Annotated in this window: 199 protein-coding genes, 2 pseudogenes, 2 riboswitches and 1 other annotated feature (1 of these 204 only partly in view); of the genes and pseudogenes, 170 read left to right on the top strand and 31 right to left on the bottom strand. The window is 43.9% G+C overall.

Features of this window, described 5'->3' with window-relative positions:
* Positions 1-160 precede the first annotated feature (160 nt).
* From ACZ449_RS18825 to ACZ449_RS18795, 7 genes are all read left to right on the top strand, one after another.
* Complete coding sequence (locus tag ACZ449_RS18825; RefSeq protein ID WP_464257596.1) at positions 161-484, top strand: MoaD/ThiS family protein; 324 nt, start codon at positions 161-163, stop codon at positions 482-484.
* 31 nt (positions 485-515) lie between these two features.
* Entirely contained in the window at positions 516-719 is a 204-nt protein-coding gene (locus ACZ449_RS18820) for a hypothetical protein (protein ID WP_464261904.1), read from the top strand.
* 2 nt (positions 720-721) lie between these two features.
* Complete coding sequence (locus ACZ449_RS18815) at positions 722-1960, top strand: molybdopterin molybdotransferase MoeA (protein ID WP_464257595.1); 1239 nt, start codon at positions 722-724, stop codon at positions 1958-1960.
* A gap of 15 nt (positions 1961-1975) precedes the next feature.
* Positions 1976-3916, top strand: coding sequence for a molybdopterin biosynthesis protein (locus tag ACZ449_RS18810; protein WP_464257594.1), 1941 nt, complete (start codon positions 1976-1978; stop codon positions 3914-3916).
* Positions 3917-3977: 61 nt separating this feature from the next.
* Positions 3978-4862, top strand: a complete 885-nt coding sequence (locus ACZ449_RS18805; protein ID WP_464257593.1) for an ABC transporter substrate-binding protein — start codon at positions 3978-3980, stop codon at positions 4860-4862.
* A 12-nt stretch (positions 4863-4874) separates the two neighbouring features.
* The gene (locus ACZ449_RS18800; protein WP_464257592.1) at positions 4875-5579 is read left to right on the top strand and encodes an ABC transporter permease; all 705 of its coding nucleotides are present in this window, start codon (positions 4875-4877) and stop codon (positions 5577-5579) included.
* Positions 5576-6649, top strand: coding sequence for an ABC transporter ATP-binding protein (locus ACZ449_RS18795; protein ID WP_464257591.1), 1074 nt, complete (start codon positions 5576-5578; stop codon positions 6647-6649). The genes ACZ449_RS18800 and ACZ449_RS18795 overlap by 4 nt, the downstream gene beginning before the upstream one ends.
* A gap of 78 nt (positions 6650-6727) precedes the next feature.
* On the opposite strand, the gene ACZ449_RS18790 is transcribed toward ACZ449_RS18795, so the two are convergent.
* Positions 6728-7609: a LysR family transcriptional regulator gene (locus ACZ449_RS18790; protein ID WP_464257590.1), complete on the bottom strand. Its 882-nt coding sequence runs from the start codon at positions 7607-7609 to the stop codon at positions 6728-6730.
* Positions 7610-7779: 170 nt separating this feature from the next.
* Here ACZ449_RS18790 and ACZ449_RS18785 point away from each other — a divergent pair, with 170 nt between their 5' ends.
* The 19 genes from ACZ449_RS18785 (at position 7780) to ACZ449_RS18695 (ending at position 29168) form a co-directional block, all read left to right on the top strand.
* Positions 7780-8733 (top strand): DMT family transporter, encoded by a 954-nt coding sequence (locus ACZ449_RS18785; RefSeq protein ID WP_464257589.1) that lies wholly within the window; start codon positions 7780-7782, stop codon positions 8731-8733.
* A 169-nt stretch (positions 8734-8902) separates the two neighbouring features.
* Positions 8903-9916 (top strand): ABC transporter substrate-binding protein, encoded by a 1014-nt coding sequence (locus ACZ449_RS18780; RefSeq protein ID WP_464257588.1) that lies wholly within the window; start codon positions 8903-8905, stop codon positions 9914-9916.
* Positions 9917-9996: 80 nt separating this feature from the next.
* Positions 9997-10797 (top strand): ABC transporter permease, encoded by an 801-nt coding sequence (locus tag ACZ449_RS18775; protein ID WP_464257587.1) that lies wholly within the window; start codon positions 9997-9999, stop codon positions 10795-10797.
* A 1-nt stretch (position 10798) separates the two neighbouring features.
* Positions 10799-11596: an ABC transporter ATP-binding protein gene (locus ACZ449_RS18770; RefSeq protein WP_464257586.1), complete on the top strand. Its 798-nt coding sequence runs from the start codon at positions 10799-10801 to the stop codon at positions 11594-11596.
* 21 nt (positions 11597-11617) lie between these two features.
* Complete coding sequence (locus ACZ449_RS18765; RefSeq protein ID WP_464257585.1) at positions 11618-12787, top strand: pyridoxal phosphate-dependent aminotransferase; 1170 nt, start codon at positions 11618-11620, stop codon at positions 12785-12787.
* A gap of 84 nt (positions 12788-12871) precedes the next feature.
* Positions 12872-13987, top strand: a complete 1116-nt coding sequence (locus ACZ449_RS18760; protein ID WP_464257584.1) for a glycosyl hydrolase family 18 protein — start codon at positions 12872-12874, stop codon at positions 13985-13987.
* 292 nt (positions 13988-14279) lie between these two features.
* On the top strand, positions 14280-15299 hold the full coding sequence (locus ACZ449_RS18755; protein WP_464257583.1) for a methionine ABC transporter ATP-binding protein: 1020 nt from the start codon (positions 14280-14282) through the stop codon (positions 15297-15299).
* A complete protein-coding gene (locus ACZ449_RS18750) occupies positions 15275-15949 on the top strand; it encodes a methionine ABC transporter permease (RefSeq protein ID WP_464257582.1) in 675 nt (224 codons plus the stop codon). The genes ACZ449_RS18755 and ACZ449_RS18750 overlap by 25 nt, the downstream gene beginning before the upstream one ends.
* 14 nt (positions 15950-15963) lie before the next feature.
* On the top strand, positions 15964-16800 hold the full coding sequence (locus tag ACZ449_RS18745; protein WP_464257581.1) for a MetQ/NlpA family ABC transporter substrate-binding protein: 837 nt from the start codon (positions 15964-15966) through the stop codon (positions 16798-16800).
* 19 nt (positions 16801-16819) lie between these two features.
* Entirely contained in the window at positions 16820-17614 is a 795-nt protein-coding gene (locus ACZ449_RS18740; protein ID WP_464257580.1) for a DUF169 domain-containing protein, read from the top strand.
* Between the two features lie 169 nt (positions 17615-17783).
* A complete protein-coding gene (locus ACZ449_RS18735) occupies positions 17784-19169 on the top strand; it encodes an LCP family protein (protein ID WP_464257579.1) in 1386 nt (461 codons plus the stop codon).
* Between the two features lie 146 nt (positions 19170-19315).
* Positions 19316-21130, top strand: coding sequence for a penicillin-binding protein 2 (gene mrdA / locus ACZ449_RS18730; RefSeq protein WP_464257578.1), 1815 nt, complete (start codon positions 19316-19318; stop codon positions 21128-21130).
* A gap of 80 nt (positions 21131-21210) precedes the next feature.
* Positions 21211-21855: a precorrin-2 dehydrogenase/sirohydrochlorin ferrochelatase family protein gene (locus ACZ449_RS18725; protein ID WP_464257577.1), complete on the top strand. Its 645-nt coding sequence runs from the start codon at positions 21211-21213 to the stop codon at positions 21853-21855.
* The gene (gene hemA, locus ACZ449_RS18720; protein ID WP_464257576.1) at positions 21824-23173 is read left to right on the top strand and encodes a glutamyl-tRNA reductase; all 1350 of its coding nucleotides are present in this window, start codon (positions 21824-21826) and stop codon (positions 23171-23173) included. Before ACZ449_RS18725 ends, hemA begins: the two co-directional genes overlap by 32 nt.
* On the top strand, positions 23136-24068 hold the full coding sequence (gene hemC / locus ACZ449_RS18715; protein ID WP_464257575.1) for a hydroxymethylbilane synthase: 933 nt from the start codon (positions 23136-23138) through the stop codon (positions 24066-24068). The genes hemA and hemC overlap by 38 nt, the downstream gene beginning before the upstream one ends.
* 49 nt (positions 24069-24117) lie before the next feature.
* Positions 24118-25635, top strand: a complete 1518-nt coding sequence (gene cobA / locus ACZ449_RS18710; RefSeq protein ID WP_464257574.1) for a uroporphyrinogen-III C-methyltransferase — start codon at positions 24118-24120, stop codon at positions 25633-25635.
* A gap of 2 nt (positions 25636-25637) precedes the next feature.
* Entirely contained in the window at positions 25638-26603 is a 966-nt protein-coding gene (gene hemB / locus ACZ449_RS18705) for a porphobilinogen synthase (RefSeq protein ID WP_464257573.1), read from the top strand.
* Positions 26604-26639: 36 nt separating this feature from the next.
* Entirely contained in the window at positions 26640-27953 is a 1314-nt protein-coding gene (gene hemL, locus ACZ449_RS18700; protein ID WP_464257572.1) for a glutamate-1-semialdehyde 2,1-aminomutase, read from the top strand.
* Between the two features lie 189 nt (positions 27954-28142).
* Complete coding sequence (locus ACZ449_RS18695; protein WP_464257571.1) at positions 28143-29168, top strand: GGDEF domain-containing protein; 1026 nt, start codon at positions 28143-28145, stop codon at positions 29166-29168.
* An 80-nt stretch (positions 29169-29248) separates the two neighbouring features.
* On the opposite strand, the gene hcp is transcribed toward ACZ449_RS18695, so the two are convergent.
* Both hcp and ACZ449_RS18685 read right to left on the bottom strand, forming a co-directional pair.
* Positions 29249-30547: a hydroxylamine reductase gene (gene hcp, locus ACZ449_RS18690; protein WP_464257570.1), complete on the bottom strand. Its 1299-nt coding sequence runs from the start codon at positions 30545-30547 to the stop codon at positions 29249-29251.
* A 91-nt stretch (positions 30548-30638) separates the two neighbouring features.
* Positions 30639-32777: a cell division protein FtsA gene (locus ACZ449_RS18685; RefSeq protein ID WP_464257569.1), complete on the bottom strand. Its 2139-nt coding sequence runs from the start codon at positions 32775-32777 to the stop codon at positions 30639-30641.
* Positions 32778-32969: 192 nt separating this feature from the next.
* Between ACZ449_RS18685 and ACZ449_RS18680 the strand changes: the two genes are divergently transcribed.
* The 3 genes from ACZ449_RS18680 (at position 32970) to ACZ449_RS18670 (ending at position 36199) form a co-directional block, all read left to right on the top strand.
* Positions 32970-33803, top strand: a complete 834-nt coding sequence (locus ACZ449_RS18680; RefSeq protein ID WP_464257568.1) for a DegV family protein — start codon at positions 32970-32972, stop codon at positions 33801-33803.
* A gap of 22 nt (positions 33804-33825) precedes the next feature.
* A complete protein-coding gene (locus ACZ449_RS18675; RefSeq protein WP_464257567.1) occupies positions 33826-35460 on the top strand; it encodes a DAK2 domain-containing protein in 1635 nt (544 codons plus the stop codon).
* Positions 35461-35554: 94 nt separating this feature from the next.
* Positions 35555-36199, top strand: a complete 645-nt coding sequence (locus ACZ449_RS18670; protein ID WP_464257566.1) for a cyclodeaminase/cyclohydrolase family protein — start codon at positions 35555-35557, stop codon at positions 36197-36199.
* A gap of 54 nt (positions 36200-36253) precedes the next feature.
* Here ACZ449_RS18670 and ACZ449_RS18665 read toward each other — a convergent pair whose 3' ends face one another.
* Complete coding sequence (locus ACZ449_RS18665) at positions 36254-38428, bottom strand: Tex family protein (protein ID WP_464257565.1); 2175 nt, start codon at positions 38426-38428, stop codon at positions 36254-36256.
* Positions 38429-38598: 170 nt separating this feature from the next.
* Here ACZ449_RS18665 and ACZ449_RS18660 point away from each other — a divergent pair, with 170 nt between their 5' ends.
* Complete coding sequence (locus tag ACZ449_RS18660) at positions 38599-39924, top strand: MATE family efflux transporter (protein WP_464257564.1); 1326 nt, start codon at positions 38599-38601, stop codon at positions 39922-39924.
* Positions 39925-39960: 36 nt separating this feature from the next.
* Here the strand turns inward: ACZ449_RS18660 and ACZ449_RS18655 are convergent, their stop codons facing one another.
* On the bottom strand, positions 39961-41001 hold the full coding sequence (locus ACZ449_RS18655) for an HD-GYP domain-containing protein (protein WP_464257563.1): 1041 nt from the start codon (positions 40999-41001) through the stop codon (positions 39961-39963).
* A 188-nt stretch (positions 41002-41189) separates the two neighbouring features.
* Here ACZ449_RS18655 and ACZ449_RS18650 point away from each other — a divergent pair, with 188 nt between their 5' ends.
* The 16 genes from ACZ449_RS18650 to ACZ449_RS18575 all read left to right on the top strand — a co-directional run bounded on the left by ACZ449_RS18650 (position 41190) and on the right by ACZ449_RS18575 (position 57463).
* Positions 41190-43589 carry an MASE3 domain-containing protein gene (locus ACZ449_RS18650; RefSeq protein WP_464257562.1) on the top strand — a complete coding sequence of 800 codons (2400 nt, stop codon included), beginning with the start codon at positions 41190-41192 and terminating at the stop codon, positions 43587-43589.
* Positions 43590-43666: 77 nt separating this feature from the next.
* A complete protein-coding gene (locus ACZ449_RS18645) occupies positions 43667-43864 on the top strand; it encodes a ferritin-like domain-containing protein (RefSeq protein ID WP_464257561.1) in 198 nt (65 codons plus the stop codon).
* Between the two features lie 13 nt (positions 43865-43877).
* Positions 43878-44186, top strand: coding sequence for a spore coat protein (locus tag ACZ449_RS18640; protein WP_464257560.1), 309 nt, complete (start codon positions 43878-43880; stop codon positions 44184-44186).
* 197 nt (positions 44187-44383) lie between these two features.
* Positions 44384-44815 (top strand): transcriptional regulator PerR, encoded by a 432-nt coding sequence (gene perR, locus ACZ449_RS18635; RefSeq protein WP_464257559.1) that lies wholly within the window; start codon positions 44384-44386, stop codon positions 44813-44815.
* A 175-nt stretch (positions 44816-44990) separates the two neighbouring features.
* Positions 44991-45659, top strand: coding sequence for a deoxyribose-phosphate aldolase (gene deoC, locus ACZ449_RS18630; protein ID WP_464257558.1), 669 nt, complete (start codon positions 44991-44993; stop codon positions 45657-45659).
* Between the two features lie 80 nt (positions 45660-45739).
* On the top strand, positions 45740-46621 hold the full coding sequence (locus tag ACZ449_RS18625) for a peptidase MA family metallohydrolase (RefSeq protein WP_464257557.1): 882 nt from the start codon (positions 45740-45742) through the stop codon (positions 46619-46621).
* A 159-nt stretch (positions 46622-46780) separates the two neighbouring features.
* Entirely contained in the window at positions 46781-48016 is a 1236-nt protein-coding gene (locus tag ACZ449_RS18620; RefSeq protein WP_464257556.1) for a hydrogenase small subunit, read from the top strand.
* Between the two features lie 6 nt (positions 48017-48022).
* A complete protein-coding gene (locus tag ACZ449_RS18615) occupies positions 48023-49414 on the top strand; it encodes a nickel-dependent hydrogenase large subunit (RefSeq protein WP_464257555.1) in 1392 nt (463 codons plus the stop codon).
* A 95-nt stretch (positions 49415-49509) separates the two neighbouring features.
* Positions 49510-50859 (top strand): phosphomannomutase/phosphoglucomutase, encoded by a 1350-nt coding sequence (locus ACZ449_RS18610; protein ID WP_464257554.1) that lies wholly within the window; start codon positions 49510-49512, stop codon positions 50857-50859.
* A 95-nt stretch (positions 50860-50954) separates the two neighbouring features.
* Positions 50955-51737, top strand: a complete 783-nt coding sequence (locus ACZ449_RS18605; protein ID WP_464257553.1) for an MBL fold metallo-hydrolase — start codon at positions 50955-50957, stop codon at positions 51735-51737.
* A gap of 11 nt (positions 51738-51748) precedes the next feature.
* Positions 51749-52867 (top strand): S1C family serine protease, encoded by a 1119-nt coding sequence (locus ACZ449_RS18600; protein WP_464257552.1) that lies wholly within the window; start codon positions 51749-51751, stop codon positions 52865-52867.
* Positions 52868-52871: 4 nt separating this feature from the next.
* Positions 52872-53351, top strand: a complete 480-nt coding sequence (gene rlmH, locus ACZ449_RS18595; protein WP_464257551.1) for a 23S rRNA (pseudouridine(1915)-N(3))-methyltransferase RlmH — start codon at positions 52872-52874, stop codon at positions 53349-53351.
* Between the two features lie 150 nt (positions 53352-53501).
* Positions 53502-54410, top strand: coding sequence for a hypothetical protein (locus tag ACZ449_RS18590; protein WP_464257550.1), 909 nt, complete (start codon positions 53502-53504; stop codon positions 54408-54410).
* 155 nt (positions 54411-54565) lie between these two features.
* Positions 54566-55327: a hypothetical protein gene (locus ACZ449_RS18585; protein WP_464257549.1), complete on the top strand. Its 762-nt coding sequence runs from the start codon at positions 54566-54568 to the stop codon at positions 55325-55327.
* 220 nt (positions 55328-55547) lie between these two features.
* Entirely contained in the window at positions 55548-56774 is a 1227-nt protein-coding gene (locus tag ACZ449_RS18580; RefSeq protein WP_464257548.1) for a helix-hairpin-helix domain-containing protein, read from the top strand.
* Between the two features lie 368 nt (positions 56775-57142).
* Positions 57143-57463, top strand: a complete 321-nt coding sequence (locus ACZ449_RS18575; RefSeq protein ID WP_464257547.1) for a phage integrase N-terminal SAM-like domain-containing protein — start codon at positions 57143-57145, stop codon at positions 57461-57463.
* 260 nt (positions 57464-57723) lie between these two features.
* On the opposite strand, the pseudogene ACZ449_RS18570 reads toward ACZ449_RS18575, so the two are convergent.
* A pseudogene (locus tag ACZ449_RS18570) lies at positions 57724-58030 on the bottom strand (transposase); the annotation flags it as partial.
* Positions 58031-58706: 676 nt separating this feature from the next.
* Between ACZ449_RS18570 and ACZ449_RS18565 the strand changes: the two are divergent.
* The 10 genes from ACZ449_RS18565 (at position 58707) to ACZ449_RS18520 (ending at position 74079) form a co-directional block, all read left to right on the top strand.
* Positions 58707-59318, top strand: a complete 612-nt coding sequence (locus ACZ449_RS18565) for a lactate utilization protein (protein WP_464257546.1) — start codon at positions 58707-58709, stop codon at positions 59316-59318.
* Between the two features lie 824 nt (positions 59319-60142).
* Complete coding sequence (locus tag ACZ449_RS18560) at positions 60143-60892, top strand: Fic family protein (RefSeq protein WP_464257545.1); 750 nt, start codon at positions 60143-60145, stop codon at positions 60890-60892.
* A 316-nt stretch (positions 60893-61208) separates the two neighbouring features.
* On the top strand, positions 61209-63062 hold the full coding sequence (locus ACZ449_RS18555) for an amidohydrolase (RefSeq protein WP_464257544.1): 1854 nt from the start codon (positions 61209-61211) through the stop codon (positions 63060-63062).
* A gap of 1 nt (position 63063) precedes the next feature.
* On the top strand, positions 63064-64449 hold the full coding sequence (locus ACZ449_RS18550; RefSeq protein ID WP_464257543.1) for an APC family permease: 1386 nt from the start codon (positions 63064-63066) through the stop codon (positions 64447-64449).
* Positions 64450-64479: 30 nt separating this feature from the next.
* Positions 64480-65661, top strand: coding sequence for an AraC family transcriptional regulator (locus tag ACZ449_RS18545; RefSeq protein ID WP_464257542.1), 1182 nt, complete (start codon positions 64480-64482; stop codon positions 65659-65661).
* 491 nt (positions 65662-66152) lie between these two features.
* The gene (locus ACZ449_RS18540) at positions 66153-68063 is read left to right on the top strand and encodes a YadA family autotransporter adhesin (RefSeq protein WP_464257541.1); all 1911 of its coding nucleotides are present in this window, start codon (positions 66153-66155) and stop codon (positions 68061-68063) included.
* Between the two features lie 24 nt (positions 68064-68087).
* Positions 68088-68552 (top strand): hypothetical protein, encoded by a 465-nt coding sequence (locus tag ACZ449_RS18535; RefSeq protein ID WP_464257540.1) that lies wholly within the window; start codon positions 68088-68090, stop codon positions 68550-68552.
* Positions 68553-69036: 484 nt separating this feature from the next.
* On the top strand, positions 69037-69852 hold the full coding sequence (locus ACZ449_RS18530) for an arylamine N-acetyltransferase family protein (RefSeq protein ID WP_464257539.1): 816 nt from the start codon (positions 69037-69039) through the stop codon (positions 69850-69852).
* A 391-nt stretch (positions 69853-70243) separates the two neighbouring features.
* Positions 70244-70963, top strand: coding sequence for an ankyrin repeat domain-containing protein (locus ACZ449_RS18525; RefSeq protein ID WP_464257538.1), 720 nt, complete (start codon positions 70244-70246; stop codon positions 70961-70963).
* Positions 70964-71445: 482 nt separating this feature from the next.
* Positions 71446-74079, top strand: coding sequence for a bifunctional diguanylate cyclase/phosphodiesterase (locus ACZ449_RS18520; protein ID WP_464257537.1), 2634 nt, complete (start codon positions 71446-71448; stop codon positions 74077-74079).
* Between the two features lie 69 nt (positions 74080-74148).
* Here the strand turns inward: ACZ449_RS18520 and ACZ449_RS18515 are convergent, their stop codons facing one another.
* On the bottom strand, positions 74149-75165 hold the full coding sequence (locus ACZ449_RS18515) for an alpha-hydroxy-acid oxidizing protein (protein ID WP_464257536.1): 1017 nt from the start codon (positions 75163-75165) through the stop codon (positions 74149-74151).
* Between the two features lie 266 nt (positions 75166-75431).
* Positions 75432-75860, bottom strand: a complete 429-nt coding sequence (locus tag ACZ449_RS18510) for a hypothetical protein (RefSeq protein ID WP_464257535.1) — start codon at positions 75858-75860, stop codon at positions 75432-75434.
* A gap of 332 nt (positions 75861-76192) precedes the next feature.
* Between ACZ449_RS18510 and ACZ449_RS18505 the strand changes: the two genes are divergently transcribed.
* The 4 genes from ACZ449_RS18505 (at position 76193) to ACZ449_RS18490 (ending at position 81049) form a co-directional block, all read left to right on the top strand.
* Positions 76193-76705 carry a M23 family metallopeptidase gene (locus ACZ449_RS18505; protein ID WP_464257534.1) on the top strand — a complete coding sequence of 171 codons (513 nt, stop codon included), beginning with the start codon at positions 76193-76195 and terminating at the stop codon, positions 76703-76705.
* A 289-nt stretch (positions 76706-76994) separates the two neighbouring features.
* Positions 76995-77540: a gamma-glutamylcyclotransferase gene (locus ACZ449_RS18500; protein WP_464257533.1), complete on the top strand. Its 546-nt coding sequence runs from the start codon at positions 76995-76997 to the stop codon at positions 77538-77540.
* A 252-nt stretch (positions 77541-77792) separates the two neighbouring features.
* Positions 77793-79508, top strand: a complete 1716-nt coding sequence (locus ACZ449_RS18495; RefSeq protein ID WP_464257532.1) for a WG repeat-containing protein — start codon at positions 77793-77795, stop codon at positions 79506-79508.
* A gap of 113 nt (positions 79509-79621) precedes the next feature.
* The gene (locus ACZ449_RS18490; protein WP_464257531.1) at positions 79622-81049 is read left to right on the top strand and encodes a DUF1254 domain-containing protein; all 1428 of its coding nucleotides are present in this window, start codon (positions 79622-79624) and stop codon (positions 81047-81049) included.
* A gap of 360 nt (positions 81050-81409) precedes the next feature.
* On the opposite strand, the gene ACZ449_RS18485 is transcribed toward ACZ449_RS18490, so the two are convergent.
* A complete protein-coding gene (locus ACZ449_RS18485; protein ID WP_464257530.1) occupies positions 81410-81973 on the bottom strand; it encodes a helix-turn-helix domain-containing protein in 564 nt (187 codons plus the stop codon).
* Between the two features lie 276 nt (positions 81974-82249).
* Here ACZ449_RS18485 and ACZ449_RS18480 point away from each other — a divergent pair, with 276 nt between their 5' ends.
* The 3 genes from ACZ449_RS18480 to ACZ449_RS18470 are packed head-to-tail and all read left to right on the top strand — an operon-like array spanning position 82250 to position 86561.
* A complete protein-coding gene (locus ACZ449_RS18480; RefSeq protein ID WP_464257529.1) occupies positions 82250-83635 on the top strand; it encodes a D-serine ammonia-lyase in 1386 nt (461 codons plus the stop codon).
* A 54-nt stretch (positions 83636-83689) separates the two neighbouring features.
* Positions 83690-85279, top strand: coding sequence for an N-acyl-D-amino-acid deacylase family protein (locus ACZ449_RS18475; protein ID WP_464257528.1), 1590 nt, complete (start codon positions 83690-83692; stop codon positions 85277-85279).
* Positions 85280-85304: 25 nt separating this feature from the next.
* A complete protein-coding gene (locus tag ACZ449_RS18470; RefSeq protein ID WP_464257527.1) occupies positions 85305-86561 on the top strand; it encodes an MFS transporter in 1257 nt (418 codons plus the stop codon).
* A 318-nt stretch (positions 86562-86879) separates the two neighbouring features.
* Here the strand turns inward: ACZ449_RS18470 and ACZ449_RS18465 are convergent, their stop codons facing one another.
* On the bottom strand, positions 86880-88343 hold the full coding sequence (locus ACZ449_RS18465) for an IS1182 family transposase (protein ID WP_464257526.1): 1464 nt from the start codon (positions 88341-88343) through the stop codon (positions 86880-86882).
* Between the two features lie 380 nt (positions 88344-88723).
* On the opposite strand from ACZ449_RS18465, the gene ACZ449_RS18460 reads away from it, so the two are divergent.
* The 8 genes from ACZ449_RS18460 to ACZ449_RS18425 all read left to right on the top strand — a co-directional run bounded on the left by ACZ449_RS18460 (position 88724) and on the right by ACZ449_RS18425 (position 96416).
* On the top strand, positions 88724-88924 hold the full coding sequence (locus ACZ449_RS18460) for a hypothetical protein (protein ID WP_464257525.1): 201 nt from the start codon (positions 88724-88726) through the stop codon (positions 88922-88924).
* A 206-nt stretch (positions 88925-89130) separates the two neighbouring features.
* Positions 89131-91470, top strand: coding sequence for a DMSO/selenate family reductase complex A subunit (locus tag ACZ449_RS18455; RefSeq protein WP_464257524.1), 2340 nt, complete (start codon positions 89131-89133; stop codon positions 91468-91470).
* An 18-nt stretch (positions 91471-91488) separates the two neighbouring features.
* A complete protein-coding gene (locus tag ACZ449_RS18450) occupies positions 91489-92058 on the top strand; it encodes a 4Fe-4S dicluster domain-containing protein (protein WP_464257523.1) in 570 nt (189 codons plus the stop codon).
* On the top strand, positions 92059-92907 hold the full coding sequence (locus ACZ449_RS18445; RefSeq protein WP_464257522.1) for a dimethyl sulfoxide reductase anchor subunit family protein: 849 nt from the start codon (positions 92059-92061) through the stop codon (positions 92905-92907).
* A 423-nt stretch (positions 92908-93330) separates the two neighbouring features.
* Positions 93331-94344, top strand: coding sequence for an Acg family FMN-binding oxidoreductase (locus tag ACZ449_RS18440; RefSeq protein WP_464257521.1), 1014 nt, complete (start codon positions 93331-93333; stop codon positions 94342-94344).
* Between the two features lie 22 nt (positions 94345-94366).
* Positions 94367-94807: a MarR family winged helix-turn-helix transcriptional regulator gene (locus ACZ449_RS18435; protein ID WP_464257520.1), complete on the top strand. Its 441-nt coding sequence runs from the start codon at positions 94367-94369 to the stop codon at positions 94805-94807.
* A 62-nt stretch (positions 94808-94869) separates the two neighbouring features.
* The gene (locus ACZ449_RS18430) at positions 94870-95403 is read left to right on the top strand and encodes a hypothetical protein (protein WP_464257519.1); all 534 of its coding nucleotides are present in this window, start codon (positions 94870-94872) and stop codon (positions 95401-95403) included.
* Between the two features lie 98 nt (positions 95404-95501).
* Positions 95502-96416, top strand: a complete 915-nt coding sequence (locus tag ACZ449_RS18425) for a GGDEF domain-containing protein (RefSeq protein ID WP_464257518.1) — start codon at positions 95502-95504, stop codon at positions 96414-96416.
* A gap of 232 nt (positions 96417-96648) precedes the next feature.
* Here the strand turns inward: ACZ449_RS18425 and ACZ449_RS18420 are convergent, their stop codons facing one another.
* The gene (locus ACZ449_RS18420) at positions 96649-97503 is read right to left on the bottom strand and encodes a MurR/RpiR family transcriptional regulator (RefSeq protein ID WP_464257517.1); all 855 of its coding nucleotides are present in this window, start codon (positions 97501-97503) and stop codon (positions 96649-96651) included.
* Between the two features lie 177 nt (positions 97504-97680).
* On the opposite strand from ACZ449_RS18420, the gene ACZ449_RS18415 reads away from it, so the two are divergent.
* The 4 genes from ACZ449_RS18415 (at position 97681) to ACZ449_RS18400 (ending at position 101851) form a co-directional block, all read left to right on the top strand.
* The gene (locus tag ACZ449_RS18415) at positions 97681-99009 is read left to right on the top strand and encodes an MATE family efflux transporter (RefSeq protein ID WP_464257516.1); all 1329 of its coding nucleotides are present in this window, start codon (positions 97681-97683) and stop codon (positions 99007-99009) included.
* 4 nt (positions 99010-99013) lie between these two features.
* A complete protein-coding gene (locus ACZ449_RS18410; RefSeq protein WP_464257515.1) occupies positions 99014-100120 on the top strand; it encodes a Coenzyme F420 hydrogenase/dehydrogenase, beta subunit C-terminal domain in 1107 nt (368 codons plus the stop codon).
* A gap of 145 nt (positions 100121-100265) precedes the next feature.
* The gene (locus ACZ449_RS18405) at positions 100266-100985 is read left to right on the top strand and encodes a transposase (protein WP_464257514.1); all 720 of its coding nucleotides are present in this window, start codon (positions 100266-100268) and stop codon (positions 100983-100985) included.
* On the top strand, positions 100982-101851 hold the full coding sequence (locus ACZ449_RS18400; RefSeq protein ID WP_464257513.1) for an IS3 family transposase: 870 nt from the start codon (positions 100982-100984) through the stop codon (positions 101849-101851). The genes ACZ449_RS18405 and ACZ449_RS18400 overlap by 4 nt, the downstream gene beginning before the upstream one ends.
* Before the next feature lie 124 nt (positions 101852-101975).
* On the opposite strand, the gene ACZ449_RS18395 is transcribed toward ACZ449_RS18400, so the two are convergent.
* On the bottom strand, positions 101976-102623 hold the full coding sequence (locus ACZ449_RS18395; RefSeq protein WP_464257512.1) for a GntR family transcriptional regulator: 648 nt from the start codon (positions 102621-102623) through the stop codon (positions 101976-101978).
* A gap of 352 nt (positions 102624-102975) precedes the next feature.
* Between ACZ449_RS18395 and ACZ449_RS18390 the strand changes: the two genes are divergently transcribed.
* From ACZ449_RS18390 to ACZ449_RS18380, 3 genes are all read left to right on the top strand, one after another.
* Positions 102976-103482, top strand: a complete 507-nt coding sequence (locus ACZ449_RS18390) for an L-2-amino-thiazoline-4-carboxylic acid hydrolase (protein WP_464257511.1) — start codon at positions 102976-102978, stop codon at positions 103480-103482.
* A gap of 28 nt (positions 103483-103510) precedes the next feature.
* The gene (locus ACZ449_RS18385; RefSeq protein ID WP_464257510.1) at positions 103511-104776 is read left to right on the top strand and encodes an L-cysteine desulfidase family protein; all 1266 of its coding nucleotides are present in this window, start codon (positions 103511-103513) and stop codon (positions 104774-104776) included.
* A 78-nt stretch (positions 104777-104854) separates the two neighbouring features.
* The gene (locus ACZ449_RS18380; protein WP_464257509.1) at positions 104855-106114 is read left to right on the top strand and encodes an MFS transporter; all 1260 of its coding nucleotides are present in this window, start codon (positions 104855-104857) and stop codon (positions 106112-106114) included.
* Between the two features lie 80 nt (positions 106115-106194).
* Here ACZ449_RS18380 and ACZ449_RS18375 read toward each other — a convergent pair whose 3' ends face one another.
* Complete coding sequence (locus ACZ449_RS18375) at positions 106195-107511, bottom strand: amino acid permease (protein ID WP_464261903.1); 1317 nt, start codon at positions 107509-107511, stop codon at positions 106195-106197.
* 332 nt (positions 107512-107843) lie between these two features.
* On the opposite strand from ACZ449_RS18375, the gene ACZ449_RS18370 reads away from it, so the two are divergent.
* Both ACZ449_RS18370 and ACZ449_RS18365 read left to right on the top strand, forming a co-directional pair.
* Positions 107844-108422 carry a lipid-binding SYLF domain-containing protein gene (locus ACZ449_RS18370; protein WP_464257508.1) on the top strand — a complete coding sequence of 193 codons (579 nt, stop codon included), beginning with the start codon at positions 107844-107846 and terminating at the stop codon, positions 108420-108422.
* Positions 108423-108541: 119 nt separating this feature from the next.
* On the top strand, positions 108542-109423 hold the full coding sequence (locus ACZ449_RS18365; protein ID WP_464257507.1) for a DMT family transporter: 882 nt from the start codon (positions 108542-108544) through the stop codon (positions 109421-109423).
* Between the two features lie 109 nt (positions 109424-109532).
* On the opposite strand, the gene purB is transcribed toward ACZ449_RS18365, so the two are convergent.
* Both purB and ACZ449_RS18355 read right to left on the bottom strand, forming a co-directional pair.
* The gene (purB, locus tag ACZ449_RS18360) at positions 109533-110891 is read right to left on the bottom strand and encodes an adenylosuccinate lyase (protein ID WP_464257506.1); all 1359 of its coding nucleotides are present in this window, start codon (positions 110889-110891) and stop codon (positions 109533-109535) included.
* A 100-nt stretch (positions 110892-110991) separates the two neighbouring features.
* Complete coding sequence (locus ACZ449_RS18355; RefSeq protein ID WP_464257505.1) at positions 110992-113388, bottom strand: EAL domain-containing protein; 2397 nt, start codon at positions 113386-113388, stop codon at positions 110992-110994.
* Between the two features lie 217 nt (positions 113389-113605).
* On the opposite strand from ACZ449_RS18355, the gene ACZ449_RS18350 reads away from it, so the two are divergent.
* The gene (locus ACZ449_RS18350; RefSeq protein WP_464257504.1) at positions 113606-116722 is read left to right on the top strand and encodes a bifunctional diguanylate cyclase/phosphodiesterase; all 3117 of its coding nucleotides are present in this window, start codon (positions 113606-113608) and stop codon (positions 116720-116722) included.
* 17 nt (positions 116723-116739) lie between these two features.
* Here the strand turns inward: ACZ449_RS18350 and ACZ449_RS18345 are convergent, their stop codons facing one another.
* Together ACZ449_RS18345 and ACZ449_RS18340 are read right to left on the bottom strand one after the other, a co-directional pair.
* Positions 116740-117945, bottom strand: a complete 1206-nt coding sequence (locus ACZ449_RS18345; protein ID WP_464257503.1) for an MFS transporter — start codon at positions 117943-117945, stop codon at positions 116740-116742.
* 33 nt (positions 117946-117978) lie between these two features.
* The gene (locus ACZ449_RS18340) at positions 117979-118404 is read right to left on the bottom strand and encodes a MarR family winged helix-turn-helix transcriptional regulator (protein WP_464257502.1); all 426 of its coding nucleotides are present in this window, start codon (positions 118402-118404) and stop codon (positions 117979-117981) included.
* A 235-nt stretch (positions 118405-118639) separates the two neighbouring features.
* On the opposite strand from ACZ449_RS18340, the gene ACZ449_RS18335 reads away from it, so the two are divergent.
* From ACZ449_RS18335 to ACZ449_RS18195, 29 genes are all read left to right on the top strand, one after another.
* Positions 118640-118855, top strand: coding sequence for a hypothetical protein (locus ACZ449_RS18335; protein ID WP_464261963.1), 216 nt, complete (start codon positions 118640-118642; stop codon positions 118853-118855).
* Complete coding sequence (locus ACZ449_RS18330) at positions 118776-119624, top strand: diguanylate cyclase domain-containing protein (RefSeq protein ID WP_464257501.1); 849 nt, start codon at positions 118776-118778, stop codon at positions 119622-119624. The genes ACZ449_RS18335 and ACZ449_RS18330 overlap by 80 nt, the downstream gene beginning before the upstream one ends.
* Positions 119625-119832: 208 nt before the next feature.
* Entirely contained in the window at positions 119833-120753 is a 921-nt protein-coding gene (locus tag ACZ449_RS18325) for an N-acetylglucosamine kinase (protein ID WP_464257500.1), read from the top strand.
* 21 nt (positions 120754-120774) lie between these two features.
* Positions 120775-121695, top strand: coding sequence for an N-acetylmuramic acid 6-phosphate etherase (gene murQ / locus ACZ449_RS18320; RefSeq protein ID WP_464257499.1), 921 nt, complete (start codon positions 120775-120777; stop codon positions 121693-121695).
* Entirely contained in the window at positions 121692-121997 is a 306-nt protein-coding gene (locus ACZ449_RS18315) for a hypothetical protein (protein ID WP_464257498.1), read from the top strand. The genes murQ and ACZ449_RS18315 overlap by 4 nt, the downstream gene beginning before the upstream one ends.
* Positions 121998-122010: 13 nt before the next feature.
* Entirely contained in the window at positions 122011-123279 is a 1269-nt protein-coding gene (locus tag ACZ449_RS18310) for a PTS sugar transporter subunit IIC (protein ID WP_464257497.1), read from the top strand.
* Positions 123276-123617 carry a PTS lactose/cellobiose transporter subunit IIA gene (locus ACZ449_RS18305; protein WP_464257496.1) on the top strand — a complete coding sequence of 114 codons (342 nt, stop codon included), beginning with the start codon at positions 123276-123278 and terminating at the stop codon, positions 123615-123617. The genes ACZ449_RS18310 and ACZ449_RS18305 overlap by 4 nt, the downstream gene beginning before the upstream one ends.
* The gene (locus ACZ449_RS18300; RefSeq protein WP_464257495.1) at positions 123605-124918 is read left to right on the top strand and encodes a 6-phospho-beta-glucosidase; all 1314 of its coding nucleotides are present in this window, start codon (positions 123605-123607) and stop codon (positions 124916-124918) included. The genes ACZ449_RS18305 and ACZ449_RS18300 overlap by 13 nt, the downstream gene beginning before the upstream one ends.
* Positions 124919-124936: 18 nt before the next feature.
* Entirely contained in the window at positions 124937-125692 is a 756-nt protein-coding gene (locus tag ACZ449_RS18295) for a carbohydrate deacetylase (protein WP_464257494.1), read from the top strand.
* Positions 125693-125732: 40 nt separating this feature from the next.
* Entirely contained in the window at positions 125733-125999 is a 267-nt protein-coding gene (locus tag ACZ449_RS18290) for an HPr family phosphocarrier protein (RefSeq protein WP_464257493.1), read from the top strand.
* A 32-nt stretch (positions 126000-126031) separates the two neighbouring features.
* Entirely contained in the window at positions 126032-127294 is a 1263-nt protein-coding gene (locus tag ACZ449_RS18285; RefSeq protein ID WP_464257492.1) for an exo-beta-N-acetylmuramidase NamZ family protein, read from the top strand.
* An 88-nt stretch (positions 127295-127382) separates the two neighbouring features.
* A complete protein-coding gene (locus ACZ449_RS18280; RefSeq protein WP_464257491.1) occupies positions 127383-128096 on the top strand; it encodes a hypothetical protein in 714 nt (237 codons plus the stop codon).
* An 86-nt stretch (positions 128097-128182) separates the two neighbouring features.
* A complete protein-coding gene (locus ACZ449_RS18275) occupies positions 128183-128815 on the top strand; it encodes a TVP38/TMEM64 family protein (RefSeq protein ID WP_464257490.1) in 633 nt (210 codons plus the stop codon).
* 289 nt (positions 128816-129104) lie between these two features.
* A complete protein-coding gene (locus ACZ449_RS18270) occupies positions 129105-129893 on the top strand; it encodes a basic amino acid ABC transporter substrate-binding protein (RefSeq protein WP_464257489.1) in 789 nt (262 codons plus the stop codon).
* A 135-nt stretch (positions 129894-130028) separates the two neighbouring features.
* A complete protein-coding gene (locus tag ACZ449_RS18265) occupies positions 130029-131369 on the top strand; it encodes an MATE family efflux transporter (RefSeq protein ID WP_464257488.1) in 1341 nt (446 codons plus the stop codon).
* Between the two features lie 26 nt (positions 131370-131395).
* Positions 131396-132421 carry a hypothetical protein gene (locus tag ACZ449_RS18260; RefSeq protein WP_464257487.1) on the top strand — a complete coding sequence of 342 codons (1026 nt, stop codon included), beginning with the start codon at positions 131396-131398 and terminating at the stop codon, positions 132419-132421.
* 29 nt (positions 132422-132450) lie between these two features.
* Entirely contained in the window at positions 132451-134121 is a 1671-nt protein-coding gene (locus ACZ449_RS18255; RefSeq protein ID WP_464257486.1) for an AMP-binding protein, read from the top strand.
* A 19-nt stretch (positions 134122-134140) separates the two neighbouring features.
* Positions 134141-134386 carry an acyl carrier protein gene (locus ACZ449_RS18250; RefSeq protein WP_464257485.1) on the top strand — a complete coding sequence of 82 codons (246 nt, stop codon included), beginning with the start codon at positions 134141-134143 and terminating at the stop codon, positions 134384-134386.
* Positions 134361-136718 carry a xanthine dehydrogenase family protein molybdopterin-binding subunit gene (locus ACZ449_RS18245; protein WP_464257484.1) on the top strand — a complete coding sequence of 786 codons (2358 nt, stop codon included), beginning with the start codon at positions 134361-134363 and terminating at the stop codon, positions 136716-136718. Before ACZ449_RS18250 ends, ACZ449_RS18245 begins: the two co-directional genes overlap by 26 nt.
* Positions 136715-137188, top strand: a complete 474-nt coding sequence (locus ACZ449_RS18240) for a (2Fe-2S)-binding protein (RefSeq protein ID WP_464257483.1) — start codon at positions 136715-136717, stop codon at positions 137186-137188. Before ACZ449_RS18245 ends, ACZ449_RS18240 begins: the two co-directional genes overlap by 4 nt.
* The gene (locus tag ACZ449_RS18235) at positions 137188-138021 is read left to right on the top strand and encodes an FAD binding domain-containing protein (RefSeq protein WP_464257482.1); all 834 of its coding nucleotides are present in this window, start codon (positions 137188-137190) and stop codon (positions 138019-138021) included. The genes ACZ449_RS18240 and ACZ449_RS18235 overlap by 1 nt, the downstream gene beginning before the upstream one ends.
* 37 nt (positions 138022-138058) lie before the next feature.
* Entirely contained in the window at positions 138059-139702 is a 1644-nt protein-coding gene (locus ACZ449_RS18230; protein WP_464257481.1) for an autotransporter outer membrane beta-barrel domain-containing protein, read from the top strand.
* A gap of 108 nt (positions 139703-139810) precedes the next feature.
* Positions 139811-139918, top strand: a riboswitch (TPP riboswitch).
* A 63-nt stretch (positions 139919-139981) separates the two neighbouring features.
* The gene (cytX, locus tag ACZ449_RS18225; protein ID WP_464257480.1) at positions 139982-141211 is read left to right on the top strand and encodes a putative hydroxymethylpyrimidine transporter CytX; all 1230 of its coding nucleotides are present in this window, start codon (positions 139982-139984) and stop codon (positions 141209-141211) included.
* On the top strand, positions 141175-141987 hold the full coding sequence (gene thiM / locus ACZ449_RS18220) for a hydroxyethylthiazole kinase (RefSeq protein WP_464257479.1): 813 nt from the start codon (positions 141175-141177) through the stop codon (positions 141985-141987). Before cytX ends, thiM begins: the two co-directional genes overlap by 37 nt.
* On the top strand, positions 141980-142618 hold the full coding sequence (thiE, locus tag ACZ449_RS18215) for a thiamine phosphate synthase (protein WP_464257478.1): 639 nt from the start codon (positions 141980-141982) through the stop codon (positions 142616-142618). Before thiM ends, thiE begins: the two co-directional genes overlap by 8 nt.
* 116 nt (positions 142619-142734) lie before the next feature.
* The gene (locus ACZ449_RS18210) at positions 142735-143889 is read left to right on the top strand and encodes a tRNA nucleotidyltransferase/poly(A) polymerase family protein (RefSeq protein ID WP_464261902.1); all 1155 of its coding nucleotides are present in this window, start codon (positions 142735-142737) and stop codon (positions 143887-143889) included.
* Complete coding sequence (locus tag ACZ449_RS18205; protein WP_464257477.1) at positions 143882-145333, top strand: DEAD/DEAH box helicase; 1452 nt, start codon at positions 143882-143884, stop codon at positions 145331-145333. The genes ACZ449_RS18210 and ACZ449_RS18205 overlap by 8 nt, the downstream gene beginning before the upstream one ends.
* Positions 145334-145388: 55 nt before the next feature.
* Positions 145389-147170, top strand: a complete 1782-nt coding sequence (locus tag ACZ449_RS18200) for an ABC transporter ATP-binding protein (RefSeq protein WP_464257476.1) — start codon at positions 145389-145391, stop codon at positions 147168-147170.
* 28 nt (positions 147171-147198) lie between these two features.
* Complete coding sequence (locus tag ACZ449_RS18195; protein ID WP_464257475.1) at positions 147199-147900, top strand: N-formylglutamate amidohydrolase; 702 nt, start codon at positions 147199-147201, stop codon at positions 147898-147900.
* 295 nt (positions 147901-148195) lie between these two features.
* Here ACZ449_RS18195 and ACZ449_RS18190 read toward each other — a convergent pair whose 3' ends face one another.
* Positions 148196-150172 carry a methyl-accepting chemotaxis protein gene (locus ACZ449_RS18190; protein WP_464257474.1) on the bottom strand — a complete coding sequence of 659 codons (1977 nt, stop codon included), beginning with the start codon at positions 150170-150172 and terminating at the stop codon, positions 148196-148198.
* A 253-nt stretch (positions 150173-150425) separates the two neighbouring features.
* On the opposite strand from ACZ449_RS18190, the gene ACZ449_RS18185 reads away from it, so the two are divergent.
* The 7 genes from ACZ449_RS18185 (at position 150426) to ACZ449_RS18155 (ending at position 159963) form a co-directional block, all read left to right on the top strand.
* Positions 150426-150869: a MarR family winged helix-turn-helix transcriptional regulator gene (locus ACZ449_RS18185; RefSeq protein ID WP_464257473.1), complete on the top strand. Its 444-nt coding sequence runs from the start codon at positions 150426-150428 to the stop codon at positions 150867-150869.
* Positions 150870-150920: 51 nt separating this feature from the next.
* Positions 150921-151682, top strand: coding sequence for a 4Fe-4S binding protein (locus tag ACZ449_RS18180; RefSeq protein ID WP_464257472.1), 762 nt, complete (start codon positions 150921-150923; stop codon positions 151680-151682).
* A 231-nt stretch (positions 151683-151913) separates the two neighbouring features.
* Positions 151914-153230: a hypothetical protein gene (locus tag ACZ449_RS18175; protein WP_464257471.1), complete on the top strand. Its 1317-nt coding sequence runs from the start codon at positions 151914-151916 to the stop codon at positions 153228-153230.
* Entirely contained in the window at positions 153212-154330 is a 1119-nt protein-coding gene (gene hisC / locus ACZ449_RS18170; protein WP_464257470.1) for a histidinol-phosphate transaminase, read from the top strand. The genes ACZ449_RS18175 and hisC overlap by 19 nt, the downstream gene beginning before the upstream one ends.
* A gap of 190 nt (positions 154331-154520) precedes the next feature.
* Entirely contained in the window at positions 154521-155999 is a 1479-nt protein-coding gene (locus ACZ449_RS18165; protein ID WP_464257469.1) for a methyl-accepting chemotaxis protein, read from the top strand.
* Positions 156000-156138: 139 nt separating this feature from the next.
* The gene (locus ACZ449_RS18160; protein WP_464257468.1) at positions 156139-156315 is read left to right on the top strand and encodes a hypothetical protein; all 177 of its coding nucleotides are present in this window, start codon (positions 156139-156141) and stop codon (positions 156313-156315) included.
* A 165-nt stretch (positions 156316-156480) separates the two neighbouring features.
* A complete protein-coding gene (locus ACZ449_RS18155; RefSeq protein WP_464257467.1) occupies positions 156481-159963 on the top strand; it encodes a hypothetical protein in 3483 nt (1160 codons plus the stop codon).
* Positions 159964-160065: 102 nt separating this feature from the next.
* Here ACZ449_RS18155 and ACZ449_RS18150 read toward each other — a convergent pair whose 3' ends face one another.
* On the bottom strand, positions 160066-161313 hold the full coding sequence (locus ACZ449_RS18150; protein WP_464257466.1) for an Nramp family divalent metal transporter: 1248 nt from the start codon (positions 161311-161313) through the stop codon (positions 160066-160068).
* A gap of 200 nt (positions 161314-161513) precedes the next feature.
* Between ACZ449_RS18150 and dapA (ACZ449_RS18145) the strand changes: the two genes are divergently transcribed.
* Positions 161514-162395, top strand: a complete 882-nt coding sequence (gene dapA / locus ACZ449_RS18145; protein WP_464257465.1) for a 4-hydroxy-tetrahydrodipicolinate synthase — start codon at positions 161514-161516, stop codon at positions 162393-162395.
* Between the two features lie 173 nt (positions 162396-162568).
* On the opposite strand, the gene ACZ449_RS18140 is transcribed toward dapA (ACZ449_RS18145), so the two are convergent.
* On the bottom strand, positions 162569-163015 hold the full coding sequence (locus ACZ449_RS18140; RefSeq protein ID WP_464257464.1) for a hypothetical protein: 447 nt from the start codon (positions 163013-163015) through the stop codon (positions 162569-162571).
* Entirely contained in the window at positions 163015-163824 is an 810-nt protein-coding gene (locus tag ACZ449_RS18135; RefSeq protein WP_464257463.1) for a DUF3100 domain-containing protein, read from the bottom strand. The genes ACZ449_RS18140 and ACZ449_RS18135 overlap by 1 nt, the downstream gene beginning before the upstream one ends.
* Before the next feature lie 128 nt (positions 163825-163952).
* Between ACZ449_RS18135 and ACZ449_RS18130 the strand changes: the two genes are divergently transcribed.
* A complete protein-coding gene (locus tag ACZ449_RS18130; protein WP_464257462.1) occupies positions 163953-165266 on the top strand; it encodes an amidohydrolase in 1314 nt (437 codons plus the stop codon).
* 110 nt (positions 165267-165376) lie between these two features.
* Here ACZ449_RS18130 and ACZ449_RS18125 read toward each other — a convergent pair whose 3' ends face one another.
* A complete protein-coding gene (locus ACZ449_RS18125; protein WP_464257461.1) occupies positions 165377-165925 on the bottom strand; it encodes an NADH peroxidase in 549 nt (182 codons plus the stop codon).
* A gap of 225 nt (positions 165926-166150) precedes the next feature.
* Between ACZ449_RS18125 and ACZ449_RS18120 the strand changes: the two genes are divergently transcribed.
* From ACZ449_RS18120 to accC, 13 genes are all read left to right on the top strand, one after another.
* A complete protein-coding gene (locus tag ACZ449_RS18120) occupies positions 166151-166591 on the top strand; it encodes a hypothetical protein (RefSeq protein ID WP_464257460.1) in 441 nt (146 codons plus the stop codon).
* Positions 166592-166650: 59 nt separating this feature from the next.
* Positions 166651-167118, top strand: a complete 468-nt coding sequence (locus ACZ449_RS18115) for a protease inhibitor I42 family protein (protein ID WP_464257459.1) — start codon at positions 166651-166653, stop codon at positions 167116-167118.
* Between the two features lie 187 nt (positions 167119-167305).
* Positions 167306-167722 carry a C-GCAxxG-C-C family protein gene (locus ACZ449_RS18110; protein WP_464257458.1) on the top strand — a complete coding sequence of 139 codons (417 nt, stop codon included), beginning with the start codon at positions 167306-167308 and terminating at the stop codon, positions 167720-167722.
* Between the two features lie 82 nt (positions 167723-167804).
* Positions 167805-168701, top strand: a complete 897-nt coding sequence (locus ACZ449_RS18105; RefSeq protein ID WP_464257457.1) for a LysR family transcriptional regulator — start codon at positions 167805-167807, stop codon at positions 168699-168701.
* A gap of 45 nt (positions 168702-168746) precedes the next feature.
* Positions 168747-169502: a 5-oxoprolinase subunit PxpB gene (pxpB, locus tag ACZ449_RS18100; RefSeq protein WP_464257456.1), complete on the top strand. Its 756-nt coding sequence runs from the start codon at positions 168747-168749 to the stop codon at positions 169500-169502.
* A complete protein-coding gene (locus ACZ449_RS18095) occupies positions 169502-170443 on the top strand; it encodes a 5-oxoprolinase subunit C family protein (protein WP_464257455.1) in 942 nt (313 codons plus the stop codon). Before pxpB (ACZ449_RS18100) ends, ACZ449_RS18095 begins: the two co-directional genes overlap by 1 nt.
* A gap of 186 nt (positions 170444-170629) precedes the next feature.
* Entirely contained in the window at positions 170630-171856 is a 1227-nt protein-coding gene (locus ACZ449_RS18090; protein WP_464257454.1) for an NRAMP family divalent metal transporter, read from the top strand.
* Between the two features lie 92 nt (positions 171857-171948).
* Complete coding sequence (gene pxpA, locus ACZ449_RS18085; RefSeq protein ID WP_464257453.1) at positions 171949-172713, top strand: 5-oxoprolinase subunit PxpA; 765 nt, start codon at positions 171949-171951, stop codon at positions 172711-172713.
* Between the two features lie 28 nt (positions 172714-172741).
* Positions 172742-173533: a putative hydro-lyase gene (locus tag ACZ449_RS18080; RefSeq protein WP_464257452.1), complete on the top strand. Its 792-nt coding sequence runs from the start codon at positions 172742-172744 to the stop codon at positions 173531-173533.
* 46 nt (positions 173534-173579) lie between these two features.
* A complete protein-coding gene (pxpB, locus tag ACZ449_RS18075) occupies positions 173580-174338 on the top strand; it encodes a 5-oxoprolinase subunit PxpB (protein ID WP_464257451.1) in 759 nt (252 codons plus the stop codon).
* Positions 174335-175342: a 5-oxoprolinase subunit C family protein gene (locus tag ACZ449_RS18070; protein WP_464257450.1), complete on the top strand. Its 1008-nt coding sequence runs from the start codon at positions 174335-174337 to the stop codon at positions 175340-175342. Before pxpB (ACZ449_RS18075) ends, ACZ449_RS18070 begins: the two co-directional genes overlap by 4 nt.
* Before the next feature lie 99 nt (positions 175343-175441).
* Positions 175442-175891: an acetyl-CoA carboxylase biotin carboxyl carrier protein gene (accB, locus tag ACZ449_RS18065; RefSeq protein ID WP_464257449.1), complete on the top strand. Its 450-nt coding sequence runs from the start codon at positions 175442-175444 to the stop codon at positions 175889-175891.
* 51 nt (positions 175892-175942) lie between these two features.
* Positions 175943-177295, top strand: coding sequence for an acetyl-CoA carboxylase biotin carboxylase subunit (gene accC / locus ACZ449_RS18060; RefSeq protein ID WP_464257448.1), 1353 nt, complete (start codon positions 175943-175945; stop codon positions 177293-177295).
* 130 nt (positions 177296-177425) lie between these two features.
* On the opposite strand, the gene ACZ449_RS18055 is transcribed toward accC, so the two are convergent.
* Positions 177426-178061 carry a LysE family translocator gene (locus ACZ449_RS18055; protein ID WP_464257447.1) on the bottom strand — a complete coding sequence of 212 codons (636 nt, stop codon included), beginning with the start codon at positions 178059-178061 and terminating at the stop codon, positions 177426-177428.
* 242 nt (positions 178062-178303) lie between these two features.
* Positions 178304-179062, bottom strand: coding sequence for a carboxylesterase family protein (locus ACZ449_RS18050; RefSeq protein ID WP_464257446.1), 759 nt, complete (start codon positions 179060-179062; stop codon positions 178304-178306).
* Positions 179063-179533: 471 nt separating this feature from the next.
* Here ACZ449_RS18050 and ACZ449_RS18045 point away from each other — a divergent pair, with 471 nt between their 5' ends.
* The 11 genes from ACZ449_RS18045 to ACZ449_RS17995 all read left to right on the top strand — a co-directional run bounded on the left by ACZ449_RS18045 (position 179534) and on the right by ACZ449_RS17995 (position 190895).
* Positions 179534-180952: an amino acid permease gene (locus tag ACZ449_RS18045; protein WP_464261901.1), complete on the top strand. Its 1419-nt coding sequence runs from the start codon at positions 179534-179536 to the stop codon at positions 180950-180952.
* A 150-nt stretch (positions 180953-181102) separates the two neighbouring features.
* Entirely contained in the window at positions 181103-181537 is a 435-nt protein-coding gene (locus ACZ449_RS18040) for a HutP family protein (protein ID WP_464257445.1), read from the top strand.
* Between the two features lie 182 nt (positions 181538-181719).
* Positions 181720-183249, top strand: coding sequence for a histidine ammonia-lyase (gene hutH, locus ACZ449_RS18035; protein ID WP_464257444.1), 1530 nt, complete (start codon positions 181720-181722; stop codon positions 183247-183249).
* A 142-nt stretch (positions 183250-183391) separates the two neighbouring features.
* Positions 183392-183604: a hypothetical protein gene (locus ACZ449_RS18030; RefSeq protein ID WP_464257443.1), complete on the top strand. Its 213-nt coding sequence runs from the start codon at positions 183392-183394 to the stop codon at positions 183602-183604.
* Between the two features lie 757 nt (positions 183605-184361).
* Positions 184362-184640, top strand: a complete 279-nt coding sequence (locus ACZ449_RS18025; protein ID WP_464257442.1) for a PadR family transcriptional regulator — start codon at positions 184362-184364, stop codon at positions 184638-184640.
* Between the two features lie 4 nt (positions 184641-184644).
* A complete protein-coding gene (locus ACZ449_RS18020) occupies positions 184645-185196 on the top strand; it encodes an HAAS signaling domain-containing protein (protein WP_464257441.1) in 552 nt (183 codons plus the stop codon).
* Positions 185197-185199: 3 nt separating this feature from the next.
* A complete protein-coding gene (locus ACZ449_RS18015) occupies positions 185200-186129 on the top strand; it encodes a DUF4097 family beta strand repeat-containing protein (RefSeq protein ID WP_464257440.1) in 930 nt (309 codons plus the stop codon).
* 257 nt (positions 186130-186386) lie between these two features.
* Positions 186387-187844: a nitrilase-related carbon-nitrogen hydrolase gene (locus ACZ449_RS18010; protein ID WP_464257439.1), complete on the top strand. Its 1458-nt coding sequence runs from the start codon at positions 186387-186389 to the stop codon at positions 187842-187844.
* A 97-nt stretch (positions 187845-187941) separates the two neighbouring features.
* Entirely contained in the window at positions 187942-188736 is a 795-nt protein-coding gene (locus ACZ449_RS18005) for an REP-associated tyrosine transposase (protein ID WP_464257438.1), read from the top strand.
* Positions 188733-189323, top strand: coding sequence for an aromatic amino acid lyase (locus ACZ449_RS18000; protein WP_464261900.1), 591 nt, complete (start codon positions 188733-188735; stop codon positions 189321-189323). Before ACZ449_RS18005 ends, ACZ449_RS18000 begins: the two co-directional genes overlap by 4 nt.
* A 345-nt stretch (positions 189324-189668) precedes the next feature.
* Positions 189669-190895: a response regulator gene (locus tag ACZ449_RS17995; RefSeq protein WP_464257437.1), complete on the top strand. Its 1227-nt coding sequence runs from the start codon at positions 189669-189671 to the stop codon at positions 190893-190895.
* 9 nt (positions 190896-190904) lie between these two features.
* Here ACZ449_RS17995 and thiT read toward each other — a convergent pair whose 3' ends face one another.
* Together thiT and ACZ449_RS17985 are read right to left on the bottom strand one after the other, a co-directional pair.
* On the bottom strand, positions 190905-191567 hold the full coding sequence (thiT, locus tag ACZ449_RS17990; RefSeq protein ID WP_464257436.1) for an energy-coupled thiamine transporter ThiT: 663 nt from the start codon (positions 191565-191567) through the stop codon (positions 190905-190907).
* A gap of 65 nt (positions 191568-191632) precedes the next feature.
* Positions 191633-191737, bottom strand: a riboswitch (TPP riboswitch).
* A 70-nt stretch (positions 191738-191807) separates the two neighbouring features.
* The gene (locus tag ACZ449_RS17985) at positions 191808-192527 is read right to left on the bottom strand and encodes a thiamine diphosphokinase (RefSeq protein WP_464257435.1); all 720 of its coding nucleotides are present in this window, start codon (positions 192525-192527) and stop codon (positions 191808-191810) included.
* Between the two features lie 457 nt (positions 192528-192984).
* On the opposite strand from ACZ449_RS17985, the gene ACZ449_RS17980 reads away from it, so the two are divergent.
* From ACZ449_RS17980 to ACZ449_RS17920, 13 genes and pseudogenes are all read left to right on the top strand, one after another.
* The gene (locus ACZ449_RS17980; protein ID WP_464257434.1) at positions 192985-194631 is read left to right on the top strand and encodes a sigma-54 interaction domain-containing protein; all 1647 of its coding nucleotides are present in this window, start codon (positions 192985-192987) and stop codon (positions 194629-194631) included.
* A gap of 430 nt (positions 194632-195061) precedes the next feature.
* On the top strand, positions 195062-196603 hold the full coding sequence (locus tag ACZ449_RS17975; protein ID WP_464257433.1) for a BCCT family transporter: 1542 nt from the start codon (positions 195062-195064) through the stop codon (positions 196601-196603).
* Positions 196604-196662: 59 nt separating this feature from the next.
* Positions 196663-198213, top strand: a complete 1551-nt coding sequence (locus ACZ449_RS17970) for an HAL/PAL/TAL family ammonia-lyase (RefSeq protein WP_464257432.1) — start codon at positions 196663-196665, stop codon at positions 198211-198213.
* A 126-nt stretch (positions 198214-198339) separates the two neighbouring features.
* Positions 198340-201429, top strand: coding sequence for an AAA family ATPase (locus tag ACZ449_RS17965; RefSeq protein ID WP_464257431.1), 3090 nt, complete (start codon positions 198340-198342; stop codon positions 201427-201429).
* A gap of 160 nt (positions 201430-201589) precedes the next feature.
* Positions 201590-203623, top strand: a complete 2034-nt coding sequence (locus ACZ449_RS17960; protein ID WP_464257430.1) for a urocanate hydratase — start codon at positions 201590-201592, stop codon at positions 203621-203623.
* Positions 203624-203651: 28 nt separating this feature from the next.
* Complete coding sequence (gene hutI, locus ACZ449_RS17955; protein ID WP_464257429.1) at positions 203652-204914, top strand: imidazolonepropionase; 1263 nt, start codon at positions 203652-203654, stop codon at positions 204912-204914.
* A gap of 22 nt (positions 204915-204936) precedes the next feature.
* Complete coding sequence (gene ftcD / locus ACZ449_RS17950) at positions 204937-205827, top strand: glutamate formimidoyltransferase (RefSeq protein WP_464257428.1); 891 nt, start codon at positions 204937-204939, stop codon at positions 205825-205827.
* 13 nt (positions 205828-205840) lie between these two features.
* Entirely contained in the window at positions 205841-206467 is a 627-nt protein-coding gene (locus ACZ449_RS17945) for a cyclodeaminase/cyclohydrolase family protein (protein WP_464257427.1), read from the top strand.
* Between the two features lie 622 nt (positions 206468-207089).
* Positions 207090-207395 (top strand): annotated as a pseudogene (locus tag ACZ449_RS17940) (methyl-accepting chemotaxis protein); the annotation flags it as partial.
* 313 nt (positions 207396-207708) lie between these two features.
* Positions 207709-209574 (top strand): sigma 54-interacting transcriptional regulator, encoded by a 1866-nt coding sequence (locus tag ACZ449_RS17935; RefSeq protein WP_464257426.1) that lies wholly within the window; start codon positions 207709-207711, stop codon positions 209572-209574.
* Positions 209575-209806: 232 nt separating this feature from the next.
* Entirely contained in the window at positions 209807-210106 is a 300-nt protein-coding gene (locus tag ACZ449_RS17930) for a UxaA family hydrolase (RefSeq protein WP_464257425.1), read from the top strand.
* 28 nt (positions 210107-210134) lie between these two features.
* The gene (locus ACZ449_RS17925; protein WP_464257424.1) at positions 210135-211298 is read left to right on the top strand and encodes a UxaA family hydrolase; all 1164 of its coding nucleotides are present in this window, start codon (positions 210135-210137) and stop codon (positions 211296-211298) included.
* A 70-nt stretch (positions 211299-211368) separates the two neighbouring features.
* Complete coding sequence (locus tag ACZ449_RS17920; RefSeq protein ID WP_464257423.1) at positions 211369-212643, top strand: nickel pincer cofactor-dependent isomerase, group 22; 1275 nt, start codon at positions 211369-211371, stop codon at positions 212641-212643.
* Between the two features lie 120 nt (positions 212644-212763).
* Here the strand turns inward: ACZ449_RS17920 and murI are convergent, their stop codons facing one another.
* From murI to ACZ449_RS17900, 4 genes are all read right to left on the bottom strand, one after another.
* Positions 212764-213537: a glutamate racemase gene (gene murI / locus ACZ449_RS17915; RefSeq protein ID WP_464257422.1), complete on the bottom strand. Its 774-nt coding sequence runs from the start codon at positions 213535-213537 to the stop codon at positions 212764-212766.
* A 472-nt stretch (positions 213538-214009) separates the two neighbouring features.
* Positions 214010-215764 (bottom strand): arsenical pump-driving ATPase, encoded by a 1755-nt coding sequence (arsA, locus tag ACZ449_RS17910; RefSeq protein WP_464257421.1) that lies wholly within the window; start codon positions 215762-215764, stop codon positions 214010-214012.
* A 4-nt stretch (positions 215765-215768) separates the two neighbouring features.
* Entirely contained in the window at positions 215769-216125 is a 357-nt protein-coding gene (gene arsD, locus ACZ449_RS17905) for an arsenite efflux transporter metallochaperone ArsD (RefSeq protein ID WP_464257420.1), read from the bottom strand.
* A 26-nt stretch (positions 216126-216151) separates the two neighbouring features.
* Positions 216152-216490, bottom strand: coding sequence for an ArsR/SmtB family transcription factor (locus ACZ449_RS17900; protein ID WP_464257419.1), 339 nt, complete (start codon positions 216488-216490; stop codon positions 216152-216154).
* Between the two features lie 430 nt (positions 216491-216920).
* Between ACZ449_RS17900 and garD the strand changes: the two genes are divergently transcribed.
* From garD to garR, 5 genes are all read left to right on the top strand, one after another.
* A complete protein-coding gene (gene garD / locus ACZ449_RS17895) occupies positions 216921-218447 on the top strand; it encodes a galactarate dehydratase (protein ID WP_464257418.1) in 1527 nt (508 codons plus the stop codon).
* A gap of 43 nt (positions 218448-218490) precedes the next feature.
* Complete coding sequence (gene dapA, locus ACZ449_RS17890; RefSeq protein WP_464257417.1) at positions 218491-219378, top strand: 4-hydroxy-tetrahydrodipicolinate synthase; 888 nt, start codon at positions 218491-218493, stop codon at positions 219376-219378.
* A gap of 62 nt (positions 219379-219440) precedes the next feature.
* The gene (locus ACZ449_RS17885) at positions 219441-220709 is read left to right on the top strand and encodes an MFS transporter (protein WP_464257416.1); all 1269 of its coding nucleotides are present in this window, start codon (positions 219441-219443) and stop codon (positions 220707-220709) included.
* Positions 220710-220755: 46 nt separating this feature from the next.
* The gene (locus ACZ449_RS17880) at positions 220756-221904 is read left to right on the top strand and encodes a metallo-dependent hydrolase (protein WP_464257415.1); all 1149 of its coding nucleotides are present in this window, start codon (positions 220756-220758) and stop codon (positions 221902-221904) included.
* 41 nt (positions 221905-221945) lie between these two features.
* The gene (garR, locus tag ACZ449_RS17875) at positions 221946-222830 is read left to right on the top strand and encodes a 2-hydroxy-3-oxopropionate reductase (protein WP_464257414.1); all 885 of its coding nucleotides are present in this window, start codon (positions 221946-221948) and stop codon (positions 222828-222830) included.
* A gap of 81 nt (positions 222831-222911) precedes the next feature.
* On the opposite strand, the gene ACZ449_RS17870 is transcribed toward garR, so the two are convergent.
* Positions 222912-224312, bottom strand: coding sequence for a sodium:solute symporter family protein (locus ACZ449_RS17870; protein ID WP_464257413.1), 1401 nt, complete (start codon positions 224310-224312; stop codon positions 222912-222914).
* Between the two features lie 144 nt (positions 224313-224456).
* Positions 224457-224662 (bottom strand) — a binding site (T-box leader).
* Positions 224663-224817: 155 nt separating this feature from the next.
* Here ACZ449_RS17870 and ACZ449_RS17865 point away from each other — a divergent pair.
* The 9 genes from ACZ449_RS17865 to atpD all read left to right on the top strand — a co-directional run.
* A complete protein-coding gene (locus ACZ449_RS17865) occupies positions 224818-225003 on the top strand; it encodes a hypothetical protein (RefSeq protein WP_464257412.1) in 186 nt (61 codons plus the stop codon).
* 330 nt (positions 225004-225333) lie between these two features.
* On the top strand, positions 225334-225723 hold the full coding sequence (locus ACZ449_RS17860) for an ATP synthase subunit I (RefSeq protein ID WP_464257411.1): 390 nt from the start codon (positions 225334-225336) through the stop codon (positions 225721-225723).
* A 21-nt stretch (positions 225724-225744) separates the two neighbouring features.
* Positions 225745-226437, top strand: a complete 693-nt coding sequence (atpB, locus tag ACZ449_RS17855) for a F0F1 ATP synthase subunit A (protein WP_464257410.1) — start codon at positions 225745-225747, stop codon at positions 226435-226437.
* 2 nt (positions 226438-226439) lie between these two features.
* Entirely contained in the window at positions 226440-226691 is a 252-nt protein-coding gene (gene atpE, locus ACZ449_RS17850) for a F0F1 ATP synthase subunit C (protein ID WP_084577854.1), read from the top strand.
* 77 nt (positions 226692-226768) lie between these two features.
* Complete coding sequence (gene atpF / locus ACZ449_RS17845; RefSeq protein ID WP_464261899.1) at positions 226769-227260, top strand: F0F1 ATP synthase subunit B; 492 nt, start codon at positions 226769-226771, stop codon at positions 227258-227260.
* Entirely contained in the window at positions 227257-227796 is a 540-nt protein-coding gene (atpH, locus tag ACZ449_RS17840) for an ATP synthase F1 subunit delta (RefSeq protein ID WP_464257409.1), read from the top strand. Before atpF ends, atpH begins: the two co-directional genes overlap by 4 nt.
* Positions 227797-227816: 20 nt before the next feature.
* Complete coding sequence (atpA, locus tag ACZ449_RS17835; protein WP_464257408.1) at positions 227817-229325, top strand: F0F1 ATP synthase subunit alpha; 1509 nt, start codon at positions 227817-227819, stop codon at positions 229323-229325.
* Between the two features lie 4 nt (positions 229326-229329).
* Positions 229330-230178 carry an ATP synthase F1 subunit gamma gene (atpG, locus tag ACZ449_RS17830; protein ID WP_464257407.1) on the top strand — a complete coding sequence of 283 codons (849 nt, stop codon included), beginning with the start codon at positions 229330-229332 and terminating at the stop codon, positions 230176-230178.
* Between the two features lie 13 nt (positions 230179-230191).
* Positions 230192-230686 carry the 5' portion of a F0F1 ATP synthase subunit beta gene (atpD, locus tag ACZ449_RS17825; RefSeq protein WP_464257406.1) on the top strand. 921 nt of this gene lie beyond the right edge of the window, so the window shows 495 of its 1416 coding nt (coding positions 1-495); it begins with the start codon at positions 230192-230194; its stop codon lies beyond the right edge, outside the window.

Genomic DNA, 230686 nt, shown 5'->3' with positions numbered 1-230686 from the left:
CAACCTGATTTATATTTTCACTGATTGGAAGGAATAGTTTGTGAGTTAACGGAAACATAGAGTAAATGCGCAATGCATAAGCTATAAAGAACTAACTATACCTATTTATTATGTAGTAAAATGGAGAATATAAAAAAGACTCTCAAAAGGAGGAATATAAATGTCAGAACAAGCTGGGAAAACCATTGAGATACGGGGGTTTCTTCATTTGTATAAGTTTTTTAAGGAGAAAAGCTGGCCCACCCCGTTAGTCATTGATCTTGAGGAGCCTACTACAGGCACTAAACTGGCTGAGCGACTTGAGATTCCCCTGGACGAAATTGAAATAGTTTTTGTAAATGGTTTTGCGCAGTCTTTAGATTTTCCCATTCAGCCAGGCGACCGGATAGCGTTCGTACCCCCAGGCTGTCCCGGTCCATACCGAATGGCTTTAGGTTTTTATTCAAAAAACCAAGGAAATAAATTTAATTTTGTTCGGAAATAAACAATAAGTCATTGAGGAGGATTTCACTTTGATGAAATCAATGGAAATACGTCAAGATATTAAAAATAAACTTGTTGAGTTAGCGAAAGAAGGAAAGCTAACTTGTGTTGAGGCTCATCAGTTAGCTGAGTCAACAGGTGTATCACTGGTAATAATTGGAGAGGTAGCTAAAGAAACCGGAGTAAAAATTTCTGATTGCCAGTTAGGCTGTTTTGGTAAGTATAAGGAGCGTTAAATATGGAATATTTTAATTGCATATCACTAAATGACGCAGAACAATTGATATTGAATGAGTTAGCTGGGCTGATAGTGGGCAGCGAACAAGTCGCTTTGGTTCAAGCACTAGGCCGCATTATGGCCGAGGATGTTGTTAGTAAAGAGGATTTGCCGCCTTTTAGCCGATCGACTGTTGATGGTTTTGCAGTACGTGGCATGGATACGTTTGGGGCCAGCGAAGGTGTGCCTGCATTATTTGATATTGTGGGTGAAGTGGCGATGGGGCAAGAGACCCTTATTCAGTTAAAACCTGGACAGGCTGTGACGATACCAACTGGTGGTATGTTGCCGCTTGGGGCAAATGCTGTTGTTATGATGGAACATACAGAACGACCTGATAATAGCAGTTTACTAGTTTTAAAGGCAGTTGCGCCTGGGGAAAATGTAGTTGTTAAAGGGGAAGATATTAGTAAAGGACGCCTCATATTGAGTCAGGGACGCAAAATTTTGCCGCAGGACATTGGGGCCTTGGCTGCTTGCGGGTATGTAACAGTGCCTGTACGCCAGAAACCTGAGGTCGTAATTATTTCTACCGGCGATGAGGTGGTCGATGTAGCGTGCACTCCGGTAGGCGGTCAAATTCGTGATATTAATTCGTATGCATTGGCGGCCATGATCGAGGATGCCGGGTGTATAGTTAGGCGTCATGGGATAGTAAAAGATCAATATGAGGAATTATTAGCAGCAGTATCGCAGGCAGTGCGGGATTGCAATATGGTAGTTGTATCAGGCGGTAGTTCAGTCGGGGTTCGGGATCATACTGTTAGAGTCCTTACCGAGTTGGGAAAAACTGATGTATTATTTCACGGAGTAGCAGTAAAACCTGGTAAACCCACTATTTTTGGCATGGTTGGAAAAGTACCGGTGTTTGGCTTGCCAGGACATCCTGTAGCAGCAATGACTGTTTGCGCTCAAATAGTAAAACCCGCAATACAAAAGCTCCTTGGTCAGGTTATTAGTGCTAGTTATACTATACCAGCACGGCTGTCGCGCAGTATGGCTTCCGTACCGGGCAGAGATGATTTTATTAGAGTGCAGTTAATTAAGAAGGCGGGTAAATATTGGGCTGAACCGGTTTTAGGGAAATCAGGTTTAATTAGTACTATGTCAACGGCTGATGGCATTGTGCATATTCCAGCAGACAAAGGCGGCTTATATAGCGAGGAAATGGTACAAGTGGAGCTTATTACAAAACAGTAAAGAGGAGGTGGTATTTTGTATAAAGTTAAAGCGTATTTAGACTCCCTGCCGCGGAAGCAGGCTGAGAAGCTATGGTGGGAAAAACTTAGTAATGTGGAGTATTTCACTAGCTTTCCGGTGCAAGAAGTTAGTATCAGTGAGGCGTTAGGGCGAGTAACTGCTCAGTGTGTGTATGCTAGGCAGTCAGTGCCACATTATAATGGTGCGGCAATGGACGGAATTGCGGTAAGGGCGCAGGATACCTTTGGCGCAGGCGAAACTACCCCAAAAGAACTGCGGGTGCTGAAGGCGGGCGAGCCGTTTGTAGATGCCAGTTGCTATATTATAGATACTGGTGATTTAATGCCTTCCGGTACAAATGCGGTCATAATGGTCGAGGATGTACATATGTCAGATGGCTGTGCTGAGATTATTGCAGCTGCTGCGCCATGGCAGCATGTCCGTGTTATTGGTGAAGATATTGTGGCCAATGAAATGGTACTGCCAGAACACCATGTTATTACTCCTTCAGATATTGCGGCTTTGCTGGCCGCAGGACTGGATAGTGTGGAAGTTGTCGCTAAACCTAAAGTAACAGTTATTCCTACTGGCAGTGAATTAGTGGCGACTCATCAGGAACTTACGCCAGGGGCTATTTTAGATGGCAATTCTCATATGTTGTGCGCGGCTGTAACCAATTGGGGGGGCGAGCCGACACGCCACGAGATTGTGTATGATGATTATCAAAAGATTAAAAAAGCGATTGTTGATAGCTTGAAAGTCAGTGATATGGTCATTACTAATGCGGGAACTTCAGCTGGTACAGAAGACTTTACTGCCGATATACTCTCAGAGCTCGGCGAAGTGTTGGTACACGGTGTAGCAATTAAACCAGGTAAACCGGTAGTACTAGCCATCTGCCAGGGAAAACCGGTTATCGGGCTTCCGGGATATCCGGTTTCAGCGATGTTGACAGCAGAGCTATTTGCTCGTAATGTGCTCTATGCTAGACAGAAACTGCCGCAGCCAGAGGTTGAAACAGTGGCGGCTACTATGTCCAGACAAGTTTACTCACATATTGGTGTAGAAGAATATGTTAGGGTGTCGTTAGGCGAAGTGCAGGGCAAAATTGTTGCTGTCCCGTTAGGACGCGGAGCTGGTTTAATAAGCTCCTTAACCAAGGCACAGGGGATGCTGGTCATTAATGAGACTAAAGATGGTTTGGCAGCAGGAACTGTTACCGAAGTTAAACTATTTGGCAGACAACAGGCCAGTAAAAATATTTTATCGGTAGGCAGTCATGACTTGGCACTCGAAATTTTGGGCGTATTTTTAAGGCGGCAGGCAAACCTGGCGTTGTCGTGTGCTAATGTTGGCAGTATGGGGGGGATTATGGCAATACGTAATAATGAGGCGCATATTGCGGGGATACATTTGCTTGATGAAACGACTGGCGAATTTAATGTACCCTATGTAAATCGCTATTTGAAAAATAATGAATCTTGGCGGTTGGTGCATTTAGCCATGCGGGATCAAGGGTTAATGGTTCTGCCGGGTAATCCCAAAGGTATTCAGGGACTGTGTGATTTAGTACGTTCAGATATTGAATACGTCAATCGCCAGCGGGGCGCTGGCACGCGCATGTTGCTGGATTACCAGCTGCAAAAAATCGGTATCGAGTCTAGTAAAATCGCTGGCTATGATAAGGAGGTAGGCACGCATATGGCAGTAGCGGCTACCATTGCCGGCGGTGCTGCTGATACTGGTATGGGTATCCGTGCTGCAGCTAAAGCGCTAGGGCTGGATTTTATTCCGGTAGCGCAGGAGCGGTATGATCTTATTTTGAACTTTTCGCCTGAAGATGAAAGACCGGCATTAATTATCAAGATCTTACAGTCGCCAGAGTTTCAGCAGCAAGTGGAAGCGCTTGGTGGGTATGATTTGAAAGATGCTGGGAAATTGATGGCACTGAGTTGATAATGGGGAAGTATATAGATGTATGAAAAATATAAAATAAGGAATGGGAGCGATAACAAAGATGAATAAAAAGAACAGTAGAAATTTGCTGGCAGTACTACTTATTGGCTTAATGATAGTAGGTTTAGTTGGCTGTGGGGCAAAGCAAGATAAGGCTCCGCAAGAATCAGCAAAACCGGTAGTTCAGGATTTAATACTTGCGACTACTACAAGTACACAAGATAGTGGTTTATTGGATGTGCTTATTCCTGCTTTTGAAAAAAAGACAGGCTATAAAGTAAAAACGATTGCAGTTGGTACTGGTCAAGCTTTAGCTATGGGGGAAAAGGGCGAGGCAGATGTACTTTTGGTGCATGCACCAGATGCTGAGAAAAAAGTGGTTGCCAGTGGTGCGGCTATTAATCGTCTTATGGTTATGCATAATGATTTCATTATCGTTGGAGCTGTTGATGATGTGGCCAAGACTAAAGGCCAGACGGTTACTGCAGCGATGGAAGCTATCGCTAAAGCGCAGGCACCATTTCTTTCGCGTGGCGATAAGTCAGGCACCCATCAGATGGAACAAAAGCTATGGAAACAGGCTGGGGTAGTACCATCAGGGAGCTGGTACCAAGAAGTTGGCGCAGGTATGGGGCAGACGTTAAACATTGCTAATGAGAAAAAGGGCTATACCTTGACAGATCGAGCTACTTTTTTAGCACAAAAGAAAAATTTAGCGTTAGAGATACTGGTAGAAGGCGATGCGAAATTGTTGAATATTTATCATGTAATGGAAGTGAACCCTGAAAAATTTGCTAAAGTTAATAATGCCGGTGCGAAAGCTTTTAGTGCATTTCTCGTATCAAGTGAAGGGCAAGCTTTGATTAGTACTTTTGGCAAAGATAAGTATGGTCAAGCGTTATTTTTCGCAGATGCTGGAAAAACGGAAAAAGATTTTGGATTATAAGAGGCTCTAAGTATGGATAGTATTTTTTCAGGGCTGCTGCAAGCGCTATATCTGCTGGTAAATGGTGATGCTGAGGTTTATGAGGTTGCCATTTTGACCATCAAAGTCTCTGGTTTTGCAACGTTACTTAGTGTGTCGATTGGCATCCCGGTAGGTTTATGGCTGGCTTTGAAAGAATTCCCGGGTAAACAGTTTTTCCTCAGTCTAATTAACTTTGGGATGGGGTTACCGCCAGTGGTCGTAGGCTTATTTGTCAGCTTGTTTTTATGGAGATATGGTCCGCTGGGGATGTTGGGCATAATGTATACGGTCTGGGCGATGATTATCGCTCAGGCCGTTATTGCCAGTCCTATTGTGGCTGGCTTAAGTTTTGCGGCGCTTAGTGGGCTCAACCCTAAATTGCGCCTGCAGTTACTGTCGCTTGGAGCTACCGAGTGGCAGGCTAATTGGCTGTTAATTAAAGAGGCCAAATTAGGCTTATTAGCGGCGGTTATGGCCGGTTTCGGCGGTGTAGTTTCAGAGGTTGGGGCATCGATGATGGTAGGCGGTAATATAAAAGGTCAGACTCGAGTGCTTACGACTGCGACGGTTATGGAAGTAGGCAAAGGCAATTACGATATTGCATTGGCTCTTAGTTTTGTCTTGTTGATTGTCGTATATGGGATAGTAGCGTTGTTAACCTATATGCAAAATAGTGGAAAGCGGGACAGCGTATGAGGCAAGTAATGCTGGAGATAGCTGATATTAAAGTTTTTCGTAATAAGCGGCAGACGTTAACGATTGAGACATTATCGATAACTGCAGGTGAGATTGTTGCCATTGTTGGGCCTAACGGTGCCGGGAAAAGCACACTTTTACAGCTAATTAATATGCATTTATCATATAAAACCGGAAAAATGGTGTTATTTGGAGAAGATGTCGTCGGAGCCGATAAGCATAGTTTGCGCCTAAGGTCTTCGATGGTATTTCAAGAGACGATGCTGTTAGACGATACAGTTTTTGATAATGTCGCATTAGCGTTGCGGTTTCGCGGTATGGCTGAGCGGGAGATACAAGCTAAAGTGAATAAGGCACTAGAGGATTTTCATTGTGCTCATTTGGCGACCAGGATGGCACGTAAATTATCTGGAGGCGAGGCGCAGCGGGTTTGTCTGGCACGTGCACTGGTATATGAACCTGAACTTTTATTATTGGATGAGCCGTTTGCAGCGCTTGATTCGCCGACTCGCAATACCTTGCTGGCGGAATTAAGGCAGGTAGCTATTGCGCGGGGCACTACGGTCATATTAGTCAGTCATAGTTTTAATGATGTTTTGTACTTTGCAGAGAGAGCTGTGGTTTTGCAGGATGGCTGTATTGTGCAAGACGATACGCCAGAAGTAATCTTACGGCGCCCAGTAAATGCGATAATCGCTAGTTTAATCGAGATGGACAATATTTTACCCTGCCAAGTAAAGCAGCAGGGTGATGATATTTTTGTAGAACTGGTTAATGGTGTGCGTTTTGCCTGGAAGGGAAAAACTATGCCAGTGGCGACAGTCTGCTGCCTTCCAGGAGATGCTTTTTATATAGTTGATGAACAGTTGGCCTATCAGCATAATCCGTTGATAGTTATGGAAGGTAATGTTTCACAGATAGTGCCAGGGCTTGGGATGTATCGCATTATGGTAGAGTCGCAAGGCTTGTCATTGACAGTGCGTGTTCCACGGGAGCGAGCTGCCAGCAGAGTAGCAATCGGGATGCAGCTCAAGATAGCATTTAATCCCAGCGAAGCGCAACTTGTTTAACATAGGTATTATTTATCATAATGAATTAAAGCCGTAAGCCATTCAAAAGATGGCTTACGGCTTTTGAAATTATGAGATCTAAAGCTCAGTGTGAGCTTCTTTGAACATTTCAAGGAAATGGGATGCCGCTGTAGATAGAGTGTGCTTTTTTAGCCAGATGATGGCAGCCGTTGTTATGAGTGCGGGACTGGTTATTTTTTGTATCAGCAGCGGCGAGTCTTGGAGAAGATTGATAGTTGTTTCAGGCACAATAGCAATACCCAGTCCCAGCTTAGCCCAAATGAGTAAGGACGTATTGTCATCACTGGTGCAAAGAACATTTGGTTCAAAACCAGCCTGCCGGCAATAATTGATTATTATGGTTTCATAGCGCCGGTGAATTAATAAAGGCTTGTTTTTGATTTTATCAAAAGATAAAGTCTCTTTATCTCCAATGGTAATGGCATTAGGCAGGGCAACCATTACCATAGTTTCCTTTGGTAAGGTTATATAATTATACAGGGAAGTGTTAATGGGAAGACGTACTAACCCAATTTCGATAATGCCGGCATTCAGTAATTCTAATATGCGCCGGGAATCTCCCAGACGTAAGTCAAAAGAAATTTTAGGATAGGTCTGATGAAACTTTTGAACCAATTCGGGTATTAGTGTTCTGCCGGAGGATGTGATTGTACCGATTGTCAGCTTGCCGCTTAGGCCATTGGCCGCTTCCTGTATCTCATCAATGGTGGTGTTAATTAGTTCGATAATTTGTTCGGCTCTATTCTGTAATATACGCCCTGATTCTGTTAAATTAATATGTTTTTTTGTTCTTTCAATGAGTTGTACGCCCAATTCTTTTTCCAGCAAGATAATTTGCTGGCTTAAGGGTGGTTGGGTAATATGCAGTCGGGTGGCCGCTTTGGTAATCTGTCCGGCTTCGGCAATCGCAAGAAAGTATTTTAGTTGGCGAATATCCATGTTGACGACTCCTTCGATCTTACAAGTATTCGATTATCGAATGCAAAATAGTCTTAACAGATATTTTAACTATGTTTCGTATTTTGTTATAATCATACTTGACATAGGGTATGGTGTCAAAGTTGTTTAGTAAACTAATAGTGGCAATCACTAAAAAAGGAATGATAACTGTGAAAAAAGCTTACCTATATATTATACTAGCGGCTGTTATTTTCAGCACCATGGAGATAGCCAGTAAAACTGTGGCAGCTGATATTAATCCCTTTCAACTGAATTTTATCAGGTTCTTGATCGGGGGGGTAATATTACTGCCGGCCTCAATTCAAGCGATAAAAAGAAAAAACAGTAAGTTAAATAGAAATGATTGCTTATATTTTATCTTAACTGGTTTTTTGGGTATCGTCATCAGCATGTCGTTTTTTCAATTTGCTATCCTTTATACGATGGCGTCGACAGTGGCTATTATATTTAGTGCCAATCCTACATTTACAACCCCGATTGCATATTTTTTATTAAATGAAAAGATCAATAAAAAGGTAATGCTATCCCTGACAGTTAGCTTGCTGGGTGTGCTGTTTATTTTAAATCCCTTGGGGATGCATACTGATATGACAGGCATCATTTTAGCCATATTATCGGCAATAACCTTTGCGCTCTATAGTGTTGTTTGTAAAAAGAGAGTAGCAAGGTATGGCAGTGTTGTGATCAATTGTTTTTCTTTTCTGGCAGGTGATATAATTTTATTAGCCTTGATGCTGATTTCACATTTTCCTTTGTTTGATACCTATCAAACAGGAAATATTAACCCGCTTTTAGTCGATATTCCGATAATTTCCGGAATTAATTATAGCAATATTGCCGTTCTTATTTATCTTGGCGTTGTTGTAAGTGGCTTGGGTTTTCTGTTTTACTTCATGGCTATGGAGAAAAGTTCTGCGTCTGTCGCGTCTATCGTATTCTTTATAAAGCCAGCCCTTGCGCCGCTATTTTGTCTCCTTATTTTACAGGAAACTCTTACTACGTACACAATTATAGGAATCATACTAATTTTGGCAGGTGCCTATATTATGATGTTGGGCAATAACGATCATAAACAAGTCGAGGACAGTGGCGTTTATTCTTAAGCAACTATGAATAGTAAACCCCCTCGCCTTGTCTTCCATTGACTCAACGTAAGACAAAGGGCCACGTTAACAGTTTTTCTTATTTTATCTTTAATGAGGAAAAGGATAAAAGCAATTTTGCTCGAATAAATACAGCATAAGAGTTAGTTAATGTTTGGAGGGATTTTTCGTGAAAAAGAAACTGGTATCCATGCTGCTGCTCGCAGCTATGCTAGCAATGGTTGTTGCTGGCTGTGGCGGTAATAAACCCGCAGAAAAAACATCCCAGGGAGGAGAGAAAAAGCCGATTGTTATTGCTTATACTCCCTGGACTGGTTACGGTGCTCTGTTCGTAGCTAAAGAAAAGGGCATGTTTAAAAACAGGGGCATTGAAGTAGAGTTACAATCCATTGAAGGTGTTGGTGACCGGAAACAGGCACTGGTAGCTGGTAAAATCCAGGCTATGGCAGCATCACTTGACGTATCGGTCTCGGCGGCTGGTGAGGGTGTGCCTATGAAATTTGTCTGGGCCTTTGATTCTTCTAATGGTGCCGACGGTCTGATTGTGAGAAAAAGCAAAGGCATTGAAAAAATTGCCGACCTAAAAGGGAAAGAAATTGCTTTCCATCGTGGTTCGGCTTCTCACTTCCTGCTGTCTACCCTGCTAGAGAAAAATGGCTTAACCGATAGTGATGTTAAAGCGGTAGATATGAAAGCCAGCGAGGCGGCTTCAGCCTTTATGGCTGGCAAAGTGGATGCTGCCATTACCTGGGAGCCGCATTTGGGTAAAGCAAAAGCCGCCGGTGAAACCGTGTTGGCGACAACGAAAGATACACCTGGTCTGATTGCTGACATTTTGGCCGTCCGTGAGGATCTGGCGAAAAACAATCCGGAAACAGTACAAGCTATTGTAGCTGCGCTGGCAGAAGCCACCGATTACATGAATAAAAATCCGGAAGAGACCAACAAAATTTTGGCAGACGCTTTCAAGATGAAACCAGAAGAGGTAGCTGCTGATATTCAAACCGTTAAGTTTTATGATTTGAAAGATAACCTTGAGTTTTATGGCACCAAAGAAAAACCAGGGGCTATCTATGAAGTGGGTAAACGGGCCGGTGAATTCTATGTAAAACTGAAGCTGTTATCACAAGCACCTGATTTGAGCAAATATATTGACAATACCTTTATTACCAAAGTTAAGTAGGATCCTAGCGAAGGTCATAAGGCCGCGCTAGAGGCGTTAGCGCTTCTACGCGGCCTTTACAAATTAAGGGAGGATGTATTATGGTCAAATGCAAACTTTTAACACCCAAAGCAGATATTCCTGCGTCCGTATATGTTGCCTTAAGCGCATTGACCTTTGCGCTGTTTGCTGCCATATGGTCGGCGCTTACGTATAGCGATTTGATTCCCCCCATGTTTTTACCGCCGCCAGACAAGGTAGTCAAAGATGGGGCTCTATTATTTTCTGAATTCGATTTAATGAGTGATATCTGGGCCAGTGTGTTCAGAGTGACTGTTGGCTTTTTACTGGCTGCCGTGATTGCTGTACCCCTGGGAATTATGATGGGCAGTCTCAAGGTTTGTGAGGCGCTGGCTGAACCAATGCTTAGTTTTATCCGCTATATGCCGGCCTCGGCTTTTATCCCATTGTTTATTCTGTGGCTGGGTATTGGCGAGAGTGAAAAAATTGCTGTCATATTTTTTGGTACCTTCTTTCCACTGGCACTCATGATAATGGACGTGACTAAGAATGTAGCTCATGATTTGATTGATACGGCCTACACCTTGGGTGTTTCCCGCTGGGGTGTTTTTCGCCGGATTATTCTGCCTGCAAGTATGCCAGGTATTGTGGATACGCTACGGATTGCTTTTGGCTGGGCGTGGACCTACTTGGTTGTAGCGGAGATTGTGGCTGCTGGCTCTGGTCTGGGATTTATGATTATGCAGGCCCAGCGGTTTTTGAAAACAGGCAATATTATTGTCGGGATTATCATAATTGGTGTTATTGGCATTATGATTGATATTGTATTCAAATGGTTATATGCCAGGATGTTCCCCTGGATGGGCAAAGGAGGACGGTAGCATGACAGAAATGACGCAAGCAAAAGTAATCATTGATGGCGTAAGTAAAATATTTACCGGTAAGGAACGTCAGGTTACTGCCTTGGCAGAGGCCAGCTTTACTGTTGCGCCCAGTGAGTTTGTTACCATTCTTGGCCCCTCAGGCTGCGGTAAATCAACCATTTTAAAAATCCTGGCTGGTCTGGAAGAGCCGACCTCAGGCCGGGTACTTCTTGACGGGCGGGAAATAACCGGGCCAGGGAGTGATCGGGGCATGGTGTTCCAGACCTACACCCTGTTTCCCTGGTTGTCTGTGCGGGAAAACATTGAATTTGGCCTGGATGTCGCCGGCAAAAGTAAACAGGAGCGCAAAGACGTTTCTGACCATTATATTGAAAAAATTGGTCTTAAAGGCTTTGAAACCTTTTTCCCCCGTGACTTGTCAGGCGGTATGAAGCAACGGGTGGCCATTGCCCGTGCCTTGGCCAATGATCCTGAAGTGCTGTTAATGGATGAGCCCTTCGGGGCTCTTGATGCCCAGACACGGACGGTTATGCAGGAACTACTTTTAACTGTATGGGATGAGTCCCACAAAACTATTCTTTTCGTTACTCATGATGTTGACGAGGCCGTCTTTCTTGGCGATACCATCTATGTAATGACGGCCCGGCCGGGGCGGATTAAGGCAAAGATTGCTGTGGATTTGCCTAATCAACGGACCTTTGATCTAAAACTTACTGACAACTTTATGTGCATAAAAAAAGAAGTTATGGGGCTTATTCGGGAAGAAGCATGGAAAGCCGCTAATACTAATACGTAAATCACGGAGGGATGGGCAACAATGAAAAATTTATCTAAGATTACCGAAACTTTTTCCGAATCAGTCATCCGGGAAATGACCCGCATCTGTGATGAAGCAGGCGGCTACAACTTGTCCCAGGGGTTTCCGGATTTTGAAAGTCCTAAAGCTATTCAGGAAGCGGCCATTCGCGCGATCCAGGAGGGGTATAACCAGTACCCGGTAACCTTCGGTGAACCTGAACTCAGAGAGGCTATCAGCCGGAGGGTTCGTGAGTATAATCACATAGAGTGCGACCCTAAGACTGATATTACCGTCACTTGTGGTGGCACAGAGGCTATGATTGCCACACTGAAGGCAATCATTAATCCTGGTGATGAGATCATTATCTTTGAGCCATTTTACGAAAATTACGGCCCGGATTCCATTTTGTCAGGAGCTACACCGCGCTATGTAACATTATATGGTCCTGATTGGCACTATTCAGCAGAAGAGCTGGCAGCTGCCTTCAATGAAAAGACCAAGGCCATCATTATTAATACGCCTAATAATCCAACAGGCAAAGTATTTACCAGGGATGAGCTTGCGGAAATTGCAACCTTATGTATCAAGTGGGATACTTATGCTGTAGCTGATGAAATCTATGAACATATTCTCTACGACGGGGCCGAGCATGTATCAATTGCGTCTCTGCCAGGTATGGCTGAGCGTACAATCACCATTAACTCCATCTCCAAGACCTATTCAGTCACTGGGTGGCGGGTAGGCTGGGCCATTGCTGCGCCGGATATTACCAAACGCATTCGTAAGGTTCATGACTTTTTTACTGTTGGAGCACCTACGCCTTTTCAGCATGCTGCTGCCGAGGGCATGACCTTTGGCCCGGAATACTATGAGGGGTTGAAAAAGCATTATGGCGAAGCCCGTGACTTTGTTCTGGGCGCATTGCGCCAAGCTGGTTTCAAATGCGAACTGCCCAAAGGAGCTTATTATGTTCTTGCAGATGCCAGTGAGATTATGGCGCGTTTAGGAATAACCGATGATACTGCCTTTAGCCGCAAACTGATTGAATTGACAGGTGTGGCGACTGTGCCAGGCTCCTCGTTTTATGCTGACAAAGCCAAAGGCAGTCGTCAAGTCCGGTTCTGTTTCTGTAAAAAATGGGAAACACTAGAGCATGTTGCACAAGTGTTGACCAAGCTGCCTAAGTAATTATATTTTTATATACGATGCACATAAGAACTGTCACCCAGTCAATACTAGAGTTGATGCAAATTAACAATAGTAACAGAAAGGGTGACAGTTTTGCGCGTTAATACATACTACAAGGGTATCGCATGTGTTCTCCTCACGCTATTTGTCATTGCTGCTGTTGTTGTCGGCGGCTGCGGCACGGCTAACAAACCGGCTCCCAAGCTACTGCCTGATGATCAGGCTAAACAAACCAGTCCTGGTGCACCAGGCAATGTTGCTATGCCACCACGAATGGTAATTGGTTATTATGAGAATCCCTGGCCGGGAACACCAGACCAGACAGGCTCTTTTCCCAGTATGAAAGCCCATGCCAAGAGCATGTCGGCAGTCGGTCCCTTCTGGTATCGAGCTACCGCTGATGGCACACTGGAAGCCAAGGACAGTCAGCTGGTCTTTGACACGGCCCGTCAGCTTGGCCTTGCCATGTACCCGCTGGTAACAAATAAAACAGGGGCTACTGATGCTGTCCTGGGAGATCCGGCCATCCGCACTAAGGTAACAGACAGTATCGTTAAGATGGTTAAGGAAAAAGGCTATGATGGTATTAATATCGACTTTGAGTTGTTGCCGCCTAAGCACAAAGATAACTTGACAGCCTTCATGGCCGAATTATATCCTAAGATGAAGGCTATCAATAAATTGGTTATTATCTCGGTATTTCCCCGGGTGGATGTGGCAGAAGACGTGTCTGGTGCCTATGATTATCCGCAGCTAGCCCCCAATACCGATTTCCTGCAAATCATGACTTATGACAACCACTGGGCCACCTCAGAGCCTGGTGCTATTGCACCAGTCGACTGGTATGAGAAAAATATCAAGTACGCGATTGAACAATGTGGCGGACCACATAAGGTTATTATTGGAGTCAGTGCCTATGGTTATGATTGGGTAGGGAAAAAGGGCGAAACTATAAAATATGTTGACGCTATTGTATTAGCAGAAAAAAATGGTGCAAAAATTAACTTTGATGACAAAGCTAAGGCCCCGTGGTTTAAATACAAGGATCACGAAGTCTGGTTTGAAAATGATAAAAGTACGGCTGCTAAACTAGACATTGTGGCCAAATATAATCCGGCGGGCATTGCTATTTGGCGTTTAGGTCAAGAGCAACCGGAAATATGGGGTACTATCGATAAAAAGTTTCCCAAAGGACAGTGAGTGCAAAGACCCTGCCATGAATATGGCAGGGTCTTTGTGTAGCAATGTACTGGCTTGCAGGCAGACTTTTTTGGCCTTTTACACTTCTTCCTAATATGTTGTATATAGATAATATATTTAATATAAATTGACTTTTTCCATACATAACTGTAAAATGTACTACATAATAAGGGATTATTGGATATAGTACTAGGGCGATACCTAAAGGTAGATACTGTTGTGGCAGCTAACGTTGTTTGATGATTTTTGGCGTAGTGGCCATATTTTTTTTGTGATGCAGGGGGGCTAACAATTGATTAGAATAAAGGGACTTACTAAATCGTTTGGTGATTCACAGATTCTTAAGGGTGTTGATATTAACATTCCCCCAGGAATGATTTACGGATTAGTGGGGCGCAGTGGCGCCGGAAAATCTACCTTGCTTAGATGCATTAACGGCTTAGAAACTTATGAGCAAGGAAGCTTACTTGTCGAGGGGGTAGATGTAAAATCTCTTTCAGGAAAAGCGGCGAGGGAGTTTCGTAAGGAAATCGGCATGATTTTCCAGCAGTTTTCGTTGCTTACCAGGCTTTCGGTTTATGAAAATATTGCGCTTCCGCTAAAGTGTTGGAAATACAGTAATTCTTACATAGATAACAAGGTAAAAGAACTATTGGAGATAATTGGATTGCCTGACAAAATTCATGCTAAACCAAAAGAGCTTTCCGGGGGACAAAAACAAAGGGTCGCAATTGCCAGGGCCTTGGCTATGAGTCCGAAGATATTGCTTTGTGATGAGGCTACATCAGCCTTAGATCCGAAAACCGCAAAATCAATTACGTCCCTTTTGAACCAAATTAATCAGGATTTGGGGATTACTATTGTTGTTGTTACTCATCAGATGACGGTATTGCGAAGTGTATGTGAAGAAATTGCGATTTTGGAAAACGGGAAATTGGAAGTAAGCGGTCCTGTAGAAGAAATGTTTTTAAAGCAGCCGCAGGCACTTAAAAATTTGATTGGCCAAAAAGACATGGTATTGTTGCAAGAGGGAATAAATATTAAGATACTTCTTTCTCATGAGATTTCTTGTCAACCGGTGATTACAAAGATGGCGCGGGAACTTTCTATTGATTTTATGATTTTAGGCGGAGAAATGGAAAGTTTTAAAAATAGTACATTGGGATCAATAATTATCAATGTACCGAGTCAACATCTTAAGGCAGTAAAGGAGTACTTTTCCGACAATAATGTTATGTGGGAAATTGTGGAACGAAATGAACAGTCTTCAGCGGAGGAGGATGATCAATGTTTGGCAATGAATTTTGGGTAGAATTACTAAAATATTTTGATAAGATTATTGCTCCTGCTATTTTTTCCACAATACGGATGGTTACCGCCACAATGATTATTGCATCTATTCTTGGATTTGGACTTGCGGTATTGCTCACATTGTATGGGCCGCAAGGGTTGCGTCCTAGAAAAAATATATATAAGGTACTTGATTTTATTGTAAATTCAATTAGATCGTTTCCGGCGTTGATTCTTATCGTAGCGATATCGCCGATAACCAGGATGGCGGTGGGAACAACGATCGGGGAAAAGGCAGCTATTTTACCGCTAACCTTGGCGGCAACGCCGTTTATTGCACGATTGATTGAAGACAGCTTTAAAGAAGTGGACAAGCAGCTTATTGAGGCAGCCAGATCCTTCGGTGCTTCTGACATGCAGATCATATTTAGGGTTATGGTAAAAGAATCTATTCCATCACTAATTTCTATTGCCACATTGACTGCAATCACCTATCTTGCGGCAACCACTATGGCTGGAGCTGTTGGGGCTGGTGGTTTAGGAGCAGTCGCCTTAAATTACGGGTATCAAAGTTTTAATAACACGATTCTTTATACTTCAGTATTTATATTATTTGTAATGGTCCAAATTATTCAAGGTGTTGGGACTTGGTTATACAAAAAAATATTATAAGTTGGGGGAAAATTATGAAAAAAATAATGGGAAGATTGGTTTGTATTTTTACGGCAATCATTGTAGTGATGTCCTTGTTTGGTTGTTCAAGCAATGCGCCCGAGCAGGCAAATAAAGCAGCTCAACCAGGCAAAAAAGTAATTCAAATAGCCTGCGTTTCAACCATTGACCCAATTGTTGGCTGGCTGCAAGAAGGAATGGCACCATTGGGATACGAGGTAAAGACAGTAATGTTTGATGCAAATCAGTTGCCTGCGACGGCTCTCAGAGATGGGAATGTGGATGGACTGATTACTAACCATTTGCCTTGGATACAGACCTTTAATAAAGAGAACAACTGTGATCTTCAAATGCCTAAGCCGTACACTTATTATTCACGTACAGCAGTCTATTCTGTCAAACATAAAACAATTGATGCAATTCCACAAAATGCGCAGATTGCTGTTCCGGGCGATCCATCCAATATGGATAGAAGCCTGCTAACATTAAGAGACATGGGGCTTCTTACTTTGGGAGAAAAAAAGGGAAACTTCTACACCATTCTTGATATTAAGGATAATCCAAAAAATATAAAAATTATTGAAACTGATATTACCCAAACGATCAGAAGTATCAATGATGTTGACGCAGTGATTACGGGAGCCAATAGAGTAAAGTTGGCTGGTTTTGACCACAATAGTTTTCTTTATGATGACCCAACTAATAAAAACTATCCAATCGGCCTTGTCGTGAATGCAAAGGATATGGATGCTCAATGGGTAAAGGATGCTATGAAGGTTACCCAATCTGATGAATTTAGAAATAAATTCAATAAACATTTTAATGGGACATATGTTCTCTATAATAACTAAGAAGTGAGGGATCTATGTTATGGATAGGGAGAAAATAAATCAGGCGGTAATTAAAGCCAATTGTGCGCTTGAATTGGAACGCACAATTGTAGGAATGAAATTTCTATTTAATGAAGAAGAGTTTCAGCAAGCAACTGCCAAACCAATCGAAGCTCCCATGCATTACTGTGCCATGGTTAAAGCGGCTACGGCAGGAAATGGCGTAAAAGCTGCTGCTAAAAATTTCGGTTGTCAGGGAGCAGCAAGAGCGCTTGGTATGATAGAACCAGAAGAAGCATTTATTTCCGGCAAGCATTACCTCAAACTAGGGCTCTATCAGGATTTAATTACTGCTAAAAATGCCCGTAATAGCATGACTTTGTGTCAGCATAAGGCGTATGGAGTAATGGTAAAGCCGTTGGAAGACTTTGACGAGGAACCGGATATTGTTCTTATTATTACAAATCCTTATATTGCTATGAGGATTGTGCAGGGGTATACCTATAAATATGGGATGCATACAGCCTTTAAGCTGTCAGGTAATCAGGCATTATGCTCTGAATGCACGGCATATCCCTTTGAAAGTAATAATATCAATATTTCTATGCTATGTGGCGGTACAAGGAATAAAGCCGGTTGGGGCGAGAATGAAATTGGCATTGGTATGCCCTTTAACAGATTTAGTGCGGTGATTGACGGCGTGTACAAAACGGTAAATGCCATGGAACCAAATCGTAATAAAGTTAAGATTGAAAAAAAACTTAAACAAAACGAGCTAAATGATCTTACAATAGAGTATAACAAAAACTATTTTACACGATCACTCCAGAAATAGTTGTTAGGCATTTAGTTAAATAGTTACGGCAGGGGAATTTTAAAAAAATTCTTGACCTAAAACTACATCATTTGCTATACTTCAAGATAAGCCCCCGGTGCTAGGGGGCTTATCTTGTTGTGTAATTAAATTAAATGTTGCAAAAAGATGACGAAAGGGTGATTGTGTCATGGCATCACGCCTCGAAAAACGGATTACGGATCAGCGCAAAACCCGGCGCAACCGGGTTTTGCTTATATTAACCTGTTTTCTTTTATTTATTAGCGTAGCTGGTGCTACCTATTATTGGGCAACTGGTGGCACATTTGAGAAGGCCCGGCGGGTTGGTGCCGATGTTGTCGGGTTGCCGCATAAGGTTAATATTTTGGTAATGGGCGTTGATGAACGCAGTGACGATGTGGGGCGTTCAGATACGATGATGGTTGTTACGGTGGATACTTCGACAAAGCAAGTATCGATATTGTCAGTACCGCGCGATACCAGAGTTAAGATTCCCGGCTATGGCTGGGACAAAATTAACCATGCTTATGCCTATGGCGGACATAAAGTTTCGCAGAAGGCTGTCGAGGATTTACTGGGTATTCCGATGGATTATTATGTTCTAATTAACTTTGCCGCCTTCAATAAAATTGTTGATGCCGTTGGCGGTGTGACGATTGATGTTGAAAAACGGATGTATTATGAAGATCCTTATGATAATCTAGTGATTGATCTGCAGCCTGGCGAGCAAAAACTGGATGGGCGCACAGCTATTAAATACGTGCGTTACCGGGATGAAGAAGGCGATATTGGTCGGATTGCCCGTCAACAAAAATTCCTCAAAGCTATGCTTGACGAAGTGGCCAGTCCGTTTATTCTGCCGCGGGTACCAAGCATCATCAGGGAGGTAAATGCTGCTGTTACGACCGATATGACAACATCTGATATGCTCAAGCTGGCGAAACTGTTAAACGATGCCAGTAAGGCCGGCTTGAAGGCGGCCATGGTGCCAGGAAAACCGGCATATATTGACGATATTAGCTATTGGTTGCCTGACATAACCGAATTGCGAGCCTACGTGGCCGCATCGCAAGGCATGACAGCCGACGACAAGTATTTTGCTGAAGTGCGTACTACAGCTACGCAATATGAGCGTTCCATTCCAAAAGAAATGAAAATTGTCGAGTTGCCCAAGAAAGCAGATGAAACCAAGGATCCCAAAAAACCTGCTGTAACTGATCCTAAGGTCCCCAATAAACCAACGACCACTGATAAGCCGAAAGTTCCTGAACCCAAGGCTGCTGCTAGTGGTAAGTTGCAGTTTGAGGTAGTAAATGCCAGCGGTATTTCGGGTGCTGGAGAAAAAATGGCAGCAACCCTCCGCGGTCAGGGCTATAATGTTATCAGTGTGTCAGGGTCTGATTCGGGCAATAAGAATACCCTGGTTGTTGCTAATAGCAGTGAAGCCAGTGGCAGGTTGACAGGCTTGCCTTTCAATTATGCGCTGCAGATTAACAATGATAGCAGCAGGGCGAATGTAGTGAAAGTAATAATTGGCAAAGATTACTCGAATTAATAGAAAAGCGAGCGTTGTTACGACAACGCAATAGTTAGCCTGCCTTCTGCAATTGTAGAAGGCAGGCTATTTCTTTGTCATTAATGGGATACTATATAGGCTACATTCAGGAACATACGTAATTTGTTGGGAAAAGGTGACAACATATGTGGGACGAAAGAAGCCGCCGCATTGGGATATTAGCCATAATTGTCATTGGTATAATCAGTGTACTTGTTTTTAGACTGGTATGGTTGCAACTGTTTCAGGGTAGTCAATATAAGAAAATAGCGGAACAGAACCGTACCAGGCAGATTGCCGCAGTGGCACCGCGCGGTACTATGTATGACAGAAATGGTGCCGTCATTGTGACTAATAGACCGAGTTTTGCTATATCCATTATTCCTAATGAATATGACAATTCAGAAGAAACTACCTTGTTATTAGCCGCTATTGCCGGAGTAGCTGCCGATGAGATTCGGCAATTGTTGCAGGCTAGTGCGGATTTTCCCTATACGCCGATACAAATTAAGCGGGATGTTGATACGGCCACTATTGCCAAAATCGAGGAGCGTCAGTATTATCTGCCAGGCGTAGTCATTGAGGCTATTCCTGCCAGGCACTATGTGTATAATGAGCTGGCAGCCCATGTGTTGGGCTTTATTGGTTATATTAATCAGGAAGAATATGCAGCGCGTAAATTAGAAGGATATCGTCCGAATGCTCTAATTGGTAAGGACGGCTTGGAAGGGGAGTGGGAAAGTCTGCTGCGGGGTAAAGACGGTGCACGGCAGATTGAAGTCAATGCAGTAGGGAAAGACATACAACCATTGGATGATCGCCCGGCAAAGCCGGGACAGGGTCTGGTGCTAACTCTAGACGCCAACTTACAGCAAGCTGCCGAAGCGGCATTGGCGGCGCAAGTGATAGAAAGCCGAAAACTAGGTGCGCCAGCAAAGGGCGGCGCTGTTGTTGTGATTGATGTCAAAACAGGCGGCCTATTAGTTATGGCTAGCAACCCAGCCTTTGATCCCAATCGGTTTGCCGGCGGCATTAGCAATAAGGACTGGAACCAGCTTATCAATAATCCCAATAATCCGCTCACTAACCGGGCCATCCAAAATTCCTATCCACCTGCCTCGGTGTTTAAACTTATCACAGCCTCGGCTGCGCTAGCGATGCAGGTAACGACAACACAGGAAATATTTGATGACAAAGGGGTCTATGTCCTAAACGGCTGGAGTTTTTATGGTTGGGATACCAAGGGGCTTGGAAAATTGAATATTGCCGATGCGTTGGCGTGGTCAAGTGACCCTGTATTTTATGAATTAGGCAACCGCATAGGGGCGGATAATTTAGCCTCCTATGCATTGACCTTTGGCTATGGACAAGCAACTGGCATTAAGCTGGCAGGTGAGACCAAGGGGCTTGTTCCGACTACTGCGTGGAAGCAGGAAAATTACGGCGAAGCCTGGTATCCAGGCGAAACCTTGATTGCTGCTATCGGTCAAGGCTATTATCTGGCAACCCCCTTACAGCAAGCTATGCTTGCCATGACGATTGCCACCGGCGGTATTGTTTACAAGCCGAGACTTGTAGATAAAGTGCTGACAATAGAAGGAACTATTGGTCAACAGTTTGAGCCTGAGGTTATAAGGACGGTGTACCTCAGACCTGAAGTGTGGGAGGTTATCCGCCAGGGAATGCTGGCGGTTACGACTCGAGGGACAGGGGCTGCGACATTCCAGGGATTTTCCAAAAAAGTGGCAGGTAAATCCGGTTCAGCCGAAACCGGGCGTGGGACTACACATTCCTGGTTTGTCTGTTATGCGCCGGCAGAAAATCCGGAGATTGCCATGGCGGTCTTTGTGGAAGACGGCGGCGAGGGTTCGCTGGCAGCGGCGCCTGTCACTCGCCGCGTGTTGGAGGCTTACTTTGGACTGCCTGGCAGACCGCTGCCGCCTGCTGCTAAAACCGATTAAAATATAAAGAAAAATTACCTTTTGACAGCGAAGTGTGGTAAAATATTTGTAATTACTAGCTTGTCTGGGACGTGAAATAAATGGAGTTATACCCTATTAATCTCAAGTTGACCGGACGGCGGTGCGCTGTTATTGGCGGCGGTGCGGTTGCTGAGCGCAAGGTACGGACGTTGTTGACATCTGGTGCTGCGGTAACTGTATTTAGCCCGGCGCTGACCTCAGGGCTTAGCGGTTTGCAGGAAACTGGCCGCTTGGACTGGGTGTCTCGGGCCTATCAGTCCGGCGATTTATATAATTTTTTTTTGGTGTTCTGCGCTACGAATGAGCCCGAAATAAACCGGCAGGCAGCGGCAGATGCCCAGGCAGCAGGAGCTTTGGTCAATATTGCGGATGATCCTGATTTATCTGATTTTTATGTACCAGCCCATATTTCGCATGGTGACTTATTGCTTACGATCTCAACCGGCGGTGGTAGTCCAGCTCTCTCTAGGCGGCTGCGCGAAGAACTTGCCGCCAGGTATGGCCCTGAATACGGCCACTATCTGGAACTTCTTACCAAGCTTAGGCTAGAGCTGAAAGAACGCTTGGCGACAGCCAAAGAACGGGAAAAATTTTGGCGTGAAACCCTTGACCAGGAGACGCTTGATTTGCTTAAACAAGGCAAGTTCAGCGAAGCAGAGGAGAGAATACGAAATGCAGCTTGTTGTACTGGGCCTGAATCATAGAACGGCCCCGGTGGAAGTCCGGGAGTGCTTCTCTTTTTCAGAAGAACAAATCAAAGCAGCTTATAGGCGCATTTATGAATATGATGAGATTCGGGAATGCGTTATTTTGTCTACCTGCAACCGGACCGAAATGTATGCTGTTGTGGAAGATGCCGATGATGCGCTGACGGTTATGCAGGACTTTCTTGACTATATGGCACCCAACGTATTGGCAGAGACAAACTATGATTATCTGTTTTATTTTCAGCAAGAGGAATGTATTCGCCATTTATTTAGGGTAAGTGCCAGCCTTGATTCACTGGTGCTGGGTGAAGGTCAGATTCTTAGTCAAGTAAAATCAGCCTACTCCATTGCCCGTCTTGCGGGAACCACCAGCACTGTCCTAAATACACTGTTTAACCGGGCAATTGCTGTTGGGAAAAGGGTGCGAACCACCACGCGGATTGCCTATAATGCAGTATCTGTCAGTTATGCGGCGGTAGAGCTTGCCAAGAAGGTACTGGGCGATTTATCCACTTCCAATGTATTAGTGCTGGGTGCTGGCGAGATGAGCGAGCTGACAGCACGCCATTTGGTATCTAACGGCGTTAAGACGGTATTTGTATCTAATCGTAACTTTGACCGGGCAGAGGCGTTGGCTGACAAGTTCCGGGGTGTTGCTGTGCCTTTTGAGGATTTTCTAAAATGTGCAGTTGATGCAGATATTGTGATTACCTCCACAGGCGCGCCTCACTATATTATTCAAACCTGGGACGTGGCGCACCTTATGCCTAAACGGCAGGGGCGGCCGATTTTTTTCATTGATATTGCTGTACCGCGGGATATTGAGCCTGAGGTAGGAGCTATTGCTGGTGTAACCCTTTATAATATTGATGATTTAGAGGCTGTGGTTGAATCCAATATGCGCGAACGGGAACAGGAAGCCGCTGAAGCTGAAAAATTGATTAATGAGGAAATGGCCGGGATTATTGACCGGTTTCGCTATCTGTCGTATCAGCCAATGCTGGCCCAGCTAACAGACAAGGCTGAACGCATTCGTCAGCGCGAGATAAAGCGGGCTTTGGCCAAACTGCCAGAGGTTACGCCGGAAGAACGGCGGATATTTGAGAATATGTCGAAGATGATTGTAAGAAAACTGCTTCGTGACCCCATTGTCCGGCTGAATGAAGCAGCAGGCACGGACAAGGAATATTATTATCAGGATGCGCTGCGTAAGATGTTTAAGCTTGATATTGCATTAGAAATAAATCGGGAAGAGCAGCTGGGAGAGGAACGAGACAGTGAAACAAAAACTGGTCATCGGTACGCGCGGCAGTAAGCTGGCTTTGTGGCAGGCTAATCATGTGGCTGCCTGCTTACGGGAGCGCTACCCTAATGTTGTAATAGAATTAAAAAATATGGTAACAACAGGTGATAAAATCCTGGATGTACCATTAGCTAAAATTGGCGGCAAGGGTCTATTTACGAAAGAACTAGAAGTCGCGATGATAAGTGGAGAAATTGATCTGGCTGTACACAGCCTTAAAGATATGCCTACTGAATTGCCAGTGGGTCTGCTACTGGCTGCGGTAACTGAACGGGTTGATCCGGGGGATGCCTTAATCAGTCCGGAATATAAAACACTTGATAACCTGCCTGTCAATGCCAAGGTAGGTACTTCCAGTCTTCGGCGCAAGGCTCAATTATTAAATGCCCGTCCTGATCTTACTATTGTCGATCTGCGTGGCAACTTGGATACCAGGCTGAAAAAGCTGACAACGGAAAAATTGGATGCCATCTTACTGGCAGTTGCTGGCCTGCGGCGCTTGGGCTGGGATGAACATATTACTCAGGTATTACCGCAGAATATTTGTTTGCCGGCTGTCGGCCAGGGGGCTTTAGCTATTGAAGCAAGGGAAGCGGATGCTGAGACACTGGCGATGCTGGCATTTTTAAACCACGAGCCAACCCGCCAGGCTACCTTGGCCGAGCGTACCTTCTTGGCTAAGGCGGAGGGCGGCTGTCAAATACCTATTGGTGTGTATGGCCAGTTTGACCAAGGCGGCCAGCTTAGCCTTACTGCTGTTATTATGTCGCCTGACGGCAAAGAGGCTATTCGCGATGCTATTGCGGGCAGCCCAGCAGAAGCTGCTAGGCTGGGATATACGCTGGCTACGCGTATGCTGGACAATGGCGGGCGTGAGATATTGGCGAAGTTAGTTGAGAACCAGTAATAGATTGGTTCTCATACTTATAAGTACTGTTAGTTAGGGGGAGGATGCTATGAAGCGGGGAATTGTCTACTTAGTTGGCGCCGGTCCTGGCGATTACGGGTTGATTAGTTTAAAAGCAATAGAGTGTATTAAACAGGCAGACACTATTGTGTATGATCGACTGGCTGATGATCGGCTGCTGGATCATGCCCGGCCCAATGTTGAACTTATTTATGTAGGAAAAGCCTCCAGTGATCATACCATGCGCCAGGGGGATATTAACCAGCTGCTGGTAGATAAGGCATTAGAGAATAAGGTGGTTGTCCGGCTCAAGGGCGGTGATCCGTTTGTCTTCGGTCGTGGGGGAGAAGAAGCACTAAAACTGTTAGAGCATGCCGTCCCATTTGAGATTGTTCCGGGGATTACTTCAGCGATTTCTGTACCGGCCTATGCCGGTATTCCTGTAACCCATCGGGGAATTGCTACTTCTTTTGCTGTTATTACCGGACATGAGGACCCGACTAAAGTGGAATCCACGATGAAATGGGACAAACTGGCTACTGCGGTGGATACGCTGGTATTTCTCATGGGAGTGGAGAATTTGCCATATATCACGAGTAAATTAATCGAACATGGTCGTCCGGCTGATACGCCGGCTGCTGTCATTCGCTGGGGTACCAAGCCGGAACAGGAGGTGCTGGTGACAACAGTCGGTCAGGCAGCGCAGGAGGTTGCTGCCAAGAATTTAAAGCCGCCAGCTATTTTTATTGTCGGCCATGTTGTGTCTTTGCGCGAGAAGCTGGCGTGGTTTGATAATAAGCTGTTGTTTGGAAAAAAGATACTGGTTACGCGGGCTCGCGAACAGGCCAGTGTTTTGACAGATGGCCTGGCGAAACTGGGTGCTGATTGCATTGAGGCTCCAGCTATCAAGATTGTGCCGCCTGAAAGCTACGGAGAGCTGGATGATGCCATTGCTCACCTTAAGGAATACCACTGGCTGATTTTTACCAGTGCTAACGGCGTAGAATATTTCTTTGAGCGTATGGCTGTTGCCGGGCTTGATACCAGAGCTATTGCTGCTAAGGTGGCTGCGATTGGCTCACAAACGGCTGGCAAGTTAAAAAGCTATGGCATTACGGCCGATAGTATTCCTGCTGAGTTCAGAGCTGAGGGTATTGTTGAAGCCTTAGCTGATTATATAAAACCTGGCATGAAAATACTGATTCCCCGTGCGTTGGTAGCACGAGACCTTCTACCGAAAAAACTGACAGAATTAGGGGCTAATGTGAAGGTTGCACCTGCTTACCGTACAGTTGCCGGTGATACCAACGGACAGGAGTTAGCCGCTAAACTGGAGCAAGGTGCCATTGAACTGGTCACCTTTACAAGTTCGTCAACTGTGACTAATCTGTTAGAGTTGTTAGGGAAAAATGGGGCACAACTTGTTGCCAAAGCCAAGGTAGCCTGCATTGGTCCCATTACCGCAGAGACCTGTTTGGCTCATGACATTAAGCCTGATGTCATTGCCGAAGAATATACCATTAAGGGTTTAATCGAAGCTATTATAGCGTTGTACGAGGGGGAATAACCATGTCGATGATTTATCGCCCCCGGCGGCTGAGAGCTACCGGCGGCATTCGCAATATGGTACGTGAGACAGTGCTAACGCCTGCCAACCTGGTCTATCCTTTGTTTGTTGTGCCTGGTACTAATGTTAAAAAAGAAATTTCTTCCCTGCCAGGCAATTTCCATTTGTCGCCTGATAAGGCCGTCGAGCTGGCGCGAGAAACCTATGCTTTAGGCATCCCGGCGGTGCTGGTGTTTGGTTTGCCTGAGTACAAGGATGAGCGCGGCAGCAGTGCCTGGGATATGAGCAGCCCAGTGCAGCAGGCCATCACTGCCATTAAGCAGGCAGTGCCTGAACTGGTTGTTATCAGTGATGTCTGTTTATGTGAATACACTAGCCATGGACATTGTGGTCTTATAAATGGCCAGAAGGTGGATAATGATACAACCTTGCCATTGCTCGCCCAAGTGGCACTTAGCCATGCTAAAGCCGGAGCAGATATGGTGGCTCCCTCTGATATGATGGATGGCAGGGTAGCGGCTATCCGGGCAGTGCTGGATAAATCTAACTACAGCGATATCAGTATTATGTCCTATGCGGCCAAGTATGCTTCGGCCTATTATGGGCCTTTCCGCGAGGCGGCTGATTCGACACCGCAGTTTGGGGATCGCCTGGCTTATCAAATGGACCCGGCTAATTCCCGGGAAGCGCTTAAAGAAGTAGCGCTTGATATTGAAGAAGGTGCGGATATTGTGATGGTTAAGCCGGCCTTGGCGTATCTGGATATTGTTCGCCAGATTAAGGATGAATTTATGCTGCCGGTAGCTACATACAATGTCAGCGGTGAGTATGCTATGGTTAAGTCGGCTGCTGCTCAAGGACTGATTGACGAGCCACGGATGGTTATTGAAACACTGACAAGTATGAAACGCGCTGGAGCTGATATCATTATTACCTATCATGCGCTTGACGCAGTAAAATGGCTATGAGGTTTATGAACAGTTGAACCGAAAGGGGATTTTCACATGACATTTAAATTAGATAAAGCAGCAACTGCTTTTGCAGAAGCTAAACGATATATTCCTGGCGGTGTTAACAGCCCGGTCCGTTCTTTCCGGGGGGTCGGTGGTACGCCGCCCTTTATTACCAGGGCAACCGGCAGTCATATTTTTGATATTGATGGTAATGAGTATATTGATTATGTAGGTTCCTGGGGTCCCATGATCTTGGGACATGCTCATCCGGAGGTGACTGCTGAGCTACGCAATGCCTTGGAACGCGGCACAAGCTATGGCGCTCCTACACTGCTGGAGACCGAACTTGCCAGGTTGATTACGGAAGCCATTCCTTCCATGGATCTTGTCCGGTTTGTCAATTCAGGTACAGAGGCCACAATGAGTGTCCTGAGAGTGGCTAGGGCTTACACCAAACGAAATAAGATTGTCAAATTCGCCGGTTGCTATCATGGCCATCATGACAGTCTGCTGGTTAAGGCTGGTTCAGGGGCAACTACCTTAGGTGTGCCTGATAGCCCTGGTGTACCAGAAAGCATTACCAGCAATACGATAACAGTTGAGTACAATGATGCCGATGGATTAAGCAAGCTATTTGAACAACAGGGGAAAGAAATTGCTGCAGTTATTATCGAACCTGTACCTGGTAATATGGGTCTGGTATTGCCGCTGCCGGAGTATCTGGACAAGGTACGCGCCATTACTGAACAGTATGGTGCACTGTTGATTTTTGATGAGGTTATGTCTGGTTTCCGGGTAGCATATGGTGGGGCGCAGGAAGCCTATAATATTACGCCTGATCTGACCTGTTTGGGGAAAGTTATTGGTGGCGGTCTGCCGGTGGGTGCTTATGGTGGACGCCGGGATATCATGGAGCTAGTTGCACCAGCTGGGCCGGTATATCAAGCAGGTACACTGAGCGGTAATCCTCTGGCTATGACGGCCGGACTTGTTACCTTGCAGTTAATAACAAATGAAGCTGAATTCTACGAAAAAATTACGGCCAAAACAGCGGCACTGTGTGCTGGTATCCAGGCAAAGGCAAAGGAGTTTGGCTTTGATTACCAATTTCACCAAGCCGGCTCGATGTTTGGGTTGTTCTTTAATGAGCAGGCTGTTTACGACTACGATAGTGCCAAACGTTCGGATACAGGTGCTTTCAATATTTACTTTCATGCTATGCTGGAGCAAGGAATTTATTTGGCTCCATCGCAGTTCGAAGCGTCTTTTATGTCTGCTGCTCATACCCAAGAGGATATCAATGCGACAATTTATGCTAGTGGTAATGCTTTTAAGAAAGTCGCTGAATACCTCCGGAAAAAGTAAAATTAAAACAAAACACTTCCTGCGTACAAATGTACAAGGGAAGTGTTTTGTTTTGTAAAACTATAGTACATTTTGTTGAAATTTTTTACTAATCAATATCAGATAAACCTTACTATTTATTCTGAAAATATGATACTATAGTACCATACGAGTACATTTCCTCCTAGTGTTTAAAGGAGTTTGAGTAACATGAGTGTAAGTAAGGGTAGGAATATGATGAAAGTGTGGGGTGATCCGGTCTCACAGCTACAACTGATTATCAGGCGAATGAGTGCGATTGCGGTATTGTTTTCCCTGATAGCAGCCATACTTAATCAAGGGCCGCACCGGTTGGTAATTATCGGTTTGGCCATTCTATACACTCTTTATAATATGTTCTTATGTGTACGTCAGGCTAAGCCCAACCTTCGTGAGCTTATTGTCAATTTAGCGCTGTGTGCCGGACTTACTATAGCCGGAGCGGTATACAGTAATGTCTTATATCATTTGCTGTTAATGCGGATGGTGCTCAAGGTGGGACGCGACCGGGCTATGCGTCTGACAATGGTTATTGCTGTTGTTTATGTGGCTTCCCAGGTTGTGGCAGCATCTGTTATGGCAGTAGATTTTTGGCTTGAAATAGCATTTAATGTTTTTAGTTTTGCGGTGATGTCTTTTACCGCTGTTTATATGCGTAATGTGGTAGAAGCACAATTTGAAAACCAAGAACAGATTGCAGAGCTCATGCGGGAAAATGCTCACCACTATAAGTTGGCGCATACTGATCAGCTGACAGGCTTGTTAAACCATCGGGCGTATTTGGAAAAGACAGCTGAGATTTCACAGTATGTCTTATTGATGGTGGATATTGACCATTTTAAGCAATTAAATGATAGTTGTGGTCACTTGTTTGGTGATCAAGTCTTGGAAATGGTCGGCAGAATGATAAAAATGAGTATTCGAAGCAAGGATGTGGCTTTTCGCTATGGTGGCGAGGAGTTTGCGCTGGTACTTCCCGGGACTTCACTTGATTTGGGTTTAAAGATTGCCGAAAGACTGCGCTTTCAAGTGGCCAATTGCGATTTTATTCATAAAGGGGAACGTTTGAAAATTACCATTAGTATTGGGGTATCGCTTAAGAATCCGAATATAGCCTGTGAGGATGCATTCAGTGAAGCCGACAGCGCTTTGTATCGTGCCAAAAGCCAGGGACGCAACCAGTGTGCGGTGTTTTAAGGGAAGGGAACAGAATGTAAAAAGAGACTGCTTGCCGCTAGTGTTGCGGACAAGCAGTCTCTTTTCGGGTAATCACATTTTTAGCCTAACATAGCTTTTAAGTCTTCATCAGGTGTGGTGATCGGCTGGAGACCGAAGTTGTCACTCAGTACCTTAAATACTCCTGGTGATACAAAGGCCGGAGCTGTTGGGCCAAGGCGAATGTTTTTGACGCCAAGGTGCAGCAGCGTGAGCAGGATGGCAACTGCTTTTTGCTCAAACCAGGATAATACAAAGGAGAGTGGCAGGTCGTTTACGCCGCAGTTGAATACCTGGGCGAGGGCAATAGCCACTTGGATACCAGAGTAAGCATTGTTGCATTGACCAAGGTCGATAAGACGGGGAATACCATCAATGGTGCCAAAGTCAAGATGGTTGAAGCGGTATTTACCGCAGGCTACGGTGAGAATTATGCAATCTTGAGGTACTTTTTCGGCCAGTTCGGTGTAGTAGTTGCGGCCAGGTTTGGCACCGTCGCAGCCGCCGATCAGGAAGAAGCGTTTGATTTTTCCGGCTTTAACGGCTTCGACGATTTTATCAGCAAGGCCAAGAATGGCATTGTGGTGGAACCCGGTGGTAAGTGTATAGGCACCCGCCTTATCAGGTAGTTGTGGCAAGGCTTGGGCTTTGGCAATGACGGCGGAGAAATCGCGGTCAACAATATGGTTACCGCCTTGAAGGCCAGTTACACTGCGGGTGAAGATCCGATCGCCGTAGGTTTGGTTGGCTGTCAGCGGCATAACACAGTTGGTAGTTACCAAAATTGCGCCAGGGAAGGCTTCAAATTCTGGGCGTTGGTTCTGCCAGGCAGTACCGTAATTGCCGACAAGATGCTTGTACTTTTTGAGCTCAGGATAGGCATGGCCTGGCAACATTTCGCCATGGGTATAGATGTTGATGCCAGTACCGTCCGTTTGCTTTAAAAGTTCCTCTAAATCTAACAGGTCATGGCCGGTAACCAGGATGCCGTGGCCTGCTTTAAAGCCGGTAAATACTTCGGTAGGTACAGGTGAGCCGAAATGATCAACATGGGCTTTATCTAACATCTCCATAACCTTAAGGTTAATCTCACCACATTTAAGTACCATTTCGATGTGTTTTTCCAGGCTGAAGTTTACGTTAGTCAGTGTGAAAAAGAGGGCGTCATGTGCGAAGGCATCTACTTCCTCGTTACGAGCACCCAATTCACGTGCATGGTGCGCATAGGCGGCAATGCCTTTAAGACCGAATAGTAGGGTGTCCTGTAAGCTGGCGATATCTTCATTTTTACCACAGACACCAACCTTGGTGCAACCGGCACCGCCTGCAGTTTGTTCACATTGATGGCAAAACATACTCATGTTGTTATCCCCCTTGTTATTTAACTTATGTTTTTATTATAGGGGATGAAGCAGTGTAGGACTGTGATATGTATCACAGTCCTACGTAATTTTATTTTTCAATTATTTGAATAGACACACTATCGCCGTTTTTGACGATGGCGGTATATTCTGTAGGCGAGCCATTCAAAAGCACGTTTACTCTGGCCGTAACTGGCAGGCTAAGCGGATCAAAATCGGCAGCTAGGAGTACATCGCTAATCAGTGGTTGGAGGGCTGTGGTGGTAGTGAAATCAATAGCGCTGCCGGAAGGAGCAGGCAGGCTGATATCCGCATGATGTCCATCTACCAGCACAGTATGACGGTAAATAGGGATTGAGCAAGGCGTACCATTAAATAAAACCGTAAGAGAACTGTCACTGCCCTGGGTATTAATTCCCAGCACTTCTGCCAGAGTCGGCGGTGGCAGTTTGAGTATTTCAATGATATTGCCAGAAGTTAAGAGTGTATCAGGTGCTGACAGGACGCTATTTATAGAGTATTTGGGCCAAATTGTATATGTGCGTTCAGCACCGTTAATCTGGTAGACATACTCGGTAGGGTCAGGCTCAAGATTTAGTTGGGTTAGTGCCTGACGGAGTGTGAGCTTGGGATTAGCACAAATTTGATCACGGTCACATAGCACCGTGTTTGGGGCGGCGGGGGTTCCGTTTACGGTTATTGGCTGCTCTAGCAGGTACTTTTTGCCGTCAATGGTAACTGGCAGCGGCTTCATCACTGGTATTGTATCTTTCAAAAGCGGCGCTGGCGCTGTTCCGTCTGTACCAAGGCTTACCACAATAGTATCCTGGTCTTGGAGCGCATCATTTAATTTGGCAGGCTGGTTGTTTTTTAGAATTTCACCAGGAGTGCCATGACTGCCGGCAATAAACCGGGTTTCACCGTTGACAGATATGGTCAATCCCATGCCAGGGCGGCCACGCAGCGTCCGGATATCAATGCCGGCAGCGAGCAAAGCATCAGCTACGGTTAACCGACTTAAATTAAATAAGCGGATTGTCCGTTCATTTAGCGTAATATTGATAAAGTTGAGTGTGCGTCCACCAGCTAGCTTTAAAATTCCCAGCGGTGTTACTGAATCTGGGGTGCAAAGTGACGCAGGTATACCGGTAATGCCCTCAATTGAATCAGGACGGCGAATGGCTACTCTGGAAGCTGGCATAGCAAGTGCTTTGGCCAAGGCTTCCGGTAATAGTGGTGTTAGCGCCCCACCGCCAACCAATAATACTGCTTGCGGACATTCGGTATTGAGCGCGAGTATTTCGGTGGCAAGGGCTTGGGCGAGCTCTCCTACTTTGGAGGTCATGGCTTCAACAACGGCTTTAACGGAAACTTTTTGGGACATACCTAACACATCGGTGAAGGAAATTTTTTTATGGTTACCACCCACTTGGCGTTTGACGGTTTCCGCAACATTAAAATCAAGCAAAAACTGTTGGGAGATGGCTTCGGTGATTTCATCACCAGCAAACGGCACCATACCATAGGCAATGACTGAACCGTCACGGGTAATGGCTATATCAGACGTACCGGCACCGACATCAATAAGCACCAGATTAAGATGGCGCATAGTAGAAGGAATAAGCACATTAATCGCGGCAATAGGCTCTAAGGTAAGGGTGGCCATTTCTAGTCCCACTCTTTGAATAGCTGACTGCAAAGAGTCAATAACCTGCCGTGGTAAAAAGGTAGCAATAACTTCAATGGCAGAATGCTTACCGCGCTGGCCTACCAGACTTTTTATGTGGGTACCATCTAAGCTGAAGCTAATGACACTGTAGCCGACACAGTAATAATCAGACGGCTCTGGTACCGTGCCTGAAGTAGCTAGCTCAGCTTGCGCTGTCTGGATGGCAGCTAACTCAAGAGATCGCTCATCTTCAGCAGTAAGAGCGCCATGGGAGGCGGTGTCAAGGGTTGCAGAGATTCTGAGTGTGCATAAAGCTCGCCCAGCAGCAGCGACAGCTACTTTGGTTAGCTTGCCAGTAGTGGCTTCCAGTCGTGTTTTGACAGAGGCTAGTACTTCGGCTACCTCCTGAACATCATGTATTTGACCGTCAAGCATAGCACGGGTATGATGTTCTTCCCGGTCTGAGGCCACTAATTTGATTATGCCATTTTCTAGTTCGCCGACAAGGCCGACAACGCTGCGGGTTCCGATATCTAAAGCAAAGAGGAGTTGGTTATTCATAGCTACTCCTTAATAAATAGTATAATTATAACTAGTTTCGCCGTATAATATCCTACTTCCTGTCAGTAAAACTAAGATTTTAGAATTTGCTGTAATTTTTGTCAAGAAAGTATAATGATTTTTTTGTGTATTTGCGCCAGATTATTTGGTAAGATATAGGTTAAGGGAGTAGGAGAGGAGTTGCGTACGTTTTTGAATATACAGATAGTGATTGACAGTACGGCCAATGTTCCGGAAGAAATGCTAGCAGCTCATGCCAATCTCCAGGTTGTACCGCTGAAAATTATTTTTGGTGTGGACGAGTGGAACGAACCGGAGTTAACTACTGCAGAATTGTTCCGGCTTACTCGGGAAAAGGGGGTATATCCCCAGACTTCACAACCAGCGCCTGGTGACTTTGTCCAGGCTTTTGCGCCGGCAGCAACAGGACAGCCGGTTATTGTGATTTGTCTTGCGGGTGGATTAAGTGGCACCGTTAATGGGGCTAAAGCAGTAGCGAAGGACTTTGCAGGTCAGGAAATCTATGTTGTTGACTCTTGTACGAGTGCGATTGGTATGATAAAAATGGCAGAGGCGGCGTTAGCTATGGCAGCTGCCGGTGAGCCGGCAAGGGTAATCGCCGAACAGTTAGAGCGCATGGCAGCTGCTACTCGCACGTTATTTATTGTTGACTCATTGGAATATCTGCGTAAGGGTGGGCGCATTGGCGGGGCAGCAGCTTTGTTGGGCTCTATTTTGCAAGTTAAGCCAATTCTTACATTACGGGAGGGAAAGGTGCAGGTGCTTGATAAGGTTCGCATCAAAACACGCGCTATAGCCCGAATGCTGGAGGAACTTTCTCGGGAAGATAGTCTGGAGTATATTGGCGTAGTATATGATGGTGAGCCGACTGTGGTCGAAGAAATGATGACAACCATTCGCCAGCGTTATCCTGCTATCCCTGTATCTCGGGCTGCGCTTGGGTCAGTATTGGGTGCTCACTTGGGTCCTGGGGTTATTGGATTGATTTTTCAATCCAAGGTATAAGGGCGCGGAAGGGGATAATACTATGCAGCCAAGTGTTGAAGTAATTGACGGTAAAGATTTTCGCCGGATGATTGCCGGGTCTTATAGTGCATTTATGCGTGAACACGAATATATAAATAGTCTGAATGTCTTTCCGGTCCCTGATGGCGATACTGGAACTAATATGCTGCTAACGCTGGGATCGGTAACTAAAGCTGTGACAGAAGCGCCTGATGAAGGGATCGGGTCTTTGGCTCGTAGGGGGGCTGACAGCGCTATCATGGGGGCCAGAGGTAATTCTGGGGTTATTTTATCACAGCTTCTGCGTGGTATTGCCAGAGGATTGTCAGGCAAAGATACTGCCACGTCTACGGAAGTTGGTAAAGCCTTTCAGTATGGCGTGCTATATGCCTATCGGGCTGTTGCGAGACCGGTAGAAGGAACTATCTTAACGGTTGCCAAGGGAATTGCCAAAGGGACCTACCGGGCGGTGCGGGATAATGCGACTTTTGCGGATATCCTGAAAGCGGCTATAAACGCTGGGAAGGAAGAGCTGATAAGGACGCCGGAACTATTGCCAGCGCTAAAGGCGGCTGGTGTAGTAGATGCCGGTGGCCAGGGATTAATTGTCTTCTTGGGTGGCTGCCTAGAGGGGCTGGAAGGAAGATTTACCGGGCCGGAGGCTGATTTTGGGCGTATGTTGACTGTGCCAGGCATCACTGCTGACATTACCATTGCTCACCCTTATTGTACTGAGTTTATCGTTAAACGGTTTGCGGCCAGCTTAGTGGAAGTAAAACGCCAGTTAGAGCAAATGGGCGAATCGCTAGTGCTTGCACCAGGTGAAGATATCCTTAAGGTACATATTCACACTGCACAGCCGGGAGCAGTGTTAGAATCAGCTATTGCCTGGGGGACACTCCATGATATTAAAATTGATAATATGGCTGATCAACATCGACAAACTATTGAGTTGGGCGAGAACAAGTCAGCTGTGCTGGCAGCCCTGGCCAAGGATCGGGCCAAACTAGCAGTAATCAGCGTGGCTGCAGGCGAAGGATTGATTGCTATCATGCGGCAGCTTGGAGCCAATAGTATTATCTCAGGCGGCCAGACCTTGAATCCACCTGTTGAAGAATTTATAACAGCTGTGCACAATGGAGCGGCTGAACAATACATCATTTTGCCAAATAATAAAAACATTGTTTTGGCAGCAGCGCAGGCCAAGAAGTTATTGGGTGATCAGGTGGCTATTGTGCCAACAATCAATATTCCGCAAGGGCTAGCGGCCATTCTTGCCTTTGACCCTGACAGCCAGCTTGAGGTTAACCTAAGCCGAATGAATGAGGCCCAGGCGGCTGTCAGGTCCGGGAGTCTGACCATGGCTGTTCGCGACTCCACAGTGGCCGGTCAGATTGTGCCGGAAGGCTCCTATATTGGGGTAATTGATGGCAGTGTGGTGGTGTGGGCTGATTCTATGGCTAGTGCCTTAAAGAAACTTGTAGTACATTTGGTGGGAGCCGATACTAGTATGGTTAGTTTGTATTACGGGGCTGAACTTGCCGAGACAGACGCGAATAGCTTGGCTGAAGTGCTTGGTAAAGAGTTAAATGGTATCGAAGTCCAAATTTATTTTGGTGGGCAGCCACATTATCAGTTTATTGTTAGCGCTGAGTGATGTTCTGCATAAAAGAAGTTCGCAGGCGCAGTTGGATGATGTGTTGACATATAGAGATGATGAATAGGCTGAAAAAGAGGGGAAGAAGATAGATATGTTAAGTTCATTAAGTATCAATGACTTTGCCACTAAATTGGCTTCTGATGAAGTTCCACCAGGCGGGGGGAGTGCGGCGGCCAGCTATGGGCTTATGGCGGCAGCATTATTAGAAATGGCAGTAACCTATTCCTTGAAAAGTCCCGAGCATATGGAACACAACGAGGTTTTAATTGCTAAACAAGCCGATCTGAGCAGACTGCATATTGAACTGACAATATTAATTGACCGTGATGCGTTAGCTCTGACGGGATTACTAGCTACAGCCGGGTTAGCAGCAACAACTACTGAAGAACAAAAGGTGCGGAATCTGGCCTTGCAAAAAGCGCTTAAGCAGGCAGCTGAAGTACCAATTGAAACAGCTAGAGCCTGTCTTGAGGTCATGGAAATTGGCAAATCTATTATTGGTATAGTGGATAAAATGGTAGTAAGCGATTTAATGGCTGGTGTGGTTGCCGCTCACGCTGGTATTACTGCCAGTTTGCTAAGTACAGCCATAAATTTGAGTGAAATTCAAGACGAAACGTTGGTGAGTGGACTTACTGGCCAGATTTATCTGCTAAGAACAACCGGTGATGAGCTTAAGGCAGCTATTGAAGAAAAGGTATATAGTAATCCGCCATTTACTGTGTTACGGGGGTAATTAACCTCCAAAATAGAAGCCCTGTATCTTTTTAACAGATACAGGGCTTCTTGCTTATTCTTTAGGAACTTGTTTAAGACTAAGGCCAATGCGCTTACGTTCTTCGTCCACACTAATAACCACTACGTCGATAATATCGCCAACGGCGACTACCTCGGTGGGATGGCGGAAAAACTTATGGCTTAGCTCTGAACGATGGATTAGACCATTGATTTTGATGCCGATATCAACAAATACGCCAAAATCGGTCACATTGTGGACAGTACCTTTGACCAGAGTACCAGGAGTAATATCAGAGAGTTTGACAATATTTTTACGGGTTTGGGGTGGTGGTACATCTTCACGTGGATCACGTCCTGGTTTTGCTAAGGCGGCTAGGATGTCCCGGACTGTCGGTTCACCAGCATTGAGTTCGGCTGCCAGACAGGCAGCATCAGCGGTCGGTGCTGCTTGCTGCAGGGCGGCCAATCTATTTTTGTCTGATAAATCTTTTAACGTGAAGCCTAATTTTTCTAAGATGGCTGCTGCCAGTTCATAGGATTCTGGGTGAACCGGAGTGTTATCCAGGGGGTTACCAGCCTGGGCAATACGTAAAAAACCAGCGCACTGGGTAAAAGCGGCTTTACCTAACCTGGCGACCTTTAGGAGTTCTTTACGGCTTTTGAATTGGCCGTTCTCGGTGCGGTAGGCTACAATGTTTTTAGCGACGCTGGCATTGATTCCAGCGACATAGGTAAGGAGTGCTGGGGAAGCAGTATTAAGTTCAACACCAACATGGTTAACGCAGGATTCGACGACATTTGTTAAAGTGCCGCCAAGTTCTTTCTGGTTTACATCATGTTGATATTGGCCAACTCCAATGGATTTTGGATCGATTTTTACCAGTTCGGCCAGTGGATCTTGGATTCGACGGGCGATGGAGACCGCCCCGCGGATAGTCACATCTAGGTCAGGCAGCTCTTCTTTGGCCAGTTTGGAGGCTGAGTATACTGACGCCCCGGCTTCATTAGCAATAATGTAGTGGACGTTCAGATTGTGGGTGCTAATCAAGTTGGCAGCAAATTCCTCAGTTTCATAGGAAGCTGTGCCATTGCCAATGGAAATCAGAGTAACGCTATGGGTGCGGATTAGCTCTAGTGCTTTGGCTTCAGCTTCCTGACGCTGGCGTTCGCTCATGGTGAGGTAGAGCGTGTTGGTTGCTAGCACAGCACCAGTCGGGCCGACTACTGCCAGTTTGCAGCCAGTACGGTAACCAGGGTCAAGACCCATGACTGTATGTCCTGCTAGTGGCGCTTGTAGTAATAAGGGACGCAGATTGAGACCAAATACGCGGATGGCCTGTTTTTCAGCGTTTTCGGTTAAGAGGGCGCGGATCTCTCGCTCTAGTGCCGGAAATAATAGGCGTTTGTAGCCATCAGTAATGGCATCGGTAATAATCTGGCTAAAAATGGAGTTGCCGCTATGTATTTTATTAGCAATCAGCCGGATGTTAGCTTCCTGATCAATGACGAGGGTCACCTTGAGTGTGCCTTTAGTTTCGCCGCGATTGACCGCCAAAATCCGGTGGGACGGCATGCGATTAACTGGTTCGCGGTAGTCTTTGTAGGTTAGAAATTCCTTGGCTTCTGTTTCAGCTACACCAAGCTGGGTAGCGATTTCCGCCTTTTGCCACAACTCTTTACGGAGCAGAGCGCGGACATCGGCCTGCTCACTGACTGTTTCGGCAATGATATCCTGGGCACCGCTTAATGCCAGTTCGGCAGTAGTAATTTCATGTTCTTCATTGATGTACTCAGCCGCTAAGTCTAGGACATTGCCGGTCGTTTGTTGTTGAGCCAGGATTATTGTTGCTAATGGTTCTAGGCCCTTTTCACGAGCGATTTGCGCCCGTGTCCGTTTTTTTGGTCGGTAGGGCAGATACAGGTCTTCCAGTTCTTGCAGTTTAGTGGCTGAATGAATGGCTTGGGTTAGTTCAGGAGTTAATTTGTCCTGAGATTCAATGCTGACGAGAATTTCCTCTTGGCGCTTGATAAGATTTCGTAGGTATTGAGTACGTTCCTCAATGGTACGGATATGTTCCTCGTTTAGCTCACCGGTAGCTTCTTTGCGGTAACGGGAAATAAAGGGGACGGTATTCCCATCATCTAATAGGTTCATGGTAGCTGTTACCTGATGAGGCTTAACAGTCAGCTCACGCGCAATAATCGCGGGGATATCGGTAATTAGCATATGTTCACCAGCTTTGTTTAGTGTATTCTCGCTTTATTATAATCAGTTTTACCTGTTAGTACAATATAGTGATGGTAGCTCTTGCTGAAAAAGGACTATTTTTTTACGATGCAGAAATTATAAATAAACTGGTCTAACATTCATCAAGGGAATTAAGGGGACGAGATATAGTGATTGTTTCTATTGCAGACTATATGCGGCGACAAATTATAAAATTGGCCTGGCCCGTGATTTTAGAAGGTATTGGGATCATGGCTGTTGGTGTGTTGCTTACAGCCATGGTAGGCCAGCTTGGTGCGGTACCGCTGGCTGCGGTTGGTTTGGCAACAATGCTGCAATTTTCCACAGCAATGGTGTTTGCTGCCGCAGGCACTGGTGCTGCCGCGATTGTGGCCAGGGAAACCGGAGCAGGTAACTGGCTGGAAGTCAGGACTATTATTGGTCAGGCCATTATGCTGGGGGCGTTTTTGGGGACAGGATTAGCTGTTATCGGCTGGTTCACAGCCGAATTTGTACTAAGCTTGACGGCGGCTGAACCGGACGTGGCTGGGCTGGCTGCTGGACTGGTTAAAATTACGTTTATGTTTACGCCTTTGTTCTTAATTATGTCGATTGCGAATGCCGCCTTGCGGGGTATGGGGAAAACACAGACCGCTTTTTATATTACGCTGTTTAGCAATATCTCAGCAATTTTTATTGCTTATGTACTTGTTTTTGGACACGGTTTACCGGCCATGGGACCTTATGGTGCCGCCTGGGGAATGGGAGTATCGCAGCTAGTAGGTGCAGTAGCTGCCTTGATTGCTCTTAATCGCACACAAAAGGTTCAGCTATCCTGGCGACATGTGTTAGTAATTCGCAGCAAGGTAATTGCCCGCATTGTGGACATTAGTGTACCAGCAGCCTTAGAGCAACTGGCAATGCAGAGTGGGCGTATAGTATTTACATTCATGCTGGCCGGCGTGGGTTCGCAGCAATTTGCCGCTCACCAAATCGCTCTTCAAGTTGAATCTATATCCTTTTTGCCAGGGTTCGGCTTCTCCGTGGCGTCTATGACTCTGGTCGGTCAGTATTTAGGTAAAGGCATGCCCCACCGTGCCATACAGTTTGCATGGCTAACCAATAAAATCGCATGGTTAAGCATGACAGCTGCTGGGGTAGTTATTTTTATCTTTGCTAAGCAATTGACTATGCTGTTTATTGATGATCCACAGGTCATCCATTGGGGCACATTGTGTGTGATGATTGCTGTACTGGAGCAACCGACCCTTGCCATTTGTTTTGTATTAGGGGGAGCTCTCCGTGGGGCAGGGGATACACGGTGGCCCATGTATATTACGACAATGGGGGTATGGCTGATACGTCTGCCGTTAGTGTATTTGTTTATTAGCGTTTGGGGTTATGACATTACGGCTGCCTGGTATATTACTGCTGGTGATTTTGTGATTCGAAGTGCTATTTTGTGGTGGCGGTTTGAATCAAAAAAATGGGGATAAATAAAACGTCGCGCGATTTTTGCGTGACGTTTTTATTTAGTCTGCAATTACATCAACAATAGCAAGTTGGGGCTTCATGGCTAAATCGATAATTTGACCATGACTATTTGCACGGGTGTTTTGCTGGGCAAGCTGTACTGTGGGGGTAGATGCAAAGCGTACTTTGTTTTTTATGACATAAGCTTTTTGATTGTTGTTTAATCTAACCAGACAGCCGACTGAATAGAGGGGCGTGGTGTGGAAAAAAGCCCGTAATAGATACATGTCAAAAAAGGTATTGCCATTTGCCAGCATATTTTCCACAATAGTGCTACGTGATTCGCCGGTTTTCGCGGCAGCATCTATCATATTATCAAAGTAATTGGCAATGGCAACTAATCGTGACAGTGGATGAATTTCTTTGCCTGCCAACCCGGAAGGATAACCTTGTCCATCATAGCGCTCATGATGTTCAGCCGCAATACGGGATATGATGGCTCCGGCCTTGTTTTTGAGGAGAAGTTGTTGACCATAAATAGGGTGCAAGCGCCCAGGGTCGACTGTCAGACCGTCATTAACAGGCATAACCATCTTGCCCAGATCATGAAACAATGCTCCCAATGCTAAATCCATAAGGACTGGGCGTGGCAGTTTAATATATAGACCTGTGGCTACTACCAGAAGACAGACATTGATGGCATGGTCGATTTCATCTTCATTAGGCTGACGCACTTGTACATTAATAATCTGTCCCAGATTTTTTTCAGTTTCGTCAATAATCTGTCCAACAGTTTGCCGGATTTGTTTGAAGTAGATGGTTCGTAGGTCAGAATCAAGCATATATTGGCTTTTTTTATGAAAAAGCGAACGGAAGCACCGGATAAGCTCTGCTCGGATTTCAGGAGCAATTACTGTGTGCTTTTTTAGTTCAGCCGCAAAGGGATCATAAATAGAAATATTGGTTACGCCCCGCTGTTTAAGCCGGGAAATATAGTCTTCTGTAAGGGCAATGCCTTGTTCGAGAAGCAAAGTACCGTTATCATCATCAAACATATCGCGTGCCAGTACCATACCGGCTTTTATCTCACTGATAAGCATACGGCGATCCTCCTTAGTGTGCCTACCATTATTATACATAAATAAAAGTAGAAAAGGAATATGTATTGGTCTTAGTTATTTAGGACTTTAGTCTGATATTGACATAAGTAACACTGTTCTTTGTTGTGGCATATTATGTTAGTAACACGATTAGTAATAGTTACCTGAGTGGGAGGGGCTGGATAAAGGTGTCATTGTTAATTAATACCATTAAAGCTAATAAAGCTAATGTGCAACTCGTAGCCCTTGCGGCAGTATTATTTGGTATCTTGGGAGTATTCTCCTGGTTGCCCAAGGTTTTTTATATTGTTTATACTAATCAACTCTATCTTATCATGCATTCAGTTAGTGAAATAATTTGTTTAGCAATCGGAATAAGTATATTTGTCGTAGTGTGGTATGGCTGGCCACAAACAAAAAACAGCCGTGATCTGGTGATTGCCATGGTTTTCTTGGCCGTGGGTTTGTTGGATATTGCTCATCTGCTGTCCTATAAAGGAATGCCTGATTTTATCACCCTAAATAGTGAAAATAAAGCAGCGATATTTTGGATTATCAGTCGGGTGTTGGTTAGTGCTGGACTGCTGGCTGCCGTCTATATTCCGCGCCGCAGTAAAAATCCTGCCTTTCACCGCTTGTATCTTCTGACAGTGACAATTACCATGACTACGGCCTGTGTAGCTTTGGTAGTACTCTTTGAGCATTCCCTGATTCCCATGTTTATACCAGAGCAGGGGCAAACCTGGGAGAAGGTTGCTCTCGAATATACGACCATGTTGCTTACGGTATTGGCTATTTATATGTATGGTCACCGCAACCCGTCACAGCAAGCAGTGTTTTTGCTGCGGGTTAGTCTGGTATTTAGCCTGGCTGCTAGTCTGGCGTTTACCTTGTATGCTAATGTTTATGATAATTTCAACTTGCTTGGACATGGGTACAAAATCATATCCTACTATTATGTATTACGATCTTTGCTACAAACCTCTGTTGTGCGACCATATATGCATATTTCGCGCCTGAATCGTGCACTCCAGGCGATGGTCGCCAAGAATATGACCTTGTATAAAGAAACTAAAGACAATGAACACATCCTGCAGCAAGCCTTCATTCAGCTAGGCGCTACACTGGCCAGCAAGCATGACCTGGAGGCGATGCTGCAGCAGGTTGTATCTGCTACCGGAACGGTATTTCAGTGTGATCATGTTTATTTGGCGCTGGCCGAAAATAAAACACTAAAAATAGTAGCTTATATTAGCAGTTTTAAACCACCAGATAAAATCAATCCGGAAAAAAGCTTTATGGGCAAAGTATTTACCGAGAAAAAACCGCTTGTTGTTGATTATATCAGTCATTATCCGGAATGGATTATTGAGGCTGTCAGTCAGGCTGGGCTAAAGTCGATGGTTGGTGCACCAATTAGGCACAATGGCGATGTTATTGGTGTACTAGAGATTTTTTCCCGCAAAGAGAAAGATTTTACCCAGCATGATGCCCAATTTTTGAGCGTTTTTTCTCATCATGCCGGTGAAGCCATTAAGAATGCCAGGGTGTATGCAACCACGGTGGAGAGTTTTGCCGAACTCAGCCTGCTTTATGATATTGTTAAAGAGTTAGCGGTTCAGAAATCGCCTGCCGCGATACTGACCAGAGTAACCGACAAACTCTATAATTTGTTTGCCGCCAATGGGGCCGTGGCGTTCATCATGCACTATCGGGATGATGGTATTCATACTGAGCCGGTGTTTGATACTGGTTTTGAACAACGAGAAATTGATCATTTACAGCATGTATTTTCTGACGGGAAAATGACCTGGCCTTGGAGTGGACTTAGTAGTATGGATGACGGTACTGCCTATGAGGAGACTCAGCGGGGACTTATTACTATGTCAGTACTCTTGTCGCGGCGCCTTAATATCCTGCCGCTCCTAGCTAGTGGTAAGCTACAGGGATTGATCGTGCTTGGGTGGAATGATCCTATGCAGGAAATTCCGCCAAGTAAAGAGCTTGTGCTCAGCACCATCGCTAGTCAGACGGCGATCGGGCTTGAACGGGCCTATCTATATGACCATTTCCAAGCGATGGCTCTGACAGACCCCTTGACCAGGCTGGCCAATCGCCGCCAGTTTGAAGTGGTGTTAGAACGTGAGATTAGCCGTACCCTAAATTATCACCGGCCGTTGAGTTTGATTATGCTGGATATCGACTTTTTCAAGAAAGTGAATGACACATGGGGACATTTGGCCGGTGACGTCATCTTGCAGAAAATGGGAATTGCAATTAAAGAAGGCTTTCGCCCAACTGATATGATTGCCCGGTATGGCGGCGAGGAATTTGCGGTGGTACTGCCGGAAACTTGTCTGGAGGAAGCCATACAATTGGCTGAGAACTTCCGGAATTCTATTAAAGAGGCTAGCTTTGACGTTGATGCTGCAAGCATTAAAATTACCATTAGTTTGGGGGTTGCCACCTTTGAAAGCTCCTGCAAGTGGGTTCAGCCGAAAGTCGAGCTTATTAACGCTGCCGATCAGGCGCTTTATTGTGCAAAACAGCAAGGTCGTAATTGCGTAAAGTGTCACAAGAAAATTTAGTAAAATATCCAGAGTGGGAATAGCAGCTTTACTTTGTGCAAATGCTATGGGTGATGAATCGCAAAGGAGGGATATGTGTGCTATCATCCAAAGAGCTAATGCATCTCGAAGACTTTTTGAGTATGGAACAAAATTGTACTAAGACAATGGGCTATTTTGCCAGCAGCGTACAAGATGCTCAGTCTAAGCAGCTTTTTCAACAACTTTCCCAAAAGAGCCAGCAGCATTTGCAAACCATGAGTAAACATTTAAACGCAGGCCAAAATTTACAATAATTGAGGTGATATTATGGCACAAATGGGTCAACAACAAACCACGCAAAGCGGTATGAGCGGTCAAGGGGTTAGTCTTTCTGAACGTGAGCTGTTGCAGATTGCTCTTAATGAAACCAAACTTACAGCAGCTGCAGTGAATACATTTGCTCTAGAGTCCACTAGTGATACTCTTCGCCGTGACTATTTGACCATTCTTGGGGATGTCCATAATGAGGAAAAGCAACTTTTTGACTTAATGCAGCAAAAAGGCTATTACAATGTTAAAAATGCCAATCCACAGGATATTGCCCAAGTTCAATCTAAGTTTAGTCAAGGGCAGTAGCTTTACAAAATCCAGAGTGAAAACCGGGAAAAGGGTAGATTTTTGTATTTTTATGCAGAAATCTACCCTTTTTATTGCATGAAAAATCTTTACATAGAAATTCCTTGACAGCTATTCTTATTAAGAGGTAAAATAAAGAAAGAATTATGCAATAACTATTTTCCGGAGGCAATTTGTAGTAAGGGTAGGGGAATTTCGTGGATATTTGTGTTACATCATTGTTACGGGATAAGGGGTTCAAAGTTACGCCCCAGCGCTTGGCGATTTATAGTGCTTTAGTTGCGACCAAAGCTCATCCCAGTGCAGAAATGATCTATAACGAGCTTCAGCCAGTTTATCCGACAATGAGTTTGGCAACCGTGTATAAAACGATTGAGATTTTAAAAACCTTAGAACTGGTACAGGTACTTAATGTTGGTGAAGATAGTTTTCGCTATGATGCCAATACCACCAATCACCCACATGTCCGTTGCATGAGTTGCGGGCGGGTGGATGACCTATTTGGAGTAGATTCTTCGGAATTTATTGACCAAGTTTCAGCTACGACTAATTATACTATTCAGGGACAACAGTTTTATTTTTATGGTGTATGCCCCAAGTGTCAGGAGACAGCTTCGGCAGTAAGTTAGCCGTCCAACATGAACAGAGTTACGAAAAGATTGCCAGTTTTAGGCAGTCTTTTCGCTATTTCACTTTCCAGATGGAAAGTGTAACTTTCCCTGGATTGAACGACTAAGGCTTCTGTCGGCGTCCTAAAGGACTTGACACAAGCCAAGTCTAATCTTATAAAGGTAGGTTGCGAATATGAATTTGGCAAGCTATATTGAGCATACTTTACTAAAACCGGAAGCTACGATTGAAGACATTATCAAATTATGTGAGGAAGCCGAGCAGTATAAGTTTGCGGCTGTGTGCGTAAACCCCATTTATGTTGATTTGGCGGCTCATCGTCTGTCTGGTACTGGTGTGAAAACAGCTACTGTTATTGGATTCCCGCTGGGAGCTACCTTTACCGCTAGTAAGGTAGCCGAAGCTAAAGAGGCAGTACTGCGCAAGGCTAATGAATTGGATATGGTCATAAATATAGGTGCAGCTAAAGCTGGGTTATGGGAAGCGGTAACTGATGACATTAAGCAGGTGGTCGAAGTTGCTGATGGTGCTGCAGTTAAGGTTATTATTGAGACCGGTTTGTTAACTGATGACGAGAAACGCCGCGCTTGTCAGGCAGTGATGGAAGCAGGTGCCCAGTTTGTTAAAACCTCAACAGGCTTTACGCCGGGCGGTGCCACAGTAGAAGATATTCGCCTGCTCAAACAGGTTGCTGGTGATAAGATTGGGATTAAGGCCTCAGGTGGTATTCGTACCCTAGAACAGGCCAAGGAACTTATCGCTGCCGGGGCCACGCGCCTCGGAACGAGTGCAGGCATAGTCATTGCGGGTAGTGTTCTACCTAGTAGCAAGCAGGGAGTTTAATTTACATAAAAAACCTATAGAAGTAAACTTGAACGCATGATATAATGTCCTTTACTTACTTGAAAGGAGGGCAGCAAATCATGCGTACTTTTATGCAAATGATTCCTGGCGGCGTACCAGCAGTAGTTGGCCTGGTTTTGGCCGGTTTGTTTGTCAGTTTGGTGCCGATTCGTCCGCAACTGTGGCTGTACCCTCTGGTACGGCAGACCGTTGCTCTAAAAATTGATTATCAGACCAAAGACATGCTGACCAAGGAAACGCCGCATTTTGTTATTCGATATAGGGAAAGTGATGCTGACATGGTAGACATGGTAGCAGCGGCGGCGGAAGCGGCTTATGAGCCGGTGACGGTAACGCTTACGTATGCTCCTAAAGGGAAAGCGCTTATTTTGATTTATCCTGACCGTAAGGCAATGAAAGCAGCTTATGGCTGGGCCGGAGATTCAAACGCCATGGGCTTTTATTGGGGCGGGGTTATCCAAATTTTGTCCCCGAAAGCGTGGATGAAGAATAGCCAGTCGGTCGAAGAGTTCATTACTACCGGGCCGCTGGCGCATGAATATACCCACCTGGTTCTAGACCATTTGGCTAGAGGCAACTATTCTCGCTGGTTTACTGAAGGGTTGGCCCAATATGTTGAATATAAGGCCAACGGCTATGAATGGGTAACTGCAGAGAATCGTTTAACAGGAAAGCTATATTCGATGGATGAACTTGATGGTGATTTCGACGGGTTATCCAACCAGGCGCTTGCCTATCGCCAATCGCTGGCAGCAGTTCGTTATATTGCCGAGGTTCATGGTGAGGCTAAACTCAGTCAAGTGTTGGTCTATCTTAAAGCTGGTGAAAAAATCAATAAAGCCATTGAAAAATCGCTTAGCATGGATTATGCTACCTATGAAATTATGCTCAATCTATGGGCCAGCGACAATATGAAGCAATATAGTAAAATCGCCAATTAAGAGATATGCCTCACACGCATATCTCTTTTGATTGCATGCCAGGTGGTGTGTTAGTGCGTTATTTAGATGTACAGCAAAGTTGAACCGCTTTTCTACATAGATAAACCAAAATTGGGAAAATTAACAGTACTATTTATTGCCTGCAAAGGGGGGGATTCAATGCTTACCAGGCGAGAATTTCTCAAACTATGTACTGCTACCGTGTTGAGTGTTAGTTTAACTGATCAGGTAATACCCATTATGCGCCAGGCATTTGCTGAAGGTAAGCTAACCAAGCCGCCTGTAATTTGGCTGGAACTCGGATCTTGCACTGGCAATTCTATTTCCCTGGATAATGCGGTTAACCCAACTTTCCACCAAGTGCTTACTGATATGGTGGATATGCGTTATAGCTGGTTACATAATGTGGAACAGGGACAAGCCGTGGTACAAACATTGCTGGATACGGTGGAAAAAGAAGCAGGTAAGTTCTGGTTGATAATCGAAGGCTCGGTTATGACAGGCGATAACGGCCGATATAATCATGTTTTTATGCGTGATAATCAGATGGTGACAGGCATGGCAGCTTTGCAGGAAATAGCGCCTAAGGCTAAGCATATAATTGCTGTCGGAACCTGTGCCTGTTTTGGCGGGCCCGCGGCGGCTTATCCTAATCCGGGAGGGGCTAAAGGAGTGTGGGAAGTAATAAAGCAGCCGGTTATCAATATTCCGGGTTGTCCTGCCAACCCAGACTGGATGACCGGAACCTTCAGTCATCTTATAATGTACGGTTTGCCTGAACTGGACAGCTACAATCGACCCAAACTGTTCTTTGGGCAGACTATCCACGACTTGTGCCAGCGACGCCAGCAGTTTGAAGATGGGATTTTTGCTTCTTTCCCTGGCGAAAGCGGGTGTTTGTACAGAGTGGGCTGCAAAGGGCCGATTACCCATGCAGACTGTCCGAAACGGCAATGGAATCACTATGTCAATTGGCCAGTTAGAGCGGGAGCACCCTGTATAGGTTGTGTCAATCCAGGCTTTCCTGATAGCTCCATGCCTTTTTATAATCATCTACCTAGTGTGCAAACACCCTTGGGAGCGCTTAATGTCAAGAAATTTGGCGCGGTAGCAGCTGGTCTGGGAGTAGCTGCTGTCGGTGCCCACCTTATTACCGGTGTTGTCGCCAAACGAGTGGGTAAACACTGGCTTGACGGCACCAAACCCCATGAACCTGATCCGCCGGAAAATATAGAGCAGCTTAAACAAGAGCTTGATGATCTAATCCGCCAACAAAACGCGCTTATTAGTGAAAGCAAAAGCCTGGAACGAAGCCAGGTTAAACGCAAGCTTCCCCGAACACTCAGGCAGAAAGTGGTTGACTTCTTTCGTCCAGGGCAAAAACACAGGAGGTAATCCGCCATGGCTGTGCAGACAATTTTCCCAGTAACACGTGTTCATGAGCCGCTACGGGTTGATGTTGAGGTAAAAGATGGCAAAATCGTGGATGCTTGGCTGGGGGCGCACTTATTCCGGGGGCTTGAAACTATGCTGACAGGCCGTGACCCACGGGATGCAGCGCTATTTACCCAACGTATTTGTGGAATTTGCTCAAGTGCTCACGCGGTTGTCGCCAGCATGGCGCAGCAGCAAGCCTTTGGCGTTATTCCCACGCCTACTGGTCAGCAGTTAATCAATCTTATATTTGCGGCCGACATTATCCAGAATCATTTGCGTCATTTTTATGTTTTGGTGTTATATGATTATGTAAAAGGCCCTGATATGTCGCCATATATACCTAGACCGCAAGCCGACTTCCGTCTGCCGTCGAAGGTAAATGATGAAATTTTGCAACATGCCAAAGAAGCAGCATTACAGGCTTTGCGTGCCCATGAAGCCATGGCTGTATTTGGTGCTAAGGCACCGATGCAGCAAACCATTATGCCCACCGGGGTTACCGAGCAGGCCTCGGTAGAACGGTTAATGGCCTACAGCAGCATATTGCAGGAACTAACAGAATGGGTAGAGACTATTTTTATAAATGATGTTATGGTTATTGCCGACTATTATAAAGATTACTATAGCATTGGCGCAGGTTATGGTAGTTTTATGTCCTACGGTATGTTCCCTGCGCCGGTAACTGGTGAGCGAGCGTTAAAGCCTGGATTAATAGTAAATCAGGGGCAGGTCGAGCCGCTTGATGTCAGTCATATTGCTGAGGAAATCCGCTATAGCTGGTATAAAGACGAACAAGAGCGTCGGGTCTTGCCAGATGGTCGCACCATCCCAAATCGCGACAAGTCTGACGCGTATTCCTGGATAAAGGCACCGCGTTATCAAGCGTTGCCGGTTGAGGGCGGGCCGCTAGCCAGAGGTTTTATAAATGGTGATTACCTGCGGGGCGTATCGGTTATGGATCGTTTAGTAGCTAGAGCTAAGGAGACACTCAAAATATGCCGTCTTGCCCAAGGCTGGCTTAATGAGATTGTTCCCAATACGCCCAGTTGTCAGCAGTTTACGCCACCTGACACTGGAACAGGCATTGGCTTGACTGATGCTATGCGGGGCGCATTGGGGCACTGGATGGAATACCGTCATAATAAAGTGACTCATTACCAGATTGTAACGCCGACCACCTGGAACTTTTCACCCCGCGACAATCAGGGTATTCGTGGCCCGGTTGAACAGGCGCTTATCGGCACGCCGGTGGCAGATGTCACCAACCTTATTGAAGCTGGGCGAGTGATTCGGTCATTTGACCCGTGCTTTACCTGCGCCGTACATATGCTGGAGATGGGAAATGTGCACGGTTGAAGTGCAAGTATTGTCGTGATACAATAGTGAATAACAACAAAAAAACTTGGCCTTATGCCAAGTTTTTTAACTATACCCAGTTAAGGGGGACAAGTATGAGCATATTTAAAGCGTGTGATATCCGTGGCGTGGCGGGCAAGGACTTGACTGACGGTATGGCTAGGCGGATTGCGTTAGCTGTGGGTGTTACGCTTGCCGGACAAAAAGTGGTGGTGGGCGGCGATGTTCGCTTATCTACGCCGATGTTGCAAAAAATTATGATAGATGGTTTGGCAGAGTCTGGTTGTCAGGTGGTTGATATCGGCACTGTGGCAACTCCGGTATTTTACTATGCACTACAAACCACTGGGGCTAGTAGCGGTGTCATGGTAACGGCTTCGCATAATCCAGCCCAATATAATGGTTTTAAATTAGTGCTTGGCCCTAAGCCGGTCAGCGAAGAAGAGATAGCTGATATTGGCCGGTTGGTGGAAATAAACGCTCAGACACATGGCGACGGCGGAGTAATGCGGCTCCCTGTAATCGAGAAATACCTAGAATATACGGCCAGCAAAGCCCGGGTTGGCAAATTGAAGGTGGTTATTGATGCTGGTAATGGCGCAACAGCTACCATTGCGCCTAAGCTGTTTCGCAGGCTGGGATATGAGGTAGTTGAGCTCAATTGTATACCAGACGGGCGGTTTCCGCACCGCCCCCCCAACCCGGCGCTGCCGGAGAATCTGGCAGCACTTGGTGAAGCGGTGCGCCTGCATGGAGCGGCGGTAGGGATAGGGTTTGATGGGGATGGCGATAGAGTGGGAGTTGTTGATGAAAATGGCCGCCCACTTGATAATGATGATATTATGGTGCTAATCGCCAGGCAATATCTTGCAAGTGAACCAGGTGCTATTATCTATGACGCCAAGTGTTCCATGGTTGTGCCGGAAGAGGTCACCAAGGCGGGCGGACGGCCCATCATGGCCCGTGCCGGACACACCTTTAGTAAGACTGCTTTTATCCAGGAACAGGCCCTATTTGCCGGCGAAATTAGCGGACACTTCTTTTTTCGCGAGCTGGGGTATGATGATGGTATGTTTTCCGGACTTAAAATATGTGAATTGGTGGCCGAACATGGCAGCCTAGCTGCGCAAGTAGACGCTATCCCTAACTACCTGCTCACGACAGATATCCGGGTTACCTATCTGGGGGCTGACAAGGATGTGGTGCTGGATCAGATTGCCAGCAGACTTACTGCTTATACACCTAACCGGATTGATGGTGTGCGCATAGAGTTTGCCGATGGCTGGGGCATGATTCGCGCTTCGGTGACAGAACCCTTGTTTACTTTGCGGTTTGAGGCCAAAACAACCAAGCGGCTAAAAGAAATCACGGCAATTCTGCTGATGGCTCTGCCTGTTGAACTCCGGGAAGCGGTTATCGCTAAATTGCCGCCTGAATGCCTATAACTTAATTCTAAAAGTACTTGCTGAAAAAGGAGTTTCTGCCTGTTAAGTCGAATATATTGCTAGTTTTACTAAGGATATAGGTAAAAGAGGTAATTATGCAAATTCATGTTTTAGCCAGCGGCAGCAGCGGTAATGCTACCTTTATTGAAATGGAAAACACCAAAATATTAGTGGATGCTGGTATCAGTACTCGCCGCATCAAACAGTCACTTGATAAACTTGGAACCAAAATTGAAGAACTTGACGGCGTGCTCATCACCCACGAACATCGCGATCATGTCAATGGGTTGGCGACAATGCTTAAAAAATATCATCTACCGGCCTATGCCCGACCTGATACCTGGCAGTCTATGTATTGCCGGGAGGTACTGCCTGATGATTGCTGCCGGGATCTTTCGGATAGTTTGGATATTGGCAAAATAAAAATCGAACCCTTTGCCATCTCTCATGATGCAGCCGATCCTGTCGGATTTCGTCTGCAGGCTGGCAGCACTAAAGTCGGTATTGCTACCGACCTTGGGTTTGTTACACCTACAGTCAAAGAAGCGTTGGCTTTGTCGGATGTATTAGTTTTAGAGGCAAATCATGATGTCGATATGCTACAAAGCGGCAGTTACCCCTGGCATCTGAAAAAACGGATTATGAGCAACCGCGGCCATTTGGCGAATACCGATGCTGGTTGGACACTGGCACGGCTTAACCGCAAAGACCATACTCATGTTTTTTTGGCGCATCTCAGTCGGGAAAATAATCGTCCTGAACTGGCAGAAGAAACTGTAGCGGATATTTTGACCCAAGAGGGCTGCAAAATGAACCAAGATATTACATTGCAACTTACCTATCCTGAACAAATATCAGGAATTCGTGAACACCAATAGGAGGCGATAACATGAAATGGTTCAAAAAATTGACTCCCTATATTGCAGTATCGTTAATTAGTATGATTATTGGCGCTGTTCTGGTAGTTGGCTGCGCAGGCAATGTTGCCGATAAAGCCAAGAAACCGAACCCGGACTCGTCCTTTAAAGCGCTGCAACCGCCTACGGCTCAGGCACAGATATCAGAATCACGCAATACGCCTATTGTCCGGGCAGCGCAAGCAGTTGGTCCGGCTGTTGTCGGCATTACCAGCAAAGGGCTTGCCCGCGACTTTTTTAGCAACCGCAAAGTATTAGTGGAACAGGGAACAGGCTCAGGCGTTATCTTTGATGCCCAGGGCTATATAGCTACAAACTACCATGTAGTACAAAATGCTCAGGAAATATCAGTGTCGTTGGCTGATGGCCGTACCTTGGATGGTAAGGTTATCGGTGTTGATCAAGCCACTGATTTGGCTGTTGTTAAAGTGGAGGCTCAGGATCTGCCAGTAGCCATGCTGGGCGATTCGGATGCCCTTATGGTAGGAGAACCAGCTATTGCTATCGGCAATCCACTCGGCCTTGAATTCAAAGGCAGCGTAACCGCTGGTGTAATCAGCGCACTCAACCGTTCACTTGATATCGGCGAGCGCCGCTTCAAACTCATCCAAACCGATGCTGCCATTAACCCTGGTAACTCAGGGGGAGCCCTCGTCAATGCGGATGGGGTAGTCATTGGCATCAACAGTGCCAAAATTGCCCTTTCTGGCGTGGAAGGCATTGGTTTCGCCATCCCGATCAACAGTGCTCGCCCCATTTTGCAATCACTAATTGACAAAGGCCGAGTAGTCAGAGCCTATCTGGGGGTAGGAGCGTTAGATCAGGCTTCTGCCGCTAAATATGGTTATGAGCTTAAACTGGACAAGGGCGTATATGTTGCCAAAGCATCTCAAGCAGGTCCAGCCTATCGAGCCGGCATCCGTGAAGGCGATGTCATTCTCAAAGTTGCTGGTGCCGAAACCAACAGTGTCGCTGAGCTCAGAGCCGTGCTAGACAGTCAACAGGTAGGCAGCAAGGTGGAAGTAGTCATACGAAGAAATAACGAGAACCAAACCATCAGTGTCCTCCTCGAAGAAATGCCGGAACAATAATGCTATGAAGATAACCATTGCTGCCATTGGCAAAATCAAAGAAAAATATCTAACTGCTGGTATCCAGGAATTCTTGAAGCGGCTTCCACCCTACTGCAAACTAGATATCAACGAGCTTGCCGAAGAACGGATGCCGGATAATTCCTCACCAGCTGAAAAAACACAAGCGCTCACCCGTGAAGGTGAGCGCCTTTTAAAAGCTGTTCGTCCAGGAAGTTACCTAATTGTACTAGATGTGGCCGGACAACCTATGTCCTCAGAACAATTGGCAGCCAAATTCGACAGTTTGGCCCTAAGCGGGCAAAGTGATATTACTTTTGTCATCGGCGGAGCCTTTGGGTTGTCATCTGAGGTCGTAGCGGCAGCCAAGGAAAGATTATCATTTTCGAAGATGACATTTACCCATCAGATGATACGGCTGCTCCTGGTGGAACAGGTGTATCGGGCGTTTAAAATTAGTAGAGGGGAACCGTATCATTGGTAATGGCGAAAAACGCAGAAATCCTGTAAATTTTTGTTAATTTGGCAGGGTTTCTGCGTTTTTTAGGGAATTTCTCAATTGTAAATAGTACGGTAGGACTGAATCGCCGGAACTGTCCCCGAGAGTCTGAATAAAGAAAAGTATGGTGTTTATATGAGTAATTTAGAAGAAGCTTATAGTTTGGAATATAATGATGTTATTGATGCAGAAAAGGCATATGAATTATTTTGGGAAGAAATTATTAGTGATAAGAGAGCTTTTCAATGCATAGATCCTGATTGTGATGCCCAAATAACTTGTGTAAATATTGATAAAGTGAGAGCTGATATGAAAGTCAGACCTCACTTTAAATGCTTTGGCGTTCACAGTAAAGATTGTGGGGTTATAAAAGAATTTAGCGAAAAAAAAGAGGCCCGTGGAAAAAAAGAAAATAAGACATATATAAAATATATTGATGATAAAATTGATATATTCTCTTCTAGTAGGCCTAAAAGAGATGGAATAATAGTAAATACAAAAAACCATATCAATAAACTTAATCCAAAGGAAGAAAAAGCGAGAATAAAGAATGAATATAAAGATAATGGCCGTAGAAATGTAACATATTATTCGATTAAACCTTTGATATCTAAATTTGAAAAATATTCTTCAGAAAATACTTTATATGGACATTTTATTAATATAAAAGGCTTTAATATCAGTTATGAAAAGATGTTTATAAATATTAAAGATAAAGATATTGCAACTGTTGAAGAATATTCTAGAGTGTATTATGGAATTGGAAACATATATGTACCGAAAAAAAATAATGATGATTTTATAATTTTTTTTGAAAATAGCTTTAGTAAGGAAAAAATAAAAACTGCTATTTATATAAGCAGTAAAATAATAGATGAACATTATCGAAAGGATAAATGGAGGAAAGAATTAAAGAAATTAGTTGAGATTAAGGATAAAAAAATTATGTTTTTTATAAATGGCAAACCCGAAAAAAAAGAAAAAATGATATATCTTTCTATATCAAGTATGGACTTTTTTGATTATAGGATTATAAATGATTAAATCCAATGAGCTATGGAACACGAGATGAACAGTGGTCGCTGGTGGGGCAGACTGCGGTAGTGCGTTATTAACTCAATAACGTGGCCTGAATAATTGTTTTTTCAATAGGAAGGCAAGGGTATTATTACAGATTGAAAGAAGAGGTGAACTGAATTTTGCAAAGGTTTAAATTTAGCACAAAGGATGATTTTGTTATATATCTTTGGTATCTCTTAAGGTCAGCGTATAGTCAAATCGATCGCCACAACGTTTATTTAAAGCAACTAAATAATATAATTCTAGAAAAGGAGTTGAATATTCCTGGAAGTAAGGTTACTGCTGCAGTATACGGTGAGCACAGAGATAAGCTTGAGCATATAAGTAACTTTCTTAGTAATTTAATGGGAGACCATGCAGATAAAGCCGCTTCGTATAAAAAGTTTCGATGCGAAGCTGAAAAAAAGAACGCTGAGTTAGGTCTTGGACTGTTGCCTTTAGATGTTGAAATAAGTAAAATGCTAAATAATATGAACATAAATCGAAACTGGGCATTACATATACCTGAATCTTTAATAACTGCTGAACGTGAAATAAGAGAACAAATACTAAAAAAGGGAGAGGTGGTAATGGTCTTTAACCCAGTTGAAGTCGGCTATCATCATTATTGCGATGGTAAACTAGTGATTTCGCTTCGCGATGAAAATATAATTGCTCGAAAATATTTCATAACCATCTTTAGGCAGATGAAAAAGGACTATTCTGCACTAATTGGAGACAACGTTGAAATGAAATGGAAAGAACGTAATATTAGAACAGACGATGACTTGCTACCTGTGGAAATATCTGCGCAGGTTCAATATAAAATCTATAGTGGGATAGATAGTGAAAAAATAGATGATATAAGGAATCGAATTATAGAAACTAACTTAGGGGAGTAGGAGAGTCCGGGGGGCGCTAGGGCAATGTCATCAGGCGATACAAGTGAATGCTTCTTAACCTTGACGGTCATATTTCTCATATTGCTTCTCCCTGGGGGTAGTGTTGTCAGGGGGACGGGGATATCGACAACTAGCTGTCAATAACCACATCCGCCTGACATCCGAGGATTCGTGCACATGAAACCAATATTAATAAAGTATTAGTTGAGGAGTGAGGGATTTGTCGAAGGTAACCCAAGAAGCGATGCTAATTTTAAAAGAAGCTATCCAGGAATTAGAGGCTCCCAAAGGAAGTGTTTTGTCGGGCGTTCAAAAGTTATCTCGAGCGGCAAAAATTCTTGGAAATGATAAAATCGATATTTGGTGTAAAATTCAACTAGGGGATACCAAGTATACATATCCTCTGCAAAAATTTCTCAATGCACTCGTAGCACAAACCGAAAAAAAGACAAAGACTACAGATAAAGAAGTAAACGATACACTTGAAGAATTAAAAAAAATATCGCTTTCGAAAGAGCATTATTCAACAGAGGAGTTAAATATAAAATTATCAAAACATGGCGGTGGATATGTAAATATAGGTTTTGTAGAAGCAACATATACCGACCTAATCAGAAAGAAGTCTGGCAATGATGGTACCTATTATCTAAATAGCCTAATTAACCATCTGAATTATGTTAGAAAGGTTGCTCATAGTAAAGCGACCAGCTTGTATAATAGTATAGCTTTTTCTGATGTACCGCAGACTGGTTTTGATATATTGAAACATGCAATAGAAGATAAGTTGCTTGATCTTAATCCGGAACTTGCAGAAAAACTGATGATCGCGTTTAAATCGGTATCGACTAATAATCCAGAAGAATGGTCTCAAGCATTGAGTACATGCCGGAGGTTTTTAGAAGGAATAGCTGATCAGCTTTACCCAGCAAGAGATGAGACGTTTAAAGGGCGTTCGGTCAATCAGCAAAACTACATAAATAGAATTTGGGCTTTTATGGATCAGGCTATTGAAAGCGAGACAAATAAAGATGCTGCTAAAGCCCATGTCGATTATATCGGAAGCTATTTGCAACGTCTTTATAAACTTAGCAATAAGGGTGTTCATACAGAGTTAAAAAAAATTGAGGCAGTAAAGACGGTTTTTCATACATATCTGCTTGTAGCCGATCTTCTTGATTATTTAAACGCTAAGCCTAATATGCCAAAAGGAAAACCGAATGTTCATAAGTTAAGTTTGGACGAGATACAGTGTCTGTTAAATGTAAGTAAAACCATTGCTAAGGAAATAATTAAGCTTAGAGTTGAGAAAGGGAAATTAGAGGTAAACGACCTGAAGAGTATCAACGGTGTTGGAGAGAAAACAGTAGCTAAGGCTAAAGATTTGCTATCTTTTGAAGCAGAAGAAACAGTGGGGACGGTTCCGGTGCTTCTAATGAAGGAAGAATGAAAATTCGCCGTTTGACCTGATACGGAGAACCGTATCATTGGTAACGGCGGAAAATGATTGTTATGGAAGATAAATATAGAATAGTGTATGGAAATGAATAAAGGATACAAAAGAAGAACGAAATCGCTTACGCGATGGCCTTGGTAGTCATCCATAATAAAAAAATCATAAAAAAAGTGAAAAGTACGCCCTTTTATGGTATTGTTTAATCGCCAAACCAAACAAACCAGAAAGGAAAGCGTACTTTTCACTTTATGATTATACCATGTCCTAAGATTGAAATACATACGTTTTTTAACACAGCAAGAGCCCCTCCTGATGCCATAATTGGCTTCATAAAACCCAAAAAATCAGGAGGTAGTATGTCTATGCAACAATATAAACAGGAGATTGAACTATACTTTGAACTTAAAGGGACTCCGGAGTCTTCGCGGGAATCCTATTTGCGAAGAATCTTTGCATTCGTCAATTACATGCAAAATCAGCATAAATGCATGGAAGACATTACAGATAGCGATATCCAACAATATATCCTCTATCTAAAAAAAGAAAAGGGTCTGTCAGCGGGAACCATTAATTGTTATATTTCCGCTGTCAAATTCTTTCATACCTGTATCAGAAGGAAACACAGGGACGGTTCGTTAAGGGTTCAATCGGAAGTTTTGCGCGCAAAAAGGCTCACCTATTAGCAGAAGGTTGCAAGGTGAGCCACAAAACTATCTACGCGCAAAATTTTTGATTGCCCAGGAAGAAGGAAATCGCGGTTGTTCGGCTATGGATTTTCAATCGAGGAGAGTTCCTTTTTTTTACTCTTTTTTAAGATAATTTTGGTATAAGGTCCAGTATTTTTTTGCTTTTTTACTGTATAATTGCAGAGTTCATTCCAGATAGATATACTTTCCCCCTCCCCACAAACTGGGTATTGAAGGAATATGCGATTTTATTAACATTATGGGGAGGAACCCTGAAAGAACGAATAAACTGCCGTTAGCTTTCCTTTACCGCACACAGGACATAGGGTTACATCTTTGCCAATAAGAACCAAGAGAATTTCTGGTGTAGTCAGACCTTCAAATTTTTGCTTGGCATGCTGGGCTGCCGGTTAATTTTCGGCTGAGTTCTAGTTTCGCCTGTTTGATGCGATTAGCCAACAAGCCATAATGTCTGATTTTGACAAAACCTTTTGGTAGCACATGCATGGAAAAGCGCCGAATAAACTCAATGCCGGTTAATGTTACTTTTTTTGTCCGGTTATTAAGAAACAGCGGGGACGGTTCCGGCGCTTCTAGTGAAGGAAGAATGAAATTCGCCGTTTGACCTGATACGGAGAACCGTATCATTGGTAACGGCGGAAAATGATTGTTATGGAAGATAAATATAGAATAGTGTATGAAAATGAATAAAGGATACAAAAGAACCGTCACCTTGTATCCTTCTTGGATGTACAGAAAGGATACAAGGTGACGGTTCGCTTTGTTTCCTTAGAAGGAGCGCCGAGGCGCAAAGCTTTATCGCTGAAAGTGGCTTGTCTTTTTGTTTTCAAAGAAGCGTGGGGACGCTCATTTTGCTTCTCTTAAATGATTAACCAACGAAGTCCGAGAGTCAGGTTTTACTTGTTTAATTGTATTTTCGTCGTTAGGTATGATACGGTGAACCGTATCATTGGTAAAGGCGATTTTGGCTTCAATCTTTGTAGAGGCAGGGCGAAAAAAGAACTCAACCCTACTAATCAGGGGTGAGTTCTTTTTACAACCATTTGCAAAATTAAAAGGCGACAGAACTCCCATCTGTCTTTTGATTTAGCAGTAAGTTTTGCGGCGAGAAAAGACTGGCATTACTATTATTTAAAATCAATGCTGTCATTTGAATAAACAATCGTGGGTAGAATAAAGATAGTGTTTTGTGATATTCAAAAATAATGGGAGGTTAGTTATGGATCAACTAATTGAAAAACTCCGATCCAATAATATTCAGAGTTATGTTACGAATAATCGCGAGGAAGCTCAACGCATAGCATTGGAATTAATACCTCAAGGAGCATTAATTGCCATGGGGAATTCGCTTACTCTCAGAGAGGTAGGAATATTTGAAGTTATTGCAAAGGGCAATTATAACTTTATTAACCAATTTGAAACGGGGATTTCTGCCAGTGAAAACCTTAAACGGAGGAAAGCAGGTTTGATGGCAGATGTTTACGTTACTAGTACCAATGCAATAACATATGAAGGTGAACTAGTAAACATTGATGGTAAAGGAAATCGTGTAGCGGCTATGATGTTTGGGCCAGATAAGGTTATAGTCATAGTTGGAGAAAACAAAATTGTAAAGGATCGGGAAGAAGCGTGGACGCGCCTTAAAGAAAAAACGGCCCCCGAGTTAGCCAAAAAACTTGGACGAGCTACGCCGTGCGCTACAACTGGCAAATGCTCAAACTGTTCCTCGCCAGATCGCATATGCCGCTTCTATACTATTATAGGTGGTCAAATGCCAGGTGACAAAGACAGGATTCATGTTATCCTAGTAAGAGAACATCTGGGGATTTAAATATATTGATTTGATAAATGTTACGTTGATATTGGAAAAGTGATGAGGATTTGTAATGAAAAAACTGCTCTTTACTTCTAGGTTTAGACCTATAATTGAGATAATAGAGCAATTATGATATATTGAAATTAAAAGATATGGCTATGGCATGCTATGGCGTGGTGAAGGAGAAAAATGGGAAAGATCATAAAATGTACAAGTTGTGGAAAAGTATTTGATGCAGAGCAAACGGTATTGAAACCAATAGGCGACGGTGGATATGTAGAATGTTGTCCTAAATGTGGCAGTACTAGTGGTTATTCTATGGATGATTATTCTTTTAATGAAGAGGAATCAAGGCGTTGGCTCTTTTGATTTTCGAGAGGTGAAGGGCGGGAATTTGATATATCGCAAACGTGTAGGGTGTCATAAAAAGAATAATGAGGACAGGGGGGACAGGCACCGTGTCCCGGTGTATTAGGATTTGTCTCAACACAAAGCGGGAGAATTGATAGTGAAACGATTTCTTAAAAAAAAGTGGGACGACGTACCTTTCCCCCTGTCCTTTCCTTAGAGTAGAGTGAGTCAAGAATACAGTGGGACGGTTATAAGAGAAGTTACGTGAAAATAAGATGGTGCAACTAATACCAGCAAATACACCAGATAGTGATTACGTGTAAAGTAAAGGCAGCTCATGACCCATAACGGTCGATGGGCTGTCATCCTGTATCTAGTGTAAAACGAGCCAGTTTATGGTAAAATATGAGTAATGTTTAATTGAGGAATCGGCATCTGATCAGAATATAAGTATCTGGATAGATTTTGAAATAAAGAATGGCTTGGAGGTGATTCTACTGGATTATCATGCAATACTGAAACAAATAGACGACAAAAAGGCTTTACTGGACAGTAAACGGCCATTTCCACGCCATACGCTGGAAAGTCTGAGAGAAAAGCTGCTAGTAGAATGGACATATCATTCAAATGCTATTGAAGGTAATACCCTTACTTTGTCTGAAACTAAAGTAGTTTTAGAAGGAATCACCATTGGCGGGAAAACCCTGCGCGAGCACCTTGAAGTAATTAATCATAGAGAAGCAATAGGTTACATAGAAGAAGTCATACAAAAACAAGAACTTTTGTCCGAATGGCAGATAAAAAATATTCATTCCATTGTCTTAAAGGGAATATTGCCTGAAAGTGCAGGAGTTTACCGTCGGGAAAATGTTTTCATCAGCGGTGCGGAGCATATACCGCCTGACTTTGTGCAAGTTCCTGCTCAAATGGTTGAATTGCTGGAATGGTATATGAGAGAAGCACAGGCTTTACATGCTGTTGAAAGAGCGGCGATTCTGCATAGCTGGTTTGTTAAAATACATCCTTTTGTAGATGGTAATGGACGTACGGCAAGATTGCTATTGAACTTCGAATTGATGAAAAACGGCTATGTACCGATAGTTATTAAAAAAGAGCAACGGGTAGAGTATTATGATTCCCTGGATTTTTCACATGTAAATGGGAATTATAGTGCCTTTATTCAGTTGGTAGCTTGCGTTTTGGAGGATACCCTTAATTTTTATATTAGATATGTTTGATGATATAATTTAAGTTGTCTGAAATATTGGATATCTTTTATGCTAAGACTTAAGAGGTATTCGTAGAAAATCTTGAAGTTTTGCTGGAATTTTACATGATTTTGGCAGGATTTCGAGATTTTTTTGTAAATAGAGTTATAAGTAACTTTTGTTTTCTACTTTAAACAAATTTTAAAAGTACCTGAATCGGTGGCGCAAGAATTCTTGGAGGTTTTTTAAATGCAAAAGTTGCGTTATAATGAATGCTATATAAAAACAGACGGTTGGCTGCGTACGGCAGCGGTTGGCGAAAAATAATGTAGAATGGGGGGAGACTGTGGCAGTTGCGGCCAGGTTGTTTAAGAACGGCTGTGTTTATACAGTTGACTCCAGGCAGACAGTGGCGGAAGCTGTCGCTGTCTGCAAGAACGGGAATATAATTTTCGTCGGTGACAATGCGGCAGCCGAAGCGTTTTGCACAGCAGACACTGTGGTGACCGATTTAGCGGGAAGGCTTGTCTTGCCGGGATTTTCCGACAATCATACCCACGCCGGCGAATCGGCGGCAAAGTTCACCGGCATCTACTTAGGCGATGTAAAGACGGTGCCGGAATACCTGGAAATCATCCGGGCGTTTGCCACAGACAAGGCCAATGCCAAAGCGACATACGTGACCGGAAGCAATTGGGAACAGGCGGTCTTCCAAGAATACAACCTCAATACCTATGGTATTTCACCGGACAGCTATCTTGGTCCGAGCAGATTCCTCCTGGATGAGGCATTGCGAGGAACATTTCTGGAAAACGTGCCGGTTAAGTTATATTCTAATGATCTTCACTGTGCCTGGTATAACAGTGTTGCCATCAAGCTTGCCCAAGGGAAGGGCTTCGATATTGACGGCGGTATAACCGGGAACGAGGGTAGTGACATCATTACCAGGATTCCCGGGGATTTTAACGGAGAGTATCACGGTGTAGATTTTTCCAGGTACCGCGGACAGCCCTGGGGTGTGTTCAGGGAAGCGGCCATCTGCCGCTATATGGACGGATATATGCCACCAGTGTCTGCCGAGACGAAAAGTCGGCAGACAGAAGTAGGGGGGCGGGCCCTCATTAGGGAGATGAACTCCTACGGAGTGACACTGCTGCAGGATATACTGATTACTCCGTTTAAACAGAATGCGCATGTCGGCTATGTATACGAGGCACTGAAAACGGGCCGAGAACAAATGCTGTGGAGAGTTGCCTTGTTCGGCGATGTGAATGATCCCGACAGGACGATTCGTGAATTTCGCGAAGTACAGCGAATATATTCGGGAGTGGAAGAATTTGAGTTTTTTTCCGTCAAAATATTTGCCGACGCCATCCAAAAAGGCATGTATGTAATGGAACCCTACGCCGATGAACCTGACGATCCGGCAAATATCGGCTGCTTGTACAACAACGTTTCCCAGGAAAAACTCAAACAATTTATCGGGGCGATGCATCGTGAGAACATACCTATACATATTCATGCCATGGGGGACAGGGCTGTTAAAGAATGCCTTGACGGGCTGGAAGAAGCCTGGGAAAAATACGGCGAGAAAGATCTCAAACATACTATAACCCATCTTCTGCTGGCCTGTCCTGAAGATATCAGACGTATGGCACGACTGAAAGTTGTTGCTTCGATCAATTCTTATTGGCATTATAAAGAGCCCTTCTATTATGAAGAAATTTTCGAACCTGTCCTTGGCTCAAAACGGGCTGAAACCAGTTTCCCGGCTAACAGTTTTTTTGCGGAAGGCGTCGTGGCTTCTATGGCCACCGACGGAATAATCAGCGAGAAACCTGTTCCGCTGTGGGGGATCGAGATTGCCGTTACCCGAAATGCTCCTGGAGCAACAGACAGCAAAAGGCTGCACAACCCAGCTGAGCGAATTTCACGCCACCAGGCGATAGAAATGTGTACTATCAACGGTGCGAAGGCACTTGGGCTTGATGAGGTCACCGGGTCTCTGGAGGTTGGGAAACGGGCTGATATGGTGATTTTGGACAAAAACATTTTGACCATTGCAGCGAATGAGATTCACTCTGTAGAGATTCTTGAAACCATCAGCAAGGGGAAAACCCTGTATATCTCCCCAAACTGGCAGGCAGAAATAGCAGCAATAGGCAATGACCATTTTTTGAATTTGAACGGAGGTTTGTGAGATGGACTTGCCTGACAAAGTTACGGAAAGCACACTAAATGCCCTAGGATATGAACAATCGCTTAAAAGAGTTCTCAACGTGCGACACCTTATTTGGTTTGGTCTCTCTTATCTGGCTCCCATTGGCGTTTTTACTCAGTTTGGTATTATGACTGGCATGACCCATGGCATGACGACCTTGTCGTATATTGTAGCCACCGTGGTAATCTTGTTTACCGCCTTCAGCTACGCCAATCTGGTATCGGTTTTTCCGGTTGCCGGTTCTGCCTATACCTACGTGCAGCGCTCCGTCAACCCCCATGTCGGTTTTATCACCGGCTGGGTTATGCTGCTGGATTATCTCCTGCTGCCAATGATCTGCATCCTACTTCTAGGGCTGTTCATGAACCAATATTGTCCTGTTGTGCCGGCATGGGCTTGGATACTTATCAGCGTGGCTGTCGTCGGCTTGATCAATATCCTGGGTATTGAACCGTCGGTTATGGTCAATACCTGGACGGTCATTCTCCAGGCCGGCTTCTCCTTATTGTTCCTGTTCGTAGTGGCCAGGCTCATCTTAGAAGGCGGCGGGGCAGGAACCTTCTTTTCCTGGGAAGCGGTTTACAACGCGCCGGAATTTCACATGGACGCATTTCTCATGTCAGTGGGAATCCTGACTATCGCTTTTCTTGGATTTGATGCAGTGACCACGCTGGCAGAAGAAACTATTCAGCCGGAAAAGAACGTGGGCCGCGCATTACTGCTTGTGGCGCTGCTCGCCGGAGGATTTTTCATCCTGGAATCGTATTTTTGTCAAATCGCCTGGCCCTCAGGCTGGCAGGAGATTGTCGATCCCAACACTGGCTTTTTGGAAGTATCGCTGAAGCTCCAGGCTGATTACATGCAGTCACTGTATTTTTGGATCAGCAACCTGGCCAGCCTGACTTGCGCGATATCGGCGCAGGCCGCAGTAGCGCGAATTCTTTTCGGTATGGGGCGGGACGGAGTCCTGCCGAAAAAGTGTTTCGCCTATGTTCATCCCCGGTTTAAAACGCCGATCTATGCCATTTTGCTCGTATCTGCCATATCGCTGACAGCCATCGCTTTTATCGACAGCCTTGTAGGCGCAGTGTCGCTCATCAGTTTCGGTGCCTTGTTCGGCTTTGCCATGGTTAATATCGCTGTAATTTTTCACTTCTATCTGCGAGGGAAAAGGCGTTCCCCCAGCGATACCATCCAATACCTGATTTTCCCACTTATTGGTGCCGCCCTTTGTCTGTACTTTCTTTTTAATCTGGCACCTCAGACGAAAATGCTGGGCTTCACTTGGCTTGGGTTAGGGGTTATTTACACAGCGTTTACCACCAATTTTTTCAGAAAACTGCCGCCTGACCTTACATTAGAATAATTCAACATCAGACTAATTGCGAGGTATAAGATGTATACGGAAAACATTCCTTTTGACGACAAATCACCGGTAATCATGAATGTCTATAACATCGACGAATATACCCTACACTGCCATGAGGACGCGATTGAGATCATCTTTGTCCTCAAAGGCGAGGTGAAGGTTAAGGTAAGTTTTGAATACTTTACGCTAAGCGAAGGCGATTACGTGGTCGTCAACAGGGAAGACTCGCACAAAATATGGCGGCACGACGAAGCAGACAATATGGTCGCGATCTTTCACATCGACCTCAAACAGTACCAGGCAAACTTTCCCCACATTTATTATGTGCTTTTTGCCTGTGAGTCTTTTGATCTGGCGAAATATAAAGGCCAGAGTTATCAGTTGCGCCAGATGCTGCTTAGCCTGATGGGCAGCCTGCTACGAAGAGAGGATAATGTTGGCGAGACGACAGAGAACATCACGGACAGACTGATGCATGTATTGGTCAAAGATTATTCCCTGGAGCGGTATTACAACCGCCACAAGGATATCAGTTCCGACAAGCTTGAGACATATTATATGATCATTCAATATATCTATGAAAAATACCATAATAAAACCCTCCTGCAGGACATCTCCTCCAAGGAGTTCTATTCCAAGTCCTACATCTCCCATCTGTTTAAGGAGGTAGGTGCCGCTAGTTTTCATGATATTCTGGGGTATATCCGGGTGTATAAGGCGGAGCGTCGGCTGCTGGAGACAGATGACCACCTCACAACGATTTCCGGGCAGTGCGGCTTCTCCGACATAAAGTATTTCAACCGGACTTTCCAAAAATGGTTTCTGATGAAGCCGTCCGATTATCGCAAAATCTATCGGCAGCAAATTGGTAAGGATAGCAAGATCACAAAAGTGGCTGACGGTAAAGTCCAGGAAAGAATCGAGCACTTTAAAAATCTGGCGGAACAACATACCGAGTATAAAGTGAGCATGACCCCGATTACGCTGAAAAATATTGGGTCTCAAGCTGATCTCTTAAGCTACCTGGAGCAGGACGAGGGATTGGCTCAAACGGGAGGAGACAGCCAGGGGCGAACTGGAAATACATATGCCATCATCCGAATCGGTGATAACGGCAACTCGGAGCACAATCGGCAACTGCTTGAAAAACTTCTTCACGAATTCCAGGATAAGGTAGAAGGTGACAGCGAATGTTGGTTTATCAAGTAAAAGTCAAAGGCTTCTAGTACGACAACCATAAAAGCACTGCAGAAGAAAGAGGATATAATCGCTACACTGAGTAGTTATTATATCCTTTTTTTTGCTTGTAATGCTAGGACATAGCAAAAGATCAACATGGACAATAAGCCGGTTTACCAGAATATAATAAGCCACGTTGCCAAGACGGCAGCGGGGCGTTGGTAATTTGAAGCTTATGTCCGTAAAAGCAATAAGAAAGCAGGATTGTCCTATTATTACAGCGCGATTGTCATATAACAATAAACATATATAGCTTATATTTATACTAAGGAGAAGTTTTTATCTGCCTATGCCAATCCAGACAAGACAAATCACCTTCGGCACATGCGGAATTGTCTAAAGCAATAGGATGACCATAACCCCAAACACCGGCATAATATAATGATGCTTTCTATTGCGCTGGCGTAATGCTGATTAAGTTGCAAGATACTATAAAAATTATATAAAAGGGTGATCAATACGTGAGTAAGGGTGTCTATAAAAAAATAGTTGTTATGATTCTAGTCCTATTGATGATACTGTCTACTAGTGCAATCGTTACTGCTAACACTGTTTATGGCACTGGTGCTAAAACTGATGACAGTGGTAGCGCGGCTTATGGCGAGTACTCCGAAGCTACCGGCTTTAATAGCACGGCTGTTGGTTTCGTGGCTAAGGCTACCGGCTTTATGAGCACGGCCATTGGTCAAGGTGCTGGGGCTAGCAGCGATTATAGCACGGCTGTTGGTCAGGGGGCTTATGCTGCAGCCAGGGGGAGCACAGCGCTTGGTGATGATGCTAATGCTAACGGCGAGTGCAGCATAGCGCTTGGTTTCGGGGCTCAGGCTACTGGCGGCTATAGCGTGGCCCTTGGTACAAGTGCTAAGGCTATCGGCAGTGATAGCGTGGCGCTTGGTGAAGCGGCTAATGCTACCGGCTCTAATAGCATGGCACTTGGAGTCCGGTCTGAGGCTGCCAACAATAGCACGGCCCTTGGTTACCAGGCTAAGGCTACTTATGATAATAGTGTTGCAATAGGAGCGGGATCTGTTACCAGTGCAGCCAATACATTTTCAGTCGGATCAGCAAGTTCTACACGGAGAATTGTCAATGTAGCTGCTGGTATCAATGCTACTGACGCTGTCAATAAGGGGCAGATGGATAGCGCTATAAGCACTGCTATCGCTAGTATACCTGCCGGAGCTACCGGACCAGCAGGCCCTACTGGAGCCACGGGAGCTACCGGACCAGCAGGCCCTACTGGAGCCACGGGAGCTACCGGACCAGCAGGCCCTACTGGAGCTACGGGAGCTACCGGACCAGCAGGCCCTACTGGAGCCACGGGGGCTACCGGACCAGCAGGCCCTACTGGCGCCACGGGAGCTACTGGACCAGCAGGCCCTACTGGAGCTAGTGGAGTTAACCTGGCTGGAACTGGAGTGAATAGCATCGCCATTGGAACTGATAGTGTGGCGTCAGGAGACAGCTCCGTCGCGGTGGGGTATGGCGCTCAGGCAATCAAAGATGGCGCTGTTGCCCTAGGTACAGGAGCTTCTTCCAGCGGAACGAATGCGATTGCTATCGGTAATGGAGCTTCGGCAACAGGCTCATTAGCCGTAGGAGCGGCGGCTAAAGCCGGCGGTGGTGGTGCTGCCTTTGGCGATAACGCTGTCGCTACCTATAATAGCGGCATTATTGGCGTCTACACCGGCGGTGCAGCTTTTGGTAACGGCGCCCAAGCCGACACCATCAATAACGGGACGGCCCTGGGTACCAATACCCGGGTTATGGCCAATAATAGTGTCGCCTTAGGCGCTGGCTCGGTTGCGGACCGTGTCAACACCGTCTCTGTAGGAACGGCCGGAAATGAGCGGCAGATCACCAATCTAGCCGCCGGTACGAATGCGACCGATGCCGTAAATGTACAGCAGTTAAACGCTGCTATTGCAGGTCTTAATAGTGGAAACCTTGATGAAATAAACTCCCGCGTCGACAACCTCGATACACGGGTCAGCCAGGTAGGGGCCATGGCGGCGGCATTAAGTGGATTAAATCCTCTGCCCTATGATCCCGAAGCCCCAGCCCAAATTCTTCTTGGCTTAGGCAGCTACAGTGGCAAGCAGGCACTAGCTGTAGGGTATAACTACTACATGAATGATTCTGTGCTCATTAGCATGGGTCTATCCTTTAGCGGCGATGAAAAGATGGGCCGCATCGGCGCAACCTGGAAACTGGGTAAGGCTGTAACCAAAGGCACTTCCAACGCTGCTAACGTGAATTTGGAAACAAAGGTTCAGCAGCAACAAAAGGATATTCAACAATTGCAGGATCAAATCAACCAATTGAAGCAACTCATAGAGAATAATCACCGGCATAGCACCAGCAGCGAGTAAAATATTCGCAGAAAGGTAGATATTATGAGAAAAATACTAGTCGTTTTCATTGTTCTAATTTTTTTTGCTCCGGCTGTTTGTTGGGCAGAAAATGAGTCTACAGTCGGAGTCATTAATCATGTGATGGCGACAAATATCGAATACCACCAGGGCCAAGGCTATGTTATAGCTGGACCGACCAATATCAAATTTGACAATCCTGCAGGAGTAGCTTCCGCCATCTCAAAATTTGCGACTCTTGACCAACTTATTTTTATGAGTGGAACTTACAAAGTTGATCTAAGTATAATTGACGATGCCAGCGGAGTAACGATTGCGACAGCAAAGTATGATAATGTCCTCATACAAAACAATAACTCAATTAAAAGTTTTGTGACCAATTGGAGTTTGGCGTTTAAAGCTGGACTTTATACCTATCAATTGATTGTCAATGATACGGTGATGGCCTCTTTCAAAATAGTGGTTGAAAGCTCTTACTTGAATAAGTAACAACACCTTGGAGAAATATTTCTTTCGTAGTTAATAGAGTGTTTTCTCAGAACACATATGGATATGAATTTTTGCCGATAATGATGAACGGAGAACCGTATCACTGGTATGGCGGAAAATAGGTTCGCAATGAACTCTAAAAAATTCAATATGAAATGATAGTTATTAATCCTGCCAATTTATATAAGTTTGCAGGATTTTGTATTTTTATGATAAATAAGTATGATATATGGAAATAAGTTAGGTGAAGCGCGCCAGAAATCATATTGGTGTGATGGATAAAGCGGAGGATACAAACGAACCGTTCTTTTGTATCTGCAATTCCCAGGAACGTTTGCTAGACAGTAAATGTCCGCAAAGGATATTAAAAGTGCAGGTGCACGTTTGGTTGTTTTTCGTACGCACGGCTGCATTTCGAATAATTACAAATAATAGTAACATTGGCGATAGTTGTATATTTATCCGATTAGTGGGGGAGAAATGGATGTCTATTATATTAACAGCGAAGCAGATTGATGAGTATTTAATACGGATTGGATATAGGGACGAGATATCTAATAATCTTAAGACCCTTCGTACACTTCATACATGCCACACGATGCACGTTCCGTTTGAGAATTTAGACGTTATTTTAGGCAGGCCAATATCCTTGAAGATTGAAGATATTCATAGGAAAATTGTGACTGACAGTAGAGGTGGATATTGTTTTGAACTTAATGCTTTATTTGGTAGTCTGTTAACTGGTTTAGGTTTTAAAGTCTGTAATTATATGGGGAGGGTATATCAGGATACTAATTTTGGAGGAAGATTGCATCACAATATGCTAGTATGGGCTGAAGGTAAACAATGGGTTGTAGACGTTGGTTTTGGCGGAAATGGTTTAATAGAGCCGCTTTTATTTGAAAAGAATCATAAAAAATCGCAATTCGCTGATTTGTTTAGGCTTATATCTGAGGATGATCGGTTTTATATTTTACAGCATTGGCATCTTGATACTTGGCACAATATTTATGGTTTTTCGCTTGAACCTTCTACCCAACAAGATTACTTTGTTGGTAGTTATTATTGCTCGACTTGTCCTAGTTCAGCATTTACTAAGAAACTTATAATAACTAAGCCGACGCCAACGGGTAGAGTCTCGTTAGTTAACAATCAATTTTCTATAAGGAAGAATAGCAAGACTACATTACAAAAAAATATTGTCAGTACCGAGGAATTTAGAAAAGTATTGGCAGAATACTTTGGTATTGCTACTGAGCGAATTGAATTATTAGGAGAAAATTGGTTTTTAAAAAAATAAATATTAGATAGGCTACTAGTTCAAAGAGTCGGTTAGATAATTTAGTTATCCTAACCGACTCTTTTTGTGTATTTGGAACTTATAGAAGCTTTTTACACATCTAATACTAATTTCATTTTTGCAGCAATATCCGTTTTTGATTGTGCAAAAAATGTTTAGAACGGGCGGAATTTCGCGTGGAGTGGTAGCAAAAAGTTGACAAAATAGGAACATCCCCTATTGTCTCAGTATCACCGCCTCTGGTCTCGTCTTGCTGACTGAAAACTCTCGGCCAAAACATGAACCTAAGTATATACTTTCGGATAGTATCGCCAAGGATTATTATGTGTTACCATTTTTGATGTGAAGCAATAAAACCTATTTAATAAATAAAAGATGGAGAGTGGAAAGTATGAGAATAAGAATTTTGATGGTGGGAGTACTTGTGGTGGCATTATTGCTTTCTGGGTGTGCAAGAAGCCCAGAGGATGCCAAGAAGGATTTATCCGATAAAAAAAATCAATATAATGAACAAAGCTTTGTAAAAGCAGTAGAGGACCAAAATATGGATATTGTTGAGCTGTTTATCGAGGCAGGAATGAGTCCGAATGTTACGACTGTCAATGGGAGTCCGGTGGTAACCGCAGCTGCAAGCGGCAATCTAGAAATAGTTAAATTTTTGGTTGAAAAAGGGGCTGATATAAATAGTAAGAGCAAGGGTAAGGGGGACTTGACACCACTGTTTGCTGCGATTCTCGGGAACGGGAAAGAAAAAGAAAAGCAGGATACGATTAAGTTTTTGCTGGATAAAGGTGCGGATGTGAATGCGCGTTTTATTTCAAAAGACTTTGAAGCAACACCGCTGATGATGGCGGCGGCGCAAAAGGATACTGAGATTGTCCGATTGATATTGGCAAAAAAACCAGATATCCATGCGGTAGACGCTAGTACGGGAATTACTGCTTTAATGATGGCGGTGCTCAACAATAATGTTGAAAACGCAAAAGAACTTTTGTCACAGGGGGCGGATGTCAATAAAAAAGCGAAAAATAATGCTACAGCCCTTTCTCTTGCTAAACAAGAAAATAATAAGGAAATGATTAGTGTCCTAACTAATGCGGGAGCAAAGTAATTTTTGGTTTTGGGTTGTTTCCAACATGGGAAACTTTGTATCACTTTTGTCTAATAGCTCCTGTTAGAAAGCGAATCAGGATAACCATTCCTGAGATTCTATAGGAGGAAATGCACAAAGATGTTGTTACAAGTAATAAGAAAATTTAAAAAGAAGCAAAGGGACGCTCGTTTCACTTCCTGAAAGAGTGACACCAAGGGACGTTTCCGTTTTGGCACTAAATGGTCCTGAGGTAAAATATGCCAGAAAAGGAAAGTCCCTTTGTGTCTTCCGACATTCCCCGTAATACTCCTAACAGCGAAAAATTTTGTTATTATATGTAAAAATATAGCAGGATATATCATTATAGGTAGAGAAAATAGCCATAACTTACTGAAAAGGAAGTTATGGCTATTTTTACATAAGGGCTATTATGAATAATGAACAATAATTCATATGATATCGTCTCATTAATATAGTACGGATAGTAGAGGAGGCGGAATATGAAGTCACGAACTTTGCAGCGGCAATTTCAATTTTGGACAGTTATTCTTATAGTCATTCCCAGTGTGATGATTATGGCGATTTATACACTCGGACAGATAGAAATCGCTAGGGGAAAAAACCTTGAATTAATGAATCATACAGTAGCATTTCAAAAAAGACTTATTGATCTTTGGCAAGGGGAACGGGCTGCAACCGTTCGTGAAATTAGCCAAGAACCGGCTTTCCGAAGTCTAGATTCGGTGAATATGAATAGCGTTCTCCAGCGAAAGCAGTGGGTCGATCAAAACTTTGATTCGCTGTCTTTTAGCAATAAAGACGGTATCTTTATTGCTTCTACCTTGAGCGGCGGCATCCGTTTTCCTTCAGCGGTAGGTCGGCCGTACTTTTTGGCAGCACAAGACGGAAAAGACTACATTTCTGATGTTGTGATTGGGCGCAACAGCGGACAGCCAATCATCAATTTTTCATCGCCGGTTTACGATAATGAAGGGAACTTCCAGGGACTTATTCTTGGGTCAGTGAAAACAACTACTTTGGAGAATCTGACTCATGAGCAAATGGTTGGACAAACTGGCGAGATTTTACTTGTTAACCATGAAGGTACAATGATCACAGAACCGCAGCATGTTAATGAGTTAATTGCGAAAGGTCTTGTTGAGGGCAGCGCACGGATGCATTTTAAAATAACCAGCGACGCATTTCGTAATATCCAGCTGGGGCAATCAGGAACGGCGTCTTGGGTTGACTATCGGGGCAACAAGGTGCTGGGGGCTTACATTAATGTTCCTGAAAGAGGCTGGACGCTGATTGGCAAGATTAACGAAGAAGAAGTTCTCGCGCCAATATATAAGCATCTGTTGCTCATGGCAGGCGTGACAGGTTGTTTGGTACTACTGATTCTACCGCTGGCTGCAGTGCAGACTAGTCGAATAAAGCAGCCGATTAATTGGCTGGTCAAACAAGCTCGCCTTGTAGCGGTTGAAGAATACGCCATGGTTGGGAAAGACCGTCTTTCGGCAAAGATACCTTACGAGCTTACTATGTTATGCGATACATTTGTGAAGATGAGTGACTCTATGGCAAATACTATTCAGTTACTTAAGGAAAACGAAGCTGCGCTTGCAGACAAAGTGGCTGAAATACAGGAAATGAATGCTGCATTGGAAGAGGAAGTGCAGGAACGGGAGGCAGCCCAGAGCGCATTGGGTAACTTAAATGCCGAATTGGAAAACATAGTACAGCAACGCACACGGGAACTACAGGAAATGAATGCCGCACTGGAAGAGGAGATTTCGGAACGCCAGGCGGCACAAGTGGAATTAAGCCAGAAGAACGCAGCTATTCGCAAGCTGGCTTATACTGATTTGCTCACTGGGTTGCCAAATCGCGCCAATCTGAATGAACGGCTTTTTATGGAAATGGAAAAAGTTAAGCAAAGTGGTGCGGCAGGAGCCGTGGTCTTTATTGATCTGGATGACCTGAAAATGGTTAATGACGCCTTCGGACACAGTTATGGTGATGCGCTCATTAAAATTGCTGGCAAACGTTTGTCTGAATTGGCCGGAGAGCAAGCTTTTACCGCGCGTATCGGTGGGGATGAGTTTATGGTGATATTCCCAGATGTTAACAGGGAATTTATTTCCGGGTTTGCAGATCAGATAATCCGTGAATTCAATCGTGATTTTGAGGTGTTGGATACTCGCTTTCGTGTATCCACTAGTGCTGGTATTGCTATATACCCTGATGATGGAGACACGGCAGAGGAACTTTTCAAAAATGCCGACAATGCAATGTATGCAGCGAAAAAGGCTGGTAAAAACTGTTGGCGTTTTTATCGTGTTGCTATGCAGTCTGATGCCTATGAGAAGGTGCTGCTTGTTAATCAATTGCGATATGCTGTTGAGCGCGGCGAGCTATCACTACATTACCAGCCTCAGGTGAGTGCAAGTGACAGGTCGGTGTTGAGCTTCGAAGCGCTATTGCGATGGAATAATCCAGAGGTTGGTTCAATTTCGCCGACACGTTTTATTCCGTTAGCAGAACAAAGCGGTTTAATACAGGACATTGGAAACTGGGCGCTGCAAGAAGCGTGTATGTTTGTCCGACGGTTAACCGATAACGGTTGGTCGAGTATCCAGATAGCCGTCAATGTATCGCCGCATCAGTTATGTTCCCACGGTATTGCTGACAAGGTTAAACAAGCGATTGCAAAAACGGGAATTGAGCCGTGGCAACTGGAATTAGAAATCACGGAAAATACTTTGATTGCATCTCTAGAAGAAAGTACGCACCAATTGGAAGAACTGTGCGCCATGGGAGTCAGTCTGGCACTCGATGATTTTGGCACCGGCTATTCTTCTCTGACGTATCTTCAATCATTGCCGGTAAAGACTTTAAAAATTGATAAAACATTTATTGATAAACTTTTACTAAATGAGGACCAGAAAACTATTGTTAAAACAATTATAGATTTGGCGCATAACATGAATTTGAGCGTAGTCGCCGAAGGCGTAGAAACAGAAAGCCAGTGTGATTATTTGGTTAATTTTGATTGTGACCGTCTGCAAGGCTATCTTTTTGGCCGGCCAATGCCGGAGGAGGAAGTGATACGCTTTTTGACCTCAACATGATTGATAAAGTTCTTTGGGGAAACAATAGGGACATTCCTTTTCTTTACAAAGGAATGTCCCATGTTCATTTTATTTACGTACCATATCTTTTGTAATTTCACTCAGCCTAAAGGCACCGCACATAGTCATCGTATCTTTTAATTCTTCGGCCAATTTTTCAATATAAACCTTAACACCTTCTTTTTCACCGCCAAAGACAGCGGTTACAAACGGGCGACAGATTATAACACCATCTGCCCCAAGTGCTAGGGCTTTAAAAATACCTGCACCGGAACGGATACCTCCGTCCACTAGAATCTTCATCTCGCTTCCGACAGCGTCTGCAATTTCTGGAAGGACTTCCGCAGTTGACGGACACTGATCCAGTACCCTGCCACCATGATTAGAGACAACAATTGCTTTTGCCCCTGCTTCTTTTGCCTTTAAAGCGGCTTTTATGTTCATAATCCCTTTTACAATAAAGGGTATACCTGCAATTTCAGAAATGCGGCGAAGCTCATCGATTGATTTTCCGCCAGCCGGAGGTGTCATGTTTTTTAAGAAAGGCAATCCGGCTGCATCGATATCCATGGCAACAGCAAAAGCCCCTGACTTATGCACAAGATCCATTTTCGCTTTGATTGTGTCAATATTCCATGGTTTAATTGTAGGAATACCACGACCATTCACCTTAGCTATTGCCGTTGTTGCACTCTCCATGACTTTTGGATTTGTACCATCACCGGTAAACGCAGCTATTCCATTTTCCATGCAGGACGAAACCAGAATATCATTATAAGCCATATCGTCAAATTTTTCACTGTAGTGCATATTTACTGCACCAACAGGTCCGGCAAAGAATGGATACTTAAATGTCTTATCAAATAATTCCAGTGTTGTATCTACCGGTCTATTCTCACATAATGTATCCATATTAACCCGAATTTCCTGCCATTTCTGATAGTTGCGGATGGCTGTGTCGCCAACGCCTTTTGCCCCCGGTCCGGGAATGCTGTTTTTACATGCCATGCCATTGCAGACAGTGCAGGCCTTACAGTGACTCCCCATACAGGTGCGTGCATTTTCCAATAATTCTTGGTAGTTCATAATATTCTCTCCCTTTCCCGGTTTCATAGGATATTCCCATGGCATTCTTCTTCTATGATTTTCAATATTGTTATATGAAATCCTTCTTTGCAATTATTATGTCCAGTTTCGCTATTTATGCCACAATGAAAAAAGTTTACACGGAAAAAAACGATTTTTGTCAGGTTCGAATTTGGGGCCCTGCTATTCTACTATTGTTCTACGAATTAGGACAAGATATAGGTAACGGTGGATCTGTCTTGTCCAAAGACGAATCCACCGTTGTCTTATTGTTGTACAAGTCCTATGTTTAATGGCCGGATGGTATCTACTCCGATTGTATAAATGAGAGTCTGCCCGTTATTCGTTATTTTTTCTATATTTTGATAAACAGAGGTCCCAGGCCCGGCTAAAAAAGGAATTTTGATTTGGTAATCTGTTCCTTCTGAACCGGTGTAGGTAAAGGTCAGTTCATTTTGCCCGGTGGTAAGTGTCTTGAATACTTGCGGTAGCCCTTTATCCAGTAATACTATGCCGATACCGCTAATTGATGCTTTATTACCATTGGGAAACGCAACTTTGCTATTCCAAAAATCAGAGTCGATAGTGACTTTTACGGTTAGCGTTTTATCAGCTGCATAAGCATTTGGTGTGTATATCGCTAATACAAGCAACATGAATCCAGCTAATACAAGTGCCATTGTAATTTTTCTCATTCTACATACCTACCTTTGCTAATTTTTTATTATTTGTTATTTTCCGCATCATATACACGGTCTCCTGCCTAGCAGACCTCTACTTTTTTATATAAGTTCGCAGGATTTTGTATTGGCTATTTTACATAATGGCGAAAACACCTTAAGCAAACAAATGCTTCATGGAGAATGAATTAGATAGCAAATTTGTCGCCAGATAATATGCCCAGGGAGTAATCGCTTAAATTCACCTTTAAAAAATGGAGTAAGAGTAGTATGATGGATATGCCTATATTTTACCGTTAGTTTTGAGGGACTAATAAAAAATATAATTATCAAGGGAGAGAATCCAATTGAAAAAACGATTTGTTCTATGTCTATTGCTGATTTTCTGTTTAGCAATTCCAGTTTGTAGTGCGAATACTAGCTGGAAAGTTCTCCAGCCGTTTGGCTGGAATACAGACCCTGACGGACTTGCATGGTTTAATAATGGAATTAATTTAATTATGCCTATTGGCACTCCTATTTCCGCACCACTACCGGGAACCGTTATCGCCATGGAAACTGATCCGGACGGTTATGGATACTATATTGTGCTAGATCATGGCGACGGTAAACAGACAATCTATGGTCACATTTTGCAAAGTAGCTTTAGCCTCCACAAGCTTGGAGACGCATTTAATAAAGGAGATACGATTGCGTTTTCTGGAAACGAAGGGAATTCAAGCACGCCACACTTACATGTAGGTTATTCTGAAACCAATGACCCATATAAGAGCGGTTGTATTGATCCTATGCCGCTGTTGCTTGGTGCTGGCTGGGATATACAGAACGAAAAAGAAAAAACGGCAGCTCCTTCAAACTAAAAAATAACGCAAACCTAGGGATAGCTACGTTTTCATCATTTTATTAGTCCTGGTTCTAACTTACACCCTGTATGATAAAAATAGGCCCATAGAGGAGTGTCCTGCATTCTGTGGGAAAACTATAGAAACACGGTAGAAAGTGTGTTATACTGCAACTATCTATCATCTATATGATCATATTATTTCTAAAATCCGATAAACCACATGGCAATGACGCCATAACCTATGTTTCAAGGTTATGGCGTCTTTCTGTTTGCAAAAAACAGATAAGTATAAGGGAGGCAGTATTATGTTAGAAACTAGCCAAATTCGTCTTTATTTTGCGTATGGGGTTAATCTTAATCTGCAAAAAGTAAGCCAAATGCTTACAAAACCTCGTGTTACCGGCATTGCTCGCTTATCAAATCATAAAATCGGTTTTTACGGTCATTCGGTAATTTGGGATGGAGCCGTAGAAACGGTTGTTCCGGATAACCAATCAGAGGTCTGGGGAATCTTATATCAGTTGGAAGCTTATGAATGGGAGCAATTAGATAACTTAAAAGATGTTCGGTTAGATGGTACAGGGGAATATTTCCATTATCCTGTAGAAGTATTCGATGAGCAAAATATGCTTAGAGAAGCAAGTTTGTATAAAAAAGCGCAATTAAGAGAGCCCAAGCAGCCTAGCACTGAATACTTAGACATCATTATTCAAGGTGCAAAAGAACAGGGGTTACCTGAAAGTTATATTGCAACTCTACAAGATGTTGCTTCAAAACCTGCTTCCTATTCTGTGCCGCGTCAACTGAAGCAGGATAGGAAGCCTTCCAGCGGATGTGATGGGTGCTCATGAGTTAATTACGGGACAATGGGGACAGGATCGTTGGTAATATAACCATCGTAGTTAGTCACATAATAGAAGGATATAGATGTAATCCGCCGCTTTCTAATAATAGAATAGTGGCGGATTTTCTCAGTTATGATGTTTAAGATAGGTAAGGATATGGTAGTAGTTTGCCAATAATATGGAATTTAGAGGGAAAATAGGTAAACATGTGGAAATATATAGCGCGTAAGAGATGTAATATGTGGGAGTGGGTTTCAAATGAAATTTCAATTTTTGGTCAAGTTGATATCTGCAGTAGGCGTAATGGCAGTGGTATTTCTCTCAGGAACACCACAACAAGCAGCTGTTGTTTTGGCTGCGACGTCAGAAAGTGCTGGAGTTGATCAAATCATTAGCCAGCCGGCAACGAAACAGACGACGGGAGCGGAAGCGGTAAAAGTAGCTGACATTGTTTTGGCGGGAGTAAAATTAAATGGAAAATGGGGGTTTATTAATCCTCAAGGGGAATTTGTCATTCCTGCGGAATGCAAAGAAATCAGAGCATTCCAGGAAGGTCTTATTGCGGTAAAAAAAGATTCCGGCTGGGGTTTTTATAACAAAAATGGTCAGCTGGTGATTCCGGCGGAGTTTGCCGAAGTTGACAATGTTACTGGCGGATTTGTTAAGGTTAAACGAAACGGGAAGTGGGGATATTACGATGTTCGAGGAAAAGTTGTCGTTCCGCTGAATTTTGACGAAGTAAGGGGACTAGGGGAGAATTTAGTTCCGGTCAAGAGCGGGGCAAAATGGGGTTATTACCGAGCCGGTGAACAGCTGGTGATTCCGGTACAGTACAAGGACGCAGGTTTGTTTTCCGAAGGACTGGCGCCGGTAAAAAATGAAGGAAAATGGGGTTATATTAATACAACTGGCAAAGTAAGTATACCTTTTCAATTTGAAGAGGCCTACAGTTTCAGTGAAGGCCTGGCAACTGTGAAGGTAAAAGGTAAGTATGGATTTATCGATCGCAATGGGGTTTTGGTCATCAAAGAAGGCTTTGCGAGTGTGGGCAGTGAAGGTTTCCACGAGGGAATTGCAGCAGTTAAAACTGATAAAAAATGGGGCTATGTTGACAGTAAGGGAAAAGTGATAGCTAAGGGCTATGATCAGGTATTTCCTTTTAAGAACGGCCTGGCAGAAGTTAGAACCATAAAAACCTCTGTTTCCCTTTTTAATGCGGTGCTTTTCGCTGCAGTAGGATCTTCGACTGGGTACTGGGAATTTAATAGCAATGATATTTTGCCGGAAAATACCAAGCGGGGATATATTGATCAGACCGGAAAAGAAGTTATACCGACCAAGTATGATTTTGCCAATGTATTTCATGAAGGACTTGCTACGGTTATGGTGCATGATAAATGGGGAGTGGTAGATAAGACAGGGGCTTTTGTTGTGCCGGATCAATATGACAAAATATCCTCTTATCGCAATGGTTTGGCCCAAGTGGAGAAAGAGGAAAAATGGGGTTTTATCGATAAAACAGGCAAGTTTTTGACGCCGCTGAAATTTGAAGAGGTATCTGCCTTTGGCGATGGCCTGGCGGCAGTTAAAATGTATGGCAAATGGGGATTTATTGATACTGATGGAAAAATGTCAATCCGATTACGCTTTGATGAAATCGGGTTTCCTTCTGCCGATCCATCTTTTTTGGAAGAAAAACTGGGGTTCTTTTGCGGTTATGCAAAAGTAAGAATTAATGACAAATGGGGGCTTATTGATACAACCGGAAAGTTGGTTGTGCCAGCGGAGTTTGACAGTTCTTCAGATCTTATGGGAGGATCCTTTGGGCTGCTAGGCGTGAAGAAAAAAGGGAAATGGGGCTATATGGATGCAAGTGGGAAAATGGTTATTGCTCCGCAATTCAGTGAAATCGGGATTTTTTGGGATCAAGAGTTGTTAGACAGAGAGAAGAGTTACTACCTGCGCTCCTACTAGTTTAGGGTATTGATTTCCAGGTGATTTAACCAAGTAAACAGCGAGCGTCGGGCGTAACAAAGGGGTGCTAATCGAGTAGGAATATCCTGAAAACGCAGGAAGGAGAAACTAACATGAAGATAATAAGGGCTCTAAAAACAATCCTGGCGGTTTTTGTGATAGGGGTAATCGTTAGCCTGTCTTCTACGGTACAGGCCGCGCCAGACATTACGCCAGAGGAAGCACGCCTGATCGCCAAAGAAGCGTATATTTACGGATTTCCTTTGGTAGACAGTTATCGTATCATGAACAAAACTATTGCTGACCGTGTTGCTCCTGAGGCGAAGGGGACCTTTAATACTCTTGTGAATTTTGATCATGTGTTTACGCCAAAAGACAAGACGGTTCAAACACCAAATTCTGACACGCCATACTCTTTTCTTTGCATGGATCTCCGAACCGAACCCATCGTTCTTACAGTGCCGCAAATTAAGAAGGGCCGATATTTTTCGGTTCAATTGATTGACGCATATACTTTTAATTTTGACTACATTGGTAGCCGTACTACTGGCAATGATGGAGGCAGTTACCTCGTTGTTGGGCCAAAGTGGCAAGGAAAAGTTCCCAAAGGAATCAAGAAAGTGTTTCGAGCGGAGACGGAGCTGGTCATAGCGTTTTACCGGACGCAATTGTTCAATCCAGGCGATCTTGAAAATGTCCGAAAGATTCAAGCAGCCTATCGGGTGCAACCCCTGTCTTCTTTTCTTGGCCAACCTGCTCCGAAAGCCGCTCCACAACTGGAACTAGTTGCTTCCTTGACACCGGAAGAGGAAAGGACGTCGTTGGATTTTTTCAATGTACTGAACTTTGTTCTTCGCTTCTGTCCGACGCATCCGTCGGAGCGCGAGCTGATGGAACGCTTTTCTAGAATCGGCGTAGGAGTTGGCTGTGGCTTTGAACCTGATGCATTATCGCCAGAGATGAAGAAAGCCATCCAAGATGGCATGGCGGATGCAGTCTCAGAATTAACTCTTTTTATAAAAGAACAATTGGCGACAGGCAAGCTGAAAAGTGGCGATCTATTTGGTACCAGAGAATACATGAAAAATAACTATCTGTATCGTTGTGCGGGCGCTATGACTGGTATTTACGGCAACTCGAGCCAGGAAGCAATGTATCCAGTTTATCGCAAGGATTCCGACGGGCAGCCTTTTGACGGTGCGAAGAATGCATATGTTATGCGGATTCCGCCCGGCCAATTGCCACCGGTCAATGCGTTTTGGTCATTGACGATGTATGAATTGCCGTCAAGTTTGCTTTCGGCCAATTCGCTGCAGCGTTATCTGATCAATTCCCCGCTGCTGCCGTTCTTGCAACGTGATGCTGATGGCGGAATAACTCTTTACATTCAACATGAGTCTCCCGGTGTCGATAAGGAAACAAACTGGCTTCCTGCTCCGAACGGACCCTTCTGGTGTGCGATGCGCCTTTACTGGCCCAAAGACGAGACATTGAACGGCTTGTGGACACCGCCTGTAATTAAGAAGGCGTATACTGGATAAATTCGGAGGTGCGAACAGTATTAGCATATAATCCAATCGGTCAATGAAGACTCTTCGGCTTTTTAGCAGGAGAGTCTTTTATTTTTAAGGACGGAAAATAAAAAAATGCAATGTTAGTTTAGCAGATAAAGGAGTGTACAATGGTGCTAAGCTAAGTCTTTTTCCAGAAATGGCTTTTTTCATCCATTTTAATGGAGGGTAAAGACTATCACTGTAAGTGGTTCCAGTGATAATACATTTGCCAGTCTTGATTATAAGCGAAACAAAAAACGAAACGAATATCCCCAGTAGCGGGGTATTCGCTTACGCAAAAAGGCACAGACACCAAATTAATGGTGCTGTGCTTTTATTACTAAATTGCTAAAAAGTTGGCGGAGTTACGGCAAAAATTACGGTGGCATCAGAGTCACTAAGATTTTCCCATTTATGATGTAACCCTGCAGGTATTTTTACACTATCTCCTTTTTCAAGGATATTGTTACTATCATTCATATAAAGAGTAACGCTCCCGGAAAGTACATAGGCAACCTCTTCGCCTGTATGGGAAAGGGGGTGCTGAGAAGACTGCGAGTGCGGAGGGAGCTTCATTAGAACCATTTCTATTTCTCCGCTAAGATCTGGTGAGAGTAGTATATATTCCCAGTTATTATGAGGAAATATAATTTTTTTACGATTGTTGGCGCGAGTAATCAAGTTATTAACGTTAACTGTTTCCGTAAAAAGGCTAAAAATTGGTATATTTAAAGCAACTGCAATCATACGAAGAGTATTTAGGGAAGGATTGGCAAGACCGCGTTCAATTTGACTTAATAATGATGATGTTACATTAATTTTTTCAGCTAACTGGCGAATATTGAGGCTTTTATTAATTCTTGCATTGGCAATTTTTTTTCCAAGTTCGAGACTAAAATCGGTATTATCCATTGTGTTCTCCTAATACAGTAATGAGTATCTGTTACAAATTATCTTATCAGAACTTACGCTGTTGCACAACTCTTGCGTAGTCTGTGTTATACTGGGAATCTTAAAAAAATCTTAAAAAGGTAAAAAAGGATTGTAAATTAACCAGAGTATGGTATAATGAAATTAATTAAATACAATTTAACTAATTGAAATCAAATTTAACAAAGGGGTTAAGTATTGATATACTTCCTTATGTTTTGGTTTCAATTTTTTTATTTTCTGCTTGGAGGAAACTGGATGAAACTTACTGCTAAGGGAATAGAACTGGATGAATGGAAAAGAAAATACCCATTAATTGAAGATCTTGTGGCAACTAAAGAGGTATTTTGGACAAACCCGCTTTATGGAAATCAAGATGGGAAAACGCTTAAATCGGTAAGTCGGGCAGATATTGACGATGCTGAGGCCAGGCTTGACAGGTTTGCACCGCTTATCAAAAAGCTATTTCCTGAAACCGAAAAAGCCAATGGGATTATTGAATCCCCGCTTGAGGTTATTAACAACATGCAGCAGACCTTAAACGACGTATGCGGGATTCAGATTCCTGGGGTTCTATATGCAAAGTATGACAGCCATCTCCCAATTTCTGGTTCCATTAAAGCGCGGGGAGGCGTCTATGAAGTGCTGTATGTTGCTGAAACTCTTGCTATTAAGCACTCGCGGCTTTCACGGACAGACAACTATGCAGTGCTGGCAAGTGAAGAATTTCGGAAACTGTTTGGCCGATATTCTATTGTTGTGGGCTCTACGGGAAATCTTGGTCTTAGCATCGGAATTATGGGGGCAGCTTTAGGATTTCGGGTGGTTGTACATATGTCGGCAGATGCTAAACAGTGGAAAAAGGACATGCTGAGAAGCAAAGGAGTTATAGTGATTGAGCATGCTGCCGATTACTCATTGGCAGTTGAAATGGGACGCAAAGAAGCCGAACAAGATGCCGCAAGTTATTTTATTGATGATGAGAATTCGCGTCATCTTTTATTGGGGTATGCTGTAGCCGCTAAGAGACTTAAGCATCAATTGCAAAATCTAAGTATTGTTGTCGACCAAGATCATCCCCTGTTTGTATACTTGCCATGCGGCGTAGGGGGAGGACCCGGCGGTGTTACTTTTGGCCTTAAGTCGATATACGGAGAGCATGTCCATTGCTTTTTTGCCGAACCAACGCACTCGCCAGCGATGCTGCTGGGATTAATGACAGGGCTGCATGAAAAAATATCTGCTCAGGATTTTGGTATTGACAACAAAACTGCTGCCGATGGGCTTGCTGTGGGCAGGCCATCTGGATTTGTTGGAAAAACACTTGAGCGGGATATTGCCGGCGTGTTTACTGTACAAGATGAGCTGCTTTATTTGTTGCTGAAATTGCTGGTTGACTCAGAAAATAGGTTGTTGGAGCCATCTGCATTGGCGGGATTCGCCGGTCCGATACAGCTGCTTACAAGTAAAGCGGGGCGAAGTTTTCTTCAGGATCGAAATCTCGCGGATAAAATGCAGAATGCAATGCACATTATTTGGGCAACAGGGGGGAACATGGTTCCCAAATCGGCGATGGATGAGTTCTACCATCAGGGCGTGCAGGCAGAAAAAAATGCTTTGATGAAAGGGAGGCGTTGGATCTGACAAAATAGCAGAGGATAGCACAGGCACTATAATGGGAAGGGGAGAATCGAAAAAATGTTTGATATTTTAATTAAGCAAGTCAAAGTTGTTGATGGCACAGGAAATCCCTGGTATCAAGCCGATGTAGGTGTAAAGGATGGCAAAATAACCAGTATTGGTAAAGTTTTAGGCGAAGCAAATATCCTGATTGATGGTAAAGGACTTTGCCTAGCACCAGGCTTTATCGATCCCCATGCACATGATGAAGGTTGTATTTTTTCGGAAGAAGCAATATTTAATAAACTGTCTCAAGGGGTTACTACCGATATGTCAGGTAACTGCGGGCTTAGTTTAGCTCCAGTTTCAGACAGGTATTGGAGTGATAACCGCAAAGTTCATACATTGCTTTCTCCGCCCGACTTTATGCAGGAATTTACATCATTTGACCGGTTTCTAGGAAAAATTGCCGAGCGAAGATTGGGAATCAATGTAGGATTTCTAGTCGGTCATGGGGCGCTGAGGATAGCCGTGATGGGCCTTGATAATCGCCCCGCAACAGACTCGGAATTAGAAATGATGAAGGGCTATTTGCGTGAGGCATTAGACAGCGGTGCAGCGGGAATGTCAATCGGCATGCTGTATCCACCTGGAAGTATAGCAAGTAAAGAAGAACTTGTCGAGCTCTGTAAAGTACTTAAAGAGAAAGATAAAATCTTTACCATTCATATCAGGGATGAAGCTGACAATGTAATTGAATCTGTTGAGGAAGCAATCGAAATTGGCCGATTGTCAGGCGCTGCAGTCAACATATCGCATCACAAGGCTATTGGAAAAAATAACTGGGGAAAGATAAAAACAACATTAAGGATGATTGAAGAGGCAAATCAGAGTGGAGTTGAAGTTGGCTTTGATCAATATCCCTATACTGCTAATTGTACCTACTTGAATACAATATTGCCGCCAAGCTATCTTGTAGGAGCCCAATCCGAACGGCTTGTTCTAAACTTAAAGGACGCCAAGTTTCGTGAAAAGGCTAAGGCTGACATACTTTGCGGTAAGGAAACATGGGACAACTACGCAGTAAATGTAGGGTTTGACAGAATGTTAATTATTAAAGCTGACGCCACCCCAAAAATAGTTGGAAAAACTGTCGTAGAATACGCCCACTTAATTGGAAAAGACCCGTTTGATACAGCTTTTGACGTGCTTGCTGAAAATGACTTGGATGTTCTTGGAATATACTTTAGCATGTCTGATGATGATGTGGAAGAAGTTATGAAAAATTATTATGGAATGGTCGGAACAGACGGTATTTATACTAGTCATAATCAGCGGACGCATCCTCGCATAAAAGGGTCATTTCCACGCGTGTTAGGAAGGTATGTCAGGGAAAAAAAGGTGCTGAGACTAGAAGATGCTATAAGAAAAATGACGTCTTTACCGGCGCAAAGGATGCGGCTGAAGAAGAAGGGGCTTATTAAAGAAGGTCTTGACGCGGATTTGGTTGTTTTTGATCCTGAAACAATTTGTGATACGGCCGATTATATCGAGAATAACTATGGTGAAAACCAAGGTATTCATTATGTTATTGTTAACGGCAAGGTTGCCTTGCAAAATAACGAGTATACGGGGGCTGCTTCAGGCAGAGTTATTCGTATTAAATAAATATTACCAAAGGACGTGATAAGATATGGAATTTAAATGGAAGCATCGTTATACAGTATTAATGATTATGTTTGCAACCTATTTACTTTGTTATATGGACAGAATGGTCATGGCATCTGCTATTCCCTTTATAGCAGACGAGTTTGGCTTATCGCCCCTGGAAATGGGCGGGGTTATGAGTGCTTTCTTTTTTAGCTATGCAATATTGCAGATTCCAGGAGGAGTGCTTGCCGATAAATTTGGTTCGCGTCCTGTGCTGACTTTTGGAATTGCGTGGTGGTCTATTTTTACAGCGGTAACAGGATGGGCTAGTTCGCTCAGTTCTATGATTGCTATCCGTGTAATATTTGGTATTGGCGAAGGCATATTTCCGCCTGCGGCATTTAAGACTATCGCTTCGTGGTTTCCTAAGAAGGAAGTGGGCCGGGCCAATGGATTTATGCTTACCACCAACTCCCTTGGACCAGCATTAGCGCCGCTTTTTGTGTCGGCGTTAGTGGTTGCATGGGGCTGGCGTTCGGTTTTTTTTAGCCTTTTTATCCCGGGAATTATTATTGCAGCATTGGTATGGGTTTACGTAAAAAGTTCTCCATCTGAAAGCAAATATATGTCTCAAAATGAATTGGCAGAATATCAGGAGGACACGGCAGAAGATATTGTAGCAGCTAAAAAACTCGGCTTGTCCGAATTGGTAAAGATGCCTCTGGTATGGTGGTGCTTCCTAACGCTGTTTTTTTACAATATCGCTTTTGGGGGCATTGCAAGCTGGCTGCCTACCTATTTGCTTAAATCCAGGGGATTCGGAATCACCCAAATGGGTATAGGGGCATCACTGCCTTTCTTTATGGGAACTATCGGGTATTACATTAGCGGTCATTTGTCTGATAAATATTTTAAGAACAGCCGCCAGATACCTGTAATTATCGGTGCTGTGATTGGAGCGGTATTTACTTGTCTTACTGTTTTAGCCCCATCAGGCGTTATGGCTGTGGTCTTCCAGATGATTGGCTTTTTCTTTATAACCATTGGCAGCGGGGCTATATTTACACTGCCGGTAGCTGCATTGCCAAGTGCGGTGGTTGGTTCAGCGATGGGAGTAGTGAATACAGCCGGTCAAATAGCTGGTTTTTTGTCACCTTTAATAGTAGGCTATATGCTGACCGTGACGAATAATAATTTTCACATTGTGTTTTATTTTTTTGTAGTATGTCTGCTCATTTCCGCAGTTTTTGCACAGCGAATTAAACAAAAAAAGGTTACCCCACAGGAAGTAAGCGCTTGATAAAGGTAGTGTAATATCTAGTGTTACTTACGACAAAATACGATCAGTCTATTCATCAAATTTTCCGGAATTAAGATGTTTGAGCTGGAAACCATTGTTAAAGTTGAACTGAACCCTGAAAACGGACAATGACAAATACCCCCATTTGTAGAAAATGTAACTACGAATGGGGGTATTACTGTAAAAGGGAGCAAAGAAACGGCAGACCGTGTGAAAACGCCCTTAATATTTCACTGTAAAAATGATTTTTTACTAGACAAAAATTCTGCACCGTCACTAACTGATACTGGAATATAAAAAAATGAGAATCAGCCTTGTTTATCCCAGGGCTAGTTCTCGTTTTTCCCGCAGTCTTTTTAAAATTTCTTTCGGTCCTAATAGATTTATGGCTCGCCTAAAGTTATAGGCCAAAAAGGACAAAGCAATCTCCCCGCTGACCGACAGCTTTCGCTTGGTCAGAAAGTAGTACGCTCCCCATCCTCGTTTTATTGTGCCAAAGACGTGCTCTATAATCATTTGCCTAAGCTGATATTTTTCCTTGTTAATTTCAGTCTGCAGATCGATAGTATCTAAAAAATCCTGATCGACATGACGGCAGATACTACGTCCTTTTTGGCTCTTAGTGCAACGCTCTTTATATTGGCAGGAACTACAGGCATCATAATTTCTATACTCGTATCCATAAATCCCTCTAGCTTTGCTACTTCGGTTCTTAGCGAAATATAGCTCTTTGCTTGCTGGGCATATGTATACTTTCTTTTCGGAATCATAGCGAAATCTATCAGTATAAAAGTCTCTATCTCCAGTTCCATTTGAATAGACTTGCTTGGTTACATAGGGCGTGATATGTTTTGCTACACATTTTTTCAGATCTTCTGCTTTATAATAGCCCTTATCGGCTAGAACTTCTAGGGTCTTAGCTCCAAATACGGTTTTGGCGCGAAGCGCCATGTTGTCCAATTCACCAAGATCGTTTGGATTAGTAGTTACTTTAAAATCAGCAATCAACTTATTCTTAGCATCTACCGTCGTTTGTATATTATAGCTTACATCCACGTTGTTATTGTTATTGCACATCAATCTGGCATCAGGATCGTTAGTGGAGATTTCGTTGTCCCCTGTTTTATGTAGTTGTTCTTGGTAGTGCTCATATTTTTGCTTACGATTACGGAGTTCTTGTATTCGCTTTTGGACTTCCTCGGTACTAAGTTTTCTATCAGCGGCTTCGGCTTGATCGCCAGCTTCTAGATCCTTAAGATATGTATCGATTTTTTCGTCGATATATTGGATGTGTCGCTCTAGTTTTTTTGCGCTATAATTATTTCGCTTGCTATTGCAGGCACGAATCTTTGTACCGTCTATGGCTACCATTTCCTTGCCGAACAAATCCCATTCATCGCACAGACGGACAAATTGCCTAAATACAGCCTTTAGTGCTTTTTTATTATCTCTACGGAAATCAGCAATTGTTTTAAAATCAGGTTTAAGTTTTTTTAAAAGCCAAATTACTTCTATATTGCGGCGCGCCTCGTGTTCAAGTCTACGGGACGAGCGGATTCGATTAAGATATCCATACAGATAAAGTTTAAGCAGATCTTTGGGGTTATAGGGTGGACGTCCATTGTTCGAGCAGACTGCTTTCTGAAATTTTAGCTCCTTCATATCTAACTGTTCAACATATTCATCGATGATACGAACAGGATTCTCTTCATGAATGTACTCGTCGAAGCTTTCAGGAAACAGATAGGTTTGATTCCGTTCTTCACCCTTTATATAGCCCATACATCCACCTTCTTGCACTTTATTCTATATCTATATTTTATCATATTTGGTCATTTATGTAATCAATAATATCTACTTTTCACACAGTCTGACGGTTCGAAACCACTGAAAAATGCTCTCTTTTACGCAGAAATCCTAGCCCGACGCAGATCCGTTTGGGGCGAAAAGAATGTAAGAAAGTTCTTAGGGCAAATGAAAAGTTGATTCCTGTTTGTTTGGAATAAATTGGGAAAAATACTTGATTCCCCAACAATTTTATAGTATAATATAAAATTGTGGTCTAAAAAGGGAAGCAAGTTATACCAAAAAAGGGAGCATGAGGAAAATGATTTCCAAAAATATCTGAGCAGATTAAAAAAATAGCTGACTCTATAAATAACATGGCAACTGACAGCCGAACCATGCTGACAGCTATTCAACAAATAGATAAAATAAGCAAAGATAATGCGGCAGAGACACAATCAGTTTCGGCTGCTATTGAGGAACAGTCGGCTTCGATGCAGGAAATTGCTTCTTCCAGTCAAAACTTAGCTGTGTTGGCAAGTGACTTACGGTCAGCGGCTGAAAAATTTAAGTTTTAACATTGCAGAAAAACACGGGAAAATTGCGCGCTCTGTTCCGTGTTTTTTATGTGCAGGCATAAAAAAGAACTCCTATCAAATTTCTTGCAAATTTGGCAGGAGTTTGTGTTTTTAAAAATTGGTATACAAATTTTACCAAAGATAGACAAGGATATCTTGTAGCAAAGCCTTATTATCTAATTTAGCATTTTTTGGAGGTTTAAACGATGTACAAAATGAGCAGAAGAAATTTTTTAAAGCTATCAGGCATAGTAGCCAGTGCTACGCTTATAGGACCAATAGGGTACTTTTCCCTTAAGTCAACGGTTTTGGCTCAGGCGGACGATGAGACCCGTATTGTGCCAGTTGTTTGCAATCACAACTGCGGCGGTCGCTGTCAACTGAAAGCTTGTGTACGAAACGGAAAAATCATAAGGCTCATTACAGATGATTCACCAGATATGGAAAATATGCCGCAGCTGCGGGCCTGCCTTAGAGGGCGATCTACTGCCAATCGGCTGTACCATCCTGATCGGCTCAAATACCCGATGAAACGTGTGGGTAAGCGAGGAGAAGGTAAGTTTCAGCGTATTTCCTGGGATGAGGCCACCAGCCTTATAGCGCAAAATCTTAAAGATGTACTTGACAAGTATGGCAACCATGCCGTGTATATCCAATATGGTACTGGTGACCGGGGTGCTGTATCCGGTCGGTTTAGTGCGTTCCGGTTGATGAATTTGTTGGGAGGCTATTTGAGTTATTATAATAGCTACAGTTCTGCCTGTGCTAACTATGCTGCTCCCTATATATTGGGCAGTCAGCTTGATAACAATGGTTATGATACCTTAGTACATTCCAAGTTGATTATATTAAACGGTTTTAATCCGGCTGAGACTATCTTTGAAACCAATTCCAACTATTGGCTGGCCAAAGCCAAAACAGCCGGCGCAAAAATCATTGTCATTGATCCCCGCTATTCGGAGACAGCTGCTACTTTTGCCGATCAATGGATTGCTATAAAGCCAACCACTGACACAGCTCTTTTTGTGGCTATGGCCTATGTCATCATTCAGGAGAACCTTCAAGATCAAGCTTTCCTGGATAAGTATTGCCTGGGTTTTGATGAAGCCCATATGCCGGAAGGGGTTCCAGCCGGTAATTCTTTTAAAAGCTATGTTTTAGGTGAAGGGGATGGACAGCCCAAAACTCCTGAATGGGCCGAAACAATTACCGGCATTGATGCTCAAACCATTCGCCAACTAGCTATTGATTATGCCACAGCCAAGCCTGCCCAATTGATGCAGGGGCTTGGGCCACAGCGTCATGCTCAGGGCGAGTTATCGGTACGGATGGGCGCGGTTTTGGGAGCCATCACCGGCAATATCGGGAAACTGGGTGGCGGTAGCGGTGCGAGTGAGGGAGGCAGAAAGAACAATTTAAAAATAAAAACTACCTTACCTGTCGGCACAAACGCTGTCAAAACATCTATTCCGGTGTTCTTGTGGACTGATGCTATTGTACGGGGCACGGAAATGACGGCGGCCGATGGGGTAAAAAATGGCCCCCTCAAAAGCAATATCAAATTTATCTGGAATATGGCCAGCAATACTTTGATAAACCAGCATTCAGATATTAATAAAACAAAAAAGATCTTACAGGATGAGAATTTGGTGCAGTTTATTGTGGCTTCTGACCATTTTATAACCCCCAGCCTCAAATTTGCTGATGTTATTTTGCCTTCTGATCACGCCTTTGAACGGGAGGATCTTGGCTATCCATGGTCTGGTGATCGGTATGTACTTCTGGGGAGTAAAGCTGTAGATGCACCAGGCGAGTGCAAGCGTGATTATTGGTGGATTAGCCAGGTTGCTGAAAAGTTAGGTGTGGGAGATCGCTTTACTGAAGGTAAAAGCGACGTAGATTGGCTAAAAACCATTGTGGCTGATGCCCAGAAGAACGAGCCGGGTTTTCCAGCCTGGGAAGAGTTGAAGCAGGCTGGTTGTTTTAAAAAAGAAGCTAACCTTCATGTAGCCTACACTAAGGAGATCAGTGATCTGGGAGGATACCCCTTTAAAACCCCATCAGGGAGAATTGAGATTTTTTCAAAAAGCCTGTTCGCTATGAACCATCCGGAAATTCCTGGTGTGCCTAAATATATTGCTGCCTGGGAGGGGCCGTCAGATCCGCTGATAGAAAAATATCCGCTGCAGTGTATCGGTCCCCATATAAAACGGCGGACTCACTCTATCTTTGACGAAACACCGTGGCTGGAAGAAGCTGAAGGGCAGACTATGTGGATGCATCCCGATGATGCCGCTGTTCGGGGCATCAGTGATGGAACCAAGGCTAAGGTTTATAATGACCGCGGTGCCCTCGTTATTCCTGTTCGACTTACGCAACGTATTCGCCCTGGGGTTGTTGCTATTCCGCAAGGTGCTTGGTATACACCGAATACAGAAGGCGTTTGTCAGCGCGGCTGCATCAACATTCTGACTAGCCAGCGGCCTACTCCGTTAGCCCATGGCAATGCCCAGCATACTATATTGGTTCAAGTAGCCAAGCAATAAGGAAAAGGAGATTTTGCAATGAATAGTAATCAACTAGCTTTTTACGTCGATACCACTAAATGCATTAATTGTAGAACCTGTGAAATCGCCTGCAAGGATATTAACCAAGCAGATCCCGGTCAAAGGTTAAGAAAAGTCCGTACCGTCGAAGGCGGCGAGTTTCCCAACGTTTATGTATATAATGTTTCTATGTCCTGCAATCATTGTGAAGACCCGGCCTGCGCCAAGGTTTGTCCGGCCAAGGCTTATACGAAAAGAGTGGAAGACGGTCTTGTAGTTCATGATCCAGAGCGTTGCATCGGCTGTAAATATTGTACTTGGGCGTGCCCTTATGGCGCGCCGCAGTTTAGTGCCGCTAGCGGCAAGGTAAAAAAATGTAATATGTGCCTGGAAAACATAAAAGACGGTGAGCAACCTGCCTGCGTGTCAGCTTGTCCTATGCGGGCTATCGAAGTCGGTAAACTTTCTGAGTTTGCCAATCGTCCTGGCGCCACTATTTCCATTCGCCATATTCCTTCACCTGAGACTACCAATCCATCTTCTCGTTTTAAGGTAAAACCGGAAGCCATAAAAGGAGGGAATGCATAAATGGAATGGTCATTAATTATATTTACCACTATGTTGCAGCTAGCCTGCGGCTTAAGTCTGGCTACACTTAGGCTGCAGCGTAACACAGCTTACAACCCCCAAGTTAGAATCGCCGCTATGGCAATTTTTCCGATAGTAGCCTGCGGCATGCTAATAGCTATGTTTCACTTAGGCAAACCGACTAATGGTGCATATGCCCTGACGAATATTGCTACGTCCTGGCTGAGCCGGGAAAATCTCCTCAGTGGGGCCTTTGCTGGTGCTGCCTGTTTATATAGCTTTACCTGGTGGAAACACAAGGAGAGTTATCGCACTGCATTGGGTATTATCACTAGTTTGCTTGGTCTCTGTGCTGTCACGGCCAGTGCTATGGTATATCTGATTCCAGTACAAATAGTATGGAATTCCGGCTGGGTGCCGCTGTCCTTTTTTGCCACCACATTATTGTTTAGTTCTTTTACGGTATTTTTCCTTAACTCCTCAACTGATAACCGGCCTGTGATCAAGAGTTCGCTGCTAATTATGGGAATATGCGGGTTTGCTTTGCTCATTTCCGTATTGTGGATGCTTTCAATGCTAGGCCAGGATACCGGAGATCAATATCTAGCAGCCAAGCTTCAGGCTGTTTTTAAAGCAATAGTCAGCGAATATTTGCCATGGCTTTTGGTCTATGTACTTTTTGCTTGTGTGTTACCTATCGGACTGGCATTTACATACTGGTCAGATGGCAAAGCAGCTACTGTCAATTCTCGAGTTTGCCTTCTCAGCTTTATTTTTATATTGGTTGGTTCCATTGTCGGGCGATCGCTATTGTATGTCGTGGGGCCAGGTAGTTTTTCTCCTTTTTAATCTAGAAGAATTGAGGAAACAAAACGAAATCCATCGACTTCCATTTTTATCGGAAGCGGTGGATTTTATTAATACCAGTAAAAATCCTTACTGGACATCGGATTTTGGCCGGTAACAAGGTTGTCGTCTATGACAACATGCTCGGTAAAACTAGCCCCCGCCTGGTGGTTGGCCCCCTGTTCTGCAAGACGGCTTTCTAGCATGTCAAAAGCCATATAATTATTTACAAAAAGGTCCAAGTGTGTTTTAATATAGTTAGTTAGTGCTAACTAATAAAGCGATTAGCGAGGGGAGAGTTATTTTCTGGACAGGAGGGAATTTATAAAGTACTGTTGGGCCGGGGGAATTGCACTGGGGGCTGGCTCAATTTTTTACACATGGCTGAAGATGGAAGATGAAGGTACATTGAGAAAAGGTTATACTTTGCAATATGTACAGGGTTTAAGTGAAGAGGAAATTGAACTATTATATTTGGCATCTCTTGCTCCTAGTGGTCACAATACGCAGCCTTGGAGGATAACAATAAAGAAAGACAAACTATGGGGAATAGGCTCAGATAAGACACGATGGCTACCGGCGGTTGATCCTGATAATCGAGAAATGATATTGTCACTAGGCGCTTTTATTGAGAATCTGTCGGTAGCAGCGGGAATACAAGGATATGAAGCAGAAGTTAATGTTACTGGGAAAGATAATTTTAGCTCTGAAATAGCAGAGGTTAAATTAATGAAAGGGAAAGAGACAAGTGTTTCTGACAGCGCGATAAAAGAACGGAGGACGGTAAGAAAGCACTTGCTTACAAGTCCAATGAAGGAGGAAGATATAAAATATCTGGTAGGAAATAATGAAAACACAATCTTTTATTATCCGCTGGCTTCTAAAGAAGGCTCATATCTGAGCGAAGCTACCTTGCTGGCAAATAAAACTCAAGTAGATAGGGAAGATACGCAGAAGGAGTTAGCCGAATGGATCAGATGGACTGCGCGTGAGGCCAGAAAACATCGTAACGGTCTTACTCCTGAAAGCATGGAGATGACAGGAATTGTTCGTTGGTATGCAGAAAACTTCTTACGTAAAGGAGATGTACTAAATAAGACGTTTAGAAATGAGACAATAAAGTTAGTTCAGGAACAGGTGCAAAACTGTGCTGGATGGCTGGTTGTGCAAAGCGAAAATACCATTGTAACGGACTTGATAAACGCGGGAAGAGTATTCCAGTCAGCTTGGCTGCGTGCTCGCGAAAAGTTGATTGCTTTTCATCCTATGACCCAGGTATTAGAAGAAGCTCCCTGGCGGATGGAACTGGCTAAGGAACTTGGCCATACTGGAAGTATACAGTTCGTAGCACGGATAGGATATATTAAAGAGTATCCGCAACCAGTTAGTTTACGTATGCCTATGTCTAAAATAATTGTCACTGAGGACAGATGCAAATAATAGTCGAGGGAAGGGGGATTTGATGGAAACCGAAGCTCTTATTGTAAAATATATAGATATTCTATCGGAAACGATGCGGCATTCTATGCGGAAATATAAAGAGGAAACAGACAGCGGAGATTTATTTAATCTAACAATAACACAGCTGCATTATCTCCATGCGATTAAGGAAATGGATGGCCCTACATTTAGACAGTTGGTAGAAAGGTTTAATGTCCAGAAATCCACGATTACGGATATTGTTAACCGGTTGATTAAACGTAATATAGTTTATAAAAAACAGTCAGAAGAAGACTTGCGAGTATTCCACGTATATCTAACAGAAAAGGGGAAGGAGCTTTTAGCGATCGAGAGCACGGGGTATTATCATTTTGCACTAAAGATGACTAAGTGCCTTGAAGACAATGAGAAAAAACAGTTTACAGAGCTTTTAAGAAAAATCGTAACTGAAATGGAAGGATAAAATTTTGATAAATAGTTAGTTAGGTGAAACTAATTTCAACAACTGAGCAGGAGGTTTTTTGTATGCGTTTAAAAGCTATATTAGTTAGTCTACTCGTTGTGTTGATGTCGGTGAGCGTTGCATTTGCGTCTACCAATGAAATAGGGACAGCTGTGCCACATAATTTAACCATGACAAAAGATAGGATCATTAAAGTTCGAGCAGTGGATACAATAAGTTCACAAAAAATCAAACAAAATGAGAAGGTGCATTTTAAGGTAATAGAGGACATAATGATTGATGACGTCGTAATAGTGCCTGTTAATACTGATGTTGAGGCTATCATCACGAAGATAAAAAAGGCTGGCCCTTGGGATAAAGATGGGGAGCTTGAAGTTGCTTTTTCCGAAGTAAAAACAAAAGATGGTCAGTCCATTCCTGTAATCGGTATGTTGCAATTGCGTGGTGATAAACCACAATTTTTAATAAAGTATTCGCTACTTGGTGTATTAGTTAAAGGAAAAGAAGCGGTAATAACAGCTGGAAAAGAAGTGGATTTAAAAATAAAGGAAGAAGTCGTGATTCGTGTGGATAACAGCCTTAATGAAAGCATATAGAAGTATAGATAATGGCTCTTTTGCATTATTTGTAGCGTTATACTAGAATGTGATATACTGACTACAAAGATTGCCCATATTTAGTGGGGTGAAACAAAATGCCTGAGTTACCTGCAATGCTTGAAGATATAAAAGTGCTGAAAAAATACTACACCAATGTAAGATTGGTCGACCCAGTGCGCAAGCAAGTCATAAACTATGATGATGCAGGCTGTATAATAGCTGATTTGGACAATGGGCAGGCTCAATGTTATAACCTTTGGCCAACTGGTCATATTTGTTTGAACTGCATTTCCATGCAGGCTGTACTTGAAAACGAAGCTTTTGTAAAATTCGAGTATGCAAATGGTAAGGTTTTTATGGTGACGGCAATGCCTATTCGTCATGGAGAGCGAGTTATTGCACTGGAACTGCTTAAAGATGTTAGGCATCTGGATATAGTGGAAAAATTGACAGAGAGCCTTGGAGAGCAAAAGCCGCTCGACATTCAATATTCCATAGCAAGACTGAATGAATTAATAGTAAAAGACGGTTTAACTCAAATTTATAACCGTAGATTCATAGACCAAAAATTACCGACGGAGATGATTAAAGCACAAGTGGAAAACGTTCCATTATCGGTAATAATGGCAGACATCGATAACTTTAGGCAAGTTAATGAACAGTATGGTCATGTAGTAGGCGATGATGCATTGAAGGCATTTTCAAAAAAGATAGGGAAACATATTCGCCTAGACAGTGGGGATTGGATGGCCCGCTATGGCGGAGAGGAGTTCCTTGTGTGCCTAGTGAATTGCCAGCAGGATGATGCCCTGCTGGTAGCGGATAGAATGCGAAAAGCAGTAGAAGGTATGGAAATACTTACTGCCGGACAAATATTGAAAATTACTGCAAGTTTTGGTGTGTATACATATTACAATCAAGATATAGATATGCGTCAACTAGTGGAACTCGCCGACAAAAACCTCTATGCGGCAAAGAAGAGTGGTCGAAATTCAGTTGTTGCTGGGTGAAAGACAGATTGTCTTGGGGTAGAGAAAAAGTCTTTTTTGTTGGAGGACGAACAGGTGGGGGTAAGAAGGGCATTATTAAAAGGACAGGTAAGGGCGACTTGTCAGTACAGATCATTTTCAATGAAAATAGTATAGAAAAGTAACAATACCCCCATAGGGAGCCGTAACAGGCATTCCCTATGGGGATATTTATTTAAGCCAGTGTCCACCAAAGGGCTTTATAAAGGACTCGTTAGTATTGGCCGGTTCTTTCCAGATAATCTTCCATTTTCATAAGACGGCTTTCGTTTAGGTCCTTATTCCGCTTACTGACAAGTGCGACAATGGTTTCCATATTCATTAGGAAACTTACATACGAATTGAAAAAGCTCATATTCTCAATACTGTTGATGATGACTTTTTCCGCGCCTTGGGCTATCGGTGCTGCGTAGCTATCTGTCATGGCAATAACTTTACACCCGGCATCTTTGGCCATTTCGGCTGCAAATATAGTGTCGCTGGAATACCGGTTAAAGGAGATCGCGATCAATACATCCTCAGCAGCCAAATCAATCAGACAGTCCACTAGCGGCTGATGGTTGCCAATGACTAAGACTTCTGGCCGGATGCAGGAGAGCATGACGCCAAACGAAGCGGCAAAGCCCGAGCAAGCACGAAACCCTACAATGAAAACTCGTTTTGCTTTAGAGATCAGTTCTGCGGCTTCGATAAATGTAGAATTTGAATCGTTCAAGATATCCTTTTTGATATTCCCTAGAATATTTTGCCGTAATGCTACTATTAGGTCAGAATCTGAAAGCTTTTCATATTGCTTGATCTTTTCATAGGGTATTTCCACCGGGGTATAATCAAGGTCATGTGCAGCCTGCTCCTGCTGGAAGGTCTTTTTAAATATAGTGAAATTTTCATAACCAAGTTTTTTGGAAAGACGTATTACGGAAGAAGCGCTTACACCGAGTCTTTCCGCGATTTCATTGGATGTGAGAAAGCAAGCTTGTTTTCTGTTTTTGAGCATAAAGTCCAAAACCGTTTTATCGTTACTGGAAAGCTCTGTCTTACAGGCGCGCTGTTCTATTGTTTCCGCCATACAATCACCCTTTTCTCTATGGTTTAGCTTTATTGTACGTGGTATTTAAATCTTATGTCAATAATGCAGGTAGAGTATGTTGACAAGAACTGATTGATAGGATAGTATTTGATTATAAATAATCTCACAATAACATATTATGATTATTTATAATCAATGATTTCAAGAAGGTATCTTATGCATAATCTAACTGAAGGCAATGTAACCAGGTGTATGGTGTCATTTTCCATACCACTCCTATTTGGTAATGCATTACAACAACTTTACAGCGCCGCTGCTGCAGTAATTGTAGGAAATTATGCAGGAAAGACGGCTCTTGCTGCGGTGGGCACAGCAGCTCCGATTATGAATATACTGATGTTCCTGATGGTTGGAATTACAATGGGTTCGTCAATTTTGATGTCTGAATTTTTTGGTGCCGCTGAACATGAAAAAGTGCGACAGGAAGAAGTTACATCAATCCTAAGTGGATTGATATTTACCATTGTACTTTCAGTTGCTATGATTTTTCTGATAAAACCGCTGCTCATCCTGATCAAAACGCCGGCTGAAATCATGCCGCAGGCAGAAGCGTATTTAGAAATCATTATTACTGGGCTCGTTTTTTCTTTTCTTTATAATATACTATCTTCGTCACTTCGTTCCATCGGAGACTCTGCAACACCGCTATTTTTCCTGATTTTCTCAGCCTTTATCAACATCGGTCTTGGTATTGTGTTGGTAAAGGATTTTGGGCTGGGTGTATGTGGTGCTGCTTATGCCACAGTAATATCCCAGGCCGTTTCCGCGTTACTTTGTATGGGGTATATTTATTGGAAGGTACCTATTCTTAGATTTCATGTCAGGGATTTAAAAATAAATTTTCCGTTGCTGGCCCAAACCGCGAGTTACAGTTCGGTGTCGGCAATCCAGCAAACATTTCTCTATGTCGGCATCTTTATTCTGCAGGGAGCTGTGAACCCGCTTGGCGTGGATGCAATTGCCGCTTACAATGCGGTTACGAGAATTGATGGCTTTATACTTGCCCCAACTGATAGTCTGGCACTTGCGTTAACAACCTTTATCTCCCAAAATCGGGGAGCTGGAAAGCTTGATCGGATTCGACAGGGTATGAAAAGTTCGGTTGTAATAGGATTAAGTTATTGTGGAATGCTGGCCGTTTCTGTTTTTTTCTCTGCGCAAACACTGATGACGTTTTTTCTCGATTCAGGAGAAGTCAGTGCCATTGAAGTCGGCATAAAATACCTAAAGATTATGGCTGCTTTTTATATCCTGCCTGCTTTTTGTAATTCGTTTCAGGGCTTTTTTCGGGGTCTTGGCAGGATGGACATTACGCTGTTTGCAACCATCATTCAGATTCCTGTACGGGTTATCTTTGCCTATATGCTTGTCGAGCACTTGGGACTAGCTGCGGTTGCCGTTGGCGTTACCGTGGGTTGGATTTGTATGATTGCATATGAGGCACACCAGTATCGCCAGTATCTATTAAGTGAAGGGAGCATGTAAAATCATGAAATCAGTTTATCTAAAAATAGAGGATTGCTGCGGGTGCAGTGCTTGTTACAGTGTTTGCACCAAACATGCCATTATCATGAAGTCGGACGCGGAAGGATTTTTATATCCGGAAATTGATCAATCACGTTGCGTTGATTGCGGCAGGTGTGCCGAAATCTGTCCAGTGACATATGAGGGCAACTACAAAGAAAGCGATATGCCTCGCTTTTACGTGGCGCGCCATAAATCCCAAGAGGTTTTGTGGAAATCCACATCCGGCGGTGCGTTTACCGCTATTTCTGATGCTATTCTTCGGCAGAACGGCGTTATTTATGGAGCAGATTATGACGAAGGGTTGCATGTTCTTCATCAGCGGGCGGAAACGTCCGAACAGCGGGATAGGATGCGGATTTCAAAATATGTGCAGAGCGACATGCGAGATACTTATGCTGCGATTAAGGCTGATTTGAAAGAGGGTCGCATGGTTCTTTTCACCGGAACTCCTTGTCAGGCTGCAGGGCTGCGTGGATTTATGGACAATTCACCGCTTGTGGATAGGCTGTATAGTTGTGATCTAATTTGCCACAGTATTCCAAGCCCACTAATCTGGGAAGAATATAAGCGGTTACTTGAACGGGAAAACGGTGGAAAGCTTGTCAGTGTACAATTTCGTTCGAAGAAGGATGGGTGGAGCCGTGCAAACAGCAACAAAGGGTTTCTCTTTACTACAGATAAAAGTTCTGAAATACAAGAGGATGATCGTTTTTACCAGCTATATTTTAAAGTAGGCGCCATCACACGCCCTTCTTGTTCGCAATGCCGCTTCACCGATATTTACCGTGCTTCTGATTTGACCATTGCGGATTATTGGGGAATTGAGAAATACAGCCCAGAATGGTTTGACCCGCTGGGGGTTTCGATGATCTTGGTGAATTCGCCCAAAGGTGCAGTACTTTTTGATCAATGCCAGCAAGATTTGGTTGCGGAAGAACGTCCGCAGGAAGAACCTCTTAACGAACAAAAACGCCTTCGTGAACCGACTAAATTTCCCGAAAACAGGAATCTTTTTTGGGAAGATTATAAACGGTTTGGCTTTGAATACGTTATTGGGAAAAAAGGATAAAGTGTTGACAATCAAGCGCCGCGAGATGGAAGCAAGACAGTAATTATACTCTAGAATATAGATAAATCCCGCTTTTAGGCCAATTGATATGCTACCCCTAGATAGGACAATGAAAAAACAAACTGTCTTATCTGGGGGTAATTTTATGCCACATAAAGAAAAAGTATCGATCGCTTTGAAGATAGATGCTTGCAAGAAGTATTTGGCAAAAAACATAAGCATAGCCGATATAGCAAATATCCTGGAAGTTGACCACAAAACAGTGAGTGGCTGGATTTGCCAGTACCAGTCAGAAGGTGAAGCTGGCTTAAAACCGCAGAAGAACAATCGAGTGTATCCACCGGAACTAAAGCTTGCAGCTGTGACCGATTATCTGCAAGGTAATGATTCCCTATTGGGTATTTGCAAGAAATACCAGATTCACTCTGATTTCCAATTGCGTCATTGGCTAAAGCAGTATAATGGACATGAGGAGTTCAAACTCCGGTCAGGAGGAAGTCGAATCATGTTGAAAGCTAGAAAGATGACGCAGAATGAGCGTGTGGAAATCGCCGAATACTGTCTTGCACATGATACGAATTATGGCGAAGCAGCCCTGAAATACCAGATATCGTACCAACAGGTATACCAGTGGACAAAAAAATACCTAGAAATGGGAAATGCAGGTCTGGAAGATCGGCGTGGGCATCGGGCCGGAACATTGCCAGGCCGTACCCCGCAAGAAGAACTACAGGCTGAAGTTGCCCAGTTGAAACACAAGAACTGGAGGCTGCAGATGGAGGTTGACGTGCTAAAAAAACTGAAGGAACTGGAAAGAAGGGATGTCTTGGCTTCACGCGCCAAGAACGAGAATATGAAGCCGTGAAAGCCTTAGCTGAAGATAGTCAACAGCATTACCCGGTTGAAATATTGTGTAAAATCCTGCATGTCAGCCGGTCTGCCTATTACCATTGGCGCAATGACGGCAAAAGCCTGCGTGAACAAGAAAACGAACGGCTAGCCAAAGAAGTTATGGAAATCCATGAGCAGCATCCGGATAAAGGGTACCGCCGGATTCGGGACGATCTAAATCGCAAATACAATGAACAGGTAAATGACAAACGCATCCTGCGGATTGCTCGGAAACTCCATATCCAGTCTACGATAAAGAACCCTCATAACTGTTGCACTCGCCGTGCATCAAATCCGGATTATATAGCAGATAATATCCTGAACCGCAAGTTCCATGCAGATTGCCCTAATGAAAAATGGCTGACGGATGTAAGTGAATTTAAATACTTTGAAGGTCCGGTTGTGCACAAGCTTTATCTGAGCGCCATATTGGATCTCTACGATCGCAGGATTGTGTCATTTGTATTAAGCGACCACAACGATAACCGGCTGGCGTTTGATACGTTCGATGCAGCAGCAAAAGCAGAACCTGCAGCACATCCGCTGTTTCACAGCGATCGCGGATTCCAGTATACGAGCCTCGGGTTTCACAAAAGACTCGTCAAACAGGAAATGACACAAAGCATGTCCCGTGTGGCCCACTGCATTGACAATGGTCCCATGGAGGGCTTCTGGGGAATACTGAAGCGCGAGATGTACTATACTCGGAAATTCACCAGTAGAACGGAATTAATGCATGCAATCCGTAGTTATATTCACTACTACAACTTAGACCGGTTACAACGAAACCTAGACGTTATGACACCTTATGAATACCACAAACATTACAGGGCTGCATAAGAAAAACAGCCCATCCAAACGGATGAGCTGTAAAGAAAATCTTTATATTTTTGATTGTCCTATTGACGGGGAGCACACCAAATAGGCCTGAAAGCGGGATTTTATAAGTAGGACGTGATATGTATCACTCTCTGCTTTGGTCAACTGGGGTAGGAGCAGTGCTCGGAAGTAGAAGGTTTTCAATATCTGCCTTCAAAATGGTCATAGCTGTTGTAATCTCATCTTTTTCCAGATAGTCAACTAATGCCAGGTGCAAATCCATGGTGGCAGAGTGCTTTTTCTGTACGAAAAAGATAGTCTGGATGTTCAACGCATCTTCCAAGAGTTTATAAGCGTAATGGTTGCCATAAATGGAGAACAATTTCAGATGAAACTGGCAGTTGTAGTGCCAGTGAGACATGAAATCATTGGACGGACAATTGATGTAGTCCACACAAGTGTTTCTCAGTTCTTTGATCCAGGATTCATCGATATAGTTGCAATAATTTTCCAAAAAAGAACATTCCAAAGCGGAACGGAATTTAATCACTTCCAACAACTGTTGTCCATTTGGCTGAAAAATTTTATATCCCTGCCTGGGAATGCTGGACAGGGTATGAGTTCCAGTCAATTGGGTAAGTGCCTCGCGTATTGGCGCACGACTCACCCCGTATTTTTCCATTAAAAATTTTTCGGTGAGGATTGTATCGGCGGGATATACTCCATTGATAATATCAGAAAATAAAGCATCATAAACTTGATCCTTTAAAGTATCAGAAATTTTTTTGCCCATAAAATATCTCCTTAATTGCATTGTCAAATTATTATATATTGAAAAAAAGGGTAAGTCAATATGAGATGGACATTAACTGCATAAATGCTAAATAAAACTACCGTTTCTGATCATATCACAAAACGTTAAATATAGTTAATTAAGGCTGAAATTACAATATTTATACAATAATATGTGTGGAAAAGTGTTAATTATATAAATAATTAAAAATATATTGACTATACTCATTACTCGTGATATGATCAGGACGTGGAAATAAGTATAGAATCACATGGTTAAATCCGGTAAATAACGCTGATGATAGGGGTTATTGCGGGTAATGTTGTGATCATATTAGAAAGAGGGGAAAAACATGATTGATAACAAAATTAGTATCAAAGGTGACCCAGTAGCTGACATTCAGAGAGGTGCAATTGGACATCGTGCAATCTGGACCGGTTTAACGTATAGCAAGGCCAGAGAAGCAGGAATGGCAGAACAAGCAGAAAAGTTCATTCGTGAAGCAATTTCGGAAACTGGTATGGTCCAGGGTTCTGCAATCAAAGCCCAATGTAAGGAGCCCCAAAATGTTACATGTTTTGCAGAAACTTTTCTAACTCCGAATGTCGTAAAGACTTTTGAAATTGAATTCAAGACCAAAACCGAAGATAGAGTGGATATGGAATTCCATCACTGCCCACTGCTGAAAGGATGGCAGGATTTAGGATTTGATGATGCGACTTGCGAGAAATTATGCGACATGGCTATGGATGGTGACAGAGGCATTGCCAAGGCCATGGGATTTGAATTTCATTTGGGAGATACCATCGCTAACGGTCACAGTACCTGTCAGATATCCTTTTTTAAAAAAGCTAAGTAATGCAGCATTGAAAAAAGGAGAACTCTTAATGGAGAAGATGAAATACGATAATTATGTTACGATACTAAAACGAGAATTGATTCCGGCTATGGGTTGCACAGAACCGATTGCCATTGCCTTTACAGCTGCAAAGGCAAGAGAAGTCCTTGGGCAGACACCCGAACGGATGGTTGTCCGCTGCAGCGGCAATATTATTAAAAATGTGAAGGGTGTTGTAGTACCTAACTCTGGCGGTCAGAAGGGCGTGGAAGTAGCAGCCATTTTGGGCGTTGTCGCAGGGAAGTCAGAATTGGAGCTTGAGGTCATCAGCCAAGTAAAACAGGAAGATATCGATACGACCAGAACGTTATATTGCCAGGGAATCTGTAGCTGTGAGCTGGAAGAAGGAGAAGAAAATCTTTTCATCCGCGCAGAGTTGACAGCCGGACAGGAAACGGCAGCTGTGGAAGTAAGAACCAAGCACAATCACATTGCCAGAATAGAAAAAAATGGTCAGTTGATATATGAAGAGGCTGATAGTGCAGTTCAAGAGTCTGGGGATAAGTCAAAACTCAATATTTGGGACATACTCCAGTTTGCCAATGAAGTGAATCTGGATGATGTAAGAGAAATCATCAGTAGACAGATTAAATATAATTCCGCCATATCAGAAGAAGGATTGACAAATAAATGGGGAGCCCAGGTGGGACAAACTTTCCTGAAATTTGGCAGTAACGATGTAAGAAGCAGGGCAAGAGCGGCAGCGGCAGCAGGTTCTGATGCGAGAATGAATGGCTGTGCTCTCCCGGTAGTTATCAACGCGGGAAGCGGCAATCAGGGGATCACTTGTACTATGCCGGTTGTCGTTTATGCTGAAGAAATTGGAGTAGATGAGGATACCCTGTACAGGGCGCTTATTCTGACTAACCTGCTGTCCCTTCACCAGAAACGTTATATTGGAAACCTATCTGCGTACTGCGGAGCCGTATCAGCTGGGGCGGCTGCGGCTTGCGGCATCGCTTATCTGAATGGTGCTGATTATGATGTCATTGGAAAGACACTTATCAATTCTTTAGGTAATGTGGGCGGCATTGTATGCGATGGAGCTAAGGCTTCTTGTGCGGCAAAGATTTCCAGTGCAGTAGATGCAGGCATTATGGGCTATGAAATGGCAAAACACGATTTGGTCTTTCCATTCGGAGAAGGACTTGTGGAAAAAGATTACGAACAGACAATTCAAAATATTGGCCGTATGGGCTGCCATGGCATGAAGTCCACCGATATAGAAATCCTTAATATTATGATAGGAAAGTAATTTCAGATCATGATATATAGATTAGAATATTTAATTTAACTAAATATGCAATCCATAGATTAAAGGGAGGAACGATATATGAAAAAACGTTGGGTAGTTTTAGCCGTATCCTGGATCGTATTTTTCGTGGCTTTTCTCGATCGGGTAAATTTGTCAGTCGCTATGCCCCTGATATCCAAGGAATTCTCATTATCTCCGGAACAAGTCGGTTATCTATTCAGTGCCTTTTTTATAACATATACTATCTTCCAAATACCCGGCGGCTATCTGAGTGATAAAGTTGGGCCTAAAAAGGTGCTACTTGTTGCCTTAATATGGTGGTCGATTATGACGATGGCTACAGGGGTAGCGCGTTCATTTTCCCAGTTTTTTATCGTACGTGTACTATTTGGTATCGGCGAAGGCCTTCAGCCGCCTTGCGCTTTCAAATTGAATAGTAACTGGTTTCCCAATCAGGAACGGGCAACTGCTAATGCAATCTTTACTTCCGCGTGTTCCTTCGGTCCTGCTATTGCGCCGTCAATCGCCGTGGCTATTATAGGTCTTTGGGGCTGGCATGCACTATTCTATATTTTTGGTGGATTGGGCTTTGTAATTCTTCCGTTATTGTACTTTTTAGTGAAAAATTCTCCTGAAGAGGATCCTGATATCACGCAAGAGGAACTTAATTATATTAAAAGTGGACAAGTAGAAATAGCACCGGCAGCATCAGACGAAACTAGCGTGGGGCTTATGAGTGTGCTGAAAAACCGAAATATTTGCCTGTTGGCTCTTACTTATTTTGGGTTTATGTGCGCATTCTTTGGTTTATTATCCTGGTTGCCGAGTTATTTAGTAAAAGCACGTGGTTTTGAAATGGTGAAAATGGGTATCTTCTCCGGATTACCGTTCTTAGCACTAGGTATCGCTCAACCATTTGGCGGCTGGCTTTCCGATAAAGTGTTTGCTGGTCACCGTAAAATGCAGGCAATTCTTGTGAATTTAGCAGCCGGGCCGGTGCTTTATGGTGTAGTCGCAGCCCCAACGGAAAATATTGCTATGGCACTTTTGGTTTGTACAGGATTTCTTGTAGGCATGGCGTTCGGTCCCTTGTGGGCTATGCCGATGGAATCGGTTAAACGCAGTTATGTTGGAATGGCGACCGGTGTTATGAATGCGGGTGGCAGTATAGGTGGTATCTTATCTCCAATTATAATCGGCTATTTGGTTGGTATGTCTGGTTATAATGCTGCATTCGTCTTTATGGGCGGCGCATTAGTTTTTACCGCATTAGTTGTATCCTTAGTTAAATTACCGCCGAAAGCGGATGCACGTCTTGCGTCGGCGACTGAAAATTAATTATGTTTTTGTGACAATCAAGGTGAAACTTTAGTTGAAAGAAGCGTACCAGGCAATGTGCCGGTACGCTTCTTAGTTATCTATGATTCGGTAACCGCTTCTCTACGAGTGGTCCAGCGGTAAATAATAATTGGCAAAATCAGCAGTGGCACACCAAGATACAATGAAGTTCTGAGTTCCTCGGTAAAGGCAACAAAGATCAGGCAAGCAATCTGCGCCCAAATGCCAAACTGAGTAATATACGGAAAAAGTGGTGCTTTATATTTTAGCTGGTGTACTTCATCCGGGCTAAGCTGCTTGCGGAAATTGTACTGACTATAGCAAATCGAAATCCAGGCAATGGCTCCGGTAAAGCCGGATAAAGCCAAAAGATAGGTGTAAATGCTTTGATCCTGGTCAAAAGTATATAACACTACCCCAAGCCAACAAACCGCAATGGACAATGCCGTGGCATTTTGTGGTACGCCTTGACTGTTGAGACGCCCCAAAAATTCGGGTGCCATCTTCTCTTGTGCCAGTGCATACAGCGCGCGTGTGCAGCCATACAAACCAGAATTTGAGCAGGAAATCGCTGCTGTCAAAACAACAAACGAGAAAATAGCGCCTGCCCATTCCAAACCATAAGCATTCAAGGCTGCAGCAAACACACTTTTTTCCAAGGTAGCTTTATCCCAGGGGAAAATAGTGACCAATAACAGCATGGGAACAATATAGAGCGAGATAATCCGCACAGTAATCTGTCTGATGGTAGCTGGAATGGTCTTGGCTGGTTCTTTACTTTCTGCTGCTGCCAGACCGATTATTTCCGATCCCTGGAAATTAACCAAAATAATTACCATGGTAAGCAGCACAGCCCAATAGCCTTCCGGCGCAAAACCGCCGCTGGACAACAGAACGTTTGTTCCGATAAAATCTCCGCCACCGATAGCCCCAAAGAAAATCATGATAGCTAAAACGCAAAAAATAAGGAGAGCAACAATCTTAATCAGCGCCAGCCAGAACTCCAATTCACCAAACAGATTGACCCGGGATAAATTTATAAAAGTAATTGCCAAACCAAACAGCACCACCCACCACATTGCGCTCACTGCCGGAAAAAAGCCGTTCATAATAATGCCGGCAGCAATCATTTCGGATGGTACATAGGTTACCCAGGTTAGCCAGTAACACCAGCCTACACCACATGCCCAGGCCGGTGATATATAGTCACGGGTGTAACTGATAAACGAACCGGCAATTGGCCGGGCCACCGCCAATTCACCCAAACATACCATAACAGCATAAACAATCAAACCGCCCAACAGGTAGGCCAAAACTGATGCCGGGCCGGCTTTGCCAACCACATACCCACTGCCTAAAAAATAGCCGCTGCCGATAATCCCCCCAAGGGCAATCATTTGCAAATGTCGGCTTTTAAGCCCTCGATTTAATTGTCTCGGGGTATCCTGTTCCTCCAACTATCATTCCTCCAGTATTGTACAAAATGCTTTCGGAATGATTATAGCACAATGATTTTTCCTGGCAATGGTATTTATGAAAAATTCCCTTGAATATACAAAAAACAAGATATTTATTTGGCAGGAAAAGGAATTAATTATATCGAACCTATAATTAACCAAACAATTTTTGAACAAGCGGTATGTGAAGTTGCTTGATTTGGAATAAACGGAAGTATTAACTGGTAGTCAATAGTACGAAACCGCTGAAAAAAGAACAGGAGAGGAAAAATATGCGCAAAATAATCATTATCAGAGCATGTATCATGCTTATTTTAGTCATGACATGTGTTACTGCCATCGTGAGTGCGGCAAGTATTGAGCAAAAGCGTCAATCAATCCGCGACATGGCTAATGAAACCTTGGGAAGGTTGTATCAGGAACATCCGGCCGCCAAGGAGGCCATCGAAAATGGTGCAGGATATGCTGTATTCAGCAACCATGGGGTAAAAATCCTGTTATTTGGGAGCGGTCATGGTAAGGGGGTAGCTATTAATAAGAATAGTGGCCGGGAAGTTTTCATGAAAAAAAGTGAAATTGGGATTGGGCTGGGTCTGGGCGTAAAAGATTATAGCGATATATTTGTCTTTGAAACCGAAAAAGACTTTGCGCGTTTTATTGATCAAGGCTGGACTTTCGGCGGGCAAGCTACTGTAGTGGCAAGTGATGGTGTAAATGGCGGCGGTTTTCAGGGAGCTGTCTGTATTTGGCCAGGCGCATGGCTGTATCAATTGACTGACAAAGGACTTGCGCTTGAACTCACCGGACAGGGAACCCGGTATTACAAAGATAACGAACTTAACGACCGTTAACATTATAGAGAAAACAAGGTTACGGCAAAGAAGAGTTTCAGCAATTGAGGTCCAAGTGCTGAAACTCTTCATTTGTTAATTTTTGCGGCGGTCATACTCAAAAAGGATGTGTTTTTTACATGGCATATGTTTTACTCATTTCTGCCGTTATGATGTGGAGTTTTGTTGGCGTTTTAGTAAAGTATGCGTCCATGATGGTGGACAGCAGTACGATTACAGTATGTCGTTTTTTATTTGGCGTCATCTTCTTGGGGTTTTTAATTAAGTTTAATAAACAGGAATTTAATTTTAATTGGAAAAATAAGTGGATTTGGATTGGCGCAATTGGCAAATGCATTAATTATATTTTCGAAAATATTGCCATAGCGATTGGTTTTGCTTATGGAAATATTATTAATTTACCTATCCAGACAGTTTTTCTGGCTATTGTGTCAGTTTGCTATTTCGGTGAAAAAATTAATTTTTTAAAGATAATTTCAATTTTACTATGTCTTGCTGGTGTAGTTCTTGTTAGTGGCAAAGGCTCATTTTTTGCATTAGTAAGTTCCAATATAACAACAGTGTTATTTGCAATATCAGCAATTGGTGCGGGTATTCATATCATTAGTCAGAAAAAGCTTATTGGTCAGATGGACTCAGCAAATATGAATTTTTCGACATTTTTCTTATGTACAGTTATAACTAGTGCCCCTGTACCATATACTTTTCACACTACCGGCGATTTTAGTGTGATTGCTTTATTTTCTCTTATAGCGTTAGGGCTTATTACCGGTATAAGTTTTTATATTAACTCAAAAGTGCTGGAAAAGCTGCCGCTGCTTACCATTGCAATCACAACGAACTTTAGTGTTGTATTTTCGCTGTTATGGGCGTGGATTTTCTTTAATGAACCTATCGATGAATATGTAATATCCGGGGCAATTACGTTTATTTTCGGTATTTTACTGTTGAGTATACCTGAAAAAGAAAATCTCAGCGTAAGTTCAAATGAAAATTGTTAAATTGTGTTAGATTTACATGTAAGTTTTTTGGAAGTGATGACTTTTCATATAGTCTGCCAGTTCTAAGCAAAAAGAAAACCGACCCAAGCGAGGTCGGTTTTCTTTTGCTTTACTGTATATGTTTTACCAAGGAAGCAGCTACACCGACATACTGCGCTGGTGTCAAGGCCAGCAGGCGTTTTTTGTCTGCTTCCGGCAATGTTACACTTTCGATAAAGGCTTTGATGTCTTCTTCGCTGATGCCTTTACCGCGGGTAATGGCTTTCAGTTTATCATAGGAATTGGCATGGCCGTGTTTGCGCATCACTGTTTGCACTGCTTCGGACAAAACTTCCCAAGCATGGTCGAGATGGGCAGCAAGGGCCTCTTTATTAACTACTGTTTTTCTAAGACCTTTTAAAGTATAAGTAATTGCAATATGAGAATGGGCGATGCCTGTGCCAATATTGCGCTGTGCCGAAGAGTCGCTGAGGTCACGTTGCAGACGGGAGATAGGCAGTTTGTTGGCCAGATGGTCAAGCACTGCGTTGCTTAGACCAAGGTTTGCCTCCGAGTTTTCGAAGTCGATGGGATTTACTTTGTGCGGCATGGTAGAAGAGCCCACTTCACCAGCAATCATTTTTTGCTTGAAGTAGCCAAGGGAAACATAAAGCCACATGTCGCGGTCAAAATCCAGAAGAATATTGTTAAACCGCGTAAGCACATGGAACGATTCGGCTACATAGTCATGAGATTCAATCTGGGTTGTCAGCGGGTTGTAGGTCAATCCCAGGCCTTCGACAAAGGAACGGGAAACAGCTTCCCAGTCTACTTCCGGATAGGCAATACTGTGCGCATTGAAGTTACCGACGGCGCCGTTGAATTTTCCCAGATATTCCTGGGAACGAAGTTGTTTTAACTGGCGGTTCCAGCGGTAGACAAACACGGCTAGTTCCTTGCCTACTGTTGTGGGCGAGGCTGCTTGTCCATGGGTATGGGCCAGCATGGGTATAGATTTTTCTTCTTCGGCCATAGCCGTAACGGTCTGTACCAGATTTTCCGCTGCCGGCAGCCAGACATCTTCGATGCCGTGCTTAAGCATCAGCGCATAGGAAAGATTGTTAATATCTTCTGAAGTACAAGAGAAATGGATGAATTCCAGTACATCAGTCAGAGACATGGAGCCTAGGGTCTCACGGAGAAAATATTCGACCGCCTTTACATCGTGATTGGTAGTGCGTTCAATTTCTTTAATCCGCAGCGCAGCCGTTTCATCAAAATTTTTGACAATGGTACGCAAAAAAACAATTTCTTCCGGAGTGAATTGGCGGATTTCAGCAAAAGCAGGATTGCCTGCCATGGCAATGAGCCACTCCACTTCTACATGAATACGGTATTTTATTAAAGCCCATTCCGAAAAATAGTCGCCCAAAGGCTGGGTAATGGCTCCATACCGCCCTTCCAGCGGTGTAAGCGATTTAATACTCATTTTTATCCCTCATCATTCTTTTAAAATTAACAACATCTATGAAGTTGTTGTTAAAAATCTATGCCTAGTATACTACATTACAGCCTTAAAATGCCACGTTCTAAAGTAAATTCTTATGTAAGGCATTATCTTTTACCATCTGAAAAATTTCGCTTTCTGGCAGCGGCCGGCTAAAAAGATAACCTTGTACTCTGTCACAATGACAATAACGCAGATACTCACATTGTTCTCTCATTTCTACGCCTTCAGCAATTACTTTTAAATTGAGCGCATGTGCCATATCGATAACTGAATATACTAAGGTCTTTTTTCCTGAGATATCTAAAATCGAGTCGATAAAGGATTTATCGATCTTTAATTCACTAACGGGAAGCTGTTGCAGGTAGGTCAGTGATGAAAAACCAGTACCGAAATCATCCAGTGATAAGCCGACTCCCAGCGTCCTAATCCGTAAGAGCTTCTGGATACTTTCTTCTACACAACCTAATAATCCGCTTTCAGTTATTTCAATTTGAAGTTGGCTGGGCTGAATTTTTGTTTCGGCAATGGCTTTCTGAATGATAGATTCAAAATTGACATCAGCCAATTGGCGCGGCGAAACGTTTGCTGACACTGTATACTCTCCCCCACCGATGTCTGCAAGTTTACGAGCAAAACGACATGCCTCTATCAACACCCATTCTCCAATAGGCAAGATGAGTCCACTCTTCTCGGCTAACGGAATAAATTGATTGGGAGACACACTGCCATATTCCACACTGTTCCATCGTAAAAGAGCCTCAAAGCCAACGATGGTTTCTGTCTCAATATCTACTTGTGGCTGGTAATGAAGGGATAATTCACGTCTTTCAATTGCCCGGCGAAGACTATTCGTCAAAACCATTCTTTCATAAGCATCTGTCTGCATTTTTGTTTCGTAAAAGCGCCAACAATTTTCCCCGGCTTTCTTAGCTGCATACATAGCGTTATCAGCATTTTTCAGGATATCACCAGCAGTTGTTCCATCATCAGGATAAACAGCAATACCAATACTACTTGATAAATGAATCAAGCTTTCTCCAACGCTGTAATCTCTAGAAAGTACTTTTAATATTTTATCGGCGATTGTTCCTATTCGATTCCGATCAATTTCGCCCGCCTTCAGTACAACAAACTCATCGCCGCCAAGGCGTGCAACAAAAGCACCTTCACCCCCTGATGCCAGAATATGGTTTCCAGCCGTACAAATAACGATATCACCGCAGGCATGGCCATAGGTGTCATTTACTGTTTTTAAGTCATCTATGTCAATAAACATGAGAAAGCCACCATTTTCTTTGAGTCCAGCCTTGTCCATTTCTTTAGTCAAACGCATCGTAAAGCTAGCTCGGTTAGGCAAGGCAGTCAGAGCATCCTGATAGGCAATTTTCTCAATCGTAGCCCGCGTTCTGGCATTTTCCAGAGACACTGAGGCAAGGTCTGCAAAATTTTGTAATGCTTCTAAATTATCTTGTTTTACTAAGTAAGGAGTATCCATCCAAGCTACAGCAAACAGGCCAATCACACGATCCCGGTACTTTAAAGGCAACATAACGACACTGGTAAGACGGTCCAAGCTTTTTTTATTGATTCGTCGGAGAAAAGTTCGGTAGTCCTCCACATACAGCAATTTCCTAGTTGAATATACAATTCCAAACATTCCTTGATCAAGGGCGAACTGTTCATTTTCTTCATAGACGCCTCCTTGAACATAAGAAACGGTTACCAGATTGCTGTTGTCGTTTATCATAGCGATAAACCCTGATGGTGCCTGAAGCATGAGTAGCGCATCATTTAAAATCGTGTAAAGAAGGTTAGCTTGATCATCCGGATTATGGATGATTAGGCTTGTAATGGCGCGGTATTGCTTTTCCCGAAACAGTAATGCTTCTTCCACTTCCTGACGGTTTTGAATTTCCATCAACAATTTTTGATTTGTGTTATTCAGTGATTCGTTCGTTGCAATAACTTCCTCATTCATCGCAATGATTTCTTGGTTAGCATCCGACAATTGCTCTTCCATTTTTAAACGTTCATTGATTTCTTCTTCTAAATTGGAGTTAATTTCTTGTAATTGCTGATTGGAGTTGATAACTGTATATCGAGCATATTCCAGTTCATTATTGGTACCTACTAGCTCATTATTTAGGGTTTGCAAATCGTTAGTTCGACGTAGAATGATAATAATAAGCCATAGCACAATAATGAGTGCAACAAAAGTAATCGTGATAAAAATTTTTTTTATGGAAGCCATAGCTAACTCTTTGTTTTGGAGGGTGATGGCCGCCCAATAAGAAATAATACCAAATAAAGAGAATGATAAAAGTACAACTATTGAAACAAATAGCACCATTTTAGCGCGATACGGTTTTAGAGCCAACATAATCGCCTCTTTTCGTGAAAGTTTCTTGGTAGAATTTATCACATAGCGACAGTTTTTTACACCAAAGTTGGTAATTGTATATATTTCTAGATGCACTAGTGAATTCCTTCCAAAATAAACCAAAGCATATTATATACAAGAGGAGTTTTTAAACAAATTTGCCAGTGATGAGCTAAATTTGTTTGATACTCTTCTTTTTCACATTTTGTCGAAGGGATTAATAAATTTCGTTAGAATATATGATTATATCAAATTAGCAATTAAGGCCTCCGCTTCTCATGAATTACAAGAAATTTGGGGTGTAATTAATTATATGCAGCTTTCAATTCGCCATCAATTGACTTTAATTATATGTTTGCTAATCTTACTTGCGATGGTTTCTACCCTGATGATTAGTCACTCTTTGATATCAGAAGATTATGAAAAGAAGATGCAATATAGCCTTCAGGATACGGCAGGAAGCTTGGCCTTTAATATCGCTCAGTTTATGCAGAATGCATATAATGTCAACCAACTAATCGCTGAATATCCTGATTTGGAAAACATGGATGCCGAACAACAATATCAATTATTAGCAGAGATTAAAAGAAAGTATCCCTTTTACCAGGTGTTAGCTATTCAGAACCTTAGTGGAGACCAAACAGCTAAAACGAGTGGCTCTTTGGTCAACAGATCCGAGCGATGGTGGTTCAAAAAATTTATCGCGGAAAGACAGCCGTATATTTCCTCAATCTATTACTCCGTATTTTCAGACTCGCCGGTAACGTCCATTATTCAGGGGTTATATTCAAAGGGTAAGTTATACGGGATTTTATTGGCAGATATTGAAATAAACCAATTGCAGCAGATGGTAGAGACTTATAGTTCGCGTGGGGAAAGTTATGCCTACCTTTTAGATGGAGAAGGGGTAGTGATTGCTCATTCTGATAGGCAACAGGCTGCTGAACTATATAATTATAAAACAATGAAGAAAAAAGTATTATTGAGAGATTTGGCTGGCGTACCACTGAGAGATGACAAAAATAATGAAATTACTGAGGAAATCCCCTTTGAACTTACGCCCTCTTTGCAAACTATCGTCGCTAAGGTTACGGCAGGTGAGATCGGCGCAGGAGAATACATCGACACTAATGGTGACAAGTATATGTGTGCATACAGGGCTATTTCCATACCGGGAAAGTCCAAACCCTGGAGCTTGATTGTAGTACAAGAAAAAAGAACTGTTATGGCCTTTATGGATTACGTAACGTTAAATGCTACTCTTGTTGGAATATTGGTTATTGTATTTTCGGCATTTTTGACAATGTGGTTCTCACGTAGACTGACTAATCCTCTAATAGAGATAGTGCGCGCTACTAACCAGATTAAAGATGGTAATCTGGCCGTACAGCTAACAGTTAACTCGTCTAACGAAGTTGGCATCTTGGCCGCAAATTTTAACCAAATGGTAGATGAATTGCGCCAGCATCGCGAGCGTTTACAAAGTTTGGTTGATGCACGGACGGCTCAATTGGAGGCTGCCAATCAAGAAATGCTAGCTATGAATGAAGAGCTGTTAGGAATGAATGAAATACTGGAGGATACCAATCAACGTCTGAATGATGAAAATGTAGCTAGGCGTCAAACTGAGGAAAATCTAATACTGCGTGAACGGCAATACAGAGCGATAACTGGTCTCTTAACACAGCGACAAGCCGGTGAAAGGGAAGATATCCTTGAAACAATTTTACATAATGCAATAAAACTGCTTAATGCTGTGGCAGGCTATATAGGCTTGTTTGATGACAGCGGGGAAAATTTTTATATCCATTATGGTATCGGAATCGATAAAGCGCAGATTATGCAGTCACAACCAGGCAATTTAGGGATACATGGACAGATTTATTCTACGGGTAAGATTTTTTACATTGCCGATTATCGTACCCATCCTAAGCGGATTTTTGATAAAACATTAAACCCTTCAACAAGTAGTGTGATCGCTGTTCCCCTGAAACAAGCCGGTAAGGTTAGCGGAATTCTTACAATAAGTTGGAGTGAGGTCGCCACGGCTATTAAAGAGGCGGATTTAGCCAGTCTGCATCAGTTTGCTGATCTGGCATCTGTGGCCTTGGAACAGGATACTGCACAGAAGAAGATTAGCGAGATTGCATTTCATGACCTGTTGACAGGTTTACCTAATCGTGTGAGTTTAAATCTGTATCTAAAGGCAGTGCTGAAGAGGGTTCATCCTGGTCAATCATCTGGTGTTATCTTGTTTATTGATCTAGACGAATTTAAAGAAATAAATGATAATTTTGGGCATTCTCTTGGTGATGATGTTCTTGTTACAGTAAGCCAGTATCTTGTAGCGGCAGTCGGTGAAAGGGCATTTATATCTCGTATAGGCGGCGACGAGTTTATTGTTGTCGTGCCAGGGGAAACTAACCGGGATAGAGCAGCTAAAATTGCGAATAATGTTATAGGTGAACTCTGCAAGGAATACCGGGTAGCTTTTGAGAGGGTACATTTATCAGCTAGTGTTGGAGTTGTAGTTTATCCTGATGACGGCAGCATAGCTGAGGATCTCCTTAAAAAAGCTGACATCGCTATGTATGCTGCTAAGAAGGCGGGGAAGAACTGTTGGCGTTTTTACGAGCCGGTATTGCTCCAAGAGACCAATGAAAAAATGGTGTTAACAAATGGTTTGCGGCGAGGGTTGGAACGTGGAGAGTTTTCGCTGCAATACCAGCCACAGTTTACTTCAGCGGGAGAGCGGCTTGTTGGTTTCGAGGCTCTGCTGCGGTGGAACAGTACTGACCATGGTTTCATGCCTCCTGACCGCTTTATTCCTTTAGCTGAACAAACCGGTCTTATCGTGCCTATCGGTGAATGGGTACTTACAGAGGCTTGTCGTTTTGCCAGGCAATTATCAGACATGGGGCAAGGAAATATTCACGTAGCGGTGAATATTTCCTTGCGGCAGTTGGTATCAGACAGCTTTGTGGAGAAGGTTCGCAGTTGTATCGAGAATGCAGGTATAAAGCCGGGGCAGATTGAAATTGAAATTACCGAAAGTGTTTTTATTGAATCGGTGAATGATGCTATTCTCAAGCTGTGTCAATTGCGAGAGATTGGAGTAACACTTTCGCTAGACGATTTTGGTACTGGTTACTCATCATTAACTTATTTAAGGAGTTTACCCGTAGGGGTACTAAAAATTGATAAATCGTTTATCGCCGAGATTATTAATGACCAAGCACAGTTGCACGTTGTGGGGGCAATTATTAATTTAGGTCATACTTTGGGTCTCACCGTAGTAGCAGAAGGTGTGGAGACTGAAAAGCAATTAAAAATATTGTCAGAGTACAGATGTGATCGTATACAAGGGTATATTTTCAGTAAGCCACTTACGGAGGAGGTTGCCATCAAATTGGTACAAGGGATGCAATAACATTATATGATGTTATTTTATCCTTCGGCTTCCACTTCTTGCGGAGTACCGGACAAAGCTTGCCTTTCATTGCACACGAACCATATATAGCTGATTAGGAAAATGCCCATAATTATGGAAGAGCACCAATAAATCGATGCATATCCAAGTTTCCCCGCGAGCACCCCTAAGGCAACAGATCCTACACCATTACCAATATCAACCATATTATAAAAGGTTGCACTAGCTGCACTACGTTTAGAAGCCGGTACAAGATTAAACATCCATGTTTGTATTGCCGGGAAAATTGTGCCATAACCAAATCCGTATAGTGCCGAGGCTGTCAGGAAAGAGGCCATGCTTTTGCTTTGCGCCAAAACAACGAAACCCAGTAAGAATAGTATTGTTCCAGGCAAAATGACCCAGGCAGGACCTTTTTTATCAAATATTCTTCCTGTTACTAACCGTGATAAAAAGATACACAGGGTGCAAATCAGAAAAAAATAGCCTGCGTTAGCAATATGCGCTTCCTTAGCTAACAAAGCGATGAAATTTAAAACTCCACCGATGCAAATACCGAAAAGCACAGTAAGAAATGCTTGAAATAGCAGCCGCCTTTCAAGTAGTTTATCAATAAAAGACGAATTTTCCTGATTATGTGAGGTGGCTGTTCGATCATCCGGAATGGAACAAAGACTCATGCACACGAGTGCGATAATCTGGCTAATCATTGCTACAATAAATAGATTATTAAAAGAAAAGTTATCAACAATCCATACCCCGAGGCCTGGGGCAATGGCCATTGCAAGGGTTGTACCCAGGCCAAAGTAACCTATTCCTTCCCCGCGGCGTGACTTAGGAAGTATGTCAGATACAATGGTAGCATACAAAGTGGTGGCTATACCGAAACCTAGGCCATGGAATACCCGCAAGGAAAGTAAGCGGGGTACTGAAGTCGCTAAGATATAACTAATGGCAGCAATCAAGCATAATATACAGCCGATGTATAAGTAGTATTTTTTGCCCCATTTTCGTATTCCATAATCCGTAAAAAAACGAATCAATATTGCACAAAAAACAAAAATTGCGGATAATAGGCCGACATCTGTACTGGTTCCGCCTTGATTTAAAACATAAATAGGAAGTGTCGGCAGAAAAATATGAAAACCGCTAAATAAAAAAGCATTGGAAATGGTAAATAAGATAAAATCTTTTGTCCATAATTTTTCGTGATTAATCATCATCTAATTGTCCCTTCTAAGTAAAAATGAGTAATATTAAATCTTGTGCTTCTGAGAGTTTGAATAAATTGATTGCAACATTATATACAATTCGTTTTGTTTTTCTTCAGACAAGTCGGCTAAAATAGCTTGTCTTTGATTGTCTATAACTTTTTCCCAAATAGGGTACTGGCTTAGTGCTTTAGCAGTTAGAAAAACCTTTTTCTCGCGTTTATCATTTCCAGTCTTTCTTTCAACAAATTCTTTTTGTTCCAGTCTTACCACGCTTTTAGATATTGCTCCTGGTTCTATATTTAAGTAATTAGCCAGAGAAATCTGGGAGATAGGACCAAGTTCGTTTATAGCCATAATAATGGACCATTCCGAACTATATAGCCCATAGGGTACAAGCATTTGATTTATCCCTTGGGAAATAGCGCGCGTGGTTTGATAAAGTAAATGAATCAATTTACCTGGATTCATAGGTCACCTCGTTTAACAAAATAATAATACACTAGTATATTATTAACTAGTGTATTATTGACTAGTATATTATTATTGCGTTTTTGTGTCAAGTATTTACATAGTAGAGTAGTCGGGAAGATCAGGTTCACTGGTGAAAATTATGCCGTAATTTGTATAATTTGGCAGGATTTTTGTGCGTTTAGGGGAAGTAATAGTGAATATTTAATTGTAGTAGCTTGAAGGGAGCGTAACCATGAGACTGGACGAGGAGACACTGGAACGCTGTGAAATAAATGAATTGAGAGAGACGGTTGAGCATCTGAAACAGGTTAAGGCGGAACTACAGAGAAGCGAAGAACTATATAGGTTTCTCACTGAACACTCAATTGATGCGATTTCGGCTCGACGATCAGTTTCGATTTGTGTACGTATCTTCAGCGGTAAAAAATCTCTTGGGCTATCAACCTGAAGAAATAGTCGGGCGGCATCTTTTCGGGATTCTTGTACAAGAATCGATAGATATTGTCAGCCAGGGATACGCAAGCCGTAAGGCCTTGCAAGATGCAGGGCAGAGATGGGGGAGTTCAACGTATACCGTCGAAGTGATCCATAAGGATGGGCATCATATTTGGGCGGAGGTTACAGTAAACCCCATATTTGGGGATGATAATCAATTGATTGGATATAATGGTATCACTCGCGATATCAGTGCGCGCCGCAATAATGAAGAAGTTATCCGTCAATATGCATTTCGTGATCCACTTACAAATTTGCCAAATCGGCGGTCATTCGAAGAAGAACTTGGTCGTGTAATTGACCAACACAGGGAATTAAATAAATCATTTGCTATTATGTTTCTTGACGTTGATGGCTTGAAAAAAGTTAATGATTCGTACGGGCATGCTGCCGGAGATGCCTTGCTTCAAGTAGTGGCCGATCGGATTTGCCATGTGATGCGTAAACAGGATTTTGTTGCCCGCTTAGCTGGTGACGAGTTTATGGCTATATTGCCTGGAATTGGCGATAGTTGCGCAGTCGAGCATGTAGCTAATTGTCTGATTGAAAATTTCCATCAGACAATACTTATTGGTGCACACAAAGTAAGAATCGGTGTGAGTATCGGCATAAGTTTCTTTCCTGAAGATGCGGACAGCGTTATTGATCTGATGAGTTATGCCGACAAAGCCATGTATGAGGCCAAGAAAAATGGAGGTAGCAGATATGTTTGCTATGGGTAAATTGCAATGAGTCAAGAGGACAGTTGCTTAACTTGATATTTGGATATTTGTCATCGCTACTAATAGGAGGACGGTATCATCAGTAATAGTGAAACTCCTGCGAGAAATTCTTGCAGGAGTTTTGTGGCAAGTGGGTATTACTACAAGGAAAGGGAGTAACCTGTGTCAAATATTGATAAATAGGAAAAAGATATATTAGGTGATGCTGATGCAATGGGTAATAGGTATAGATGGCGGTGGAACTAAAACTGTGGGCTGGGCTGCTAATCTTGCAGGCACGGTTTTAGGCCAGGTGGAGAAAGGGGCAGGTAACTACCACACAACAGGGTTGCCACATTTTAAGGCGGTAATTTCAGATATTATCGAGGAGCTTGTGGTTAGCTGTAATGGTAAGAAGACCGATTTGCAGGTCGTTAGTTTAGGTTTAGCCGGTGCTGATCGGTTAAGAGATAAGCAAATTATAATGCAGACACTTACTGGGTTGGAGTTACCCTGCCGGTACTTAGTTAATAGTGATGCGAAAATTGCTATGGTTGCAGGTTTAGGCAAAGCAGAAGGCATTATTTTAATTGCCGGGACTGGTTCCATTGCGTATGGAATAAATCAGCAAGGGGAAGTCATTCGCGCCGGTGGTTGGGGTCACCTTGCCAGTGATGAGGGCGGTGGTTATGCCATTGGGCGTCAGGCATTAGTGCGAGGAATTCGGGCTGCCGAAGGACGAGATAAAGCTACTGTACTTTTAGAGATGATAATGGAAAGCATAGGCCTAAGCAGCTGGGATGAGATGATCGGTTATATTAATAATTGCGCGATGTCCAAAGCTGAGGTTGCTTCATTAGCCAAAGTAGTAGCGGCAGCTGCCGCCAAGGGTGACGAAGTAGCAAGTGAGATATTGATTCAAGCGGGAAATGAGCTTGCCGCTTTAGTAGAGTCGGTACTCACCCGCGGTTTTGGTCAGCAAGAACCTGTGCAAGTATGTACATTCGGCGGCATTGTTTGTAACATACCGTTGATCCGTACTCAAGTGGAGAAAGTGTTAGTTGATAAGGCCATAATTGTATCTTCCCCAAACCAGCCAGTGGCAGGAGCGGTGAGCCTTGCTCTTGAATTGACCCAGGGAAAATATTAATTTCAAGCAGGGAGCGATTGAATGCATGTAGAAACAGACGAGCTACTGACAGAAGCAGTCAACTCTCAAACCGTGAATATTGATGAATTGGATACAGACAAACTACTTAAGGTAATTAATAATGAGGACAACAAGATTGCCGGTTCTGTGGCAAAAGAAACCCCTCATATTGCTGCTGCAGTTGATAAGATAACGACTGCGATCAAAAAAGGGGGGCGGTTGATTTATTTTGGAGCCGGAACCAGCGGCCGGCTGGGTGTGCTGGACGCTGCCGAGTGTCCGCCTACTTTTGGTGTTGAGCCAGGTCTGGTAATTGGTTTGATTGCAGGAGGTAACAGAGCTTTGGTCGAGGCGGTAGAGGGGGCCGAGGATCAGTATGATGGAGCGATTAGTCAGTTACAGACAATAAACTTGTCAGCAAGGGATGTAGTTGTCGGTCTCGCTGCCAGCGGTAGAACTCCTTATGTTATTGGGGGCTTAGAGTATGCTAATAAGGTAGGGGCGTTCACTGTTGCCATTAGTTGTACGCCAGAATCGGCGGTGTCAAAAGTTGCTAAGTTAGCGATTACCCCGTTGGTAGGGCCGGAGGTTATTGCTGGATCTACCCGGATGAAAGCCGGTACTGCTCAGAAGCTGGTGCTCAATATGCTGACTACGGCAACCATGATCCGTCTTGGCAAAGTGTACGGCAATTTAATGGTAGATGTTCGCCCAACCAATGCTAAGCTGATGGAACGGGCGAAACGTATTGTTGCATTGGGGGCAGGAGTAAGCCGGGAACAGGCAGGTGAAGTGCTGGTTCAGGCTGGACTAAATCCCAAGACAGCTATTGTTATGATCAAACGCGAATGTTCTGCCGAACAGGCGGCTCGCTATCTTACCGCAGCTAGCGGCTTTATTCGCCAGGCGATTACAAGTATTGACAAGGAGATGGAAAGATGAAGCTATTATTGGTTTGTTCGGGTGGAATGTCAAGCGCTATTGTCGTTAAAGCGATTGAAAAGGAAGCGGCTAAGACTGGTCTAACTGTTGATGTTAAGTCAGTAGCCAGCGGCGCGTTTGCTGAAGAAGTGAACAATGGGTGGGACATAGCACTTGTTGCGCCCCAGGTACGTCACCGATTCGATTTTTTTCAAGAGGCTGCAGCAGAAGCTACTGTTCCGATAATAGTTATTCCCCCGCAGGGCTACAATCCGTTGGGCGGTGCGATTATTCTTGCAGAAGTTAAGAAAGTATTGGGGTAGACAGGAGAAGTAGATGCATAAATTCTTTGAACTGCTTAACAAATACCTGATACCTTTCATGACCAGGCTGTCAGAACAACGCCATCTACGGGCAGTACGTGATGGTATTATTTCGACCATACCGCTCATTATTGTTGGCAGCTTCTTTTTGATCCTGGCTTTTCCCCCAGTGGCATCGTTGGCAGCGATTGTCAAACCATATGCAGGCCAAATTCTCATACCGTTCCGTTTAACCATGGGGCTTATGGCACTTTATGCTTGCCATAGTATTGGCTATTATCTTGCTAAATCTTATAAATTGGACGGGGTGTCTGGCGGCATCTTGTCGATGGCCGCCTTCGTACTGACAAGTGTGCCTGTCGCCTACTCAGACAAGGGGCAAGCGTTGCTCATGGAGAACCTCGGGGGCGGCAGTATGTTTGTCGCGATCCTTATGGCCATTTTTGCTGTAGAGGTATTGCGGTTTGCTAAGAGTAACAAGCTGACAATTAAGATGCCGGAAGGCGTACCGGAGTCTGTTGCCAAATCGTTTGAGGCACTTATTCCGGCGGCAATTATTATACCATCAATCTGGGTAATCCGGGATTTTCTTGGATTTGATATTCATCACTTTGTTTTACAATTATTTCAGCCATTAGTATTGGCCGGCAATACGTTAGCAGGTATTTTAGTACCTATTATTATCATAACGCTCCTGTGGGCTACTGGAATTCACGGTGATTCCGTAGTTGGCAGTGTAGCGAGGCCAATCTGGTTAGTGTTATTAGACCAAAATATTGCTGCGGCTGCGGCTGGACAACCTATACCGAATATTGCGCCTGAGCCCTTCTTCCAGTGGTTTGTTTGGATTGGTGGTTCGGGAGCAACCCTTAGCCTGGTGCTTATTATGCTATTTTCTAAGGCACCTTATCTTAAAAGTATGAGTAAAGCTTCCCTGTTACCAGGGCTTTGTAATATCAATGAACCGGTTATATTTGGCGTTCCAGTTATGCTTAATCCGCTGTTATTTGTACCATTTCTGCTTGGCCCGATTACCATTGGAATCCTTACTTATTTTGCTATGGATATGGGATTAGTAAGTAAGCCATATATACTCGTGCCTTGGACACTGCCTGCGCCTATAGGTGCGTATCTGGCAACAGGTGGTGACTGGCGGGCTATCCTGCTGGTACTTGTCAACATAACAATTACCGCTGCATTATATTATCCGTTCCTCAAAGCCTATGAGCGAAAACTCATTAGAGAAGGAGCTGCTGGGGAATTAGAAGAGGAGAAGAAATGACAGAAGAAATTATATTTACGATTATTCTTCATGCTGGTAATGCCAGGGCTGAGGCCTATGAAGCGCTGCGGGCCGCGCAGGCGGGAGATTTTGATAAAGCGGCTGAACATTTACGGCAAGCGGAGGAAGAAGTCAGTGCTGCTCACCGGGTCCAGGCTGATATGATTCAGCAGGAGGCCCAGGGTAATAAAGTTGAGATAACACTCTTGTTTGTGCATGCGCAGGATCATTTGATGACAGCACTGTCGGAAAAGAATCTTATTGAGAACATGGTTGAAATGCACAAAACAATAAAACAGCTTGCTGCTAAACTGGAGGCGTCAGAGTGTCAGGATTAAAAGTTGTTGTTATCGGTGGGGGCAGCAGTTATACGCCGGAATTAATCGACGGCTTTATCCGGCGAGCCGGTGAACTGTCGGTTGCCGAAATATGTCTTGTTGATATCCCGGCCGGGCAAAAAAAGCTAGCCATTATTGCTGAATTATCACGCAGAATGGTGGATAAGGCAGGTCTTAAGATTAGTATTACGTCCTGTTTCGACCGGGAGCAGGCGCTACAGGGTGCCGATTTTGTTGTGACCCAGTTTCGGGTTGGCGGTCTTGCCGCCCGCGCCAAAGATGAGAGGTTTCCTTTACAATACGGTGTATTGGGACAAGAAACTACCGGCCCAGGCGGCTTTGCTAAAGCGTTGCGTACTATCCCGGTAATTCTTGCTATTTGCAAGGATATGGAGCGGTTATGCCCAGATGCCTGGTTAATCAATTTCACTAATCCGGCAGGGCTGATTACCGAGAGTGTTCTTAGGCACACCAATGTAAAATGTATTGGGTTATGTAATGTTCCGATCCATTTAAAGATGACGATTGCAAAACTGTTGGATGCTGACGCTAACGAAGTCTATATTGATTTTGCTGGACTCAATCATCTTGTATGGGGACGCACGGTGTGGCATAAAGGTATTGATGTTACTGCCAAAGTTCTGGAGCTGATGCAGGACGGGGCGGCGCTTACGATGAAAAACATACCAGATCTTAAATGGGACGGCGATTTCCTGCAAGCACTTGGCATGGTACCCTGTCCTTACCACAGGTACTATTATATGACTGACGCAATTCTTGCTGAAGAACAGGCGGCAGCAGCCCAGGGCGGGGGAGGAACAAGAGCCGAGGTGGTGAAGGCAGTAGAGAGCCGGTTATTTGAGCTGTATCAAGACCCTCAATTGGCTGAAAAACCGGCAGAGCTTGAAAAGCGGGGCGGCGCCTATTATTCAGATGCTGCGGTATCGCTAATCAGCGCTATTTATAATGATAAACGGGAAATACACACAGTAAACATCGCCAATAACGGAGCGATAAGCGGATTACCAGATGACGCTGTTATCGAAACGAATTGTGTAATTAGTAAAAATGGGGCATTACCGCTGGTGGTAGGGGAGCTGCCGCCAGAACTTGCCGGACTTGTGCAGCATGTCAAAGCCTATGAAATGCTGGCTATTGAGGCTGGGGTACATGGTGACCGCAATAAGGCGCTACAGGCTTTAGCAAACCACCCGCTGGTGCCATCGGTAGGGATTGCCAAACAACTATTAGCCGATTTGTTAATGATAAATGCGGAGTATCTGCCTCAATTTGAGGATTAACGAAAGCGGGGGAAAAGTATGCTTGATTTAATCATTAATGCGGATGATCTGGGGCTGACACCTGGATGTAATGAGGGAATTATCAAGGCAATCACTAAGGGCATAGTTACTGACACTACCTTGATGGTTAATACCAGCTTTACCCAAGATGCTATCGGGAAGCTAAAACAGCACGGTATAACTAGGGTAGGGCTACACCTTAATCTTACCTTTGGTGAGCCGGTCTTAGCGGCTGGGCAAGTTCCTAGCCTGGTAGATGCCCAGGGGCGATTTAGGCGTAAGGCTGCTGAAACTGTTCCGCTCATGAAGCCGATTGATATAAAACGTGAACTGAACGCCCAGGTTGAGAAGTTCTTAGCCATAGGACTCGGTTTGACTCACCTGGATAGTCATCACCATGCCCATACCTATCCGGCGATACTAGATATAGCTATTGATTTGGCGCAGCAATTACGCGTACCACTTAGACAAGGTAATGAGACTGTGCGGCAAACGATAAAAAATGCGGGTATAGCAACTACAGATGCAATTTCACTGAATTTCTATGAGCAGGGGGCTACGCTTGATAACTTAAAACAAATTATCCAAAGTCACCTGTGTGGAACGTTAGAAATCATGTGCCACCCGGCCAACCCAGATCAATTGCTTTATGATATTAGCTCATACAATCACTGGCGCGAAAACGAATTAGCGGTCTTAACGTCTCAGGAAATACAGGACTTCATTAAAAATAACGGCATCCGTCTTGTGGGGTTTGACGCTTTGCAGGTATGATATATGATATGCAGCGAATTTTCATTGTAAGGAGAAAATCATGGTAGAACAAACCGTAACTGTAGTAAATAAAGTAGGGTTACATGCTCGTCCCGCCACAGTACTGATTAAATTAATCAGTAGCTTTTCCTGTGAGGTGGTACTTGTGAAAGACGGAAAAACTTTCAATGCCAAGAGTATTCTGGCTGTAATGAGCGCAGGAATCAAGCAAGAGGATAGTATCACTGTCAGGGTGAATGGTGAAGGGGAAGTGCAAGCACTGGAAGCCGTTATCTCTCTAATAAAGTCCGGTTTCGGGGAAAACTAATTTTTACGCTGAACGACAGGAGGAGGAACACTTTGAAAAGTAAGCAGTACACAATGGTTGTGATACTATTGATGGCAGTAGTACTGTTAGTAGCAATGCCCAATGGGTATGCCAGTTCTCCGAACCAGGAAGCTGGTAAGGTAAAACTGGGAATTGATAATGTTGATCAGCACCTAAGTCTTTTTTCAGGTAAAAGAGTAGGGCTTATTACTAACGCAACCGGCATGAACAGCCAGTTTCAAAGTTCAATTGATGTATTAGCTGCTAAAACTAAGCTTGTAGCATTATTTTCTCCGGAACACGGCATTCGCGGGGCAGTACCTGCCGGCGATAAGGTTGGCAGTCAAAAAGATAGTAAGACAGGATTACCTGTGTTCAGCCTATACGGCGCCACTAAAAAACCGACTCCAGAGATGCTGGAAAATCTGGATGTCATTGCTTTTGATATCCAGGATGTTGGAGCACGTGCTTATACTTATATCTATACAATGGCTTACGCCATGCAAGCAGCTAAAGAAAACGGGAAGACTTTTGTTGTTTTTGATCGTCCTAATCCGATAGGGGGAGTTGAGGTGGAAGGCGGTATTACCAAACCTGGATTTGAGTCTTTCATCGGCATGTACCCCATTCCCATTAGACATGGCATGACTGTTGGTGAATTGGCCAAGTTATTTAATAAGGAATTTGGAATCGGCTGTGATCTGGCAGTTATTGAAATGAACAACTGGCACCGTGAGATGTACTTTGACGACACTGGGCTGCCCTGGGTCATGACATCACCCAATATACCGACACCAGATACTGCCTTGGTCTATCCTGGCACTGGCATTTTCGGCGGGACAAATATTTCGGAAGGTGTAGGGACGACCAGACCCTTTGACTTTGTCGGTGCTCCTTGGCTTGACGCTGAGAGCTTAGCTAATCAGATGAACGCTATGAAGCTTCCGGGCGTAATTTTTCGTCCGGCGCACTATATCCCGCGTTTCGGAAACTTTACCGGTGAAACCTGCAATGGTGTTCAATTGCATATAACTGACCGCAAGGCTTTTCGGCCTGTACGTACAGGCTTGAGCTTGCTATATACGGTGCAAGCTCTAAATGATAACCAGTTCGCCTACAGCTTCAACGGCAAAGGGGCGCCAATGATTGACTTGATTACCGGTGATGATGCCCTGAGGCTTGGACGGTATAGTTTAGAGGAAGTACTGTCCCAGTGGGATCAAGAGGCAAAGCAGTTTAAGGAGATGTCAAAAGCCTACTATATTTATCCACTGAGTAAGTTGCCAGGGGAGTAAGGCTGGCAGTTTGTGAAGAATTGCAGTTGGTGAGTGTAAAGGAGAAGGTGATAAAATGAAATCCTGGAAACAATATCTATGGGTGGCAATGCTCCTCGTACTGTGGCTGGTGCCAACAACGATGAGCGCCGAGGAGCGAAAGGATGAATGGAAGCAGCCAGGCTATAATTTTGCCGCGATGAAATTGGTGTTAGTGCAGACGAGCTTTGCCGAGGGTGTACAGGCAGATGAGCTGAAGCGGCGCATTCTGAACGATAAGGTACAGCAAGTTTTTTCTCAAAACTTAAAATTTGCTCAGGCTGGACTGGGCTTTTTAAGTGAGGAGGAGTTGGTGCAAAGGCTGAGCAAGGCCAGCGGCGAAGATGTGGCTTCTTTGGCGCAGAGTGATCCGCAGCGATATGAGAAGTTACTCCAAGAGGGCGGGGCTGTTTACTGCCAGGGCATCTTACAGGTGCGCTTCAGTATCTATAAAGATACGGCACGTTTTATTCCTGAGAAACTAGAAACCTATGAGACCACCAAGCAGGTTTTCCTCAAGAAGGTGGTGACTGGTGCTGACGGCAAAAAGATGACAGTCAAGGAATGGGTGGATGTGCCGGTCACTGAAACCAGAATAGTGCCGGCTCATGATATAATTACGGCGCATACGGCAGTCGAACTGACCTTGCTTGATGCCAAGAGTAATGCGACAGTATGGAAAATGGTGGATAGCCGTGACGCTGTGGACAAGGGTAAGGATGGCATGGTCGATCGGAGCTTAAAGCGTGCAGCCGAGCGTCTGGAAGCTGTCAAAAAATCCTGAGTCAAGTAAATTCACAAAAAAGAAATTTTCTTTACATTTGAATGCTATAGCGGCTATAATTAACCCTTATGAGATACTCTGATCAAATGGCGTTTAGACCGGCAGTAGCTGGATGTTTTGTAGGTGTTATCGTAGTAGGTATTCTTTATGTTTATGTGTTTGGCATTGAGCGGTTTAAACCAGAGATGATTCGTGATACGATTTTATCCTTGGGTTACTGGAGCCCACTACTGTTTATTTTATGTAATGTTTTTCGTCCGCTTGTTTTCTTTCCAGCCATTATATTGGCTGTTGCTGGTGGCTTAGCGTTTGGGCCACTGTGGGGAGCGATATATCTAATTATCGGTACAGTTTGCGGGGCCGCTTTGTGCTTTGGGGTAGCTCGCCTGGTGGGCCGCGATAGACTCAAGCGATTTTGGCCGAAATGGATACTGCTGGAAGAACTAGATAATCAGTCAGTGAGGCATGGTTTCAGAACAGTATTGATTCTGCGTCTAGCTCCCGTATTACCTTGGGATGCTGTTAGTTTTCTTGCCGGGCTGTCTAAGGTGCGATTTTGGCCATATGTTTTGGCGACTGTGATGGGCAGTGTGCCTGGTGCTGTCGCGTTTAGCTATTTTGGTAATATCATGTTCCAATCTTTATCAATGGCTGTGCTAGTTGCCATACTTATTGTTATAATGAGTATTTATCTACGAAGACTGTGTCAAGAGCGTTAGAGTAGATAAATAAGGGTAATGTCCCCCGTGAGAATGCATTCTTGTTGCAATAACATGTATTATGTATGATTTTTACTGTGTGCTTGTAAAGTTTGCTCCCGTTAATTATAATGAATCATAGTATAAAAGTCTTTAAGTAATGATGCTTTATGAACACATGTAACATGTGGATCATAAAGCATTTTTTACTTGTAAGACTACTACTGTTTTTATGCAGTTGCATAAAAAGGAATAATATGCAATAATATTTACATCATTACCATTTTAACTAAATAAAGGAGGAAATGCATTGCGTAAAAAATTGACGTTGTATTTTATATTAACGACTTTTTTACTGTCAATAGTAGCACTTGCTGGTTGTGGTCAACAAAAACAGGCGGCACCAGCTAATTCCGGTAAAAAAATTGTTAAGATTGGGTCGGAAACAACCTTTCCACCCTTTGAGTTTCAGGATGAAAAAACTCAAGAATATGTTGGCTTTGATATTGATTTAGCAAAGGCAGTGTTTACCAAAGCTGGCTATGAACCTCAGATCGTTAGCACCCAGTTTGATGGTTTGATTCCGGCGGTAGATGGAGGAACAATTGATGCAATTGTTTCCGGTATGCAAATTACCGAAGAACGCTCGAAGAAAGTACTATTTTCTAACCCGTATTATGAATCAGGACAAAATATTTTAGTTAGAGCTGACAATAGCACTATACAAAACTGGAATGATCTAGAGGGTAAAAAGATTGGGGTACAAATTGGTACAACCGGAGCTGCAGAAGCTAAAAAAGTGCTTAATGCCAGCGTTCGCGAGTTTAATAATACATCAGAAGCTAACTTAGAGCTAAAAGCGGGCGGCGTGGATGCAGTAGTTAACAGCGTTCCGGTAAATGCATATTATCTGAAGAATGGCGGCGGTTCAAAAGATGCTAAGATGGTAGGCGATATCCATAAGGCATTATACTGTGGAATTGCTGTGAAGAAGGGTAATACGGAAATGATTGAAAAGGTTAATAAAGCCCTTGATGAAATTAAGCAAAATGGTGAATATGATAAAATTTATGAGACGTGGTTTGGGAAAAAGCCATAGCACACCATAGGTTGTCAAACTCCTACAAGAAATTCTTATTTTGAATTTTTTGCAGGAGTTTTGTATTTTATGGTAAATTTAATGATATTAAACAACGTAACATAGTTTGGTTATACGATGCTGGAGGAGGCTAAAATGACGGTTAGACTAGATATGGCCAATGGTCCTGTTCCGCGAGTAATTATCCATTTAGCTCTTCCCTTAATGATTTCATTGTTTTTTCAGAATTTATATTCTTATGTTAATACAATCTTTATTTCTTGGTTAGGTGAACTGCCTTTAGCCGCCATTTCTCTAGCGGTGCCATTATCATATATCGCTCTTTCACTAGGTAAGGGAATTGCCATGGGCAGTGTGGTGTTGATCAGTCATGATAGAGGCGCTGGTAATGAGGCTGATGCCCAGAAGATGGGCATGGCAATATTGCCACTTATGACAATCATGATGATATGCTTTTTGCCCCTCATGCTGCCTGAACTATGTCGTGGGTTTTTTACGTTTTTGGGTGCTGATGCAATGGTTATGGAGCATATTTACGGATTTACTTTTTGGTTAGTTGCTGGCTTTCCTGTTATGGGATATGTAATGACTGCGGAAGCCTTGTTTATTGCCAAAGGGGATACAGTGACGCCGATGAAGGGAATGATTTTGGGGAATGTGCTGAATTTGCTGCTTGATCCAGTACTGATATTTGGCCTCGAACTTGGGACTGCTGGCGCAACTATGGGTACATTGCTTGGACAGCTTGGGGCTGCTATTTACTTAAGTTGGCGGTTGCGAGTGGCTGGGTGTAGGCGCCTGACAATTATCCCTACTACAGGAATGATAAAACAATGGAAACGGATTGCTGGTCAGGGTATGTTTATTGCTCTTTCTTATCTGGTTTCTCCCATTGGCTTAATGCTCCTGAATGGAGTACTCATTCAATTTGGTGCAGTTGCAGTTGACGCATGGAATATGATGTCGCGTACGGAAATGATGGTTATGTTACCTATCATGGGTATGAGTAATGCGTTGGCAACTTTTATTAGTTTTAATGCTGGAAAACAAGACTATATGCGTATTCGAAGCGGCGTGAAATTTTTCTTTGTATTATCCCTTGGTATTGTATTACCGGTTATGCTTCTATTTGTTTCATTTCCCCATGCTTTAAATGCTGTTTTCCGCCCTCCGGCAGAATTGAGAGAAGTTAGTGGCTATGCCATTCAAGCATCAGGAGTCGCCATTGTTTTTTCTACAGTACTATTTGCTTTCAATGGTACGGTACAAGGGTTGAAGCGGCCAGCATTTATGATGATTATTTCTTTTGTGTACATTATTGTATTACGGGTGCCGCTGGCTTATTGGATTGGCAGCTATTGGGGCGCACAAGGGGTGTTTTGGAGTCATCCATTGGCAGCAATGGGCGCAGCGATAGTAGCGCTGCTAGTGTTATTGCGATTGTTAAGAACGTACCAAGTTGAAACAGGAAGTTAGTAACGGCAATGAACAGGGAGGCAATTATGGCAGAAGAGTCGATAAACAAGAAGTGGGAAGTTGATTTTTTTAGCCCTGCTGATGCGCCAGGTGTGGTTGAGTTGTACCGGGCAATTTATGGCGATAATTATCCAAGGCGGGAAGTGTATGATCCCGAGGAATTGATACGCCAGGGTGATGATGGTGAAACATACCGAATGGTAGCTCGTACTGAGGCGGGCGAGGTGGTGGGGCATATTGCGTTATACCGTTCATCGCCACCTAATAAAGAGCTTTATGAACATGGACAACTGATGGTCAGGCACGACTATCGCCAAACATTGATGGCGATGGAATTGTTTAATTCGTCGTTAGAAAAAATTCCCCAGCGTTACGGGTTAGAACAGGTATGGGGGGAAGCGGTATGTAATCATCTATTTACCCAACAATCAGTTATGCGACAAGGTTTTTATGAAACCGGGATAGAGATGGACTTAATGCCTGCTGAATCGTATAGTCAGGCGAATTCTCAATCAACAGATGGTCGCGTTTCTACACTGACTGTTTTTCGCAACTTTAAAACTAGGCCACAGATCCTCTATCTGCCGAGTGTTTACGAAGAGATGTTGCAGGAGATCTATGCTGTTGCCGATTGCGGACATAGCTTTGTTGCAGCGAAGAAACTACTGCCAACCCAAATTGCGACAGTGGGAGAACTACAACTGTTTAGTGATGCCGGGGTGGCTAGAATTACCTTTGAGGACACAGGGGACGATTTTGCGGGTTATCTTGCTCAGTTGGAAGAACAGACTGTAGCTGCGGGTATCATGGTTACGCAAGTGTTTATTCGACTCACTCATCCTTGGACAGGTGCTGTAGTTGATGTGTTGCGTGAGTGTGGCTATTTTTTTGGCGGAGCACTGCCACGGTGGTTTGACGATGACGGCTTTTTTATGCAGAAAATAGTGGGCTTGCCCAATTTTGACGGTGCTAATCTTTATACTAAACGAGCAAAGAAAATCAAAGAATTTAGTAAAAATGATTGGCAAGCTGTAACGGGAACCGCTCTATAAGTTCCAAGCCGCGGGAAAGGGGAAAGAGTATGGGTGGGAATAAAGCTGTTAAAGTTATGCAGGAAACAGATAGGTTAGCTGTTGGCAAATTGTTGACAAAGAGAGCGCATATTGCGCCAAACAGCAGAGCGTTGCTCTACTATAAACAACAAACAGAATATACCTATGGCGAATTTAATAAGATCGCTGGTGACGTTGCCAAAGGACTTATAGCTTTTGGCGCTGAGCGTGGTAGTCATGCTGCGGTTTGGGCGATAAACTTGCCAGAATGGCTATTTATCCAGTTCGGTTGTGCTAAGGCGGGCATACCCTTAGTTGCAATCAATAGCAATTATCGAGCCTATGAATTGGAATATGTTCTTAAACAATCTGAAACTACGACATTGTTTATTGCTGATGGTGCCAGTCAACCAGGGGAATATCTAGCTGCTATCTACGAAATATGTCCAGAACTGAGAACAACGCGTCCGGGATGTCTGCAGGCTGCACGCCTGCCAGCGCTGAAAAATGTTGTTTTTCTGGGAAAAGAACAGCAGCCAGGCATGTTTACATGGCAAGGTTTTTTAGCAAGGAGTAAGACTATCAGTGACAAAGAGTTGACTGTTAGAGAAAATACAGTAAATGGTGAGGATATCTTCACTATACAATATACTTCGGGAACGACTGGTGCCCCGAAAGGGGCCATGCTTACCCATAGCAGTTATGTTATAAATGCTTTTGAGACTGCAAAGTACCAAGGATTAACGCCGCAAGATATTAGTTGCATACCGCTGCCCTTTTTTCACGCATATGGCTGTATTGCGGTTATGGCAGCGGTTGCTGCTGGGACGGCCATTGCTGCGATAGAACAGTTTAATGCACAAGAATTAGTAAAGACCATTGAAGGTTGCAAGGCGACGGCCGTATGTGGCACGCCCACCATGTTTGTTGCTGCACTAGAGGAGTTGAGTAATCATTGCTATGACTTGTCTTCCTTGCGGGGTGGCAATATGGCGGGCGCTTTTTGTCCACCGCAACTGGTAAAAGCGGTAGTGGACAAGCTGGGAGCGCGTGAATTTGGTATATTATACGGTTCTACGGAGGCCATTATCAGTATTATGAACAGGTGGGACGACTCGCTAGAACATCGTATCAACACGTTAGGACAGGCTTTGCCTGAGGTAGAATTGAAAATTGTTGATCCTCAGACGGGTGAGGCAGTGGCCACGGGAACTGCCGGTGAGCTTTGTATTAAAAGTCCCTCCCGGATGAAAGGGTATTACAAAATGCCGGAGGCTACTGCTCAGGCTATTGATAGTGCAGGATGGTTGCATAGTGGTGATTTGGCGTGTATTGATACGGAAGGTTATTGTCGTATTACTGGCCGGATCAAGGATATGATTATTCGCGGTGGTGAGAATGTGTATCCGGCGGAAATTGAAGAATTTTTAACTACCCATCCCAAGATTAAAGATGCTCAGGTGGTGGGAATACCTTGTGAGTATTATGGTGAAGAGGTGGTGGCCTTTGTGCGCTTACAAGCAGGGCAAAGTGCTACTCCGCTGGAAATAAAACGATATTGCCGGGAACGGATTGCTATTCATAAAGTTCCGGCCCAATTCCTGTTTGTGGAGCAATATCCCCAGACTGCCAGTGGCAAGGTGCAGAAGTTTAAACTAAGGGAACTGGCTATCCAGATGCTTAGTGAAAAAAATACATAAAAATAGAGGAGCATGTCAAATGAACAGACAGCAAATCGAAACCCGCTTGCGAGAAATTATTGCCAAACGTGTACAAAATATCAGCTCAGAGTCGATTGACATGGATACGGAGTTAACAGCGTTAGGACTGGATTCGCTGGGATTCAGCTGGCTGTTAGCTGATATTGAGGATACTTTTGAATTTGTAATGCAGGGTTCAGATATCTTAAAACTCAAAACATTAAGTGGTGCCATTGATTATGTGGAAAATCATGTGTCAAAGTAGCCGCCCGCTAACCAGTGCCCCCTCGGTCATTGGTCAATCGGCACCGCGGGCGGATGCCCTGACTAAGGTTACTGGCGAAGAGCGATATGCAACTGATTATTATCCGGAAAACCACCTTTGGGCAGGTATCAAGCGTGCCGCCTATCCCCATGCCAGGATTACGAGTATTGATATTTCACAGGCAAAAGGCATGGTTGGTGTCGTTGCGGTTTTAACAAGTAAAGATGTGCAAGGCAGTAATCGATTGGGTATTTTCGAAAAAGATCAACCGATCCTGGCAGATGGCATTGTTCGCCATTATGGTGAGGCTGTTGCGTTAGTAACGGCTGAGACTAAAGAAATACTAAAACAGGCGCTAGCTGCGATTGTGGTGGAATATGAACCGCTGGCTGCCGTGTTTGATCCCCAGGCAGCCATGAGTAAAGAGTCGGTTATCCTCCATCCCGGGAGAGCGGATGGCAATGTGCTGCTTAGTGATGAAATTAGCTGTGGGCGTGGTGCTGAGGCGTTAACAGATTGTGAGTTTACTGCTGAAGTGTCAATTGAAGTAAACTGGCAAGATCATGCATTTCTTGAAACAGAGGCTGGGGTGGCGTGGCTGGAAGCGGACGGTACGATTGCCATGATTGCTTCTACGCAGACCCCGTTTCGTGATCGCTTGGAGCTGGCAGAAGCCTTAAAAATACCACCGACCAAGTTTAGAGTGATGGCACCGTATTTAGGCGGTGCTTTCGGCGGTAAAGATGGTATTACGGTACAGGGATTTTTGGCTTTGGCAGCCCTTCATGCCGGTGGACGAGCAGTAAAAATGTGGTATGAAAGAGAAGAACGTTTTCTTGCAGGCACCAAAAGGCATCCCGCAATTATGAAATATAAGTTGGGTTGTGACCAACAAGGTATGTTACAAGCGCTTGACTGCAATATTTTGATGGATACGGGGGCGTATTCAGCAATGGGTGGTGAGGTGTTGGAGTTAGCCATGGAGCATGCTGGCGGCCCCTATTGTATTCCCCATACGCGAATTAAGGGGGCAGTTGTGTATACCAATAATCCGATTGCCAGTGCTTTTCGGGGATTTGGGGTCCCACAGGTAGCGGCGGGAATCGAGCAGGCAGTTGACGAATTGGCGAAGACGGCAGGCGTTGATCTGTTGCAGTTTCGCCTCAAGAATGCTGTCCGCCGAGGTAGTGTCACACCAACAGGTGTACTGCTGACGCAAACGGTAGGGCTTAGTGAATGCTTGAAAAAGGTAGCAGACCACCGCCTATGGCGTGAACGGGAACCGTGGCAGAATAGTGCGCCAGCTTTTAAACGGCGCGGCGTTGGTCTGGCCGCCTGTTATCATGCTGTTGGTTTTGGCCCGGTTATTCCTGATTACGCTAACGCTAAGCTAGAACTGGCTGCCGATGGTCATATTCGTGTTTTTGCCGGTGTCTCCGATATGGGGCAGGGTAATGCTGCTACTTATATGCAAATCGTCGGCCATATTCTTTTCCAAGGCTATGATAATATGGAGATAGTCCTGCCAGATACAGCCTGCACTCTTCCTTCCTGCTCGTCTTCAGCCAGCCGGACGACCTTTACCTATGGCAATGCGATTACTGGGGCGGCGAATATTCTGAAAGAACGAATTCTGGCAAGAGCTTTATTGCTATTTTCCTTTCAACTGCTTGAACAACTTAATGTGCAAGATCTGGTGCTATTACCAGGGCGGATTGTCCATCAGCCTTCTGGGCGTGAAGTTCCTTTACAATTGATTGCCGGGTTTATGGATGAAAGCGAACGGATAGCTACCTATAGTTATACTTGCCCGGTCAATAAGCAAGTGTTGCCGACAGGAAAAAAATTGCGTCACCATGGGTATCCACACCGGGTATTTTCCTATGGTGTTCAGTTAGTCAGGCTGCAGGTAGATACGTTAACCGGCGAAATAGAAGTATGTGATCTGTTAAACTGTATTGAGGCTGGATGTGTGATAAATCCCCAGGTTTTTGAGCAGCAAATCCAAGGTGGCGCTGCTCAGGGAATTGGGTATGCCTTATTTGAGGATTTTGCTCTAAAAGAGGGAAAAATTAAGACAAATGATTTTTCTACGTATATCCTGCCAACAGCGATGGATATACCCAATATGGAAACGGTAGTCGTACCGTTAGCAGAGGATGACGGGCCATATGGTATGAAAGGTGCGGGTGAAATTAGTATTGATGGCATTTTATCAGCCATTGCCAATGGTGTTGCTGCTATAATTGGCACACGAATTACTCAGGGGACGCTGACTGGGGAAAAAATATTATTGGCTCTCCGTCAAGCTGGCAAGGAGGCTGTGCGATGAGAGTAAAATTCATGCTCAATGGAAAGCAAACAATAGTGGATGTGCTTGCTGATCGACGAGTGGTTGATCTTTTGCGGGAGGATTTCGGACTGATTGGTGTAAAAGAGTGTTGTGGCGCAGGGGAATGTGGTGCTTGCACCATACTTGTTAATGGAACAAGCCGCCTTTCTTGTTTGATGGTAGCAGCTCAATTGGAAGGAGTGGAAGTTACCACCATAGAGGGTGTAGCACCTGAGGGCGGTTTTGCTATTGTACAGCAGGCATTTATTGATTGTGGTGCGGTCCAATGTGGTTTTTGTACCCCCGGTATGGTGTTGGCAGTGTTAGATTTGTTACAACGCAACCCACAGCCAAGCAGTGAGGAAATTCGAGAAGGACTAAGTGGCAACTTATGCCGCTGTACCGGCTACCAAAAAATTGTAGAAGCTGTCCAAGTAGCTGCTGCTTTGCTGAAAGGGAGGCGTGCATAATGGAGGTCCTTTTTCCCCGCACACTGGAGGAATTAAAAGAATTGTTCGTGGCCTATCCGGATGGACGGATAATAGCTGGCGGTACTGATCTTTTAGTTCAGTTTAGGAAACATGGTAATAAGCCGTCGGCTTTATTTTCTGTGGAGCACTTGGAACAGTTGCAGCATGTGGAAGAGAAGGAAACGGAGATTTTTATTGGTGCAGGTGTGACCCATCAGCAGCTTTGGGAGTTGCCGATCATCAAGAACTGTTTCCCAGTTTTGCATGATGCGGTAGCCGTGCTTGGATCGCCGCCAATCCGGCATAGTGGAACGCTAGGAGGAAATTTGTGTACCGCTTCGCCGGCAGGTGACACTTTGCCGCCGCTCTACGTTCTTGGAGCCAAGATTGCAATTAGCGGCAAAACTGGCAAACGTTGTGTGCCGATTGCAGAATTTATTCAAGGTCCTGGCTGCACAATGCTGGAACAGGGCGAATTTGTAACAGGTATTCAGATTCCGCTGCCAGCACCGCAAACGTTTTCCGCATATTACAAGGTTGGTAAACGCAAGGCTTTGGCCATTGCCATTGCTAGCTTGGCCGTTATGCTGGAAGTAAACCCTGATGAAACAGTGAAAAATATTAAGTTGGCTTGGGGGAGCGTCGGTCCGACTGTTATGGTGCTGCCAGAAGTAGAAGCGTTTCTTAAGGGAAAGGTTTTATCTGACGAAATACTATCTCAGGCAGGGAAAATGGCAAGCCTGGGTGTTAGGCCTATTGATGATATCCGGGCAAGTGCAGAGTATCGGCAATGTCTAACGGCGAATTTACTGTTGCGTATTTGCCGTGATTGATAGGTTCATAGATTGTGAGACAAAAAAGGCGCCGACGATGGTAAGACAAACTTTTAAAAGTGGTTTTGACAATTGGCAGAAACAATTGACTACTGCTATTATCTGTGTAGCAACATTACTAATGACGATCACACCAGTTGCTGCCGAGTCCCAGCAGGTTAAGGACTGGAATAGCTCGCTTGCCGCGATTGATGCTCAGATTCAAGCCCAAGGAACCAGTCCGGCTCAGAATGTGAGTGGTCAGAGTGCAGTGAATATTGTTCCTGGTGTTTCGGATGCTTTATTGGAACAAAAAAGACAAATTTTGCTAGCTGCGGGGTTTACTAAGTTTGCCAGCAAAAATTACTATAATAATTTTTATTCGTTTACAAGTACGCCAGGTAGTACTGATACGGCGGTTCAGATCGTGGAAACTGAGCAAGACCTGAAACTTGTCCGCAGAGGCAATCATCTGAAATCAGATGAGATTACCCAAGGTTATTTAGGTGCATGGTGGTCGGATAAATACTATTCTGTGAAGGATTCACGCAATGCACAGGCGATATTGGCTGGCTGGGGTTCTGATTTACAGGATATTTATGTGATTTCCGTACCAAAAGGGACGGAGCTTATTGCTGGTACCGCATCGCCAATGGCTGCTGGAAGTGAATATCGTAGCGGGGGAGCTTATCAGTATTGGAAACGTAGTGGTCAACCTGAAAATACAATGTCCTGGCTGGTATATGCTTTGTATGCGCCTAATTATCTATCAAGTTATAGTGCGGCAATTACCAATGGACAGAACCTAAGCCGAGGAATTATTGACGACTTAGAGCTACATATGTATGAGCTGCGTAATTCTCAAGTCGTAGCAGGAAAAGAAAATAATGATATATGGGTAAGTCCTTTTGGCAATGATACGAGCTATACGAATAGTTCTGGATCTAACTATCATGCGCAGACGAAAGGTCTGCAGTTGGGATGGGAAAAACTAGTTAAAGGGGCTGCTGTTGGGGAAAAGAATAAAGTGTATGTGGGTTTCATTGCTGGACATGGAGAAACTAATCAAAGGAATACGGCAAGTAACGTAAATAATGAAATAACAGGAAATTATGGTGGCCTCTATTCTGTAATCAGGACACCAATGGAAGCCAACCGTTCCGGTTATTTTAATGCCGCCTTAATAGTTGGCAATTTGGATTTTACCAATAAAGTGCCAGGTTATTATGGGTATGGTCTTAAACAGCAGTATTCGGGACGGCTGTTTGTTACTTCGTTGGAACATGGTGTGACTTTTCAACAGAAGCACGGTTTGGTCCTGGAACCACAAATGCAATTATCATATATTGGTATCCATCAGGGAGGCTTTACCGATAATGTGGGAGCAAATGTGTCTCTAAAAAAAGGTGACTCCTTACAAGGGCGGCTAGGTCTGCAACTGCGCAAGGTGGTAATGCAAAGTAACGGAAACGTAATGAATACTTCGCTCGGGGTAAATTATATCCATGAGTTTAAAGGCGATAATGTAGCCGATATTTCGGGTGAGCAAAGCCAAAACAGACTTGGAAGCAATATGTATCAAATCAACTTGGGGTTGAAAGCTGGTTTAAGCAACAATTTATATGTAGAAGGACAATTCAGCAAACTATTTGGCGATAAACGTGGTTGTCAGGGAAATCTGTCCTTAAAGGGATATTGGTAAGAAGAAAAAGTAACGCGCACCCGGTTGTTGGACGGCATTTCTATAATTTGTAAATTAATTACTTGAAAATAGTGATGAGATATGTTACTATGAGCCTGAAAAGAATATCGACGTTTCAAGGGGGGCTGGAAAGGCCGGCTGAGATATAGATCAAAATCTATGACCCTTTAACCTGATCTGGGTAATGCCAGCGTAGGGATGGTATAGCGTTTTTTGTACTTTAAGCGCATCCTTATGGGTGTGCTTTTTATTTTTTTATAAAAAGGGGTGGAATGTTGAATGTCGAATGAAAATCATACATTAGGGTTTAACCATTACTTGTTTTTGTGGTTTGGTGCTGCTGTATCTATTGCTGAGATTTTAACAGGCGGACTTTTGGCTCCGCTTGGTTTTAAGAGTGGCGTAGCAGCTATTGTGATTGGCCATGTGGTCGGTACTGGTATTTTAGTGTTGGGTGGGATAATTGGTACACAAGAACGGATACCGGCGCTGGTATCTACTCGAATTTCTTTTGGTGAATATGGTTCCTACTTATTTTCTGTGTTAAATGTTTTGCAATTGGTAGGTTGGACGGCAGTTATGATTATTGCGGCGGCCCGCTCAGCCAACGAGATTAGCAAGCTGCTCTGGGGCATGGATCAGCTCTCCGTATGGACGATTGGCATTGGCGGCTTAGTTCTCTTATGGATTGTTCTTGGCCGGGAAGGTGGCTTGAAAAAAGCCAATATGCTGGCTGTATTCCTGTTGTTTGGTATCACCCTGGTGTTAAGTACTGTTGTATTTAAAGATAGCACAGCATTATCCGCGCCGCCAGCCGGTGGCATGTCTTTCGGCCAAGCCTTAGAATTAAGTGTCATTATGCCGCTTTCTTGGCTGCCCTTGATTGCGGATTATACACGTTTTGCCAAAAATAAAAAAAGCGCAGCTTGGGGGAGTGGCTTAGGTTACTTTGCGGGCAGCTGCTGGATGTATATTATTGGGCTGGGAGCTGCCATTGCTGCTGGCAATGCAGAACCTTCAGCCATGATGTTGGCCGCCAATCTAGGGTTATCAGCACTAGGAATTGTAGTTTTGGCAACGGTAACAACTACTTTTTTGGATGCCTATTCAGCAGGTGTGAGTTTTGCGAATATTTTCCCGAAACTTAATGAGAAACGGATAGCTTTGGTTATGACGGTAATTGGTACAATGGCTGCTCTGTGGTTTAATATTGAGCAGTATGAGAGTTTCCTGATTATTATTGGCTCTGTGTTTGCTCCGTTGTTTGCTGTTTTGTTGACAGAGTATTTTATTGTTAAAAACCGCAAGGTTCAAGCTAAAATGCTTATTAATTGGGGGGCGCTGCTTGTTTGGGCACTTGGGGTAGGAATGTACTATCAGTTTATTAAGATGGACTTTGTATTAGGCGCCACTATACCAGTGATGCTGATTACTGCGCTACTCTATAAAGTGATATGGGGGGTTACAAAACAATGGAACTACTGCAAAAAATATCCGATAGCCTCTTAGAATTGAAAAACAAAAAACCATTGGTGCATCATATTACAAACTATGTGACGGTAAATGATTGTGCCAATATAACATTGGCCATTGGTGCTTCACCGGTTATGGCGGATGATATCGCGGAAGTAACAGAAATGGTGTCATTTGCTTCTGCCTTGGTATTGAATATCGGAACGTTGAATTCCCGGAGTATTGATTCTATGCTAGCTGTCGGCAAAAAAGCCAGGGAAAAAGGCATTCCCATTGTTTTTGATCCAGTGGGAGTGGGAGCTACCGCTCTTCGTACAGCGACAGCTAAGCGAATTATTCAGGAGGTTTGTCCGTCGGTGATTCGTGGCAATATGTCGGAGATGAAAATAATTGCTGGAGTTGCTGCAGATATCAAGGGTGTTGATTCAGTTGCTGACGAGGTAGACGGAGAAAAAGTGGCGCGGCAGCTTTCTGAGAAACTGGGCTGCGTAATTGCTATCACTGGTAAACAGGATATTATTGCCCGCGGAGATGAGCTGTGCCGTATTAATAATGGTCATGCAATATTGTCGCAGGTAACAGGTACTGGTTGTATGGCTACTTCCCTGATTGCTTGTTACTGTGGCGCAACTGAGGATTGGTTTACTGGAGCAGTGGCCGGTGTAATGACCATGGGCTTAGCTGGTGAGTTGGCGCAGCAATCGTTACAAACAGGTGAAGGTATTGGAACCTTCCGGGTTCGCTTGTTTGATGCAGTATGGCTGATGACACCAGAAGTCATTAAGAAAGGTGGCAGAATTACAAATGGATAAAAGGAATAGTAACTATTCTTTATATTTAGTAACAGATAGTGGGTTGCTTGGCGATAAAGATCTTGCCAAAACAGTGGAACAAGCGATTCAGGGTGGCGTCACGGTGGTGCAGGTAAGAGAAAAGAATCTATCATCATTAGAATTTTATCAAGTGGCGTTAGCGATAAAAGGTGTTACTGAAAAATATGGTGTGCCGTTGATTGTGAATGATCGGGCAGATATTGCGTTGGCAGTAGATGCGGCAGGTCTACATATTGGGCAAGAAGATCTACCAGTAGTAGTGGCCAGAAAACTGTTAGGTCCTAATAAAATTATTGGTGTATCTGCCGCAACCCTGGAAGAAGCTTTACTTGCGCAAGATCAGGGGGCTGACTATCTCGGCATCGGGGCTGTATTTCCTACGAATACGAAAGATGATGCTGATAGTGTAAGCTTAGCAGACCTGGCAGCTATCAAAAACAAAGTGAAGATTCCCATTGTTGCCATTGGCGGAATTCATGGCAATAATATACAGGCTGTCATGAATACAGGGGTAGATGGTGTGGCTGTGGTATCAGCTATTATTGCTGCTGTTGACCCTAAGGCGGCTGCCAGGAAGCTTCTAAAATTGATGAAGGTAGAACAAGGATAACTCACTAATGATAACGAAATGAAAATACATAAACCCCAGGTTCCGGCACTGGAGCCTGGGGTTTGTATGTATTGGGTGTTGAATGGGAAAATAAAATCAGGGGGTGAATGATCTTGGTGGGCAGTAATATAGTAACAGAACGAGCTTTTGCGGAAACCATCCTGGCCAATGGTGGACGCTTGTATAGAGTAGGTGGTTGTGTTCGTGATATGTTGATAGGAACGACACCCAAAGATATTGATTTCTGCGTAGTTGGCATGGTTAAGAAAAACTTCAAGGCACTCTTTCCTGAAGCCGCTGAATGCGGTAAATCCTTTCCGGTTTTTCGGCTACCTATTGACGGCAGACAGAGTGAAGTTGCTTTTGCCAGGACAGAACGGAAGGTTGGCAGTGGTTACAAAGGTTTCAAGATCGCATCAAACCCTAAGATAACCATTGAAGAAGACTTGTTCCGGCGTGATACAACGGTGAACTCCATCGCCGTAGATAGTTTGACAGGAGAAATGATTGATCCTTTTCATGGAATTCAGGATATTGAGAACAAGATACTTCGCGCCACCAGTCAGCATTTTGCCGATGACCCCATACGTGCATTACGGCTTGCGGGACAAGCGGCGCGCTTAGATTTCAGCATAGACGACGACACATTAGTTCTTGCAAGTACCGTTGCAGTTGAACTTGGCGGTGAACCGGTTGAGCGGGTGCTGGCTGAATTGACAAAGGTATTGAAGGAGGCCCCGGCCCCGGCGCGCTTTTTTGAGGTTTTGCTTCAGAGTAAGTTATTGCCGCATGTTTTTGAAGAAATGGCGGATTTGCCCACAGATACATTTGCGATCGCAATGGATAGGCTGGATTTGGTGGCAAAAGCTACGTCAAATCCTAAGCTAAGGTTTGCTGCCCTAAGTCTTGTGATAGACCACCAACGTTTATCCCGCTGGAATAGCCGCATGACATTGCCTGGTGACTGGCTTACTGCGGCTGCAACTGCCAGTAAAATTACGGCATTGCTGGAGGTTCCCAACCCAGAAAAAATTGTAAACGCAATTGATGACTTGCGGCGGGGTTCACTGACTGTAGAGGAATTTGATATCATTTCACAGGCAGTGGAATTACCTATTCCGGCCTTGAGCCCGTTTAAGGCAGTACTGGCCTTATCGCCAGATGTCGTCCCTGTCGAATTAAAAGGTAAAGCGATTGGGGAATGGCTGCAGCAAAAACATAGTAAAATCATTGCAGAAGTTTGGGAAAAAATGAGGTTAAACAATGGATAATAACGGATTTGCCAATGGCGGGGTTAGCCAGGAGATCGTAAAAGCATTAGAAAATTTGGGGTTTGAAAAACTTACTGAGGTTCAGCAACAGGTAATACCCCTAGCGCTTGCCAATACGGATGTTATCGTAAGATCCCAGACCGGCAGCGGTAAGACAGCCGCTTTTGCCATTCCAATCTGTGAAAAAATAGAAGTGGAAGAGCGGTACCCCCAGGCACTGATTCTTACGCCAACCAGAGAATTGGCAGTACAATTAAAACAGGATATTGCTAACATTGGCAGGTTTAGAAAAATAAGATGTGCTGCTGTTTTTGGCAGACAGCCTATGGAACTGCAAAAAAGAGAGTTAAGGCAAAGGGTACATGTTATCGTCGGAACACCAGGGAGAACATTTGACCATATGGAAAGAAAAAATGTTACTCTGGACGAGATCAAGTATCTTATTATTGATGAAGCCGATAAAATGCTGGATATGGGGTTTATCGACCAGGTGGAGGCAATAGTAAAAATGTTGCCAGCTAACAGGGTTACTATGGTATTTTCCGCAACTATGCCAGATAAAATTCAGGAGATATGCAGTCAATACATGAGTAATCCGGTAATGATTGATGTTGACGCAGAAATGTCTACTGCGGAAACGATTCAGCAGACATATTACGAAGTCCAAGACAGCGAAAAATTCAACATGGTACGGAAGATAATTTATACCGAGAGACCAGATAGCTGCCTTATATTTTGTAACACTAGAGAAAGCGTAGAGACGATACTAGCTAAAATGCAAAGGGAAGGATACCATTGTAAAAGCTTGCATGGTGGCATGGAGCAAAGGGAACGGTTACAGGCAATGCAAAGCTTTAAGAGAGGCGAGTTTTCAATACTGATTGCTACTGACGTGGCAGCAAGAGGTATTCACGTGGATGGTATAAACCTTGTTATAAATTATGATATACCGTTAGAAAACGAAAGCTATGTTCATCGAATTGGCAGGACTGGGCGGGCTGGAGAAGAAGGTAGGGCAATTACTCTCGTAACTTCGGCTGAACGAAGCACGTTAGCGGAGATAGAGGCATATATTCACTATCAGATACCAAGGCAAGAAACTCCGACAGTCGAAGCAGTTGAACAAGGCAAGTTGCTTTTTGCTAAAAATACAGCTGTGCCCAACTATAAAAGCGATAACGGTGATAACTTAAATCGAGATATAACTAAAATTCGGATCAATGCCGGGAAAAAGACAAAAATGCGGCCAGGTGATATACTGGGAGCGATCACTAGTATTCCAGGGGTTAGTGCCGCAGATACTGGTATTATTGATATTCAGGATACTTGTTCCTATGTTGAGATCCTTGGAGGAAAAGGCGAGCTTGTAATGGAGGCGCTCCTGCATTCGAAGATAAAAGGGAAAGTACATACGATAAAGAAAATCAACTTCCATAGTATGTAACATTTTGCCTGTTTTCCTGCAGGTTGGTGGTGTATAATGGGAGGAGACAGCTTGTTTGTGGTTAATTTTATCATGTAAAGAGGGGTTTATGATGTCTATTCTTGCTGGTTTTTTGTACTACTCTAAGCCATATCGGCGGCTTTTTTACGCCGATATGGCTTGTGCTATTATTGTTTCGGCCATTGATCTGATTTTTCCGCAGGTGCTTAATTACCTGACAAAAAATTTATTAATTCGTCAAACCATGGAGTTTGTTGCTACTATCGGTTATATCGGGGCGGGCATGATGATCTTATACTGTATTCGTTATGCCTGCCAATACTATATTACGACTTGGGGACATGTGATGGGTGCGAGGATGGAAAGTGATATGCGGCAGGACCTGTTTGAACATCTGCAGCGTCTTTCTTTTTCCTATTATGATAAAAACAATACCGGCGAGATGATGTCCAAACTGGTATCTGATCTGTTTGATATCTCTGAGCTGGCCCACCACGGACCGGAAAATATTTTTATCTCTTGTCTCAAGTTGATCGGTTCCTTCATTTTGTTGCTGCTAATTAATGTGCCAATGACACTGATCTTGTTCAGTATTGCAGTGAGCATGACTATTTTTAGCTACTACCAGAATAAGCGCATGAAAGTAATTTTTATGGAGAACCGCAAACGGATTGCCACTGTCAATGCCCTTGTGCAGGATAGTTTGGCTGGTATTCGGGTGATCAAATCGTTTGCCAATGAGGAGATCGAACAGGAAAAATTCCGTCGTGGCAATCTTAAATTCCTCGACTCCAAAGAAAGCGTATACAAAATCATGGGCAATTTCCACGCTGGCAACGGGCTATTGGAAGGTTTGCTGTATGTAGTGGTGCTGGTGAGCGGTGGCTATTTCATAACAAAAGGCCAGTTAGAGCCCACTGATTTGGCAGTGTATGCTCTGTATATCGCTATTTTTATCAATCCACTGGATGTGTTGATTAACTTTACAGAGCAATTTCAAAAAGGCTATGCCGGTTTTAAACGGTTCGCTGAGGTGTTGCAAACTCAGCCGGAAATTTTCGATAAAGCAGCAGCTATTCCCCTTACCAACGTAAACGGACGCATCGAGTATCGCGACGTTTCCTTTGCGTATGAGGGGAACAACGATGTGCTCAATCAGGTTGATTTTACAGTGGAAGCCGGAAAAACCATCGCCCTTGTTGGTCCGTCCGGCGGTGGCAAGACAACAATCTGTTCCTTACTGCCACGTTTTTATGATGTGACAGCAGGCACGATTTTGATTGACGGGCAGGATGTGCGTGACGTGACGCTTACATCGCTCCGCAATGCCATTGGCATTGTGCAGCAGGATGTGTATTTGTTTGCTGGCAGCATCAGGGATAATATTGCTTACGGGCGTCCGGACGCGACGCAAGAAGAAATTATCACAGCTGCGCAAAAAGCTAATATTCACGAGTTTATAGCCAGCTTGGAAGAGGGTTACGATACCTATGTGGGCGAGCGGGGCGTTCGTTTGTCTGGTGGTCAAAAGCAACGGATCGCGATTGCCCGGGTGTTCCTTAAAAATCCGCCGATTTTGATTTTAGATGAGGCAACTTCGGCGCTTGATAATGAAAGCGAACGTCATATTCAAGCTGCCTTAGAAGAACTGGCTAAGCAGCGGACAACAATTATTATTGCTCACCGACTGAGCACTATTCGGCATGCGGACGAAATTATTGTGATTAACGACGGGCAGATACAAGAGTGTGGTGATCACAAGGCACTGCTGGCCCAGGATGGTCTGTACGCTAAGTACTATAACATGCAGTTTGATGGATTAGAGATAATGGATTAATCCATCAAAGAAACCGGGGGTTACTTATTTGGGAAAACAAGAAGAGCTTATTCTGCAAGAGTTTAGCCGGGCGCGTAGTAATGAAGAAGCAGTGAGTATCGAAAGAGTGTATTTCTATAAGACAGATAAAAGAGTTAACCCCAAGCAGGAAGAACCTTTCTGGATTTCCCTGGGGGAGTTGCCAATTTTGGTGTCGGCACCCCATGCTGTTAGGCATTATCGGCAAAAAAAGATCAAGATGTCAGATCAGTTTACAGGGTCTCTTGTATACCTGTTAAACAAACTGACAGGTTGTCATGCGATTGCAACAACTAAGCTTTACGGTGGCGATCCTAACATGGACGACCCTTGTATCTATAAAGAGAAAATTGCCGAGATTTGTAATAGGAAAAAGGTTAAGTTCATACTAGATATCCACGGTGCAGCCCGCGAGCAGGAATTTGATGTGGATTTTGGTACAAATCATGGAAAAACGCTCTTAGCTAAGGCGCAGATGGTAGCAACGCTAGAGCATAACTTTCAAGATTTTGGCTTAACCAGAATCTCCCATGAGCATTTTGCCGCAACAGGTGCTAATACGATAACGAATTATGTGGCCCGTGAACTGGGAATTCCCGCTGTGCAGGTAGAGATTAATAAGCAATATCGGGTGCCAGCACAAAATCCGCAAGGCTTTCACCGTTTGCTAGGAGCGTTGGTGGCAAGTATCAAAGAATTAGCCAGTAGGTAGGTTGCCCAAATAAAAAAGCCGCCTACCCTAAGGTAGACGGTTAATTCATTAATTCTGTAGCATCTTCAAAGTAAACCATTTATAAAATACTTGTCCGCACCTGCCGCAAATGCATATATTCCATCCAGCAACTGCTGCAATACCAGTAGAACAGGCGCGACCTCCGCACTCATGCTTAAACGTCATAATAAACCTCCTACTACTACCGCGATCTTCTAACAATCTCAGTCGCTTTTTATACTATACATTTATTTTACCTTATTCGACAAAATATCACAAGATAAATATACCTATTTTAGGTACGAAATTTACCAATTGCTGCTTGCAGCTCGGAGGCCATTTGGCTAAGACTTTGACTTGAAGAAGCAATTTCCTGCATGGCTGCTGATTGTTCCTCAGTCGCTGCCGATACTGTTTGTGTTTCTCCAGTTACTGTGTTTGTCAAAACGGCGATATCTCTGACGGCCGATACAATTTGTTGGGAACCGCCATCTGTATTTTGAATCGCGACTGAAATTTCTCTGACTTGTTGTGAAAGTTCGGCGATCATGTCAACTATTTTCTGGAAGGCAGTACCTGCTTCATTTACCACATTTGTGCCGATTTTAACCTTGCTGGTGCCAGCACCCATAGCCTGTACAGCTTTGTCGGTCTCGTTCTGAATGTCTCTAATCAAATCTTCAATCTGTTTTGCCGCAACTTGGGATTGTTCGGCCAGTTTGCGAACTTCTTCAGCAACCACGGCAAAACCGCGTCCTTGTTCGCCAGCCCGTGCAGCTTCAATAGCTGCGTTCAGCGCAAGCAGATTGGTTTGACCAGCTATACCGGAAATAGTATTTACAATTTGCCCAATTTCCTTAGACCGTTCGCCCAGATCTGTTACTACCTTTGCGGACGAGTTTACTACTATTTCAAGCTCTGTCATTTGTGTGACGGCATTTTGTACTGCCTGGCCACCTTTTTGGGCCGTTCCTGCAGTCAGTGCTGACTGTTCTGAAACAGCGTTCGCATTGGTTGCTATAAGACTAATATTTTCGGACATTTGTTTCACTATCGTAGAGGCTGACTCTACCACAAGCTGCTGTTTTTCCGCACCTTGCGCTACTTCAACAATAGATGAAGCTACTTGATTAGCTGCCTGGGCGGATTGTTCAGAACTAGCATTAAGTTGTTCTGAGGAAGCTGCAACCAGTTCCACATTTGCCTGGATCTGGCGGATGAGTTGCGTTAGGTTACTAACCATAGTATTGAAAGCTTCCGCCAATAATCCTAGTTCATCTTTTGATTGTATTGCTATTTTTTCAACTGTTAAATCGCCTTTAGCAATACGATTTGCAGCAGATGCGAGCGAAAGAATGGGTTTAGTTGCGATAGTAGCAAGGGCATAAGCTGCTGCACCTGTAAGTACGATCAAAAATAAACCAATGAGAGAAATCTTAAGAGCCTCATTGCGGCTGTGGGCACTCACAACACTGTAAGGGATTTCTGTACAGACTAGCCAACCTGATTCTTCATCTTTCATATAGCTTACCAGCATTTTTTGGTCACCCATGGTCACTTCTTCAGCGCCGCTTTGTCCTGCTAAACCATTCTTTACAAAGCTATAATTGCTAAAATCAACACGTTCTTCCGGTTTCTGAAGATTTTTTGTGGGATGAGCCAGGAGTTTTCCATCACGGTCCAGGATATAGGCAGTAACATCATCAGTGGATAGATTCTTCACAAATTCATTTAGTACGGAAAGTTCAACCGTTCCTTGGATAACACCTGTTATAGTACCATTAGCAGCATCTTTTATGGGGGCAGCCAGTACAGCGATAAGATGCCCGTTGTCTTTACTTACAAGGATTTCTGATATTACCTCTGCTTGTCCCTGCATTGCCAATTTAAAGAAATTACGGTCAGCAACATTTGTCAGTGGTGCATTATCAGTTCTTGCGACTTGCGTTCCAATATAATTAGTAACAACCATAGGAGCAAAATCGGTGTAGATCTTTGCAGCATCAATAATAATAGACTTCGTTTCTTTAGGATCATGGGAAGCATAGGAACGAATCGTAGGATTTGTCGCCAATACTTTCACGCCATACATATTTTTATCAATGAAACTAGTTATTTCCGTCTGAACAATTTTAGCCCGTTTCGAATTATCCGACATAGCTGTTTCTTGGGCAAGTTGGATAGAAGTGTTCAAGCTAATACCGATAAAAATAATAAGTGGCACTGCGCTTGCTAGTAATAGTAATAAAGTTAGTTTTTTTCTGATGTTCATAAAGTATCCTCCATTTTGTGAATATTTAAAATCTACAAAAACTTCGCATTCATAGAATATATAGTAATATTTTACAATTAAGCCAAATAACCTCCGGAATTTTTTGCTGTGCATCATAAATTTATGTACATATATTATCCGCTGGTCCCCAAGGGAGTGGATTGGGGTATTGACACAACGACAATTAGGTTATAATATAACAATAAGAGTGCATATACACTTATATTTTTAACTTATGAAAGGCGTTAGTGCAATGAAACCTATTGCTGGAGGTTATCCTAAAAGTCCCAGTCCATGTTTATGCCTTAATATACGGCGGGCGTCCCGGGCGGTGACGGGATTCTATGAAAAAGTATTGGAACCAAGCGGTATTAAAATTACACAGTATTCCCTCTTGCGGCATCTTGTGCAGGTGGAGCCAGTTACGATCAGTGAATTGGCTAAATTTATGCGTATTGATAGAACTACTCTGAACCGCAATATGAAGCCCCTTATGGAAGCTGGATTCATAAATGTAAATATAGGTGAAGATCCCCGTTCCAGGCAAGTACTGCTTACTGAGGCTGGGAAGTATGCATTATGTACCGCGACGACATTATGGGACGAAGCGCAGGCATCATTGAAGGAATATCTGGGCGATAACGAGGTAGAGCAGTTTAACCGGTTGATTTCGAAACTAGAAGCGCTAATACCATGATTTTTGGGGGATAAACAGTGTATATACACATAAAATGAGGAGTGGTAGGGAATGGATAAACAAATCAAAAACTATATTCTGGAGTTAGGAGTAGATGATGTTGGTTTTGCCGGTATCGTGGATTATCACAGCCCCAAGTCCTACGAAATCACGAAATTTTTGCCTGATGCTAAATCGATTATTGTCTTGGCATTTAAAGTTTTATCAAGCTGTGAAAGCCCAAGTACCAGTGCTGCCTTGAATGGTTATTTGGATTTAGGCTCATTTTCAAGATTCACCAGTTACCAGATTTCTCGCTTTTTGGAACGTAAATATAGTGCCAAGGTTGCTACTATACCGATTTCCTATCCTATCGAAATTCATAGTGACAGGCCAGCGATAGGCGATTTTTCCCAAAGGCATGCAGCTGTTGCCGCTGGCTTAGGAACGTTTGGCCGCCATAATCTTGTTATTCATCCTAAGTTTGGGACACGAGTTAACTACACGAGTATTATTACGAATCTTCCCTTGCAGCCATCGCCAAAATGTGAACAGGATTTTTGTATTCAGTGTAATCTGTGTGTTGAAAACTGCCCAGGAAGAGCGTTGGATGAGGCAGGCAAAACCGATGTAATGAAATGTTTAGCTCATTCACAGCCGTATGGTTTGGTCGCCGATATCGGTTTTCAGCTGAAGCGTTTAGGCAGTTCGCCGGAAGAACAAAAAAAGCTGCTGATGAGTGAGCAATATGCTCGACTGAAACAAGCTGCGTATTTAGGAAATCAGTATATGTGTTTTAACTGTTTGAAGATTTGTCCGGTAGGACAAGCCTAAAATTGGGAAGATAGGAGTCCGTTTTCTGAGGATAGGATATTACTATAGAAGCCGTTGCTCCAAAAGAACTGCACCGAGTAAGCAGCGATAACAGCAGGAAATATCATATAGTAGAGAGAATGTGGCATTAACCGACAAAAATTGGTTATTGCCGTTTTTGCGGTTGGCGTGAAAGTAATATTGAATGGGGATATAAATGGTAGCGATCATTTAGAAAGGAGATAGTAGCTTATGAATAGTAAAAAAACTGTTGAATTACAGGTGCCGCTGCAGGTAGATATGCTGCCGGTTGTGGTTGGCTGTGCCGAGCAAACAACGCAGGCCTTTGGTTTTGGCAAAAAAGAGCAGTTAAGTCTATCTTTGGCGGTGGAAGAAGTGTTTGCGTTTCTTGCAGCTCAGGGCCAAGAAGATGAAACAATGCGATTTGCCTGCCGCTATGGAGGTTACTATATTGAGGCTGCCTGTACTTTTCCCCGTCATGTCTTGCCAACTAAAATGTTCAACATGACGGCCAGGGTGGCCGTGGAGGATGAAGACTCTTTGGCGGGAATGGGGTTGCTATTGGCGGCCCGTACTGTAGACCATTTTAGGATTGTAATGGGAAAAGACGGTAGAACGGGTATTTATTTGACTCTGGAAAAACAGTATCCGCAAACTTCTCCGGAAACAATTCCGATAGTACCGCAGAGCGGCTTTTATCTTTCAGATCCAGGCAAGGAAGAAATAAAACAGTTTGCTAGGTATGTGACCAGTTTTTACAACACCACTTCCCCGGCTTTTTGTCACTTTCCCGGTAAGCTTGTTGACATGATTGGCAGCGAGGAATATGATGCAGTATTGGCTAAAGATGACAAAGGGAATATCGGTGGCGGCTTTCTCTGGCAGTATAACGGAAAAATGGCTGAGTGCTATGGACCCTATGTATTTACTGCGCAGGACAAGGTTAGTGCTCTTCTTGTCGAAGGAGCGATTGCAAAATTAGCGCGCACAGGTAGCCTTTGTTTGGCTATTCGTCAGCCTACAGAACAAGTGCCTGCAGGGTATTTTGAAACGTTGGGCGAAGTTTGTTCGTTGACTCCTGAGGGTGCATTACTGTGTCATACGGCGTTATACCGACAATTGGAAGAAGATAATGGGATGGCAGTGTTCACACATCCCTTAATTGAGTCTTTTATGCGGGAACGTTATAACCACTTGGCCTTGCCCCGGCAAATGCGGACAACGGTGTATGAAGGCGAAGGACGTTTGGCTGATTCTGCGATTTCCGCTAAGCTGGACCGTCTGCAGACAACAGCCACACTTTGTATCTTGGTGGCGGGCGACGATATAGAGAACAATCTAGCTACGCATATAGCTGCTCTGCGTAGCCAAGGGATAAAAAATATATTCTTTGAACTTGATCTGGGCAAGGCGGAAGAGGTGCAGCTTGCACCGGCAATAATAGCTGTAGGATTTCAGCCCCAATTAATTCTTCCCTGGGGCGGTTGTGGCGATGTTATTGTATTTATGCACTTAGGGGAGGAATCGGTATGCCTGCGCAAGCCGTAATGCTAGGAAGCCTTGTTCCAGCCCATATACAAAACATTGTTCCTTATATTCCCAGTAAACCTGATGATGTGCTATGTGAGATGTTTAATTGTCAGCAAATTTACCGTCTGAATAATAATGAAAATGCCTTGGGACCAACACCGGAGGCTAAGGCGGCCATGACTAAGTTTAATCCTCGGGCGGCCGCAATTTATCCCAGCGGTGATGCCTATCACCTGCGCCATCGCCTTGGTGAACGCTTCGGGCTTGACCCGAATGCCTTTGTGGTCGGAAATGGGGCCAATGAGGTTATTGCTTTTGTCATTAATGCCTTCTGCCAGGCTGGCGATAATATCATTACTGCAGATAGGACATTTGCTGTATATGAATGGGTCGCTGAATTTTCGGGATTTAAAGCCAAGCTTATTCCGCTCAAGGATTACTGCTTTGATGCTGAAAGTATGCTGAAGGCCATTGATGATCGTACTAAAATATTGTTTGTTTGTAACCCCAATAATCCAACAGGAACTTACTGGAATGAACAACAGCTACGAGATTTTCTTGACCGGGTGGCTGGGCGGCAGATTGTGGTTATTGACGAGGCTTATGCCGAATTTGTCGAAGCACCAGACTTTCCTGATGGCATGAAGCTAATCAAAGAGTATCCTAATGTAGTGGTTTTTCGCACCTTTTCCAAAATGTACGGACTGGCGGCACTACGTATTGGTTATCTTGCTGGAGCGCCGGAAGTTGTGGATGTCATTCGTCGTACTTGTGTTGTGTATTCTGTGAATGCGATGGCGCAAACGGCTGCGCTGGCTACGATGAATAATACCGGCGAGCATGTGGCGGCAACACGTAGGCTGGTGAGGGACGCAAAAAACTATTTGCAGCAAGAACTAACTAATATGGGACTTTTTCATATTGCCGGTGAGGGCAACTATATGATGATTCGTCTCCCAATAAGTGATACGCTTGCTTACCGGAAGTTAATGCAGCAAGGGTTCATGGTACGCACAATGACCGGCTTTCGCTTTCCTAATCATATCCGGGTTACGATGGAAACGCTGCCGGTGATGGAAGGGTTTATCAGGGCGTTAAAAGCTATTTTGCCGATATGAGGCAAACGATATAAGGCGGAACCCGTTTGATGAATTTTGGATAATTCGGCAGGAATTTTATGTTTTAACAAGAATAATAGTATATTAATATTAAATATTTACAAATAACGATGTGAGTTTGTCAGCGGATTTTCATTTTGAAGCTTACAAAATAGTATATAGCTCACGTGCAGATAGTGAGGAGGAAGTAATGATGAATTTATTTAAAAAGAAAGCACCATGCAATGAAGCTCTTTGTATTATTCAAAATGTAGAAGACCGACTTAAGGGAAAAGTAGTTGGGGATATAACAGTTGAGTATCCTATTCATAAAACATTGCTTAAACACTTTGATAAGCTACTAACAAGTGAAAAGAAAATGTCGGTAAGCTCTAAGCAAATGGTAAATATCATATCCTCCTTAAGTGAATTTGATGTTAAAATGACACACTCTTCCTATGAGTTGATTGATTTTGCACAGAACATGTCGGCTGTAAGTGAATCAAACCTTGCTATAGTGGAAGAAATTACGGCAAGTATGAACAATGTGAATGAGACAATAGGTCATACTTCTGCGACAATGAATCAATTATCAGAGTCCTCTACTAATTTAATTCGCAGAAATGATGAAAGTATGGTTCAGTTAATGGAAGTAAGTACACTAAAAGAAAATGTGGTAAAAGATACAACTGCAATGGGTGAGCAAATTGCACAATTAGTAGACATGGCTGCTAAAGTAAGCGAAATAGTCAATGGCGTGGAGGCCATAGCCGAACAGACCAATTTGTTGGCGCTTAATGCTTCGATTGAAGCTGCCCGCGCTGGAGAATTTGGCAGAGGGTTCGCTGTTGTGGCTAACGAAATTAGAAAATTAGCAGATAATACAAAAACGAATTTAGATGATATGAGGGTTTTTGTAAATAACATACACCAAGCAGCCAGTGGCAGCAGGGAAAGCTTGGATAATACCATGCAATCTACTAACAACATGAACGCAAAACTTGACATAATATCAGGTACAATAAAAGAAAATGTGCTTATGCTAAAAGACACAATTAAAGATGTGGACAAGATATCAGAATCTATGCTTGATATTAAAGAAGCGGCAAAACAAGTAAATCAAGCCATGAATTTATCAGCGCAAGACGCCGAAAAGCTACATAGCATGACACAGACTATTCATGATGATGCTATTGAAAGTGCTGACAATGCCAAACACATATCCAAGATTGACGAGGATCTTAGTGAGATTGTAAGAGATATGATATCGTCATTAAATGGCGGAATCAATGCAATTACAAATGAGGATTTGACAAATAATCTTATCAAGGCGAAAGACGCTCATGGTAATTGGATGAAAAATTTAAAACGAATAGTTGATGAAATGAAAATTTACCCTATTCAGACCAATTCTAAGAGATGTGCCTTTGGACATTTTTATCATGCAATTAATATAACTCATCCCGAGATAGCTAAGGAATGGACGGCTATTGATGGGGTACACCATGAACTGCATAATATGGGTATTAAAGTAATTTCTGCAGTAAATAGCAAAAATTCACCACAGGCTAACGACCTGTACTTACAAGCTAAAAAACTATCAGAAGAGATATTTGTTCACATAGATAATACTATTAAAAGTATTGAGAGGAATACTAAATTAGGAGTAGAAGTATTACGATTTGAGTAAATGAAAAGGAGATGACAAAATGAAGATAATTATTGAGCCAGATGCGCGTGATTATATAATGAAGAAAGATAAGGATAAGGCTGTCACACTTACTGTCGCTAAGCGTCCAGGCAGTTGCTGAGGAGGTGGCCGCGAGGCTGTGCTCCCGTCCGTGCGACTGGGAATAGATCCGGAAAAGCTTGGGAGTTACCATAAGTTGATAATGGATGGTGTAACTGTTTACTACATTGACAGTGTACCTACAAATTTTCAAACTGTTAAGATAAAATTAACAAAGCTGCTGTTCTTTAAAAAGTTGGTTGCTGTCACTGGCTAATAGGGGTTTTGTTGTATGTGGTTAAGCTAGAATATTTTTTGTTTTAAGCAATCTTAGAAGGGGAAATTTGTAGTTTTGTGTAAAATATATACATATGATTAAAAAACAATATAATCAGGATTGCTTTGTTGTGTTAGTCGACTTTAGTCAAGGTACTGATAGTTAATGTCAGCCTTACATGTAAGCCAAATAGCTTCTCTGTGCCAACAAGATTTGCTTGCTGGGCAAAAAAAACAGGAAGAAACGGAAAGTATGCGGCTGGAGCTAGCCAGTCTCACGAAACGGCAAATTGAAATCAAAGAAGAGTATAATGCTATTGCAGACACGATTGCCAGCTATGATGAACAGTGCCAGACGTTAGCCCAAATGGAAGATGGAATCCAGCGCGACTGTGAGGATTTACAAGCACAGCAAGAAATTCTGCAAACAGAGTATAAGAAAATATTGAGTGAGCAGCAGGAAGATAGTCTGCCATGTTTGCCTAAGGATGAGGAAACAGCGCGGTTGTTGGCTGCCAAAGATGAGACAGAAGCTGTTATTGCCGAAAATCTGGCGAAAAGGGAAGAAGTCACTATTCAGCTTGCCTATTTAGCAGAATTAGCTGATCGGGAACAGCAAGTTGAAAAGCTGCAAGCAACTGTAAGTGCCCAAGAGTCAGAGTTACAGCGTGTGGAAGCGGAAAAACGGAAGCTGGTAAAATCGTTGGAACTGCTTACTGCGCACAAACAAGATACGTATGTATTGTTAAATAGCAATCGTGAGGAACAAATTCGCACTGTTGCGCAATATAACCAATACCTTATCGAATTTGTAGCTGCTGTGCAGCAGGTGGCGTGTCAGGGGCAGACGTCAGTAAACCATTTCATTAATCAGGATATTAACCGTTTAGTCGATAAAATCAATATCATTAAGCAACGCCAAGTTGATCTTAAAGCGAACGAATTTGATACAATAAACCAAGTACGTGAATTAGCTCAAGCTCTCTATGATAGGGCACAGGACTATGGTTGGGAAACAGGTTCCCTTCCGTCAGACACTCATGGGGTGGTAGTTAACTATCAGAATATCAGAAATTTACGTCAAAAATCCAATGACTTATTGGTTGTTTCGCCACCTGGAATATTGGCTAAACTTGGTTTGTGTGGGCAGTGGAAAAAAACGTTATTTGATTTGCTTGCCAAAGCTAAAGCAATGGAGCAGTTGGCCGCTTCACCTGCTGCTCTGCGCGAGCAGATAATTGCTGAAATTGAAAATGTGCTATTAGAATGTCGTCATCTGATGCAGCGGATTTATGAGGCTTGTTACCGGGAGCTTTTGGTTTCTGGACAGTTGATCGAGCAGGCCGATAAGCAGATTCAAGAGGAGTTAGCGATTGTAACAAAACAACTGCTAAGCTCGCGTGAGGAAGTAAAAAATTTCATAGCGCAAGGGAACCTCAATGCTGTGGATGATGATGAGATTGGTTTGCAGCAAAGGTTGGGGAAAATTGAACATACACTTCAACAGGCTGAACGTAAGCTGCAACAACAGAAGAAAGCACTTGTTGAACGGCAGGGTTTACTATCGGAAAACGGCATAGCAGTAAGGCCAAGCCAAGGAGCGCAGCAGGATAGTATAGAAGAGCTCTTGCGGCAAATTGATGATGTTGAAGAGCAAAGGCAAGACACGGAAAATAGGTTGGTAAAAGGCCGTCAGCAGTTGACTGAATTGAAAAATGTAATAGCGCTAGCTTGTAGTAAAAGGGAGGAATTAGCTTGCGCGCAAGAAGCTATTTCCCAAAAAATCAAAACAATAATAACACAATTGACAGAGCAAGCGAGCAGCTATAGTGAAATAAGAAGCGAACTGACTAGAGAATGGATTAGTCGATTACATGAGGCGCAATACCAACTTGAATCTAACGAGCTGATAACTGACAGGGTAAGTGACTCATCCTTAGCGGAAATACTCTTGGAAAAGAACCCTTTAGAAATTGAGGATATTGCGCTACAGATAGTCGCTAAGCAAACTGGACTGGTACTAGTGGAAACTCGGGAATGGTGCTTGCCTGTTGCTGCCATATCAGTAGCATTTATGCTTGACGGATACAGACGCGGTAACCTTATCAAAGAGTTTATTTTGAAATGTGTTGCTAGCAGACTAGCGGAGCTTAGCAGTCTACAAGGAATTGTTGATGTATTGAAAGTAGAGGCAGAGGTTGTTTGTCAGTATCTTAATGAACTTAGCTTATGCCAGATGATTATTGCCAGCGAGGAGGCTGGAGTAAAAAACTATGACCTGACCGATAAAGGCCGGGAACTAGTTCAAAATGGTCTGCTTATTGCTACCACGCGCAGTGGAACCGTTGTAATCACCGTAAATGCCCAGTATGAGTTAATTGATATCTGCAAGCAAATGGACGCGAATCCCTGGTGCACAGATTTGCCGGTTTTTCGTCATTGTAATCAGCAGGAAGAGCAGGCGCTTAGGGGTTATTTCCAAATCGATGATGAAGAAGCTAGTCATATTGCCCAAGCGAAGATTAAAGAATGGTATACAGACGATCTGGAAGAGTATACAGCTAATTTGTACCAAGCGCAGCGTAACCAAGAGTACCAGTTACGGTTTGGTGAGATATGGGTGTACGATGCTGTGAATAATCAGGTTTATTGCCATGTCTGGAATTTTAATCAGAATGCATTTTGTCCAACAATGGAATTTGCACTCAACTCACTTGAAAGTAAGCAGCGGCTGGAACAAGTGCAAGCTATTTACAATAAAGACAAACAGTTGGTGGATTTGATTGCTAAACAGGGGTGTCAGGATACTTCCCCTAAGCAGCCGATGATTTTACAAAATCTGTATGGGGCAGATATTCGTAACGCTTTTTTACAAGCATTTGCCGATGTTCAAACGGCAATGCTGCTGATTGTGCCTTGGATTGAAGAACTGGCTGGTGATGAGGCGGTTTGGACGTGCTGTCAGGAGCTTGTTAGCAGAGGCGGTATCATTTTTATAGGCTGGGGGATGCCGGAAACCATTACTGCTGAGGAACAGCTGTCAACGATAGCGCTAGTGGAAAAGTTTCAAAGTTTCGTTGATGTTGAAGGAATGCCAGGTGTATTACTCTTTTATGTAGGCAATATAGATAATAAAATGCTTTTGGTCGACAACCAGTATCAACTGCGGGGTTCGTTAAACTGGCTATCCTACTGTGGCGGGCAAATATCTCATAATGAGTCGGTTGTTAGGGTAGTTGATAAAAACTATATAATGGAGCAAAGTTGTTATTTACAGGGGCTGTTTCTGAAAGAATTGGAAAAACAGCTGATGGAAAACCATTTAGCTGACGAAGGGCAATGTATTACCTGGTTTTATGCGTTGCTAAAACTGAGTGAACATCGCTATACACGCGAGATACTGGCCGAAGAAGCTTTGGAAAAAGTAGTAGCCAATCATTCCATACACACGCTATTTAAACTCTTGGCAGTATATGTTAAAGCTGATGAATATGAATTGGGATTTAGTTATATGCTGGCTTGGTTGACGGCAAAGCCAGCCAGTCATACCAAACTAACATATTGGCTGGAGAAGCTGCGTACTCGTAATTCTAAGGCATATAGTAAAATAACTGCTACGTACAAAACGATTTTGAGAAGGCAACGATAATGTGCCTGTTATTTTGCGTATTACTAAAGATAAAAGCGGTTTAATTTTTTGCACAGCACGAAATTAAAACCGCTTTTATCTTTCCGGAAATATACCCGTGTGTTAGAATTGATCAATAAATAGCCAAATGTTGAGCACGCTGACAACTAAGCCAATCACCAGTAAAATAATATTGTGGAGTTTGCTGTTAGCATATTTACCCATGACTTTGGTGGACGAAGTCAAATATATTTGCAAGAAAATTGTTATGGGTAATTGGATGCTGAGGAGCATTTGTGATAGGACAAGCCCCTTAAAAGGATTGGAAATAAAAAAGATGAAAAAAACGGCAGATACATAAGTTAGTAAAACACCTACACGGGTATGTTGATCCTGAATGTTATAAGGTTCGCGAAATATGCCGGCAAAAATGCTGCCGCCGGCCATGCCAGCCGTGCTTGTTGATGATATACCGGCAAATAACAGTGCAAAAGCAAAGACAATAGAGGCAGTACTGCCGAGTATAGGTGTAAGCATATCCCCGGCCTGTTCCAGGGTTTCAACATGAATTTGGTGCTGGAAAAAGGTAACTGCGGCAATTAGAATCATGGCACTATTGATCGCCCAGCCGACCAGCATGGAAAATAGTGTGTCCAGAAATTCGTAATTCAATTGTTTGTTGATAACTTCTTCGTTTTCCAGATTCCATTGGCGGCTTTGAATGATCTCCGAATGGAGAAACAGGTTATGAGGCATTACGACAGCGCCTAAGACACTCATGACAATTGTCAAGGAACCAGTCGGAATCTGCGGAGTTACCCAACCTTCTACCGCCTGTACCCAATCAATATTAACCAAAGTAAGTTCATATAAGAATGACAAACCAATCAATGATACAAAGCCAATAATCCACCGCTCCAAACGTCTGTAGGAATTGCTCCACAATAGCAAGCCAGATGTCAGTGCTGCTATGACTGAGCCAGCAGCAAGCGGTAGGTTAAGCAATATTTTGAGCGCAATGGCCATTCCCAGTATTTCTGCCAATGCGGTAGCGATAGCGGCTCCTAGCGCAGAGAATAAAGCTAGGCGTGAAAGCCAGGGCGGAAGGTATAGAGTTGCTGCTTCCGAGAGGCAGTAACCGGTAACAATGCCAAGGTGAGCCACGTTATGTTGAAGGAAAATCAGCATAATTGTGGAAAGGGTTACCATCCACAATAAGGTGTAGCCATAATCTGAGCCTGCTGCCATATTCGCAGCCCAATTCCCCGGGTCGATGAAGCCTACTGTCACTAAAATTCCTGGACCGATGTAGCGTAGCCATTCGCGGGATTTAATATCAGGCAAGTGTACTTGCGAAAGAAAATGGAACATGATGCTAGTGACCTCCAACGGTAGTCCTGTTTTATTAATAATGAGCGTCAAGAAAGTAAGCTTGAACGGATATAATATTACATTTTTACCAAGAAATAAACCCATGAAAGCAATATCTGTATAGAAATTGGCTGTTTTATAGGATATAATCATAGTATTAATGATTTAACGTCACAAAACAAATAAAAGGTGGCTAATTTATGAAAAAACCATTATTTATCGGTTCTGCAGTAGCTATTGTAACTCCTTTTACTGACAATGGGGTTGATTATGCAACATTAGCAAAACTAATTGAGTTTCAAATTAAAGGCGGCACAGATGCTATTGTCATCTGCGCTACTACCGGGGAAGCCTCAACCATGCCGGACGAGGAGCATATTGCTACTATCAAGTTTGCGGTAGAAACAGTCAACAAGCGCGTTCCCGTTATTGCTGGCACAGGAAGTAATGATACCCGTCACGCTGTAGAATTATCGAAAGCAGCCGAAGCAGTGGGCGCTGACGGAATATTATCAGTAACTCCCTACTATAATAAAGCTACGCAAAAAGGCTTATATGGGCATTTTAAACTTATCGCCGACAGTGTTACGATACCAATGATTTTATATAATGTACCGAGCAGAACTAATTTGAACATAAATCCTGAGACGATAAAAGCATTGTCGGAAATCGAGAATATTATTGCGGTTAAGGAATGTAATCTTGGTCAAGTTGGCGATGTAGTAAATTTGTGTAGTGAGGACTTCGCGGTGTATTCTGGTGATGACAATAGCATTTTACCGGTGCTGTCACTAGGCGGTAAAGGGGTTATTTCTGTTATGGCTAATATTATCCCGCAAGATACCCACGATATGGTTATGAAATTCTTCCAGGGAGATACTAAAGGTGCTATCAAGCTGCAGCTACAGACTCTGAATCTCATAAAAGCTTTATTTAGTGAAGTAAACCCTATTCCTATTAAGGCTGCTGTAGGTCTGCTGGGCTTTCCGACTGGTAAATGCCGCATGCCGCTAACAGAACTTGAGGATAATCACTTGGAGCTTCTCTGCAGCGAAATGAAAGCCTACGGTTTGCTCAAGTAGAAGGTAGAAAAATAATCAAAAGAAGCAGCAGACCGGTGATACTAGGTCTGCTGCTTTTTGACTATTTGCTTGTCCAGATGGAAAGTATAACTTTCCCTGGATTGAACGACTAAGGCTTCTGTCGGCGTCCTGAGGGACTTGGCACAAGCCAAGTCTTATCTTATGGGGGCGTGTTAAATTAGCCCTTCAAAGTGCAACATGATTTGAGCAATAGCAGTGGCGCATAAAAAGGTACCTGTATACACAGCTAAAGCGACAACAATTATTTTCCAGGACATTTTTTTAAAGGCTTCTAAATCCTTGCCAATGGCTAATCCGGCGTAAGCCAGAATGGGTGTGCACAGGGCCAGGAAATCAACCTTGGACGTGTAAAAAGTAATGGTTGTAGCAATGGGAGAAATCGGGGATGTTACTAAAAGTGCCACAATAGATACCCAGAACACCATCGGCAGTTTAATTGGTATTACGTGGGTTAAACCGACGCCGAGCAGAGTAATGATAAGCATCATAGCATAGCCAATAGCCGCTTCGCCTGCTGGCATATTATAGCCGATGACATTGCCTGTTGTGGTCATAATACCTATCAGCACCAAAGCAATAAACATATCGCGAAAGTTCATTATGCATCAGCCTCCTTTGAATCGTTTTTCCGACCCAAAATAGGTTTAAGCAAAGTATAGAGCTTTTCAGTAACAGGCAGTGAGATAAAGAGAGAAAAGTAGATGCCGATGATGGTCGTGAGGAGATTGGAAGCGCCGGCATACATCAAAATCTCATTAGCCTTATCGGGGAATACCGATTTAATCGCGCCTGAGGCGGCAGCCATCATGCTGCCTGAACCTACGCCGGCACCCATGGCTAAGGCGTAAGGATGGAAGATACCTAGGGCGGCAAGGTAACCGGCTAATAAGCCCAGCCATACAGCGCCAAACAAGGTGCCACAGATATAAATTGACATAACTCCGCGGCCTTCCGGCGAACTTAAGCCATATTTTTCACTGATAATTGCGATGTTAGGTTCTCTGTCAATGGAAAATGTTGCGCCAATCGCCTCGCGGCCCAGACCTAGTGCGATAGCAATTGGCAAGCCGAGAATTACTGTTCCAAGGAAATGGCCCAGCTCTTGTAAGGATAACGCCAGTCCGGATTGCGCGACTTTTACAACCAGCGGACCGATTACCGTTCCAAGCTTAGTCACAAGCATAAGAGTGGTGATGCCCAAAATGGCAGAAGCTAAATTCATTTCTGCGGTTTTCACGACCTTTAGTTTGGGAACGCTCAAAATACCGCCAAGGACCATAGCGTACAGCATCGGCAGAAAAAGCAGTACCCCAGGACCTAAGGGGATTTTTTTTGCGCCAATCCATTCACAAACTATGACGATAATGAATGCAATACAATGGATTCGCCAATTTTTCAAAATGTCCAAATGGCCATTCCTCCTTTGTGTTTTTGAGAAAGACAGATGTGTATTAGCACTTGGGGATATTATATCATAAAATAAACAGATGTGGTAGAATTAGTGAATAATACAAAACAAGGTTGGGGGTAAAAGTTATGGAAATTACGCGATTAAAAAGTAAAGTCTGTAACGCTATTGATGAGCATCAGGGAAAAATTATCAAACTGGCCAAGACGGTAGCGCAGCACCCGGAATTGGGTTACAAGGAACAGGTAACCTCACAGCTTGTAAAAAAGTTCTATAAAGAAATTGGCTTAACTTACGAAGATGGTTTAGCAATCACCGGCGTTAAGGCTAAGCTGAAAAATAAAGGCACTGGGCCGAACGTTGCTATTTTAGGTGAATTGGATGCCATACTATGTCCGGATAGTTCTTGTGCCGATCCGGCAACCGGGGCGGCTCATGCCTGTGGGCATCATCTGCAGCTCGGAGCTATGCTAGGGGCCGCTCTGGGACTGAAACTCAGTGAGATAAGTCATGAGCTTATGGGCAACGTAACCTTTATGGCAGTTCCGGCCGAAGAATATGTTGAGATTGCCTACCGTCTCAAGCTGAGAGAAGCAGGAACGCTGCATTATCTCGGTGGCAAACAGGAACTGATATACTGTGGTGCTTTTGATGACATCGATATGTCCATGATGATTCATTCAGCTAAGGAATCACCAGAACCTACTGTACAAATAGGAGAATCAAGTAACGGCTTTATCGGCAAAACGATCCAATATATTGGACAAGAAGCTCATGCGGCCGAAGCTCCTGATCAAGGTATTAATGCTCTTAATGCTGCTATGCTGGGCCTCATGGGAATTCATGCTTTGCGTGAGACCTTTCGCGATGGCGACATTGTGCGCGTACATCCTATCATCACCAAGGGCGGTGATTTAGTAAACAGTGTACCGGCCGATGTGCGCATGGAAACCTATGTGCGGGCTAAGACCATGCAGGCTATTGATGCAACTCATCTCAAGGTCGATCGCGCGCTTAGAGCTGGTGGCGATGCCGTGGGTGCCCAAACTATGATACAATCATTGCCCGGTTACCTGCCACTCAATTGCTCGGCCGCATTTAACCAGCTATTTGTTGAAAATTCGACGCAGTTTCTCGCCAGAGAAAATATAAAAAATTCCGGACATTTTAGTGCGTCAACTGACATGGGGGATGTGTCGCATCTGATGCCAGTCATTCACCCCTATATTGGTGGAACATCAGGGGCACTGCACACCAGAGAATTTTGTGCCGTAGACTATTATGCAGCTTGTGTTCTGCCTGCTAAAATTATGGCCATGACTGTCATTGACCTGCTTGCAGACAATGCTCAGCAGGCCAAGGCTATTTTAGATTCGTATCAGCCCCTTATGACAAAAGCAGAGTATATTCAAAAATTAGACAGCTACTTCACACAGGGCTAAACTGGCATCCATAATCACTCTGATCACAACAGCAAGCAGAGTCTCCCGTATAATACAAAAATACCTACGAGTCGATTAATGGACTCGTAGGTATTGTAATTTCCTGAATACTATTTCCCGAAATGTCTGTCTAGTAAGCCTTTGAAAGCGGCGCCATGGCGTGCTTCGTCTTTACACATTTCATGAACCGTGTCATGAATAGCGTCTAAACCAAGTTCTTTAGCTTTTTTGGCAATACTCAGTTTGCCTTGGCAGGCACCATATTCAGCTTCTACCCGGAGTTCAAGGTTCTTTTTGGTAGAAGGGGTTACGACTTCACCCAAGAGTTCGGCAAATTTAGCGGCGTGCTCAGCTTCCTCAAAGGCGATGCGCTTATAGGCCTCAGCTACCTCGGGATAGCCCTCACGATCAGCTTGGCGGCTCATTGCCAAATACATGCCAACTTCGGTGCATTCTCCCATAAAATTCATCTTTAGTCCCTCAAGTATTTCAGCATCTACGCCAGCGGCTACACCAATTCTATGTTCATCAGCCCAATTCAAAGTTGTAGTGGACTGCTCAACAAACTTAGCAGCAGGTGCGTTACATTGAGGGCAAGCATCAGGGGCGGAATCACCCTCGTGAACATAACCACAGATAGTACATACAAATTTTTTCATTTAATTACCTCCGTAAATAATAATTAATATCATAAAGTAATTATAACTGATAATATTTAAAAAAGCAATACATATTTTTCTATGATGTGCAAAATAAAGCAAGACACAAATACCATATAGTTTATTAAAAGCTGCATATACAAAAATTAGCAGGATATTTATAAAGTGCAGAGAAATTGGTACTAACCTACAAAAGTAGGATAGTAAAGAAGGGGGGGGATGTTTATGCAATATCGGCAAACTAGAAATAAGTGTACTATTGCTTTTTTCGCCGTACTTGCAGCAATGGTGTGGTTATGTCTGCCACTAGGAAATGTAGAGGCAGCGGCATGCCAGGACGGAAATAGAAGTTGTTTATGTTGTGAATGGAAACAACAGCCTATGGATGTACTTAATAATTCTCCATACCATATTACCGCGCTGTTTATTTGTCCGGCTAATTCCGAAGAATGGCAGGAGGTTCTTGGGGGTATAGAGTTGCGCAGTGGCAACCAAAGGAAAGTTATCTTCGATGTAAATAGTAAGGTATATAAATGGGATATAAAAGTAGTCGATTCCAGCGGTAACTTTACTGTATTTCAGAATCAGCGAATTAAACCTGATTTCACTTCTATTGACTATTATTATAAAGATGGTACCGGTCATATTAAATTTGCTGTAGGGTAATATATTCCGTCTTTAACACGTTGTATATAGTATAAAATTTGAGGAAAGGAAGGATGTAGGTGAGGAATTTTTCAAAGAAACTGCTGTCTAAACTTGTACTCGTAATGATGGTACTGCCGTTATTGGTTGCTGGTAGTGTGTTGGCGGAAGGTATGGCTTACCGGGAAGAGCCTGTTAAGCTGACAGTACAGATGGACGGTTTTAGTCAGGGTACTGTTGATATGGCGCTTACGCTTCAACCAGGCGAATTGTTCCGTGTGGAACTGCTTTCTGCCGCTGGAACTGGTTATTCATGGAAACTAGAGGGAGAGCCTATACTGGTCAAAGCATCTCAAATAGCAGATTCCCAACCAGTGTCAGCTGACAAGAACCTATGTGGCGGACCGGTGCGTGATACTTATCTACTGAAGGCGGGCGATGAGTTGGGAACAGAAACCATCCGCTTTAGCTTTGCTCGACCTTGGGAAGCGGGAAAACTGGCAACCAAGACACTGGCAATTGCTGTGACAGTTCAGGAATGCAAATAGTTAATGGAACTGTCAGTATAGGGCTAACAATCTATATACTATGAGAAAGTACTATATTGGAACAAAAATGGCCGAGCTCATTAGAAAAATCAAGTGAGTTCCGGCCACTTTTTTAAAAGAAGCGTTCAAATTAGTATAATATAAGCAGAGTAGATTGTTTTTGAAAGTGTGCAAGGGAGAGATACTATTGCAAGAGTTTATAAATATAAGAATTCACGATTATTATTGGGATGAGGATCTTAGTTGTGTAGTGACAACTTTAAAAATTCTTTCAGAAATTTATTATCCTGAACTACATCCGCAGGTTATAGCGGCCGCCTTCGGGCTGAATGCAGGCAGATGTGGTTATCAATGTGGATTGGTTGAGGGAGCCTTAATGTTTATTGGGATCTATGGAAGTCGGAACGGTATGACTAATGAAAAAATAACTGATTTATGCCATGGGTTTTGCGATAAATTTCAGGAGCGTTTTGGCAGCATATTGTGTAGCCAATTAAGGCCACAAGGATTTAGTTCCGGTAATCCTCCGCACCTTTGTGAAAGTATAACTAAAAAGGCGATTGCATTTTCGGCAAAATTTATGGCGGAAAACATCAAAGGCTAACGCTGTAAACCTGCGTAGACAAGGCTGAACTGCATTATGGGATAGAAACTACAGCCAATTTCTATACAATCCAATATATGGAGTGGTATTTTTGGAAATACGACAATTAAAGACGTTTATGAGTATTGTTAAATTTGGTAACTTTTCGCAGGCTGCACAATTTCTTGGTTATACTCAGTCTACAGCAACAACGCATATTCAGCTTTTGGAAAAAGAATTGAACACTGTTTTATTTGAACGGTTTGGTCATCAGCTAATGCTTACCGGTGATGGTGAACGGCTCTATGATTATGCCGAGCGTATTACCAAACTGGCCGAGGAAGCTAAAAATGTGCTTGATGATTTTTCGATACCGCGAGGGCCGATTATCATTGGTATGCCGGAATCGCTCTGTGTATACCGGTTGAAGGATTTGCTTAAGGAATATGCTGCCGTATATCCTGAGGTGGAATTGAAGGTGAAGCTAGGTATTTCCAGTGATTTTCACAATATGCTGCGAAAAAATATGATGGATATGGCTTTTTTCCTGGAAGAGAAAATACAGGAGCCTGACTTAGTCAGTAAATTGTTATGGCCGGAGCCTGTGGTTTTAACCGCCTCGCCCAACCATGCTTTCAGCAGGTTTGCTGGGGTGCAGGTAAGCGACCTGGGCGGACAAACACTGATTTTTCCCGATTCTGGTAGCAGCTATCGGACTTTATTGGAAGAAAGTATGGAAAAAGCAGCTGTCCAGCCGGGAAATGTGCTGGAAATATGCCAGATTGAGGTTATTAAGCAATTTGTTATGAGCAATATCGGGCTGACTATCCTGCCCCAGGCGGCAGTCCAAAATGAACTTACGGCAGGTACCTTAGTGGCTTTGCCTTGGTTGGGACCGGAATTTCAGATTAATGCATATCTTGCCTACCACAAGGATAAATGGCTTTCTTCTACTATTCAAGCCTTCAGTAAGCTTGTTCAGGAGAGGTTATTGAAATGAATTTCTTGCCAACTGAGAAGGTTCCAAAACCAGTGGAGGTTGCTTATGAATAAATGGTTGTCTGGTGTAAGACTGCTTGTTGCGGGTGAGTATGGGTTGGTAATCGAATTTGATACAGACATTTCGCCTGCTATTAACAGGATGGTGCAACAGCTTGCCGGACTGCTTACCAGCAGTTTGCTTCCTGGTGTTATTGAGGTGGTGCCCACCTACCGGACTGTTATGGTGTATTTTGATCCTTTGGTAATAACCAGGCAAGATTTATCCGGGTTTATCAGCCAAATGCTATGCGAACTGAATCCCCAAAGCAGTCAGTTTACAGAGGCCAAGACGGTCTATGTGCCGGTTTGTTACGGGGGGGTGCTGGGACCTGATTTGGAATATGTGGCACGCTATACCAGGCTGACGGCAACAGAGGTTATCAGTATTCATACCGCAACCCCCTATTTGGTGTATATGCTGGGTTTTACCCCGGGGTTTCCTTATTTGGGCGGGTTGGCTGAGCAGCTTGCGGTGCCACGGCAGGAGAAGCCGCGTGCTAAGGTGCCGGCCGGCTCGGTGGGGATTGGCGGCAGTCAGACAGGCCTTTATCCTGTGGAAAGTCCGGGAGAATGGTGGCTGATTGGGCGTACGCCGGTCAAGGCCTTTAATCCTAAGAACAGTCAGCCTTTTTTATTTTCTCCCGGGGACTATCTGCAGTTTTATGCGATAACCGTGGAAGAGTATTTTGTGATACGCCGCGAAGTGGCAGCAGGCACTTATGTTCCGCGAATTTGTCAGGGCAGTGAGAGTGATGAGTAGTGATTACTGTTATTCAACAAGGTTTCTTTACAACAGTACAGGATGAGGGCCGCTGGGGCTACCAGGCTTATGGTTTGCCGACAGCCGGGGTGATGGACCGGTATGCCGGGCGCATAGTCAACTTACTGGCAGGTAATGAGGTACAGGCGGCCGTGCTGGAAATGACCTCTTTGGGCGCGGTGCTTAAGTTTGATGAGGAGCGATTGGTGGCTGTTGGCGGCGCAGATATGCAGGTAACGGTAAATGGTATTGCTGTTCCCAATTGGTCGGCTTTTCTTGTGCCCAGGAACGGAGAAGTCCAATTTGGAGAGGCTGTCACCGGCTATCGGGCTTATTTGGCTGTGCAGGGGGGAATTGATGTTCCTCTGGTGCTGGGCAGCCGGTCTACTTGTGTTAAAGCAGGCGTTGGGGGCTATGAGGGGAGAACGTTGCGGCAAGGCGATGTCCTGTATGTTGGGCAGGCAGGGGAAGGTGCTGCCAGACCACAATCCCTTGCCAGTGACTATATTCCGTCCTATGGCGGCAAGGTTTCGATACGGGTGATGCTCGGGCCGCAGCAGGATATGTTTTCTGAGGAAGCAATGGCTTCCTTTTTCGCAAAACCATATAAAGTTACCAAGCAAGCTGACCGGGTTGGTTACCGGCTGACAGGGTCCCGGATTATACCTATCAGTAAGGCAGATATTATCTCTGATGCTGTGTATCAGGGGGCTATTCAGATTGCTTCGCATGGTATGCCGTTTATTATGCTGGCTGATCACCAGACTACCGGTGGGTTTGCCAAGCTTGGCTATGTGGTTCGGAGCGATTTGTCCAAGGTCGCGCAGACAAAGACTGGTGATAGTATACGATTTTGCTGTGTTAGTGAAGCGGAAGCAATTGTTGCACTCCGTGCAGAACAGCAATTGTATCAGACTATTGTCACAGCCTTGAGAGCATAAAAAACAGCTTTTATGAAAATCGAATGCCCCTATTTAATTTTTCAATTTTACATCCGGTCAATTCGGTGTTATGCTAGGAAAAACCAAATTACGCAGGAAGCAAAGACGCTTCAAACAAAGATAAACTTTGTTTGAGCGTCTTTTTTGCGTAATAAGGGTAAGTTCAAAAAATAGGGGGGAACTACTATGGATCCAGTAAAAAATGTAAATTCGGGGTATAAGAAGCCGGTAAAAACTAATTGGGAATTGCTGCTAGGGGCCGCGTTTTTGATGGCAACTTCGGCTATCGGGCCAGGGTTCTTAACGCAAACAACGGTATTTACCCAACAGTTAGCAGCAAGTTTTGGTTTTGTTATTATAATGTCTATTGTTTTGGATATGGGCGCACAATTGAATGTTTGGAGAATTATTGCCGTTTCGGAGAAACGCGGTCAGGATATTGCCAATATGGTTTTTCCGGGGTTGGGCTACTTTGTCGCTCTACTAATTGTCTTAGGCGGCCTCGCTTTTAATATTGGCAATATTGCCGGAGCGGGCTTAGGGTTAAATGTAATACTGGGGGTAACACCGATAACAGGCGCAATTATTAGTGCTGCAATTGCCATCGGCATTTTCCTTGTTAAAGAAGCGGGAAAGGCCATGGACCGCTTTGCGCAGATCGCAGGCTTTGTCATGATTGGATTAACCGTTTATGTGGCCATTGCCTCGGCGCCACCTGTGGGTGAGGCCGTAGTGAAAAGTATTATGCCTGACAAAATCGATATGTTTGCCATCATTACACTGGTTGGCGGTACTGTAGGCGGGTACATTACTTTTGCTGGCGGGCATCGCCTGCTGGATGCAGGCGTCCGTGGGGTGGAAGCTTTACCGGAAGTAACCAAGAGCTCAGTTTCCGGTATTTTAGTTACAGCGATTATGCGGGTTGTATTATTTTTGGCAGCTCTCGGCGTTGTTACCCAAGGTCTCACGATTGATCCGGCTAACCCGCCTGCTTCGGTATTTAAATTGGCAGCAGGTGATATAGGTTATAAAGTATTTGGTGTCGTCATGTGGGCTGCAGCCATAACCTCTGTTATTGGGGCTGCCTATACCTCGGTTTCGTTTATCAAGACCTTCAGTTCCGCTGTAGCTAAAAATGAAAAATTTGTGATTATTGGGTTTATCCTAGTCTCGACTTTGGTATTTTCAATTGTTGGCCAGCCAGTTAAGGTATTGGTGCTGGTAGGGGCGCTTAACGGACTCATTCTGCCGATTACGCTTGCTACTATTTTGGTTGGGGCTCATATGAAAAAGATTGTTGGCAATTATAAGCATCCGCTGTGGATGACTGTTTTTGGTGGCTTAGTAGTTGTCGTTATGTCCTACATGGGTGGTTATACGCTGATTAAACAATTGCCGAAACTTTTTTTGTAAGTTAGAAGCAAGTGGTCATACACCACCTACCTGCAAAAGTCTTTAACACGTTGTATATATTTACCCGGAAAATAGGTTGGAGGTATATTGTTATGTACCGAGTTGACTTGAACTGTGATTTGGGAGAGAGCTTTGGCGCTTATAAACTAGGCGTGGACGAAGAGATTCTGCCGTTTGTAACTTCGGCAAATATTGCCTGCGGCTTCCACGCCGGTGATCCGGCGGTTATGCGCAAAACAGTCACTCTTGCCGTGAAAAATGGTGTAGCGATTGGTGCCCATCCCGGCTTGCCTGATTTGGTTGGTTTTGGTAGGAGACAAATGGATATTTCACCCCAGGAGGCGTATGACATAGTTGTGTACCAGCTTGGTGCATTAGCAGCCTTTGTTAAAGCGGAAGGCGCAAGCATGCAGCATGTTAAGCCGCATGGCGCTCTCTATAATATGGCGGCCAAAAGCAAGCAGCTGTCAGAGGCGATTGCCGAAGCTGTTTATAAGGTAGATCCCGGTTTAATTCTGTTTGGTCTTGCGGGTAGTGAATTAGTCGCTGCCGGAGAAAAAATTGGTCTGCAGGTAGCTCATGAGGTATTTGCAGACCGTACGTATCAGCTAGACGGTTCGTTAACCTCGCGCAAACAGCCGGATGCTCTGATTACCAATCAGGAAGAAGCCGTGCAGCAAGTTGTGCGTATGATCAAGGAAGGCCAGGTATTGTCGCGCCAAGGCCAGGATATTGCCGTTAAGGCAGATACAGTGTGTATTCATGGCGATGGGAAGCATGCGTTAGAATTTGCCCGCAAAATACAGGAATATCTCCTTAACAGTGGGATTGCTGTTAAGGCTATGGGTAATAAGTAGAAATAATAGCACAAAAAGAGGGATAAAAATGAGTGAGTTTGCAAACATGAGTCCAGCTGAAGTACGTGCCATGATTCGCCGTGGCGAGTGGACTAAACCGACTTCTGGTATGGCGCAGGGGTTTACTCAGGCCAATCTGGCCATATTGAAAAAGGATATTGCTTTTGATTTTCTTTTGTTTTGTCAGCGAAATCCGAAACCCTGTCCGGTTCTTGATGTTACCGAAGCGGGTTCGCCGGTGCCCAGACTTGTGGCTCCCACTGCTGATATACGGACAGATATTCCTAAATATCGAATCTACCGGCACGGTGAATTGGTAGACGAAGTACAGGATATTCTTAACTACTGGGAAGACGATATGGTTGCATTTCTCATCGGGTGCAGCTTCACGTTTGAACATCCTTTGATGAATAGTGGTATTCCTGTTCGTCACATCGAAGAGAATTGTAATGTGGCCATGTATAAGACCAATATCCCCTGTATACAAGCAGGCCGCTTTGAAGGACCGGTAGTAGTGAGCATGCGGCCGATACCTGAGAAGGATGTTGTGCGTGCTGTTCAGATAACCTCACGGTTTCCGTCAGTTCATGGTGCGCCTATCCATATTGGCAATCCAGCCAGTATTGGGATAAAAGATATTGATAAGCCGGACTTTGGTGATCGTGTTACTATTAAAGCGGGAGAAGTTCCCGTGTTTTGGGCCTGTGGAGTTACGCCGCAAGCCGTAGCTATGCAGATAAAGCCGGAGCTGATGATTACCCATGCTCCTGGTCATATGTTCATTACCGATGTGCGGGATGAAAAGTTCAGTGTGTTGTAAAAAACTAACACATTATATATAGCAAGAGACACAGAGGTGGATACTCGTGAAGCAACAAACAGAGCGTACTGTTCTTGAATACCAACTGCTGCCTGTCGGCGAAGCGGCCCTTATGGTGGAATTCGGTAAAGGCATTAATCCTGAGACAAATAAAAAAGTAAAGGCGTTAGCTGATTATCTGGACAAAAGGCCTTTACCGGGAATGTTAGAATATGTATCGGCTTACTCTAGCGTTACCGTGTTTTTTAATCCGGCGCTGGTAAAGCAGTTTCAAAAAGAACAATTGCACCTGCAACCAAAACTGTTAGCTTATCAAGTTCTTGCCGATTTGCTAAAAGAAGTGCTGAGTAAACTCGATAATGGTGTGGTAAGCAAGCCGAGAACCGTGGAAATTCCCGTCTGCTATGGTGGTGAATTCGGCCCAGATCTGGCTTATGTGGCAGAGCATAATAACATTACCATGGAAGAAGTAATTGAAATCCATAGCCAGGGGCAGTATCTTGTGTATATGATCGGATTCGCCCCTGGGTTTCCTTATCTTGGTGGCATGTCCGAAAAAATAGCCACACCCAGGCGGCCGTCACCGCGCCTGGAAATTCCGGCAGGGTCTGTAGGAATTGCCGGGATGCAAACCGGCGTTTATCCGATCACAACTCCTGGCGGCTGGCAATTGATTGGCCGCACGCCGCTCTCCTTGTTTCGTCCCCAGGACGAATGCCCCAGTCTTTTGCAAGCTGGGGATCTCATCCGCTTCCGGCCCATTCCTTTGGCCGAGTATGGCGAATATGAGGGGGCAAGATCATGAGTATGACTGTGCTGCGTCCCGGCCTGCTTTCAAGTATTCAAGATCTGGGTAGATACGGCTTCCAAAAGTATGGCGTTATTGTAAGCGGCGCCATGGATTCCTACGCACTGCGCGTAGCCAATATTCTGGTTGGCAATGACGAGGGCGAAGGCGTATTAGAGATGACACTGATGGGGCCGTCGCTGCGCCTGGAGCAGGATATGCTGCTGGCCATAACTGGCGGTAATATGGCGCCAACTATTAATGGCGCAGCAGTGCCCATGTGGCGGCCAGTTTATGTGAAGCAAGGCAGTGTGCTTGATTTTAAAGGGTGTAAGCCTGGCTGCCGTTCCTATTTGGCTGTGGCCGGCGGCTATGACATTCCGGCAGTAATGGGCAGCAAAAGCACCTATTTGAGGGCAGGACTTGGTGGCTTTCACGGGCGGGCGTTGCAGCAAGATGATGTGCTTGCTGGGCAAGCTCCCCGGTCGAAGCAAGCCGACCGGTTAATTAAGCAACTAGGTGTTAAACTGCAAGATCATTCGTTTGCAGCTACCAACTGGTATGCGGCAAAGGCCCATATCCCTCAGCCTTCGCAACCTATTCAGGTACGCGTTACTTGTGGCAGTCAATATGAGCAGTTTACACCAGAAAGCAGAACTCAATTTTTTAACTGCCCCTTTCAGGTTACCTCCCAGTCAGACCGGATGGGATACCGTTTGTCAGGGCCGGTGTTAACACTAAGTGAGTCACTGGAAATGGTTTCTGAAGCGGTTGCACTGGGGACTGTTCAAGTGCCGCCTGACGGTAATCCGATCATTTTGTTGGCAGACAGGCAAACTGCTGGGGGTTATCCTAAAATAGCCCAAGTAGCGGCTGTAGATATTGCCCTTATTGCTCAGACTAGACCAGGTGATAAAATCGATTTTCAGGAAATATCGTTAGACGTTGCCGAACAACTGTATCTTGAACGGGAAGCCTATCTGCAGCAACTAAAACAGGCCATTGACTTGCGGGTAAGTTAGTCTGGCAATAAAGTTGTTCTAGATTCGAAATGAAGCAAAGCCTTATCCTGATTTGCCTGGCGGCATAATCGCAGTAAGAATGCTCAAGGAGTGAAATTCATGTTTACTATTACTGAAATAAAAGAATTAATTAAGGCTGTGGATCAATCATCGATCAGTCACTTTGAATGGAATAAGGAAGGTTCGAAGCTGGTTATTGCCAAAAATTCTACTATGCCTGAGCAGCTGCAGCCTGCTGCCGTACCGGCCCCAGCTAATCCTGTTTTACAGAAAGCAGCAAAACCGTTAACTCCCGAACAGGAAGAAACGGCTTTTTGCGAAGTTCTTTCGCCAAGTGTCGGAACTTTTTATGCTGCTGCTGAACCCGGTGCTGCGCCATTTGTAACTATTGGCGACAGCGTAGAACCGAATACTGTTGTATGCACATTGGAGGCTATGAAATTATTTAATGAAGTAGCTGCCAGTGTAACCGGAGAAGTTGTAAAAGTATTAGTAAAAGACGGAGATTTCGTGGAGTACGGTCAGCCGCTGTTTGTGGTAAAGCCATAGCATTTCCGGTTTAGCAAACAAGGTCAGGTATAGGAATAAAGGAGTAAATAAATGTTCAAAAAAGTATTGATTGCTAACCGGGGTGAAATTGCTGTCCGGATTATTAGGGCCTGTCGTGAAATGGGAATTGCTACTGTCGCTGTTTATTCGAAAGCTGACGCGCAAGCACTGCATGTCAAACTAGCCGATGAGGCATATTGCATCGGTCCGGCTGCAGCCAGGCAGAGCTATTTAAATGTAGCTAACTTGCTTGCGGTGGCTGCCGCTACCCAGACTGATGCCATTCACCCGGGCTATGGTTTTTTAGCCGAAAATGCGGAATTTGCCGAAGCCTGTAGTGACTGTGGGATAACCTTCATTGGCCCCAGTCCGGATGCTATCAGACGAATGGGAGCAAAAGCCGTTGCCCGGGATACCATGAAGCAGGCTGGTGTTCCCATTATCCCCGGTACAGACGGTATTATTGAAGAAATAGAAATGGCAGTTACTGTAGCGGAGACAATCGGCTATCCGGTGATTGTTAAGGCTACCGCCGGTGGCGGCGGCAAAGGCATGCGGGTGGCTGATAATGCTGCAGATTTAAACCAGGCCATTCGCCAAGCGCAGAAGGAAGTAGAAGTTATTTTTGGTGATCCTGGTGTTTATTTGGAAAAGTATCTGGAAGAACCACGGCATGTCGAAATGCAGATTATGGCCGATAGCTATGGCAACGTTGTCTATCTGGGTGAGCGGGATTGTTCCATTCAGCGTCGTCATCAAAAGCTGGTGGAAGAAGCACCATCACCGGCTTTGGATGAAAGGTTACGCCAACAGATGGGGCAGGTTGCCGTGCTGGCGGCTAAGACGGTACATTACCAGGGGGCCGGCACGGTAGAATTTCTGCTGGATAAACATGGTCAATTCTATTTTATTGAAATGAATACCCGGATTCAGGTTGAGCATGCCATAACGGAAATGGTTACAGGCATTGATCTGATTAAGGAACAGCTAGCCGTGGCAGCAGGCTGCCGCCTTAGCTTTTCGCAGGAAGAAGTACAGGTAAATGGCTGGGCGATGGAATGCCGCGTCAATGCAGAAAATCCAGCCTGTAACTTTATGCCTTGCCCTGGCAAGGTAGGACGCTATCTGCCGCCTGGTGGGTTTGGTGTCAGAATTGACAGTGCTGTATATTCCGGGTATGAAATTTCTCCCTTCTATGATTCCATGGTGGCGAAAGTCATTGTCTGGGGTAAAACCAGACAGGAAGCCATTGAACGGATGAAACGGGCGCTTAGCGAATACGTTATTGAAGGCGTGCATACCACGATTCCCTTTCAGCAAAAACTACTGAATCACCCCGTGTTTGTTACAGGTGAGGTGACAACAGGTTTTTTGGAAACATATGGGGATATAATGGAAGAGTAGACAGACATAAAGATAACAACTTCGGTGTGTTAGCATAAAAACGAGGCCTGAACCAGTTAAAGTGGTTCAGGCCTCGTTTTATGCTAAGTATAGAGGTAGAGGTTTATCAATGGCGCTGCTGAAGGTGCTATTACGTTCTTTCCACAAATGCCAACCGTATTCCCAGAGCAATTAAAATCGAACCTAAGGTACGGTCAAGCCAAGAGCTAATCAATTGATTTCTCCTTAGACAGCCAGTGATTTTGGCAGCTAGAAAAACAAAAGAGAATTCGACGACAAAGCCCATTAGAATAACAAGAAGGCCTAGTCCAAATAGCTGAAGTGGTATGCCTCCTATTTCCGGACGAATAAATTGCGGCAAGAAAGCCATAAAAAAGATAGCAGCCTTTGGATTTAGAATATCAACAAGCATTCCTTGTTTAAATGCAGCCCATGAGGATACTTCTACTATTTTTGCTGCAGATAATTCCGGGATAGTTCCGGCGCTGCGCAAAGTTTTGATTCCTAAGTAGATTAAATAGGCAGCTCCTACGTACTTTACGATGGAAAAGGCAATAGCTGAGGTTGCGAGAATCGCAGAAAGCCCCAATGCGGCAGCAGTCACATGTACTAAAGCACCAGTACCGACGCCAAGCGAAGAAGCCATGCCTGCGTTTTTACCACAAGCGATTGTTCGGGAGAGTATGTAGAATAAATCAGGTCCTGGTGAAATGTTAATGGCTAGTGAAGCTGAAAGGAATAGTATCCAATAGGTAAGATCATCCAATAATTTTCGCCTCCGATTTTTATTTTCCAGATGGAAAGGGTTAACTTTCCCTGGATAGAACGACTTTTATTTAAGCCACAGTTAATGAACCGGCGTAATTCTGATGCACCCAGCATATTCCATCACGGTTACTATTATACACGATTAATACCCCGAAACTTTTTAAAACCCTTTTCTGACATCAAGTTAGGGTGCACTTCAATCTGACACGGAAGTTACAGTAAAAGCATGTTTTCGGAAGGTCAATGCTGACGAGTAGTTTTTAGGAACCAGTCATACAGGTCACGGTTTTCATACGCTTCTTTGCCGATGTAGTGCCCTTTGCCATGTAAGACTGTAAAACGTGGCGACGCTCCTTGCGCACGAAGTGCGTTAATCATAGCTTCATCATCTGTTAGGGGGCATATTGTATCTTGGTCACCGTGGAAAGCCCAGATAGGCATAGATATAAACCGTTTATTCCAAATTTCCGGAATTTCCGGACTCGCGGCCATAGGGGCGACTGCTGCAAAGTATCCCGGGTGCCGGGCAACCAGATGCCACGTACCGTTACCGCCCATGCTTGTCCCAGTAAGATAAACCCGGTCCGGATCTATTTTGTATTTTTTTATGACATCGTCCAAAAGTGCAGCTAAAATGTCTGCTTTGGTTGTCCAGGTTTCTTCCTCCGGACATTGAGGGGCAAGCACAACAAAAGGAAAATCTTTTTGTTCTTCTGCAATCAAGGGAGGTCCATAGCTCTTAACTAAGTCTAGGTTCTGCCCACGTCCAGAGCCTCCATGCAGAAAGAGAATCATTGGCCACGGGCGGTCTATTCGGGAGTAGTCGGCAGGAAGAACTAGCATGTACTGTAATGTCATACCGTTATATGAAAAAGTATATCTTTGTTCGATATAGTTTTTCCCAGCGTTTCCCTCCGACTTTAAGTCTTGTGCATTGGTATTGGCTATTAGTCCTAAGTTAAGGACAAGGGACAATAATGTAACCAATACGTATTTCATAAAAAATCCCTCCTTATGATCTATAGTTGTATACTACTGGAACTTATTGTAGATAGCAATAACAATTGTCTTATAAGTTCATTACAAAATAATTCGACTATCCACTTGCCCGGAACAAATGCAAAAACCACCAGCCGAGGAGAAGCCATATTTCCAATTCTGAGGTCTTATATCTGAATAGAGAAAATTATAGGAAAGGGATTGACGAAATAATTTCTATAATTTATAATAGACTTAAAGTTCGAAAAATTACATCATATTACTATTTGTTATGCCTATAGCTATTAGATATTAGGGGGCAAAACTCTTTTTGAGTTTTGTCCTTTTTTATTTGGCCCAATTGCTGCTGTCCATCCTATTCAGGCCAAGCATATCCCAAAATAATTCAAATCGAGGGAGGAGGAAGAGTGACCTGTACTTGCAAAAGAGATAAAGGGTTTGTAAAGTTCGTAAAAGTTTGGGGGAAATATGATGACAACACCAACAGTAGATCTTGAGCAGCTTTGTCCGGAAAAATCAGGACTTAAACGTGATATGAAATCACGTCATCTCATGATGATTTCTATTGGAGGAACGATTGGCACAGGGTTATTTATGGGTTCAGGACAGGTAATCAGCCAAGCTGGTCCATTCGGCGCTATTTTAGCCTATTTATTTGGCGGTTTTGTAATGTATTTAGCACTACTTTGTTTGGGTGAATTGGCTGTGGCCATGCCTGTGGCCGGATCATTCCAGACCTATGCCTCACGCTTTATTTCGCCTGGTGTCGGTTTTACCGTCGGCTGGTTGTATTGGATTAATTGGGCGGTGTGTATTGCCGCAGACTTTACTGCTGCCGGTATTATTATGACAGCTTGGTTTCCGCAGGTGGCTGTTTGGATTTGGTGCGCCATCTTTGCGGTGGTGTTAGCCGCGTTGAATTTGATTTCAGTCAAGGTGTACGGAGAAACTGAATTTTGGTTTGCTAGTATAAAAGTAGTGGCTATTGTCGGCTTTATTATCGCCGGTGCCGGCTTAATGTTTGGCTTTGCCGGTCGGGAAGGCGCAATAGGCTTATCAAATTTTGGTATAGGCTCCGGTCTTTTTCCTAATGGTGGCTGGGCTGTATTTTTAACCATGATTACGGTAGTATATTCCTTTCAAGGATCAGAATTGGTCGGAATTGCAGCAGGCGAATGTGAGAATCCCGGCAAAAACGTGCCGCGTGTCATTAAAGGCATTGCTCTGCGGATTGTGCTTTTCTATGTGCTTGCCATGATTGTTTTGGCCGCTACTATTCCATTCCAGGAAGCCGGTCTGTTGGAAAGCCCGTTCGCGCATGTTTTTGGCCGACTTGGTATTCCGCTTGCTCAGGATATTATGAGCTTTGTTGTGCTTACGTCCGCCTTATCAGCTGGCAATTCTGCTCTATATGTTTGTTCGCGGCTGCTCTGGTCAATGTCTAAGGATAAGCAGGCACCTGGCTGGTTATCCAAGTTAAATTCGCGGGGAGTTCCCTTTTATGGTGTACTTGTGACTTTGGCGTTATCAGGCTTATCTTTGCTTACCAGCGAATATGCTGCCGATACTGTGTATTTGTGGCTTATGTCCAGTGTAGGTTTGACAGGTTGCTTAATCTGGATTATTATTGCCTGGTGTCAGCTTAATTTTCGCAAGAGCTTCTTACAGTTAGGCGGCAAAATGGAGCAACTGATTTTCAAGACTCCCTTTTACCCCATTGTGCCTGTTGTGGCAATGTTATTAAATATCGGCATTATTCTCAGCCTTTATTTTGATGAGTCACAACGTATTGTGTTATATACCGGAATACCGGTCATTGTGCTTATCTATCTGTATTATATGTTGGTGCACAGCAAAAAAAGTGAAAAGGTAACAGAGGTTGCGGAGTAGGCTGAAAGCGGCGGCTCATTTTAGCCTTGACTTTTTCCTAATGCTGCCTTATGATGCAAATAAGATATCTTCCGTAGATAAGAGACATGAGTGTAGCGGCAGGTGCTAATTTGCACACAGAAATAGGGAGAAAGCCATGGATAAAGTTCGATGATGAGTCTAGGGAAAATAGCAGTGTTGTCGGTCTTGCAAACAGAACCTGAAGAGGCCAAGTTGCTGGAAAAGAGTTTACCGTTAGGCTACAAAGTGTATAAAAGCAAAGTGGGCTCGATGGATTCGGCTAAGATTTTTGCAGCTGTGGAAACAGCAGCCAAGCGAGAAGGTTTTATTAGCAGTAATTATCGGGAAGAGCACGCCTTATACCACAGTATTCTGGAAGCCTATCACGGTATCTGCCGGGGCAATGTCGGCTTAGGCAATGTACTTCGCAGTGCGGGTTTATTATTTAGCATAGTCCGCGGACCCAGGACAGTCGGGTGTGCTGATGACGGCGAATGGATTGCGATTGCCTTGTATGGCTATATGGGAGCACCCATGAAGGGTTTTGAACATGAAGTGCTTGGCCTGGGGATGAATCCAATTTGATCAATAAACAATAAAATGGTAACTATGAAGTTAACCCAAAGTTATGAGACATAAGGGGGTAAACTCAGTAATGAGTTTGCTCCCTTTTTATATTAATAAAGGAGATACTACTTATGAATAACCAATAAATTGCCAGGTATTTCGCAGACTGATTCGTAAATTAAAATAGGAGGCTGGAAAACATGATAGTATTAGATGGATATTCCCTGACATTAGCAGATGTGGTAAAGGTGGCCCGGGGCTATGAAACAGTGGGGCTAAGTGAAGTAGGGCGTAAACAAATTGTAGACAGCCGGAAAATTGTAGACAAAATTTTGGAAGAAGAAACTCCGGTCTATGGAATTTCTACCGGTTTTGGTGATTTTAGCCAGATTTTTATTTCTAAAGAAAAACGGGAAAAGCTGCAAAGAAACCTGATCTTAAGCCATGCAACCGGTGTGGGTAAATGTTTACCTGAAGATGTCGTACGCTCAGCTATGCTGCTCAGAGCAAACTCGCTGGCAAAAGGCTATTCAGGTATTAAACTCTCGACTGTAGAGATGCTGCTTGACATGTTGAACAAACGGGTATGCCCGGCTGTTCCGGAAAAAGGGTCGGTAGGTGCCAGCGGTGATTTGGCTCCGCTTTCTCATATGGTGTTAGTTATGCTGGGGGAAGGGCAGGCATTGGTTGACGGCAAGCTGGTGAGCGGCGCCGAAGCCTTGGCAAAAAGCGGTCTCAAGCCTGTGGCGCTTAGCGGTAAAGAAGGATTAGCATTGATTAATGGTACGCAGATTATGACAGCTGTGGGCTGCATGGTCTGGCAGGATGCGGTTGATCTAATGAAAACAGCCGATGTGGCTGCTGCTCTTTGCATCGAAGCTCTCAAGGGAACCCGTACTGCCTTTGATCCGCGCATCAGTCAAGTAAGACCGCATATCGGACAGGTTGCTACCACTGAGAACATGCTGCGCCTGACGGCTGATAGCCCCATTATCGAGTCCCATGTCAATTGTTCCAAGGTGCAGGACGCTTATTCCCTGCGTTGTGTACCACAGGTGCATGGTGCATCAAAAGATGCCCTGCGGCGGATGGAAGAAACACTGACAATTGAAATCAATGCCGCTACAGATAATCCCTTGATTATGCCTGATACGGGCGAGGCCATCTCGGGTGGTAACTTCCACGGACAGCCTATCGCCTTGGTGATGGATTATCTCAAATTAGCTCTGGCAGAAATCGGCAATATCTCCGAGCGACGCACCAATCGTTTGCTTGACGCGCATTTAAGTGATCTGCCGCCATTCCTGACAGCCTATCCAGGCGAAGATTCCGGTTTGATGATTACCCAGTATACAGCTGCTTCCTTAGTATCAGAAAATAAGGTGCTTGTTCACCCAGCCAGTGCGGATTCCATTCCTACCTCGGCTAACCAGGAAGATCATGTAAGTATGGGAACCATTGCCGCCCGGCAGGCGTGGGAAATTTTAAATAATGTCCGTTATATCCTGGCGATTGAGTGTTTGGCTGCTGCACAAGGCATTGATTTCTTGTCACCGTTGAAACCCGGCAAGGGTACCGGCGCAGCCCATAAGGCCATTCGTGAAGTAGTGCCCCATTTGGATGAGGACAGAATGCCTGCCCCGGATATCCAGAGCATTTATGATTTAATCGCTGACCGGACACTGGTAGTAAAAGTTGAAGAAGCGATTGGCACGTTAAAAATAATGTAATACCAAGGCGTTTTTTAAGAAATTTGTGTTTTGAATAGAGCAAGTACCCATAACTTAGCTGTGCTTAGGTTATGGGTACTTGCTTTTCACGTTTCGCCGGTATCTTGCTCCCTGCAGGTTGCACGGGTGGCAGACAAGAGCTATGGATTTACCGAGCAAGATAGCTGGAAATTACCGAGATAGACATGTGGTATGCGACAGGGGACGGTTCACCATTGTCGCAGTGATAAGAACCAACATCCTAGGTTCCCAGGTCAAAGGCGAACAAGTAATAGCCGAAGTCGGCGGCAATCTAAACTCGTTCTATTGTTTACTATGGTCTACGTGGTGTTGGAAAAACGGTACTATTAAATAAAATTGAAGATATTGCAGAAGAAAATAATGTCTTATATGAGCATATTAAAGTGACAAAGATTCCAGGGATAGTAAGTCCTATGCGGAAAGATTGTTTAGCCTTATTTCGATAGGCTCTTTAGAACTAGAGGCAGCCAAGCTCGCCCTGGTAGAACCGGCAAAAAAATAGGCGTAACCTTCACAGCTGAGACGATTGATGAAATATTTAGAATTACAGAGGGCTATCCCTATTTTCTACAGGAATATGGAAAACAGGTTTGGGCCTTTATCAAAAATGAAAATATTGATATTACATCAGTACGGGAAGCGTATCCATCCTTTGAGAAAAGCCTGGACGATAGTTTTTTTAAGGTTCGCTACGATCGGGCGACACCAAAGGAAAAGGAATTTATGCATACTATGGTAGAGTGTGAAGGATTGCCATGTACGATTGCCCAAATAGCTGGTAAAATGAAGACCAGTGTGCATTTCACCAGTTAGAGGACAATTAATTTATAAAGGATTTATCTATGCATCGGGATATGGAGAAGTAGATTTTACTGTACCTCAATTTAATCAGTATCTAAAACGAATCCATAATAGTTAATCATATAATTTAAAAATGCCATGAAGCTCATATCCCCCTCCATGTATCCGGAGGGGGATATATTTATACTCAGTACCTTGCAATGTTATATAGTGAGTGATACTATATAGATAAATAAATCGCCGGGGAGGTGGTAATTATTAATGTCCAGTTCAAAAAGGGCGTCTTGGAAATGTGTGTGCTTGTTCTGGCAGCGGAACATGATACGTATGGCTACGAGTTGGCCAATAAAATATCGGAAAAAATTTTGATTGCTGAGGGGACGATATATCCGCTTCTGCGGCGAATGACCCAGGAAGGGTATTTCGAGACCTATTTAACAGAGTCAGCGGAGGGGCCGCCACGGAAGTACTATCACCTGACCGCCAAGGGACGTGCTTATATGTTGGAAATGGTAAAGGAGTGGCGGTTGTTTTCACGGGGGGTTGACAGCATTATTGCGGAGGGTTGAGAGAATGACCAAACAGGATTTTTTGGGCAAGCTAGAAGAACTTTTGGGAAAAATGCCGGAAGCGGAACGCAAGGACATCCTCTATGACTATGAGGAACATTTTCAAAACGGGATGGCCAGTGGAAAGAGTGAGTCGGAAATTGCTAGTTCGCTTGGTTCACCGCAGGCCATAGCCAAAGAAATAATGGCCGGTTATCATGTCGCGCAGGCGACGGAAAACGTTTCGGTGAACAATATTGCAAGGGCTGTGCTGGCTACAGTTAGTCTGGGGTTTATTAATCTGGTTTTCGTCATTGGACCTCTATTCGGCGTAATTGGAGTGCTTTTTGCTTTTTACGTTGTTGCGGTTGTACTGGTAGTCTCGCCTGTAATAATGCTGGTTGCAGCAGGGATGCCTTCTGAACCGACGGGTATTCTAGCCTGGATATTTACGTCAATGGTTACCGTAGGAGCCGGTTCTCTGCTTGGCATTGGCATGATTTTTGTGACCCGGTGGGCGGGTAAGATGTTCTTAAAGTATTTACAGTTCAACATCCGGATCATAAGGGGGTCATAAAGAATGGATGGGGTTTTAAAGAAAATCGCCATTGGCGCATTTTTACTTTTTTTGATTGGTGTAGCTGGAAACGGCGTCCTGTTTGCACTTGGCATGTGGAATTATAATAATGCAGCAGGGTATAGAGAATTGTCGGATACGTATGTTGCCAAGTCAGTCGGAACCAAAAGTATTGACTTGAAAATTATCTCTGGTGACGTCCGGATAGTACGAGCCGATGTGGACAGACCTACCGTCCGGATATGGAGGTGGACGACTGATGAAAGCTTGCGGCAGGAAGAGCTAATAAGCGAAGCGGTTCAGGGAGATGTGTTGCACCTAAAAATTGGTGATAGCTGGCGAAACGCCAATCATTATCTGTTTATACCATTCAATCATAGGAACAATCGCTTTGAAGTGCTGCTGCCCCAGACAGAGTATGAAACAATTGTTATTAATGCCAGTTCGGGAAGGGTGCAAGTGGAAAATCTGGAGGCAGGTGTACTGTCAGCCAAAATGAGTTCCGGTCAATTTAAACTGGAGAACTGCCGGGCTAGTGAGATAGCAGTGACTGCTGATTCCGGGAGTTTCGACATGGTTGACTGCCAGGCAGCAAAGATAAGCAGCCGGGTTTCAGCCGGCCACGCCCGGTTTGAGAATGTTAAGGGAAAGCTTGATATATCGAGCAGTTCAGGACATATTGATGTAGCTATGGATGAGATTCTTGACGATGTACTGATTAGGAGTAGTTCCGGTTTTGCGGATATAAAAATAGGTCATGCCCGTACTCCGTTCCGATTGGAGGCAACGGCATCCACCGGGAAGCTAGAAATTGAGCTGCCCCAGGCCGGACAGCGGGTACACAGCACTAACTCATTCAAGGGCAGCGTCGGGGAGGGAGAAGGCCCGCTAGTAAAAGTGGAGGTTAGCTCTGGAAAGGCAAAAATACATTAGTTTGGGAAAAAAACGGAGAAATCATGCCAAAGGTGAGGGGGATAAACCATGGAGGCGAAGGTGGCGGTAAATAATTCAATGGCCTGTTGGCATACCTCTTAAGTATCTTGTTATTAGTGCTTCATCGCTGGTAATTGTTGTTGGAATATATTATTTATTTATAATGCGGTTTAACTGGCTTCGAGTGCTATTTGGCATGAAGCCGTTAAAACGAAGCGTAGTTAATGATAGCTTTATTAAATGGAGGTGAGATACCTATGCCTAGTAGCTTTCTATATAGTAACAGACTAAGATTTATTCTTGCGGTTACGCTTAGTTCGCTTGCTTATTATTATTCTACCGGGTTTCACAATGTCTGGATTTTAACCTGGCTGGCACCGTTACCAGTATGTATCTATGCTCTGAAAGCGTCAGTTATTTCCACTGCTTGTGCCGGCTATTTCGCATTTTTTATCGGCGCGTCCAATCCGTTGGTTCAAATGTATGGTTCATTCCTGTTCAAAATCTTATTATATGCAAATATTGAGAATGCAGCCGCGTTTGCCATTGCACTTAGTATATTCCGATATATGGCTATCAGAACCAAACACTGGGCTGCGAGTTTTATCTTTGCCAGTGCTTTGGCTGCTTTTGAATTTGTTACTTCCCTTGATTCACCCGATGGAGTCATCGGCAGCATTGCTTATACGCAAATAGCAAACTTACCTGTTATTCAGGTTGCTTCAATTACAGGTATTTGGGGAATAACTTTTTTACTTTCACTCATTCCCGCTAGTATTGCCTTAGCCTGGTATCACCGTCAAAATCGAAAGTTGAGCATAAAGGCCGGTTGTATTCCCGCTAGTTTGCTTTTACTGATAATAGTATTCGGGGTATACCGCTTGTACATACCTGCCCAAGGTCCTAGTCTAAAGATCGGTATTGCTGCTGTATCTACAACGTTAGAGCAGTACATTCCTGTGGTGACAAACAAGGACCCACAGCAAGTGGCAGATACAATCCAGCGCTATACCCGAACTATTGAATTGCTTGCACAATCAGGTGCAGAAGTTGTACTATTACCGGAAAAGATTTTAACCCTACATGAGCAGTACAATGTTTTGCAGCATCTGAGTAGCACTGCCCGGCTAAATAAAGTTCACTTGATCGTTGGCTTAAATAATCGGGATAACGCAAAATCTTATAACTCTGCCTACGTGTTCGCCCCAAACGGAGAATTACTGCTAAAATACGATAAACAGCATATGTTGCCAGCTCACGAAGGTAAATATACTCCTGGAAACACCCTGGGGATTGTAAAAACCACCATGGGTACATGGGGAATTGAAGTTTGTAAAGATATGGATTTCGTACAACCGGCTCTTACATATAGTCAACAGGAAATAAACGTGATGTTCGTACCAGCGCTTGATTTTCATGATGACGGTTGGACCCATGGACGGGTTTCCATCATGCGTGGCATCGAAGGGAATTATGCGGTGGCACGAGCCGGACAATGGGGATTACTTACTCTCAGCGATAGTAAAGGACGTGTGGTAGCCAGAGCATCAACTGATGCTGATGCAACAGAAAATGGAACTTTGCTAATGGGAGAACTCAAACTTGGGGCAGGAAAGTCAATATATAGCGAATGGGGCAACTGGTTTGGCTGGACTTGTGTAGGATTGTTTACTTTTTCAATAATTCTTTTGCCACTAATACACCGCCAAAAGTGAATTGGACTGCGACAAGGGACGGTTCGCCATTGTCGCACTTGTTTTTTTATGCTATATTAAAAATAGTGAAATAATGAATAAGGAGAGGCAATAAAAAGTGGCGAGATGTGCAAGGAAGCAAAGTATAAGCGGAATATATCATGTTATGCTAAGGGGAAATGAGCGTAAGAATATCTTTATTGATGAAGAAGATAAGAACTATTTTTTAAATACACTACAGAAAGTGAAAGAGAACTGTACTTATGAGTTATATGCGTATTGTTTAATGGATAACCATGTGCACCTGCTGATACAAGAAAAAGCAGACTGTCTGCAGAGAACTATGAAAAGAATAGGTGTCATCTATTCTTACTATTTTAATAAGAAATATCAAAGGATTGGGCACTTATTTCAGGATAGATACCGCAGTGAGACGGTGGAGGAAGAAACATATGCCTTAACAGCGGCACGATATATTCACAATAACCCAGTAGAGGCCGGAATCGTAAAAACTGCCGAAGAATACAAGTGGAGTAGTTACCAAGAATACATCGATAATAGTACTAGTGTAAAAAAACTAACTGATGTAACATTTTTGCTAGCTATGCTATCCGACAAAATGGAAAAAGCAATCATTCGATTCAAAGAGTTTACCAAAGAAATGGCAGACGATAAATTTATAGAATGCGGCGACAGTGATATGAAAAAAAATGTAGGTGTATCGTCTAATTTACAGCATGAAATCACTTGCGTATTGCAGCGGCATGGATTTAGCATAGAAGAATTTAAAAAATGCAGTGATAAGAACCAACGTGATAGCTTGCTTAGAGAGATAAAAGAAGGTACTCGCGGTTCAGTACGGGAATTGTCAAGAATTATGGAATTAAGTAAGGATATAATATTTAGGGCATAATATGCTATGCTACAATCAGGAACCGTCCCCTGTCGCAACGCGGACAGCCTATCGCCTTGGTCATGGATTATCTTAAATTGGCTCTGGCGGAAATTGGCAATATCTCTGAGCGACGCACCAATCGTTTGCTTGATGCTCATTTAAGTGATTTGCCGCCTTTCCTGACAGCCTATCCTGGCGAAGATTCCGGTTTGATGATTACCCAGTATACAGCTGCTTCCTTAGTATCAGAAAACAAGGTGCTTGTTCACCCAGCCAGTGCGGATTCCATTCCTACCTCGGCTAACCAGGAAGATCATGTAAGTATGGGAACCATTGCCGCCCGGCAGGCGTGGGAAATTTTAAATAATGTCCGTTATATCCTGGCGATTGAGTGTTTGGCGGCTGCACAGGGCATTGATTTCTTGTCACCGTTGAAACCCGGCAAGGGTACCGGCGCAGCCCATAAGGCCATTCGTGAAGTAGTGCCTCATTTGGATGAGGACAGAATGCCTGCCCCGGATATCCAGAGCATTTATGATTTAATCGCTGACCGGACACTGGTAGTAAAAGTTGAAGAAGCGATTGGCACGTTAAAAATAATGTAATACCAAGGCGTTTTTTAAGAAATTTGTGTTTTGAATAGAGCAAGTACCCATAACTTAGCTGTGCTTAGGTTATGGGTACTTGCTTTTCACGTTTCGCCGGTATCTTGCCCCCTGCAGGTTGCGTGGGTGGCCGGCAAGAGCTATGGATTTATCGAGCAGTGCGACCGGGACGGTCTTTAATATCCATCGTGAGTAAGATTGCCATTCATTACCATCACTTCATTTGTTTGAAAGTATGGTAGTTAAGAATATGCGTAAAAATTCCGATTAAATAATGAAATAGCAAAATTCGTTAAAATACACTTGAATATACAAAGTATTGAATCAAATTGAAGGTGTGATAACATGGCCAATATTCTTATTGTAGATGACTCTATGATGGAAAGAAAAGTATTGGGTGATATTATGACAGCACTTGGGCATAGCGTTATAGGGGAAGCCAAAAATGGCGAACAAGCGTTGGAAGAGTATATGAAGTTAAAACCTGATCTTGTTACAATGGATTTGACTATGGGTGGCTGTGATGGTGCCGAGACTACCGCCCAAATTATAAGTGCAGATCCTGAAGCTCTTATTATTGTGGTAAGCGCACATCAAGAGAAACGTGTTATTTTGAACGCTTTGGCGCAAGGTGCCAGACACTTTATTGTCAAGCCCGTATCGGTAGACGCAGTGTCTGTGGTCCTGACTAACGTATTGCAACAGCCATTTGATAAAGAAAAACATCATGAGTTGATTAGCCGCGTTAAGAGTAGCTGGGATGCCCAGGAAAAAAGCCTCAAACGGCGTTCGGCGCGCATTCTTATTGCCGACGATTCGGCATTCATAAGACAAATGCTGCGGGACGTTGTGACAGCCTTAGGCCATGTGGTGGTGGGTGAAGTTACTAACGGTGCGCAAGCCTTTGTCGAGTATGCCCGATTAAAGCCGGATTTAGTGACAATGGACCTAACTATGCAAGGCTTAGGGGGTGCCGAGGCTATCTCGAAAATTATAGCTATTTATCCTGAGGCGCGCATTCTCGTGGTTAGCGCCATGGGGTCCCGGGAAGTCATTATTGATGCTTTGAAACGAGGGGCCAGACATTTTATTGTAAAACCTATTCGCCAGGACAAAGTCGCTACAGCTATAGAAGAGGTACTCCAGCAGAAGTTTGATTTGCAAAAACATTTATACAATGTTCATAAACTTAACGCAAGTAAGAATACGCGGGCTTTGGTAGATGTTGAAACCAAGTATGCGGCTCCCTATGCCATCAACAGGCAGGACGATAAACTTATTCGTGTATTTATCAGCGCGAGCCTTACGTTAACCAGTTTTCAGGCCCTGCTGGTCGAGTTGGAAGAGTACTTAGACGATAAACCAAGGCTGTTGCTTGATTTTGGTACAATGTCAAGGCTTGATCCACCATTATTTGAGCAATTCAATGAGTTGATCCAAACTATAGAAAACAATTTCGGTTTAGTACGGGCTATTTCGAATAGTAAAGAATTCTCAAACTCAATTACCAGCATTGAGCTTGAAAATACGAGTAACCTGCTGGCTGATGTACTTAGGTATTCAGAAAATTGAGATATACAGTTAAATTTTATTATCTTTAAAATTATCGCTGATTAGTGCCTGTCGCCTAATGGTCATTTCAATTCGTTCAATAGGCAGCATTCGCATGATGACTACGCAAACAATGCATTCCATACTTAGATAGCTTGCGTTAAATAGGAATGAATATAGATATGGCGATACCTCCGGCGGCGCATAGCTGGCAAAAAATACGATACCGGAAATATAATGGAATATAAACCGGCCAATAATACCGACGACGGTTCCCACCAGATACCGCTTTTTGAAATATCCCGCTAAGCCTAAAGCCATAAAGGGTAACGGATAATCAAATAACACCTGTACCGGGTGCAAGATATAGGGATCTTGGATCAAATTAATCAAACCATATAAAAACCCGGTGAGATACCCGACCGCAGGGCCGTAAAAAAACGCCATAAGAAGTAGAGGAATCATACTGCCAAGAGTTATGCTGCCCCCTTGAGGCATATGGTATAGCTTAAATGCGTGCAGGATGGTGGCCAGAGCAAGCGCAAGTCCGATATGGGCCATCATTCTGGCGGTAAATGTAACCTTCTTCATCCGCAGCAGCGCTATGACTAACAAAATGATTCCTCCCAGAGTCAATAGTGTAGTCGGGCTTGCTACAATCGTTGAGAGGTTTTCTACCAAGTTACCTTTCATACCTTTACCCTCCATTTGGAAAATAATTTAAGCCGCAGTCCTTTTGTAGGACTGCGGCTTTTCCCTATTACTTCAAGTCGCTTCCCTACGCTGGTATTATCCAGATCAGGTTAAGGGTTAATGAAATACTGATTTCATCTCTCAGCCCGAAGGCACCCCTAGCATATATGGAATTTTATTCCACTATAGCACTATTTTTTTTACACCACAAGTAATATATAAGTTTTGTAACTTTTGTTCTTATTTTTCACGCTTCCATTGTAAATAAACTCCCAATAAGCCTTCATCCACTGACACAGATACTTCCTGGCAATCGGCTAACGGCTGATTACTAATTGCGTAGGGCAGGTTGCGTTGGAGTTCGGCTTTTTGTAAAGGCCAGCGCACACCGTCAATCGTAACACCTAAACAGCAGTTTGATAAGGAAATCAGGGATATGATGTCAGGCATTACTTCAGCTTGTATCCTTACTGTATCTTGGCCTGATAAAAAAAACAAGACTTCAGACTCATCGGCGGCAATACCTTTGACGCCAAGTGCTTCCCAACCGGCTAACGATTGGATGTTACTAAAAGCATGGTCAAACCGTCCTCCCCATACACCGGAGACAATCGCGGTAGCCGTACCGTACATTTCTTTCGCTCTAAGCAAAGCAAGCTGAAGATCGGTATAATCCTTATCCTCAGGATAAACCTCAACCGGAACGCCCAGACTCTTCCCCCAAGCCCACGCTTCCGGGTTGGCGCTGTCACCATCACCGATAATTCGTTCTGGTGTTATACTGGTTTGCCGGCAAATATGGATGCCACTGTCAATACACCATACGGGAAAACTTTTTGCTATCTTCAGAAACCATTTATTTTCCGGCGGTCTCCCGCCTGCAGTCATCAACAGCGTTGCTTCTGGCAGAGGTTTTCTAAACGAAAGTTTAACTTGCGGTAGCTGTAAACTATGTGCCATCTTTTACACCTGTCCAAATTTCAATACTTCAGATTATTTACTTCACCCTTGTTGTCTTATTATCCTTCTTTACCCGAATGTCATTTGCAGTTGACAAAATATTACATCGTTAGTCTCCTTCAATATGGGTGCGCCCATCAAAGGGTATGAGCACGAGGTTCTGGGTTTGGGGATGATATAGCAAAGAAAAAGAACGGCTGACGGTTGTAATACCAAGGCGTTTAAAGGAATTTGTGTTTTGAATAGAGAAAGTACCCATAACTTAGCTGCGCATAGGTTGTGGGTACTTTTCTTAGTATTGTTAAATCACTCCTATGCATGGAATGGGAGATGTTCGGAGGGCCACTTTGCTGTCGACAGAGAGCTCTCTGCTTGCATGAAAAGGAACGTCTGCTGGAAGGCATGGATGCAGCTAAGGCCGATTTCGGTAGCAAGCGAAAAATGGAGGCTTAATGGAATGTTTGATCTGATTATTAAACTTGATGATGAACTTCGCATTAAGACGGTGCAGCGGGTTAACGAAAACTCTGCGCTGTTTGAAGATGCTACCTATGCCGGATTGATAAATCAAAAAATTGACCATGTATTGGGTGGTGCTCTAACAGAGCACGGAATGGTAGAACTTAATAATAAATTTTACCGATATCGGTGTATCGCCGAAGCGGCGGGGAAAGTGTTATATGTAAGCAGTGACGGAATACTGCTTGATTTTTATAAACAAATTTTTGAACATATGTCCGAAGGGGTTCAGATATATGATCGTAACGGGTATTTTTTATTTGCCAATCCTGCCAGTGAGACCTTGGAAGGGTATGACAGCCGGGCCTATCAGGGAAAGCATCTGCTCGATATTTACGATGTCAACGAAGAATACAGTACAGTTCTGACAATTTTAAGGACAAAAAAGCCGGTTGCTAACCGGTGTGACCGCTTCAAGACCAAGAATGGCACAACATTGACAACCATTAATTTCGGTTATCCATTGTTTGTTGACAACAATTTGTATGGTGCCGTTGTTTTTGAAAGCGATTTGTCGGTATTAAAACGGCTGGAAAAACGCACGTTCAATCTGGAAGCGTATATTGGCAGTACAGTACCTGACGGCCAAGCCGCGATGTACACCTTTGATGATATTGTGCACCAAGCTGACAATATGAAAGATGTGATTCATTTTGCCAAAAAAGTCTCGCTTACTGATTCAGCAATCCTGATTGTCGGAGCCACTGGAACGGGAAAAGAGCTTGTGGCGCAAGGCATACACTCATTTAGCTCCAGAAGATATAAGCCCTTTATTGATATTAATTGTAGTGCTGTACCCGGAAATTTGTTTGAAAGCATATTTTTTGGCACAGAAAAGGGGGCTTTTACAGGCAGTGTTAGCAAGCCGGGCCTTTTTGAAACAGCCGATGGCGGGACTATTTTTCTTGACGAGGTTAATTCCATTAGTCCGGAGATACAGGTTAAGCTTTTGCGGGTATTGCAGGAAAAACGGTTTCAGCGGATTGGTGGCAGCAAATATATACAATGTGATGTGCGAATCATTTCGGCAGCCAATGAAGATCTTAACGCGCTTATGCAACAGCAAAAAATCCGTATGGATTTCTATTATCGGATATCGACCATCAAAATTGATCTGCCGGCGTTGAGGGAGCGTAATCAGGATAGCCTTCTGCTGGCACGAAAATTTTTGCATGAATTGTGCAAACAGTATAGTAGGGAACCGCTAACGATTGCGGAAGAAGTGATTGTTGTGTTTCAACAATATGATTGGCCGGGAAACGTAAGAGAGCTTCATCATGTAATTGAATATGCTTTTAACCGCGCAGCCGATGATGCAAGTATACTAACGCTGGATTGTCTTCCCGGCTATTTACGGCCGCTGGAAAGAGAAGACTGCATAACCCAGCGAGGACCGGATACGAAAGTATATGGGTCAGAAGGCACAGGGACTTTTGATGAACATATGGAACGGTTTGAATACGAGTTAGTTCGCCAGACGCTGGCAGCAAACAACGGAAACATTACTCATAGTGCTCAACAACTGGGAATGAGCAGACAGAGCCTGCAGTACCGGATGAAGAAATTACAGCTTTGTGGTTCTTGACGCAAAATTTTTCTTACTATGATGCCAAGTTATTTGGCATCATATTTTATTTGCAATTGTAAGCTTTTTTGAAAAACCTAAAAAACAGTGCAAAAAAAATTGGCATTATTTTATTGAGCAAAACAAAGCAATAGTAATTTATTTGTGTTATTAACGAAAAATTCATGATGAGCTTATGGAAAATGAACGTATAACTTAGCAAAATCGTAAAATTGTTTTGACAAACTATGAAAATAGCAGAAAAAGTATCTTTATTCAGTATATTTCAACAAAATATCTACTAAACAAAGACACCGACTTATGCTTGGCACGAATTTTGCTTTAGAAATATAATGGAATATTCCTTGAAAATGCAAAGTGGAGGTGAAACCTAACCAGAACTGTACTGCTTTATAGGGTTTGCGTAAAAAATGTAAAGGGGGAACATTACATGTCGGTAGAAACAAACAAGATACGTAAAGGTGTTTTTTGGCCATCGTTTCTGGTCGTGGGAGGAGCCGCATTATTAGGCATTGTAAATAATAAAATGCTGACAGAGGTGGCTACGAATTCGTTTCTCTGGTCACTGCGGACGTTCGGTTGGTTGTACCAGGTTATTGCCATTGTGGCATTAATTGTTGTAATTGTTGTTACGTTTTCCAAATTTGGCGGTATTCGCCTAGGCGGGGCGGATGCTAAACCGAAGTATTCTTTTATGACTTGGTTTGCCATGGCGCTGACAGGTGGGATTGCCACCGGTGTAATTACCTACGGTGCCAATGAGCCGATCATCTATTTTGGCAATATCTACGGAGAAATGGCGCAAACCGGGGTGGCGCCAGGGTCGCCGTCGGCTGCGATTTATGCGATTGCCCGGTGTTTTTATAACTGGACTTTTATACCGTATGCGATGTATTCTCTCTGTGGGTTACTTGTTGCCTATATGTACTTTAATAAGAAAAAACCGTTGTCAGTAACAGCCACATTGGAGCCTTTGTTTGGTGAAAAAGTGACTAAAGGAATTTGGCCAAACGTGATTGATACCCTGTCCTTGCTGGCGATAGCTCTGGGGCTGGCGTCTTCTCTTGGTGCCGGGATCGCGCTGGTAGCCTCCGGTTTTGAGCTTTCTTATGGAATCAAACAGGGCCCGATGGTTTGGCTGGCGCTGGCGGCGTTGACGACGGCGACCTTTACGATTGCCTCAGTATTAGGTGTGGATAAAGGTATTAAGTGGCTGGCCGATTTCAATTCCAAGATATTTTATGTTATATTGATATTCTTGTTTATCGTTGGACCTACGTTGTATATTTGCCGAAACTCAGTAGCTGGCATGGCCTATTGGCTGCAGAATTTTTGGCAATGGGGTCTCGACCCTGCTGATATTGGCGGTGAAGCCTTAGTTATGTGGTGGACATTATATGACTGGGCCATCTGGATTGCGTACGCACCGCTTATGGGTATCTTCCTTGCCATGATTTCCTATGGCCGGACCATTCGTGAATTCATGATTATCAATTGGGTGCTTCCCTCTGTCTTTGGCCTTGTTTGGTTTGGTGTCTGGGGTTCGACAGCAGTTGCCTGGCAGATGACAGGAGCAGTGGATTTGATCGCCACCATCAAAACCAGTGGTGCCGTAGCCGGACTATGGACGTTTCTGGCCAATTTACCATTAAGCTCTGTGATTATACCAATAGTTATGATTACTCTTGTTATCTCCTTTGCCACTGCCGCCGATGCAATGACAACTACCATCGCGTCGATATGTATGAAGAATTCCAAACATGATGAAGAACCGCCACTATGGCAGAAATGTCTGTGGGGCATCTCCATTGGCGCAATTTCCTTTTTTATGGTAGCCTATGCCGGTGGTGCTCAAGGTGTTGACGGGGTTAAGTTTCTGGCGGCCGCAGGCGGATTTATGGTGTTGTTTATTTTTGTTTTGCAAGTGTTTTCTGCTATCAAAGTATTTTTTATTGATAAAATTGAGGAATAGAATTAGCATTATGAAGGGAAAAGGCAAATGGCTTTTCCCTTCATTAGGAGGCAGCTGTTATGGAAGAAAAAAAGAATGTTGACAATAAGCCACCTGTGGTGTTGGGTGGAGAAGTGACAATGGAGCACCTAGTGGCCGTGGCTCGTCAGGGTGCTCAAGTAGAGTTTTCTGAGGAATACTGCGAGCGGGTGGGAAAATCTCGGAAACTTGTGGAGAAATGGGTTGGTGAGGGCCGGGTGATGTATGGCATTACCACCGGCTTTGGCTCACTGTGTACGCAAGTAATCTCACCAGAGGAAACGGCACAGCTGCAGCGCAATATTGTGTTATCACATGCTACTTCAGTAGGGGAGCCTTTATCAATCGAAGAAGTGCGGGCAACGCTATTTATGGTACTGCAAAATGTGGGGCAGGGCTTTTGCGGTGCCCGACTGGAAACGGTAGAATTGTACCGGCAGTTTCTTAATCGCGGCCTTACGCCGTTTGCTCCCAGGGAGGGTTCGGTAGGCTATCTTAGTCCGGAAGCACACATGGCGTTAGTGTTGATTGGCGAGGGACAAGCCTATGTAAATGGTGTGCTGCTGCCTGCCAGAGAAGCGTTGCAGCAAGTGGGGCTTTTGCCAACAGAGCTGGCAGCCAAGGAAGGGTTAATCCTGGTTTCCGGAACCACCAGTGTGACCGCGCTAGGGGCGCTTGCGCTCTACGACATGTTAAATGCAGCAAAATGTGCTGACATTATTGGCGCTATGACACTAGAGGTGCTGAAGGGGACTACGCGCGCCTTTGATGAGCGTTTGATGAGCGTCAGGCCTCATGAAGAGCAACGCAGTACAGCTGCTAATGTAAGAAACATATTAAATGATTCAGAGATTGCGGCGCACTTTCGCGATTACCGTTTGCAAGATGCCCTGTCGCTTCGCTGTATACCCCAACTCCACGGCGCTGCCAAGAAAACACTGAAGGATGCATTAAAAACCATTGAGATAGAAATGAATTCTTGCTGTGATAACCCGATTTTGTGGCCGGAAGATGACGATGGTGAGGCTATTTCCGGCTGTAACGCCGATTCCTCATATGTAGGGATAGAGATGGATTCTGCCTGTATTGCGGCCACTGCGCTCGCCAAAATTTCGGAGCGTCGGAATAATCGGTTGGTCGATGGACAGCTATCAGGATATCCCAGTTTTCTTATTAAGAACCCCGGACTTAATTCGGGGTTAATGATACCGCAATATACACAGGCAGGCTTACTGAATGACATGAAGATATTATCACATCCGGCAACTGTTGATGGGATACCTACCTGCGGCAATCAAGAAGACTATGTAGCGATGGGCTATAATGCAGTCAAGAAAGCCAGACAGGTTGCCCAGAAGCTAGAGTTTATTCTGGCCATTGAGTTGCTGTCTGTCTATCAGGCGCACCAATTTATCGAAGATGACAAAGCGCCTGCGACGGCTGTCCAGACTGTTTTGCAGGAAATTGCCTGTACTGTACCTGTCATGAACGAAGATATCTACTTATATCCCCATATTAATAACCTAAGACACCTGATTCATACGCAAAAGATAGTGGCGTTGGTTGAAGAAAAGATCGGCAGACTGCTGTAATTTAGCTAGATAAGATTGCTTTTCCATTACCGCTGCTTGTGTTTAACAGGATTTATCACCGCGTTTGTCGAAAAATTTGTGATAAATGTACTGCGGCTAAGTATAAGGGGTAAGAGGATTGTTGAGATGAACGAATTATATGCGGTTTTGCTAGGGAGTCCTGAGGTTTACTGGAATGGAAAACGTCTGTTTTTTCCTTTTTCTAAGGCAGAAGCTTTATTATATTATTTGTTGGTGAAGAAGCATTCTTCGCGCGAAGAGCTGGCAGCCCTGCTGTGGCAGGATAAGGATGATGCGGCAGCCAGAAAAAATTTGCGCAACACACTCTATTTGCTAAGAAAGCTGACAGCAGAGGAATTGGTAGTAACACCCTCACGGGCGAAGGTACTGCTAAATAGCGATGTTGTTACTATTACCACCGATATTCAGGAATTTAACGAGGTCTCACAGGAAGAATCGCTGGTGTTATACAGGGGAGATTTCCTGGCAGGCTTTGCTTGCAAGGATGCTGAGCCTTTTGAAGCTTGGGTAAACAGGCAGCGTGACAGCTTCAAAGAGGATATGATTGCCCGGCTTACCAAGGTTATTGTCAGCCGTTTAAACAATAAGGAGTATAGTGCGGCAGAACGCTATCTTAAGCAACTGCTTCTTTGGGATGAATTCAATGAGAGTGCTTGTCGCACCTTGATGAGGCTGTATGAGCGATCTGGTGCTTTTGCCAAGGCAATGGAGCTGTATGACTGTCTAGCAGGCAAGCTTAGCAGTGAATTGGGAATTAGTCCGCAAGGTAAGACACAGGAAGCCTATGAACGTGTAAGAGGGAAGCTGGTCAGCCAGCTTTCGGTGCCTGCAGATCTGTCGGCAGAGAGCTTTTTTGGCCGTGAACGGGAACTGACATGGCTGAGAAATAGGGTGTCTGATTTCTGCGCAGAACGATCTTCCTGTGTGTGCGCTATTTTGAATGGCGAGCAGGGTGTCGGGAAGACTATGATCATACAGCGAATGCAGGAGATGATGACTGCCGATAATGTAACTGTGTTAAGAACCCAGTGCTATCAAGCTGAGCAGGATTACCCCTATAAAGCCTGGAATCTCATTTTTTGTCAGGTCATGGAGCTGCTAACCCAGCGCGGTGAAATATTGCCTGCTATCTGGTACCAAGTGATTTCGTATGTTTTTCCGGCCGTTCTCAGTAATCCTGCGCTGGTTGACCGGAATCAGGTAGTGAGTGGTTATACTATTCATTCTGGCATGATTGAAGAAGTTATGTGTGGTATCTTGGAAAAGGTTGCTACCCAGAGGAAAATTCTACTGCTTGTGGATGATATTCAATGGCTGGATGATCAGGGGCGGTTAGTGCTGCGCCAACTGCTGCGGACAGCCAGGCGGGATATTTTGTGCATCGCAACCTGCCGGAGCGAATATCAGGAACAAATGGAGTTGTTAACCGGTTATTTTGGCCAGAATGATTTGGTAGAGTACCTTACTGTTGAAAATTTCAGCAGGGAGGAAGTACTGCGATTTTCTGAGCTAATGTTGCCGGCAGATAAAATAACGGCAGGCCTTCAGCGAAAACTATATGAGTATACTGAGGGTAATGCTTTGTTCTTGGTGGAGAGCTGTAAGCTCATTAAAATGGGGCAAAATGTGAACTGTCTGTCCCCGCGTTTGCGCAGTGTTTTACAGGAACGCCTTACTGGGCTTTCAGAGAACGCCAGAAAGGTGCTTGATGTCATTTCCGCCTTTTTCAACAATATTGGCTATAATGAGCTGTTAGTTGTATGTGGGATGAATGAGTTTGAAATCGTGGAAGCCATCGAGGAATTGCAGCACAAACGCTTAATCCAGGAAATGAATGATGCAAGACTGGGCCTAAGAGCGCCGGTATATAAATACAGCCATATTCGAATTAGAAGCTATGTATATGAGCAATTGTCATCCTCAAGGAAAAGAATGATCCATAAGCGGGCAGGCAGCTATTTGGAAGAATTGATGGATAAGGATTCTTTCGGGCGGGATGTATATTCTGAGATTCTCTATCACTATTCGCAGATTAACGAAAAGAGCAAGGTGCTTGAATATACCATTAAGCTTGCTGAAAAATACTGTTGTCCGCAATATGAATTGTTTCCTGATTTTAGTGGGGCATATAATGGTTTTGTTTTTGAAAACAAACTGCAGATCATGGGCTATCTGGATAAAATTAAAACGTTGCTGGCTTCCTTGGCAGACGAACAAGTGCCCTGGGAGCGCTTGAACCAATTTCGGGCGGCTTACCTGGAAATGCTGGGTCGTTATCATATTTGGCGAGGGGATCACCTAACTGGCCTAAAGGCCATTCACCAGCTGCTGCGCCTTTCAGCTAAGAAAGGATTTGCAGATTATTTTATTAAAGGTTGTCAGCAAGTTGTGTATTGTGCCATTCAGATTCGCAGACCCAGACTTATCGAGCTTTTTGCCAATAAGCTGCTTAATACGGCACAAGAAGCCAATAAGGAAGAAAAAAAGGCTGTGATGCAGCGGTTTATGGGTATTGCCTATGCCTTGCGCCAGGAAAAAGATTTGGCAGAACAGTATTACCGCCAATCAATTTCTCAGTATAAGCGTCTAAGTGAAAGACCAGATGAGTTTAGCCTGCATATTGCCGCAGGTTATAACTATATTGGTGATTTACGGCGTATGGCAGATAATTTGCCTGAAGCGTTCTATTACTATGAACAGGCAATAAGGGTGGCCGGACGGGGCATTGGCAGTGCCGGGGTTGCTATTTTTCTGGTGAATGCTGGGTATACGGCTTATGATTTGCAGGAATATGGCAAGGCAGCTGCTTATTTGGAAAAGGCGCTGGCTATTGAAGGACAGTTTGGCGAGTACCAGGGTTATTGGTGCCGCAGAAGCTATTGTACGTTACATTGTATTCTGGCCTTATTAGCTATTAGAGACAACTGCCTGCAAAAAGGACGCAGCTATTTGGAAAAGGCGGCTGATTTTTCGCCGAAATATCAGGATGCGTATCAGGCCGGGATTATAGTAAGAACAAAACTAGAGATTAGTATCCAGATGCAGCGGGATACCCAGGTACAAGAAGCTTTTGCAGACTATATAGCCTTATCCAGTGAGGAATATTACCGGCAGGGACAGAAAATTTTTGGTAAAACGGGAAATATAGTGGAACAAAGCAGGCTGGATAGTATATATGCAGCAGCAAATATGTGATAAAAATATGTAAAAAGACCAAAGCCGCAGGAGAAGGTTTTGGCTTTTTTACTAATTTGGCAGTAAAGAAGTCTGCAAATCGTGCCTATCGATGGTTTTGACGTTTCGTAGACGCAAGCATGCTATAGTAGTTGCAAAAGGTATATTTGGAGGGGTAATAATGTCTTTAAATAACAAGGGAATTGCGAATGCTATGACAATTAAACTGGACAATGTGTTACCGGAAATGACAGTATTTCAAGAGGGAATTCGTCGTGCACCCAATAGGGGCTTTCGTTTGACTCAGGCTCAGACCAAGGTGGCGTTGAAAAATGCGTTGCGTTATGTACCTGCAGAACTTCATGAAGTATTGGCACCGGAGTTTATGGAAGAGCTGCGCACCCGCGGGCGGGTTTACGCCTACCGGTATATGCCTAAAGGGAAAATCCATGGCAAGTCCATTGATGATTATAAAGGAAACTGTGTAGAAGGCAAAGCATTTCAGGTCATGATTGACAACAATTTGGACCCGGCAGTTGCCCTCTATCCATATGAACTGGTTACCTATGGCGAAACAGGCAGTGTCTGTCAAAACTGGCTGCAGTACCAGTTAATCAAAAAATATCTTGAGGTTATGAATGACCACCAAACTCTTGTTGTGGAATCAGGCCATCCGCTGGGGTTATTCCCGTCCCGGCCGGAAGCACCGCGGGTCATTATCACCAATGCGCTGATGATTGGCATGTTTGACAACCAGGAAGACTGGGAAATTGCCGAGCAAATGGGTGTGGCTAATTATGGTCAAATGACGGCTGGCGGCTGGATGTATATTGGGCCGCAGGGAATTGTTCATGGTACCTTTAATACTCTGTTGAATGCAGGTCGTCAGCGATTGGGCGTACCGGCTGACGGCGATTTGCGTGGCCATTTGTTTGTTTCTTCCGGCTTAGGCGGCATGAGCGGCGCTCAGCCTAAGGCTATTGAGATTGCTGGCGGTGTGGGGATTGTGGCTGAAGTGGATTATTCCCGGATTAAAACCCGTTATGACCAAGGCTGGGTCGGCAAGGTTTCAGCGAATTTGGAAGAAGTATTTGCCTGGGCGGAGGAGTCCTGCCTGAAAAAAGAATCAGTTTCTATCGCTTATCATGGCAATGTGGTGGATTTGCTGGAATATGCAGTTAAAAACAATAAACACATTCCGCTGCTTTCTGACCAGACCTCCTGCCATGTCGCCTATGATGGCGGTTATTGCCCGCAGGGCCTGAGCTTTGAGGAACGGACAAAACTCCTGGCAACAGACCGGCAGCAGTTCCATGAATTAGTGAATAAGAGCTTACGACGTCATTTTGAATTGATTAAAATACTGACAGAGCGGGGAACATACTTCTTTGATTATGGTAATGCTTTCTTGAAAGCCGTGTATGACGCGGGTGTTAAAGAAGTATCCCGAAACGGATACGACGAGCGTGATGGCTTTATTTTCCCGTCTTATGTTGAGGATATCATGGGACCTGAGTTGTTTGATTATGGTTATGGCCCGTTCCGTTGGGTCTGCCTGAGCGGCAAACCAGAAGATTTGCACAAGACAGATAAGGCGGCTATGGACTGCATTGATCCCAACCGGCGCGGACAAGACCGTGATAACTATATCTGGATTCGTGATGCCGAGAAAAACAAACTGGTTGTAGGGACGCAAGCGCGGATTTTGTATCAGGATGCGGAAGGTCGTCTCAAGATTGCGCTGAAGTTTAATGAGATGGTTCGCAATAAGGAAATAGGGACAGTTATGCTGGGACGTGACCATCACGATGTTAGCGGTACCGATTCACCGTTTAGAGAGACGGCTAATATTAAGGATGGCAGTAACGTTATGGCCGATATGGCGGTACAGTGTTTTGCCGGCAATGCGGCAAGAGGTATGAGTCTGATTGCTTTGCACAACGGCGGCGGCGTTGGCATTGGTAAATCCATCAATGGCGGCTTTGGCATGGTGCTTGACGGCAGTGAACGGGTTGATGGAATTTTGCGCCAGGCTATGTTGTGGGATGTTATTGGCGGTGTAGCTCGTCGGGCTTGGGCCAGGAACGAACATTCCATTGAAACCATTGTGGAATTTAACCAGCAGTACGCCGGGAAAGGGCACGCAACCCTGCCTTATATTCCGTCAGAAACCCTGATTGACAGTATTGTTGATAAGGTATTTGCCGATAAGTAGGATAGCAACATAAGGAAGGAGCAAAACGATGGCAGGAGAAAAATTGCTTATTAAACATGCGGCTGAATTGGTCACCTGCGCCGGAGCTGCCCCCAAAATGGGGGCGGCGATGGCTGATATCGGTATTATTCCGGATGGCGCATTACTTGCTGAAAATGGTAAAATTAGCTGGGTAGGGCCTACTGCAGAGTTGCCGGTACAGGATGAGGCGCAGTGGGAGGTCATTGACGCCAGCGGACAATGCGTTATGCCGGGGTTTGTTGATTCTCACACCCACATGGTATTTGGCGGCTACCGGGCTGAGGAATTTTTCTGGCGACTGGGAGGTACGCCCTATCTAGAAATTTTAGAGCGCGGCGGCGGCATCTTGAATACGGTTCAGGCAACCCGGTCAGCTAGTCTGGAAGAACTAAAAGCACTGGCTCTTGGGCGGCTTGACAATATGCTGGCAATGGGTGTCACTACTGTTGAAGGTAAAAGTGGTTACGGCTTAGATAAGGAAACAGAATTGCGGCAATTGGCCGTAATGGCTGAACTCAACCGGGAACAGCCGGTTGAAATTGTGCCGACTTTTATGGGGGCGCATGCGGTGCCGCCTGAATATAAAGGCCGTACTGATGAATATGTTGATTATATGATAAAAGAAGTATTGCCAGCCGTAGTCGAGCAGGGGGTTGCTGAGTTCTGTGATGTATTCTGCGAACAGGGGGTATTTTCGCTGGCGCAATCCCGGCGGCTTCTCAAGGCGGCTCAAACTATGGGTTTGAAGGCAAAACTGCATGCCGATGAAATTGTCGCTTTGGGCGGAGCTGAACTGGCTGCCGAACTGAATGCTTGCTCGGCTGATCATCTGCTACAGGCATCAGACGCAGGTATTGAGGCTCTAGGAAAAGCCCATACGGTCGCTACGGTACTGCCCATGACGGCCTTTTGCCTGCGCGAACCGTATGCGCGCGCCAGAAAAATGATTGACAGCGGGGCAGCGGTGGCCTTGGCGACAGACTACAATCCTGGCAGTTGTTTTAGTCATTCTATTCCGATGATAGCGGCGCTTGCTGCTATTCAATTAAAACTGGAACCGGCCGAAATTGTAACAGCGTTGACCATTAACGGGGCGGCAGCGGTAAACCGGGCAGATAGAGTAGGCAGTCTGGAAATCGGCAAACAAGCAGACATTGCTATTTTGGAATATCCGTCACATTTGTATTTAGTGTATCACGCCGGTATGAATATTGTGGACAAAGTAATCAAACAGGGTCAGCTTGTCTCGAATAAGGCAGGCAAAAAATAGTGTTAAAAAGGGAGTTACTATTGTGGGAAAACTTGTAGAATGTGTACCTAATTTTAGTGAAGGACGGCGGCCGGAGGTAATTGCGGCTATTGTTAATGAAGTGAAAAATGTGCAAGGCGTCACACTGCTAAATGTTAATTCCGACGCCAGCCATAACCGTACGGTTGTTACCTTTGTTGGTGATCCCCAGGCTGCTAAGCAGGCTGCATTTAATGCCTGTGCGAAAGCAGCTGAGCTTATCGATATGCAGCAGCATCAGGGAGCGCATCCTCGCGTTGGTGCCACTGACGTCATTCCGTTCATTCCGGTAAGTGACATTACTATGGAAGAATGTGTACAGCTTGCCAATGAACTGGGCCAGGAGATTGGTGAAAAACTGAATATCCCGGTATATCTATATGAAGCAGCTGCTAAAACCCCGGCAAGAATCAAGCTGCCTGATGTCCGTAAAGGTGAATATGAAGGCTTAAAAACAGCAATAGCCACGCCCGAGCGTCAGCCTGACTATGGTCCTGCCCACATGCCGGCAGCCGGTGCGACAGTCGTTGGTGCCAGACAGTTTTTAATCGCCTATAACATCAACTTAAGCACCAGTGATGTTACTATAGCTAAAAAAATTGCCACTAGTATCCGCGAAGCCAAAGGTGGTTACAAGTATTGCCGCGCTATGGGGGTTATGATTGAAGAACGGAATATGGCCCAAGTTACCATCAATATGGTCGATTATACCAGTACACCGCTGCACCGGGTGTTTGAGACTGTTAAATCCGAAGCCGCGCGTTATGGCGTAAGCATTATTGGCAGTGAAATTGTCGGTATGGTGCCGCTTCAGGCACTCATCGATACAGCTGATTTCTATCTGCGGCTGGAAGGTTTTGAACGTAAACAGGTACTGGAAGAAAACCTTGGGTAAGGAGGCCGATACTATGTTAATGCAAATGAAAGTTACCGAGTTTCTGGAAGAACTGGGCTCAAACTCACCAGCTCCGGGTGGCGGCAGCATATCGGCTTTGGCGGGAGCACTTGGCGGCGCTTTGGCGGCCATGGTCTGCCGACTGACAGTAGGTAATAGCAAATATACGGAAGTACAGAGTGAAATAGCAGGTATTCTGGCCCAAGCTGATCAAGTAGCAAGTGAGCTAGCCGGTTGCGTTGATGCCGATACCGAAGCCTTTAACAAGGTTATGGCAGCATATAAGCTCCCCAAAGCAACCGAAACTGAGAAGATGGCGCGCAGTGAAGCTATTCAGCAGGCAATGGTAGCTGCCACCAAGTTACCGCTGGGTGTTGCCGCCAACTGCTTGAAGGTACTGTCCATGGCGGTGAGGGTATTAGCCATTGGCAACAGCAATGCTGCCAGTGATGCGTCTGTTGCCGGACTGATGGCTCATGCCGGTTTGCATGGTGCATTATACAATGTGAAAATTAATTTAAGCAGTATAAAAGCCCAACACATCCAAAAAGATATTCAGGTGAAAGTGGCAGACATTGTTGCAGAAGACGAGTGTCTCCACCGGGAACTGTTAGCAGTTGCCAGTAAGGTTATTGGGTAGTATTTTTTCGTTAAAAAGGACTGAACTCAAAATAATGAGTATCAGTCCTTTGACGTATCAATATTCTTACAGTGGTGACTGCTTACAGTTCAAATGAGGAGGAACAGGGATGGATCAACTAAAGGCCGCAATTCATTCGGCCGAGCTTTACCAAAAACTGAATACGCTTGACTGTAGTATATTGATTGCCGATGCAGAAGGAACAATTGTACATTTTCTTAATGCTGAGGGTTTTACCTTACATACCCAGGCTGGTGATAAGGTGGCCAGTGGCGGTGCCGTAGATGAATGCCTGAAAACCAAACGCAGTGTGCAAAAATTACTTCCTCAGGAATTATATGGCTTTCATGCCAAAGCATCCTGTATGCCGATTTTTGAAGAAGGTCAACTAGTAGGGGCTATTTCGAGTGCTGTTAGCATTGAAATTCAACATACTCTCCGCGAAGCCTCGCAGTCGATAGCAGCTACAACCGAACAGTTATCTGCCACTTCGGAAGAAGTCGCAGAGACGGCAACTCAGTTAGCTGGTGATTTGGCAACTATCCGTAGTAATGGGGAACATGTTCTTGCCGATATACAAAAAACGGATGACATCTTGCGATTTGTAAGCGATGTTGCTGCAAACTCGAATTTACTTGGTCTTAATGCTGCCATTGAAGCAGCGCGTGCCGGTGAACATGGTAAGGGGTTTGCGGTTGTAGCCGAGGAAATTCGCAAAATGGCTGTAAACAGTGCAGAAGCGGTAACCACGATCAAAGCAATCCTTCAAAATATACAGAAAGAAACAAATTTGCTGGTTAGTACGGTCACTCATACCACCGAAGTCGGCGAGCGACAGGCGGCAGCAACTGAAGAAATATCGGCATCATTGCAACAATTGGCCTCATCAGCCAGTGAGGTTGAGCGAGTGGCCAAGCTGCAACGATAGCTTACATATAATACAAAAGAAGACCGTTGATCACCTAGCTGAGATGGCTGGCGGTGGGAGCGATCTTCTTTTTATTTGTTCAGCATACTTTCCTTGCTAAAGTAAAACCATATGGATGGCGATAATTGCGGTAGCAGGCAAAACGATGTTACAATAAACTTATTATATCGCAGAAAAAAGTTTGCAAGCGCAGGTAGGTGATGCATTGCCAACACACCACCTACCTGTAAAAGTCTTTAACACATGTACGTAGATACAATGCGGTACAACTTTGCCTGTGGAATATATAATTGGGTCTCCAAGAGGTGGGTTTATGAAAATTACTATTATTGCGCCCATGACCAATATTATGGATGCTGCCCGTGAGGCGCTCGCAAAACAAGACTTTAATTGGCGGGGCGAGATAGAAATAATACCTGGTCTCTTAGAAAACGGACTAGAACAAGCGTACCAGGCGGTAAAAAGAGGTACAGATGTTATTATCAGCCGGGGGGCAACTGCCTCTTTGATTGCGAAACACGTGGATGTTCCGGTAGTAGAGATTCAAGTTACTGCTTTTGATATTCTTAGAGCTTTAAAAAGTGTTGGCCATGTTTCAGGTACGGTGGGCGTGGTATTTATGCGGCGCTTTTTGTTTGAGTGTGAGAAACTGGGCGATTTGATGGGTATACCGATCCATGAGATGTTTGTGGAAAATGAGACACGAGCAGAAGCAGTAATCGAAATGGCCTGTCGGCAAGGCATTAGTACATTTCTGGGAGATGCTTCGTCGGTTAAGCTGCTGCTTGAGCATGGTCTAAAGGTGGTACTTATTGAGTCTTCAGTAGAGTCTGTGAGTAAGGCGATTTTTGAAGCCATCAATATTGCCGATGTACGCTTGCGGGAGCGGGAAAAGGCGGAATTGTTTCGTACAATCATTGATGCTACCGCTGACGGAATCATTGCCATTGATAAAGACGAACATATTACTACATTAAACCCGGCCATAGAACGAATGTATCAAATTCAAAGCGCAGATGTTATTGGTAGAAAGATCGGGGATATTATTCCAGATGATGGTTTGCGGGATTGTTTGACAGGTGATAAGTGTGAACGAGAAAGTGTACGGAGTATCAATAACCGGGTTTTTGCGATAAAACGAATTCCCATTAAGCTTGGCGAAACCATCGTCGGTGCTATTGCCAATGTACAGGATGTCACGCAATTACAGTATTTTGAGCAGGTTGTGCGACAAAAGTTAAATAAAAAAGGTCTTGTGGCTAAGTTTCACCTGGAGCAAATATGCGCTGCTTCGCCACAGATGAAAGTGGTTAAAGAACGTGTAAGGCAATATTCGGGTAATGATGCGACTGTGCTAATTACCGGTGAATCTGGAACAGGGAAAGAACGAGTCGCGCAGAGCATTCATAACTTAAGTCAACGGAAAACAGGTCCCTTTGTAGCAATAAATTGTGCGGCGCTGCCAGAGTCTTTATTGGAGAGCGAGCTTTTTGGTTATGAGGAAGGAGCCTTTACCGGAGCAAAAAAGGGTGGAAAGTCCGGCTTGTTCGAAGTTGCCCATGGCGGAACCATTTTTTTGGATGAGATTGGCGAGATGCCTTTATCCTTGCAGGCAAGGTTATTGCGTGTTTTACAAGAAAAAGAAGTAATGCGCGTAGGAGCTGACGGCGTTATTCCGGTAAATGTGCGCATATTGTCGGCTACGAATCAAGATATGATGCACCTAGTTGATGAAAAGAAGTTTCGGGTTGATTTGTACTATCGCTTAGACGTTTTGCGGCTGCATATCCCGCCGCTGAGAGAGCGGGTCGAGGATATTCCTGAGTTGATACAGAGCTTTTTGGAGAAATCTCCGCGCAGCAATATCGTAGGGATTACCGAAGCTGCGGTGAAATTCCTGCAAAAGCAATTTTGGCGAGGTAATATTCGCGAATTGGAAAATGTTATTGAAAGGGTAAAACTGCTTGCTGCTGGGCCGTTGATTGAGGAAATGATGGTTCGCCAGGAATTGGCTGCTTGCGGACATGCAATGAGTGGCACTGCAAGTGAAGCTAAACTGGATGTTGCGGCAAGGAATGAAATTGAACAAATATTGTTTGAGGAAAAATATAATTATACGAAAACTGCTCAAAGGCTGGGAATTAGCCGTACCACCTTGTGGCGCAAACTTCAGCAATGAAAAACATGATGAAACACTCTGCGAAACAATACGTTACATTTGAACATTGTGTTTCAAAATTACAGGGCGATAGTATACCCCAATGCAAGAATAACTAGCAAGGATAGATTAGTGGAATCCAGGCAGGAACGCCCGTTTATGGAGTGGAAAAACTAGTGAGACAAGTTGGCATGAAATTTGCTATTATATATTTAGTAGCGGCAGTGAATAAATAAGTTTTGGAGGAAAAGTTATGAATAAATTCAAAGCCATAGTTATGAAGGCCAAAGATAATGTTGCCACTGTGACTGAGGATGTTGAGGCAGGTTCAGATGTTTTGATCAACGTGGATGGTGAAACAGTAAGCCTGCATGTAACTGATCGAATTGCTTTTGGCCATAAAGTTGCAATCAAGAATATTGCCAAGGACGAAAAAATCATTAAGTATGGTGAAGTTATTGGAATGGCAACTACTGACATAGCGGCCGGACAGCATACTCATGTGCATAATATCGTAGGCTGTCGTGGGCGCGGCGACTTGGTAAGTAAATAACAAATATTGCACAAGGAGAGATAATACGATGAATTTTATGGGATATCGCCGTCCTGATGGAACGGTGGGAATTCGGAATCATGTACTGGTTTTACCGACGGTAAATTGTGCCAATCAAGTGGCGCGGGCTATTGCAGCAAATGTTAAAGGAACTGTTTGGGTAGAACATCAACATGGCTGTTCGCAGTTAGGGGCAGATGCAGAGCAGACAGTACGTGCTTTTGTTGGCCATGGTATTCACCCCAACGTCTACGGGATAGTTGTTGTCGGTTTGGGCTGTGAAGTGGCACGTGCTCAGGATGTGGCAGCAGAAATCAAAAAACAATGTCCGCACAAACCGGTCCATACCATCATTATTCAGGATGAGGGTGGCTCGTTTAAATCCATACAAGCCGGTGCAGTGGCTGCTCAGAACATGATAATTGAGGCATCGATGCTGAAACGCGAGCCTATTGATGTATCAGAATTAATTCTTGGAACCGAATGTGGCGGTTCTGACGCCTGCTCCGGACTATCAGGCAATCCGTCGCTGGGGGCGGCTAGTGATATTTTAATTGATGCTGGCGGCACGTCGATATTGGCTGAGACAGCCGAACTGATCGGGGCTGAGCATATTATTGCCGAACGGGCAGTGAATGACGCTGTAAAAGAGAAGTGTTATGCCACGATCAAGGCCTTTGAAGAGTCGGCCAAACAGATGGGCGTAGATATGCGGGGCAGTAACCCAACGCCAGGTAATATCGAGGGCGGGCTATCCTCCATCGAAGAAAAGTCACTAGGCTGTGTGTATAAGGGCGGGACTCGTCCGTTACAAGCTGTTATTGGCTGGGCAGAAAAAGTCACTAACAAGGGCCTGGTGTACATGGATACTCCAGGAAATGATATTGAACAATTGACTGGGATGGTAGCTGGCGGTTGCCACATTTGTGTATTTACAACTGGACGCGGCACTCCAACCGGATCGCCGATTGCACCTACCATTAAAGTTGCTACTAATACAGGCATGTTCCAAAGAATGAACGATAATATGGATCTTAATGCTGGTACAATCATAACTGGTGAGGAAACAGTTCAACAGGTCGGTAAACGGATATTTGCTGAAATGTTGGAGGTTGCTTCCGGAAAAGTTACTAAAGCTGAGGTATTAGGACATAACGATTTTGCGATTATGCGAATTGGCCCAACTATGTAATGGTGTATGTGAGCGAACAGTAAAGTGAGCTAACTATGCTGCAATTATAGGGTTTTAGGAGGAAATAGTAGTGGGGATTATACAAGAGTTGCTGAAGGGAATCGAATTGCCGCGTGTAGTAAAAATCCGTCAAAAATTTCAGGTCACAGAAATTAATGACATACCAGGAACTATGCATCAGGAGTTTGCGAAAGCAGATATCGGTGATAGGATAAAGAAGGGTATGCGTATTGCTATTGCAGTTGGCAGCAGAGGGATGGATAAAATTCCTGAGTTGGTTCGGCTAACTGTAGAGGAAATTAGACAGCGCGGTGGAGAGCCATTCGTCGTACCGGCCATGGGCAGCCATGGTGGCGCTACTGCTGCCGGACAAGCGAAAGTATTAGCTAATCTTGGCGTTACCGAAGAAAGTGTTGGGTGTCCCATCATTTCTTCGATGGAAGTTGTTGAAATTGGTAAGATTAGCAATGGACTTGCTGTGCATATGGATAAACAGGCCTACGAAGCAGATGGGATTGTAATTATTAACAGGATAAAGCCGCATACTGCCTACCGGGGCCCCTGCGAAAGCGGGCTGGCCAAAATGCTTACCATTGGTCTTGGTAAGCAAAAAGGTGCAGAAACCTGTCACATGTATAGCTTCAAGCATATGGCTGAACATGTTTTTGAAATGGCGAAAGTGAAGTTGGCCTGCTGCAAGGTTTTATTTGGTATTGCGACTATTGAGAACGCCTATGACAAGATATCAACATTGGTGGCAGTGCCGGCAGAGAAAATTATGGAAGTTGACCAGCAACTGCTGCCTGAAGCCAAAGCCAAGATGCCGCGAATACTATTTGATCCGGTCGATGTTCTGGTTGTCGATCAAATCGGTAAGGAAATATCCGGCGATGGCATGGACCCCAATATAACCGGGCGGTTTCCCACACCCTATGCCGATGGCGGGTTGGATGCTAACAAAGTGGTCGTGCTTGATTTGACAAAAGAGACCAATGGGAATGCCTGCGGGATTGGGGTCGCGGATTATACTACCCGCAAATTGTTTAATAAAGTCGATTTTGATTACACCTATTCCAATTTAATAACAAACACGACTCCGGGGCCTGCCCGTATGCCGATGATGCTGGCCGACGACCGGGAAGCGCTGCTGGTTGCAGTTAAGACCTGCAATGCTCGTGATATGTCAAAAGTAAAACTGGTTAGAATTAAAGACACTCTTCACATAGGAGAGATTATTATCTCTGAAGCGTTATTACCTGAGGCCGAGGCTAATCCGAATATTGAAATATGCGGTGAGCTTATGGAGATGGAGTTTGATGAGGCTGGCAATCTGTTGGGTTTATAAAAGGATGTTATAGTACTCAAAGCGAAAAAAGGACTGAACCTACAAAAGGGGAATCAGTCCTTTTTCGTTATATTTGGTGTATTATTTCGCAGTAAAGAAGTTTTTTGTGAACTGCATTATTTATATGCTATGCAAGTAAGTTTGTAATATTTTCTTATAATCAACATCATTTGGTGGGAGTTTTCCATTTGTAATTACAAATTTAATTATATCATCTATACTAGGTGTTACTCCTTTTTGCTTTAATATATCGGCCAAGTGATTTATGGTTCCAACACTTCCGTCAAACAAAACAGTTTCCTTTGTAAATGATTGTTGCAAAGCCTTATTAAATAATGGAAAGTGTGTACAGCCAAGAACGACAGCACCATAATCAGGTATCGCTAATGGTGCAAATTTCTGCTGCAAATACTGATATACATCTGAAGTGTCAAACTCAAACTGTTCGGCAAATTCTACCAAGCCGCCTAACGCCATTGTATCAACCATTTCTGTCGCATCAAGTCGATGAATTAATTGATGGAATTTTTCCTCCTGTAAAGTAAGACTGGTTGCCAAAACCAAAACCTTTTTACCTCTTTCTTTACAAAAAGCAACAGCTGGTTTTACAGCAGGTTCCATTCCAATGATCGGGAAACTATAATTCTTTCGCAGTTCCCCGACAGCAACACTTGTTGCCGTATTACAAGCGATCACCACGGCATCTACTTTGATTTTAGCCATATAATCCATACCCTTTTGGACGTATTGTTTTACTTCTCTTTTCGTCTTTTCACCATAAGGCAAATGCTCAATATCAGCATAGTAGGTGTAATCAGCAAATGGTAGTATTTTTAAAGCGTGACCAAGAACAGTTAAGCCGCCAATACCAGAGTCAAAAAAACCGATCTTCATCCTAATCCCTTCCTAGTTACAATTATTGTATTTATATTATCATGAGCAACTCCGTCAAAATAGAGAACTCCGATTTTGAAAAGTAGTGTCTATATAATACCATAAACTAGCAGCAGTAGGAATTTTGTATGGGAGTTGGCTGTTCTACTTCTACAACGTAGTGGCTGCTATTTGCCTGTATTACTGGTGGTTCGAGACCTCGTAGGAACACAAATTAAAGTATTTGAGCCTGTTTTAAAATAAAATTAACTGCATGAAAATAAAAAAATACGTATGAAAATCCATTGTCTGAGGCCGAGGCTAATCCGGATATTGAAATATGCGGCGAGCTGATGGAGATCGAGTTTGATGAGGCTGGCAATCTATTGGGCTTATAAAAGGATGTTATAGTATCTTAAAGACCAAAGGACTGATCTCGCAAAACAGGGATCAGTCCTTTGGTCTTTCTATGCGGCGTTATATATAGCAACTGCTAAATTTCACGGGCTATTTTGCTTATATTTTGTATTGACACATCCTGGAGCCAAGGGATAGCGACAAAATTCCCGGTGCTAATGTCGTTTACCTTTTCCAGCCACTGTTTTTCTGCTTCGGCTCGTGCAAGCAACATGGCATTGTTGGTAGTAGTCATAGATAGACACTGAGTGACTACCCACCATTTGTTATTTATCCCTGCTCTGCTTAAATCATCACGCAGTCGCAAAGCTTCAAAAACAGGTGTTGCTTCAGGCAAGGTAACAATAACAACTTCTGTTTGCCGTTCATCGCGAAGTCGGGGCAGTAGCCGTTGAACTGAGAGGGGAGTTTCGCCCTTTGTCCGTTGTACCTCGCGGTGATAGCTTTGGGTAGAGTCCAACAGTAGCAAAGTATGGCCTGTTGGTGCGGTGTCAATAATGACAACTTCATTTTCTGCCTTATCAACTATTTCTGCAAAGGCTCGGAAGACGGCAATTTCCTGGGTGCAGGGGGAGCGTAAATCTTCCTCAACATAGGCCAGGTCCTCATCATTCATGGTTTCCCGGGCTTTATTTAATACTTCATTTTGATATGTGAGCAATTCTTGTTTTTCGTCAATTTTGCTGAGTGTTATATTCTCAGTACCTTCAATTACATACTTAAGATGGTCTGCAGGATCAGTTGAGGTTAAGCGCACCTTGACCCCTTTTTGGGCTAATGCCAGGGCAATGGTTGCGGCGATAGTTGTCTTACCGACACCGCCCTTTCCCATGGTGAAAACAACCTTTTTCTTTGTTGTGTAAATATCATCAATCAAAACATCAAGCGGTTTTAGGTCAAGTGTTTTTGCGCTTACACTAACCTGCTCAAAATTGTCGCTATGAAAAAACGCTCTGATTTTATCCAGTCCTAAAATATTGTAGGAACGCAGTGGCAGGGTAAACGTTGTAAACTTAGTTAACCCTGGGGGGATATTTTTCATTGCACTTTGCTGTTTATCCAGTATCTTTTGCGACAAAGCGTCAGAGGCACTTCCTAGTACACTATTAATAATTAAAAGTTGGTTATTAATAGCTAATTGGCTGAGTTCGAGACTGGAGCGTTCTGCCTCCAGCAAGGGGGTTTCTTCTGGTTTTGAGACTAGTATCAGGGTGGTTTTGTCCTTGTCGGCAAGGTTGGCAACCGCATCCTTATAAAGGCTTTTTTTGTCTTCCAGTCCGGCAAGCTGACCTAGGCAAGAGGCTCCATGAGTATTTTCGCTAATGAAATTGCTCCAAGCAGAGGGCAGCTGCAGCATGCGCAGGGTATGCCCTGTTGGCGCAGTGTCAAAAATGATATGGTCATATTCGCGTTCTGTTGTCTTATCAGTTATGAAGTTTGAGAATTGGTCAAAGGCGGCAATTTCCACTGTGCAGGAACCGGATAGCTGTTCCTCCATGTTGGTGATGACACTTTCCGGCAGTTTTCCCCGGTAAGGTGCAATAACCGACTCCCGATATTCTCGGGCTGCTTCCTCTGGATTGAGGTTGGCGACAATCAGGCCGGGTACACCGGCGATGGCTACCCCTTTACCGTCAAGCTCGGTATTAAATAAATCCTGCAAATTGGAGGCCGGGTCAGTACTGATCAGCAGGATTCTTTTGCCACTGTCAGCCAGATTTACGGCAACAGCGCAAGCTGTGGAAGTCTTACCTACACCACCTTTACCGGTGAAAAACAAGTATTTAGTTAGGTTGATTTTATCTAAAGCAAAGGTTTCATAGTTGGTCACTAGCTTAACAACACCCTTCAGATGAGCAACCGCAACCGCCTGATTTCTTAGTCTGGATTTCGGTACCCAGCCACTCGGAAAGTTCCTCGTTAGTCGGGTATACCTTTGTTTTGGCAACTGCGCCGTCCACCAGGGTTACCGGCAGAATTTCGGCACCTTTTTCTTGCAGAATATCGTTGATAACTTTGTTGGTAACAAAGTCTTGTGGTTCGTTAGCCAAACCATGTCTTTGGATGATAATCCCTTTTTCCTTAAGGGTACTAATAACGGTCGCTACTCTCAGCAGCTCAGGATCAATAGATGGTCCGCAGACCCCTGTTGAACAGCACATAGCCGGATCAAAAATTTCAACTTTTTTCATAAGGAACACCCCTTATTATTTTAGTATTAATCACACTGGTTAATTTTTTGTTCTAAGCATCGGTTTAGGTTTTCCAAATCATTTTTATAGGATTCCAGTTTCCGTAGGTTGTCACATACCAAGCTGTCAATGAACTTCCATTGCTCTGTTTCGCACCGGGAATAATGTGACCACTGAGCTGATTTCCGGCCTTTTACAAGACCGGAATTTTTAAGATAGATCAAATGGCGGGAGGCTTTGGCCTGCGAGATTTGCAAGGCGCTCATAATGTCGCAAACACAGAGCTCCTTTTCATAGAGCAGGTTCAAAATACGTAGACGTGTTTCATCTGTTAGTGCTTTTAAAACATCAAGTAACTCTTCCATGAATATCCCCTATGTAAGTACTATATTCGCATAAACGCATAAGCGATTATACAAATATAGTACTTTGATTACAACAAGAATGCAAGCCTAGTTGGAATAGTCTCTGCAAAAAAAGACAGTGCTGAAAGCTATGTTTTAACACTGCCCCTTGTGCTTCCTTGAAATAAATTGTAGAGTCTCTTTGTGGATGTACTTATTGTACATCTATTTTTCTATTTTACACAACAATTGGTGTAGTAATAGCAACAATTGTTGTAATTATCACTACAAATGCTGCAGTCATCCAAAGCAAATATACAGTAAATTCAATACTTTTGATATTGGCATGAAAATTGCATTTATATAAACGAAGTCATAGATAGATTTAAAATTACGACTAGCTAGTGAATTCTTCGAAATGCAAATTAGAGGAAAGGATGAAGAAAGAGAGATGCTAACAGAAAAACAAGCACCCCTATATCTAAAAATGGATGAAGCTGATAACGTAGCTGTTGTTGCTAATACCGGTGGATTGCCTGAAGGGACCGTATTTCCCAACGGTCTGAAGCTGTTAGAACATGTGCCGCAGGGGCATAAGGTAGCCTTGAGCGATCTTAAACAAGGCGATGCTATTATCCGCTATGGTGAGGTTATTGGTTATGCGACAAGTGAAATAAAACAAGGTAGTTGGGTGGAAGAAGCTTTGGTCGAATTGCCAGCAGCGCCGGAGTTAGATGAATTACTGCTGGCTAATAAAGTGCCAAAAACCTTGCCGCCCCTGGAAGGATATACTTTTGAAGGATATCGTAACCCGGATGGCAGTGTCAGTACCAAAAATCTTTTGGGAATCACCACTAGTGTGCAATGTGTGGTCGGCGTACTGAACTATGCGGTAAAGCGTATAAAGGAGGGAATTCTTCCTAAATACCCCAACGTGGATGATGTAGTCGCGCTAAATCATGCCTACGGCTGTGGTGTAGCCATTAATGCCCCGGAAGCAGTCGTACCTATTCGTACTATTCAAAATTTGGCAATACACCCTAATTTTGGCGGCGAAGTTATGGTAGTTGGTCTTGGTTGTGAGAAGTTATCCCCTGAAAGAGTAATTCCTGACGGCAATAAGGCCAGTATTATTCGTTTGCAGGAATATCAGGGGTTTAACAACATGGTGCAAAAAATCGTGCAAGAGGCCGAAGAGCGCTTGCAGCGACTCAATAAACGTACCCGTGTTATCTGCCCGGCAGCCGACTTGGTGATTGGCTTGCAATGTGGCGGCAGTGATGCTTTGTCTGGCGTTACGGCCAATCCTTCTGTGGGATTGGCAGCTGATTTGTTAGTACGCGCCGGAGCTACTGTTATGTTTTCTGAAGTGACCGAAGTGCGCGATGCCATTCATTTATTGACTCCTCGTGTGATTAATGAGGAAGTAGGACGTGCCTTAATCCGTGAAATGAAGTGGTATGACCACTATCTGGAACTCGGTGAGGTTGATCGCAGTGCCAATACTACGCCCGGTAATAAAAAAGGCGGGTTGGCTAATATCGTGGAAAAAGCTATGGGTTCGATTGCTAAATCGGGCAAAAGCGCGATAGTGGGTGTATTGTCACCTGGAGAAAAGGCCAAACAAAAAGGACTTATCTATGCGGCGACACCGGCTAGCGATTTCGTCTGTGGTACCTGTCAGTTGGCTTCGGGGATACATTTGCAGGTATTTACCACCGGGCGCGGCACGCCATACGGTCTTGCTATGGTACCTGTGATCAAGGTAGGTACCTGCACGGCCTTAAAAGAACAGTGGCCTGATTTGATTGATGTTAATGCTGGACGTATCGCCACTGGTGAAGCTGCGATCGAAGAAGTAGGCTGGGAAATTTTCCGCTTGATTTTGGATGTGGCCAGTGGTCGTAAAGAAACCTGGGCTGACCATTGGGGTTTGCACAATGATTTATGCTTGTTCAACCCTGCGCCTATCACCTAATGGCAATAACACGAAACTAACAAATAGTAAGGGAGGAAATAGCATGTTTGAAGTAAAAGGAGTTGTGCCGCCGCTGATTACCCCGCTTGACGTGGAAGAAAAACTGGATACTAAGGCTTTGCGCAATCTGATTGAATATGTCATTGATGGAGGCGTGCACGGCATTTTTATTCTGGGAAGTACGGGCGAGTTTTACGGACTTAATTATGCCGATAAAGTAAAAGTCGTAGAAGTAACAATGGAACAAGTTAACGGCAGGGTGCCTGTCTATGTAGGAGCCAGTGCCATTACTACCAAAGAGTGTGTTCAGTTGACCCATATGGCTAAACAGTGTGGGGCAGATGCTGTTACTGTTTTAACGCCGATGTTTATCACACCTACCGAACAAGAGTTATATGACCATTTTAGAACTATCGCTGCAGTAGAGGATATTCCTATTATTTTGTACAACAATCCGGACCGCACAGGGGTCAATATGTCGGCAGGCCTGATTGAAAAACTGGCCGCAGTGACCAATATTGTAGGAGCTAAAGACACGAGCGGTGATATGACACTGACTTCGGAGTATATCAGGCGTACTAGGGGTAAAGGTTTTAGCATTATGGCTGGACGCGACACTATGATTCTAGCGACACTGGTCTATGGCGGAACAGGCTGTGTAGCTGGTACAGCCAATGTGGTACCGAAAATTGTTGTTGAGATTTATGACAAGTATATGGCTGGCGATCTTGCAGGGGCGCTTGACGCCCAGTATCGACTGTCGTTGTTTCGTAATGCCTACAGTCTGGGCAGTTTCCCAGTTGTCCCCAAAGACGCCCTCAACCTGATGGGTGTTGATGTTGGACATCCCATCAAACCAATTCAGCATGTGTCGGATGCCAATAAAGAAAAGATCAAAGAAATCTTGGTTACGATCGGGGCAATAAAATAAAAAAGATGTTTTATTGAAATTGTTACAAAATAAAAACTGATATAAAATGGGAGGGAAATACTATGTTTCGTAATTATCGCCATGTTGTGCTTGTAATGTTGTTTTCCGCAGCTTTTATCAACTATGTGGACAGGGCGGCGTTGTCTATTGCGGCTCCCTACATTTCCCAGGAGTTTAATCTAAGCCCTGCGGATATGGGCCTGATATTTAGCAGCTTTTTTGTAGGTTATGCGTTGTTTAATTTTGTGGGCGGCTATTTATCCGACATTTATGGCCCGCGAAAAATATTTGGCGGCGCAATGGCTGTTTGGTCGATTTTTGGCGGGCTAACAGCAGGTGTTTTTAACTTCGCATCTCTGTATGTGGTTCGTGTCCTATTTGGTTTGGGTGAAGGTCCCATTGGTTCAGGCAATAATAAAACAATCAACAACTGGTTTCCGGCAGGCGAGAGAGCACGGGCTGTAGGTATTGCTACAGGCGGGATGTCCTTGGGAGCAGCGCTTACCGGGCCGATTGTAGGTTTTATGGCGATTAATTGGGGTTGGCGGACACCTTTTATTGTCTTAATGATTTTAGGATTTATCTGGACGTATTTTTGGTATAAATTGATTACTGATTATCCGCGGGAGAATTCACGTGTGTCTGCTGAGGAGGTAAAGGTGATTGAATCTGGACAAAGCAAACCTTCTCCAACTGCTGCTAAACTTCCGTTGCGTTATTTCTTGAAACAGCCAACTGTTCTTGCTACAGCAATTGCATTTTTTGCATGTAACTATATTTTATATTTTTTCCTTACCTGGTTTCCTAGTTATTTAGTCATGGTACATAATCTCAGCATCAAAAACATGGCAATCGTATCTGTTATTCCCTGGCTGGTTGGTTTCTTGGGGCAGGTTAGCGGCGGATTTATCTCTGATATGGTATTTAAAAAGACCGGCAATCTGATGTTCTCAAGAAAGATCGTCATTATTGTGTCATTGCTTGCTTCTGCTGTTGGTGTTGGGCTGAGTGGTATGACGACCTCAGTTACGAGTGTAGTTGCATTGATGTCTGTTTCAATATTTTTCCAATATCTAACGACAGCTAATTTTTGGGCAGTTATTCAGGATACGGTAAGGGGTGAGAATGTAGGTGGTGTAGGCGGCTTTGTTCACTTTTTATCTAACTTGTCCGGTATCATTGGGCCGGCAGCAACTGGATATTTAGTGCAAACAACAGGCAGTTTTACCATTCCTTTTTTAGTGGCTGGTGGTTTGGCGATTGTTGGTCTGCTTGCGGTTGCATTTTTTGTAAAGCCAATTCCTGATGAAACAGCATCCCTATCAGCTTAGGGATTTATTAAGTAAAACGATCTGTGTTTAATGAGGAGAATGAATTATGAAATGTGATATACTCATTAAAGGTGGTCATGTGATTGATCCAATTAGGTCTGTCAGTAAAATCGGTGACGTCGTGATTGCGGGGAATAAACTTTTGACGTCTGACGATGTAAAACAATATCAGCCGGACTTAGTTATTGATGCCAGTGGCTGTATTGTGACACCAGGCCTTATAGATTTTCACACGCACGTTTTTTACCGTGGTACGGAAAATAGTATTGCTCCGGATATTAGCTTATTGCCATCGGGAATTACCACGGCAGTTGACGGTGGCAGCGCTGGTAGTGCGAACTTTGAGGCGTTTTACCATAGCGTTATTCGTACCAGTATGGTCAGAATTATCGCTTATCTCAATATTGCTTCTGCAGGACAGACTACGATGAGGTATGACGAGAACCTTGATCCGACCTGTTTTGATAGCGATAAAATCGCTGCTTTATTCCAACAATATAACTCGTCTTTGGCGGGTATTAAAATACGCTTCACTTCAGGAATCGTAAATGATTTTGGAATGGAGGCATTGGAAAAAACGCTGCAAATTGCCACCGACAATCATTGCCCTATTATGGTTCACCCCAATGACCCGCCATGTACAACAGAGGAGTTGGTTGGCCATTTGAGGCCAGGTGATATTTTCACACATGTCTATCATGCTATGGGTGATCATATTCTTGACGATAAAGGGATGATAAAAAAGGCGGTAATCAAGGCTAGGAACAGAGGCGTGATTTTTGATGCTGCCAATGGCCGCAGTAACTTTGCATTCAAGACGGCTTTGCCGGCCATGAGACAAGGCTTTGATCCAGACATCATTAGTTCTGATTTAACACCTTTAAATTTATATAGACAGCCTGCATTTGGATTGCCGTTTTTAATGTCAAAATATTTGGCTATGGGTATGTCACTTGAGAAGGTTGTTACCGCTTGTACTTCTACACCGGCTAAGTGTCTAAATATGGCAGATGAAATTGGTACCCTTGTTCCTGGAGCGTGTGCAGATGTAGCCATTTTTCGCATGGAAAAAGTGAAGGTTAGATTCTTGGATATATGTGGACAAGAGTCATGGGGGTCCAGGCTTTTGGTGCCAAAGATGACAATAAAATCTGGAAATATTGTTTATAAAGACTTTTTATTTGGTATTGACTAAGAAATAGATTAGATTAGTAATTTATAAGGAGAGATTTAGAAATGAAAATTGGATTTATTGGACTGGGAATTATGGGTAAGCCCATGAGCAAGAATTTGCTTAAGGCTGGCTACGAATTGGTGGTTATGGATAAAAACCAAAAAGCGGTGGATGAAGTTGTAGCCGCAGGCGCTAAAGCAGTCGCAACCCCTAAAGATGTTGCGCAACAAACAGATATTATCATTACCATGCTGCCTAATTCTCCCCATGTAAAAGAAGTTGTTTTAGGTGAGAATGGTGTGATTGAAGGCGCTAAAAAAGGCGCGATTGTGGTTGATATGAGTTCTATTGCTCCTTTGGTCAGCCGGGAATTGGCGCAAAAGCTGGCTGAAATAGGCGTAGAAATGCTGGATGCACCGGTGAGCGGCGGCGAACCGAAAGCTATTGACGGTACCATTTCGGTTATGGTCGGCGGCAAGCAGGAGGTTTTCGATAAATGCTATCCTGTATTGACGGCGATGGCAGGTTCTGTCGTGCGTACCGGTGATGTTGGTGCAGGCAATATCACTAAATTGGCCAACCAAATTATTGTAGCTCTCAATATTGCGGCAGTTTCTGAAGCGTTGGTTTTAGCCAGCAAAGCAGGGGTCGAACCGGAACTTGTTTATCAAGCCATCCGGGGTGGTCTTGCAGGTAGCACTGTATTAGATGCCAAAGCGCCCATGATGATGGATCGCAATTTCAAACCTGGATTTAGAATTAATCTCCATATGAAGGATTTGAATAATGTACTGGAAACCTCTCATGGCGTTGGTGTTCCACTGCCTTTGACGGCAGCCGTCATGGAAATGATGCAGTCTTTAAAGGTTGACGGTTTTGAGATGGAAGATCATAGCAGTTTGGTTAAATATTATGAAAAACTTGCCAAAAGTGAAGTAAAACGCTAAGCAATGAACAGAGCCTCTTATCTTTATGATAAGGGGCTCTGTTTACAGAAAAGCGGAGTTGACAAGATGAACTAAGAACAATCAAGCACACTCACTGCTGGCGATCGGCTCCCGGTCAAGCAGATAGGTTAAGAAAAATGTACCTAGGCAGGCCAGCCACTCAAGATAAATAACATGAGGGAAGATGCGAATAGCTGGGGTGGTTTGCCATAAAAGTAATACGACCACACCGGTCACTATTGTATAAAAAGCGGAATTTCTCCGGCAAAAACGCGGCGCGAAGAGGGTAAATAGCACGATAACACTGAAGGCAGCCGTAAGGCTAAGACCAATCATGAGGGTATTAATAATGCCGCTGATGGTCATGGCCAGGGTTAGGGTAAGTAAGCCTAGTAAGACTACAGCCCCTTTGGTGACCCTAATAAAGTGTTTCTCACTTACGTCAGGGTTATAGAACTTTTTATAAATATCCTGTGAAAACAAGGTTGCTGAGCTAAGTAACAGGTTGCAGGCAGTGGATACGTCGGCTGCCCAAAGCGCGGCTAGGGTGATGCCGGCAAGAACTGGGTCTAAGGACATGATCGTCATTGGGAGCGCCAGCGCTGGAGTGACATCAGGGAACATGGACTTAGCCATGACTCCCATTAAGGCACTGACGAAGCCGATAGGCAGCATCATGAGTCCGCCAATAATGAAGCCGCGCTGCGCTGTCCGCACGTCTTTGGCCCCCAGAGATATCTGAATAATGCTTTGGAGTGACAGGTTGACTGTCACTAATACCACAATCCAGGTAATAATGCCCATGATGCCGACACCGTCAAAAAAATCCATATAGGGAACATTAGCAGGCAACTGGGCTTTGAGGTTTGCCAGACCACCGGCATGGGTTACCCCGACAATGGTGGCGAGGATGATACCGATATATTTTAAACTAACATTTAATAGATTGGATAAGCTGGCAGACCACATGCCGCCAATAGAGGTAATGCCAATAAAGACAACAGCGCTTGTCAGCATACCTGAGGTTAGGGTGAAAATTTCGGGCATTAAGGCACAAAGAATACTGCCGCCAGCCACGTATTGAAGGGACATTATTACCAACTGAATGACTATTTGGCAGGCAATTCCCGCGATCATCCCTTTGTTATCATAATAACGGCCTAGTAATTCGGGGATTGTCGTGATATTCAGTTCGCGATATTTTTTGGCTACCAGCAGACCCATGGCAATGGCGCCCAGCCCCCAGGCAGTGGTATACCAGCCGGCAGAGAGGCCGACTTTATAGGCTTGTTCGGCTACACCAATTGTGGATGCGCCGCCAACGGCTAGACCCACAATAGATACCGTAATTAGCGGGGTAGTAAGCTGTCTACCAGCCAGTACATAGTTTGTTGCACTGCCGGCAGAACGCCGTTTCGCGTAATAACTTATCAAAAATAATAAGACAATGTATAGGCATACAATAATAAAAGGGATATGCATAATAACCTCCTAAAATATAAGTGTTTTTCGTGGATTTTTTCTTTTATGCCGGCTATAAAAGAAAAATCGCCCCTCTAACCGAGGGACGATAAATACCGTGGTACCACCCAATTTTGATCTTAAGCAAATAAAAAAAGGGAGTACCTAAGGGGCGAAAAAATCGCGGTACCACCCTGTTTTAATCCTAAGATCTACTTTAAGTCTGTAACGTAGACAGTACGGCACGACCTACTATAATTTCAGCCTGCGGTTCGGGAAGGAACTTCACCCGGTACTATCAACTAGTTTACACCAACCACTAGCTCTCTGTCTGAACGTACTGAATTACTTTTTTCCGTCATCACCGATGAATTTATTTTGTTACCATGATTATAGACACCTGATGGATGATTGTCAATATATTTTGCACTACTATTTACAAATATCGTGATATGTAAGGAAAGGTGCAGGGAAGAGTTAACTTTTGTCGAAGGTTAGAGTGAAAAACAAAGAGGGGGGTATTACTATGGCTGGGGCTCCGACTATTTGGGTAAATGGTGACATGAGTGAACAAATTGCTGATTTCAACGGCGAATATGTCTTGATAACTACGCTGGATATGAAGAAAATAATGCTTGGAAAAACATTAGAGGAGGCAAAAGAAAAACTCAAAGAAATCGGCAGATATGATATTGTTGCACAGCTAAGGTAAGTACCGCGCAAGTTAGTGGTGGTTAGTCTTGAAAATGAAATTTGTAAAGAACACAGGTCATGTAAAGTGACTCTGTGTTCTTTTTTTATCCTTCCTGTCACCAAAGTTCACCGTTCCAGATAATGGCCGATTCATAGTACTATTGCATAATATGTAACAATGATGGTGTTGACTGAGTGTCATATATTTATAAAAAGTAAAGAAAAAACAGTCATATGCATGACAAGTAGTCATATATATGAACTAAGACGGCAGCGGCGCTGAGTTTAGAGTTCATTCATCCTCAGGAAGGCGAAAAAAAGAAAAGGTGGGATGGCTTCGGCCACATGTATGAAAAACTATGCATTTAAGGTTAGCAACATGTTGGCACAGATTACTCTAGTGGGAACTATACTATGCGCGGTTACCTACCTATATGGTAGCGTGCAGACGATGACTGGACTACTGATTGGAATGGTGACAGGTTCGCTTTATTTTTTGTATCTGTATCGCCAGGTTGAGAATGTGCAGGTATTTTCAGTGAAGCAGGCCGTTGAGCACATTCGGGGAGGCTGGGTGATTCGGCTGGGGGCGATGGTATTGGTGCTGGTAGTCATAAGTCAGGTGTTAACGGTCAATATGGTGGCTTTTGTTGCAGGCTTCTTTATCATGCCAGTGCTATTGTTCCTTAATGGGTTGTTGCTGGTTGTTCAGCAGATTGCCGATGCAAAAAAAATCTAAGTCAAGGAGGTGTGAAAACACATGGGCCACGGTGGATCTGAGATAGGCGGGCACAAACTGGCAGCTTTGGCAGGGATGACGTTTAATCTTGATACATTGTATATGACTTGGCTGACCATGGCGATTCTAGTCGTTGGTTCGTTGCTGCTGCGGATGAACTGGAAATTGGTTCCAGGTGGCTGGCAAAATTTTGTGGAGCTTGTGCTGGAAGGACTGTTAGCCCAGATTGATTCGACTATTGGCCCTAATGGGCGCAAAGTCGCGCCGCTGCTTATTACGCTCTTTCTATTCCTGTTGCTTGCCAATTGGCAAGGTTTGGTACCAGGATTTACTTCGCCAACCAATGATATTAACACTACGTTAGGTCTGGCGTTGATGATTGTAGCCATTGTTCATGGCTACGCCATCAAGACAAAAGGAGTATTGGTGCATTTCAAACACTTTATTGAGCCTAATATCTTATTTCTGCCTATCAATATTATTGAAGAATTGGCAAAGCCGGTAACGCTATCGTTCCGTTTGTTTGGCAACATTCTGGCAGGGGAAATCCTAATTGTTATTCTGGGTATCCTGGTGCCTTACTTTGCACCAACAATATGGCTGGCTTTCAGCGTATTTGTCGGTATCATTCAAGCACTGATATTTACCATGTTGTCGATGTCGTATTTGAGCAATTCCTTGGAAGCACATCACAACCAAGAAAAGGAGGGGTGACAGTGGAACAGGCGATTATTATTGCGGCTTCGGTTATTGCTGCAGCCGTAGTGGTGGGTTTAGCTGCTTTTGGGGCAGCGACAGGTGATGGACAGGTGACAGCTAAAGCCATTGAAAGTATTGCCCGCCAGCCGGAAGCTAAAAACTCAATTATGGTAACTATGCTCATTTCAGTTGGTTTGATTGAGTCAATTCCTATTATTGCTGCCGTTATAGCCATTGTGCTGGTATTTAGCAATCCTTTTTTAAAGTAAACCCACGAGGCGCCTGGTAGATGATTTCTAGCAGACGCCTGCTCCCAGAATGGAAGGGGGGAATATACTTGATTGACATGAATGCAACCATGCTGGCTCAGATTATCAATTTTCTATTACTTGTAGCCATTTTAACTAAAATTGCCTATCGGCCAATCCTGACAGCACTGGAAGAACGACGGTCCCATATTGAGAAGAGTCTGGAGGAGGCTGAGCTGGATCGGGCACTGGCAAATACCATGAAAACGGAGAGCCAGGAGCAGATTGTTCTGGCCCGTATTCAGGCCAGAACAATCATTGATGAAGCCATTACTCTTGGGGAAAAATCGAAAGAAAGTATCCTTCGGCAAGCCAGGGAAGAAAACGCCCGCTTGCTGAAAGAAACGCAGGCAAATATTGAACGCGATTATCAGCAAGCCATGAACAAGTTGCGAACTGAAGTAGCTATTATTGCAGTGGCTGCTGCCGAAAAGATTATCGAAAAAAACCTGGATGCAGAGACCAATACACGCTTGGTGCGAAATTTTATCAAGGACTTTACTAAGAAAAAGTATGGTGAACTGGCATGAAGACGCGGTTAGCAAGACGATATGCGCAGGCGTTATTCCGCCTTGCCCAAGGGTGGCAAGTTCCTCATGCGATCGAAGAAGAGCTGGTATTAGTAGAACAGGTTTTTGCAGAGGAGGAGGCTCGCGCTTTTTTTGAAAATCCCAGTGTTTCAGTGGTTGCTAAACAAAAGACCATTATACGCCTGTTCGGTAACAGTGTATCTGTTCTTGTACAAAATTTTTTGTGTCATGTGACTGATAAGCGGCGTACAGAGTTGTTGCCTGCAATTATCAAGGAATACCGGACGTTAGTAAATCAGGCCGATAATGTTGTTGAAGTTGAAATTACAACTGTTGCTCCGTTGGCGCCACCGGACTGTGAACAATTACTCGCCCAACTTATCGAAGTGACAGGTAAAAAGGTTGAACTAAGACCGCGCATTGATCAGCAGATTTTAGGGGGCGTAATTATTCAAATCGGTGATAAACGGATTGATAACAGTGTGGCAGGCAAATTGGCAAATCTAAAAACTCACATGCTAAGCAAATCTTTTTAAGGAAAGTGGGGTGACTCACTGTGAAAATACGACCTGAGGAAATTTCCTCTATCATTCAGGAGCAAATACAGCAATATCAAATTCAAAGTAATGTTGATGAAATTGGTAGGGTGATTGAGGTTGGCGATGGTATTGCACGGTTACATGGTTTGGACAAGGCCATGGCGGGTGAGCTCCTGGAATTTGGTGACGGAGTTTATGGTATGGCTTTAAATCTGGAAGAAGATAATGTCGGTGCCGTGCTTTTAGGGGATGAGGTTAGTGTTCAGGAAGGTTGTCCTGTACGGCGAACAAATAGGATTATGGAGGTGCCGGTTGGCGAGGCCCTTGTCGGCCGGGTAGTTGACGCACTCGGACGTTCGATTGATGGGCGCGGCCCCATACATACTTCTGTGTCCAGACCCATTGAGTGGCGGGCGCCTGGTATTGCTGATAGGCAATCGGTAAAGGAACCGCTGCAGACAGGGATTAAGGCTATTGATTGTATGGTACCTATTGGGCGCGGACAAAGGGAATTGATTATTGGTGACCGGGGTACCGGGAAAACGGCAATTGCTATTGACACCATCTTGAACCAAAAGGGTGAGAATGTCATCTGTATTTATGTTGCCATTGGTCAGAAAGCTTCCACTGTAGCTCGAGTAGTAAAGATACTGGAAGAACATGGTGCCATGGAACATACTATCGTTGTGGTGGCTACTGCCTCAGACAGTGCGCCGCTCCAATACATGGCACCCTATACCGGTGTGGCTATGGGCGAGCATTTTATGTACCAGGGTCAGCATGTGTTATGTGTTTATGATGATTTATCCAAGCATGCGGCCGCCTACCGGGCGATGTCTTTGCTTCTCAGGCGTCCTCCAGGGCGGGAAGCGTATCCTGGCGATGTTTTTTACCTGCACTCCCGCTTGTTGGAACGAGCTGCTAAATTGTCGCCAGAGTTGGGCGGTGGTTCACTTACTGCCTTACCGGTTATTGAAACCCTGGCAGGCGACGTCGCAGCCTATATCCCGACAAATGTCATTTCGATCACTGATGGCCAGATTATCCTGGAAAGTGAGCTGTTTTATGCCGGTACGCGACCAGCGATTAATGTGGGCTTGTCGGTATCAAGGGTAGGCGGCTCGGCTCAGGTAAAAGCTACAAAGCAAGTAGCAGGGCGGCTGCGACTGGACTTGGCACAGTACCGTGAGTTAGCGGCTTTTGCCCAGTTTGGCTCTGACCTGGATAAAGGAACCAAAGAGTTATTGGAGCGCGGTAAAAGAATGACCGAACTGCTCAAACAGGCGCAATATAAGCCTGTGCCCATTGAGGAGCAGGTTATTGCCATCTACCTTGGTGTCAATGGACATTTGGATGATGTGCCTATTCAGTATGTAAGTAAGTTTGAACAGGAATTTCTCCAATATATACGCGCTTACCCGGATATTAGCGGCGGGATCAAAGAGAAAAAGTGTATTGATCCGGAAGTTGAGGCGCTATTAAAAAAGACCATCAAACAGTTTAAAGATTCGTTCGTGACGAGGTGACGTCATGCCTAATGCTTTGGATTTACGCCGCCGTATCAAGGGTATTAAGAATATCCAAAAAATAACCCGGGCCATGAAGATGGTGGCTGCCGTACGTCTGCGTAAGGCGCAGGAGCGAGTAAAAGAAAACCTGCCTTACTACCAGGGGATGGAGCAGGTCATTGCGGATATGCTAAGCAGTTGTGAAGATATGCAACATTCGTTATTCATTGAGCGGGAGACAAACCGGACAGGGTATCTGGTAATTGGGGCTGATAAGGGGCTGGCAGGCTCTTATGGCAGCAATTTAGGTAAAGAGGTACAACGTCATATTGGTAAAGAGTGTAGCGTAGGTTTAGTTGTTGTAGGGCGAAAGGTAAGAGACTATTTTAAGCGCCGCAAGGTAGCTATCGATAAGGACTATATTGGTATTTCCGAAAAACCGCAGTATCAGTATGCCATAGATATCAGTAAGGCCATTATTGACTTGTTTGGAAGCGGCAAGTATGACAAGGTGTACTTGGTTTATACCCAGTTTTGCTCGCCTGCTGTTCAGCAGATAGCGGTAGAGCGCCTGTTGCCGATAGTCTGTAAGGCGGCCTCAACGCATTCGGTGCGAGAGCAGATATATGAGCCATCAGTAACCCATGTATTGGAGGAAGCGGCGGTCAAATGGCTGGAAGCCTCGGTTTTCAGGGGGCTTATTCATGCTGCGGCAAGTGAAGTAGCGGCACGGTTACATGCCATGAGTTTGGCAACCGATAATGCCCAAGATCTTATTAGTCAACTGGTACTTGAGTATAACAAAGTCCGTCAGGCCAACATCACCAGAGAAATATCCGAGATTGTCGGTGGTTCGGAGGCGCTGCGGTAAGAGGAGGGATTCTATGGCTAGCGGGCAGGTAAGACAAGTAATTGGGCCTGTTGTCGATATTGAGTTTCCGCAGGATCAACTGCCAGCTGTAAACAATGCAATAAAAATTACCGGAAAAACTGCCCAATATGACATTAAGCTGACAGTGGAAGTCATGCAGCATTTGGGAAACAATTCTGTCCGTTGTGTGGCTATGTCATCTACTGACGGGCTAGTACGCGGTATGACAGCTGATGATACTGGGGCACCGATTACGGTACCTGTAGGTCAAGGTACACTTGGCAGGATATTTAACGTGCTCGGTGAGACGGTAGACAATAATACTGAACCGGTGATCGCCAGTGAATATTGGCCCATTCACCGTCCGGCACCAGCCTTTGTGGAACAAGAAACCGCTACCGAGATACTGGAAACCGGCATCAAAGTGGTTGATTTGATTGCACCTTATGCACGGGGAGGGAAAATTGGATTATTCGGTGGGGCTGGGGTTGGTAAGACGGTTTTGATT

It is taken from the genome of Desulfosporomusa polytropa, assembly GCF_055380075.1.
The sequence above is the reverse complement of the archived record's forward strand: the minus strand, read 5'-3'. Positions and strand labels throughout refer to the sequence as shown.

Bases quoted from the DNA above. Each gene is read 5' to 3' on its own strand.
- ACZ449_RS18825 (WP_464257596.1), top strand. From the start codon at position 161: ATGTCAGAACAAGCTGGGAAAACCATTGAGATACGGGGGTTTCTTCAT.
- ACZ449_RS18820 (WP_464261904.1), top strand. From the start codon at position 516: ATGAAATCAATGGAAATACGTCAAGATATTAAAAATAAACTTGTTGAG.
- ACZ449_RS18815 (WP_464257595.1), top strand. From the start codon at position 722: ATGGAATATTTTAATTGCATATCACTAAATGACGCAGAACAATTGATA.
- ACZ449_RS18805 (WP_464257593.1), top strand. From the start codon at position 3,978: ATGAATAAAAAGAACAGTAGAAATTTGCTGGCAGTACTACTTATTGGC.
- ACZ449_RS18800 (WP_464257592.1), top strand. From the start codon at position 4,875: ATGGATAGTATTTTTTCAGGGCTGCTGCAAGCGCTATATCTGCTGGTA.
- ACZ449_RS18795 (WP_464257591.1), top strand. From the start codon at position 5,576: ATGAGGCAAGTAATGCTGGAGATAGCTGATATTAAAGTTTTTCGTAAT.
- ACZ449_RS18790 (WP_464257590.1), bottom strand. From the start codon at position 7,609: ATGGATATTCGCCAACTAAAATACTTTCTTGCGATTGCCGAAGCCGGA.
- ACZ449_RS18775 (WP_464257587.1), top strand. From the start codon at position 9,997: ATGGTCAAATGCAAACTTTTAACACCCAAAGCAGATATTCCTGCGTCC.
- ACZ449_RS18770 (WP_464257586.1), top strand. From the start codon at position 10,799: ATGACAGAAATGACGCAAGCAAAAGTAATCATTGATGGCGTAAGTAAA.
- ACZ449_RS18765 (WP_464257585.1), top strand. From the start codon at position 11,618: ATGAAAAATTTATCTAAGATTACCGAAACTTTTTCCGAATCAGTCATC.
- ACZ449_RS18750 (WP_464257582.1), top strand. From the start codon at position 15,275: ATGTTTGGCAATGAATTTTGGGTAGAATTACTAAAATATTTTGATAAG.
- ACZ449_RS18745 (WP_464257581.1), top strand. From the start codon at position 15,964: ATGAAAAAAATAATGGGAAGATTGGTTTGTATTTTTACGGCAATCATT.
- ACZ449_RS18740 (WP_464257580.1), top strand. From the start codon at position 16,820: ATGGATAGGGAGAAAATAAATCAGGCGGTAATTAAAGCCAATTGTGCG.
- ACZ449_RS18735 (WP_464257579.1), top strand. From the start codon at position 17,784: ATGGCATCACGCCTCGAAAAACGGATTACGGATCAGCGCAAAACCCGG.
- mrdA (WP_464257578.1), top strand. From the start codon at position 19,316: ATGTGGGACGAAAGAAGCCGCCGCATTGGGATATTAGCCATAATTGTC.
- ACZ449_RS18725 (WP_464257577.1), top strand. From the start codon at position 21,211: ATGGAGTTATACCCTATTAATCTCAAGTTGACCGGACGGCGGTGCGCT.
- hemA (WP_464257576.1), top strand. From the start codon at position 21,824: ATGCAGCTTGTTGTACTGGGCCTGAATCATAGAACGGCCCCGGTGGAA.
- cobA (WP_464257574.1), top strand. From the start codon at position 24,118: ATGAAGCGGGGAATTGTCTACTTAGTTGGCGCCGGTCCTGGCGATTAC.
- hemB (WP_464257573.1), top strand. From the start codon at position 25,638: ATGTCGATGATTTATCGCCCCCGGCGGCTGAGAGCTACCGGCGGCATT.
- hemL (WP_464257572.1), top strand. From the start codon at position 26,640: ATGACATTTAAATTAGATAAAGCAGCAACTGCTTTTGCAGAAGCTAAA.
- ACZ449_RS18695 (WP_464257571.1), top strand. From the start codon at position 28,143: ATGAGTGTAAGTAAGGGTAGGAATATGATGAAAGTGTGGGGTGATCCG.
- hcp (WP_464257570.1), bottom strand. From the start codon at position 30,547: ATGAGTATGTTTTGCCATCAATGTGAACAAACTGCAGGCGGTGCCGGT.
- ACZ449_RS18685 (WP_464257569.1), bottom strand. From the start codon at position 32,777: ATGAATAACCAACTCCTCTTTGCTTTAGATATCGGAACCCGCAGCGTT.
- ACZ449_RS18675 (WP_464257567.1), top strand. From the start codon at position 33,826: ATGCAGCCAAGTGTTGAAGTAATTGACGGTAAAGATTTTCGCCGGATG.
- ACZ449_RS18670 (WP_464257566.1), top strand. From the start codon at position 35,555: ATGTTAAGTTCATTAAGTATCAATGACTTTGCCACTAAATTGGCTTCT.
- ACZ449_RS18665 (WP_464257565.1), bottom strand. From the start codon at position 38,428: ATGCTAATTACCGATATCCCCGCGATTATTGCGCGTGAGCTGACTGTT.
- ACZ449_RS18655 (WP_464257563.1), bottom strand. From the start codon at position 41,001: ATGCTTATCAGTGAGATAAAAGCCGGTATGGTACTGGCACGCGATATG.
- ACZ449_RS18640 (WP_464257560.1), top strand. From the start codon at position 43,878: ATGGCACAAATGGGTCAACAACAAACCACGCAAAGCGGTATGAGCGGT.
- deoC (WP_464257558.1), top strand. From the start codon at position 44,991: ATGAATTTGGCAAGCTATATTGAGCATACTTTACTAAAACCGGAAGCT.
- ACZ449_RS18625 (WP_464257557.1), top strand. From the start codon at position 45,740: ATGCGTACTTTTATGCAAATGATTCCTGGCGGCGTACCAGCAGTAGTT.
- ACZ449_RS18620 (WP_464257556.1), top strand. From the start codon at position 46,781: ATGCTTACCAGGCGAGAATTTCTCAAACTATGTACTGCTACCGTGTTG.
- ACZ449_RS18615 (WP_464257555.1), top strand. From the start codon at position 48,023: ATGGCTGTGCAGACAATTTTCCCAGTAACACGTGTTCATGAGCCGCTA.
- ACZ449_RS18610 (WP_464257554.1), top strand. From the start codon at position 49,510: ATGAGCATATTTAAAGCGTGTGATATCCGTGGCGTGGCGGGCAAGGAC.
- ACZ449_RS18605 (WP_464257553.1), top strand. From the start codon at position 50,955: ATGCAAATTCATGTTTTAGCCAGCGGCAGCAGCGGTAATGCTACCTTT.
- ACZ449_RS18600 (WP_464257552.1), top strand. From the start codon at position 51,749: ATGAAATGGTTCAAAAAATTGACTCCCTATATTGCAGTATCGTTAATT.
- rlmH (WP_464257551.1), top strand. From the start codon at position 52,872: ATGAAGATAACCATTGCTGCCATTGGCAAAATCAAAGAAAAATATCTA.
- ACZ449_RS18590 (WP_464257550.1), top strand. From the start codon at position 53,502: ATGAGTAATTTAGAAGAAGCTTATAGTTTGGAATATAATGATGTTATT.
- ACZ449_RS18575 (WP_464257547.1), top strand. From the start codon at position 57,143: ATGCAACAATATAAACAGGAGATTGAACTATACTTTGAACTTAAAGGG.
- ACZ449_RS18565 (WP_464257546.1), top strand. From the start codon at position 58,707: ATGGATCAACTAATTGAAAAACTCCGATCCAATAATATTCAGAGTTAT.
- ACZ449_RS18550 (WP_464257543.1), top strand. From the start codon at position 63,064: ATGGACTTGCCTGACAAAGTTACGGAAAGCACACTAAATGCCCTAGGA.
- ACZ449_RS18545 (WP_464257542.1), top strand. From the start codon at position 64,480: ATGTATACGGAAAACATTCCTTTTGACGACAAATCACCGGTAATCATG.
- ACZ449_RS18535 (WP_464257540.1), top strand. From the start codon at position 68,088: ATGAGAAAAATACTAGTCGTTTTCATTGTTCTAATTTTTTTTGCTCCG.
- ACZ449_RS18530 (WP_464257539.1), top strand. From the start codon at position 69,037: ATGTCTATTATATTAACAGCGAAGCAGATTGATGAGTATTTAATACGG.
- ACZ449_RS18525 (WP_464257538.1), top strand. From the start codon at position 70,244: ATGAGAATAAGAATTTTGATGGTGGGAGTACTTGTGGTGGCATTATTG.
- ACZ449_RS18520 (WP_464257537.1), top strand. From the start codon at position 71,446: ATGAAGTCACGAACTTTGCAGCGGCAATTTCAATTTTGGACAGTTATT.
- ACZ449_RS18515 (WP_464257536.1), bottom strand. From the start codon at position 75,165: ATGAACTACCAAGAATTATTGGAAAATGCACGCACCTGTATGGGGAGT.
- ACZ449_RS18510 (WP_464257535.1), bottom strand. From the start codon at position 75,860: ATGAGAAAAATTACAATGGCACTTGTATTAGCTGGATTCATGTTGCTT.
- ACZ449_RS18500 (WP_464257533.1), top strand. From the start codon at position 76,995: ATGTTAGAAACTAGCCAAATTCGTCTTTATTTTGCGTATGGGGTTAAT.
- ACZ449_RS18495 (WP_464257532.1), top strand. From the start codon at position 77,793: ATGAAATTTCAATTTTTGGTCAAGTTGATATCTGCAGTAGGCGTAATG.
- ACZ449_RS18490 (WP_464257531.1), top strand. From the start codon at position 79,622: ATGAAGATAATAAGGGCTCTAAAAACAATCCTGGCGGTTTTTGTGATA.
- ACZ449_RS18485 (WP_464257530.1), bottom strand. From the start codon at position 81,973: ATGGATAATACCGATTTTAGTCTCGAACTTGGAAAAAAAATTGCCAAT.
- ACZ449_RS18480 (WP_464257529.1), top strand. From the start codon at position 82,250: ATGAAACTTACTGCTAAGGGAATAGAACTGGATGAATGGAAAAGAAAA.
- ACZ449_RS18475 (WP_464257528.1), top strand. From the start codon at position 83,690: ATGTTTGATATTTTAATTAAGCAAGTCAAAGTTGTTGATGGCACAGGA.
- ACZ449_RS18470 (WP_464257527.1), top strand. From the start codon at position 85,305: ATGGAATTTAAATGGAAGCATCGTTATACAGTATTAATGATTATGTTT.
- ACZ449_RS18465 (WP_464257526.1), bottom strand. From the start codon at position 88,343: ATGGGCTATATAAAGGGTGAAGAACGGAATCAAACCTATCTGTTTCCT.
- ACZ449_RS18460 (WP_464257525.1), top strand. From the start codon at position 88,724: ATGGCAACTGACAGCCGAACCATGCTGACAGCTATTCAACAAATAGAT.
- ACZ449_RS18455 (WP_464257524.1), top strand. From the start codon at position 89,131: ATGTACAAAATGAGCAGAAGAAATTTTTTAAAGCTATCAGGCATAGTA.
- ACZ449_RS18450 (WP_464257523.1), top strand. From the start codon at position 91,489: ATGAATAGTAATCAACTAGCTTTTTACGTCGATACCACTAAATGCATT.
- ACZ449_RS18445 (WP_464257522.1), top strand. From the start codon at position 92,059: ATGGAATGGTCATTAATTATATTTACCACTATGTTGCAGCTAGCCTGC.
- ACZ449_RS18435 (WP_464257520.1), top strand. From the start codon at position 94,367: ATGGAAACCGAAGCTCTTATTGTAAAATATATAGATATTCTATCGGAA.
- ACZ449_RS18430 (WP_464257519.1), top strand. From the start codon at position 94,870: ATGCGTTTAAAAGCTATATTAGTTAGTCTACTCGTTGTGTTGATGTCG.
- ACZ449_RS18425 (WP_464257518.1), top strand. From the start codon at position 95,502: ATGCCTGAGTTACCTGCAATGCTTGAAGATATAAAAGTGCTGAAAAAA.
- ACZ449_RS18420 (WP_464257517.1), bottom strand. From the start codon at position 97,503: ATGGCGGAAACAATAGAACAGCGCGCCTGTAAGACAGAGCTTTCCAGT.
- ACZ449_RS18415 (WP_464257516.1), top strand. From the start codon at position 97,681: ATGCATAATCTAACTGAAGGCAATGTAACCAGGTGTATGGTGTCATTT.
- ACZ449_RS18410 (WP_464257515.1), top strand. From the start codon at position 99,014: ATGAAATCAGTTTATCTAAAAATAGAGGATTGCTGCGGGTGCAGTGCT.
- ACZ449_RS18405 (WP_464257514.1), top strand. From the start codon at position 100,266: ATGCCACATAAAGAAAAAGTATCGATCGCTTTGAAGATAGATGCTTGC.
- ACZ449_RS18395 (WP_464257512.1), bottom strand. From the start codon at position 102,623: ATGGGCAAAAAAATTTCTGATACTTTAAAGGATCAAGTTTATGATGCT.
- ACZ449_RS18390 (WP_464257511.1), top strand. From the start codon at position 102,976: ATGATTGATAACAAAATTAGTATCAAAGGTGACCCAGTAGCTGACATT.
- ACZ449_RS18385 (WP_464257510.1), top strand. From the start codon at position 103,511: ATGGAGAAGATGAAATACGATAATTATGTTACGATACTAAAACGAGAA.
- ACZ449_RS18380 (WP_464257509.1), top strand. From the start codon at position 104,855: ATGAAAAAACGTTGGGTAGTTTTAGCCGTATCCTGGATCGTATTTTTC.
- ACZ449_RS18375 (WP_464261903.1), bottom strand. From the start codon at position 107,511: ATGATTGCCCTTGGGGGGATTATCGGCAGCGGCTATTTTTTAGGCAGT.
- ACZ449_RS18370 (WP_464257508.1), top strand. From the start codon at position 107,844: ATGCGCAAAATAATCATTATCAGAGCATGTATCATGCTTATTTTAGTC.
- ACZ449_RS18365 (WP_464257507.1), top strand. From the start codon at position 108,542: ATGGCATATGTTTTACTCATTTCTGCCGTTATGATGTGGAGTTTTGTT.
- purB (WP_464257506.1), bottom strand. From the start codon at position 110,891: ATGAGTATTAAATCGCTTACACCGCTGGAAGGGCGGTATGGAGCCATT.
- ACZ449_RS18350 (WP_464257504.1), top strand. From the start codon at position 113,606: ATGCAGCTTTCAATTCGCCATCAATTGACTTTAATTATATGTTTGCTA.
- ACZ449_RS18345 (WP_464257503.1), bottom strand. From the start codon at position 117,945: ATGATGATTAATCACGAAAAATTATGGACAAAAGATTTTATCTTATTT.
- ACZ449_RS18340 (WP_464257502.1), bottom strand. From the start codon at position 118,404: ATGAATCCAGGTAAATTGATTCATTTACTTTATCAAACCACGCGCGCT.
- ACZ449_RS18335 (WP_464261963.1), top strand. From the start codon at position 118,640: ATGAGACTGGACGAGGAGACACTGGAACGCTGTGAAATAAATGAATTG.
- ACZ449_RS18330 (WP_464257501.1), top strand. From the start codon at position 118,776: ATGCGATTTCGGCTCGACGATCAGTTTCGATTTGTGTACGTATCTTCA.
- ACZ449_RS18325 (WP_464257500.1), top strand. From the start codon at position 119,833: ATGCAATGGGTAATAGGTATAGATGGCGGTGGAACTAAAACTGTGGGC.
- murQ (WP_464257499.1), top strand. From the start codon at position 120,775: ATGCATGTAGAAACAGACGAGCTACTGACAGAAGCAGTCAACTCTCAA.
- ACZ449_RS18315 (WP_464257498.1), top strand. From the start codon at position 121,692: ATGAAGCTATTATTGGTTTGTTCGGGTGGAATGTCAAGCGCTATTGTC.
- ACZ449_RS18310 (WP_464257497.1), top strand. From the start codon at position 122,011: ATGCATAAATTCTTTGAACTGCTTAACAAATACCTGATACCTTTCATG.
- ACZ449_RS18305 (WP_464257496.1), top strand. From the start codon at position 123,276: ATGACAGAAGAAATTATATTTACGATTATTCTTCATGCTGGTAATGCC.
- ACZ449_RS18295 (WP_464257494.1), top strand. From the start codon at position 124,937: ATGCTTGATTTAATCATTAATGCGGATGATCTGGGGCTGACACCTGGA.
- ACZ449_RS18290 (WP_464257493.1), top strand. From the start codon at position 125,733: ATGGTAGAACAAACCGTAACTGTAGTAAATAAAGTAGGGTTACATGCT.
- ACZ449_RS18280 (WP_464257491.1), top strand. From the start codon at position 127,383: ATGCTCCTCGTACTGTGGCTGGTGCCAACAACGATGAGCGCCGAGGAG.
- ACZ449_RS18275 (WP_464257490.1), top strand. From the start codon at position 128,183: ATGGCGTTTAGACCGGCAGTAGCTGGATGTTTTGTAGGTGTTATCGTA.
- ACZ449_RS18265 (WP_464257488.1), top strand. From the start codon at position 130,029: ATGACGGTTAGACTAGATATGGCCAATGGTCCTGTTCCGCGAGTAATT.
- ACZ449_RS18260 (WP_464257487.1), top strand. From the start codon at position 131,396: ATGGCAGAAGAGTCGATAAACAAGAAGTGGGAAGTTGATTTTTTTAGC.
- ACZ449_RS18255 (WP_464257486.1), top strand. From the start codon at position 132,451: ATGGGTGGGAATAAAGCTGTTAAAGTTATGCAGGAAACAGATAGGTTA.
- ACZ449_RS18250 (WP_464257485.1), top strand. From the start codon at position 134,141: ATGAACAGACAGCAAATCGAAACCCGCTTGCGAGAAATTATTGCCAAA.
- ACZ449_RS18245 (WP_464257484.1), top strand. From the start codon at position 134,361: ATGTGGAAAATCATGTGTCAAAGTAGCCGCCCGCTAACCAGTGCCCCC.
- ACZ449_RS18240 (WP_464257483.1), top strand. From the start codon at position 136,715: ATGAGAGTAAAATTCATGCTCAATGGAAAGCAAACAATAGTGGATGTG.
- ACZ449_RS18235 (WP_464257482.1), top strand. From the start codon at position 137,188: ATGGAGGTCCTTTTTCCCCGCACACTGGAGGAATTAAAAGAATTGTTC.
- ACZ449_RS18230 (WP_464257481.1), top strand. From the start codon at position 138,059: ATGGTAAGACAAACTTTTAAAAGTGGTTTTGACAATTGGCAGAAACAA.
- cytX (WP_464257480.1), top strand. From the start codon at position 139,982: ATGTCGAATGAAAATCATACATTAGGGTTTAACCATTACTTGTTTTTG.
- thiM (WP_464257479.1), top strand. From the start codon at position 141,175: ATGGAACTACTGCAAAAAATATCCGATAGCCTCTTAGAATTGAAAAAC.
- thiE (WP_464257478.1), top strand. From the start codon at position 141,980: ATGGATAAAAGGAATAGTAACTATTCTTTATATTTAGTAACAGATAGT.
- ACZ449_RS18205 (WP_464257477.1), top strand. From the start codon at position 143,882: ATGGATAATAACGGATTTGCCAATGGCGGGGTTAGCCAGGAGATCGTA.
- ACZ449_RS18190 (WP_464257474.1), bottom strand. From the start codon at position 150,172: ATGAACATCAGAAAAAAACTAACTTTATTACTATTACTAGCAAGCGCA.
- ACZ449_RS18185 (WP_464257473.1), top strand. From the start codon at position 150,426: ATGAAACCTATTGCTGGAGGTTATCCTAAAAGTCCCAGTCCATGTTTA.
- ACZ449_RS18180 (WP_464257472.1), top strand. From the start codon at position 150,921: ATGGATAAACAAATCAAAAACTATATTCTGGAGTTAGGAGTAGATGAT.
- ACZ449_RS18175 (WP_464257471.1), top strand. From the start codon at position 151,914: ATGAATAGTAAAAAAACTGTTGAATTACAGGTGCCGCTGCAGGTAGAT.
- hisC (WP_464257470.1), top strand. From the start codon at position 153,212: ATGCCTGCGCAAGCCGTAATGCTAGGAAGCCTTGTTCCAGCCCATATA.
- ACZ449_RS18165 (WP_464257469.1), top strand. From the start codon at position 154,521: ATGATGAATTTATTTAAAAAGAAAGCACCATGCAATGAAGCTCTTTGT.
- ACZ449_RS18155 (WP_464257467.1), top strand. From the start codon at position 156,481: ATGTCAGCCTTACATGTAAGCCAAATAGCTTCTCTGTGCCAACAAGAT.
- ACZ449_RS18150 (WP_464257466.1), bottom strand. From the start codon at position 161,313: ATGTTCCATTTTCTTTCGCAAGTACACTTGCCTGATATTAAATCCCGC.
- dapA (WP_464257465.1), top strand. From the start codon at position 161,514: ATGAAAAAACCATTATTTATCGGTTCTGCAGTAGCTATTGTAACTCCT.
- ACZ449_RS18140 (WP_464257464.1), bottom strand. From the start codon at position 163,015: ATGAACTTTCGCGATATGTTTATTGCTTTGGTGCTGATAGGTATTATG.
- ACZ449_RS18130 (WP_464257462.1), top strand. From the start codon at position 163,953: ATGGAAATTACGCGATTAAAAAGTAAAGTCTGTAACGCTATTGATGAG.
- ACZ449_RS18125 (WP_464257461.1), bottom strand. From the start codon at position 165,925: ATGAAAAAATTTGTATGTACTATCTGTGGTTATGTTCACGAGGGTGAT.
- ACZ449_RS18120 (WP_464257460.1), top strand. From the start codon at position 166,151: ATGCAATATCGGCAAACTAGAAATAAGTGTACTATTGCTTTTTTCGCC.
- pxpB (WP_464257456.1), top strand. From the start codon at position 168,747: ATGAATAAATGGTTGTCTGGTGTAAGACTGCTTGTTGCGGGTGAGTAT.
- ACZ449_RS18090 (WP_464257454.1), top strand. From the start codon at position 170,630: ATGGATCCAGTAAAAAATGTAAATTCGGGGTATAAGAAGCCGGTAAAA.
- pxpA (WP_464257453.1), top strand. From the start codon at position 171,949: ATGTACCGAGTTGACTTGAACTGTGATTTGGGAGAGAGCTTTGGCGCT.
- ACZ449_RS18080 (WP_464257452.1), top strand. From the start codon at position 172,742: ATGAGTGAGTTTGCAAACATGAGTCCAGCTGAAGTACGTGCCATGATT.
- ACZ449_RS18070 (WP_464257450.1), top strand. From the start codon at position 174,335: ATGAGTATGACTGTGCTGCGTCCCGGCCTGCTTTCAAGTATTCAAGAT.
- accB (WP_464257449.1), top strand. From the start codon at position 175,442: ATGTTTACTATTACTGAAATAAAAGAATTAATTAAGGCTGTGGATCAA.
- accC (WP_464257448.1), top strand. From the start codon at position 175,943: ATGTTCAAAAAAGTATTGATTGCTAACCGGGGTGAAATTGCTGTCCGG.
- ACZ449_RS18050 (WP_464257446.1), bottom strand. From the start codon at position 179,062: ATGAAATACGTATTGGTTACATTATTGTCCCTTGTCCTTAACTTAGGA.
- ACZ449_RS18045 (WP_464261901.1), top strand. From the start codon at position 179,534: ATGACAACACCAACAGTAGATCTTGAGCAGCTTTGTCCGGAAAAATCA.
- ACZ449_RS18040 (WP_464257445.1), top strand. From the start codon at position 181,103: ATGATGAGTCTAGGGAAAATAGCAGTGTTGTCGGTCTTGCAAACAGAA.
- hutH (WP_464257444.1), top strand. From the start codon at position 181,720: ATGATAGTATTAGATGGATATTCCCTGACATTAGCAGATGTGGTAAAG.
- ACZ449_RS18030 (WP_464257443.1), top strand. From the start codon at position 183,392: ATGGATTTACCGAGCAAGATAGCTGGAAATTACCGAGATAGACATGTG.
- ACZ449_RS18025 (WP_464257442.1), top strand. From the start codon at position 184,362: ATGTGTGTGCTTGTTCTGGCAGCGGAACATGATACGTATGGCTACGAG.
- ACZ449_RS18020 (WP_464257441.1), top strand. From the start codon at position 184,645: ATGACCAAACAGGATTTTTTGGGCAAGCTAGAAGAACTTTTGGGAAAA.
- ACZ449_RS18015 (WP_464257440.1), top strand. From the start codon at position 185,200: ATGGATGGGGTTTTAAAGAAAATCGCCATTGGCGCATTTTTACTTTTT.
- ACZ449_RS18010 (WP_464257439.1), top strand. From the start codon at position 186,387: ATGCCTAGTAGCTTTCTATATAGTAACAGACTAAGATTTATTCTTGCG.
- ACZ449_RS17995 (WP_464257437.1), top strand. From the start codon at position 189,669: ATGGCCAATATTCTTATTGTAGATGACTCTATGATGGAAAGAAAAGTA.
- thiT (WP_464257436.1), bottom strand. From the start codon at position 191,567: ATGAAAGGTAACTTGGTAGAAAACCTCTCAACGATTGTAGCAAGCCCG.
- ACZ449_RS17985 (WP_464257435.1), bottom strand. From the start codon at position 192,527: ATGGCACATAGTTTACAGCTACCGCAAGTTAAACTTTCGTTTAGAAAA.
- ACZ449_RS17980 (WP_464257434.1), top strand. From the start codon at position 192,985: ATGTTTGATCTGATTATTAAACTTGATGATGAACTTCGCATTAAGACG.
- ACZ449_RS17975 (WP_464257433.1), top strand. From the start codon at position 195,062: ATGTCGGTAGAAACAAACAAGATACGTAAAGGTGTTTTTTGGCCATCG.
- ACZ449_RS17970 (WP_464257432.1), top strand. From the start codon at position 196,663: ATGGAAGAAAAAAAGAATGTTGACAATAAGCCACCTGTGGTGTTGGGT.
- ACZ449_RS17965 (WP_464257431.1), top strand. From the start codon at position 198,340: ATGAACGAATTATATGCGGTTTTGCTAGGGAGTCCTGAGGTTTACTGG.
- ACZ449_RS17960 (WP_464257430.1), top strand. From the start codon at position 201,590: ATGTCTTTAAATAACAAGGGAATTGCGAATGCTATGACAATTAAACTG.
- hutI (WP_464257429.1), top strand. From the start codon at position 203,652: ATGGCAGGAGAAAAATTGCTTATTAAACATGCGGCTGAATTGGTCACC.
- ACZ449_RS17945 (WP_464257427.1), top strand. From the start codon at position 205,841: ATGTTAATGCAAATGAAAGTTACCGAGTTTCTGGAAGAACTGGGCTCA.
- ACZ449_RS17935 (WP_464257426.1), top strand. From the start codon at position 207,709: ATGAAAATTACTATTATTGCGCCCATGACCAATATTATGGATGCTGCC.
- ACZ449_RS17930 (WP_464257425.1), top strand. From the start codon at position 209,807: ATGAATAAATTCAAAGCCATAGTTATGAAGGCCAAAGATAATGTTGCC.
- ACZ449_RS17925 (WP_464257424.1), top strand. From the start codon at position 210,135: ATGAATTTTATGGGATATCGCCGTCCTGATGGAACGGTGGGAATTCGG.
- murI (WP_464257422.1), bottom strand. From the start codon at position 213,537: ATGAAGATCGGTTTTTTTGACTCTGGTATTGGCGGCTTAACTGTTCTT.
- arsD (WP_464257420.1), bottom strand. From the start codon at position 216,125: ATGAAAAAAGTTGAAATTTTTGATCCGGCTATGTGCTGTTCAACAGGG.
- ACZ449_RS17900 (WP_464257419.1), bottom strand. From the start codon at position 216,490: ATGGAAGAGTTACTTGATGTTTTAAAAGCACTAACAGATGAAACACGT.
- garD (WP_464257418.1), top strand. From the start codon at position 216,921: ATGCTAACAGAAAAACAAGCACCCCTATATCTAAAAATGGATGAAGCT.
- dapA (WP_464257417.1), top strand. From the start codon at position 218,491: ATGTTTGAAGTAAAAGGAGTTGTGCCGCCGCTGATTACCCCGCTTGAC.
- ACZ449_RS17885 (WP_464257416.1), top strand. From the start codon at position 219,441: ATGTTTCGTAATTATCGCCATGTTGTGCTTGTAATGTTGTTTTCCGCA.
- ACZ449_RS17880 (WP_464257415.1), top strand. From the start codon at position 220,756: ATGAAATGTGATATACTCATTAAAGGTGGTCATGTGATTGATCCAATT.
- garR (WP_464257414.1), top strand. From the start codon at position 221,946: ATGAAAATTGGATTTATTGGACTGGGAATTATGGGTAAGCCCATGAGC.
- ACZ449_RS17870 (WP_464257413.1), bottom strand. From the start codon at position 224,312: ATGCATATCCCTTTTATTATTGTATGCCTATACATTGTCTTATTATTT.
- ACZ449_RS17865 (WP_464257412.1), top strand. From the start codon at position 224,818: ATGGCTGGGGCTCCGACTATTTGGGTAAATGGTGACATGAGTGAACAA.
- ACZ449_RS17860 (WP_464257411.1), top strand. From the start codon at position 225,334: ATGAAAAACTATGCATTTAAGGTTAGCAACATGTTGGCACAGATTACT.
- atpB (WP_464257410.1), top strand. From the start codon at position 225,745: ATGGGCCACGGTGGATCTGAGATAGGCGGGCACAAACTGGCAGCTTTG.
- atpF (WP_464261899.1), top strand. From the start codon at position 226,769: ATGAATGCAACCATGCTGGCTCAGATTATCAATTTTCTATTACTTGTA.
- atpH (WP_464257409.1), top strand. From the start codon at position 227,257: ATGAAGACGCGGTTAGCAAGACGATATGCGCAGGCGTTATTCCGCCTT.
- atpG (WP_464257407.1), top strand. From the start codon at position 229,330: ATGCCTAATGCTTTGGATTTACGCCGCCGTATCAAGGGTATTAAGAAT.